This is a genomic window from Methylobacterium fujisawaense, from assembly GCF_039619325.1.
GTDB lineage: Bacteria > Pseudomonadota > Alphaproteobacteria > Rhizobiales > Beijerinckiaceae > Methylobacterium > Methylobacterium fujisawaense.
In genome coordinates this window covers 641,840-869,264 of record NZ_CP155000.1, presented here as the reverse complement: position 1 = coordinate 869,264, position 227,425 = coordinate 641,840, and the positions used below count along the sequence as shown (strand labels likewise).

Below are 227,425 nucleotides of genomic sequence, written 5' to 3'. Positions count from 1 at the left end.
CGCTCGTTCCGCGAGGGCCGGATCGTCACGATTCCCGTGCCCCGCACCATCGCCGACGGGGCGCAGTCGACGGCGCTGGGCGACCTCACCTTCGCGATCATCCGCGCGGGGGTGTCCGACATCCTCACCGTCACCGACGCGCAGCTCGTCGAGACCATGCGGTTCTTCGCCAGCCGGATGAAGCTCGTGGTCGAGCCGACCGGCTGCCTCGCGGCGGCGGCGGTGCTCCACGGGCTCGTGGACGTCACGGACAAGCGCGTCGGCGTGGTGATCAGCGGCGGCAACGTCGATCTGGCGGCCTTCGCGCGGCTCACCGGCGAGTCGGCCTGAGGCGTCGATTGCCGGGCCGGTGTGCTCCCGCCGCGGTGGACCGGCCCCGACCCAATGCTTATCTTGTGACTGCCAGAATGCGCGTCCCCGGGCCTTGAACCCGGATGGGCGGGAGGATGACAATGTCCACGAGCTTCAAGGTTCTGTCGCTGACCGATCGGGCTGCCGATCGGATCAAGGCGATCATGGCGGAGGCCGACCGGCCGATCGCCGGTCTGCGCGTCGGTGTCCGGAACGGCGGCTGCGCCGGGATGTCGTACACGATGGAGTATGCCGAGGCGGTCAAGCCCGGCGAAGACGTGGTCGAGGATCGCGGCGTGCGCGTCTTCGTCGATCCGAAGGCGGTGCTGTTCCTGCTCGGCACGGAGATGGACTTCACCACCACCAAGCTGGCGTCGCAGTTCGTGTTCAACAACCCGAACCAGACCTCGGCCTGCGGTTGCGGAGAATCCGTGGCGATCACGCCGGTCTCGGCGGACCGCCTGTCCGCGCCGGCCTGAGGCTCCCGCTCACCGTCGGCGCGGGGAGCGCAGCGGCCCGGCCGCGCCCCCGGCGCGGAGGGTCTCCCGCTCCCGAAGCGCTCCGCCGCGGGCGGCCGCCGTCGCGGCGCCCCTAGGCCACCTGCGACAGCGACTCGGCCGCATCGTCCAGGAAGCGGTTCCGGCCCGCGCGCTTGGCCGCGAACATGCACAGGTCGGCCCGCTCCATCAGCGAGGCCGGCGTATCCCCCGGGCACAGCACCGCGACCCCCAGGGAGATGGTGATCTTGCCGAGCGACTCGCCGGTCGAGCGCTTGACCAGTTCGCGCCCCATCACGCTGGTGCGGACCGTCTCGGCCACCCGCTTGGCCACGGTGCGGTCGGCTCCGGGGAGGATGATACCGAACTCCTCGCCGCCGAACCGGGCGAGCTGCGCCTGCTTCCCGGCATTCTCGCGCATCACGATCGCCACGAGCCGCAGGACCTGGTCGCCCGTGAGGTGACCGTACAGGTCGTTGAAGCGCTTGAAGAAATCGATGTCGAGGATGATCAGGCTCATGGGATCGGTGCGCGCCCGCGCCGAATCCATGGCCGCCTTCAGCGTCTCCTCGAAATGCTTGCGGTTCGCCAGCCCGGTCAGGGCGTCGGTCAGGCTCTCGCGCCGGCTCGCATCGAGCTTCTCGCGCAGCGTCTCGATCTCGCTGCGCGTCTCGCGCATGCGGGCCTCGAGGATCCGGTTGTTGGCGGCGACTTCCCGGGTCGTGGCGACCAGGGTCGCCACGATCTCGCCGAACCGCGCCCGGCTCGGGAGGCCCTGGGAGAGATCCTGGGCGACGCCGCGCAGCGATTCGCTGTACTGCGCCGTCGAGCCCAGGGAGAGGTCCAGGATCTCGGTGACCGCCGCGATCTCGCTCAGGACCACGCGGCTGACGTCGTCGGTGGTGCTCGCGAGGCGCCGCCCGTCGAGATAGGTCTCGTGCAGATCGTCGATGTCGCTCTCGGTGAGGCAGCCGTTCTGGGTGGTGAGGCGCTTCACGGCATCGGCGAGGAGCGGCAGCTCCCCCGACACGTAGGCATACCAAACCGCATAGGCGCGCGGCGTCGCGGAGGGGCCGTAGTCGCGGATCAGGTCATGGCTGCGCTTCGCCAATGCGAAGCTGCGATCGCGGTCCGAATAGGTCTCCTGGCTCATCCGTATCCCGTGGTCCCGGGCGATCGGCGCGCATGCGCCGCGACCCTGACTTGATATACGGCAGTCTGGTAGCCGGACTGTTAAGCTCGAAAAGACCCTTGTTACCTTTCTTTCTTCGCCAACACTGGTCGAAGTAGAAATGCCGGGACGTGGGAACCCAAACCGACGGGCGTATCACCATCCGCATCGTTCCGGCGCCCGCGCTCCTCGCGCCCGGCCGCGCCGGCGCGCGCCGTCGTGCGTCCCGCAGCACGGCTCTCCGGGCGAGCCTCTTGGCGCCCCTCCTGCCGACTCTCTTGACGACTCTCCTGGCGTGCCTCCGGACGCTGCGCGGCCGCCGCACCGCGACCGGTGCGTGCCCGCGGACGCTCCTCCCGGGCCTCCTCGGCCTCGCCGGCGCTCCGGATCTCCTTGGCGTCGCCGCGACTGGCGTCGCCGCTCCTCGCGCGACCGCCCCGGGCAGCACCACCCTTGTCGCCGGCCTTCGCGGAGCGCGCGCCGCGGCGGCCCTCGCCCGACCGGCCGCGGTGACGCGTCCCGGTGTCGCCGGACGGCTCGGCCACCGTCGACAGATCGCCGTCCAGCCAGGGGATCGGCTGGCCGATCAGCGCCTCGATGGCGCCGAGGGAGCGCGTGTCCTCGGGGGCGACCAGCGTATAGGCCGTGCCGCTCCGGCCCGCGCGGCCGGTGCGGCCGATCCGGTGGACGTAATCCTCGGGGTGATGCGGCACGTCGAAGTTGAAGACGTGGCTCACGGCGGGGATATCGAGGCCGCGCGCCGCCACGTCGCTGGCGACGAGCAGGGCGGTCTCGCCGTTGCGGAACGCGTCCAGGGCGGCGGTCCGCGCCCGCTGATCCATGTCACCGTGGAGGGCGGCGGCGTCGAAGCCGTGGCTGACCAGGGACTTCTGGAGCAGGGCGACGTCGCGCTTGCGGTTGCAGAAGATGATCCCGTTCTTGAGTTCGGCCTCGCCGCGGATCAGGTCGCGCAAGCGCTCGCGCTTGGCATGCCCCTCGGCGCCGGTTGCGACCAGGCGCTGGGTGATCGTCGTGGCCGTGGAGGCGGGACGGGCGACCTCGACCCGCTGGGGGTTGTGCAGGAACATGTCCGCCAGCCGCTCGATCTCCGGCGGCATGGTCGCGGAGAAGAACAGGGTCTGCCGGGTGAACGGCACCATCTTCACGATGCGCTCGATATCGGGGATGAACCCCATGTCGAGCATGCGGTCGGCCTCGTCGATGACGAGCAGCTCGACGCCGGTGAGCAGGAGCTTGCCGCGCTCGAAATGGTCGAGGAGGCGACCGGGTGTCGCGATCAGCACGTCCGTGCCGCGCATCAGCTTGGCGTCCTGGTCGGCGAAGGACACGCCGCCGATGATCAGGGCCACGTTGAGCTTGTGGTTGGTGCCGTAGCGGTCGAAATTCTCGACCACCTGGGCCGCCAATTCGCGGGTCGGTTCCAGGATCAGGGTCCGGGGCATCCGGGCCCGGGCGCGTCCGTTCTCCAGGAGCGTCAGCATCGGCAGCGTGAACGCCGCCGTCTTGCCGGTTCCCGTCTGGGCGATGCCGAGGACGTCGCGACGCGCCAGCACGTGGGGAATGGCCTCAGCCTGGATCGGCGTCGGCTCGGTATAACCCGCCGCTTCGACGGCGTTCAGGACTTTGTCACTCAGTCCCAGGTCGGAAAAAGGCATCTGCGTTCAGGAACCGTTGCGCGCCCGGCCGGCGCGAAGGACACCGTCGCGGCAACGGCTGGGAAAGGCTCGCGCGGGGCGATCGGGCGCTCCCGGGGCCGCGGGGCGCATCACGCATGTCAGTTAGGGCCCTGGCGCGACTTGTCAATCTCGCAATGGTGATGGCGCCCGCCGACGCACAGGGGATCGGGCGCCAAAACGGGCCTCGATCAGGGCCGGAGACGGTCGGATGCGGGCACGAGGCAGGGATCCAGGCGGGTGGACCGGGCGAATTCCGATGCCGCGAGAGCGCCGGTCGTCTGCGGGTCCGCGATCCCCGGATGGGCCGGTCCCGCCACGGCGGCGACCGCGGCGGCCGTCGGTGCCGCATCGGGCCGGCTGAGCCGCGCGAGCTGATAGGCGGCAACCACCGTGAGGAGCCCGACGAGTCCCGCCATGCGCAAGGTCCAGGGCAGGGGCCCGGCGGCCCGCCTCGGCCGCGCAGGATGCGATGCCGGGCCGGGAAGGCTCCCCGGAAGAGCGGCCATCCCCTCCGGAGTCCGGCGCCTGCCGAAGGTTCTCCGGCTCCGTTCGTCGTGGCTGATCATGGATGGACGGCTGTCTCCGCCGGGCGAGGCGGCCGGCCGCGACGCGGGAGCCGGCAGGAAGCCGGTCGCGGGCTCTCGAGAAGATCGGCCCGCCCGCAGCGACGGACCATCGGCGGATACGGTTAACCGATCGCTTACGACCGCGCGCACCCTCTCGCCAAAGTTGTGCCGGAATAAAACGGCCGCCCTGCATGCAACCGGCGAGACGTCGGACGCTATCACGGCACCCGCTGAGGCGTGCCCGAATATGCACGTCGCGCAACACAGCTAGTCTTCCGAGCCTTTTCAGCTGTCCGCGTACAGTCTCGACGGGCAAGCGAGCCGGCTGCTTGGGAGACGGTCGGTTAGTCTTCATCTTTCGTTGACGGGATGTCCCTAGTCTGAGGATGCTTGTTGCAGGAAAGCGACAGACCCGCCATCCGAGAGCGCCTAGAAGGCTGCCGGCTCAAGCTAACCCCAGGACCGACACCACCATGAAGAAGCTTCTCCTCGCATCCACCGTCCTCGCCGGCTTGACCGCAACGGCGTCCGCCGCCGACCTGCCGCGCCGCGCTGCGCCGCCGCCGGTGTTCACGCCGGTGCCGGTGTTCACCTGGACCGGCTTCTACGTCGGTGTGAACGCCGGCTACGGCTTCGACGCCAACAGCCGCAACACCACCAGCTACGCCCTGCCGGGCGGCTCGCTGATCAACTCCCCCGGCACCTCGGGCGTCGTCAGCGTCAACAACCGCAACAACAACGACGGCTTCTCGGGCGGCGCCCAGATCGGCTACAACTACCAGTTCACGCCGGGCTCGGGCGTGGTGATCGGCTTCGAGGCCGACGCCCAGTATGTCGACTTCGCCCGCCGCGCCAACGCCACCCAGAACTACAGCTTCCTGGGCTTCCCCGGCGTCGCCTTCTCCAACCCCCCCGCCTTCGTCGCCACCAGCGGCAACGGCCTCGACTACTTCGGCACCGTCCGCGGCCGCCTCGGCTACGCCTTCGACCGCACCCTCGTGTACGGCACCGGCGGCTTCGCCTACGGATCCGGCCAGGACGACCAGAACTTCTCCGGCAACCGCTTCCGCGACAGCTTCCGCACCGGCTGGGCCGCCGGCGGCGGCGTCGAGTACGCCCTGCCCACCGACTCCTTCCTGAACTTCTTCCGCTCCTCGGCCGTCACCCTGAAGGTCGAAGGCCTGTACGTCAGCCTCGACCGCCAGAAGAACTCCGCCGGCGGCGTCTTCTACGGCAACCTCCTGCCCCCGAACGGCACCGCCTACCTCAACGGCGCCGCCGCCAAGACCGAGTTCGCCGTCGTCCGCGCCGGCCTGAACTACAAGTTCGGCTCGTACTAAGATCGAACGTCGGAGCCGGCTCGACCGGCTCCGCGCAACGGAAGGGCTCGGCCGCAAGGCCGGGCCCTTTCGCGTTTCAGGGTCGGGCCACCGGACGGGTCGGGTGCGACAGGGAGCGCCGGAACCGCGCGTGCCGCCCGCGATTGAGACCGCGGCGCCTCATGGGGACCGAGCGGGGACCGGGACGGGAACCGCGACGGGTCCGGGCGCACCGGAGCGATCAGCCATGCGAAGCCGAATCCTTCTCCTGTCGCTCGCAGCCCTGGCTCTGGCGGGAGCGCCTGCACGTGCGCAGGATGCCTCCGTGATCGGCAAGGATACGGTCCTGCCGGGCACGGGGCCGGGGACCTCGACGGACGGCCAGGGCGTCGGGCGGCTGATGGCGGCGGCGAATGCCGAGGACGCCGCCAAGCGCCAGGGGCTCAAGCCTGTGGCCTTCCTGGCCTCCAAGATGATCGGCGTGACGGTGCGCAACGCGGCAGGCGACAGCGTCGGCAAGATCGACGACCTGCTGATCACCGATGGTGGGACCCTCAAGGCCGTTGTGATCGATGTCGGCGGCTTCCTCGGCCTGGGCAGCAAGGTGATCGCCGTGGAGCCTGGTGCCCTGGTGCTGCGGCCGGGAGGCGAGCGGTTCTCGGCGGTCCTCAACATGAGCACCGACACGGTGTCGGCGGCCCAGCCCTTCGACCCGGCCAAGGCGGTTACCAAGCCCTGACGGTCCGGTCGGCCGACGCGGTGGAAACCGCGTCGGCGCGACGGTTCAGATGTCGAGGTCGGCCCCCTCGGCGAAGGCCGCGCGCTCGCTGATGAAGGCGAAGCGGGCCTCGGGCTTGTTGCCCATCAGCCGCTCGACCGTGTCGCCGGTCGATTCCCGGGCCTCGTCCAGGACCGCGACGCGCAGCAACGTGCGCTTCTTCGGGTCCATGGTGGTCTCCTTGAGCTGGGCCGGCATCATCTCGCCCAGGCCCTTGAACCGCCCGATCTCGACCTTGCCGGCCTTGAACACCGTCTTGATGATCCGCTCCCGGTCGGCGTCGTCCCGGGCATAGGCCACCTTGGAGCCCTGCTGCAGCCGGTAGAGCGGCGGGATCGCGAGGTAGAGATGCCCGCGGTCGATGAGCTTGGGCATCTGGCGGTAGAAGAAGGTGATCAGCAACGAGGCGATGTGGGCGCCGTCGACGTCGGCGTCCGTCATGATGATCACCTTGTCGTAGCGCAGGTCGGCCTCGCGGAAGGCCGCGCCGGTGCCGCAGCCGAGCGCCAGGGTGAGGTCGGAGATCAGCTGGTTGGCGCCGAGCTTGTCCCGGCTCGCAGAGGCGACGTTGAGGATCTTGCCGCGCAAGGGGAGGATCGCCTGGGTCGCCCGGTCGCGGGCCTGCTTGGCGGAGCCGCCGGCCGAATCGCCCTCGACGATGAAGATCTCCGAGCCCGCGGTGCCGGCGGCCGAGCAATCGGCGAGCTTGCCGGGCAGGCGGAGCTTGCGGGTGGCGCTCTTGCGGGCGACCTCCTTCTCCTGGCGGCGGCGCAGGCGCTCCTCGGCCCGGTCGATCACCCAGTCGAGCAGCTTGTTGGCCTGGGCCGGGGAGGCGGCGAGCCAATGGTCGAAGGCGTCGCGCACCGCCGTCTCGACGATGCGCTGGGCCTCTACGGTGGCGAGCTTGTCCTTGGTCTGGCCCTGGAACTCGGGCTCGCGGATGAAGACCGAGAGCATGGACGCGCAGGTCGCCATGACGTCGTCGGTGGTCACCGCGGTCATGCGCTTGGCCTGGTTCACGCGCTCGGCGTGCTCGCGCAGGCCCCGGAGCAGGGCGACCCGCAGGCCGGCCTCGTGGGTGCCGCCCTCGGGCGTCGGGATGGTGTTGCAGTAGGAATGCGAGAACCCGTCCTCGGCGACCATCCAGGCCACCGCCCATTCCAGCGACCCGTGCGAGCCCGGCTTGGTGATCTTGCCGGAGAACATCGCGTCGGTGACCAGCTCCTTGCCGTCGATGTCGCGGGCGAGATAGTCGCGCAGGCCGTCGGGGAAGCGGTGCACGGCTTCCGCAGGTACGCCCTCCAGCCCCTCGAGGAGGGCGGGGGCGCAGCGCCAGCGGATCTCGACGCCGCCGAACAGATAGGCCTTCGAACGCGCCATCTTGAACAGGCGGCGCGGGTCGAATTTCAGCGAGCCGAAGATCTGCGCGTCCGGGTGGAAGCGGACCCGGGTGCCGCGCCGGTTCTGCACCCGGCCGATCAGCTCCAGCGCGCCCTGCGCGTGGCCCCGCGAGAAGGTCTGGCGATACAGGGTCTGGTTGCGCGCCACCTCGACCTCGAGGAGGTCGGAGAGCGCGTTCACCACCGAGATGCCGACGCCGTGCAGGCCGCCCGAGGTCTCGTAGACCTTCGAGTCGAACTTACCGCCGGCATGCAGCGTGGTCATGATGACCTCGAGCGCCGACTTGCCGGGAAATTTCGGATGCGGGTCGACCGGGATGCCGCGGCCGTTGTCGGTGACCACGAGGGCACCGGTCTCCTCCAGCTCCACCTCGATGAAGCTGGCATGGCCGGCCACCGCCTCGTCCATGGAGTTGTCGATCACCTCGGCGAAGAGGTGGTGCAGCGCCCGCTCGTCGGTGCCGCCGATATACATGCCGGGGCGGCGCCGGACCGGCTCCAGCCCCTCCAGCACCTCGATGTCGGAGGCGGTGTAGCCGGAATCGGGCTCGGCCGCTGCGAGCGCCGTCACGGAGGCCGTGGCGTCCAGCCGCCGTCGCGGCTCCGGCGCGCGAGACGGAGCTGTCGAGGCGGCCGCCTTGCCGCCCGGTCCGAACAGGTCGCGGGCCGGATCGCTCACGCGCGGCCTCCGCGGGCGCGGCGCATCGGCCGGCTCGGATTCGCGCAGACGGGTCTTGGGTCGTGGAGCATGCGCCTTCATCCCCGCATGATAGCGGAACAAAACGTAAACATCAAAACCGCTCGCCCCCAGGCGACGCGGCCGCACCATCGCATGCTGCGGCGCCGCGAGCGAGGGCCGGAACCGCCCCGATCCCCGAGGGGGCCAGGCGGCCCGTCATCACGACGTTGCACAACGATGGGTTAAGGCTTTCCCGTGACCAGCCTGTTCGACCTCCGCAGGCCGCCGCCGGAACAGACCGGGACGATCGACGTTGACGGCCGAGATAAATCTTGACCGTGGTCAGGGAGCCGCAGCCCATGAGCGATGCCGCGATCGAGGCCCGCCGCCTCACGTTGATCCGCTTCGAGCACGCGGCCGGCGCCGCCTTCGGCTGCGACGACGACGCGGCCGGCGTGCCGCCCGGCCGGGCGCTCATGAATTCCACCACGATCGCGCTGGCGACCTTCGCGACGGCGCTCGCGGCAACCATCACCTACCTCGTCTGAACCGGGCGGCCGGACCCGGAAACCGGGACGTGCATCCCGTTCTCCGCGTCGGTCTGCCCCTGTCCCCCACCGCCGCCGGGAGAGCAGCGCAGGACCGCGTGCCCGCTCTGGACACGGACCGGCGCGGCTGACGCGCCTGGCACCCGGCGAGCGGGTGAAGGCCGCCTGGACCTGTCTGCGTCAGCCGGCGCCCGTCTTCTTGGCCGCGGTCTTCTTGGCGGCGGGCTTCTTCGCTGCCGTCTTCTTGGCCGCCGGCTTGGCGCCGCTCGCCGCGCGCGTCGCGGTCTTTCGGACAGCGCCCCGTTTCGCCGGCTTGCCGCCGCCCGAGGCACGCTTGGCGTTGACCAGGGCGATCCCCTCGTCGAGCGTCAGCGCCTCGGCGCTCATGGTCTTCGGCAGCGTGGCGTTCACCTCGCCGTCGGTGACGTAGGGGCCGTACTTGCCGGCCTTCACCACGAGGTCGCGCCCGCTCGCCGCGTCCGTGCCGAGCGGGCGGCCGGGATCGGCAGCCGGACGACCGCGGCCGCCGCCCTGCTCCTTGGCGACGATCAGGTCGATGGCGCGGTTGCCGCCGATCTCCAGCACGTCGTCGTCCTTGCCGAGATTGGCGTAGGTCTTCCCATGCTGCACGTAGGGCCCGAACCGGCCGAGATTGGCCAGGATCGGCTCGCCGGTCTCGGGGTGGCGCGCCACCTCGCGGGGCAGCGCCAGCAGGGCCAGCGCCTTCTGCAGGTCGACCGCCGAGGGACTCAGCCCCTTCGGCAGGGAGGAACGCTTCGGCTTCTCCGCCCCCTTCTCGGTGGAGGCCTCACCGAGCTGCAGGAACGGCCCGAATCGGCCGTCGCGCAGCGTCACCGGCAGGCCGGTGGCGGGATCGTCGCCCAGCACCCGGACGCCCGGCTGGCCGCCCTCGGCCGAGGAGCCGTCCCCCTCGCCCTCGACGCCCGAGGCCGAGAGCTGGCGGGTGTACTTGCACTCGGGATAGTTCGAGCAGCCGATGAAGGCGCCGAACTTGCCGAGCTTCAGCGACAATTGTCCGGTCCCGCAGACCGTGCAGGTGCGCGGGTTCGAGCCGTCGCCCTTGTCGGGGAAGATGTGCGGCCCGAGGAGGCCGTTCAGCGCCTCCAGCACGTCGGTGACGCGCAGCTCCTTGGTCTCGCCGATCGCCGCGGAGAAATCGCGCCAGAAGTCGCGCAGCACCGCCCGCCAGTCGATCTCGGCATTGGAGACGCGGTCGAGCTGCTCCTCGAGGTCGGCGGTGAAATCGTACTCGACGTAGCGCCGGAAGAAGCTCTCCAGGAAGCCCGTGACGAGCCGCCCCTTGTCCTCCGGCTGCAGCCGCTTCTTCTCGATCTTGACGTATTCGCGGTCGCGCAGCGTCTGGAGCACCGCCGCGTAGGTCGACGGGCGGCCGATGCCGAGTTCCTCCATGCGCTTCACGAGGCTCGCCTCGGAATAGCGCGGCGGCGGCTCGGTGAAGTGCTGGGTCGAGCTGATCCGCTCGCGGGTGAGCGGGTCGCCGGCCTTCATGGGCGGCAGGCGGCGGCTCTCCTCGTCCTCCTCGTCGTCCTTGCCCTCCTGGTAGAGGGTCAGGAAGCCGTCGAACTTCACCACCTGGCCGGTGGCGCGCAGGTCGATCTGGCGGGGGCCGACCTTCGCCGTGACATCCACGGTGGTCCGCTCCAGCTCGGCCGATTCCATCTGGCTCGCCATGGTGCGGGTCCAGATGAGATCGTAGAGCCGGGCCTGCTCGGGCTCGAGGTGGCGCGCCACCATCTTGGGCAGGCGGCTCATGTCGGTGGGCCGCACCGCCTCGTGGGCCTCCTGGGCGTTCTTGGCCTTGACGCTGTACTTGCGCGGCACGTCCGGCACGTAGCGGTCGCCGAACTCCTTGCCGATCACCCGGCGGGCGTCCTGGATCGCCTCCGGCGCCATGTCGACGCCGTCGGTCCGCATGTAGGTGATGATGCCGACGGTCTCGCCGCCGATATCGACGCCCTCGTAGAGGCGCTGGGCGACCCGCATGGTCTGGGCCGGCGCCATCCCGAGCTTGCGCGAGGCCTCCTGCTGCAGGGTCGAGGTGGTGAAGGGCGGCTGCGGGTGGCGCTTGGCGGGCTTCGCCTCGACGCTCGCCACCTGGAAGGTCGCGAGTTCGAGGTCGCGCTTGAAGGCGGCGGCCTCGTCGCCGGTGCCGACGTCGAGGCGCTGGATGCGCTTGCCGTCGGCGCCGACGAGGCGGGCCTCGAAGGTCGCGCCGTCGGCGGTCGTCAGCGTGGCGATGAGCGTCCAGTACTCGCGCGGCTTGAACCGCTCGATCTCCATCTCGCGCTCGACCACGAGGCGCAGCGCCACGGACTGGACGCGGCCCGCCGAACGGGCGCCCGGGAGCTTGCGCCACAGGACCGGGGAGAGGTTGAAGCCGACGAGGTAGTCCAGCGCCCGGCGCGCCAGATAGGCGTCGACCAGGGCCTGGTCGATCTCCCGGGGCTTGCGCATCGCCGCCTCGACCGAGGCCTTGGTGATGGCGTTGAAGGTGACGCGTTCGACCGGGATGCCCTTGAGCGCCTTGCGGGCGGTCAAGGCCTCCAGCACGTGCCAGGAGATCGCCTCGCCCTCGCGATCCGGGTCGGTGGCCAGAATCAGCTTGTCGGCGCCCTTGACCGCCTTGGCGATCTCGGAGACCCGGCTCGCCCCGCGGTCGGCCAGTTCCCAGACCATGTGGAAATCCTGCTCGGGATCCACGGAGCCGTCCTTGGCCGGCAGGTCGCGGATGTGCCCGAACGAGGCGATCACTTCATAGTCGCGGCCGAGATACTTATTGATCGTCTTGGCTTTGGCCGGCGACTCGACGACGACGACTTTCATTCAGACCTCTGCCCCTGACGGGACCTGAGCGCGACGGACGAATTCTGATCGTAATTCGCGTGGGACATATGCCCGCCGTCGGGCCGGGGCCGCGCGCCGGGGACAAGTGGGTCACAGGCGGCGGGATGTCAAATGGCGGGCTGTGCCGCCGGTGTGGGGGCGAGCCGCTCCGTCGCGCATGCCCCGGCTGGCGCGGCGCCGAAACTCAGATCCCCGCGTACCATTCGTAGCCGCGGTCCTCCCAGTAGCCACCGCCGCCCTGGCCGATGCCGTTGAGCGATTCCACCATCTCGACGCGCATCACGTACTTGGCCTGCTTGTAGCCGAGCTGGCGCTCGACCCGCAGGCGCAGGGGCGCGCCGTTGGAGACGGGCAGCGGCTTGCCGTTGAGGTCGTAGGCCAGGATCGTCTGCGGGTTGAAGGCGTCGTAGAGGTCGATGCTCTCGTAGTAGCGGATCGGCGTACGCTTATCCTCGGGCTCCGCGGCCGGGCTGCCCTGACCCCAATCGTCCTTGGGCGCGTCGGTGGCGGTGGGCGCACCGCCCCAATCCTCGGCGGCGGCGAGCTGGATGTAGGCGTCGCGCACCGCGCCCGGATGCCCGGGGCGCCCCAGGAAGGCGCCGTCGCCGCCTTCGAGGCCGCCGCCGGCATATTCCAGCGTGTCGGCGCAGTGGAACACCGCGTAGCGCGCCTGCGGCTTCAGCCCGGCCCGCTTCAGCACCTCGGCGAGCGGCACGCCGGCCCATTGCCCGATGCAGCTCCAGCCCTCCACGCAATCGTGACGGGTGATCTGGGTCCGCGACGGCAGGGCGCGCAGGTCCGCGAGGCTCAGCGACAGCGGCGTCTGGACGAGCCCGTCGACCGTGAGCTTGAACTCCGCGAACTTCTTGGCCGCGAGGGCCCGGTAGGCGCGGTCCGGCGGGTCGATGGTGCCGTTCGGCTTGAACCAGGGCGAGATCATCGCGGCCGGGAATTCCCGGGCCAGGGTCGTCGGCGACATCAGCAGGCGCTGGACGTACTGGTTGGCGTCCTCGCCGACCTGGAGGGTCTGCCGGCCCGCATCGGATCCGGCGAATCTGTCGCAGCCGCCGAGCAGGGCGGTGCCCATCAGGCCGGCGCCGGCGGTGAGGAGCTTGCGGCGGTGGAGGATCATCGGGCACCTTCCCGGTCACGGCCGAGGCTGAACCAGCCGGTGATCATGCCGCGCATGTTGTTGACGAGGCCGGAGACCAGCACCAGCAGCACGTGGACCACCACGAACAGCACGATGAGCCCGGCGGCGATGAAGTGGACGCTGCGCGCCGATTGCCGGCCCCCGAACAGCTCGGTGAGCCAGGGCCAGGCGGCGTCCATCCCGGGCGACATGGCGAGTCCCGCGAGCACCATCGCAGGTAAAAAGCCCAGCACCAGGACGAGATAGGTGAGCTTCTGGATGACGTTGTAGCGCTTGGCCTCCGTGCCCTCGGGGAAGCGCAGGAGCAGGTGCTCCTTCACGGAAGCCCCGAAGTGGCGGATCTGGTCCCCGTCCGGAATCAGGCGACGGCGGAGCTGGCCGCTGAACAGGCCGTAGGTGAGATAGACGGCGCCGTTGATCACCAGCAGCCACGCGAACAGGAAGTGCCAGCGGCGGCCCGTGGCGAGGTCCTGGTCGGCCGGCAGGGTCGCCCAGGACGGGAAGGCCCGCTCCACCTCCGTGCCGCCCTCACGCGACAGGCCGAGAACGCCCGTGGTGTCGAAGGTCCGCGTGCCGACCGTCACCACCCCGCGGCTCTTGCCGTCGCGGCCCTGATCGCTCGTGATGGCGAGCGCCGGGTCGTCGAAGGTCGAGACCGCGCCCCAGTAGAGCGCGGGGTGGGCGTTGAAGATCTGGAGGCCGCTCATCAGCAGCACGAGCAGCACCGCGGCGTTGATCCAGTGCGCCAGACGGATCACCAGCGGATGGCGGTAGAACCACCGGCGCCCCTGCCGGTCGACGGTCTCGGGGGCTTCGAGGGCAGGGGAGGCGGCCAAGCGTCTGGATCCCGGGCATGCGGCGCGGGGCCGGGAGCGGTACGGCTTCCGACCGTTCGGGCCAATACGTGGGGCAGGGGCGTTCGGTTACCATCCGCCTGGAAAAAGGCCGCAGCCGCCCTTCGCCTCACCCTTGGGAAACGGCTGCGCCAATAGGGGCACCCGGTCGATGGCGGAGCGCGACGCGCCCCCTCTCCCGTGCGGGAGAGGGTTGGGGTGAGGGGCAAGAAGGTTGAGGATAGGGCACACCATCGACGCCTGTTCAGAACGTGCCTCGTCCGGGCAAACCTGATCCCTCACCCTGTCCCTCTCCCGCACGGGAGAGGGGACCCGCGCATTATCCTGCCGACGGACGGACAGCCCGGGCCTTGAATCCGTGTCGCCCGCAGCCCTTGAGGGCGGGAGCGGGCGGCGTGACGCAACCGGGATGAACGCCGAACAGCCTTGCCCCCCGGGCGCGCCGCACCTACACCCGGGCCTCATCATGACGACGCCCGCGCCCCCGGCCTTCCCGCACCGGCACCTCCTCGGCATCGAGGGTCTGACCCGGCCCGACATCGAAGGGCTGCTCGACGCCGCCGAATCCGCCGTCGACCTCTCGCGGCAGGTGGAGAAGAAGCGCACGACCCTGCGGGGCCGCACGCAGATCAACCTGTTCTTCGAGCCCTCGACGCGGACGCAATCCTCCTTCGAACTCGCCGGCAAGCGGCTCGGCGCCGACGTGATGAACATGTCGGTCGCCTCGTCCTCGGTGAAGAAGGGCGAGACCCTGATCGACACCGCGGCGACGCTGAACGCCATGCGGCCCGACATCATCGTGGTCCGCCACGAATCGGCCGGCGCCGTGCACCTGCTCGCCCGGAAGGTCGATTGCGCGGTGGTCAACGCGGGCGACGGCGCCCACGAGCACCCGACCCAGGCGCTCCTCGACGCGCTCACCATCCGCCGCAACAAGGGCCGGATCGAGGGCCTGCAGGTGGCGATCTGCGGCGACGTCCTGCACTCCCGGGTGGCGCGCTCCAACATCATCCTGCTCCAGGCCATGGGTGCCCGGGTCCGCCTGATCGCGCCCTCGACGCTGCTGCCCGCCGGCATCGAGCGCTTCGGCGTCGAGACCTTCACGGACATGCGCAAGGGTCTCGTCGGCTGCGACATCGTGATGATGCTGCGCCTCCAGCGGGAGCGCATGAACGGTTCGTTCGTGCCCTCCGTGAAGGAGTATTTCCGCTATTTCGGCCTCGACGCCGAGAAGCTGGCGCTCGCCAAGCCCGATGCCCTGGTGATGCATCCGGGCCCGATGAACCGCGGCGTCGAGATCGCCTCGGACGTCGCCGACGGGGCGCAGTCGCTGATCCGCGAGCAGGTGGAGATGGGCGTCGCCGTGCGCATGGCGGTGCTGGAAGCGCTCGCCCGGCACCTCCCGAACGGCTGAGTCCCGGACAAAGCCCATCCGCCTTCACCCGCGCCGCTTGCTCGCAGGGCGGTCGTGGCGCAGTTTCCTGCCGAAATCCGGCCCGGATCCGTATAAGGGGCCGGCGCAACATGCAGATCGCTTCATGACCGCCTACACGCTCGCCGACCTCGCCGCCCTCGTGGCGAGCCGCGCCGGGACCGATCCGGCCACCTCCTACACGGCCAAGCTCCTGTCCGAGGGCCCCGCCAAGGCGGCCAAGAAGCTCGGCGAGGAGGCGGTCGAGGCGGCGATCGCGGCCGTGCAGGGCGACAAGACCGGCCTGAGGAACGAGGCCGCCGACGTGCTCTACCACCTCGTCGTGCTGCTCCGGGCCGGCGGCGTGGAGCTCGAGGCGGTGATGGCCGAGCTGGAGCGCCGGACGGCCCAGAGCGGCATCGCCGAGAAGGCCGCGAGGCGCCACGCGTGAACGCGGCCGCGCTGCCGGGCTCGGTCGAGGCGATCCTCGACGCGTCGGACCGGCTCTCGCCCTATCGCCGCTTCAGCCGGGAGGAATGGGCGCAGCTGCGCGCCGACACGCCGCTCACCCTCAACCAGGAGGATCTGGAGCGGCTGCAATCGATCAACGATCCGATCTCGGTCGAGGAGGTGGTGGCGATCTACCTGCCGCTGTCGCGCCTGCTGGCCCTCTACGTCGCGGCGACGCAGGGGTTGTTCAAGGCGACGCAACGCTTCCTGATGGCCGAGCGCGAGACCAAGGCGCCCTACATCATCGGGCTCGCCGGGTCGGTGGCGGTGGGCAAGTCCACCACGGCCCGCATCCTCACCGCCCTGCTGGCGCGCTGGCCCAACACGCCGAAGGTCGACCTCGTCACCACCGACGGGTTCCTGCTGCCCAACGCCGAACTCGCCGCCAACGGCCTGATGGAGCGCAAGGGCTTTCCCGAAAGCTACGACACCGCCGCGCTGCTGCGCTTCCTCCACGACGTGAAGGCCGGCCACAAGCGCGTGACCGCGCCGCTCTACTCGCACCTCGTCTACGACCGGGTGCCCGGGGAGGAGCGGGTGGTGGAGAGCCCCGACATCCTGATCGTCGAGGGCCTGAACGTGCTCCAGCCCGCCCGCCTGCCGCGGGACGGCACCGCGATCCCGTTCGTGTCCGACTTCTTCGACTTCTCGATCTATCTCGACGGCCACGAGGACGACCTGCACCGCTGGTACGTCACCCGCTTCATGAAGCTGCGCCAGACCGCCTTCCGCGACCCGCGCTCCTACTTCCGGAAATACGCCGAGATCCCGGAAACCGAGGCGCTCGACATCGCCGACCGGCTCTGGACCACGATCAACCTGCCGAACCTGCGCGAGAACATCGTGCCCACGCGGCAGCGGGCGAGCCTGATCCTCACCAAGGGCGCGAGCCACCGGATCGAGAGCGTGGCGCTGCGGCGGCTGTAGGTCGGCCCAACCCTCCAGCTGATCCTGAGGTGACCGCGAAGCGGGCCTCGAAGGAGGTCTTCCGGGCCCACAGAGACCTCCGGATGAGGGGAGGCCTGAAGCGGCCGCCTCACGCGAACGGAAAGTCCGCCTCCGCCACATACGGCCCACCCCCGGTCGATTCCCGCGCCGAGAACAGCGTCACCCGGTCAACCGCGAAGGCCAGCGGCGCGAAGACCGGCGCCTGCGACAGGTACATCGCCGTCGCCTCCGGCGTGGCGTCGCGGCGCAGCCGGGCGAGGGTGACATGCGGGGTGAACTTCCGCCGTTCCGGCTCGACCCCGGCGCGGCGCACCAGCCGCTCCTGCTCGGCCTGGAGATCCGTCAGCGCCGGATCGGCCACCACCGCCGCGTAGAGCGCCCGCGGCCTGTCGCCGCCGAAGATGCCGAGGCCGTCGAGGGTCACCGTCAGGAGCGGGCGCGCCCGCATCTCGGCCAGCGCCTCCACGACATCGTCGGCGACGGTGGCCTCGACATCCCCGAGGAAACGCAGCGTGACGTGGAAGTCGCCGGGCTCGATCCAGCGGGCGCCGGGCAGCCCGCCCTGGTAGCCCTTGAGGGCGTCGGCAACCGCCGGCGGCACGGCGAGCCCTGTGAACAGGCGCGGCATCAGCGGACCGGCGCCTGGCGGATCCGGTCCAGGAACGAATCGACCGTCGGCAGCATGCGGGCCGCGATCGTCTCCACGCCCTGCCGGTTCGGGTGGATCATGTCATCGAGGTGCTGCGCCCGGTCGCCCACGATCCCGTCGAGGAAGAACGGGTAGAGGGTCAGCCCGTAGCGCTCGGCGAGGCCCGGAAAGATCGCGTCGAACCGCGCCTTGTAGTCCGGCCCGAGATTGGGCGCGGCCTGCATGCCGGCCAGCAGGACCGGGATGCCCCGGGCCTTCAGCCGCTCGATGATCGCCGACAGCGCACCCTCGGTCACCTTCGGGTCGGTGCCGCGGAGCATGTCGTTGGCGCCGAGTTCGAGGATCACGCCCGCGGTCCCGTCGGGCACCGACCAGTCGACCCGGTCGAGGCCACCGGTGGCGGTGTCGCCGGAGACGCCGGCATTGGACACGGTCACGTCCTCGCCCTTGGCCTTGAGCAGCCGCTCCAGGACGGTGGGGAAGGCGGCATCGGCGGGCAGCCGGTAACCGGCGGTCAGGCTGTCGCCCAGGGCGACGAGCTTGACCGGGCCGTTCGGGGCGGCCTGCGGTGCCGTCATGAAAGGGACCATGAGGACGGCTAGCGCTGCGGCAAACAGGGCCGTGCGCCGGAACACAGCGCCGCCGTCATGGCGCGGCCCCAATGCGGATCCCATATCGCGGTGCCCCCGCGGCCCGTGCAGCCAAGTTCGCAGCCAACCGAGGACCTCGCGCGCCATGCTCGTCATCGCCCACAGATCGGCTCGCCCGTGAGCCAAGGCAAGGTGCTGCGCGATCCGGCGATCGCGCTGTCGAACATCGATCTCAGCCTCGGCCGCGGCGCCGCCCGGGTCCACATCCTCCGCGGCATCTCGCTCACCGTCGACCGCGGCGAGGCTGTGGGGCTCGTCGGTCCGTCCGGCTCCGGCAAGTCGACGCTTCTGATGGTCATGGCCGGGCTGGAGCGGCCCGGTTCCGGCGGCGTGGTCATCGAGGAGACCGATCTCGTCCGCCTCGACGAGGACGCGCTCGCCCGCTTCCGGGGCCGGCGCATCGGCATCGTGTTCCAGGCCTTTCACCTCGTGCCGACCATGACGGCACTGGAGAACGTGGCGCTGCCGCTGGAACTCGCCGACCGGCCCGGCGCCCACGAGCGGGCCCGCGCCGAGCTGGAGGCGGTGGGCCTCGGGCACCGGCTGCACCATTACCCGGCGCAGCTCTCGGGGGGCGAGCAGCAGCGCGTCGCCATCGCCCGGGCGGTCGCCCCCGACCCGGCGATCCTGGTCGCCGACGAGCCCACCGGCAACCTCGACGAGGCCACCGGCCGGCAGATCGTCGATCTCCTGTTCCGGCTGAAGCGCGACCGCGGCGCGACCCTGGTGCTCGTCACCCACGACAACGGTCTCGCCCGCCTGTGCGACCGCACGGTACGCCTGCGCTCGGGCCGGATCGAGGAAGCGGTGACCGCCTGATGCACGGCACGATCACCCGACCGGACCCCGGGCCCCGCCGCCTCCCGCTCATCCTGCGGCTGGCGCTCCGCGAACTGCGCGCCGGCCTCACGGGCTTCGCGGTGTTCCTCGCCTGCATCGCGCTGGGCGTGGCGGCGATCGCGGGCGTGGCGTCGATCTCGCGCTCGCTCTCGGACGGGCTCGGCCGGGAGGGGCGGCGGATCCTCGGCGGCGACCTCGCCTACAACCTGATCAACCGCGAGGCCACCGACGCCGAGCGGCAGGCCCTGGCGCGGGAAGGCCGGCTCGATAGCGTCGCCTCCCTGCGGGCCATGGCGGTGGCGGAGAGCGGCGACGCGGCCCTTGTCGAGCTGAAGGCCGTCGACCCGGCCACCTACCCGGCGGCGGGCGACCTCGCCACCGACCCGCCGGGCCGCCTCGCCGACCAGCTGGCCGAACGGGACGGGGTGCCGGGGGCGCTCGCCGACCCGGCCCTGCTCACGCGCCTCGACGTCAAGGTCGGGGACCGCATCGCGCTGGCCGGGCACAAGGTGGCGATCCGCGGCACCATCGTGTCCGAGCCCGACAAGATCGCCGGCGGCATCGGCTTCGGGCCGCGGCTGATGATCTCCGAGCCGACGCTGCGCGCCACCGGTCTCGTCCAGCCCGGCAGCCTCAACCGCTGGAGCTACCGGATCCTCCTGCCGCCGGGCACGCCGGATGCCGATCTCGACGCCGCGCAGGCCCGGATCCGTGCCGCGACGCCGGAGGCGGGCTGGGAGGTCCGCTCGCGCAGCAACGCCGACCCGCGCTTCGCCAAGAGCATCGAGCGCTTCACGCAGTTCCTGACCCTGGTCGGGCTCACCGCGTTGATCGTCGGCGGCGTCGGCGTCGGCAATGCCGTCCACGCCTTCGTGGAGCGCAAGCGGGCCTCGATCGCGACCCTCAAGAGCGTCGGCGCGCCCGGCTCGCAGGTGGTCGCCCTCTACCTGACGCAGGTGATGCTGATCGCCGGGATCGGTACCCTGATCGGGCTGGCGATCGGCGCGAGCCTGCCCTTCCTCCTCGACGCGCTGTTCTCCGCCGACCTGCCGCTGCCCCTGAACCCGACGCTCGCCCCGGGCGAACTCGCGCTCGCGGCCGCCTACGGGCTCCTCACCGCCTTCGCCTTCGCGATCACCCCGCTCGGCCGCGCCCACGACGTGCCGGTCTCCGGCCTGTTCCGCGACACCGTCGACCCGGCCCGGGTGAGGCCGCGCTGGCGCTACCGGATCTGGTTGGGCCTGAGCCTCGCGGCGCTGGTCGGCCTGTCGGTGGCCACCGCCTTCGACCGGCGCGTGGCGCTGATCTTCATCGCGGCGGCCGCCATCGCCTTCGGCCTGCTGCACGGGGTGGCCCTCGGCCTGATGGCGCTCGCCCGCCGCCTGCCGCATCCAAGCTGGCCCGCGCCCCGGATGGCGCTCGCCAACCTCCACCGGCCGGGGGCCCTGACGCCCGCCATCGTCCTGTCGCTGGGCCTCGGCGTGACGCTCCTCGTGACGCTCAGCCTGATCGACGCCAATGTCCGCCGGACGATCAGCGCGACCCTGCCGGCCCGCGCGCCGAACCTCTTCTTCCTGGACATCCCCTCGCGGGACGCCGCCCAGTTCCGCGAGTTCCTGGCGCGCGCCGCCCCGAACGGGAAGATCGAGGACGTGCCGATGATGCGCGGCCGGATCGTCGCCCTGAACGGCGTGCCGGCCAGCAAGATCCGGCCCCCGGAGGATGCCGCCTGGGTGCTCGACGGCGACCGGGGCATCACCTACGCCGACACGGTGCCGGAGGGCTCGAGCCTCACCGAAGGCGCGTGGTGGAGCGCCGAGCAGGGCGCCAAGCCGCTGGTCTCCTTCGAGGCCGACCTCGCCCGCCAGCTCGGCCTCAAGCTCGGCGACACCGTGACGGTGAACGTGCTCGGCCGCGACCTCACCGCGACGATCTTCAACCTGCGCCGGGTGGAGTGGCGCAATCTCGGCATCAACTTCGTGATGGTGTTCTCGCCGGGGACCTTCCGCGGCGCGCCGCACTCCGACCTCGCCACGCTGACGCTGCCGGGCGGCACCGACGCGGCCGCCGAGAACCACATCCTGCGCGACGTCGCCAAGACCTTCCCGTCGGTGAGCGCCGTGCGGGTCAAGGACGCGCTGGACGCGATCGGCGACCTCGTCGGCCGGCTGGTCCTGGCGATCCGCGGGGCGAGCGCCGTGGCGGTCCTGGCGAGCCTGTTCGTGCTGGCCGGCGCCATCGCGGCCGGGCACCGGGCACGACTCTACGACGCCGTCGTGCTCAAGGTGCTGGGCGCGCGCCGGTCGCGGCTGCTCGCCGCCTACGCCCTCGAATACGCCGCCCTGGGCCTCGCCACGGCCCTGTTCGGCCTCATGGCCGGGACGCTCGCAGGGTGGGTGATCGTCGCCAAGGTCATGCACCTCGACTTCCGCCTCGACCTGTCGGGCGCGCTGGTGGCGGCGACGGCCGCCGTCGCGCTGGCGATTCTCCTCGGGCTCGCCGGCACCTGGCGGATCCTGGGGCAGAAGCCGGCGCCGTATCTGCGGCAGATCTGAGGAGCGCCTCCCGGTCCCGGGAGGACCGCCCGGGCGCTCAGACCCGACGGGCCGCCGTCAGCGCCAGAATGTCCACCAGGGCCGTCGCACGACGGGCACCTCGCGATAGCCGCTTCCCGAAAAGCCGTGCTGGAACGCCCCGGGCGCGGTCTCCGCGACGTCCGCAGGCCGGGGGAACGGTTTGGAGCCGCCGAGCAGGAGGTTCTCGACCAGGAAATCGAGACACCGCGCCTGATATTCGGCTCCGTGCGTCGCGAGCATCGGCTCCGCGCACAGGGCCGACACGACGCGATATGTCTCGCCGTGCCGCTCAAATCCGACCCGGTAGACGCCGTGGCCGGTCCAGCTCCGGTGGAAGCAGAGATCGAGTCCGTCGAGATAGATGAACCACTTGTCTTCCATCACCTCCGGACGCAGCCCCTTCGCCAGCTCCGCGAATTGGGCGGGGTCGAAGGCCGCGCGATAGGGGATCGGGGACATCGCCGCGAAGGGCAGGCGCTTCCAATCGTCCGGCTTCGCCGTCGCCCGCGTCGCCATGTTTCCGGGGTCTCCAGCCTTTGCCGCCGGCGGCGTCAGCCCTCGGCCGGTTCCGAGCCGACCATCCCGAGGACCGCCTCGCCGAAGCGTCGGCGCGCCGCCGGATCGAGCTGGCGGAAATGGACCTTCACCAGAGCCAGGAGCCGCTCCGTCTCCCAATCGATCGCCGGCCGCGTGGCGGGGCCGCACCGATCCGGCTGGTAGAACGCCTCGATCGGAAGATCGAGGGACTGCGCGATGCGAATGAGGGCTTGGGACGACGCAGTGTCCGCTTTCGCGCCGGCAATCATGCGCAGACGTTCGAGCCCGTTCTCATCCATGACCGACCCTCGAACATCTCCAGGAAGGCGCAAATCGACCCACAGCACCGCGGAGTGCCCGACCGCAACTTTATCCGCAAGTGAACTCTTTGTCATTTGTGTGATATATTGGTACGGAGAAAGACGTTCGGGCTCCGGCCGACCAGAGGACCAACCGTCATGGGCATTACCGTCATCGATGGCTACGGGGAGGATACGGAGCGTCTCCGTGCCGCCCTCGAAGCCTCGTGCGTCGTGGGTGCCTGGGAATGGGACCATGTCGGCGGCCGTGTCGTCTACGATGAGGGCGCGGCCATGTTGCTGACCGGCACCCCCGACCTCGCCAATCGCCCGATCAGCGGACCGATGGCACTGGCCGCGGTGCATCCGCAGGACATGACCTGGCTGATGGACCACATGCTCCGGGCCGTCCGGTCCGGTGGACTGGTGCTGGCCGAGTACCGCGTGTTCAAGACGGACGGCTCCGTGCGATGGCTCCTCAGCCGCGGACGGACGCATCGGGACGCGGCCGGCCAGCCGGTCCGCTCGCACGGGATCCTGATGGACATCACGGAGATCCGGGACGGCGGCGATCGCTACGTCCTGGGCAGGCCTCCTTCGGGGGGCGCCCCGCTGGAGCGCGCGGCCGACCTGGCGATCGCGCTCAAGGAGACGCTCACCGACGATATGCCGGCCGAGGTGCAGGTCGCCGCCGAGCTGATGCTGCTGAGCCTGGGCCGCGCCTTCGCCCGCAGGGCCGCGCACTGAGCCCTGGACGTCCGGTCCGCCGGAACCCTGCGGACGGGCGGCGGCGCCCGCGCCGGACAAACCGGCGCGGGCGCCGCCGCGGGTGGCATCAGGAAACCGTTAAGACTGCTCGCACGGCTATCGAAACACCTGCATCCCGGCAACCGTCAGTCGAAAGACACGCTTTGCAGCAGGAAATGCATTTTAATCCCTGCCCGGATGGACAAAAATACATCCTCCGGACACGGAAAACCCGGGCCGCAACCGTGGCCGGGGACTTGTGTCCAGGACGCGGGCGCAACATATTCCTGACCGAGGCGCCAGCCTGGCGCCAGAGGTCCTGCGTGGGCCTCGCCCGAACACCACGCTGAGAGAGCCTCCGCAAGGAAACTCCCATGGCATTCGAGAATAGCCCCTTCCGGTACGGCGCCCAGCAGCCGACCGGCTACGCCGGCACCCAGGTCGAAGTCGACCAGGGCCTGCGCACCTTCATGCTCGGCGTCTACAACAACATGGTCGTCGGGCTTGGCATCTCGGGTCTCGTCGCGCTCGGCCTGAACATGGCCTCCGTGGCGGCCTACCAGGGCACCCGCCCGATCCTGACCCCGTTCGGTCAGACCCTCTATCTCAGCCCGCTGAAGTGGGTCCTGATGCTCGCCCCGCTGGCGTTCATCTTCGTCTTCTCCATGCGGATGGACCGGATGTCGGCCTCTTCCGCGCGGACGATGTTCTTCGCCTTCGCGGCGGTGATGGGCGCCTCGATGTCCTCGCTCCTGCTGGTCTTCACCGGTGGCAGCGTGGTCCAGGTGTTCTTCATCACGGCGGCGGCCTTCGGCTCGCTCAGCCTCTGGGGCTACACCACGAAGCGTAGCCTCTCGGGCATGGGCTCGTTCCTGATGATGGGCCTGATCGGCATCATCCTCGCGTCGCTGGTGAACATCTTCTTCGCCTCGTCGGCCCTCCAGTTCGCCATCTCGGTGCTGGGCGTGCTGATCTTCGCGGGGCTGACCGCCTACGACACGCAGAAGCTCAAGGAGATGTATCTCTACGGCGGCTTCGACGGCGAGATGGCGGCCAAGATGTCGGTGAACGGCGCCCTGACCCTCTATCTCGACTTCATCAACATGTTCCAGTTCCTGCTGAGCCTGATCGGCGACCGCCGCTAAGCCGCAAGAACCGACCGTTAACAGAAACCCCGGCGGGCAACCGCCGGGGTTTCTTTTTGCCTCGCCGCACCGACCGGATGCGCTAAGCTCGGGCCATGCCTGCGCTCTCCGGCCTTTCCGGCCTCTCTGCCTTCCCGATCACCCCGAGCGACGCCGACGGTCGGGTCGATGCCGGAGCCCTGCAGCGCCTGCTGGAGCCCCTCGTGGCCGCCGGGGTCGATTCGATCGGCCTGCTCGGCAGCACCGGGACCTACGCGTATCTGAGCCGCGACGAGCGCCGCCGGGCGGTGGCGATCGCCCGCGAGGCCGTGGGCGGCCGGGTACCGCTCCTGGTCGGCATCGGCGCCCTGCGCACCGACGAGGCCATCCGCCTCGCGCAGGATGCGCGGGCGGCCGGCGCGGATGCGGGGCTGCTCGCCCCCGTCTCCTACACGCCGCTGACCGAGGCCGAGGTCGAGGCGCATTTCGCGGCCGTGGCGGAGGCGGGCGGATTACCCCTCGTCCTCTACGACAACCCCGCGACCACGCATTTCCGCTTCACGCCGGCGCTGATCGGCCGGCTCGCCCGCCGTTCCGGGATCGTGGCCGCCAAATGCGCCGCGCCGGCCCCGGCCGACGCCGCGGCCGGTGTCGCGGCCCTGCAGGCGGCGGTCCCGGCGGGCTTCCCCATCGGCTTCAGCGGCGACTGGAACGCGACCGAGGCGCTGATCGCCGGCGGCACGGCGTGGTACAGCGTGGCGGGCGGCCTGTTCCCCCGGACCTGCCGCGCGATCGTCCGGGCCGTGGAGGCCGGCGACACGGACCGGGCGCGCACCCTGAACGCGGAACTGGAGCCGCTCTGGACGCTGTTCCGGACCCACTCCAGCCTGCGGGTGGTCTACGCCTTGGCCGACATCCTGGGCCTGTGCCGCGCCGAGCCGCCGCGGCCGATCCACCCCCTGGGGCCGGAGGTGGTGGCCGAGATCGCCACGACATTCCGGCGCCTGTCCCTGTCCTGAAGGCGCGCGTCGCGCGGATCACTCCGGAGCCGCGCAGCGCAGTCCGGGACGACGGCGCAGACCGATGCGCGCGACATCGACGCGTGAGAACGTTTCCCGACTGAGTCGGATCGCGGGGTCAGGCGCGCGCGCTGTCGGTGCCGCGCCGATCGGTCGACGAGGACGCGGCATCAAGCACCACATCCCTTCGGAGGCATAGTACCGGTCAGGGCCGCACGGGCGGGCGGATCCGCGACAGCGCCCGCCGATAACCCAGCCAAGTCGAGGGCCGCCCTCTCAGGCCCTGACCGACGCGCTCGGACAGCCTGCGCGCCCCGTCGCCGGCCGGACGCAGATGATCCGGATCTCCGAAGTCGGCGCCGGCATAGTCATCATTCGAGAATTCATCGACGAGTCGCGCATCGCAGCGCTCGCAGAGCGCGCGCACCTTCTGGAACAGCGTCAGGTCGGCAGGGAGAGCGGCGCGATAATCGTCCCTCACCGGCGGGATCACGACGCAGACCTGATCACCGCGCCGCTTGGCGAAAGCCAGGATGGCGGCGAGACGCGCGAACTGCTCACCGCCCTCATATCTCTGCTCGCTCAGCGCGATGTGCCGGGCGACCCTGCGGGCGAGCTGGTCCGCGTCCTGCGCGAAGAAGAAGACGTCGTTCGATCTCGTGAAACCGTTGAACATCTGCGGCGGAATGTCGGACGAATCCGGCCACGGGATATGGAGATCCATCGTCCAGAGAAGATCGTCGAGATGATGGGGCCACCCGAAGCCGAACGCCCGGCGCAGGAACACCGCACGCCCCTTCTCGGAAGTCTTCAGACAATCGAAGCCGTACGAAAAGAGGGAGTATAGAACGACGACCTTCCTCAGGTGACGATTGCGCCGCGCGGCCCACGCGTACATCATCGCGCTCTGAGACAGATCCTGACTGATCGTGCAGAGGTTGAACGATCGGTCAATGAAAGCTGGATCTATACCGTACTCTCCGTGCGAAGATCCGATGACGATCGTATCCACATCGCGGCCGACGTCCATGAACGCGTTGCGCTTCGCCTCGAGCTTGGCGAAATAGTTTTCCGTCTCGAATGGCAAGTCAAGCAACATTGCAGCGGCGTTTACCAAGAAGAATAGGCGATTGATTCGCCTGTCTATCCTGCCGTGTTCCGATCATCCACCTCGGATCACGGCCGGTCGAGTCCCTGTCGCGCGGCCAAGCCACCAGCTGGATCGGGGCGCTGTCCGCGGCTCGGGCCGAGAGAACGCGCAGGCCCGCGCGGAATCGACAGAGAGTCGCGGCGCCGATCCGCTCCCATCACCGCTGCAAGGCGTCGCGGTCAGACCGCCTTCGGCGCCGGCTCCAGCACGGCGATGACCCGGGCGAGTTCCGAGCCGCGCTTCAGGATCTGGCCGCTCGCGGCGATGACCGCGTAGGCCCCCTGGCGGCGGGCAAGCTTGGGATCCTTCTCGATCCGGTAGAGCGGCATCTCGGAGGCGCGGCGGTAGATCGAGAACACCGCCCTGTCGCGGCGGAAATCGAGGGCGTAGTCGCGCCATTCGCCCGCGGCCACCTGCCGGCCATAGAGGTTGAAGATCGTGCGCAGCTCATCCCGGTTGAAGGCGACCTGTGGAGGAGCCGCGCGGGCGGGGAAGGGAATGACATGCCCCGCCGCCTCGTCGGGCCGCGGCCCGGCGCTCGTCCTTTCGGTCATCACCACTCCCGTGCATCGTTCCTTTGCCGGATGATGGGCTTCGCCGCAGCGGCCCGCAAGGGTGACGGCCGCCCCGCGCCGTGACCTGCGAGACACGCCCAAGCGACAAAAAACATGGTTTGGCCCGATTCGCGCCTTTTGCAGGCCGCGTTGCCGCGCGACAACAGACGTCGAACCTCGCCGGGTCCTGCCCGGCCGGCGCCCGACACCCAGCTCCCCAGCCATCGGCCGCCGTTCGGGATCCCAGGATCCGGCACTCCGAGGTTTCGAGACCCAAGACTTCAGGCCGCCCCTCCGGGCGGCCTTTTTTCTGTTTCCCGTTGGGCCCGGGAAGCGGGTATGCCACCGGCATCATGGGCCCGCCCGCCTTCGACGACGCCTTCCTGCACGACCTCGACGCTCTGTTCGCGTGGCGCCGCGACGTGCGCCGGTTCCGGACGGATCCGGTGGACGAGGCGTGCCTGCGCACCTGCCTGACGGCGGCCCACCGGGCGCCGTCGGTCGGCAACAGCCGGCCCTGGCGGTTCGTGCGCGTCTCGGATCCCGTGCGGCGCCGCGCGGTGTCGGACAACTTCTCCGGCTGCAACGCCGCCGCGGCCGCAGGCTACGATGCGGACCGCGCCGCCCGGTATCGCGGCCTCAAGCTCGCCGGCCTGCGGGAGGCGCCGGTCCATCTGGCCGTCTTCTGCGACGCGGCGACCGAGACCGGCCTCGGGCTCGGACGGGCCAGCATGCCGGAGACCCTGGCCTATTCGGTGGTGGGGGCGGTGCAGTGCTTCTGGCTCGCCGCCCGGGCGCGCGGCCTCGGCGTCGGCTGGGTCTCGATCCTGGAGCCGCAGACCGTCTCGGCGATCCTGGCGGTGCCGGAGACGTGGCGGCTCGTGGCCTATCTCTGCGTCGGACACCCGGTGGAGGAGCATCTCGACCCGGAGCTGGAGCGCCACGGCTGGCAGCCCGAGGACAAGCGGGGCAGCACGCTCTACGAGCGCTGAGGGGCGGCCGAGCGGCCCCGCCGCGCCCCCGCGCCGTCGATCGTGGTTGCTCTTTTACCGTGCCTCACGGATGCGGCACGCTGACCTCACATCAACCATAGCTATTCTTGGAACGGTAAGCTCGGCCGCGGATTACTTGCCCGCGTCAACTCTTGCTTGTCGAGGATCGTAGTGATGTCGGGTCGGGTGGCGGCTGTATTCGGTTTGGCCGGCGCGATGCTGGCCGGTTGTCTTCAAACGGCGCAGGCGCGCGAGGTCGTGCCGTTCCAGAACGGTGTCGCGCCGGGCTCGGTGGTGATCAGCGTGTCGCAGCGCAAGCTCTATCTCGTGAACGGCGACGGCACGGCGATCCGCTACCCCGTGGCGGTGGGCCGGCCCGGCAAGCAGTGGTTCGGCACGAAGCCGATCGACGGCAAGTACGTCGCCCCCGCCTGGTCGCCCCCCGCGGAGGTGAAGCGCGACAACCCGCGCCTGCCGAACCTCATCGCGGGCGGCTCGCCGAACAATCCGATGGGTGCGGCGGCCATGACCCTCGCGGGCGGCGAATACGCGATCCACGGCACCAACCGGCCGAGTTCGGTGGGCACCTACGCGTCCTATGGCTGCATCCGGATGTACAATCAGGACGTGGTCGACCTCTACGCGCGGGTCGATGTCGGCACGCAGGTCTACATGACCCACTGAGGCCCGCGGGCCTCAGCCGGCCGGCGGCGCGGTCGCCTCGACGGCCGTGAACGTCTCTAGGATCCGGTAGGTGTGCGCGGCGCCCGCCGGCACGCAGTAGGAATCTCCCGGGGCAAGGGCGAGGGTCTCGCCCTCCAGGACGAGTTCCGCCCGGCCGCTGACCACGTAGCCGACGGTCTCGTAGGCCGATTTGGTCATCGGCTTGTCGGCGTTCGGCTCCTCCGCCCGCCACATCCGCATCCCGAGCCGCTCGCCGCGGGCCAGGGTGATCGCGCCGTGCGGTCCCGCGACCGCGCTGCGCGCCGATACCGTTGTCGCCATGCTCGCCTCCTCCGGGTGAATCCGCTCAACGGGCCCGGAGGCTCGACGTTCCGCGCCGGACGTTCCGTGCCCGACGGCGTGCCGCTTGACGGCCCGCACCGGGCCCCGACAGGATGACGCACCGGTTCGACAGACGCCCGACAGAGGCGCGGACCGGGGCGGCGCCCGCGAACCCGCCTGGGTCCGATGCGCCGGCGAGCGATCCGGATCGGGAGGATGCGCGCCATGCAGATCAAGGCGGCGATCGACAGGATTCCCGGCGGCCTGATGCTGGTGCCGCTGCTGCTCGGAGCCCTGTGTAGGACCTTCGCGCCGGGGTCCCCGGCCTATTTCAAGGGCTTCACGCAGGGGATCATGACCGGCGTGATCCCGATCCTGGCGGTCTGGTTCTTCTGCATGGGCGCCTCGGTCAGCCTGAGGGCGACCGGGACGGTGCTGCGCAAGTCCGGCACGCTGGTGGCGACCAAGCTGGTCGCCGCCTGGGCGATCGTGCTGGTGGCCGGGCTGTTCATCCCGCCCGAGGGGATCCAGACCGGCTTCTTCGCCGGCCTGTCGATCCTGGCGATCGTCTGCGCGATGGATATGACCAATGGCGGCCTCTACGCCTCGCTGATGCAGACCTACGGCAGCCGCGAGGAGGCCGGCGCCTTCATCCTCACGTCGATCGAATCCGGCCCGCTGATGAGCATGATCATCCTCGGGGCCTCCGGGGCTGCGCATTTCGAGCCGCAGATCTTCGCGGGCGCGGTATTGCCCTTCCTCGTCGGCTTCGCCCTCGGCAACCTCGACCCGAAGCTCCGGGCCCTGTTCGCCCCGGGCGGCCAGCTGATGATCCCGTTCTTCGCCTTCGCGCTGGGGAACACCGTGGACCTCAGCAACCTGCTCTCGCCGCTCGCGGGGCTCGGCATCGTGCTGGCGCTGGCTGTGATCGTCCTGACCGGCATCCCGCTGATCCTGGCCGACCGGGCGATCGGGGGCGGGACCGGCACGGCGGGGCTGGCGGCCTCCTCGACGGCCGGGGCCGCCGCCGCCAACCCGCTGGCGATCGCCGCCGTCGCCCCGCACTTCGCCCCGGCCGCGCAGACCGCCACCGTGCTGGTGACGATCTGCATCATCGTCACCTCGATCCTCGTGCCGATCCTGACCGGGCTCTGGTACCGGCGGTTCGGGGCGGGTGCCGCGGAGGCCCGGACCGAGGCCGGCCCGCCGCTGGCGGTCCCGGCCGAATAGGGCCGGACCGGTGCGCCGGCCCCTGCGCCGTCCTCAGAAGTCGACCGCGAGGCCCTTCACCTCCCAGTCGTCGTAGCGCACCGGCTCCAGGCCGCCGCGCCCCTGGCGCTCGGGCCGGGCGCTGATCTCGGCGGCCCGGGCGTCGATCGCCGCGCGGCGCTCGGCGGCCTCGGCCAGGGCGCGCTGCGCCGCCGGGCTGAGCGCGCGGGGCCGGGCCGTGCCGTCGCCGGCCTCCGGTCCGTCCGGATCCTGCGTGTGCGGGTCTTGTGCGGTCGGCTCTTGCATCGCGCTCGCTCGAGTGTGAGGGCGTAGGCCCAGAAGACGTTGGATCTGGAGCAGAAGTGGCATCGCGGGACACAGGCCGCAACACGCGGAAGGAAGCCTCGACGGGCGAGACCGGGCCGGATACGGCGGGCCTGGGCGCGCGCCGCGCGGCGATGCAGGCGGTCGCGGCCCTGATCGGCCAGGAGCGCCCCCCCGCCCTCGACGACGCCCTCGCCCAGGCGATCCGCGCCGAGGCGCTGGCGCCGGCCGATGCCGGGCTGGCGCGGGCCATCGCGGTGGCGACCTTCCGCCGCTACGGGCTGATCCGCGCCGCCCTGGCCGCGCGGCTGGAGCGCGGGCTGCCCGCGGCCAAGCCGCAGCTCACGGCCCTTTTGGCCACCGCGACCGCCCAGCTCCTCGACCTCGCGGTCCCCGACCACGCCGCCGTCGACCTCGCGGTGCGGCTCGCCAAGGGGGATACCCGCACGGCCCATCTCGCCGGTCTGGTCAACGCGGTGCTGCGCCGGATCGCCCGGGAGCGCGACGCGATCCTGGCCGCGGACGCCGACGCCCTGGCGGTCAACACGCCGGACTGGCTCGCCCGCCGCTGGGTCGCGGCCTACGGGCCCGAGCGCGCGGCGGCGATCGCCCGCGCCCATCTCGCCGGGGCCGCCATCGACCTGACTCCGCTGCGCGACACCGCCGACTGGGCGGAGCGGCTCGGCGCCGTCACCCTGCCGACCGGCTCCCTGCGCCTGCCGGAGAACGGCCCGGCGATCCCCGACCTCCCCGGCTTCCAGGAAGGGGCGTGGTGGGTCCAGGACGCCGCCGCGGCGCTGCCGGCCCGCCTCCTGGCGCCGCAGCCCGGAACCCGCGTCCTCGACCTCTGCGCCGCGCCCGGCGGCAAGACCCTGCAGCTCGCCGCCACCGGCGCGCAGGTCACCGCCGTCGACCGGTCCGCACCGCGGCTGGAACGCCTGCGCGAGAACGTCGCGCGGCTCGGCTTCGCGGTCGAGATCGTGGTGGCCGACGCCCTCACCCTGGAGCCGCGGGACCACGACGCGGTCCTGCTCGACGCGCCGTGCTCGGCCACCGGGACGATCCGGCGCCACCCCGACGTGGCCTGGACCAAGGTGGAGGCCGATATCGGGCGGCTCGCCGCGCTCCAGGCCAGGCTCCTCGACCACGCGGCCGGGCTGGTGCGGCCGGGCGGGCTTCTCGTCTACTGCACCTGCTCGCTGGAGCCGGAGGAGGGCGAGGCGCAGATCGCGGCCTTCCTGGCCCGCGACTCCCGGTTCACGCGGGTGCCGGTCCGGCCCGAGGAGGTCGGTGGCGCCGCGGCTCTGATCGACGGCAACGGCGACCTGCGCACCCTGCCGTGCCACCTGGCGGAGGTGGCGAACGCCCGCGGCGGCCTCGACGGCTTCTTCGCGAGCCGGCTCCGACGGGCGGATTGATCGGGCGCGCGGCCGCGCCTTCTCCGCGGGCGGACCCGGCGGTCCGCCTCCGCCCCGTCGTTCTGGGGCGCCGCAGGCGAGCCCGGAACCCAGACCCGCCGACGGTGCATTCCCGATCGTGTTGCAACGGTCCGGTTGGCGGACGTCTCCGGTCGCGACATCCGCGACGCGCCCCCTCTCCCGTGCGGGAGAGGGCTGGGGTGAGGGATCAGGTCCATCCGGAGAGGTCGCACCCCTCACCCTGTCCCTCTCCCGGACGGGAGAGGGGACCAGCGCCTGCTTCTCACGCGTCGGGCCGTCCCACGACGCACCGATCTTGACAATGTTCATATTTTGTGCTTCCTGACCGCACCTGTCCGCGGCGGCCCGGGAGCAATCCCGGGGCGTCCTTCGGGGACCCGCCCGGTGGCTGACCGGGCGGGTCCGGGGGCGGGGCGGCGCCCGCGTCGGTGGCTTTCAGCCGCCATCGCCCCGGGCGGCGGACCGGTGCGGGGCGTGTCTCGGAAGCGGGCGTGAGACCGGGCGGCAGTTTGCCCGGCGGGGTCGAGGAAATGCCCCCGCGCCGACCCGCCTCTGGGCCGACCCTGAGCGACCTGCGGACCCGCCCACTACGAGGCGGGGGGCGGCTGGAAGGCCACGGCGCTGATGCGGGTTCCGGAGGTGCGGGCACGGCGTGCCTGGGCCTCGCCCGAGACCGCTAACAGGGAGTCGCAGGACCGGGGCGCTGGAGACGCCGCGACGAGAAAGACGGCACCGGCCGGGGCAGGCGCCCGGTCGATGCCGCGGGGCGCCGCGGGGATCGGATCCCGCGCGACTTTGGCCGACACCTGGGTTCCCGCGGCGTCCCGCGTCCCTCGTGTTCGCTCCCGGGCCATGCCCCCGGCGCCACCGGCGCGCGGGGACGATGACGCGTGGCGGGAGGTCCGCGCGCCCGAATCGGTGCCCGACGAAGCGGAACCCGGCAGGGGCGGGCGCGACGTCCCGCGGCGATCCGCGACCCCTGGAAAGTTGACGGCGGCCCGGCGGACTGCCATCCGCCCGTCCGACACGTCCGCCTGCCGGCGGTTCCCTCGAGTCCGAAGAACCCATGACCGACCTGATCGAGACGATCCGCCGGACGCTCGTGCCGATCCACAAGGAGGGCTATCCCTTCATCCTGATCGGCATCGTGCTGACGGTTCTGGCGGGCTATTTCTCCCAGTTCTTCGGCTGGATCTTCCTGATCCTCACCCTCTGGGTCTGCTACTTCTTCCGCGATCCCGAGCGGGTCACCCCGGTGGCGGACGGACTCGTGATCTCGCCCGCCGACGGGCGCGTGAACCTCATCGCCACCGTGCTGCCGCCGCCCGAGCTCGACCTGCCGCAGGTGCCCACGCTACGGGTCTCGGTGTTCATGAACGTGTTCGACTGCCACGTGAACCGGGTGCCGGTGGCGGGCCGGATCGGCCAGATCCACTACACGCCGGGCCTGTTCCTCAACGCCGAGCTCGACAAGGCGAGCGACGACAACGAGCGCAACGGCATGGTCATCGAGACGACCCATGCCGGCCAGCCGAAGCGCGTCGGCGTGGTGCAGATCGCCGGCCTCGTGGCCCGGCGCATCGTCGGGTTCGTCTCGGCGGGCGACGTGCTCGGCGTCGGCGAGCGCTTCGGCCTGATCCGCTTCGGATCGCGGGTGGACGTCTACCTGCCGGCCGGGTCGACCGTGCTGGTCGGGCTCGGCCAGAAGGCGGTGGCCGGCGAGACGGTGCTGGCCGATCTCGGCGGGGGCCCGGAGCGCCTGTTCAAGCGGATCTGAGGCCATGGACGATCTCTTCCCGCCCTTCGCGCCCGATCCGAACGAGCCGCGGCCGCGCCGGTTCAAGCCGGTGCCGTTCCGGATGATCGCGCCCAACATGATCACCCTGATGGCGCTCTGCCTCGGGCTCACGGCGATCCGGCTCGCCTTCGAGGGCAAGTTCGAGCCCGCCGTCATCGCCGTGGTGGTGGCGGGCGTGCTCGACGGCATCGACGGGCGGGTGGCGCGGCTGCTCAAGGGCACGTCGCGCTTCGGCGCGGAGCTCGATTCCCTCGCCGACTTCGTGAATTTCGGCTGCGCCCCGGCGCTCATCCTCTACGGCTTCGTGCTGTTCCACCTGAAATCGATGGGCTGGATCGTCGCGCTGATCTTCGCCATCGCCATGGCGCTGCGGCTCGCCCGCTTCAACGCGATGCTCGACGATCCGAACCGGCCGGAATGGAAGAAGGACTTCTTCGTCGGCATGCCGGCGCCCGCGGGGGCGCTCACCGCGATGCTGCCGCTCTACCTCCACTTCCTGGGCTTCGGCATCGAGACCTGGGCGGCGCCCGCGGTCCTGATCTACGTGCTGTGCATCGCGCTGCTGGTCGTCTCCACGGTCCCGACCTATTCGGGCAAGACCATGGGCAAGCGGGTGCCGCGCAGCCTCGTCCTGCCGATCTTCCTGTTCGGGGTCGCGGCCTTCGGCCTCCTGATCAGCTACCCGTTCGAGGCGCTCGTCGCGGTGAGCGGGGGCTATCTGCTGACCATCCCGGTCGTGGCCGCCCAGTATCGCCGCCGGGTCAAGGCGGAACTCGCCGCCCTGGGCGAAGACCGGCCCGCCCTGGCCACGGCCGGCCGACCGGCATCGGAATAGGCGCTGGCCTTCGCGGAGCCGTCCTCTATCTTGGCGGTATCAAGCGGGCGGGGGCTGGCGGATGCTCGGGGATTTCAAGACGTTCGCGCTGCGCGGGAACGTGGTCGATCTCGCGGTCGGCGTGATCATCGGCGCGGCCTTCGGGGCCATCGTGACGTCGGCGGTCCAGGACATCTTTATGCCGGTGATCGGCGCGATCACCGGCGGGCTCGACTTCTCGAACTACTACATCCCGCTCTCGTCGAAGGTGCAGGCAGGCCTGCCCTATGCGGATGCCAAGAAGCAGGGCGCGGTCATCGGTTACGGCCAGTTCCTGACCCTGACCCTGAACTTCCTGATCGTCGCCTTCGTGCTGTTCCTGGTGATCCGGGCGATGAACCGCCTGCAGACCGCCGAGGCCAAGAAGCCCGACGCGATGCCGGCCGACGTGAAGCTTCTTTCCGAGATCCGCGACCTGCTGGCCGAGAAGCCGCGCGTCTGACGCCGGTGCGGGCGCGCGGTGCCGACTCAGCTCTTGGGCTTGTCGGTCTCGTCCGGCTTGACGCCGAGGGCATCGAGGATCTGGTCGAGGGCATGACCGACGGCTTCGGTGCCCTCCTCGTGGGTCTTCAGCCGGGTCTCGAGCCGGCGGATCTGCGGCTCGAAGGCATCCGGCGCGGGATCGTCGCCGAGGAAGCGGGGCTTGTCGGACCCCACCGGCAGGACGCCGCGCAGCTGCTGCCCGAGGTGGTCGCGCACGGGCTCCGGCAGAGTGGTTTTCGGATCGGTGGGTGCGTCGCTCATGATCGCCTCACGGCTCGGGCCATCTCTCAACGGCCGAACGGATGAAGCGTTGCGCCGACGGCCGCGGCTATGAAGATGCCCCCGGAGCCGGGCTCCGGGGGCGCTTGGGCCAGCGCAAGACCGGCCCGGGATCTTAGTCGATGACCTCGACGATGCGGTGGCCGCGATCGACCAGCACCGGACGATCGTTCACCACGGTGTAGCGGTAGCCCGGCTGCACGCGGTACTCGTTGGGCACGTCGTAATAGGTCACGCCCGAAGCCGGCAGGGTGGTGCCGACGGCGACGCGGCCGTCATAGTCGTAAGAGCGGACATTGCGCTCGCGGACATAGCTGCGGAAGCGCGGGGCCATGTCGACGCCGAGGATGCCGCCCACCGTGCCGGTGGCCGCACCGACCGCGCCGCCGACGATGCCGCCGATCGGGCCGGCCGCATCGGCACCCGCCGCCGCGCCACGCTCGGCGCCGGGGATCGTGCCCTGGGCCTGGGCGGCCAGCGGAAGCGACAGGACGAGGGCCGAGGCGGCGATAAGGGTCTTGAAGGTCATGCGGGACATCTCCGTTCCGTGGTCTTTCGCCGCGCAGGCTCAGCGAAGCTCGGGCCGGTAACGCCCGACCCCCGGAATCGGATGCATCTTTTTTTGTGGGACGCCGGGATGCAGCCGGCTGAGCCCTCACGCGTCCTTGGGCATCGCCGACTGGATGAAGCGGTCGGAGCCGAGATCCTCCTCGTCGTAGCCCAGCAGCTCCGCGAGCCTGCCACGGGCGCGGCTGACGCGGCTCTTCACCGTGCCGACCTTGCAGCCCATGATGGCGGCAGCCTCCTCGTAGGAGACGCCCTCGGCGCCGACCAGGACCAGGGCCTCGCGCTGATCCGGCGGCAGCTTGGCCAGCGCCGATTGCAGATCCTCGACGTCCAGCCGGTCACCCTGGTGCGGGGCGGTGGCGAGCCGGGCCGCGTAGGACCCGTCCTGATCCTCGACCTCGCGCACCCGCTTGCGGTGATCCGAGTAGAAGATGTTGCGCAGGATCGTGAACAGCCACGCGTTGAGGTTCGTTCCCGGCTGGAACCGGGCGCGGTGCTGCCAGCCCTTGAGCAGGGTGTCCTGCACGAGATCGTCCGAACGGGCGGGGTTCGACGTCAGCGACAGCGCGAAGGCGCGCAGGGACGGGACGGCCGCGAGCAGACCGTTGCGGAATTCCGGCTCGATCGCCTCGCCGCGGGCGCGCAAAGCCGCCTCGAGCTTCTCGATCAGCTCGGCGAAGCGGGACGGCAGCGTCTCCTCGCCGATCCGCTCGTAGACGGTGCGCAGATGCTCCCCGAGATGCGTGCGGATCCCGGGAGCCAGGTTCGGGCGGCCATCCCGAGTCCCGTCCTCCTGGGACAGGACGGTGTCGGTGTCGTCGCGGGTCATGTGTATCGCGCTCGTCAACTCGTCGTGGCTCGACCTGTGGTCCCCGGCGGGTCGAGGCGGAGCGCTTGTCGGCCCGAACCGGTTGGAAAGCCCGGCCGATGCGCTCCTGTTACCGGAGTTCTAGCGCATCGGGCGCGGGCATGCACCCTCAGGCAAAACACACTTAAGCTAAGTTGGCCGGTCTCAACAGCCGGATCGCCCCGTCGCGCAGGGTCAGGACGTCGCCGCGGGCGAGATCGGTCCAGCACTCGTCCCGGGTCAGCGCCTGGGTGGCGATCACCGTCACCACGTCGTGCTCGGTGGTCTCTTCGGCAAAATCCACCTGCCAGTCCTCGTCGATCAGGGTGGCCTTGCCGAAGGGGGCCCGCCGGGTGAGGTAGCAGAGGCGCTTGCCGCAATGGGCGTAGAGGGTGCGGCTGTCGGTGAGCAGCATGTTGAACACGCCGAGGGCATGGAGTTCGCCCGCGAGGTCGGCCACGGCCCGGTCGAGGGTCTCGGGCCGGGGGAGGGCGCGGAACCGGGCCTGGAGCCGGCCGAGCATCCAGCAGAAGGCGTGCTCGCTGTCCGTCGAGCCGATCGGCATGAAGCCGCCCAGCGGCAGCCGCTTCACGCCCTTGAGCTGTCCGTTATGCGCGAAGGTCCAGCGGCGGCCCCACAATTCCCGCGAGAACGGGTGGGTGTTCTCCAGGCTGACCCGGCCGCGGTTGGCCTTGCGGACATGGGCGACGACGATGCGGCTCTTGATCGGCATGTCGCGCAGCAGCCGGGCGAGCTGCGAGCGGGCGCTCGGCTCCGGCTCGTGGAAGCTGCGGCAGGTGCGCCCGTCGTAGAAGCTGATCCCCCAGCCGTCCGCATGCGGCCCGGTCTCACCGCCGCGCCGGGCGAGGCCCGCGAAGGAGAAGCGGATGTCGGTCGGCACGTTGGCGCTCATGCCGAGCAGTTCGCACATCGTCTGTCAGCCGGGCTATGCGGGGGAGCGGCGACGTTTAGGAGTGTTCGGCCGCCCGGACAACGGATTTCGCGTCGCTCAGCGCGCCAGATAGTCGGTCAGCGTCATGCCGACCAGGATGGCGACCCAGAAGAAGCCGAGCCCCGAGAACAGCCGGATCAGCGGCGGCTCATGGATCACCTCCATGGAGACGAGGAGGATCAGCGCCACCATCACGGCGACCACGGCGAGTTCGACGATCCAGACCTGCGCGAAGGGGAGGGTGGCGCCGAGGGTGACGTTGACGGCCAGAAGCGCCAGCAGCGCCAGGAAGGTGAGGACCGGCGTGCGCAGGCGCCGCCGGAGCAGGGCGCGGTCGTCGGCGCTCAGGGTCGCGAGGGGGTTCCGCATCCTACCGGTTCACCACGTAGAGGATCGGGAAGGCCAGGATCCAGACGAGGTCGATGAAGTGCCAGTACAGGCCGTAGACCTCGATCCAGTTCTGGTGCCGGGCGAGGAACCCGGCCTTGGCGGCCATCCAGGTCATGCCGAGCAGGAGCGCGATGCCGGTGAACAGATGCAGCGCGTGGAGCAGCGTGGCGACGTAGTAGAGGTTCACGAACAGCCGCGCCGCCGGCGTCTCGGCCAACGCGAAGGGCCGATCGCTGAGGAACGGCATCATGTGCTCGGCCCAGTCGGCGTAGTACTCGTAGCCCTTGAGCACGAGGAACAGGCCCCCGAGCGCCGCGGTCGCCAGCATCGCCCGCACCATGGCGCGCTGCCAGCCCATCCGGGAGAATTCGATCGCCATCGACATCGTGAGCGATGAACAGATCAGCACCACGGTGTTGGTGGCGCCGATCCAGAACTTGAGGTGCTTGGCCGCCGCGATCGTCGCTTCGGGATGCTGGATCCGGGTGATCAGCGCCACCAGGAACAGCGCCGAGAACAGCAGCAACTCGGTGATCAGCCAGGCCCAGATGCCGAGCGTCGCCGCCTCGCGCTGCTGGGCCACGCTCTCGAAATGCTCCGCGCGCGCGACCCCGACGCCGTCGGCCAGACCTTTGCTCATCCGTGCTGGTCCCGGGATTCCTGGGCCTGGATCGGGTAGTCGTAGGGGATGCGCGGCACCTCGGGCGGGGACAGGAAATTGTGCGTCGGGGGCGGGGAGGCCGTCTCCCATTCAAGCCCCTTGGCGTTCCACGGATTGGCGGGCGCCTTCCGGCCGAACCAGAGGGAATAGACGAGGTAGAGCATCGGGAAGATGTAGCCCGCCGCCAGGATCGTGGCGCCCGCCGAGGACAGCACGTTGAGCAGCTGGAACTCCGCCGGGTAGGTCGCGTAGCGCCGCGGCATCCCGAGGTAACCCAGGATGAATTGCGGGAAGAAGGTCACGTTGAAGCCGAGGAAGATCAGCAGCGCCGAGACCCGGCCCCAGGGCTCGCTGTACATCCGGCCGGTGAATTTCGGCCACCAGAAATGCAGGCCGCCGAGGAACGCCAGCACCGTGCCGCCGACCATGATGTAGTGGAAATGCGCGACCACGAAGTAGGTCGCGTGGATGTGCTGGTTGATCGAGAGCGTCGCGAGATAGAGGCCGGTGAGGCCTCCGAGCACGAACAGGCCGATATAGCCCATCGCGTAGAGCATCGGGGTATCGAGCCGGAGCGAGCCCTTATGGATCGTGGCGGTCCAGTTGTAGACCTTCACCGCCGAGGGCACCGCCACCGCGAAGGACAGGCCCGAGAATACCAGCGAGGCCAAATCGCTCTGGCCGTTGACGAACATGTGGTGACCCCAGACGAAGAAGGTCACGGAGGCCAGTCCGATCGACGCGTAGGCGACGAAGCGGTAGCCGAACAGCTTCTTCTGCGCGAAGGCCGGGACGATCTCGGAGATCACCCCCATGCCGGGCAGGACCATGATGTACACGGCCGGGTGCGAGTAGAACCAGAACAGGTGCTGGAACAGCACCGGGTCGCCGCCATAGGCCGGGTCGAACACGCCGATATGGAAGGCGCGTTCCGCGATCAGCAGGATCAGCGCCGTGGTGATGACCGGCGTCGCGAGCAGGAAGATCAGGCTCGTGGCGTAGTGCGCCCAGACGAAGATCGGCAGCTTGAACCACGTCATGCCGGGCGCCCGCATGGTGTGGATCGTGACCACGAAGTTGAGCCCCGTCAGGATCGACGAGAAGCCCACGATGGTGACGCCGATCAGCGCCGGCAGCACCCAGGTGTTGGAGAAGGCCGTCGAGAGCGGGGCGTAGAAGGTCCAGCCGGTATCGACCCCGCCCAGCACCACAGAGACCAGGGTGAACAGGGCCCCGGTCATGAACACGTACCAGCTCGTCAGGTTGAGCTTGGGGAAGGCCAGGTCCTTGGCCCCGATCATCAGGGGGATCAGGAAATTGCCGAAGGTCGCGGGGATCGACGGGATCAGGAAGAACCAGACCATCACCACGCCGTGGATGGTGAAGGCCTTGTTGTAGGTGTCGTTGGTCATGATCGCGCCGTTCGGCACGACCAGAGCGAGGCGGACCACGCCCGCCGCCAGGGCGCCGATCACGAAGAAGCCGGTGATCGAGGCGAGGTAGAGGATCGCGATGCGCTTGTGGTCGGTGGTGAGGAACCACGAGCGCAGGGTCGATTCCGCGTGCAGGTAGTCGGATTTGCGCCCGATCGTGGATTCCGGGGTGTGGGGTTCCCGGTGGGCGGTGCCGCCGATGCTGCCCGATGCGCTCATCGTGTCGCCCTCGATAGGCAGCGTCGGAAGCCGGACGTCAGGACGTTCGCGCGCTCGTCCGACCCCGATCCGCGGGCCGCGATGTTCACAGGTCTGAGGCGGACATCGCCGCTGGCGACAGGGCGCGACGGGCCCCCTCTCCCGGGCGGGAGAGGGTTGGGGTGAGGGACGAGAAGGCTCAGGATCGAGCACACCCTTGAAGCATCGACAGGTCGCGCCTCGTCTGGAGCGTTCTCATCCCACACCCTGTCCCTCTCACGCTCGGGAGAGGGGGCCCGCGCTCGATCCTGAAAACGCAAGGCCAGATCGGAGGTGTGAAACCGCGAGCAGGGCGAAGAGCTGGTCCGGTGCAGCTTGCGATCCGACGACTGAATTTTCAGGTTGACGCAGCTCATCATCGTGTCGCGTCCGCGGCTTTCGAGGTCGGGTAGGCTTTCAGAAAGTCGATCAGCGTCCCGAGTTCGTCCGCCGAGATCCGGCCGGCGAAGCTCGGCATCACCTGCTTGCCCCCGCCGGCGAGCCGGTCGCCGTTCGGATTCAGGATTTTCTCGCGCAGCCACGCCGCGTCGGCGGTGACGGTGCGGCCGTCGGCGAGCCTCACCTGCGACCCGAACAGGCCCGCGAGGCTCGGCGCCTTCACGGACGTGCCGGGCTCGTGGCAGCCGGCGCAGCCATAGGCCTCGTAGAGGGCCCGGCCCGCCGCGATCTTGCCCTGCTGCGCGCCGGCATGAGTCAGCCAGTCCTGGTAGTCGCCGGGGTTCATGAAGGTGACCTCGCCGCCCATCACGGAGTGGTCGGTGCCGCAATATTCCGAGCAGTAGAGGTGGTAGGTGCCGGTCTTGTCGGCCTTGAACCACAGGTCGGTGTAGCGGTCGGGCAGGGCGGCGACCTGCATCCGCACGGCCGGCAGGTAGAGGGCGTGGATCACGTCCTGGCTGATGATGTGCAGGCGGATCGGCTGGCCGATCGGCAGGTGCAGGTTGTTGATCTCGGACTGGCCCGTCGGGTGTTGGAACTTCCACATCCATTGCCGGCCGATCGCCTCGACCACCATGGCGTCGGGAGGCGGGTTCTTCGACTGGATGAACAGCTTCGCGCCCCAGACGAAGAAGATCAGCGTCAACAGGAACGGGATCAGCATCCAGCTGATCTCGATGAGATTCGAGCGGATGCCCGAGGGGCTCCGGTCCGCCTCGGACCCCTCGCGGTAGCGCAGGGCGAAGTAGGTGATCGCCACGAAGACCGGGACGGTCAGGAGCAGCGTCAGGACCGTGAAGGCCAGGATGAGCAGGTCGGTCTCGCTCGCGGTGGCGGAGACCGCCGCCGGCCAGAGCTGGAGGGAATCGTGGCTCGGCGTCATCGCGCAGCGGGCTCCGCCGGTTCGAGGGACCGGCCGACGATCAGGTCCATGGCGCGCCCGATCGGGATTCGGGCGCGGGTCCGGGCTTCGTCCCGGTAGCCGTAGCCGGCGAGAGACGCTTCGGCCGCCGCCCGCGCACGGTCGATATCGGCGTACGGGTCGGCCTGAAGGTTCGGAGGCGGCGGCGCCAACTGCGTGGTCTGCTGCGGCGTCAGGGCCGGCAGGGCCCGGCGCTGACGCGCCGCGAAGGTGTCCATCAGCCAGATCATCGTCCCCACGACCGCCAGGACCGTGAGCGCGAGGCCCGCCATCACCATCACGGTGTTGCGGACATTGACGTCCCGGGTCTCGTGCCCGGGCTCATTCGGATCGCGCTGGGTGTTGGCAGCCGGACGGGGCGGCCGCCCGTTCAGGAGCCCGCTGCCGCGCAGGGTCAGCCCGGCAAGGATCGCCGGGATCAGCCCGGAGGGGCCGTCGGCGCTCATGCCGGCCTCCCGGCGCGCCGGGCGTCGGAGGCCACGCGGTCCGCCCGCGGCCGCAGCACCGGCCGGAGCGCGGCCGCGAGGCAGGCCACGGCAGCGGCGGCGAGCACGTCGCTCGGCCGGAGGACGAAGCGGTCGCGCACCGCCGGGGTGATCAGCCAGAACATCTCCAGGGCGTGGACGGCCACCGCCGCGCCGGCCAGGATCCGGGTGGTCGGGCGTCCCGGCCGGAGGGTCGCGAGCCCGGCCAGCACGACGATTGCGCCGGCCACGACCGCCAGCGCCCGTCCGACCCAGCCGCCGCGGGCGAAGTACCACGTCACCTCGGGCGGCAGATTCGCCGACCAGACGATCAGGAACTGGACGAAGTGCAGATAGGCCCAGAGGCCCAGAAGCACCACGAGGGGCACCAGCCGGCCCCGTCCGGGCGCGGTACGGCCGCGGCCGACGGGCTCCGGCTCCTCCCAGGCGAGGAGGATCGCCGCCGCGAAGGCGAGGCCGCTCCAGGCCGTCATCACCAGGAGGCCCAGAAGGGTGGAATCGAGCCGCGGATCCAGGGAGGCGACGACGTCGGTGACGAACAGCGTGCCGACGACCGCGTGCAGCCCCACAGCCGGCACGGTCCGCCCCTCGCCGGGGGCGTCGAACGGCTTGGCGAACCTCAGCGCCAGCCAGGTCCAGGCTGCGAGATAGACGATCGCCCGGATCGCGAAGAACGGCACCGTGAACCACAGGGCGGCCAGCGGCGTGCGCGCCGGAGCGCTCACCCAGGGATAGAGCAGGGGCGTGGCGGCCAGAAGCGGCAGCGACAGCACGGCCGCGACCGGCATCAGCGCCATCAGCCGGCGCAGACCCGCCAGCATCTCGATGCCGCCGCGCTCGCGGACCCGCTTGCCGAAACGCTCGGCGACGATGACCACCGGCAGGGCGCCGACCGGCAGGGCGAGAAGGACGAGCCACGCCGCGAGATACGAGGCCGCGGCCCCGCGCCAGCCGCCCGCGAGCAGGCAGACGGCCAGGAGGACGAGGCCGGCGAGGCCGAGCAGGGCGGGGCGCCTCACGGCGTCGCCTCCAGGCGGGTGCGATCCTCCGGGGGCAGGCTCGCCACCGGGGTGTCCTGGCTGAGCTGGAGGGCGCGGAGATAGGCGATGATCGCCCAGCGGTCTGCCGAGGGGATCATCTGGGCCATGCCGAACATGGACTTCCGGCCGTTCGAGATGGCGTCGTAGAGCTCCGCCGCGGAGGCCATGCGCACGGGCTCCGCCGTGAGATTGCCGGCGGAGGGAAATCCCCGGGCCACGATCATGCCGGCGCCGCGCCCGTCCTGCCCATGGCAGGGGGTGCAGAAGACTCCATAGCGTTCCCGGCCCTGGTCGAGCAGCGCCCGGCTGATCGTCTGCGGCTGCGGCGCCGTGCGGGCCGGATCGATCCGCGGCACGGTGCCCGCCACCGGCTGGCGCATGGTGATCTCCCGGGGAAAGAACGGGTTCTTGTCCCAGGTCTTGGCCCGGGCCTGATCGGCCATGTCGGCCTCGCCGCAGGCCCCCAGCGGCGCGAGGGCGAGGAGGGCGAGCGGCACGGTGCGGAGGGCGGCGCGCCTCATCGCGGGATCCGCCGGAGCTCGAGGGGACGCCCGGCCTCGGCTGGCAGGGCCGCGAGCCGCCGCTCGATCCGGCCTGCGTCGAACCGGTCACCCCGCGCCTCCGCGGAGAGGAAGAACCGGTCCTCGGAAGCCCGCAGGAAGCCCGGGATGTTGAAGGCCGGGTGATTCAGGCGGGGCAGGCGGTTGAGCACGAGGAGCGCGAAGTGGATCGCCACGCAGCCCGCCATCATCGCGACGGAGACGCTCGGCACCACGAACGAGGGCCAGGACAGGCGCGGGCGCCCGCCGATCAGGAAGACGTAATCGTAGGCCGTGGCGTAGAGGCACAGGGCGAAGAAGCCGACACCGCCGAGCAGGGCCCCGGCCAGGGCGTAGGGCAGGATCGAGCGTCCCTCCAAGCCCAGTGCCCGCAGGGTGCGGGGCATCGGCACCGGCCCGTGCCCGTCGAGATGGACGTGATCCGGACTGATCCCGGAGACCGCCTGGAGGGCGGCGGCGAGGTCGCCCTGACTCGCGAAGGTCGCGGACACGCCCCACAGGGGCGCGGTGACCGGGTCGTCCTCCGGGCGACCGGTGGCCCGGGATGCGGCCGCGCGGGCCGCCTCCTGCGCGGCCGGCGACACCATCAGGGCGAGGCGGCGGCTCTCGACGATCGACACGGCCGGCAGGTAGCGCAGGAACAGGAGGAGCAGGGTCAGGAACAGGCCCACCGAGCCCGCGAAGGTGGCGATGCCCCAGACATCCGTCGTGTAGGGCAGCCGCGAGGACGGCAGGAAATCCTGCGTCAGGGTGACGACCAGGACCATGACGTGGTCGGCATAGGCGCCGATCGCCACGAGAAGGCCCACCACCGCGATGGCGACCGGCGCCGTCCGGGCCCGCGCCGACCACAGGATCTGTGCGGGCAGGACGAGGCACAGGATCGCCGTCCAGGACACGAGGGCGTGGTCGCCGGTCATGCGCCGGACCAGGACGCCGCGCCCCGCGGCGTCGCCATTGAGGAACGTGTCGAAGTATTCGGCCGCGTAGCAATAGGCGCTGGCGCAGCCGAGACAGAGCAACAGCCGCCCGAGCACGTCGAGATGGCGGTCCGTCACCAGGGCGCCGAGGCCGTAGACGAGGCGGATCAGCATCACGATCACCGCCGTGACGCCGACGCCGGAATAGACCGCATTCACCAGGAAGCTCACCGGCAGCAGCGTGCTGTGCCAGCCCGGCATCAGCGAGCCGGCCAGCATCACCGAGGCCCCGGTCTGGACCGAGACCACCAGCAGCACGCCGAGCAGCGCCACCGTCCGGTAGGCCTGGACCCAGATCTGCCAATGGGCCGCCGAGCCGCGCCAGCCCGAGGCGAGGATGCCGTAGACCTGCGCGCGCAGCAGCGCGCGCTTCCGGGTCGCTGCCTTCGTCTCCCGCTGGCGCATCGCCTCCGCGTGGGCACGGTCGCGCAACGTGGCGAGGTCCGGCAGCAGGCCGATGAACCAGAGGCTCACGCAGATCACCAGGAAGGACACGATGTCGATCGCGTCCCAGAGGAGTGGCGAGCGGAACTGCGGCCAGAGATCGTAGGTGTTGGGGTAGGGCAGGTTCCAGAAGAAGAACCACGGCCGTCCGAGATGGATGATCGGGTAGAGCCCGGCGGCCGCGGTGGCCAGCAGTGCCAGGGTCTCGGCCACGCGGTTCACCGCCCCGCGCCACTCCGCCCCGAGCAGGAGCAGGATCGCCGAGACCAGCAGGCTGCCGGACGCGACGCCGATCCACCAATCGTAGCTCGCGATGTCGAGGGCCCAGACGACGGCGTTGTTGTTCGCCCAGATGCCGGGACCGGCATAGAGCAGATAGCCGAGGGTGAGCACGAACAGGCCGAGGAGCGAGGCCGCCGCCGCGAAGGCGATCCACCAGCGCCGGTTCCCCGGATGCGTCAGCGGAATCGCCGTGACCGCGCCGCCGATCCCCTGAAGGGTCTCGTCGGGCCGGATCAGGGGGCCGGGCTGCGGACCGCCGGAGAGGGGGCCGGCCATGCTCAGCCCTCCCGTCCGTTCGGATCCGCGGCGGGCGCGAGCCCGGCGAGATAGGTGGTGCGCGGCCGCGTGTTCAGGTGGCCGAGGAGCGCGTATTCCCGCGTGTCCCGCCGGGCGGCCGAGACCCGGCTTCCCGGATCGGCGACGTTGCCGAAGGTGATCGCCCGGGTCGGGCAGGCGCCCTGGCAGGCGGTCTCCACGGCCCCGTCGGGGATCGGCGCGTGGGCGTCCTTGGCCGATGTGATCCGCGCCGCCGTGATCCGCTGGATGCAGTAGGTGCACTTCTCCATCACGCCCCGGGACCGGACCGTGACCTCGGGATTGCGCTGCTGCTGCTCCACCGGGGTCATGCCGCCGGTGTAATCGAGGTAGTTGAAGCGGCGGACCTTGTAGGGGCAGTAGCTCTGGCAGGTGCGCGTGCCGACGCAGCGGTTGTAGACCTGCAGGTTCAGGCCCTCGCTGTCGTGGAGCGTCGCCTCCACGGGGCAGCCGAGTTCGCAGGGCGCCTGCTCGCAATGCATGCAGGGCACCGGCTGGAAATGCGTCGTCGGCGCGTCGAGGTCGCCCGCGTAGTAGCGGTCGATCCGCAGCCAGCCCATCCAGCGGCCGAGTTCGACCTCCTCGCGCCCGACCACGGGGATGTTGTTCTCCGCCTGACAGGCGGTGACGCAGGCGTTGCAGCCGGTGCAGGCATCGAGATCGATGGCCATGCCCCATTGCGCGGCGACCCAGCGATCCTGGCTCTCGGGGGGCGGATAGAACGAGGCGGGCGTCGGCGCGCCCTTCAGATCACCCACGGGTGCGGCGCCCAGAGCCTGCACGCGCACGAGATCCTGACCCTCCATCGTGCCGAGATGCTGAGTGGTGACCGGCCTGCGCTGCTGTCCGGTCTTCGTCAGCCGGGCGCCGGCGAGACCCCAGGGAGAACCCGGTGGCCGCAGGGGCGCGGCGTCGTAGCCGAGGCCGCGGGCGAGGTGGTCGGGGACGTCGCGGCCGTAGCCCAGCGTGAGGGTCACGGTGGTGTCGGCCTGCCCCGGCAGGATCCAGGCCGGACCCTCGACCGCGCGGCCGCCGGCCTCGACCCGCAGGATGTCGCCCGTGGCGATCCCCTCGCGCTCGGCGAGGCGCGGGCTGAGCGCGATCACGTTCTCCCAGACCACCTTGGTCAGGGGCTTCGGGAGTTCCTGCAGCCACGCGAGGTCGGCATGGGTGCCGTCCCAGATCGTCGGATCGGGCCGGAACAGCACTTCGACCCCCTCGGCGGCCGGCGCAGGCGATGAAGCCGCCGCGGGGGCGGCTGCCGCCGCCTGCGTCAGCGCCACCGTCTCGGCCGGACGCGCGCTGTCCGCCCAGAAGCCCAGGCGCAGGGCCTCGGAGAAGCGGGCCTCGAAGGCCGCCTCGTCCTCGCCTGGGTTCCGTCCCTGCGCCTTGAGGAGCCCGAGGGCGTCCTGACCGCCCTCCCCACCCTCGCCGCTCGCCAGGAAGGCCAGCATCTCCGCGAGCGTCCGGCCGTTGTACAGGGGGGCGACCGTGGGCTGGATCAGACCCACCGTCCCGTCGAGGGACCGGATGTCGCCCCAGGATTCCAGCGGGTGGGCGGCCGGCAGATGCCAGTCGGCATGAGAACCGGTCTCGTCGTAGTAGAGCCCCGCATGGATCTTGAGGGGTACGCGCGCCATCCGGGCGGCGAAATCGAGGGCGCCGGGCGCCTCGTAGACCGGGTTGGCGCCGAGGACGACGAGCACCTTGACGGCACCCTGATCCATGGCCTCCGCGAGATCCGCGAGGGTCCCGGCGCCCGTCTCCGCCACGGGCGCCGTGTGGACCAGGGTCGCGCCGGTGTTGCCGAGGGCGCCGTTGAGGCGGTGAACCAGCGCGTGCAGGTCCGGGCTGGCGGTCAGGCCGGCGGTGACGATGCCGCTTCCCCGGGCCTCGGCGAGGGCCGTCCCGGCGCTCCGCGTCCAGCGCGCGACGGGATCGTCGCCCCCGGGGGCCGCGCCGCCCGCGGCCAGATTGAGCAGGTCCCGGGCCAGGGCCTCCAGCCGGCCGGCCGGGACCACGAGCCCCCGATCCGCCTTGGCGCTGGTCAAGGTCGGTGTCGGCGCCGCCGCGTGGAGGGTGAGAAGGCGGCCCTCCGCGTAGGCCGCCCGCCGTGCCTCGCTCCAGCGCCGCGACAGGCCGACCTGACCGGGTCCGAGATCCAGAAAGTCGCCGTCCAGCGCCACGATGGTCCGGGCGCGACCGAAATCGGGGCGGGTCTCCAAGGGCCGTCCATAGGCCTGGCGAGCGCCCTCGTAGATCCCGTCGCGCCCCGCCCCGGCGCCGACATACCAGCGGAGCGCCGGGTAGGCGGCCCGCAGCCGCGCGAGCTGGGCCGCCACGCCGGGCGAGGTCACAGGGCCGGTGAGCAGGGCGAGACCCTCGCCCCGGCTCTCGCGCCAGCCCGGCATCCGACCCTGCAGGTCTGCCCGGAACGCCGCCCAGGAACTCGGCCGGCCGAGATGCTGCACCGCCTGGGAGCGGAACGGGTCGTAGAGCCCGAGCACCGAAGCCTGGGCCAGCACGTCGGTGCCGCCGCGGCTCCAGGGATGCTCGGGGTTGCCCTCGATCTTCAGGGGCCGGCCGTTGCGGGTGGTGACCAGGATGCCGTTGCCGAAGCCGTCGAACACCGCCGAGGAGGCGTAGGACAGACCCGTGCCGGGCACGATCCGCTCGGGCTGATTGACGTACGGCACCTCGTAGTCGCGGCCGCCGCCCCCGCCGCAGGCGGTGAGGCCGCCCAGCGCGAAGGAGGCGGCCATCAGCTTCAGGAAGCCGCGCCGCTCCGGGGCCGCGGCGAGCCGGGACGCCGACGGGAACTCGGCCGCCAGATAGGCGCGGAACTCGGGGCTGTCGGCCACGGCGTCGAGGCTGCGCCAGAAGCGCGGACCGTCGCCGCCGGCGAGTTTCGCGCGCAGGGCCGCGATGTCGGGGGCGCCGGTCATCGGTGGCAGATCCCGCATTCGGTCAGCCGCTCCCCGCCGCGGATGTGGTACTGGGCCACGAGCTTGGGGCCCAGCGTCGCCTGGTCGGAGGGCGGCGTCCAGGTCATGTTCCAGACCTGATCCGGCGTGCGGACGTACTTCTCCGGCGCCCGGTGGCAATCGAGGCAGAACTGCATCTCGAAGGCGTTGGCCCGGTAGGTCATCTGCATCGCCGTGACGTCGCCGTGGCAGGTCGAGCAGCCGATCCCCTTCGTCACGTGGACGGAGTGATTGTAGTAGACGTATTGCGGCAGCTTGTTCAGCCGCTTCCATTCGAGCGGCTTGTCCTGCGCGTAGCTGTCGCGCACCGGCTTGAGCATCTCGGAGCCGGTCCAGATCTGCGAGTGGCAGGTCATGCAGGTATGCGTCGGCGGGATGCCGGCCGTGGCCTCCCGGTCGACCGTGGTGTGGCAATAGCGGCACTGGATGCCGAGTTCGCCGGAATGGTGCTTGTGGCTGAACGGCAGGGGCTGGGCCGGCGCGACCCCGACGCCCGTGACGTAGTTCGAGCGCACGATCCCGGCCGCCAGAACCGGGAGCCCAACCAGGCAGGCGACGCCGGTCATCAGAGCGAGGCGGTAGAGCGCGTCGGCCCCGGGCGTGAACAGCTGCGCCATCAGGCCGACCCGCAACAGGCGAAGGCCGGGAGATGGCGCTCGGTCTTCTCAGCCCCTCGCCGCAAGCGTCGCCCCACCCTCTGGTCCCGGTCGAAATCGTGCGGTGCGCCGGCCGGCCGCGCGATACGGCTCGGGCGCCCGCGGCGATCAGGCTTGGAGGTCCGCGCCTCGCAGATCCGAGCCACGGCCGCGCCATGCCCCATGGTTGTAACGCTGGAGCGCTTCCAAACCAGAGCCTCAACCGCAAACAACCCGGCCGACATGTCGCAGCGGCCGGCGGCAAGGTCCGCGCAAGGGAAGCCCGCGCCCGCGACCCTTCCCGTGACCGGCGCGAACGCCTATGCCCGCGCGACGGTTGAGACGCCCGATCCTGTCCGGAGACGCATGGAATCCGATCCTCTCGTCCTGACGTGGCGCGCCGCGCGGCCTCAGCACACCGCGGCGGCGGCCCTCGCGGTCGGGATCGGCGCGCCGCTCTGCGCGCTCGCGCTCCTGTGCCTGCGCGACCTGATCGCGGTCCTGCCGCGCGACGAGGCGCCGGTGCTGCCCTTCCTGCGCGTGGCGGTCGCGCTTCCGGGCGGAGAGCTGGTGCTTGGCCCCGGCATCCCGATGCGCCCCGCCGAACTCGAGCTCACCGCCTTCCTGTGCATCGCCGTCTGCGCCCTGGCCCTGGCGGGCCTCGGCTGGTGCGTGGCGCGCTTGTGCTTCAAGGCGCAGAACAAGGCCGGGGACGCCGTCCGCGAGGGCGTTCTGCGGGCGATCCTCGACGCCCCCGCGGGGGCCCGGGACGAGGCGCGCAGCCTGGCCCGGATCGTCGGAGAGGTGCTGGCCCGAGCCGACCGCCTGCTCGCCGCCGGCATCGTCCTGCCGGCGATGACCCTCGCGGCCCTGATCCTGGCCCTCGGCTTCGCGGCCCTGGCCGCGCCCCGGCTGATCCCGGCGGCCGTGATCGGACTGGCGGCGATCGGACTCGCCTACGGCTTGGTGCTCGAACGGGCGCGCGACCGGCAGGAGTTGCGCCTGCGCTCCAGCGCGCGGGCGGAGGAGAACCTGAACGACCTCGTTCGGCGGCTTCCTGCCGTGCGCAACCACGGAGCGGCGGCCATCGAGCGCAGGCGTATCGCCGCCCGCGTCGCCGCGATGCGGACCAATGTCGGTCGCGCCGAGGCGCGGCTGGCCTACGCCCGGGCGCCTGCCCTGGCGCTGGCGGTGATCCTGCCGGCCATCGCCGCCGGCACGGCACTGTGGCGCTCGGCGCCAGGGCAGCCGCCCGCGGCCCCGGTGGATCCGGCCGCCCTCCTGGCGGCCGTCGGCGCCTTCGGCCTCGCGGGCTGGCTCGCCGCCATCTGCGCGCGGTTCTGGATGGTCCGCCGGTCGGTGCGCCCGCGCCTCCGCGACCTCGCCCGCATCATCGCGTCCCTCGAGGGGCGGCGGGCGCGGGCCGCCCGGATTGGTGCGGCCGCATTGCCGCTGCCCCGGTCCGGGATCCTGGCCACGGAAGGCGTCGGAGCCTTCGATCCGGCCACGGGCGAGCGCCTGACCGGCGTCGCCGTGGCCGTGACGATGCCGGGCCACGTGGCGATCACGGGCAGCCGCGGCAGCGGCGCCCGGGCGCTGGCGGCGGTGCTGGCCGGGCAGGTCGAGCCGACGGCCGGGGCCGTCACCTATGCGGGCACGGACCTGCGCGACTTCGACGCCGCGGAGCGCGCCCGGCGCATCGCCTTCACGTCGGGGGAGGCGATCCTGATGGAGGGCTCCCTCCGGCAGAACCTGCTCTACGGCACCGATCCGGCGACCGCGCCCGACGACATCGCGCTGATCGGCATCAGCCGGCTCACCGGGCTCGACGGCTTCGTATACGCCCGCGGGCTGACCGGACGGCTCGATCCGGCCGCCCAGCCGCGGCTCGCCGCCGCGATCGTCACCGCCCGCCGGACCATGCGGGTGGCGCTGGCCGCCAAGGGCGCCGAGCGCCTCGTCGAGCCCTTCGATCCCGACCGCTACAACAACCAGGCGAGCATCGGCGAGAACATCCTGTTCGGGGAGCCGGTGGGCGGCACCTTCGCGCCCCTGCGTTTCGCCCGCCACCCCTATCTGCGGGCGGTTCTGGAGGCGGAGGGGCTGGTTCGCCCGCTCACCGAGATCGGCCTGTCGGTGGCCCGCAGCACGGTGGAGATCTTCGCCGACCTGCCCAACGACCATCCCCTGTTCGACGCCTATTCGCTGTTCCAGGCGGCCGAGCGGGGCTATTTCGAGGATCTCGTGGTGCGCCTGCCCAACGCGGCGAGCCTGCGCCGGGGACCGGCGGGCCAGCGCGACCGCTTGCGGTTGATCGGCCTGGCGCTGCGCTACAACGAATCGCGCCACCGCTTCGGCCTGATCGACGGCCCGTTCGAGGAGCGCCTCGTCCAGGCGCGGCGGTCCTTCGCACGGATGCTGCCGCCCCACCTCGCGGGCGCGGTGGAGTTCCACGACCCCTCCCGGGTCAATCCGGCCGCCAGCCTGGAGGAGAACCTCCTGTTCGGCCGGATCAGCCTCGGCGAGGCCAATGCCGAGCCGCGGGTCCGCGAACTGGTGCGCCGAGTTCTGGCCGACGAGGGCCTTGAGGCCTCGGTCTATGGCCTCGGCCTCGACAGCAAGGTCGAGGCTCAGCCCAGCACCGGGGCTCTGGCGGACGGCGCGATCAATGCCCGCGAACGCGTGGCGATCGAGCTGAGCCGCTGCCTCGCCCGTGATCCCGACATCCTCGTGGTCGCGGTCGCGATGGACGAGCGGAAGGTAGAGGGCGCACGCGAGCGCCTCGCCCAGCTGCGGCAGGCGCGGGCCGGGCGCGGCCTGATCGTCTGCCTGCCCGAGACGAGTCTTGCGGAGAACGCCGCGCCCTTCGACGCGGTGATCGCCGTGGAGAACAGCGCGGTCCTCGCACCCGTCCCGGCCGCCGCCGAGCGGGACCCCGCACCGGCAGCCTGACAGGACGTCACGATCCGCCGGCGCCGTCGGCCTTCCGCGCGCAGCGGGACAATCCAGCGGGGTCGGGCTGACCGGACGCGCAGCCTCATGGCCGCCGCAATAATCCGTCAGGCCGCGAGGCCGCGCCTGTCCGGCAGCCATCCCGGCCGATCCAGCGCGGACGGTTCATGCCCCTGTCGACCTCGATCCCCCTCGCTGCCGGCCTCGTCGTGCTGGTCCTCGCCGGTCCGGCCGCCGCGCAGGCCGGCAAGGCGGAGGCGCCGATCCCCGCCGCGACCCTTGCCCTGATGGCGCAGAAGGGCGTGACGGCCGCCTCGCCGGTCCTGTTCCGGGCCTACAAGAAAGAATCCGAGATCGAGGTCTGGAAGAAGGGTCGCGCCGGCTACGTCTTCATCAAGACGTTCCCGATCTGCCGCTGGTCCGGCCAGCTCGGGCCCAAGCGCAAGAGCGGCGACCGGCAGACCCCGGAGGGGTTCTATACGGTGCCCCGGCGCCAGATGAACCCGAACTCGCACTACTACCTGTCGTTCGACGTCGGATATCCGAACGCCTACGACCGGGCCCATGGCGGAACCGGGTCCGCCGTGATGGTCCACGGCATCTGCTCGTCCATGGGCTGCTTCGCCATGACCAACGGTACGGTCGGCGAGATCTACGCCATCGCCCGGGACGCGCTGAACGGCGGGCAGGCGGCCTTCCAGTTCCAGTCCTACCCGTTCCGGATGACCGCCGAGAACATGGCCCGCCACCGGACCGACCCCAACATCGCCTTCTGGCGGGAACTCAAGGCCGGCTCGGACCGGTTCGAGGCGAGCCGCGAGGAGCTGCAGGTCTCGGTGGTCGCCGGCCGGTACGCGTTCGCGCCTTCGCGGGATCCCGCCATCGAGGCGGCGGTCACCACCCGCCGGGCGGTCGAGGAGGCGCGGATGACCGCGCTCGCCGAGGCGGGCGAGCCCGCCGTGCGCACGACCTATTCCGACGGCGGCCAGAACGCCTTCTGGGCGGCCTACACGGCCCGGGGCGGGGCGGTCGGCGACATCAGCCGGCCGGAGGCCCTGGCCTTCGCCGGCCAGGAGGTGGTGGTCGTGCCGGGCCATCGCGCCCATCGCCCGGTGCCCGACACGGTCTGGGCCGGCTGGGCCGCACCCGAGTCGGGCCTGTCGCCGCGGCAGATGGCGGGCTTCGTCCCGGTCTACGAGCGCGCCCCCGATCCGTTCGGGGCGCTGGTCGCGCCGCTCCCGACCCGCTACAGCGACGCGCTTCCGTCCTGGCTGGCCGCCGGCCTCGCCGGATCGGGCTCCGGACGCCCGATTCTGGCCGGTTCGCCGGGCGGTCTCCTGGCCTCGGCCGAGGCGCTCTGAGCATGCGAGGGTCCGGTCAAGCGTCCCGTGCGTGTGCGCGGACGCACATCACGACCGCCTGCGGCACACCAATTCATGATACGGCAGGGGATGAGCGGTACACCTGCTCCGTCGGCCTGCCTTATTCAAAGCTACCTTCCCGGAACGGCGACGGGGTTTCGATCATAACCGATCGGGACCGACTGTCCGCGGATTCGTGATCGCCATGTCGAACAGTTCCGAGCCGACTCTCCTGACGGCCGACCAAGACCTCGTACTCCGCTTCTGGGGCGTCCGCGGATCGACGCCCGTCAGCGGCCCGCAATACGCCGAATTCGGCGGCAGCACGCCCTGCATCGAGGTGCGGTGCGGCCAGCGGATGTTCATCGTCGACGCGGGCTCGGGCATCTACAATCTCGGACAGGGTCACCGGACCGATCTGCCCCGGGAAGTCGACCTGCTGTTCAGCCACCTGCATCTCGACCACACCGCGGGGCTCCCCTTCTTCAAGCCGGCGGTCCTCGACTGCGACCGGGTGATCAACACCTATTGCGGCAACCTCGGCGGCGAATCGGCCGGCCCAACCCTCGACCGCCTGTTCGCGCCGCCGCTGTTCCCGGTTACGCTCGACAGGCTGTGCTGCACCTTCCGCCACCACGGCTTCGAGGCGGGGCAGACCCTGACCTTCCCGGACGGGACGCGGGTCGCCACGATCCTGCTGAACCATCCGCAGGGCTCCGTGGGTTACCGGTTCGAGCATGCCGGCAAGCGCCTGTGCCTGATCAGCGACATCGAGCACAGCGACCCCTGGCCCGATCCCAACCTCGCCGCCTTCGTGGCCGACGCCGACCTGATGGTCTACGACGGCATGTTCACCGACGGCGAGTATCCGACCTGCCGGGGCTGGGGCCACTCGACCTGGCAGAAGGGCGTGGAACTCGCCCGGACGGCGGGCGTCAAGGCGCTCGGGATCATTCACCTGCACCCGGCCCATTCCGATACGGCGCTGCGCGACATGGAGGCCGACATGCAGGCCGAGATGCCGACCGCATTCATCGCGCGCGAATGTCAGAGCCTCACGGTCGGGGCTCCCCGGGCGATCGGCGGCCGTCCAAACGGGCGTCCGGCCGTGGCGCGGGAGATGCGCCGCCGGATCAAGGTCGCCTGAGCCGGCGGATCAGGCGGAGTGCCGCCTGCGGGTCCGGCTGTACCGGGACCACGCGAACAGCACGAACAGCGCGACGCCGATGATCAGAATGCTCCAGCCGTAGTTGCTGACGAGCTGCGCGTCGATCGGGTGCCCGACGAACCCCAACGCGACCAGCAGGCCGAACACCGCGATCGCCGCGGAAACGAGCATCCCTACAATCATCGAAGTCCCCGGCGCGTCCCATCCGCGCGATTCGGCAGGGCCGTATGGTGGGGAAGAATGCTTGGCGGCCGCACCCGTTCCAGCGTCCGGCCCTCTGCCGCGCCGGTCATCGGCCCCACGCTGTTCACCGGAATGGCGCGGCGGCTCATTCGGCGGCTCCCATCGCGCCGAAGTTAGGCTAAGTAGGCCGCCTGACGGCGCCCCGGGGCGCGCGAGGAGCTCGAGACCACGGCGATGAGCGGCCAAGAGAACACGACGGCGCCCGCGGCGGCGCACACGAGTCCGGAGACGCAGTCCGCATCCGCCGCCACGCCGGGGCTCCTGCGTCCGCAGGACCAGCTCGTGACGATCTACGGCGGCTCCGGCTTCCTGGGACGGCACGTGGTGCGGGCGCTGGCCAAGCGCGGCTACCGGATCCGCGTCGCGGTGCGCCGGCCGGACCTCGCGTTGTTCCTGCAGCCCCTGGGGAAGGTCAACCAGATCGTGGCCGTCCAGGCCAACCTGCGCTACCCGGACTCGGTGGTCCGGGCCGCCGAGCGGTCGGACGTGCTGATCAACCTCGTCGGCATCCTGCAGGAGACCGGCTCCCAGAGCTTCGCGCGGCTGCAGGTCGACGGGGCCGAGGCGATCGCCCGCGCCGCGGCGCGCCAGGGCGCCCGGATGATCCACGTCTCGGCGATCGGGGCCGATCCGGCCTCGCCGTCGGTCTACGCGCGCACCAAGGCGGAGGGCGAGGCGCGGGTCTTCGCCGCCTGTCCGGACGCGGTGGTGTTCCGGCCCTCGCTGATCTTCGGGCCCGGCGACAGCTTCTTCAACCGCTTCGCCGGCCTCGCCCGGGCGCTTCCGGTTCTCCCGCTCGCCGGCGGCCAGTCCCGCTTCCAGCCCGCCTTCGTGGGCGACGTCGCCGAGGCGATCGCCCGCGCGGTCGACGGCACCGTGGCGCCCGGCAAGGTCTACGAACTCGGCGGCCCGGAGGTGGGCACGCTGGAGCACTTCGTGCGCTACATGCTGAAGACGATCCGGCGGAAGCGGGTGGTCGTGGACCTGCCTGCGCCGGCGGCCAAGCTCCAGGCCCGCATGCTGGAGATCGCCGACACCCTGACCTTCGGCCTGCTGCCGGATTCGCTGAAGCTGACCCGCGATCAGGTGACGCTGCTTCAGAACGACAACGTCGTCTCGGAGGCCGCCAAGGCCGAGGGTCGGACCTTCGAAGGCATCGGCATCACGCCGACCGCCGCCGAGGCGGTGGTGCCGGGCTATCTCTGGACCTTCCGCAAGGCGGGGCAGTTCGCCACCGACCAGGACGAGTCGCACCTGTCCGAGGTGCCGGACACGCTGGCATCGAAACCCCTGGCGGCCGGCTCTCAGCATCGGCCCCAGACCGCCTCCGGCCCAGCGATCGGCGCCGATGCCGGCAGCTCGCCGGGGGCCGGTCAGGGCAGCAGGGGCGTGCGCTGGGGAACTCGGAAACCGGGCTAGGTGACGGGCCGCGCCCGGATCGCGCCATGAGCGCGCCCTCCCTCCACGGATCCGGCGGCCCGGCCGCGCGGCGCATCCTCGTCACCGGGGCGGCCGGCTTCGTGGGCGGCCACGTCCTGCCGCTCCTGGCGACGATGAGCGCGGGAGCGGGCGATTGCGTGGCCGGGATCGGGCGGGGGCGGGCGCCGCACCTGCCGGAGGGCGTCAGCTACGCGGCGATCGATCTCCTCGACGAAGCCGCGCTCAGCGGCTTCGTGGCGCGATTCCGGCCGACCGCGATCCTCCATCTGGCGGGCCTCGCCTCGGTGGCGGATTCCGCCAGCGGCCCGGGCCAGACGTGGCGGGTCAACGTCAACGGCCTGATGAACCTGGTGGCCGCGGTGGAGGCGGTGCCGGGCTGCACCTTCTTCTTCGTCAGTTCCGGCGAAGTCTACGGCAGCGCCTTCCTGGCGGGCCACGCCCTCAGCGAGGCGGTCGAGCCCCTGCCGCGCAACACCTACGCCCGGTCGAAATGGGTGGGCGAGCAGCTGCTCCGCGACCTGCTGCCCCGGATCGGCGTGAAGCTCGTCGTGCTGCGGCCGTTCAACCATATCGGCCCCGGCCAGGACGAGCGCTTCGTCGTGGCCTCCTTCGCGGGCCAGATCGCCCGGATCGAGGCCGGCCTCGTGCCACCCTGCCTGGAGGTCGGCAACCTCTCCTCCTATCGCGACTTCCTCGACGTCGCCGACGTGGCGAACGCCTACGCCGACCTGATCGGCCGGGCGGACGCCCTGGCGGACGGGAGCGTGTTCAACATCAGCTCGGGCCAGCCGCGGACGATCGCCAGCGTCCTCGAGGACCTGCGCGCCCGGGCCCGGGTCCCGTTCGAGATCCGCATCGCCCCGGAGCGCGTGCGGCCGACCGAGATTCCCCTGGCCGCGGGCGATGCCGGCCGCCTCCACGCCGCCACCGGCTGGCAGCCGCGGGTCTCGTGGGACGCGGCCCTGACCCGGGTGCTGGACGACGCGCGGGCGCGGCTGTCGGACGCGCGCAAATCCGGCTGAGGCGCAGGATTTGGCGCCACCGCGGCGCTCAGCGCTCCGCGACGGCGATCAGGGCGGTCGAGGGGATCGGCAGGACGGGTCGACCGCCCGCCATGCGCCGCGCCTCCGCAATCACCGCGGCCCGGTCGGCCGCGCTCAGGTCGACCCAGTCCGGCGACAGGCCGAACACCGTGTCGGGGTCGTCGAGCATGGCGACGTCGAGCGCGTAGTCGAAGGTCACCCGGTCGATCCGGGGGGCTGCGTACCCGGCCGCGACCAGCGCCCGGGTGAACCCCGCCGGATCGCCGAGCGCCCGCACCCCTTCGGGCATCGCCCGGCTCTCGCGCTCGGGGAACAGCCTGCGGCGGATCTCGCCGAGCAGCAGGAACGTCGCCGCGCCCTGGTCCTGCCACGTGGCCACGACGCCCGATCCCCCGGGCCGCGTCACGCGCGCCATCTCGGCGAGGCCCTTCCGCCAGTCGGGGAACATGATCACCCCGAAGATCGAGAACACCGCGTCGAAGCCACCGTCGGGCAGGGCGAGGGCCTGTCCGTCCATGACCCGCGCGTCGACATTGGGCAGTCCCGCCCCGGCGATGCGCGCGACCATGCCGGGCGAGAAGTCGACCGCGAGGACCTGCGCCCCCGTCCGCGCCGCGGCCAGCGCGAGGGCACCGGTGCCCGCCGCGACGTCGAGGACGCGGCTGCTTCCGGTCAGCGGCACCCGCGCGAGCGCCGCCTCGGCGAAGCGCGCCGTGAACGGATGGGCGGTCGTCTCGTAGTGCTCGGCGACGCTGTCCCACCGATCCGGGTTCTCGAACTCGCGCACCGCTTCAGCTCCGCTCCATCACGTAACTTGATAAGTATCGTGATGGCGCACGGTTGCCAATCCCGAGTCCAGTGTGATGGATCGACGGGTGCGCACCGACAGCCGCCTCTCCCGAACGCTCCATGTGCTGCTTCACATGGCGCGCCACGACGGACCGATGACGTCCGAGGCGATCGGGCGGATGCTCGGGACGAATCCCGTGGTCGTCCGCCGCACGATGGCCGGGCTCCGGAACGCGGGCTACGTGACGTCGGAGAAGGGGCACGGCGGCGGATGGACCATCGCGGCGGACCTGAGCGCGGTCTCGCTGCTCGACATCCACCGCGCGGTCGGCGGGCCCCGCATCTTCGCGATCGGCAGCGATCGCGCGAACCCGGCCTGCGCCGTCGAGAAGGTCGTCAACGCGGCGGTCGAGGACACGCTGCGCGAGGCCGAGGCTCTTCTGATCACGCGGCTCGGTTCCGTCAGCCTCGCCGAGCTCGCGCGAAGCTTCGACGCCCGGTGCCGGCCCGAGGGGGCATCGGACACCTCGACCTGCACGTGACGGTGGGCGCGGCGCCGGGCATCGGCGCGCGCGACCAGGCTTGCGGTCGGAACGGAGTGTCGGATCGCGTCGGGCGCTTGCCGCGCCGACGATCGGGCGCCATGCTCCGCCTCGACGCGGACCAGCACGAGATGATCGGCCATGGGCCTTCTGGACGGATTGCTCGGACACGGCTCGGCCGTCGATGCGGCCTCCCTGGAGCGCCGGCTCGACGGCATCCTGATCGACGGCGAGACGGCGCGGCTCGCCTTCAAGATCATCCGGGACGTGTTCGTGTTCACCGAGCGCCGCGTCATCCTGATCGACGTCCAGGGCGTGACCGGCAGCAAGGTCGAGTTCCTGTCGGTGCCGTACCGCGCGATCGTGCGCTTCTCGGTCGAGACCGCCGGTACGTTCGACCTCGACGCCGAGTTGAAGATCTGGGTCTCGGGCGCGGCGGAGCCGATCCAGCGGACCTTGAAGAAGGGCGCGGACATCCGGGGCATCCAGCGGGCCCTGGCCGAAGGCGTGCTGCGCTAGCCCACGGCCCGACCGCGCGGATGATGGCCCGCTCCGACCCGCGGCGAGCCGTCCACGGCACGCGACGGCAGGAGGCGACCTGCAGGAGGCGACCTGCAGGTCGCCTCCTGCCTACCGGACCACGCCCTTGGCCCGCAGCGCGTCGCGCGCGTCCTCCGGATAGTCCAGCTGCTCGGCCAGGATCTCGGCGCTCGAATCCCCGAGGCCCGGCGGCATGCGCCGCACCGGCAGCCGGCGGCCGTCGAGCCGGTAGGGCGGGGCGATGACGTGGGCATTGCCGGGCGCCGTCACCACCAGCCCGGCCTCCTGGGCCCGGTCGCAGGTGAGCGCCTCGCGCAGGCCCATCACCTCGCCGCAGGGGATGCCCGCGGCCCTGAGCCGCGCGATCAGCGGCGCGCGCTCCCACTTGGCGAGTTCCGCCTCCAGCACCGGGATGAAGGCGGCGCGGTTGCGCGATCGGTCGAGGTTGGTGGCGAAGCGCGGGTCGGCGACCCAGTCCGGCCGCTCCAGCACCTGCTCGCAGAAGCGGCGGTACTGCCCGTTGTTGCCGACCGTGATCACCACCGGCCCGTCGCCGGCCTCGAACACCCCGTAGGGGACGATCGAGGGATGGGCATTGCCGTAGCGGGGCGGATCGATGCCCCGGGCCAGCGCCTCCAGGCCGTAATAGGAGGTCAGCGCGACACCGCAATCGAACAGAGCGAGGTCGATCGTCTTGCCCCGTCCGGTCCGCTCCCGCTGGTACAGGGCCGCCAGCACGGCCTGGGCCGCGAACTGCCCGGTGAACAGATCGACCGCCGCGACCCCGAACTTGAGCGGCGGCCCTCCAGCCTCGCCGTTGAGCGCCATCACACCGGATTCACCCTGCACGACGAGGTCGTAGCCGGGTCGTCCGGCCTCAGAGCCGTCGGAACTGTAGCCGGCGATCGAGCAGTAGATCAGGCCGGAATTCTCCGCCGACAGGTCGCCGTAGCCGAGGCCGAGCTTCTCGGCCCCGCCGGTCTTGAAGTTCTGCACCAGGACATCGCTCTCGCGCGCGAGCGCCTTGACGATCGCCAGCCCGTCCGGGGTGGCGAGATCGATACCGATGGAGCGCTTGTTGCGGTTCACGCTGTCGAAATACGAGGTGTTGCCGGGGCTCGTGGGCACGCCCCAGTCGCGGGTATCGTCGCCGCGCTCCGGGTGCTCGATCTTGATCACGTCGGCGCCGAGATCGCCCAGCACCTGCGCGCACCACGGCCCCGCCAGGACCCGGGACAGGTCGAGGACGCGGATCCCGGCGAGCGGCAGGTCGTCGGTGGCGGATTCGGCATCCATCGCGGACATCCTCAGGCTCCCATGACGCCGTCGAGGCTGCGGACGGCTGCGATGAGTCTCGGGCGCGCCACCTCCATGAGGAAGCGTGCGTCGGTGATGACGGTGGGGGCGCCGCAATTGACCGACATGGGCGGCAGGCCGCCACCGGGATGGAACCCCACCGCGATGGCGCAGACGGTTTCCTGCCACTCGCCGAACGAGGTGCAGCAGCCGATCTCCCGATGCTCGGCCACGGCCCGGTCGAGACCGGCCCGGAGCGCGGGCCAGGCGACCGGGTCCAGGGCCTTCAGGTCCTCGTAAATGCCCTCGCGCTCGCGATCCGGGCAGATTGCCACGTAGGCCCGGCCCATGGCGCTGCGGGCGAGGGAGATGCGCGAGCCGGTATCGAGGTTGAGCGAGATCGCCGCCGGGCCGCGCTGGCAATCGACGTAGCGCATGCTGAGACGGTCGCGGACGCCGAGTCCCACCGAAGCGTTGGCGGCTTCGGCCACGGCGCGGAGCACGGGCCGGGCGATGCCGCGGACGTCGAGGCCTCCGAGAGCCGCCGAGCTGAGCGCGATCGTCGCCGTGCCGAGGCGGTAGCGGCCGATCTCGGGCAAATGCTGCAGGTAGCCGAGCTTGGTCAGCGTGTAGGTGAGCCGCGACACGGTGGAGCGCGGCAGGCCGCAGGCCTCCGCGATGTCGTGGTTGGCGAGGCTCGTGCGCCCCGGACCGAAGCAGGCCAGCACCGACAGCCCCCGCGCGAGGGCCGTCACGAAGTGCCGGTCCTCCTTCGCGCCGAGTCCGGCGGTGTCGGGATCGGCCAGCAGGGCCGCGTCCGCATCCATCCGCGCCCTCATCGGTGCAGGAACGCCGCGAAGGCCGCCTGCGCCTCCGGGGCGCGGCGGAGCGCGTGGAAGACCTCCGCCTCCTCGCCGAGCGTCCGAGCGACAGCTTCCTCGTGGCCACGGCGCAGGGCCTGCTTGGTGGCGGCAATCGAGAGCGGGGGCAGGGCCGCGAGCGCGCGCGCCTTGCCCAGGGCGGTTTCCAGCGCTGTCCCCGCCGGGACGGCGGCGTTGACGAGGCCCGCCGCGGCGGCCTCCGCGGCCGTGAAGGGCTCGCCGAGCATCAGGAGTTCGGCGGCGCGCTTCGAACCCGCCACCAGGGGCAGCAGGTAGCTCGATCCGCCCTCCGGGCTGAGGCCGAGCGCCGTGAAGGGCAGGCGGAACCGGGCGCCGTCCCCCGCATAGGCGAGATCGCAATGAAGCAGCAGCGTCGTGCCGATCCCGACCGCATGGCCCTCCACGGCCGCCAGGACTGGCTTCGGGCAGGCGCGCAGAGCCTTGAGGAAGGTCAGGCCGGGGCTGTCGCCGCCGGTCTCGACGTCCTGAAAATCCTTGAGATCGTTGCCGGCGGTGAAGCAGCCGCCGGCGCCGGTGAGCACGACGGCGCGCACCGCCTCGTCCCGGGCCACGGCCTCGATGGCCGCGGTCAGGCCCGCATAGGTCGCCCGATCGAGGGCGTTGCGCCGCTCCGGCCGGTCGATGGTGATGAGCCGGATCCCGGGCTCCGGGTCGGCGACGCGCAGGTTCGGGGGGGCGGATTCACACATCACAGTCGCGCCCCCGTCTCCCGAGCAGGCCGCTGTCCCCTCGCCGGACAGGCAACGGGCGGCGAGAGACGCGTGCCCCCCGCCATCGCCGACGGAGCGCGACAGGCGGCTTCCGCCCCCGTCCGGGAGCGGGGACCGGCACCGCGCTGGGGCGCCGAAGCTCGGATATCCGGAGCCCGGACCTCCATCGCCCATCCCGTGAAGCGGAAAAGACCAGCCGCCTGCGCCGCGAGAGGCGGATGCACGCGGACGCTCACGGCACGGCCTCGCCCGCGTATTCCGCCGACAGGCCGGCCATCCGCCCCCGCGCCGCCGCGTATTCCCGCGCAAGACGGGCCACGAGGTCGGCGGTGGCCGGCGCGTCCGCGATGGTCCCGACGCCCTGGCCCGCGCCCCAGACGTCCCGCCACGCCTTCACGCTGCCGCTGCCGAAATTCATCGCGGTCTTGTCGCGCACCGGCAGCGCCTCGGGATCGAGCCCGGCGGCGCGGATGCTCGGCGTCAGGTAGTTGCCCGGCACGCCGGTGAAGTAGGGGGTGTAGAGGATGTCGGCGGCCGCGCTGCCGGCGATCATGTCCTTGTAGGCGGGGGCGGCGTTCGCCTCCCGGGTGGCGATGAACCGGGTGCCCATGTAGGCGAGGTCGGCCCCCATGGCCTGGGCGGCCAGGATCGCCGCGCCCGAAGTGATCGCCCCCGAGAGGATCAGCGGACCGCCGTAGAACCGCCGGATCTCGCCGACGAGGGCGAAGGGGCTCAGCGTGCCGGCATGCCCGCCCGCGCCGGCGCAGACGAGGATCAGCCCGTCGACCCCGGCCTCCAGCGCCTTCTCGGCATGGCGCACGGTGGTGACGTCGTGGAAGACCACGCCGCCATAGGCGTGAACCGGGCGGATCACCGCGTCGGGCGCCCGCAGCGAGGTGATGATGATCGGCACCCGGTGCCGGACGCAGGCCTCGACGTCCTGGGCCAGCCGGTCGTTGGACGCGTGGACGATCTGATTCACCGCGAAGGGCGCGACCTTGCGCGACGGGTCGGCCGCCCGGGCCTCCGCAAGCGCTCGCGTGATCCGCGTAAGCCATTCGTCGAGCAGAGCGGCGGGCCGGGCATTGAGCGCCGGGAACGAGCCGACCACGCCGGACAGGCACTGGGCGATCACCAGTTCCGGCCCGGAGACGATGAACATCGGCGCGCAGATCACCGGCAGGGCGAGGCGTCCGCGCAGGGCTTCGGGCAGGCGCCCGGACAGGGTCTGCTCGGGACCGTCGCTCACCGCCCGCTCCCTGCCGCCCGATTCCGCGCCGGACAGGCGCTCCCGGGCCGCTCGCCCCGATGGATGCCACGCACCGCGATCCTCCCCTGCTTCGGGCAGCCCGATCATCGCTCACCCGGCGGCGACCGCAACCGAGTCCCGCCCAGGGCCGTTTTGATGACATGGCGCCGGGGCGCGGGTCAAACGGCAGCATCCGTCGATTTCTGCAATGCAGAATGATCGGTTCGGAGATGACGTCAGCCGCAGACGAGTCACGGCCCTCGCTTGACGCTCGCGTCGACCCGGACCAACATTCATCCAACGTGCAGACCATTATTCTGCATTGCAGAATGACAGGGAGTGTTGTGTGGTTCGTCAGGAGGTCGATGGAGGCGTGGCCGTGCTCACGCTCGCCAACCCGCCGGTCAACGCGCTCGGTGCCGCGTTGCGGGCCGCCCTCGACGGGGCCCTGGACCAGGCCATCGCGGACGAATCGGTCCGCGCGATTGTGCTGGCCGCCGAGGGTAAGGTGTTCGTCGGCGGGGCCGACATCACCGAGTTCGGCAAGCCGCAGCAGCCGCCGAGCCTGCCCGACATCCTGGACCGCCTCGATGCCAGCCCGAAGCCCGTGGTGGCGGCCATCAACGGCGTGGCCCTCGGCGGCGGCCTCGAACTGGCGATGGCCTGCCACGGCCGCGTCGCGGCGCCGGCCGCCAAGATCGGGCTGCCGGAGATCAAGCTCGGGATCATCCCGGGGGCGGGGGGCACGCAGCGCCTGCCGCGCCTGATCGGCCCCGACGCCGCCTTCCCGATGATGCTCACCGGCGAGCCCGTCTCCGCCGAGAAGGCGGCGGCGCTCGGCATCGTCGACGCCGTGGTCCTGGGCGACCTCGTGGCGGAGGCCCGGACCCGGGCCCTGGAGATCGCTGATGCGGGCCGCCTCCCGCGGGTGCGCGACCGGTCGGAGAAGCTCACGCCGGAGGCCCGCGAGCGGTTCGAGAGCCTGGCCGCCGAGGCGATGAAGCGGGATCCCGACGCCACCAACGTCCACGCCCTGGTGCGGGCCGTGCGCGCCGGCCTGGAGCAGGATTTCGACGCCGCCGTCGCGGTGGAGCGGGCCGAGTTCCGCACCCTGGTGGAGGATCCGCGCTCGAAGGCCCTGCGCTACACCTTCTTCGCCGAGCGCGAGGCGGCCCGCGTCCCCGGCCTGCCGAAGGACACGCCCCGCCGCCCCGTCCGGACGGCGGCGGTGATCGGCGCCGGCACGATGGGCGGCGGGATCGCCATGTGCTTCGCCAATGCCGGCATCCCCGTGACGGTGATCGAAACGGAGGCCGGTGCCCTGGAGCGCGGTCTCGACCGGGTGAGGGGCCTCTATGCCGGCTCGGCCAAGCGCGGCTCGATCACCGAGGCGCAGCGCGACGAGCGGGTCGGCCGGATCACGGGGGCGATCGGCCTGGAGAACGCCGCGGAGGCCGACATCGTCATCGAAGCAGCCTTCGAGGACATGGGCGTCAAGCGGGAGATTTTTTCCAAGCTCGACGCCATCGCCAAACCTGGCGCGATCCTGGCCACCAACACCTCCTACCTTGACGTGAACGCCATCGCGGCGGTGACGAGCCGGCCGCAGGACGTGCTCGGCCTGCACTTCTTCAGCCCCGCCAACGTCATGCGCCTCGTGGAGGTGGTCCGGGCCGAGAAGACCGCGCCGGACGTGCTCGCCACCGCCCTGGATCTCGGCAAGCGCCTCAACAAGCTGCCGGTGACGGTGGGGGTCTGCTTCGGCTTCGTCGGAAACCGCATGCTGGAGCGCCGCAGCCGCGCCGGCGAGCGCCTGCTGCTCGAGGGGGCGCTGCCGCACGAGGTCGACGCGGCGGTGACCGGTTTCGGCTTCCGGATGGGCCCCTTCGCCATGAGCGATCTCGCGGGGCTCGATATCGGCTGGCGCTCGCGCAAGGATTTCGGCGGCCGGGCGCCGGTCGCCGATTCGCTGGCCGAGCAGGGCCGCTACGGCCAGAAGACCGGCCGCGGCTTCTACCTCTACCCGGACGGCGCCCGCACCGGCACCCGCGACCCGGACGTGGAGGCCCTGATCGCCCGCGTCGCCGCCGAGCACGGCATCGCGCGCCGCAGCTTCACGCCGGACGAGATCGTGGCGCGACTGATGTACCCGATGGTCAACGAGGGCGCGCGGATCCTAGAGGAGGGCGTCGCGGCCCGTCCGAGCGACATCGATACGATCTGGATCAACGGCTACAACTGGCCGGCCTGGCGCGGCGGCCCGATGCACTGGGCCGATACGGTCGGGCTGAAGACCATCGCCGAGGCACTGTCGCGCTTCGCGGCCGAGACCGGGGACGACAGCCAGGAGCCGGCCCCGCTCCTGAAGCGCCTCGCCGCCGAGGGCGGCCGCTTCGCCGAGTGGAAGGCTTCGGCCTGATGCCGTTTCGGCTTGCGCACACCAAGTCCCGGTTTCGAAAGGTCCGGGACCTTTCGCGGGTGCAGGGCAGCGCCCTGCTGACGGCCGAGGCCGCATCCGTCGGGGCCTCGCCCCGACACCCCACCAAAGGGCGTGACGCCCTTTGGGAACCCCAGAGGATTCCGGCATGACCGACGCGGTGATCGTCGCGACCGCTCGCACGCCCATCGGCAAGGCCCATCGCGGCGCGCTGAACCTCACCCGCGGCGCCGATCTGGCCGCCCACGCGATCCGCGGCGCCCTGGACCGGGCGCGGCTGGAGCCGGAGGCGGTCGAGGAGGTGGTGCTCGGCTGCGGCTATCCGGAGAACGCCACGGGCGGCAACGTCGCCCGCCACGCCGCCCTGGTGGCCGGGATCCCGGTCGAGTCGGCCGGCGTCACGGTCTCGCGCTTCTGCGCCTCGGGCCTGGAGGCGATCGCCAGCGCGGCCCGGCGGATCATCCTCGACGGCGTGCCGGTGGCGGTGGCGGGCGGGGTCGAGTCGATCAGCCTCGTGCAGCCCAAGGTCCAGCGGGAGCTGACCCGCAATGCGTGGCTCGAGGCGCATCTGCCGGCGATCTACATGCCGATGATCGAGACCGCCGACATCGTGGCGGAGCGCTACCGGATCTCCCGGGAGGCGCAGGATCTCTTCGCCCTGGAGAGCCAGCGCCGCACCGCCGCCGCGCAGGAACGCGGATTGTTCGACGACGAGATCGTCCCGATGAGCGCCGTCATGGCGGTGACCGACAAGGCCACCGGCGAGACCCGGGAGGTCGAGACCCGGCTCGCCAAGGACGAGGGCAACCGGCCGGACACGACCCTGGAGGGTCTCGCCAAGCTCAAGCCCGTGCGCGGGGAGGGGGCCTTCATCACGGCGGGCAATGCCAGCCAGCTCTCGGACGGGGCCTCGGCCAGCGTGCTGATGTCGGCCGCCGAGGCGGCGCGGCGCGGCCTCGAGCCCCTCGGCATCTTCCGGGGCTTCGCCTCGGCGGGCTGCGGGCCGGACGAGATGGGCATCGGCCCCGTCTTCGCGGTGCCGCGGCTCCTGGAGCGGCAGGGCCTGCGGGTCTCAGACATCGACCTGTGGGAGCTGAACGAGGCCTTCGCGTCCCAGTCGGTCTATTGCCGCGACAAGCTCGGGATCGACCCGGACACGGTCAACGTCAACGGCGGCGCCATCGCGGTCGGCCACCCGTTCGGCATGTCGGGGGCGCGGCTCGTGGGCCACGCCCTGCTGGAAGGCCGCCGCCGCGGCGCGCGCTACGCCGTGGTGACCATGTGCGTCGCCGGCGGCCAGGGCTGTGCCGGCCTGTTCGAGATCGCCCGGAGCTGAATCGATGGATCTGCGCTTCACCGACGAGGAAATCGCGTTCCGCGACGAGGTCCGGAACTTCTGCCGGACGGAGATCCCGGCCGAGATCCGAAAAAAAGTCTCGGAGGGGCGCAGCCTCTCGAAGGACGACTACGTCACCAGCCAGCGGATCCTCAACGCCAAGGGCTGGGCGGTGCCGCACTGGCCGCAGGAATTTGGCGGCCGGGATTGGACCCCGATCCAGCGCTACATCTACACGGAGGAGCTGTTCCAGGCGGCGGTACCCCTGCCGCAGCAGTTCAACTGCTACATGTTCGGCCCGGTGCTGGCGACCTTCGGCCGGCAGGACCAGAAGGAGCGCTTCCTGCCGCGTGCCGCCAATCTCGACGATTGGTGGTGCCAGGGCTTCTCCGAGCCCGGGGCCGGCTCCGACCTCGCCTCGCTCAAGACCAAGGCCGTGCGCGACGGCGACCACTACGTCGTCGACGGCCAGAAGACCTGGACGACGCTCGGCCAGCACGCCGACTGGATCTTCTGCCTCGTCCGCACCGACTTCGAGGCCAAGAAGCAGCGGGGCATCTCCTTTCTCCTGATCGACATGACGACGCCCGGCATCACCGTGCGGCCGATCCTCACCCTGGAGGGCCGGCACGAGGTCAACGAGGTCTTCTTCGACTCTGTCCGCGTGCCGGTGGAGAACCTCGTCGGCGAGGAGAATAAGGGCTGGGACTACGCGAAATTCCTGCTCGCCAACGAGCGCACCGGCATCGCCCGGATCGGGCTCACCAAGGAGCGGATCGCCCGGATCAAGCGCCTCGCCCGGGAAATGCCGGCCGGACCCGGCACGATGTGGGACGATCCCGCCTTCCGGTCCCGCGTCGCGGAGGTCGAGGTCGAGCTGAAGGCCCTGGAGATCACCCAGATGCGGGTGGCGGCCAAGCAGGGCCGGGCGGATTCGGTGGAGCCGGACCCCGCCTCCTCGCTCCTCAAGATCCGCGGCTCGCAGCTCCAGCAGGCGGCGACGGAGCTGCTGGTGGAGCTCGCCGGGCCGTTCGCGCTCGCCGCCCCGGCACGCGGGGCAGGGGCCAACAACCTGCCCGGGGGCTTCGACTGGGTCGATGCGGCGGCGCCGAGCTATTTCAACAACCGCAAGGTCTCGATCTACGGCGGCTCGAACGAGATCCAGCACAACGTCATCGCCAAGGGCATTCTGGGTTTGTGAGACGATCCCGGATCCGCTTGCAGGCTTGAGAAACGCGGCGGTCGCGGCCTCGGCTCTCCCTCCCCCCCTCTGCGGGGGAGGGTGGCCCCCGAAGGGGGTCGGGAGAGGGGAGCGACGTTTCAGGACGCGGCACGCCCTTCATGCCGGTCGCGCCCTGTCCTGCAGCCGGGTTCCCCTCTCCCGGCCCCTGCTGACGCAGGGGCCACCCTCCCCCGCAGAGGGGGGAGGGAACGTCCGAGGACACCACCATGGATTTCGACCTGAACGAGGACCAGTCGCTCCTGCGCGACAGCGTCGAGCGGCTGGCCGCCGACCTCTACCCGTCCCTGGAAAGCAGGCAGGCGCGGCTCAAGGCGCCGCTCGGCTTCCCCGCGGAGGGCTGGGCGGCATTTTCCGAACTCGGCGTCACGGGACTGCCCTTCTCGGACGAGGACGGCGGCCTCGGCGGCGGCCCGGTCGAGACCATGCTGGTCATGGAGGCGGTCGGCCGCAACCTCGTGGTCGAGCCGCTGCTGGCGAGCCTCGTTCTCGGCTCGACGGCCCTTCGGCTCGGCGGCAGCGCCGCGCAGAAGGCGCGCCTCGTTCCCGACTTGGTCTCCGGTGACCTGCGCCTGACCCTCGCCCACACCGAGCGCCAGTCCCGCTACGACCTCGCCGACGTGGCGACCACGGCCCGACGCTCCGGCGACGGTTTCGTGCTGAGTGGGGCCAAGAGCGTCGTACCCAACGCCGACGCGGCCGGCCTGATGGTGGTCTCCGCCCGCGTGTCGGGTGAGCGGCGCGACGCGCAGGGGATCGGCCTGTTCCTGGTCCCGGCCGACGCTGCCGGCGTCGCGATCGAGGCCTACCCGACGCAGGATGGCGGCCGGGCCGCGGAGGTGTCCTTCTCGGAGGTGCCCCTGCCCGGCGACGCGGCGCTGGGCGATCCCGAAGCCGGCCTGCCGCTGCTGGAGCGGGTGGTGGAGCACGGGATCGCGGGGCTCGCCGCCGAGGCGGTGGGCTCCATGGACGCGCTCCACACGCTCACCGTGGAGTACCTCAAGACCCGTAAGCAGTTCGGCGTCAGCGTCGGGTCGTTCCAGGCGCTGCAGCACCGGGCGGTGGACATGCTGATTCAGCTGGAGCAGGCCCGCTCGATGGCCCTCTACGCCGCCATGATGGTCGACACGCCGGATGCGGCGGCGCGTGCGGCGGCCCTATCGGCCGTGAAGGTCCAGATCAACAAGGCCTGCCGGTATGTCGGCCAGGAGGCCGTGCAGCTCCACGGCGGCATCGGCATGACCCTCGAGTATATCGGCGCCCACCACTTCAAGCGGCTCGCCATGATCGAGTACCAGCTCGGCGACACCGCCCATCACCTGCGCCGCATCACGCAGGACGCGAACGGACTGCTGGCGGCGTAACCCACGCGGACATGGGGCTTCCAAAGGGCGTGCCCTTTGGTGGGGTGTCGGGGTGAAACCCCGACGAACAGGTCTCCGCCCCAGGCAGGGGAGGCGGAGACCTTGTGAAACCGCCTTCAGACCGTCGAGCGGTCAGTTGAACAGCGAGCCGACCCCACCCTGCACCCGGCCGAGGCCGGCGCGGGCGACGGAGTTGTTCGGATCGATCGTCGCTGCGCGCTGGTAGTTCTCCATCGCCTCCTTGCGCTGGCCCGACTTCTCGTAGGCCAGGCCGCGATAGGCCCAGGAGGTGGCGTCCTTGTTGTTGACGTTGAGGGCCGCGTTGTAGTCCTCGATCGCCTTCGGGTACTGGTTCGTGGCGATCAGGCTCTGGCCGCGCGCGGCGTAGGGCGCGGACTTGAAGGGGTCGCGGTCGATGGCGGCGTCGAAATCGGCGATCGCCTGCGTGTCCTGACCCTGCTTCTGCCGCACGAGGCCGCGGGCATGATAGGCCTCGGCCGATTCCGGCATCAGCCGGATCGCGACGTTGAGGTCGTTGAGCGCCTGGTCGAGGTTGCCCTGGGCGCGCTCGACATTGGCGCGGCCGATATAGGCCGGGCCGTAATTCGGATCGATCCCGATTGCCTTGGTGAAGTCCTGCAGGGCAGGGCCGTCGCGGCCGATCTGGCGACTCGCCAGGGCGCGGTTGTTGTAGGCGGAGGCGGAGTTCGGATCGAGCTGGATCGCCTTGGTGAAGTCAGCGATGGCATCGTTGAACTGGCCGGCGCGGGCATAGGCGGCGCCGCGGGTGTTGTAGGCGGCCGCGTCGTTCGGGTTGCGCTGCACGACCTCGGTCAGGGAGGCGATGTTGACGTTCGTGGCCCCCGTGGTGTCCTTCTCGAGGACCGCGTATTGCCGCGGGCCGGCCGCGCTCCCGACGGTCTCGCAGCCCGCGAGGCCGGCGGCCGAGACCATGGCTGCGCCGATCAGTGCCGTCTTTCGTCCCAGCCCGTTGCGTACGTTCATTGCCCCACTCTCCCCGAGGCGTCGCCCGCCTTGCGCGTGCCCGCCTCGCCCCTCACAGTCCAAGAGCCCGCGCCGTGCGCCGGGCACGCCCGAATCCGGGGCACCGTCGCGCATCACGGTGAAGGCCGGCTTAAGAAGCGCCGCGTCGTGATCCGGCCCCCGCCCGTCCCGGGGACGAAGGCGGTGCAGGCGGAATCGATCGACAGCATTCGGAACCGACCACGCTGTGGTGGAAGCGGTGGGATGTGGCGAAGGTATGGCTCGACGGTTCCGGGACGCCGCAGGCGGGCTTCCGACCGCCATGCGGCGATGCAGGTGTGCCTTGGAAGCCTCAGGAACCGGCCGGGACGGGCCCGAGGCGGGTCACGTGACCCATCTTCCGGCCGGGACGCGCCTCGCCCTTGCCGTAGAGGTGCAGATGGGCGCCGGGCTCGGCCAGCAGGGCGTGCCAGTCGTCGGCCTGGGCGCCGATCAGGTTGCGCATCTCCACCGGCAGGCCGCCGACCCGGCCCGGATCGCCCAGCGGCCAGCCGCAGACGGCCCGCACGTGCTGGGCGAATTGCGAGGTCAGCGCCCCCTCGCTGGTCCAGTGGCCGGAATTGTGGACCCGGGGCGCGATCTCGTTGACCACGAGCCGCTCCGCCCCGTCCTCGCGGACGAGGAACATCTCGACGGCGAGGACGCCGACATAGTCGAGGGCGTCGGCGATCCGCCGGGCGATCTCGAGGGCGATGCGGCCCGTCTCCGGGGCCACGCCCGGGGCCGGCACCCGCGTCAGAGCGAGGATGTGATCGCGGTGCTCGTTCTCGCACAGGTCGTAGGCCGCGAAGCTGCCGTCGCGCCCGCGGGCGCCCACCACGGAGACCTCGCGCTCGAACGGCACGAAGCCCTCCAGGATCAGCGGCGCGCCGCCGAACTCGGCGAACAGGGCGTTGCGGTCGCCCTCGGCCCGCTCGCGGAGCATGCGCTGCCCCTTGCCGTCGTAGCCGAAGCGGCGGGTCTTGAGCACCGCCGGCAAGCCGATCACCTCGATCGCCCGGTCGAGATCGTCGGGCGTGTCCACCGCCCGGAACGGCGCCGTCGGGATGCCCAGCCCGTTGATGAATTCCTTCTCGGAGAGGCGGTCCTGCGTGGTCGAGAGCGCCCGCGCGTTCGGGTGCAGGGCGGCGTGCCGGGCCAGGATGTCGGCGGTGGCGTGCGGGATGTTCTCGAACTCGTAGGTCACGACATCGACGCTGCACGCGAAGGCGGCCAGCGCCTCGGCATCGTCGTAGGCCGCGCAGGTGGTCCGGGCGGCCACGTCGAAGGCGGGGCTGTCCGCGTCGGGGGCGTAGACGTGCGCCTTGAGGCCGTAATCGGCCGCCGCCAGCGCGATCATGCGCCCGAGTTGGCCTCCACCGACGATGCCGAGGGTGGAGCCGGGGCCGAGGATCTTGTCCGTCACGCGTTCTCTTCCGTCACCGGCCGTTCGGCCACCGAGGCGCTCTGGGCCGCGCGCCACGCCTCCAGGCGCTCCGCCAGATCCGGATCGGAGAGCGCCAGGACGGCGGCGGCGAGCAGGGCCGCGTTGATGGCCCCGGCCCGGCCGATCGCCAGGGTCCCCACCGGGATGCCCGCCGGCATCTGGACGATCGAGAGGAGGCTGTCCTGGCCGGACAGGGCCTTGGATTCCACCGGGACGCCGAAGACCGGCAGGCGGGTCATCGCGGCCGCCATGCCGGGCAGGTGCGCGGCGCCGCCCGCCCCCGCGATCACGACCTTGAGGCCGGCCGCGACCGCGCCTTTGGCGAAGGCCACGAGCCGGTCCGGCGTGCGGTGGGCCGACACGATGCGCGCGTCGTAGGGTACGCCGAGGGCATCGAGCGTCTCGGCGGCATGCCGCATGGTCGCCCAGTCGGACTGGCTGCCCATGATGATCGCGACCGGAGGCGACGCCATCGTTGATCCCGGAAAAAGAGGGCGCTTACAGGCGGTGCGGGCCCGCGGCAAGGCGCGACCCGAAGACGTCCACCGGCATCAGGCGATGATGTCCGGCGTGAGCGCGTCCTCGATGTGGAAGATGCGGTCACGCAGGGTGAGCTTGCGCTTCTTCAGACGCTGGATCTGGAGCTGGTCGCCAGCCACGCTGCGCTCCAGCGCCTCGATGGCACCGTCGAGATCCCGGTGCTCCTCGCGCAGCCGCGCCAGTTCGCCCAGGAGGTCCGACTGCGCACTCTCACCCGCCTCGTCCGCCATCGTCACCTGAGGACCCGAAGACCGTTCATGGCCCGAGAGCATGCGTCACGCTCCGGCGCCGGACAAGACGGCGCGGTAAGCAATCATCAGACTTAGCAGCAGAAAACGCTTCGACAGGTCCGGCATCTTGTGCCAATCTCGGTGTGTCGAAACGATGACAGGAGATTCGGCTCATGTCGCTGCAGACGCATCTGAACCAACTCGCCCGGAAGCACGAAGCCCTCGAGCGTGAGATTCAGGAAGCGATCCACAGACCTTCGGCGAACGACCTTCACATCGCCGAGATGAAGCGACGGAAACTCCTTCTCAAGGACGAGATCAACAGGCTGCAGGCGAACGGCAATACGCTGCACTGAGCCCCTGATCCGTCCGCACGGATAGCAGAAACGGCACGACAGCTGCCGCCGCACCGGGAGACCGGTGCGGCGGTTTTGCGTTCTGCGACCGCTCGTTTGGAGAAACGGCCGCCTGGGGATCGCCGATCCGGGCGCGCGTCGTGCTCTCGCGGATGTGACCCCGGAGCCTTGGCGACGGGGCGCCTGCCGCGCCCGCACGCCCGGGGATCGAAACAGACGACCCGCGACCTCCCGGCAGATGCGTTTCCCGCCGGCCACGCCGAAGCGCCCGGCTTCGAAGCCGCCGATCCGGGATGCATCGGGCGAACGCGTCACGGAGCGCCCCTATGGCGCGAGCGAAGGCGCACGGCGGTTCCGGCGACCCACAACCGGCCTCGCACCCGCGGAAGAATGCGCTACTCTGGGCCCCGCTGCCGGAGAGCGGCCCGCGAGGAAACGCCGAACCGATGACGAGAGCCAGCCTGCCGGGCCGCTACCCGGACATCTACGATTCGGCCCGCCGCGACCCGGAGGCGTTCTGGCTCGGCGCGGCGCAGGCGCTCGACTGGGCGGACGTCCCGCAGCGGGCCTTCGCGCCGGATTCCGGCCCCTACGGCCGCTGGTTTCCGGACGGCACCCTGAACGCCTGCCACAATGCCGTGGACCGTCACGCCGACGGAGCGCGGGCGGATCAGGTGGCGATCCGCTACGATTCGCCCGTCACCGGGACCAAGCGCAGCATCACCTACCGCGCGTTGCGCGACGAGGTGGCGGTACTGGCCGCCGTCCTCGCCGGCCTCGGCGTCGGCAAGGGCGACCGGGTGATCCTCTACATGCCGATGGTGCCCGAGGCCCTGTTCGGCATGCTGGCCTGCGCACGGCTCGGCGCGGTGCATTCGGTGGTGTTCGGCGGCTTCGCGGCCAACGAGCTGGCGGTGCGGATCGAGGACGCGGCGCCGAAGGTGGTGCTCGCCGCCTCCTGCGGGATCGAGCCGAACCGCGTGGTCGCCTACAAGCCGCTCCTCGACGCGGCGATCGCGGCCTCGCGCCACAAGCCGGAAGCCTGCCTGATCCTGCAGCGCCCGCAGGCCGCCGCGACGCTCATGCCGGAGCGAGACCGCGACTGGGCCGAGGCCGTGGCGGCCGCCCGTGCGGCGGGGCAGCGGGCGGCCTGCGTGCCGGTCGCCGCCACCGACCCGCTCTACATCCTCTACACCTCCGGGACGACCGGGAAGCCCAAGGGCGTGGTCCGCGATACCGGCGGCTACCTCGTCGCCCTCGCGTGGTCGATGCCGAACCTCTACGGCGTCCAGCCCGGCGAGACCTATTTCTGCGCCTCCGACATCGGCTGGGTCGTCGGGCACTCCTACATCGTCTACGCGCCGCTCCTGCACGGCTGCACCACGGTCCTGTACGAGGGCAAGCCGGTGGGCACGCCGGATGCCGGCGCATTCTGGCGGGTCGTCGCCGAGTACGGGGTCGTGTGCCTGTTCACCGCGCCGACGGCGCTGCGGGCCATCAAGAAGGAGGATTCCGCCGGCGCCCGGATCGCCGATTACGACCTCTCGGCCTTCCGCAGCCTGTTCCTCGCGGGCGAGCGCGCCGATCCCGATTCGGTCGCCTGGGCCGAGCGGGTGCTGAACCGGCCGGTGATCGACCATTGGTGGCAGACCGAGACCGGCTGGCCGATCGCCGGCAACCCGATGGGTCTCGGCCTCCTGCCGGTGAAGCACGGCAGCACCTGCGTGCCGATGCCGGGCTACCAGGTCGAGGTGCTGGACGAGGGCGGCAAACCGGTCCCGGCCGGGACCATGGGCACCATCGCGATCCGCCTGCCCCTGCCCCCCGGCTGCCTGCCGACGCTCTGGGGCTCGGACGCGCGCATGCGGTCGAGCTACCTTTCCACGTTCCCGGGCTACTACGACACCTCGGATGCCGGGGTGATCGACGCGGACGGCTACATCACGGTGCTGGGACGCACCGACGACATCATCAACGTCGCCGGGCACCGCCTGTCCACCGGCGGCATGGAGGCAGTGCTGGCGGGCCATCCGGACGTGGCCGAGTGCGCGGTCATCGGCATCCGGGACGCCCTGAAGGGCGAAGTCCCCTGTGGCTTCGTGGTGCTCAAGGCCGGCGTCGACCGGCCGACCGAGACGATCGAGCGGGAACTCGTCGCCAAGGTGCGCGACGAGATCGGCCCCGTGGCGGCATTCAAGCTGGCCCTCACCGTGCCGCGGCTGCCCAAGACCCGCTCGGGCAAGATCCTGCGGGCCACCATGAAGCGCATCGCCGACCACGAGCCCTGGACGATGCCGGCGACGATCGACGACGCCGCGGCCCTCGACGAGATCGACGAGAGCCTGAAGGGGCGGGGAATCGGCGCCGATTGAGGCGCCGGACGGTCCCGCGATCGGGACAGGCGCCGAGTCCAGGCGGCTCTCCCCGCGCGGCGCCGGGTCACGGCGCGGCCCAACCGCATCCTGTGGGTAGAGCCGGAGCGGCGGTGAGGGGCGCGATGCAGGATGCGGCCGCCCTGACCCGCCGTCGCCCCTCTGCGGCCGCCGCGCTCAGCGCGCCTGCGTGATCCGCAGATTTCCGCCCGGCGCCACTGCCCCGGGAACGCAAGTGCAGGCTCCCTCACGCTCAGGGGAGGGGGCGATGGGTGGGGGGGGGCGGGGCAGATGGCACCGCACCGCTCGAGCCTGCGCCATCCCGCACGGGATCTGCGACCTCGTTCGCCGCCCCCCGGGGAGGCGACGATTGCCGCATCGCCACCCTGGCACGCTCTGGGACGCCGGCACTCCCCGGTGAGAGCGCGCGCGGGCTGCCGGGCAGGTTCCCGAGCCGCATGACCGGCGTGCGCGGCGCCGCCGCCGGTCTCGATACTCCAACGCCCATTGCGCTTTGGATGCCCATCACCATCTCTACACCATCCAACGGGATGGCCGGGAGATGTTTCGACGATGACCGACACCGCGCGCGACCTCCGTCCGAAGGTACCGGACAGCGAGAAGATCACGGTTAATCTTGGCTTCGTCGATCTCGGGCGCGTCGACCTGATGGTCCGCGACGGCTTCTACGCCAACCGGGCCGACTTCATCCGCACGGCCGTGCGCAATCAGCTGGACCGGCAGGAGGAGGCGGTCCGGCAATCGGTGGCGCGGCGCCAGCTCCGGCTGGGGCTCTCGCACTTCTCCCGCGCGGACCTGGAAGCGGCTCGGGATGCCGGCTCGCCCCTGCACATCCAGGTTCTGGGCCTCGCCACGATCGCCGCGGACGTCACCCCCGAACTGGCGCGGGCCGCGATCGCGTCCGTGGAGGTCCTGGGTGCCTTCCAGGCCAGCGCCGCCGTCAAGGCGGCACTGGCCGACCGAACCACCTGACCGTCCGCGCCCCGGTCGCGCGGAATCTCCACCCGAACCACGCCGTATGAGGACCCTCCCCATGTTCCGTTTCCCCAAGATTGACCCGTCGAAGCTCGACCTCTCGGCGTTCGGAATGCCGCAATTCGACCCGCACGCCTTCGGATCCGCGACGGCGAAGGGCAGGGGAACGCGGCCAGGAACCGGGCGAGGAACCGGGGCAGCGGACCGGACCGCCCGGATGCAGGACGCCATGGCGCGGTTCCGCCGCGGCCAGGAGGCCGCCGTCGCGCAATGGACCGAGGCACGACGCGGGATGGCAGACCGGCCCGGCACCGCCGGTCATGCCGAGCAGACCCTCGACATGGAGGCGCCGACGGCAGCCGGCGGTGCCTGGACGGCGCCGGATCAAGGCGGCGGTTCGCGACCAGGGACGGCCCCGGACCTGTCGGCGATGTTGCGCGCCCTGCGCGAGCGGCTGCCGAATGCCGGCCCGTCAGCCCGCCGCCCTGCCGCCGAAGTCCCGCCCGGGGCGCGGTTCGAGGATCGCGTTTTCACGGAGGCCGCCGGCAGCCGGGGCTACAAGGTCTACGTCCCGAGCGGCTACCGGGGTCAGGCCCTGCCCGTCATCGTGATGCTGCACGGCTGCACCCAGAACCCCGACGATTTCGCGGCCGGCACGCGGATGAACGCCCTGGCCGAGGAGCAGACGTTCCTGGTCGCCTATCCGGAACAGCCCCCGTCGGCCAACCTGCAGCGCTGCTGGAACTGGTACGCGGCGGGCGACCAAGTCCGCGAGGGCGGCGAGCCGGCGCTGATCGCCGGCATCGCCCGGTCGGTCGTGGCGGAGTTCTCGGCCGATCCCGGCCGGGTCTACGCGGCCGGGCTCTCGGCCGGCGGCGCCGCGGCGGCGATCCTGGCGGCGACCTATCCGGACCTATTCGCGGCCGTGGGCATCCATTCCGGGCTGGCCTGCGGGGCGGCCCGGGACATGCCCACCGCCTTCGCGGCCATGCAGGGGCAAGGGGCGGCACCGGGGCCGAATCGGCAGGCGGTCCCGACCATCGTGTTCCATGGCGACGGCGATCGAACCGTGCATCCCGTCAATGGCGATCGGGTCGCGGCGCAGGCCGTGCCGGCCCCGGGCCTGGACGAGACGGTCAGTCGGGGCACGAGCCCCGGGGGCATGGCCTATACCCGGACGGTCCGCAGCGACGCGACCGGCCGGCCGCTTCTGGAGCAGTGGGTTCTGCACGGGGCCGGGCACGCCTGGTCGGGCGGAAGCCCCGACGGATCCTATACCGATCCGCGGGGGCCCGATGCCAGCGGCGAGATGGTCCGGTTCTTCCTGGCGCAGGAAGGAGCGTCCGCGGACCGTGCCTAATCGTGACTGACCGTGGCGAGTGACGGCGCGGCCGGTCCGCCGCGCCGTCACCGTCGGGCTCTCAGGAGGCTGTCAATCGGCGTCCGAATCGTCGGCGTCATCCTCCAGGCCGGCGGGGGCCGACCGGTCCAGCGCCGGCGCGTAGGCGTCCTGCGTCGCATTCGTCGACACCGATGCCGGCACGCTCCGCGCGTTCGGGTCGGTCGGGATCAGGGTCGCGCTGGCCGCGACGAGGCCGGCCATCGAGCGGACGTCCTGGGGCTGGCGCGGATCGCGGGAGATCAGCGTGGCCTCCCGCTGCAGACGGAGATTGCAGGCCTGCGACGGCAGCCCGCCATTCGGCGTGCAGGCATCGTGGCGGGCGCAGGCGGCGTCGAGGGCGTCGATCGGCGGCAGCGGGGCGTTGTTGCCCGGACCGCAATAATTGCCGTGAACGAGCATCTTGGGTCCGCCGAAGGCGGCCGGCTGGGCATATGACGGCGCCGCGAGGGCGGCGCAGCCGGCGGCCAGAAGGAGCGAGGCGGCAAGTTTCGTGATCATCATTCAGGACCTCGGGCGATCTCGCCCCCTCAGGCGGTTCGCGTCGTGGCGACAGCGTCAGAAACGGTCAGCCGCATCGGCGAGTTCCCGACCCCCCAGCCGCAGGGCTGCCCTGCCGCAGCGCGCTGGCCGGCGCGGCCGTCCTGCGCCAGATTGACCGGACGCATCCGGAGCCACCCATGACTGCACGCCTGTTCGAACCGCTGGTTCTCGACGCGCTCACGCTCGAGAACCGCATCCTGATCGCCCCGATGTGCCAGTATTCGGCCCGGGACGGCGAAGCCACCGACTGGCACATGATGCATCTGGGCCAGCTCGCCATGTCGGGGGCGGGCCTGCTCACCCTGGAGGCGACCGCGGTCTCGCCGGAGGCCCGGATCACCGCCTGGGACCTCGGCCTGTACAACGACGGCTGCGAGCGGGCGCTCGGCCGCGTGCTCGACGCGGTGCGCGAATACGCGCCGATCCCGATCTGCATCCAGATCGCCCATGCCGGCCGCAAGGCATCGAGCGCGGCGCCCTGGGCCGGCGGCCAGCAGATCCCGCCGGAGCATCCCTATGGCTGGCGCACCGAGGCGCCCTCGGCGGTGGCGCACGGGGAGGACGAGGTCCCACCCCATGCCCTCGACGCCGCCGACCTGAAGCGCGTCCGCGACGAGTTCGTTGCGACCGCCAAGCGGGCGGTCCGGCTCGGCATCGAGGCCGTGGAGTTGCACGGCGCCCACGGCTACCTGCTGCACCAGTTCCTGTCGCCGATCGCCAACAAGCGGACGGATGCCTACGGCGGCAGCCTCGAGAACCGCATGCGCTTCCCCCTCGAGGTCTACGACGCGGTGCGCGACGTCGTCCCGGCGGGCCGCCCAGTCTGGCTGCGCGTCTCGGCCACCGACTGGGTCGAGGACGGCTGGGACCTCGACGAGACCGTGGCGCTGGCCCAGGCGCTGAAGCGCGCGGGCTCGCCGGCGCTCCATGTCTCGACGGGCGGCGTCTCGCCGAAACAGGCGATCAAGCTCGGGCCGGGCTACCAAGTGCCCTATGCCGAGCGGATCAAGGCCGAGACCGGGCTCACCACCATCGCGGTGGGGCTGATCACGGAAGCCCGGCAGGCGGAGACGATCCTGCAGGAGAACAGGGCGGACGCGATCTCGCTGGCCCGCGCCATGCTGTACGATCCGCGCTGGCCCTGGCACGCGGCCGCCGAACTCGGAGCCCGCGTCCGGGCGCCCAAGCAGTACTGGCGCTCGCAGCCGCGGGAGTACAAGGACCTGTTCAAGGATACGGCCTTCGGGCAGCGCTGAGGCCACCCTCAGCGCGGCAACGCCCCCACCAGCGGTCCGAGCGGGCGGCTGATGTCGGCACGGCCGAGATTCGGCGCGTAGAGGCTCGAGACCGAGCCGTCGAGGAACAGGGCGTTGCGGCAGCCGAGATCGTCTCGGAACAGCCGCGCGAAGGCCCCGAAGGTCACCGGGCGCTCGGAGATGGCGAAGATCGCGACGTGCCCATCGCCGGGCACGCCGACGCCGTTGCGGATCTTCTGGCTCGGCCCGTCGGCGGCGATCTTCGGGTGGATCTGGCCGTCGATCACCAGCATCGGTCCGGACTGCGTGGCGAAATCCGGGCGCATCTTCGCGCGGAGATAGCGGGCGGTGTCGGCCACTCCGGCGCGCTCGCCCTTCACCCAGAAGATCCCGTTCGGCTTGAGGTGGAAATTGCCCGGCCCGTCCGCCGTGGAGGCGCGCTTCAGCTCGTGGCCGTCCTCGATGTAGAGGCCCACCGGCGCCTGGTCCTTGTCGTACATGCCGGCATTCATCGCGAAGGCGAGACGGCCGCCCTGCTTCTCGGCGAGGGTGCCGAGGGCGCCGTAGGGCTTGCCGTCGTCCGAGAGCCAGAACAGCCGCAGCCGCTGCCGCCGCAGGTCGATGGTGCAGACCGTGAAGGTCTCGCCCTGCGCCTCCACCGGCCGGCACGGTTCCGTCGCCGCCGGGGTCGCCGCCCGGGCCGGGGCCGCTAGGGCGAGCAGCGCGATCAACAGGGCGTGAGCCGGTCGCAACATCATCATTCGTTCCATGCAGCTCGGGGACGGCGAGTCGGGGACGGCGAAGCTAGATCGGCGCGCGTCTCGCTCTGGAAAGCGGCGAATTTCGTGTTCCGGCCCGACCGGGACGCGTCAGGGGATCTCGCGTGGATCTCGCGGCTCCGCGCCGCGGGGCGGGGCTGGACCGTTTTGCCGATTCGCACGTTCTTAGCCGCAGAGGGCATTTTTTCCACGGAGATGACGTGATGAAGGGTGCAGTGCTCGGATCGGCCCTGCTGGCGGCGGGTGCCCTGGTTCTGGCGCCGGCCAGCGCGGACGCGCGCGGCTTCGGCGGCGGCGGCTTCCATGGCGGCGGCTTCGGAGGCGGCTTCCACGGGGGCGGATTCCACGGCGGCGGCTTCGGGGGCGGCGGCTTCCGTGGCGGCGGGTTCGGGGGATTCCGCAACGGCGGCTTCGGCGGCGGCTTCCGCGGCACCGGCTTCCGTCCGGGCGGCTTCGGCTACGGCCGCGGCTTCTACGGTCGGGGATACGGCTGGCGGGGCGGCTACGGCTATCGCGGCGGCTACGGCTACGGCCTCGGCGGCCTGGGTCTCGGCGTCGGGCTCGGCCTCGCGGCCGGCAGCCTCTACGGCGGCTATGGCTACGGTTATCCGGGCTACGGCTACGGCGGCTACTACGCGCCGGCCGCCTACGATTACGGCTACGGCGGCGGCTGCTACACCGTCCCGCGGGTGCGCTGGACCCCCTACGGCTACCGCCGCGTCCTGGTCGAACGCTGCTACTGAGCGTCATCGACAGCGAAAAGAATGGGACAGGCCGCCTCCGGGCGGCCTTTTCCTTGCGTGGCCCGCCGCATCGTTGGACAGCTCAGCCTGGGACGCCGATACTGGTATCCGGCGGCGGGAGACGGTGATGAGTTCAGCAACCGGGCAGGGGCGCGCGGCCGTGGAGGTGGTCGAGATCCGCGACGCCAGCCTCACCGCCTTCTATCGTTCGATGACCCCGCCGGAGCGGCACACCTTCTGGGCCTGCGCGGCCGGCTGGTGCCTCGACGGCATGGACTTCATGATCTACCCGCTGGTGATCGGGACGATCATGGCCCTGTGGCACGTGGATGCCGGCACGGCCGGTCTCGCCGCCACGGTGACGCTGCTGGCCTCGGCGCTGGGCGGCTGGCTCGCGGGCTTCATCGCCGACCGGATCGGCCGGGTTCTGACCTTGCAGATCACCATCCTGTGGTTCTCCTTCTTCTCCCTGCTCTGCGCCTTCGTGCAGAATTTCGAGCAGCTGCTCGTGGCCCGGGCGATTCTGGGCCTCGGCTTCGGCGGCGAATGGGCGGCCGGCGCCGTGCTAATCGGCGAGACCATCCGGGCCGAGTATCGCGGCCGGGCGGTCGGCTCTGTCCAGTCCGGCTGGGCCATCGGCTGGGGGCTGGCGGTCCTGTCGCAGGCGGTGACCTTCTCGCTGCTGCCCCCCGAGATCGCGTGGCGCTGGATGTTCGCGGTGGGCGCCCTGCCGGCCCTCCTGATCTTCTACCTGCGCCGCTACGTCCAGGAGCCGCAGGTCGCCGCCGAGACCCGCGCCCGGGCCATCGCCACCGGCGACCGGCCGAAGATCTGGGAGATTTTCTCCGGGCCGATCCTCAAGACCACCCTGCTCGCCTCGCTGGCGGCGGCGGGCTGCCAGGGCGGCTATTACGCGATCACCACCTGGGTGCCGCGCTTCCTCACCACCGAGCGCGGCCTGTCGGTGGTGTCCTCCACCGGCTACCTCGCGGCGCTGATCATCGGCTCGTTCACCGGCTACCTGGTCGGCGCCTGGCTCGCCGACCGGCTCGGGCGGCGGCCGCTGTTCCTGATCTTCTCGCTGGGCGCCATCGCGGTGATCGTCGCCTACACGCAGATCCCGCTCTCCAACAGCGTGCTCTGGGTGCTGGGCTTCCCCCTCGGGTTCTTCGCCTCCGGCTACTTCTCCGGCATGGGCGCCTTCCTGACCGAGCTCTACCCGACCCGCCTGCGCGGCTCGGGGCAGGGCTTCTGCTACAATTTCGGCCGGGGCGTCGGCGCCCTGTTCCCGGCGCTGGTCGGCTTCCTCGCCGAGCGCGCCGGCCTCGCCTCGGCCATCGCGATCTTCGCGGCCATCGCCTACGGGATCTTCTTCCTGGCGGCCTTCGCGCTGCCCGAGACCCGCGGCCGGGTCCTGCACGCGGATACCTGACCATGCCGGAGATCCGAGACTGCCCCGCCCCGGATCCGCATCCGGGCGGGCCCACCCGCTACCGGGTGCCCGCCGGCGCGGTCGACACCCACGCCCACGTGATCGGCCTGCCGCCGGCCTATCCGCTGGTGGCCGACCGCAGCTACACGCCCCCGGCCGCCCCGGCGGACCGGTATCTCGCGATGCTCGACGCCACCGGCATGGCCAACGGCGTGCTGATCCAGGTCAGCGTCCACGGCACCGACAACCGGCTGATGGTGGAGACGCTCCGGGCCAACCGGGAGCGTCTGCGCGGCATCGCGGTGATCCCGCTCGGCCTGCGCGACAGGGAACTCGCCGCCCTCAAGGCGGCCGGGGTGGTCGGCCTACGGCTCAACGTTCTGTTCGGCGGCGGGGTCGGGCTGGATCAGGTCGAGTCCTACGGGGCGCTCGCCCGCGAGATGGGCTGGCACCTCCAGTTCCTGCTCGATGCCCGTGAACTGCCGCCCATCGCGGTCCGCCTGTCGCGGCTGCCGGTGCCGCTGGTCTTCGACCATATGGGCCACATGCCGACCTCGGCGGGCGTGGACCATCCGGGCTTCCGGGCGCTGCTCGGCCTCGTCGCCGACGGCAACTGGGTGAAGCTGTCGGGCGCCTTCCGGGATTCCGTGACCGGTCCGCCCTACGCCGACACGATCCCGTTCGCCCGCGCCCTCAACGACGCCGCCCCCGAGCGCTGTCTCTGGGGCTCGGACTGGCCGCACGTGGCCGCCTGGGACGGGCCGCCCCGGACCGCGACGCTCCTCGACCTGATGGCCGACTGGGTTCCGGACGCGGATCGGCGCCGGATGGTCTTCGCCGACAACCCGCGCCGGCTCTACGGATTCCGGTAGGGCAGGGGTTCAATGCCGGCCGGAGACCATGCCGTCTGCGCGCGCGGGATTCGTTCGCGCCGCCGGCGAGGGAGGGGACCCGGTCAAACCCGCAGGTCGACGCTCAGTCCCTGTCCGGGGGGCGCCGGGGGACTGGCGTTCGCCGCGCTCTGGGCGCTGTCCGCGACGAGGCCGGCGACGGCCTTGTCGGCCGCGAGCTGCTGCTTGGCGACGGCGATGCCGATCTGCTGGTTCTGGGACGAGCCCAGCATCTGAACGGCGGTGGCAGCCAGGGTATCCATGGCCCTGTGATAATCCTCCCGCCTGAATCCCGCGTTACGCAGATCCGGGGCTTTCGAGCGAATCCGGATCAATCGCCCCGGACGGCACCGCGGGCGGCCTGCCGTCAGAAGCTCGGCGGCGTGCAGGCGCTCACCACCTCGCAGGGGTTGGGCCCGACGCAGCGGAACCGGTGCGGGCGGCGGCTGTCGAAGCTGTAGGCGTCGCCGGGGCCGAGGATCCGGCGCTCGGCGTCCACCGTCACCTCCAGGCGGCCGGAGAGCACGATGCCACCCTCCTCGCCCTCGTGGGAGAGCGGCACCCGGCCGGTATCGGCCCCGGGCTCGTAGCGCTCCTTGAGGATCTGGAGCTTGCGCCCGAACAGGCTGTCGCCGACCTGACGGTACGAGATCGCCCCCTTGGCGGCCCGGCGGCCGATCTCGGTCAGCTCCTCGGCGGCGAAGAACGCCTTGCGCTCCGGCTCCGGCTCCAGGGCGAAGAACTCGGCCATGCCGATCGGCACGCCGTCGAGGATCCGTTTGAGCGCACCCACCGACGGGTTCACCCGGTTCGCCTCGATCAGCGAGATCGCCGAGTTGGTCACGCCGGCGCGCTTGGCGAGCGTCCGCTGCGACAGGCCGTGGCGGGCGCGCACGAAGCGCAGGCGCGCGCCGACATCGATGCTCATCCGGCTCAGGCCCGTTTCAGGTGTTGCGGATCCCGCAACGGTGCCACCCGCGGCCCCATTCCTGCAAGGGGTTGGCGGCGACCAGAAAAGGACTTGTTGCCCGATCGGCGAAGGTGTCCCCTGGTCCCGCCGCCCGATCCGCGCCGCCCGCCCCGGAGAACCGCCCCATGACCGACCATCCGCTCCGCAACACGCCCGCGATGGACGCCTTCTGGATGCCGTTCACGGCCAACCGCCAGTTCAAGGCGGCGCCACGCCTGCTCGTGTCGGCCGAGGGCATGCACTACACCGCCGATGACGGCCGCTCAGTCCTCGACGGCACCGCGGGCCTCTGGTGCGTCAATGCCGGCCACGGGCGCCGGGGCATCGCGGCGGCCGTGGAGCGCCAGCTCGCGACCCTCGACTTCGCCCCGACCTTCCAGATGGGCCACCCGATCGCGTTCGAATTCGCCGAACGCCTCGCCGAGATCGCCCCGGGCGGCCCCGACAAGCGCCTCGACCGGGTGTTCTTCACCAATTCCGGCTCGGAATCGGTCGACACGGCCCTCAAGATCGCGCTGGCCTACCAGCGGGCGATCGGGCAGGGGACCCGCACCCGGCTGATCGGCCGCGAGCGCGGCTATCACGGCGTCGGCTTCGGCGGGCTCTCGGTCGGCGGCATCGTGTCGAACCGCCGGGTCTTCCCGCAGCTCAACGGCACCGACCACCTGCGCCACACCCACGACCCGGCCCGCAACGCCTTCGTGAAGGGCCAGCCCGAGCACGGGGCGGAACTCGCCGAGGATCTGGAGCGGCTGGTGGCCCTCCACGGGGCCGAGACCATCGCGGCCTGCATCGTCGAGCCGGTGGCGGGCTCCACGGGGGTGCTGATCCCGCCGAAGGGCTACCTGGAGCGCCTGCGCGAGATCTGCACGAAGCACGGCATCCTGCTGATCTTCGACGAGGTCATTTCCGGATTTGGCCGCCTCGGCGCGCCGTTCGCGACCGACTTCTTCGGCGTCGTCCCCGACCTCGTGACCAGCGCCAAGGGCCTGACCAACGGCACGGTGCCGATGGGCGCGGTCTTCGCGAGCCGGGCGGTCCATGACGGGCTGATGCACGGCCCGGACGGGATCGAGCTGTTCCACGGCTACACCTATTCCGGGCACCCGGTCGCCTGCGCGGCCGGCATCGCCACCCTGGATATCTACCGGGACGAGGGGCTGCTGACCCGCGTCACCGACATCGCCGACGACTGGGCCGCGGCGATGCACGACCTGCGCGGACGCAAGAACGTCATCGACATCCGCACCATCGGGCTGATCGCCGGCATCGAGCTGGCGCCGCGGCCGGACGCGCCCGGCAAGCGCGCCTACGAGGTGTTCGTCGACTGCTTCGAGCGCGGCCTGCTCACCCGGGTGACCGGCGACATCATCGCCCTGTCGCCGCCGCTGATCATCGAGCGCGGCCAGATCGGCGAGATCGTGGACGTCCTCGGCGCGGCGATCGACCGGGCCGCCTGAGAGCCCTCTCGGTCTCTGCGAGCGCAGCGAAGCAATCCAGGGTCGCGCCACGCTTAAGGATGTCGCGCTGCCCTGTGTCGCGTCGCTGCGCACGCGGTGACGGAGAGGGGTGACGCGATCCCGCAACCCTTGCGGTCCGCACAGGCGCCCCCGGCGCGCGGTGGGGTTGTCGCAACACTGCCGACGCCCATCTGCCCCGGACCCGGATTTGAGCCGGGCATGAGGGTTTCTATGTCGAACACCGCCCTGATCGTCGGCGCCAGCGGCATCGTCGGCAGCGCCACAGCGGCGCTGCTCCATCAGGAGGGCTGGCAGGTTGCCGGCCTCGCCCGTCATCCGGTGCGGCAGGACGGCGTCGCGCCGGTGGCCGGCGACCTGCAGGATCCGGCCTCCCTGGCGCGGGCACTCGCCGACATCGCCCCGTCCCACGTGTTCCTGGCGACCTGGCAACGGCGTCCCACCGAGGCGGAGATGATCCGCGTCAACCGGGCCATGATCGAGAACCTGCTCGAGGCCCTGCGCCCGAAGGGCAGCGTCTGCCACGTCGCCCTGGTGACGGGGCTGAAGCACTATCTCGGCCCGTTCGAGGCCTACGGCAAAGGCCGCCTGCCGCAGACGCCGTTCCGCGAGGACCAGGGCCGGCTCGATATCGAGAACTTCTATTACGCCCAGGAGGACGCGGTCTTCGCGGCCGCCGCGCGCGACGGCTTCACCTGGAGCGTCCACCGCCCGCACACGATCACCGGCAAGGCGGTGGGCAACGCCATGAACATGGGCACGACGCTCGCCTGCTACGCCACCCTGTGCCGGGAGCTGGGGCGGCCGTTCGTGTTCCCGGGCTCGGCCGTACAGTGGAACGGGCTCACCGACATGACCGACGCGCGGTTGCTCGCCCGCCAGCTGCTCTGGGCCTCCACGGAGCCGAAGGCGGCGAACGAAGCCTTCAACGTCGTCAACGGCGACGTCTTCCGCTGGAGCTGGATGTGGGGCCGGATCGCCGACTGGTTCGGGATCGAGGCGGTGCCCTTCGACGGAACGCACCGGCCGCTCGAGCCCCGGATGGCGCAGGACGGGCCGGCCTGGGCGGAGATCGCCGCGCGGCATGGGCTCGCCGAGCCGAACCTCGAGAAGCTGGCCTCCCCCTGGCACACGGATGCCGATCTCGGCCGGCCGATCGAGGTCGTCACCGACATGAGCAAGAGCCGGCGCCTCGGCTTCACGGCCTACCAGCCCACGGACGACGCGTTCTTCGACCTGTTCGGCCGGCTCCGGGCGGACCGGCTGATCCCCTGAGCCGGGGCTGTCCGGTCAGCGCGCGTCGCGCTGCAAAGAAAGCACGCGCACCAAGCCCTCTCCCTGAGGGGGGAGGGAACCCGCCCCCGGCCCCGGCCTGCCGACCTCAGGCGGCCTTGCGCTCGGTCCCGCACCACTCGGCCACGAACAGCGCCATGGCGGTGGTGCAGCGTTGCACGGAGGCCAGGCTCACCCGCTCGTCGAAGCCGTGGATGTTCTGGGCGGTCGGGCCGTAGCAGAGCGCCGGGACCCGGTCGTAGAGGGCGTGCACGCGGGTATCGAGGTAGGAGGGCGACGTGAAGCTCTGCAGCGGCGAACCGATCGCCCGCGCGTGGGCGCGGCCGAGCACGGCCTCGGCCTCGGAGCCCGCCTCCAGCACGTAGCCCTCGACGAAGAAGCCGTTGAAGACCACGCGCGGCGGATTGTTGGCCAGGAACGGGTCGCTACGGGCGAAGCGCGACACCGCCGCCTCGATCTCGGCGGCGGCCTGGGCGGCAGTCACGCCCGGATAGAGCGCGATGCGGCATTGGATCCGGCACCAGGCTGGGACCGAGGAGGCCCAGTCGCCGCCCTCGATCTTGCCGATATTGAGATTGATCGGGTGGTCCTCGTTCTCGAAATGGGGGTGCGCGCTCGTCTCGGCGTTCCAGCGGGCCTCGACCTCCCGGAGCGCGCCGATCACCCGGTAGGTGGCGTCGATGGCGTTGGCGCCCGCCCCCATCTCGCGGACGTGGACCGGCACGCCCCGGACCTCCACGGCGAACCAGAGCACGCCGGTATTGGCGCGCACGAGCTTCTCGTCCTCGGGCTCGGGGATCAGCACGGCGTCGGCCCGGTAGCCGCGCAGATGGGTCATCAGCGCGCCGTTGCCGGTCGATTCCTCCTCGACCACCGACTGCACCGTCACGGAGGCCGCCGGCTGCAGGCCGAGGCGGGCCAGGGCGTCGAGGGCGAACAGGTTCGCGGCGTGTCCCGCCTTCATGTCGCCGGCCCCGCGGCCGTATAGCCAGTCGCCCTCGACTACCGGGTCGAAGGGCCGATGGGTCCAGAGATCGAGCGGGCCGGTCGGCACCACGTCGACATGCGCCTGCAGGATCAGCGAGCGCCCGGTCTCGGTGTTCGGGCGGTGGTGGCAGACGACGATCGGCGCGTCCGAATGGAGGGCGTCATCGATCTTGGAGCCCCCCGGATGCGCCGCGATGGCGGCGCGGTCCATGGCGAAGCGCTCGGTCGCGTAGCCCCGGGCGCGGAATTGCGCGAAGACGTAATCCTGGCAGGCATGCTCCGCGCCCCGCAGGGAGGCGAACCGGACCAGAGCCTGCGTGTGGGCGACCTGATCGGCAAAGCCCTCCGCCACGGACGCTTCGATCTCGGCGGCGAGGGTGGGGTCGAGGGCCATGGGAACTCCGAACCGTCTGCGGCCGAAGGAGGCCCCCGGGCTCGGGCCGCTGTCAACCGGCGGTCGGTGAGGCATGGTCCGTGCCGTCAGGCCGGGAAGGCCGCGCGGATCTGCTCGGCAAACCGCACGAACGCCGCGCTCGGCTGGCTGTCCCTGCGGTGGACCAGCAGGGTCTGGGCGTGTCCGTCGCCATCCGGAAGCGGATGGACCGATACGCGCCCGGCGCGGCGGGCGGGCTCCGCGACGACGCGCGGGATCAACGTCACGCCCAATCCGGCGGCCACGCAGCCGAGGATGCCGTCGAGGGTCCCGAATTCCATGCGGCGGACATGCACGAGGCCCTGCCGGGCCAGAAAGTCCTCCAGGCGCCTCCGGTACGTGCAGCCGGCCCGGAACACGAGCACCTTCGCCTCCCGCGCGCGGCCCAGCCGGTCGAGCAGCGCCGCCGGGTCGCCGACGGCCGGATGCGCCACCAGCACCAGATCCTCCGTGAGCACCGGGATCGCGACGAGGTCGGCCTGAATGACCGGACCGGCGACGAAAGCCCCTTCGAGGACCCTGTCGAGAACCCGGGCGATCAGCTGCTCCGTCGGGCCGGTCTCCAGCTCGATGTCCACCTCCGGGTGGCGGGCGGCGAAGGCGGCGAGCGGACCGGGCAGGCGCAGGGCCGCGGTCGTCTCCATGGCGCCGATCCGCAGCGGTCCGCGCGGCTCGCCCTCGGAGAGCAGCGCATGCCGCGCCTCCGACAGCAGCCGCCCGACCTGGATCGCGTAGGGCAGGAGCCGCTCTCCGGCCCGGGTCAGCGTCACCCCACGGCTGCCGCGGTGGAAGAGCGGCACCTGCAGGGCTTGCTCCAGCGCCCGGATCCGCCCGGTGACGTTCGACTGCACGGTGTTGAGCCGGGCCGCCGCGCGCCCGATGCCGCCGGTCTCGGCGACGGCGGCGAAGAACATCAGGTCGGTGCTGTTCATGCCATCTGCTTTCGCGATGACATCCTTCTGAAGGAATCATTTTTTCTGCGTCAAGCGGGTCGATAAGCCTGAGATCCCGTCGGCGGCGCCGCGTGCGCGACCGAGGGTCGAGCCGGATGCGAAGCGGGGAGGGACCATGGCTCTGAGGACACGACTCACCGAGGCCTTCGGGCTGCGCCATCCGGTCGTGCTGGCCCCCATGGACCCGGCATCGGGCGGGGTCCTGGCTGCGGCCGTGAGCGCGGCCGGCGGACTCGGGCTGATCGGCGGCGGCTACGGCGATCACGACCGGCTCCAGCGGGAGTTCGCCGCCGCCGGCAACCAACGGGTCGGCTGCGGCTTCATCACGTGGTCCATGGCCCGGGACCCGTCGCTCCTCGACGCGGCGCTCGCCCGCGCCCCCGCCGCCCTGATGCTCTCCTTCGCCGATCCCGCCCCCTTCGCCGCGCGGATCCGGGCGGCCGGCGTGCCCCTGATCTGCCAGGTTCACACCCTCGCGCATGCCCGGCGCGCCCTGGAGGTCGGTGCGGCCGTCGTGGTCGCCCAGGGGACGGAGGCTGGCGGCCACGGGCTCGCCGCGCGCGGGACGATGGCCTTCGTGCCCGTCGTCGCCGATCTGATCGCCCGGGAGCACCCGGAGACCCTGCTGCTGGCGGCGGGCGGCATCGCCGATGGCCGCGGTCTCGCCGCGGCCCTGGCCCTCGGGGCCGACGGCGTGCTCGTGGGCACGCGGTTCTGGGCGACCCGAGAGGCCCTGATCCACCCGGCCGCGAAGCAGCGGGTGCTCGCCGCAACCGGCGACGACACGGTGCGTACGCGGGTCTACGACATCGCCCGGCAGCGGCCCTGGCCGGCATCCTATACCGGCCGGCTCCTGCGCAACGCCTTCATCGACACCTGGCACGGCCGCGAGGACGCGCTTCACGCGGCCGCCGCCGAGCGGCGACGGGACGTGGAGGAGGCCGACGCGGCGGGCGATTACGATGTCGCCAACGTCACGGTCGGGGAGGCCGTCGGGCTGATCGAGGATCTGCCGGGAGCCGGCGACGTGGTGCGGCGGATCGCCGACGAGGCGGAGGCCGCGATCCGCCGCAGCGCCGGCCACATGGCGGCGCCGTGACGGCCTCGGCAAAGCGTGACTACGCAGGGCCGGAGCCGGCCGGAACCTCGGCGTTGCCAACGGCTTAGCGTGACGGCAAACCGCCGCGGTTGTTCACGCCGGAGTCGTCCATGCGTATCGGTCTGATCTCGGTCCTGTCCGGCCTGCTCCTGTGGAGCGCGACCCCAGGCGCAGCCCGCGCGGATGTGGTCGTGAACGTCGACAAGACCACCCAGCGCATGGAGGTCTCGGTCAACGGCCAGCCGCGTTATTCCTGGCCCGTTTCCACCGGCGTCGCGAGCTACGACACCCCGTCCGGCTCCTACCGGCCCTTCCGGATGGAGCGGACGCATTTCTCGAAGGAGTGGGACGACGCCCCCATGCCCTTCGCGATGTTCTTCACCACCCAGGGCCACGCCATTCACGGCACCAACCATGTCCGCAGCCTCGGGCGTGCGGCCTCGCATGGCTGCGTGCGCCTGTCGGTGCGCAACGCCGCGACCCTGTTCAACCTCGTCAAGGCCGAGGGCGTGGGCCGGACGCGGGTCGTGATCGAGGGCGCGGACGTCCCGATGGCGGATCGGGGCCAGCGGGGGACGCGCGTCGCCCGCCGCCGCAACCCCTATCAGCCGGACGATCTGCTGGCGGACAACGATCAGATGGGCCGCCGGTCGCTGCCGGCGTATTATCGTCCCGCCGGGTCCGGCTACGCGCCCGCAACCGTCTACGGATACCCGGCCGAGACCGACGGGATGGACGGCTGGTAGCCCGGCCTCGGACGGCATCGTCCAGGCACGATCGTCATGCGCGGCCGCCGCGACCCATTGCCGAGAGCGTGATGCCGGCCTAGCTCCTGCGCGGCCATCAGAGCCCCTCGCGGCCGATGCTGCGATTTCAGACGGACGGAGACACCCCCAAGATGCCCTTCGCTTTCTGCCGCTCCCTCCCCTTTGCCGCCCTGGCGCTCGCGGCGGCCACCGTGCCGGGTTACGCCCTCGAGGTGACGCGCTCGGCCGACATCGCCGCGCCCCCGGCCAAGGTCTGGCAGACCATCGGCGAGTTCTGCGGCATCGGCGACTGGCATCCCGCCATCGAGAAGTGCGTCCTGTCCGACAAGGACGGCATGAAGGTCCGCACCCTCAGCCTGAAGGGTGGCGGCACCATCAAGGAGGAGCAGGTCTCCCGGGACGACAAGGTGATGAGCTACACCTACACGATCCTGGAGAGCCCGCTGCCAGTTTCGGACTACAAGTCCACGCTCTCGGTCGCCCCCGCGGAATCCGGCTCCAAGGTGACCTGGACCGGGACCTTCAACGCCAAGGGCGCGCCGGACACGGTCGCCAAGGACGCGATCCAGGGCATCTACGATTCCGGCCTGAAGGCGATCTCCGAGAAAGCGAAGTAGGCTCCGTCACGATTCGGAGCGCGCTGCCGGACCCGATCGTCGGCAGCGCGCGCCAACCTCTTCTGAAGACAGCCTGTTTCGCGGTCTCGACCCTGACCGTCCGCCCGCCGCGCCCGATCGGCCTGCGACCGGGGCGATTGACCCACTGCCAAGCTCGGCTCACAACCCCGGCGGCGCAGCCCGTGCGCCCCAACAGGATGACAGCCGTGCCCGCGTCCCGTCGATCGATGCGTCTCAGCCTCGCCGCCCTCGCCGTCGCGGCGTTGGGCGCCTGTCAGCAGCGCGCTGCGCCCGCGGTCTCCGAGCCCTCGCCCGTCATTCCGGCCCCGATCGTCCTGCCGACGGGCAGCGGCTGCGGCCCTGAGATCGCCCGGACCAAGGCGATCGTCGACAGCGACGTGGCCACCGGCAATCTCAACAAGCCCGTGGGCGACCGCTTCGGCGCCGACCTCGCCCAGGCCGCGGCGGAATGCGCGGCCGGCAAGTCCGGCGAAGCCCTGCACCTGCTCGCCGCCGCCAAGAGCCGGTATGGCTATCGCTGATCGGACCGCGGCCGGTCCGACCCGCTCGCGCAGGATCGGCCGCATCCCCTTGACGGGCTGAGCTTTGCGGCATCACGAGCGGTTCCGACCCGCCCCCATCCGGAAGCGGCGGAGCGTTGCCGAGCCTGCACGAAGGGCCGTCCAGCCGGCCACGCCGCTTTCTGCGGGCCGCCGTCGCGGCCGTGGATGCGGATGGGTTCGCACGGGGGTGCGGTCCGGGACGTAAACCGCGCTGGAGCGGATGCCAGGGTCCGGCTAGATCACGAACAGCAGGTTCAGTCCGGCGCGCCGAAACCCTTCCTCGGCGATCTTCAGATCGAGCCCATAGGACGCGATGTCGTCCGCGACCGGGTCGAGGGTCGGCGCCCGGTGCTGGTGCAGGTGCTTGATGTAACTGTGGCAGGTCGTGCAGGTCTCGACCTGGACGTCCTTCGAGACCTCGTCGAGGCCGTAATAGCTGACGCCCTCGCCGTCGCCGCAGGCGGTGCAGCGGATCCGGACGTGATTCCAATACGTGCCGCAGAGCGAGCAGCTCAGGTAACGCGCCTTGTCGGCCGGGGTCCAGGCGACGATGACGCTCGCCACAGGCGCGCCGCCGCAGCAGGGGCAGACCCCGTCGGCCACGGGCTTCAGGGTCTTCGTGTCGAGCCACGCAGCCTGCTCGGCAAGACGAACCTGCAGGGCCGCCGAGACGAACACGCATTCGGCGATCCGGTCCACCGGCAGCGCCCCCTCGAAGACCTGGAGGGCCAGATCGAGGCGATCCTCCCGGGACGCCGCGCGCAGGCTCTCGCGCGCCGCGACCGAGGCCTCAGGCGCCGTCGTGAGGTCGAGTTCGGCGAGCAGCGCCAGGAGCCCGTCGTCGAACCCCCGGTCCGCCTCGAGGCTATGCCGCGACAGGGGCGGCATGCCGTGCTCGCTCCGCAGCGCCAGATCGGAGGCCTCCGGAAGCGATGCCGGCGGCCCCTTCGCCTGGATCACGGCCTGAGCCCGGGCGACCTCGGCGACGAACCGGAGATAGGCCTCCATCGGATGCCCGGGGGCCGCCTCGAGAAGGCGCGCGGACCGGTCGGCGAACAGCCGTGCGGGATCGGGCAAGCGGACGAAGGGCACCGACCCGGAAATCCCGATCTTGTCGGGATCGGGCTTCAGCTCGCTGAAATCCCGGCGGCGGGGGCTCGTCGCGGGTGCTGCGGTCGGCGTCTCGTCCGCGGCCGGAGCCGCGGATTTCCGCTTGAAGAAACGGGCCAAGGCTCAGGATCCGCGCTTGTCCACCGAACCCCGGCGGCCCGTGCCGCCGGCCATCTGACGGAACCACTTGCGGTGATGGCGGTAGGCCCAGCCGCCCGTGACCGTGCCGCGGACCATCGCCCGGCCGGTGCCGCGGACCCAGATGCCGGCGTAGATGTGCACCACGATGATCGCGATGGCGATCACCGCGGCGAGGGAGTGGGCCAGGAGCGCCCAGCGCTGGGTCTCGATGGAGGTGAGGCCGCCGAAATAGGTGTTCCAGATCACGAGCCCGGTGACGAACATCACGCCGATCAGCGCGGTCTGCCCCCAAAACACGCCCTTCTGTCCGGCATTGTACTTGCCGAGTTCCGGGAGCCGGTCCTCACGGTTGGTGACCACGTCGCCGATATGCTTCGTCCACTCGACATCGTCCTTGTTGGGGATGTTGAGCTTCCAGAAGCGCACGAACAGGAAGAAGAAGCTGACCGCCAGCGCCACGCCGAACCAGGGATGGATCGCCCGGGTCGCCTGCCCGCCGCCGAACAGGCCGGTGAGCGAGAACAGGTAGGGCGTGAACATCGCCAGGCCCGACAGGGTCAGCAGCGTGAACAGGATCGCGGTGATCCAGTGGTTCACGCGCTGCACGCCGGTGTAGCGCGGGACGTACAGCACCTCCGTCGCCTCGGACTTGGCGTGGTGCAGGGGGCGGGGATCGCCATCCCGGATGTCGCGGTGGATCGTCATCGACCTTCACTCGCCTGATGCGGCGCCGGCCCCGCATCGCGGCGGAGGGGGCTCTCTGAAACTCAAGATAGGGGCTGTCGGCCCCGCCGTCTTCGATTCCCCGATCCCTGCGTCGTCGGAGGGGACCGCGGATCTCCTCGCCCCTTCGGGAGAGGGCGTCCGTCGCGTTGCCCGGGCCGCAGAGCGACCCGGGCTTGGTCTCAGTGCGGCCGGGCCTCGCCGCCGCCGGTCTCCCGGCGCTTGGCCTCGTCGTATTCGACCGCCTCTTCCTCCTCTTCGGGCACGACCTCGTTGGGGCCGGCCGTCACGTAGTGGAAGAAGCCCGCCACCGCGGCGAAGCCCATGGCGGCGAGACCGAACACCTTGGCTCCGCCCTTCCAGAAGGCGACGAGCGGCGAGATCTTCGGGTCGTTCGGCAGACCGGCGTAGAGGCTCGGCTGGTCGGCGTGGTGCAGCACGTACATGACGTGCGTGCCGCCGACGCCGGCCGGGTCGTAGAGGCCGGCATGCGCGAAGCCGCGCGACTTCAGATCCTCGACGCGGTCATGCGCCTGGTCGATCATGGCCTGCTTGGTGCCGAACATGATCGAGCCGGTCGGGCAGGCCTTGGCGCAGGCCGGAGCCTGACCCACCGCCACCCGGTCCGAGCACAGGGTGCACTTGTACGCCTTGTGGTCGGTCTGGCTGATGCGCGGGATGTTGAAGGGGCAACCCTTCACGCAATAGCCGCAGCCGATGCAGTTCTCCTCGATGAAGTCGACGATGCCGTTGGAGTACTGCACGATCGCGCCGGGGGACGGGCAGGCCTTCAGGCAGCCCGGCTCGGTGCAGTGCATGCAGCCGTCCTTGCGGATCAGCCATTCGAGGTTCTGGGTCTCGGGGTTCTCGTACTCGGTGAACCGCATCAGGGTCCACGACTTCGGGGTGAGGTCGTGGGGGTTCTGATACGTGCCCGTGTTGACGCCGATATCGTCGCGGAGGTCGTTCCACTCCTCGCAGGCCGATTGGCAGGCCTTGCAGCCGATGCACTTCGACACGTCGATGAGCTTGGCGACCTCCACCTGGCGGCGGATCTCCGGCGGCGTCTCCGTGGAGGCGGAACGCTGGCGGATGTCGAGGGAGCTGTAGTCAGCCATGATTCAGCTCCCCTTACGCGACGGCATCGGACGGAGGCGTGGTCGGCTCGATATTCACGAGCCAAGCCTTGAACTCCGGCGTCTCGGTGTTCGCGTCGCCCACGACCGGCGTGAGCGAGTTCGGGTGCCATCCTTTCTTGGTGTGGCCCATGAAGCCCCAGTGCTGCGGGATGCCGACGACGTGGACCGGCTTGCCGTCGCAGATCAGCGGCTTGATGCGCTTCGTCACCACGGCCTTCGCCTTCAGGGAGCCGCGCTTCGACCAGACGCGGACCCAGCCGCCCTTGGCGATGCCCTTCTCCTTGGCGAGTTCCTCCGAGATCTCCACGAAGGCCTCCGGCTGGAGGATCGCGTTGATCCGGGCGTGCTTGGTCCAGCCGTGGAAGTGCTCGGTCAGGCGGTAGCTCGTCGCCGCGTAGGGGAAGTCCTTCGCATCGCCGAGATCGGCCAAATCGTCCTTGAAGATGCGGGCCGCGGGCGCGCCCTTGATCTTCGGGAAGGCGACGTTCTGCACCGGGGACTCGAAGGGCTCGTAGTGCGTCGGGAACGGCCCGTCGCGCATGAGTCCGCGGGTCCACAGGCGGGCGACGCCCTCCTGGTTGAGGATGAACGGACCGACGCCCTTATCGGGGGCGACGGTGACGCCGTAATCCGGCACGTCGAAGCCGATCCACTGCTTGCCGTTCCACTCGATGAGCTTCTTCTTCTCCGACCACGGACGACCCTCGGGGTCGCACGAGGCGCGGTTGTAGAGCACGCGCCGGTTGGCCGGCCACGCGAAGGCCCAGTTGGGCGCGATGCCGCGATCGCCGGGATCGGTGTTGTCCCGGCGGGCCATCATGTTGCCCTTCTCGGTGTAGCAGCCCGAGTAGATCCAGCAGCCGCAGGCCGTGGTGCCGTCGTCCTTGAGCTGGGCGAAGCCGTCGACCTGCTTGCCCGCCGGGATGACGGTCCCGTTGAGATCCGGCGTCGGCGCGAGCGTGTAGCCGTTGAGCTCGCGGGCGAGCTCCGTGGGCGTCGGCGACTCGGCGATCGCGTAGTCCCACTTCAGATTGACGATGGGGTCGGAGAAGGCCCCGCCGTCCTTCTTGTAGGCTCCGCGGATGCGCAGGAAGATCTCCGACATGATCTCGATGTCGGAGCGGCACTCACCCGGCGCGTCCTGGGCCTGCCAGTGCCATTGCAGCCACCGGCTGGAGTTCGACAGCGAGCCTTCCTCCTCCACGAACAGGGTGGTCGGCAGTTCGAACACCTCGGTCTGGATCTTGGTCGGATCGACGTCGTTGTACTCGCCGTGGTTCTCCCAGAACCGCGCCGTCTCGGTCTTGAGCGGATCCATCACCACCAAGAATTTCATCTTGGAGAAGGCTTCCGTCATCTTGGCGCGGTTCGGGAACGACAGCAGGGGGTTGAAGCCCTGGATGACGTAGCCGGTCATCTTGCCCTGCTTGGCGAGCTCGAACCCACGCAGCACGTCGTAGGTCGGCACGTCGAGCTTGGGCAGGTAGTCGTAGGCCCAGTCGTTCTCCTTCTGGGCCTTGTCGCCCCACATCGCCTTCTGGAACGAGACGAAGAACTTGTTGTAGTTCTGCCAGTAGCTCGTCTGCCCCGGGCGCAGCGGCTTGAACTGCCGCTTGGCGATGTAGCTCGCGTAGTCGGGCTCCTTCTCCACGGGGATGTTCAGATACCCGGGGATGAGATTGCTCATCAGCCCGATATCGGTCAGCCCCTGGATGTTGGAGTGGCCGCGCAGGGCGTTCATGCCACCGCCCAGCATGCCGATGTTGCCCAGCAGCGTCTGCACGATGCACATCGAGCGGATGTTCTGCGAGCCCTTGGAATGGTGCGTCCAGCCGAGCGCATAGAGCGACGTCATCACCCGGTCGGGCGCGGCCGTCGTGGCGATCAGCTCGCAGACCTTGAGGAAGGTCTCCTTGGGCGAGCCGCAGATCTTCTCCACCATCTCGGGCGTGTAGAGCGCCACGTGCTTCTTCAGCAGCTGCATGACGCAGCGCGGGTGCTGCAGCGTCTCGTCGACCACGGCGTAGCCGTCGGGACCGATCTCGTAGTCCCAGGTGGTCTTGTCGTAGTCGCGCTTGTCCGCGTCGTAGCCCGCGAACAGACCCTCGCTGAAGTCGTAGCCCTCGCGGACCACGTACCCGGCGTTGGTGTAGGCGGAGACGTAGCGGTGCTGCAGCTTGTCGTTGTCGAGCAGGTACTTGGCCACGCCCGACAGGAACGCGATGTCGGTCCCCTGCCGGATCGGGCAGTAGAGATCGGCCACCGACGCCGTGCGGGTGAAGCGCGGATCGACGACGATCAGCTTGGCGTTGTTATGGGCCTTCGCCTCGACGACCCACTTGAAGCCGCAGGGGTGAGCCTCGGCGGCATTGCCGCCCATCACGGTGATCACGTCCGCGTGCTTGATGTCCATCCAGAGGTTGGTCATCGCACCGCGTCCGAAGGAGGGCGCCAAACTGGCGACCGACGGACCGTGTCAAACCCTGGCCTGATTGTCGAAGACCAGGGCCCCCATGCTTCGGACGGTCTTGTAGGTCAGCCACGCCGTCTCGTTGGTCGTGGCCGAGGCCGCCAGGAATCCGGTCGTGGTCCAGCGGTTGACCGTGAGATCGCCGTTCTTGGCCACGAAGTTCTGGTCGCGGTCCTCCTTCATGAGCTTCGCGATCCGGTCGAGGGCGAAGTCCCAGGAGACGCGCTTGAACTCCGAGGAGCCCGGGGCGCGATGGAGCGGGTACTTGGTCCGGGTCTCGGCGTGCACGAAGTCGAGGAGCGCCGAGCCCTTGGGGCAGAGCGTGCCGCGGTTGATCGGATGATCGGGGTCACCCTCGATGTGCATCACCGAGGAGCGCGCGTTCTTCGAGCGATCGCCCAGGCTGTACAGGATGACGCCACACGCGACCGAGCAATACGGGCACGTGTTGCGGGTCTCGCGCATCTGCGCGAGCTTGAAGGGCCGCACCGCGGCGGCCATAGCGGGCTCGAGTCCCCCGAACCCGAGGGCACCCAGCGAGCCGCCCGCGAGGCCGGCGCCGGCCCCCTTGAGCAGGCCACGCCTTGAGACCTGGACAGTCATCTCCGCCTCACAGAAAAGCGATCTGGTATAATTCCAGGGTGTCCCAAAAAAGCCCGCGCGAGGCAAGTGCGGTTGCGTGACACAGCAAGTCCCTGTGTCTCGGACGAAGCACCACGTTCGTCCGAGCCGGTATCATCCTGCCGAGAAACGATTTCTTTACTTGCTGGGGATCGCCGGATTCATCCCCGAGGGGCTCGCCGTGCGGTGCTCCAGGGGAGCCTGCGGCTCCGTGGCGGACGAGCCGCCGGGATTGGCCTGCGGAACCGGGCGGTTGGCGTTTTCCTTAGTCGATTGGCCGCCCGGGTCCGGCGCATCCTTGGCGGCCGATTGCTCGCGGGGAACCGGCGCCTGGCTCCAACCGTCCTGGGCGCTGCGGGATTTGTCGCCCATCGCGTCGACCCCCTTGATCTCGCCCGGCTTGGTCTGCGCGAGGCACGGGGTGCCGACCGTCACCGCCCCGAAGAGCACCAGCATCATCAGGGGAATCGAGCGAGGCAAGGGACGTCTCCGGGGAACGGGGAGGGGGATGCGCGAGCAACGTGCCCTGCACCGCCCCAGTTCCGGCCTGCGACACCGCCCCTCCGAGAGGCCGCCGGATCGGACGACCCGTCGATGCGCCGGCGTCGGTGACGGCTCCTTAACCACGCCCTGCAACGCTGCGTGCTGGCAGGTGCGAGGATCGCCCCATCATGTCGAAGCCGCATTCGGAGCGCGCCTCCGAACTCGAACAGATTCCAGACGCAGCGCCGCTCCCCCCCGGCGTCCGCCGCCATCTCGGCCAGACGCTGCGCACGCTCTATACCGATACGCTGTCGGCCCCCGTCGACGAGCGCCTCAAGGCCCTGATCGCCCAGCTCAGCAAGCCGAAGCGCTGACGCAGCCCGCCACCGGCGCGATCGCCGGACATCCGGATGGGACAGGGCAGGGACCTCGCGTCGCACCGCCCGCGCCTCCCGGGCCGAGGCCCACTCAAGTGCGCTATCGCACATAAGATTGTTCGTTCTGAGAAACCCGATCCGGCATTGCGATTCTTCTCCTGTCGCGGAGATCCGGAGAAGATCCATGCGTTCTGGCGGCCTACTGCGCTGATCCGCCTTGCATTCTGGCCGACGACGCCATTCCTGAGCGAGCGATGCCATCCCGCGTGTCCGCGTCCGAGTCTTGACTTCGTTCGGTAAAAAGAACGATTTCCGGCCTCTGGGGATGCAGGTCCCCTGGATCGCAATCGCGCATGGCGGGGGATCGGACGTGATGAAGAACGCTGTAGGTCGCGGCCGGATGGCCCGGGCGATCGGGTTCTCCCTGCTGGCGGGTGCCGGCCTGTGGGCCTGCGTGCTGCCGGCCACGGCCGAGACCGCGCTCCTCAACGTCTCGTACGATCCGACCCGCGAGCTCTATCGGGAGATCAACGCCGCCTTCGCGGAGGAGTGGAAGGCGAAGACCGGCGAAGCGATCACGATACGGGCCTCGCATGGCGGGTCGGGGGCGCAGGCGCGCACGGTGATCGACGGCGTCGACGCCGACGTGGTCACCCTCGGCATCCCGTCCGACATCGACGCGATCGCCAAGCTCACGCACAAGATCCCGGAGGATTGGCGCAGCAAGCTGCCCAACACCGCCACGCCCTACACCTCGACGGTGGTGTTCCTCGTCCGCAAGGGCAACCCGAAGGGCATCAAGGACTGGGCCGACCTGATCAAGCCCGACGTCAAGGTGATCACCCCGAACCCGAAGACGTCCGCCGGCGGGCGCTGGAACTTCCTCGCCGCCTGGGGCTACGCCTACGGGACCGACAAGGACGCCGCCAAGGCCGACGCCTTCGTCGGGCAGGTCTACAAGAACGTCCCGGTGCTCGACACCGGCGCCCGCGGCTCGACCGTGACCTTCGCCCAGCGCGGGCTCGGCGACGTGCTCCCCACCTGGGAGAACGAGGCCTACCTCGTGCTCCAGGAATTCGGGGCCGACAAGTTCGACATCGTCTCGCCGCCGAGCTCGATCTACGCCGAGCCGCCGGTGGCCCTCGTGGCGGTCAACGCCGAGCGGAAGGGTACCACCAAGGCCGCGCAGGCCTATCTCGACTTCCTCTACACCGACCGCGCCCAGGCGATCTTCGCCAAGCACCATTACCGGCCGATCCGCCGGGAGGCGGCCGCCCAGGCCGACCTCGCACAGCTGCCCGACATCAAGCTGTTCAAGATCGAGGATCTCCAGGGCTCCTGGGACGAGATCCAGAAGCGGAACTTCGATGCCGGCGGTCTGTTCGATCGGCTGAGCCGGGCCGGCCGCTGAAGGGCGCATCATGGTCGAGACGCACCGCCCCCGATGGACATTCCGTCGGCCGAGCGTGATCCCGGGCTTCGGGATCAGCTTCGGCTACACCCTGACCTGCCTGGGGCTGATCGTGCTCCTGCCGCTCGCCGGGCTGGTGGTGAAGGCGTCGGGGCTGGGCCTGTCCGGCATCTGGGACGTCGCCACCGACCCGCGGGTGGCGAGCGCCCTGCGGATCAGCTTCGGCGTCTCGGCGCTCGCGGCCCTCGTGGCCTCGACCTTCGGCTTCCTCGTGGCCTGGGTTCTGACCCGCTACCGCTTCCCCGGCCGCAAGCTGGTCGACGCGGCGGTCGACCTGCCCTTCGCGCTGCCGACCGCGGTCGCCGGTATCGCGCTCGCCTCGCTCTACGCGCCGGACGGGCTGCTCGGCGCGCCCCTCGCACGCCTCGGCATCCAGGCGGCCTACACGCCGTTGGGCATCTTCATCGCCATGGTGTTCATCGGCCTGCCCTTCGCCGTGCGGACCGTCCAGCCGCTGATCGCCGAGATCGACAAGGAGATCGAAGAGGCCTCCGCGACCCTCGGGGCGACGCGGTTCGCCACCCTGACCAGGGTCGTGCTGCCGCCGCTGATTCCGGCTGTGCTCACCGGCTTCGCCCTGGCCTTCGCCCGGGGCGTCGGCGAGTACGGCTCGATCATCTTCATCGCCGGCAACCTGCCCTATGTGTCGGAGATCGCGCCGCTGCTGATCGTCATCAAGCTCTCCGAGTTCGATTACGGGGGCGCGGCGGCCATCGCCACGATCATGCTCGGGATCTCGTTCCTGACGCTGCTGGCCATCAACCTGATCCAGGCCTGGTCACGGAGGCGGTTCGGCTATGTCTGAGATCTTCTCGCCCGCCTTCGTGCCGGCCACCAAGCAGGCTCCGGTCGCCTCAGAGGGAGCCGCGACCCGCACGGTCCTGATCGGGATCGCGGTGGCGTTCCTGGCGCTGTTCCTGGTTCTGCCGCTGTTCGCGGTCTTCATCCAGGCCTTCTCGAAGGGGCTCGGCGCCTTCCTAGACGCGTTCCGCGAGCCCGACGCCTGGAGCGCGATCCGCCTGACGCTCACGGTGGCGGCAATCGCGGTGCCGTTCAACGTGGTGTTCGGGCTGGCGGCCTCCTGGGCGATCGCCAAGTTCGAGTTCCCCGGCAAATCGCTGCTGATCACCCTGATCGACCTGCCGTTCTCGGTCTCGCCAGTGGTCTCGGGGATGATCTACGTGCTGCTGTTCGGCTCGCAGGGCCTGTTCGGCTCCTGGCTGATCGATCACGGCATCCAGATCCTGTTCGCGCTGCCGGGGATCGTGCTCGCCACAGTGTTCGTGACCTTCCCGTTCGTCGCCCGCGAGCTGATCCCGCTGATGCAGGAGCAGGGCACCGCCGAGGAAGAGGCGGCGCTGACGCTCGGCGCCTCGGGCCTGCACGCGTTCCGCACGGTGACGCTGCCCAATATCCGCTGGGGCCTGCTCTACAGCGTGCTCCTCTGCAATGCCCGGGCGATGGGCGAATTCGGCGCGGTGTCGGTGGTGTCGGGCCACATCCGCGGCCTGACCAACACCATCCCACTCCACGTGGAGATCCTCTATAATGAGTACAACTTCGTCGCCGCATTCGCCGTCGCTTCGCTCCTCGCCGTCCTTGCCCTCATCACCCTCGTCCTCAAATCCGTTCTCGAATGGCGCTTCGCGGGGGAGCTCGCGGGCGGCCGGTCTCACTGACCGGCCATCCACGGCCATCCGGGTCGAGAACGTCTCGAAGACCTTCGACACGGCCGCGGTGCTGCACGACCTCTCCCTCGACGTGCGGGCGGGCGAGCTGATCGGATTGCTGGGCCCCTCGGGCTCGGGCAAGACGACGCTGCTGCGGATCATCGCCGGCCTCGACGCGCCGGACAGAGGACGCATCCTGTTCGGGGACGACGACGCGACCGGGCTCGCCGTGCAGGAGCGCGCGGTGGGCTTCGTGTTCCAGCACTACGCCCTGTTCAAGCACATGAGCGTGGCCGACAACATTGCCTACGGCCTGAACGCGCGCCGCCGGGCCGACCGGCCGGCCAAGGCCGAGATCAAGCGCCGGGTCGGCGACCTCCTCGACCTGATCCGGCTCTCGGGCTTCGGCGATCGCTACCCGTCGCAGCTCTCCGGCGGCCAGCGCCAGCGGGTGGCGCTCGCCCGGGCGCTCGCCGTCGAGCCGCGGGTCCTCCTGCTGGACGAGCCCTTCGGCGCCCTGGATGCCCAGGTCCGCAAGGACCTGCGCCGCTGGCTGCGCGAGATCCACGACCGCACCGGCCAGACCACGATCTTCGTCACCCACGACCAGGACGAGGCCCTGGAGCTGTCGGACCGCGTGGCGGTGCTCGACCGCGGGCGGCTGGAGCAGGTGGGCACCCCCGACGAGGTGCAGGAGAACCCGGCCTCCGCCACCGTGATGAAGTTCCTCGGCGATTCCGTCGAGGTGGAGGCCATCGCCGAGGGCGGCCGGGTGTCGGTCCGGGGCCGGGAGACGCCGGTTGCGGCGCCGGCCGGGACCATCGGTCCGGTCAAGCTCTATGTCCGGCCCTGGCAGTTGCAGCTCGCCGAGCCCGAGGCCGCGCATCTCTCCGGCACCGTGCGCAGCTCGTACAGGACGCAGGGGCGTCAGCGGATCGAGGTGGTCGATGCCGAGGGGCGCGTGCTCGCGGTGGAGGATTTCGACGGGGTCCGCTACGCGGCCGGGCACCCGGTGGGCCTGCGGATCAACGGCGGCCACGTGTTCGGGTGACGCTCGCCAGCGGCAACGCAGCATCCTAGGCTCCCGTCCATGACCGTACCGAGTCGCGAACCCGCACCCGATGTCCTGGCCGCCATCGGCCAGACACCGCTGATCCGCCTGCGCCGGGCCTCCGAGGCGACCGGCTGCGACATCTACGGCAAGGCCGAGTTCCTCAATCCCGGCCTGTCGGTGAAGGACCGCGCGGCGCTCTCCATCGTGCAGGACGCGGAGGCGAAGGGCCTGATCCGGCCGGGCGGCACCATCGTGGAGGGCACCGCCGGCAATACCGGCATCGGCCTCGCCCTGGTGGCTTCCGTGCGCGGCTATCGGACCCTGATCGTCATCCCGGTCACGCAGTCCGAGGAGAAGAAGCAGACCCTACGGCTCGCGGGTGCCCGGCTGGTGGAAGTCCCGGCCGTGCCCTTCGCCAATCCGAACAATTACGTCCACGTGGCCCGGAGGCTCGCCGAAAAGCTCGCCGCCACCGAGCCGGCGGGCGCCTTCTTCGCCGACCAGTTCGACAACGTCGCCAACCGGCAGGCCCATGTGGAGGGCACCGGCCCGGAAATCTGGGCGCAGACCGGCGGCCGGGTCGACGGCTTCGTCTGCGCGGCCGGGACCGGCGGCACGCTGGCCGGCACCGCGGAGGCTTTGCGCGCCCGCAACCCGCAGGTGCGGATCGCGCTGTCCGATCCGGAGGGTTCGGCCCTCTACGCGCATTACACAACCGGGACCCTGAAGGCCGAGGGCAGCTCGATCACCGAGGGGATCGGCCAGGGGCGCATCACCCGGAACCTCGAAGGCTTCATCCCCGATCACGCCTTCCGGATCCCGGACCGCGAAGCCCTCGACATCGTCTTCGGGCTGATGCGGGAGGAGGGGCTGTCGCTGGGCGGCTCGTCGGGCATCAACGTCGCCGGGGCGATCCGGCTGGCCCGGGAACTCGGGCCCGGCCACACCATCGTGACGATCCTGTGCGACGGGGCGGCCCGTTACGCCTCGAAGCTGTTCAACCCGGCCTTCCTCACCGAGCGCAATCTGCCGGTACCAGGCTGGCTCGACGCCCCGCAGGATCCCCTGCCGGACTGGCACGCCTGAGCCGGGGGACCGCATCCGGACTTTTCCGCATAAAAGCGTAGCTTGGCGTTGAACGGAACGGAATGTCGCAGCGTTTGAACGGTCACGCTCGCACCAGCGCGACCGTCCGGAGAACGCGACCGATGTCCCTCGTCACCATTCTGCTCATCATCCTGATCATCCTGGCCTTCGGCGGCGGCGGCTTCCTCGGCGGCGGTGCGTATCGCGGACCCGGCTTCGGCCTGGGCGGCATCCTCCTGATCGTGCTGATCGTCCTGCTGGCGACCGGGCGGCTGTAAGGCGACCCTCTCCGCCTGGACGGACGCGCGCCGGCCTGCCGACGCTCCGTCCGCTCAGGCCAACTGGCGGGCGCAGGTCCGTCAGGCGGCCGGCGGCCGGCGGCCGTCCCGGCAGCGCGCCGGCTAGCGGCAGGTGATCGCCACCACCGCCGGCGCGGCCGCGGCCGGTCCGCCCTCCGGCCGCGGTGCAGCCGCGGGAAGACCTTGCGCGGCCAGGAAGGCCGCCACCGCCCGCGCCGGCACCAGCGGCAGGCGCGCGGGCGGGACCACCCCGGCGACGCGGCGCGGCGCCGAGGGATAGCGGGCCACGAGGCCGACGAGCCTGCCCGCGCGGTCGAGCACCGGCGCGCCGCCGGAGCCGGGTTGGAGCGCCGCGATCACATCGTCCCCGCGCGCCTCGCCGGGAGCGGCCAGGACCCCATCGGGACTCGGCGCGAGGGCGATCAGGTTGTCCTCGCCGGCGACGGACTCGGTCCGGATTGCGGGGCGGAACGGGGCGGGGGCGCCTTGCACCTCGAGAAGCGCGAGGCCGGCCGGATCGGTGGCGAGCACACGCGCCGGCGCCGACCCGATCTGGGGCTGGGCGCACCCGTCCAGCACGGCAGCGGCGGTCAGCACGCGTCCTGGCGCCACCACGAGGCCGGCGCCCGAAGCCGGAGCGGACGACAGGCTCGCCGGCCTCAGGGGCGCGGGGGCCTGCGGCTGGGGCACCGGATTGCCGGCGGCGCGGGTGGTCCCCGCTGGCGTCCCGGGGCTTGCCGGCATCTGCGCGGCCGGCGCTGCGGCGGGGTCCGGAAACGGCACGAAGGCATTCGCCACGGCGATGACGAGCCGGCCGACCTCCGGCGCGAGGGTGCGGTCATAGCCGAACAGGAAGCCGCGGACACCCTCCGGACCGGACGCATAGCGGATATAGGACAATCCCGGCCCGGTCTCGGCGGTGACCACCACGGTGTCCGGCCGCCGCAGCTTGTAGGTCACCTTGCGGCCGGGGAGCGGCGCGGTGGCCTTCTCGAAGAGGGAATCCAGGGTCTCGGTCCCGGGCGGGAAGGCGCGGGATTCCAGGGTCACGCGCCCGTCCTGGCTCTGCCAGCGGGTTCCGGAGGGGAGGGCGGTGCGCTTCGCCAGCAGGCGCTCCGGCACCCCCAACAGGGCGCCGCTCCCGGAATCGACCGCGACGCGGAAGCGCGCCGCGTTCCGCGCGGCGGCACCGGCGGCCAGCAGCGCGGACCGGCCGTGGGGATCGAGGGCATCGGCTCCCCCGGTCCGGGCGCCGTAGGCGTTGAGCGCCTCGAAGGTCCGGCGCCCGAAGGCTCCCGACACCACGGCGTTGAAGTCGCCGGTCCAGACCAGGGCGTCCTGGACCGCCTTGCGGTCGGCCTCCGGCAGGGCCTCGAAGGTCGCCTTCGCCGCCTCGAAGGCGGGATCGGCGGGAGCCACGGCAACCGGCGCCGGCCTCGGCGCGGTACGGGCCGGGACCGGCCGGTCCTGAGCCTGAACCGGCCCAAGGCCGAGGGCGATCAGGATCGCGAGCGGTGTCACGCGCCGGGAGCGGCCACGCGAGGCGCCCGGGAGCCGACACCGCGACGCATCACCCGAATCCATCGCCGCCCCCCGACCCCCGTCGTCGCGATCCTGGCAGAGGCCGCAGCGGCAGGCCAGACCAATCCGTCTCCGGCCACCGTGCGTCCGGGGCGACGATGCGCTAAAGGGCAGATGTCCGGTCCTGGGCGGCGGCCGGATTCCCGGATCGGTCGTCCGGCCATGCGATGCCGTCACGGTTCGACGCGGAGCCCGGCATGAGCGACACGAACACCACCTTCAAGAAGGCGCCCAAGCGCAAGGCCGCCAAGGGCAAGAGCATCAGCGTCTCTCCGGAGATGCGGCAGGCCTATGCCGACCTGATCCAGGAGCGCGCGGAGAAACAGGAAGTCTATGGCCGCCACCTGCCGCAGGATGAGACGCGCCGCCGGTAGCCGGAGGCCGGCCAAGGAATGCGGCGTCGCCGCGATTCGTCCGCGCCGGCGATAGCGGGGCGTCCGGCTCAGACGCCGGATCCAGGCCGCACCGGCAGCCGCCGACCGACCCGGTAAGGCCGTCCATTCAGCGCTTGCGCACGAATTCGGTGCGCAGAACCAAGCCCTTGATGGTGTCGTGGCGGCAATCGATCTCGTGCGGATCGTCCGTGAGCCGGATCGACCGGATGACCGTGCCCTGCTTGAGGGTCTGGTTCGCGCCCTTGACCTTCAGATCCTTGATCAGCGTGACCGAATCGCCGTCGGCGAGGGCGTTGCCGGCCGCGTCGCGGACCGCCGCCTTCTCGGGGGGCGCGGCCGCGGACCCGGGCGGGAGCCATTCGCCCGTCGCCGCGTCGTAGACGTAGGCCTCGTCGTCGTTCACAGCCGTACCCTGGGTTCGGATCGGGGCCGGGTCCTGTCAGGATCTCGTGGGCCCGTCATCCGCGCGCGTCCCGGCGCACCGAACCGGTCGCCGAATCGGCGCGGGACGCCGCGAGCTTAGCCGATCGGGCCGGCCCCGCGCGAGAGCGGCGGGCCGGCCCGACGGAGTGCCTTACCGCTTCAGCGGGCCGGCCTCGATCACGTCCTCGACCGTGCGCAGGCCGGCGCGCGGGGAGTTGACGAGGCAGGCCATGTTGCCCGGCGGGTGCTGGTTCTTCCACATCTTGGTGTGGGCCTGGGGGATCTTGTCCCAGGGGAAGACCTCGCTCATGCACGGGTCGATCCGCTGGTCGAGCACGAACTGGTTCGCCGCCGAAGCCTGCTTGAGGTGGGCGAAGTGCGAGCCCTGGATGCGCTTCTGCCGCATCCAGACGTAGCGGGCGTCGAAGGTGATGTTGAAGCCGGTCGTGCCGGCGCAGAACACCACCATGCCGCCGCGCTTCACCACCAGCGCCGAGACCGGGAAGGTCGCCTCGCCGGGATGCTCGAACACGATGTCGACATCCTGCTTGCCGGTGATGTCCCAGATCGCCTTGCCGAACTTCCGCGCCTCCTTGGTCCAGGCGTGGAACTCGGGGCTGTTCACCTTCGGCAGCTGCCCCCAGCAGTCGAAGTCCTTGCGGTTGATGACGCCCTTGGCGCCGAGGCTCATCACGTAGTCGCGCTTCGACTCGTCCGAGATCACCGCGATGGCGTTGGCGCCCGACGCCGCGCAGAGCTGCACGCCGAACACGCCGAGACCGCCCGAGGCGCCCCAGATCAGCACGTTCTGGCCCGGCCGGACCGTGTGCGGCGCGTGGCCGAACAGCATGCGGTAGGCGGTGGCCAGCGTGAGCGTGTAGCAGGCCGCCTCCTCCCAGGTGAGGTGCTTCGGCCGGTGCATCAGCTGGCGCGACTGCACCCGGCAGAACTGCGCGAAGGAGCCGTCCCCGGTCTCGTAGCCCCAGATCCGCTGGGTCGGCGAGAACATCGGGTCGCCGCCGTTGCACTCCTCGTCGTCGCCGTCGTCCTGGTTGCAGTGGACGATGACCTCGTCGCCGACCTTCCAGCGCTTCACCTTGGCGCCGACCTTCCAGACGATGCCGGAGGCGTCCGAACCGGCGATGTGGTACTCGCCCTTGTGCACGTCGAAGGGCGAGATCGGTTCGCCGAGGCCGGCCCAGACGCCGTTGTAGTTCACGCCCGCGGCCATGACGTAGACCAGCACCTCGTCGTCGCCGATCTCCCAGACCGGCAGCACTTCGAGCTGGTGGGACTGTTCCGGCGGCCCGTGCCGCTCGCGCCGGATCGCCCAGGCATACATCTTGGCCGGCACATGACCCAGCGGCGGGATTTCACCCATCTCGTAGAGGTCCTTGACCTCCCCGCCCGTCGGACTGATCGCAGCGCTCGCCGCCATCTCGCTCTCCTCTCGTCCCGCGTGTTTCTCACGGCCGCGGTTCTCCATCGCGCTATAGCGGTGATGCCTGAGGCGTCCAAGTGGGCCGAAAGTCGAAACCCGATGGTTTCCGACACGAAAAAGGCGTCGGCACAGGGCGGGCAGCCACGTATTCAAAATCGGCTTTCCGGCAGACCAAGTATTATTCGCCCCTCGCCATGACGGCGCCGGTCCCGAGACCTTGCGCGGCGGCGCCACCGCGGGCCTGTGCTGCTCCCGGGCGCCCGCAAGCCTCGCCAGCTCTAAGTCATTGTTCTGACGCGTTCTCTCGCGCCAGACCAAAGGCCGCTCCTGCGAAGAACAGTTCAGGTAGACTTTATACCAGCAGCGACGATGCTGATCGGGATCGGCGCGGGACGCCATCCGTGACCGGATGGGACAGGGTCCTGCGGGGAGATCCCGCGTCGCCGCCTTCAAATCCCGCTGCTCCGGCGGGCAAGTTTTTTCATGGGCCGCGGAGGCCCGCGGGGGGCGTCTTGCACTTCCGTCCCGGATGACGCGTGCCCAAGCCTTCGCTACGGTGTCCGCAAGGCCGCGCCCAGCGCGGATACAAAGATGACACGGAGGCGAGGAATGGGCGCGAGCGTCGCCGAGACCAAGAGCGACAAGTCGAGCCGCGACAAGCCCTGGATCATCCGCACCTATGCGGGGCACTCGACCGCGGCGGAGTCCAACAAGCTCTATCGGGGCAACCTCGCCAAGGGCCAGACCGGCCTGTCGGTGGCCTTCGACCTGCCGACCCAGACCGGCTACGACCCCGACCACGAACTCTCCCGCGGCGAGGTCGGCAAGGTCGGCGTCTCGATCGCGCATCTCGGCGACATGCGGACCCTGTTCCAGGACATCCCGCTCGCCCAGATGAACACCTCGATGACCATCAACGCCACGGCCCCGTGGCTGCTGGCGCTCTACCTCGCGGTGGCCGAGGAGCAGGGGGCGCCGCTCGCCGCCCTCCAGGGCACGACCCAGAACGACATCATCAAGGAATACCTGTCGCGCGGGACCTACGTGTTCCCGCCCGCACCGTCCCTCCGGCTCACCAAGGACGTGATCCTGTTCACGACCAAGAACGTGCCGAAGTGGAACCCGATGAACGTCTGCTCCTACCACCTGCAGGAGGCGGGGGCGACGCCGGTCCAGGAGCTGTCCTACGCGCTGGCCATCGCCATCGCGGTGCTCGACACCGTGCGGGACGATCCCGAATTCGACGCCGCGAGTTTCTCCGACGTCTTCGGACGGATCTCGTTCTTCGTGAATGCAGGGCTCCGGTTCGTCACCGAGATCTGCAAGATGCGGGCGTTCTCGGAACTCTGGGACGAGATCGCCCAGGAGCGCTACGGCATCGACGACCCGAAGAAGCGCATCTTCCGGTACGGCGTGCAGGTGAACTCCCTCGGGCTCACCGAGCAGCAGCCGGAGAACAACGTCCACCGCATCCTCATCGAGATGCTGGCGGTGACGCTCTCCAAGCGCGCCCGCGCCCGCGCGGTGCAGCTGCCGGCCTGGAACGAGGCCCTCGGCCTGCCGCGCCCCTGGGACCAGCAATGGTCCATGCGGATGCAGCAGATCCTGGCCTTCGAGACCGACCTGCTGGAATACGACGACATCTTCGACGGCAGCCACGTGATCGAGGCCAAGGTCGAGGCGCTGAAGGCGCAGACCCGGGCCGAGCTGGAGCGGATCGGCGGCATCGGCGGCGCCGTCGCCGCGGTGGAGACCGGCGCGCTCAAGCGCGCGCTGGTGGAGTCGAACGCCCGGCGGATCTCGGCCATCGAGGCCGGCGAGCAGATCGTGGTCGGCGTCAACAAGTGGCAGCAGGGCGAGCCCTCGCCGCTCACCGCCGGTGAGGGGGCGATCTTCTCCGTCTCCGAGACCGTGGAGATGGAGGCCCAGACCCGCATCCGCGAATGGCGCGGTCGCCGCGACGCGAACGCGGTCGGTCAGGCCCTCGACGCCCTGGAGCAAGCGGCGCGCTCCGGCGCCAACATCATGCCCCCCTCCATCGAGGCCGCGAAGGCCGGCGTGACCACCGGCGAATGGGGCGCGCGCCTGCGGGACGTCTTCGGCGAGTACCGGGCGCCCACCGGCGTCACACTCGAGACGGTCTCCAGCGGCGCGGCCGAGGACGCCAAGCTCCTGATCGCCGATCTCGGCGAGCGCCTCGGCGAGACGCCCAAGCTCGTCGTCGGCAAGCCCGGCCTCGACGGGCACTCCAACGGCGCCGAGCAGATCGCGCTCCGCGCGCGGGATGTCGGCTTCGACGTCACCTATGACGGCATCCGCCAGACACCGGCCGAGATCGTCGCGAAGGCCAAGGAGACCGGTGCCCACGTGGTCGGCCTGTCGATCCTGTCGGGCTCCCACGTGCCGCTGGTGCGGGAGGTCCGTGCCAAGATGCGCGAGGCAGGGCTCGACCACATCCCGGTGGTGGTCGGCGGCATCATCTCGCCCGAGGATGAGCTGGTCCTCAAGAACATGGGCGTCCGCGCCGTCTACACGCCCAAGGACTACGCCATCGACCAGATCATGGTCGGGCTCGCCAAGGTCGTGGAGAAGGGCCTGGAGCGCCGGGACGGCCCATCGGACCAGCCGCGCGCGGAGGCTCAAGTCTACTGAGACGCGGCGGCATTAAAGTTGAATCGACACCTGCAATATCTCAAACAAGTTTAACCGTTTCCGCATCATGATGTCCTCGGTCCCCCCTTCGGGACCGAGGAAGAAGCGACATGCGCACCGGCATCTCGATCGCGGCCAAGCTCGGATTCTGCCTCGCCGCACTGGCTGTCCTGATCGCCGCGACGAGCGGCCTCTCCCTGACGGAACTGCGCAGCGTCAACGCCACCGCGGCGGAACTCCGCGACGTGCGCGTGCCGGCGACCGACGCGCTCGGCCGGATCGGCGTCATCATCATGCGGCAGCGGGTCAACGGCGGGCGGTTGATCACCGCCGACACGCCGGAGCTGCGGACCGAGGTCGCGGCCACGATCGCCAAGCGCGACGGACAGCTCTCCGCGCAGTTCGCCCGCTACGAGGCGCAGCCGCTCACGCAGGCTGAGCGCGACGCCTACGCGGCCCTCCGGCGCCAGCTGGACGCCTACAGGGCGTTGCAGACGGAAGCCCTGGACAAGGCTGCCTCCGGCGACGTCGCCGGTGGCCAGCGGATCTACAACACCACGATGTCGACCGGCATCAACGGGGTTCTGGCCGAATGGGACCGGCTGGTCGACCTGAACGCCGCCGGCTCGCAGGCGAGCGGCGCGCGGATCGAGGCGACCTACGCGGCCGCCAACCGGAACATGCTGGTGCTCGCCGCGCTCGCGCTGTTCGTCGCGCTGGGCGCCATGGTGCTGGTGCTGCGCGGCGTCAGCCGGCCGCTGCGGGCGATCGCGGCGGCGACCCAGCGCCTCGCCGCGGGCGACGCGGAAGTGGGGATCCCGGGCCAGGGCCGGCGGGACGAGATCGGAGCCCTGGCCGGCTCCGTGCTGGTGTTCCGCGACAACCTCGTCCGCTCGCGCGCCCTGGAGGCGGAGACGGCGCTGGCCCGCGCGGATGCCGAGACGCAGCGCCGGACCGCGACCCGTGCCATGGCCGACGCCTTCGAGCAGGCGGTGGGCGGCATCGTCGGCGGCGTGTCGGCGGCGGCCACCGAGCTGGAGGCCACCGCCCGGTCGCTGACCGGTAGCGCGTCGGATGCCGCCGGGCAGTCCGGCACCGTCGCGGTCGCCGCCAGCGAGGCCGCCGCCAACGTCAACACCGTCGCGGCGGCCGCCGAGGAACTGGGCTCGTCCGTGCAGGAGATCGGCCGTCAGGTCAGCGGCTCGGCGGAACTGGCGCGGGTCGCCGTCGCGGAGGCGACCAGCACGGTGGCGCTGGTGCACGATCTCAGCGCGGCGGCCGCGAAGGTCGGCGACGTGGTGGCGCTGATCTCTGGGATCGCCGCCCAGACCAACCTTCTGGCGCTCAACGCCACGATCGAGGCCGCCCGGGCCGGCACCGCCGGACGCGGCTTCGCGGTGGTGGCGTCCGAGGTGAAGGCGCTCGCCGAACAGACCGCCCGGGCCACCGAGGAGATCACCGGCCAGATCGGGCGGATCCAGTCCTCCACCGGGCAGGCCGCGTCGGCGATCGACGGGATCGGCCGACGGATCCGCGAGATCGACGACGTGGCCTCGAGCATCGCGGCAGCCGTGGAGCAGCAGGGTGCGGCCACCCAGGAGATCGTCCGCAACGTCGCCGAGGCAGCGGTCGGCACCGGCGCGGTGACCGGGACGATCGCGAGCCTAGCCCACTCCGCCGAAGAGACCGGTGCGGCCGCCGCCCAGGTGCTCGGGGCCGCAAGCGAGATGTCGCGCCAGTCCGAGCATCTCGGGGCCGAGGTCGCGCGCTTCCTCGCCACGGTGCGGGCGGCATAGGGCGCCCCCTGACGGTCGGGCGGCAGATCGCGTAGGACGGCGCCATTGCCGTCCGAAATGCCGTCCGAGATACCGTCCGCGATGCCGTCCGCCCTGCCCACGATCCTGCTGCTGGCGGTGCCCTTCGCCGCCGCCCTCTCGGCGGGCCTGATCCTGCGCCTGCGCCCGCTGCTGCAGCGCTACGCCCTGGCCCGGCCGAATGCCCGCTCGAGCCACACCGTGCCGACCCCGCAGGGGGGCGGAATCGCCGTGGTCACGGCGTTCGTCACGATCTCGGGCCTGCTGATCGCGGCGCCGGAGATCGGAGGCCGTCCGGACTGGATCTGGCTCGCCGGCGGCGCCCTGGCCCTGGCGCTCCTCGGTGCGGTGGACGACATCCGGCCGCTGCCGGCCGCGCTGCGGCTCGCCGTGCAGGCTCTGGTGGTCGGCCTGCTGGTCTGGCACGTGGACGGGCGCTTGCTGCCCGGGCTGCCGCTCTGGCTGGAGCGCGGCCTCGCGCTGCTGGCGGGCCTGTGGTTCGTCAACCTGACGAACTTCATGGACGGGCTCGACTGGATGACGGTGGCGGAGATCGTCCCGGTGGCGGGCGCGCTTCTGCTGTTCGGCCTCGCCGGGCGCCTGCCGCCGCTGCCGACGCTGGTTGCGGCGAGCCTCCTGGGCGCGGTGCTCGGCTTCGCGCCGTTCAACCGGCCGGTCGCAAAGCTCTTCCTCGGGGATGTCGGCTCGCTGCCGATCGGGCTCGTCACTGCCTGGCTGCTGTGCCAGCTGGCCCTGGCGGGCGGCCTCGCCGCGGCCCTGCTGCTGCCGCTCGTCTATCTCGCCGATGCCAGCCTGACCCTCGGCGCCCGGGCGGCGCGGGGCGAGCGGGTCTGGGAAGCCCATCGCGGTCACCATTACCAGCGGGCCACCGTCAACGGGCTCAGCGTCCCCGGCGTGGTGGGCCGCGTGTTGGCGGCCAATCTCGCCCTGGCGGCGCTCGCCGCCGCGACCTTGCTTTGGCCGTCCTGGCCGGTCACGCTCGCCGCCCTGGCAGCCGGGCTCGCCCTGGTCGCCGCCCTGCTCCGCCGCTTCGCCCGCGCCCCGGCGCCGGCCCCAGCCGAAGGTGCCGCTCAGCCGTGACCGGACTCATCGCGCTCACCGGGGCGACCGGCTTCATCGGCCGCCATCTGCTCGCCGACCTCACCGCGCGCGGCTACCGGGTCCGCGTGCTGCTGCGCCGGCCGACGAGCGTGCCGGAGGGCGCCGCGAGCGCTGTGGTCGGCGACCTGACGCGCCCGATCAACATGGCGGCGGCCCTCAGCGGCGTCGACGCGGTGGTGCACTCGGCGGGCCTCGCCCACGCCAACCTCGGCCCGACGCCGTCTGGCGCCCCGGAGGACGATTACCGGACGCTCAACACCGAGGCGACGCGCAAGCTCGCGGAGGCGGCGGCGCGCGCGAAGGTGCGCCGCTTCGTGTTCCTGTCCTCGATCCGCGCCCAGGTCGGGGCGAGCGCACCGGGCGTGGTCGGGGAGGGCGATCAGCCCCGGCCCACCGACGCCTACGGCCGCTCCAAGCTGGAGGCCGAGCGGGCGCTCGCCGAGACCGGGCTGGACTGGGTCGCCCTGCGCCCGGTCCTCGTCTACGGGGCGGGCGTGAAGGGCAACATGGCCGCCCTGCTGCGGCTGGCGCGCAGCCCCTATCCGCTGCCGCTGGGCGGCCTCGCGGCGCGGCGCTCGCTGATCTCCCTGGAGAGCTTGTCGGGCGCCGTGGACGCGGCGCTGGCGGCGCCCGGCCCCCTGAACCGCGCCCTCATCGCGGCCGACCCGGATCCGCTCAGCCTGCCCGAGATGATCGCGTCCCTCCGCCAGGGCCTCGGCCGCGGCCCGGGCCTCGTCCCGGTGCCGGCCGGGCTCATCAAGCTGGCCTGCCGGCTGACCGGCCGGGACGCGCAGTTCGCCCGCGTCGCCGAGGGGCTCGTCGCCCGCGCCGACGGCCTCGCGGCCCTCGGCTGGCGGCCGGCCGGGCCGACCCGCGACGGACTCGCCCGGCTGGCCCGCGACGGCGGCTGACGGCGCGGGCCAAGCTCAGCCGCCCGCGTAGATGTCGGTGATCGTACCGAGCAGCGACAGGGCGTCCGCCTTCGAGCGCTGGAAGGCGTTGCGGCCCACGATCGAGCCGAAGCCGCCGCCCGCCTGGATGGCGCGGATCTCGTCGAGGAAGGGGGCCTCCTCGGCGTGGGCACCGCCGGAGAAGATCACGATTCGCCGGCCGTTGAAGGCGCATTGCACCACGTGGCGGACGCGCTCGGCCGCGGTGCCGATCGGGATGCCGGTGGCTTCGTAGACCTTCTTGGCCGCCGGTTGCTCGATATGGGCGGTGGGCAGCTTCACCTTGATGATGTGCGCGCCGAGCTGCGCGGCGATCTGCGCCGCGTAGCCGATGACGTCGATGGCGGTCTCGCCCGCCTTCGACAGGGCCGAGCCGCGGGCGTAGGACCAGATCACCACGGCGAGCCCGACGCTCTTGGCCTCTTCGGCGATCGCCCGAATCTGGCCGTACATGGCGTTGCGGTGGGCGGAGCCCGGATAGATCGTGAAGCCGACGGCGCAGGCGCCGAGCCGCAGGGCGTCCGCCACCGAGCCGGTGATCGCCTGCTCGGGATCGTCCTCGTCGGCCAGGAGGTCGTGGTCGTTGAGCTTGAGGATCAAGGGGATGCGCCCGGCATAGTCCCGCGCCCCCGCCTCCAGGAAGCCGAGCGGCGCCGCGTAGGCGTTGCACCCCGCCGCCAGGGCCAGCTCGAAATGGTACAGCGGGTCGTAGGCCGGCGGATTCGGGCCGAAGCTCCGGGCAGGACCGTGCTCGAAACCCTGATCCACCGGCAGGATCAGCATCTTGCCGGTGCCGCCGAGCTTTCCGTGCTCCAGCATCCGGGCGAGGTTGGCGAGCGTCCCGGGGCTGTCAGCCCCGTACCACGACAGGATCTCGGTGACGCGTGGGGATCGGTCCATCGGGCAGCCTCCTGTTCGGAGACCGTCGCGCCGCATGCCCTGCGCCGTACGCCGTGCCATGCCGTGCGCGGACGGCCCGCCTTCGGAACGGGGCGGGCAAAACCGAGGTTCCCGCACGCGGCGCTTTCGGCTAACCGGATGGGGAGATGGGCGCCCGGAATCCGGTGGCTGAAAGCCCCGGGATCGGCCCAGAGATTCGCATCAGAGGTTCGCTCATGCGCAGGCTGATCCTGTTGCGGCACGCGAAGTCCGACCGTCCGCCGGGCGTGGCGGATCACGAGCGCCCGCTCAATGCCCGCGGCCGGCGGGCGGCCCCGGCGGTGGGCGCCCACCTCGCGCGGGAAGGCCTCTGCCCGGATCTCGCCCTGGTCTCGACCGCTGCACGGACGCGCGAGACCTGGGAGGCGATGGCGGCCACGCTCGGCAATCCCGAGACGCGCTGGCGGCCCGAGATCTACGAGGCGCCGGCGCAGCGGATTCTCGCGGTGATCCGGGAGGCGCCCGACACCGCCGGCACGGTGATCGTCGTCGGCCACAATCCGGGACTCGGCGACCTCGCGGCGGGGCTGGCGGGGGAGGGTCCGCGGGCGGCGCGGGACCGCCTCGCCCTGGAATTCCCGACCGCGGCCTACGCGGTGATCGACTTCGCGGGCGACCTCTGGGCCGAGGTCGCGCCGGGCCGGGGACGCCTGGAGCGGTTCGTGCGCCCGCGGGACATCGACCCGGATCTGGCCGGCTGACGCCTCAGGCGACCGGCACCGCGACGGCGTGCGCCTCGACCTCGGCGTGGCTCGGCAGGGGCGAGCCCGGCACGAAGGCCTCGAAGGCCGCCCAGAAATCCTGCCGGATCGCGTCCCGCTCGGTGAGGATCTCGTGCCGGGAATCCGGCAGGACCAGGATATGGCCGGCCTTCAGCCGGGCCGCGAAGCGCTCGGTGTCCGGCGTGCCGCAAACCGGGTCGGCCCCCGCCGCGACGATCAGGGTCGGCAGCGTGATCCGCGGCGCCGCCCGCGGGTCGCGCAGGCGTGCCATCGCGCGGAACGCCTCGGCGAGCCACGCGATCGTCGGATCGCCGACCGCGCCGGCGCCGACCTCCCGGGCCGCCGCGGCATTGCGGGCGTAGCGGACCGGATCCCGCGACAGCCTGTTGCCGGCAAAGGGGTTGGTGGCGATCGAGACCGGCTTGCCGAGCGGGATGTACCGGCTCCCGAGGCCCAGACGGTGCAGGCCCTGCGACAGCAGCGCGGCGCCGGCCGGCCAGCGGATCATCCGGATCGACAGCATCGGGGCCACGGTCACCAGCCGCCGGAACGGCAGCCAGCCGTCCAGGGCGCCCAGGAGAGCGACGCATCCGCCCATGGAATGCGCGAGGCCGACATGGGGCTCGGGCATCAGGGGCACCAGGACGGTCTCGGCCACGGCCCGCAGGTCGAGGCGGTAATCGTCGAACCGGGCGACGTGGCCCTTGTGGGGATTGTCCACCCGCCGGTCCGATTCGCCCTGGCCGCGCCAGTCGAAGGCGACGACCGCGAAGCCCCGCGCCCGCAGCTCGTGGATCGTCTCGTAGTACTTCTCGATGAACTCGGCCCGGCCCTGGAGCAGGCAGACCGTACCCCGGCAGGTCCGCGCCGTCGTCTGCCAGTAGGCCGCCCGCAGGGTGCAATCGTCGCGCGTGCCGACCGCGATCAGCGTGCCGCCCGGCGGGACCGGATTGTCGGGCGTGCTGCGCAGGGTCAGGAGCGGCGGCTCGCGCCCGGTACCACCGTCGAAGCGTCTCACTGGCCTCACCTCAGCGCGTCCGTGCACCGCCCGCTGCACCCGCGGACCGTAGCGAAAAAATTGCGATTCCTGCCATCGCCCGGGGTCTTGAAGGGCGATTTTCCCCCTCCGATATCTCGTCTGTGCCGGCCGTCAGGCGGCACGAAAGACGGGTCCGGCCCATCGGGCGGACCGGAATTGCATGTTGCTCACACGAGGATATGTCATGCGTCAGTTCGATCTCGCTCCTCTGTACCGTTCCACCGTCGGCTTCGACCGCCTGTTCTCCGCCCTCGACCAGTTCGCGAGCGCCGAGGCGGCCCCGACCTATCCGCCCTACAACATCGAGCGGACCGGCGAGAACGCCTACCGCATCACCGTCGCGGTCGCCGGCTTCACAGAGTCCGACCTGTCGATCGAGGTGCGGGAGAACGCCCTCACGCTGAAGGGCGAGCGCAAGGCCGAGGGCAAGGCGGAGTTCCTGCACCAGGGCATCGCGGCCCGCGCCTTCGAGCGCCGGTTCCAGCTCGCCGACCACGTCCAGGTGACGGGTGCCGCGCTCGAGAACGGCCTCCTCCACATCGACCTCGTCCGCGAGGTTCCGGAGGCGAAGAAGCCCCGCCGCATCGAGATCGCCACGGCGGCGCGCCCCAGCGCCCCGGTGATCGAGGGCGATGTCCGCAAGGGCGCGGTCCCGCAGGCCGCCTGATCCCGCGCCCGCGCGGAACCGTCAGGTTGATGGAGCGCCCCGGCCCCGGCCGGGGCGCTTTCTTGCGTGGGCTGTCATAATGGCGTGTGCCCTTCGTGCTCTGTGTCGGATTCGACGGTGCACGGACGCGCACCCGGAGTGAACCCGACCATGGTCGCCAATCTCGCCCGCGGAGCCTACAGCGCGCTCGGAGCCGGCTGGCACAAGGGCGTGCAATGGGGGGTCGGCGCGCCGATCGCGAAGCTGCGCCGCCGGTCGATGCCGCTCCCGGGCGTCGAGGGGGCGAACGGAATCGCCGATCTCCTCTCAGCCGAGCGGGCGATCCGCCTGCCGGAGCCGTTCGAGGGGCGCAGCCTCGGCCGCATCGGCAGCCTGGAGGTGCGGCTGGCGACGCGAAAATCCGAGATCCGGCGGGCGCAGCGGCTGCGCTACAAGGTCTTCTACGAGGAGATGTCGGCGGTGCCCTCCGGGCTCGCCGCCCTGTCCCGGCGCGACGTCGACAGCTACGACGCGGTCTGCGATCACCTCCTCGTCCTCGACCATGCCGCCCCGAAGCGGAAGAAGCCCTTCGTCGAGCCGCGTCCGAAGGTCGTCGGCACCTACCGGTTGCTGCGCGGCGCGGTGGCCGAGCGGCATACCGGCTTCTATTCCGAGAGCGAGTACGACCTCGCGCCGCTGCTGGCCGCCCAGGGGCATCGGCGGCTCCTGGAACTCGGCCGTTCCTGCGTGCTCAAGCCGTACCGGAGCAAGCGCACCGTCGAGCTGCTCTGGCAGGGGATCTACGCCTACGTCCTGCACCATAAGATCGACGCGCTGATCGGCTGCGCCAGCCTGGAGGGCACCGATCCGGACCGGCTGGCCCTGCCGCTCGCCTTCCTGCACCACCATGCCCGCGCGCCGGAGGGCTGGCGAGCCCGGGCACTGCCGAAGCGTGCCGTGGCGATGGACCGGATGCCGAAGGAGGCCGTGGACACAAAGGCCGCGCTTCACGCCCTGCCGCCGCTGATCAAGGGCTACCTGCGCCTCGGCGCGACCTTCGGCGACGGCGCGGTGATCGACCACCAGTTCGGTACGACGGACGTGTTCGTGGCGCTGCCGGTGGAGGTGATCGGGGCGCGCTACCGGGGCCATTTCGCGCCGGCCGGGTGAGGGGCCGGCGCGGCCCGAGGCCGTCATCCAGCCACCCCTCCTCATCCTGAGGTACGGGCGCGCAGTGGCCGCCTCGACGGAGACGTCCAGCCAGCCGCGCGATCCCCGGAGCCCGCCTTCGGGCCCGCTTTGCGGTCACCTCAGGATGAGGGGACTTGTCGGGAGCAACGAACCCTTCGGCCCCGTCCCTACAGATCCCCCAGCGCCAGCTGACCCTGGTTGCGTGCCTTCGGCGGCGCGGCCTTGCGTTCCTTGGCCCGCGCGGAGGCGGCGCGGGCAACGGGCGGCTTCTTGGGCTTCGGGTCGCCGCGCATCCGGGCGACCGCCTTGTCGCGGGCCACGGCCTCCGGGGCCGTGGGATCGTCGGTCAGCCACTTGCCGCGCTTGATCACCTCGTTCACGCGGCCCTGGTTGACCCCGACCTTGAAGGCGATCTCCTGCTGGGTCATGCCGGTCGTGGCGTGCAGGTCGAGGATCGCCCGGGCGAGCTCCGGGGTCATCTTCTGACCCGTCAGGCGCCGGGCGGGCTTCACCGTGCGGGTCGCGCGGTCGCGCTCGCGCAGGCGCTCCAGAAGCGCCAACGCCATGTTCATGCCGTGCTCGCGCAGGGCCTCTTCGAATTCCTTCAACGTCGCCATCGGCGCCAACCTCCGCCGGGCTCTCGGGCCGGTTACTCGCGGGGGAACGTGCCGGGAACGAAGCGGTTGCGCAAGCCGAGGGGCGAGGGGGGCCGCGCCGTGTCGGTGGACGGCGGGTGTCATCCACCGGAAATGCGCGGCCCTGGCCTCCCCCGGCGGCTCGGCGCCAGGGGCCGGAGACCAGGACGGCCGTCAGTCCGCCGACGATGATCACCCCGATCCGCAGGATCGCCTCCGACGAGGCGCCCGGCTTCCTCGTCCGGGCGCCGGAGGCGGGGGCGGCGGGCGAGCCGCGGCGCTGGCGGATCGGCGAGGATTTCAGGTCGATGGCGGAGGGGCTTATGCCGCGGCTGCCGGGCTACGCACCGCTCTCGGCGCGGCTGCTCGCGGCCCTGCGCGTCACCAAGGCCAAGCGCTCGGGATACGACCACCTGATGCGGCACCTGCACGACGCACTGAAGCGGGACGAGACCTGTCAGGCCGAGTCGCCCCAGGCCGACGTGGACTTCCAACCCGGCGAGACCTGCGGCACTTTCTCGGACCTCGTGATGCACGGGGCCATGGGCGGCCGTTCCATGCTGGAGCAGACCGCCTATCTGCCGGTCTCGGCTCAGGCCGACCCCTCTTCAAGCCCGCATCGCATCCTGGCGGCCAAGCTCGGCCGCCTCCTCCGCACCTGAGACAAGGACATCAGACCATGATCCTCGAGATCGCGCAGATCGAGATCAAGCCCGGCATGGAGGCCGAGTTCGAGGCAGGCATCACCGAAGCCTCGGCGATCTTCAAGGCGGCCAAGGGCTGCCGGGCCTTCGAGGTGCGGCGCTCCGTCGAGCATCCGCAGCGCTACCGGCTGCTGATCCACTGGGACACGCTGGAGGCCCACACCAAGGACTTCACCGGCTCGAAGCCCTGGCAGGAGTATCGCGCCCTGGTCTCCCACTGCTTCGCTGGACCGGTGGCCGTCGAGCATACCGAGCAGGTTCTGAAGGCGTTCTGAGCGCCGCCGCGCGGCGCCCCGGACGGCGCCCGCCAGAGGGGCGACGCGTTGCGGCGCGCGCCTCCGGTGCTAGGCTCCCGCATGAGCGAACCCGAAGCGAATCATCGGGGGCGCGGCAGGCGGGAACCAGGCTGGGGAACAGGCTGATGGCGCGGCTCGGACAGCTCGCGGGTGCCCTGGCGCTCCTCGGATGGATCGCGGGGCCGGCCCTCGCCCAGACCGCGCCGGCGGCCCGCACGACCGCACGGCCGGTGTCGGCCGCATCGGCGTCGTTCGCGAAGAGCTTCGTCCGGGCCGACCTCGCCAGCGCGGCGGTCCGCCTGGAGACCGCGCTGAAGGCGGAAGCCGGCGGACCGCTGCGGCCGGCCGGCCAGTTCCGCGCCGCCGGGCTGGCCCTGCTCACCGCCGACAAGCCGGACGAGGCGCTGGCGCCGCTCGCCGCCGCAGTGGCGGCCGACCCGGCCGACGCGCGCAACTGGCAGGCCTATGCCCGCGGGGCCGCGGCGGCCCTGGGCGCGCTCGAGGACAACGACTATCAGGGCCGGTCGCGCCTGCGCGGGCGGGTGACGGCCGCCGCCTACCGCGCCTACGAGCGCGCCGGCACGGCCGCCGACGCCGCGGCGTCGCTGGCCGCGCTCGGCGCCGCGGAAGCCGAGCAGGAATCCTGGCGCCCGGCGCTGGACGCCTACGCGGCGAGCCTCGTCCTGGCCGAGACCGGTTCGGTCCGGGAGACCTACGAGACCCTGCGGGCGCAGCACGGCTTCCGCATCCTCGACTACAAGGTCGATTCCGACGCGGCCGCCCCGCGGGCCTGCTTCACCTTCTCGGAGGCGATCAAGCCCAAGACCGACTACGCCCCCTTCGTCGCCGTCTCGGGCAGCACCGCGGCCGCGGTGACCGGGGAGGGCTCCCAGGTCTGCGTCGACGGGCTCAAGCACGGCGGCCGCTACGCCATCGTGGTCCGCCCCGGCCTGCCGTCGGCCGTCGGCGAGAGCCTGCTCAAGGCCGCCGATTACGAGATCTACGTCCGCGACCGCGCCCCGCAGGTGCGCTTCACCGGGCGCAACTACGTCCTGCCGCGCACGGGGCAGGCGGGCGTGCCCCTGGTCTCGGTGAACGCGCCGAAGCTCGACGTCGAGGTGCTGCGCATCGGCGACCGCAGCCTGCTGCCGACCCTGCGGTCGGAGGACTTCCTGGGCCAGCTCAGCGGGTCCACCGCCCGGACGATCGCCTCCGAGAAGGGCCAGCGCGTCTGGAAGGGCACCCTCGACACCGCCAACGCCGAGATCAATCAGGAGGCCGTCACCGCCTTCCCGGTGCTGCAGGCCGTGGGCAAGCTGGAGCCCGGCCTCTACGTGATGCTGGCCCGCCCCTCGGGCACGGCCGCCTCCGACGAGGAATACGATACGCAGGCGACCCAGTGGTTCGTGGTCTCCGACCTGGGACTCACCGCCACCAAGGGCCGGGACGGGGTCACCGTGGTCCTGCGTTCGCTGGCCTCCGCGCAGGTGATGGCGGGCGCCGAGATCCGGCTGATCGCCCGCAACAACGAGGTGCTGGGCACGCGGACCACGGATTCGCAGGGGCACGTCGCCTTCGATCCGGGTCTCGCCCGCGGGGAGGGCGGCTTGGCGCCGAGCCTCGTGGTCGCCCAGGCGGGCGGCGATTACGGCTTCCTCGACCTCAACCTCGGCGCCTTCGACCTCACCGACCGCGGCGTGAAGGGGCGGCCCGAGACCGGCGGCCTCGACGCCTACCTGTTCCCGGAGCGCGGGGTCTATCGCACAGGCGAGACCGTCCAGCTCACCGCCCTGCTGCGCGATCCCCGCGGCACCGCCGTGCCGGACCTGCCGCTGACCCTGGTGGTCAAGCGGCCGGACGGCGTCGAGTACCGGCGCGTCTCAGTGCCCGACCAGGGGCTCGGCGGCCGCGCCCTGCCGCTGCCGCTCCTGTCGGGGGCGATGCACGGCACATGGCGGGTTTCGGCCTACACGGACCCGAAGGCGCCCGCGATAGGCGAGACCAGCTTCCTCGTGGAGGATTACGTCCCCGAGCGGCTGGAGGTGACCCTCAAGGCCCGGCAGGCGGCCCTGAACCGGGGCGAGGCCGCGCAGGTCGACGTCGCCGCCCGCTACCTCTACGGCGCCCCGGGCGCCGATCTCGACGTGTCGGGCAGCGTCACCGTGCAGGCGGCCGCGACGAGCGGCATCAAGGGGCTCGAGGCCTACGCCATCGGTCTCGACGACGAGGCGGTGGAGCCGGCGACGCAGGAACTGCAGGACCACGCCACCACGAACGCGCAGGGCGGCGCCACCGTCACGGTGCCGGTGCCCCAGGTCGCGGCGCCACGGACTCTGGAGGCGAAGATCACGCTGGCGGTCGGCGAGCCCGGCGGCCGGGCCCTGTCGCGCAGCCTGACCCTGCCGATCCTCCCGGCCGGCCCGGTCCTCGCCCTGCGCAAGGGCTTCACCGACCTGAAAGAGGGCGGGGTCACGGGCTTCGACGTGGTGTTCGCGCGCCCCGACGGGGCGCTCCTCGCCCGGCCGGGCGTGAGCTGGACCCTGTCGCGGATCGATTCCTCCTACCAGTGGTATCGGGCGGACGGGCGCTGGTCGTTCGAGGCGGTCAAGTCCGCCCGGCGCGTCGCCAGCGGCACCGTCGACCTCACGGCCGCCGGTCCGAGCCGGATCGAGGCGCCGGTCGGACTCGGCCGCTATCGGCTGGAGGTCTCGGCCGCGGGTGCCCCGGAGGCGACCGCGAGCCTCGGCTTCGAGGTGGGCTGGGGCGGCTCCGAGACCGCGGAGGCGCCCGACCTCCTCGACCTGACCCTCGACAAGGCCGCCTACGCGGCTGGCGACACGCTGCGGGCCAAGCTCAGCCCGACGTTCAAGGGTCAGGCCAGCCTGATGGTCGTCAGCGACCGCGTGCACCAGACCCTGGAGGTCAGCGTGCCGGAGGGCGGCACCACGGTCAGCATCCCGGTGAAGGCCGAGTGGGGCGCCGGCGCCTACCTGGTGGCCACCGCCTACCGGCCCCTCGACCAGGCGGCCAAGCGCCTTCCGGGCCGGGCGCTGGGTCTGGCGTGGTTCTCTGTGGACCGGGAGCGGCGCAGCCTCGGGGTCGCCCTGAAGGCGCCGGAGCGGGCGCGCCCGCGCCAGGACCTGACCCTGCCGGTCCAGCTCGCGGGCCTGAGATCCGGCGCGCCGGCGCGGATCACCGTGGCCCTCGTCGATGTCGGCATCCTCAACCTGACCCGCTACGCGGCGCCGGATCCGACCCAGTACTTCCTCGGCCAGAAGGCGCTCGGGCCGGAGGTCCGCGATCTCTACGGTTACCTGATCGACGGCATGCAGGGCTCGGCCGGGGCGATCCGCTCCGGCGGCGACGCGGGCGGCGGCGAGCTCGCCGATTCCCCGCCGACCCAGGCGCCGCTGGCGCTCTATTCCGGAATCGTGACCGTGGGGCCGGACGGCGCGGCCAGCGTCACCTTCCCGATCCCGGCCTTCAACGGCACCGGCCGCGTCATGGTCACCGCCTGGAGCGGCGACCGGGTCGGGCAGGCCCAGGCCGACGTGATCATCCGCGACCCGGTCGTGCTCAGCGCCACGCTGCCGCGCTTCCTCGACACCGGCGACCGCTCGCGCCTGTTCGTGGCCCTCGACAACGTCGAGGGGCAGGCGGGCGATTACACGGTCGACCTGAGCCCGACCGGCCCGGTGGTGGTCGGCGCCAGCGCACTGCGCCAGACGCTGCGGCTGGAGGCCGGCGCCAAGGGCCAGTTCGCGATCCCGCTCACGGCCGCAGGACCGGGCACGGCCCGCCTCGACCTCGCTTTGTCGGGGCCCGGGCTCCCGTCCACCCTGAACCAGAGCTTCGCCCTGGGGATCTCGCCGGGGACCGGCGCGCTGCTGCGCCGCTCGGTGCGCAGCCTCGCCCCCGGGGCGGGGCTGACGCTGACATCGGACCTCCTCGCCGACCTGCAGCCGGGGACCGGCAGCGTTTCGCTCTCGGCCACACCCCTGCCGGGGGTCGATGTGGCGGCGCTGCTCCGGGCGCTCGACCGCTACCCCTACGGCTGCTCCGAGCAGGTGGTGAGCCGGGCGATGCCGCTGCTCTACGTCAACAAGCTCGCGGCCCTGGAGAAGCTCGCCCTCGACAACGGCGCCGACGATCGGGTGCGCGAATCGATCGAGCGCCTGCTCGCCCGCCAGGATTCGAGCGGCGATTTCGGCCTGTGGTCGGCGCAGGGGTCGAGCGATCTCTGGCTCGACGCCTACGTGACCGACTTCCTCACCCGCGCCCGCGAGCGCGGCTTCGCGGTGCCGCAGAAGGCCTTCGCCCAGGCGCTGGACTACCTGCGCAACGCCGTGGCCAACGCCACCGAGGTGCGCAACGGCGGCGCCGACCTCGCCTACGCGGCTTACGTGCTCGCCCGGAACGGCCGACCGGTGATGGGCGACCTGCGCTACCTCGCCGACACCAAGATCGGCGACTTCTCCTCCGCCCTCGGGCGGGCGCAACTCGCCGCCGCCCTGGCTCTGCTGGGCGACCGCGGACGGGCCGCCAAGACGATGGACTCGGCGCTCACCCTGCTGCGCGCCGACCGCGACAAGGGAGTCTATCGCGCCGATTACGGCTCCCGCCTGCGCGACGGGGCCGGGCTGATCACGCTCGCCGCCGAGAGCGGGCTGGCGCAGGGGGCGCTGGGCCCCGCCGCTTCCGTGCTCGGCGAGGAGCAGCAGGCCGAGCGGTCGACGAGCACGCAGGAGAATGCCTGGATGGTCCTCGCCGCCGAGAGCCTGTCGAACGAGGCGGGCGCCCTGTCGTTCACCGTGGACGGCGCCCCGCAGACCGGAATGCTGGCCCGGGTCTACCGGGAGGCGGCCCTGGCCGACCGGGGCGTTCAGCTCACCAATACCGGCCGCGCGCCTGTGCAGGTGGCCGTGACCGTCAACGGCAGCCCTCTGGTGCCGGAGCCGGCGGCGCAGCAGGGCTACACGATCGAGCGCAGCTTCCGCCGCCTCGACGGCAGCACCGTCGACCCGGCGAGTGGCCTGCGCCAGAACGACCGGCTCGTGGTGGTGCTCAAGGTCACGGAGGCCAAGGCGGAGGCGGCGCGGCTCCTGCTGGTCGATCCGCTGCCGGCGGGGCTGGAGATCGACAATCCGAAGCTGCTGGACGCCGACGCGCTCCAGGGGCTCGCCTTCGCCAAGTCGGACGTGCAGCCGGTCCACACCGAGTTCCGAGACGACCGGTTCGTGGCGGCCTACGATCGCGACCCGAGCCAGTCGGCCTTCTTCACCGTGGCCTACACGGTGCGGGCGGTCTCCCCCGGAACCTACGTCCATCCGGGCGCCACCGTGGAGGACATGTACCGGCCCGCCCGGTTCGGCCGGACCGCCTCGGGCAGCGTGACGGTCGGGGCGGCGAAGTAGGACGGATTCCGTTCGAGCGCTGCGCCCGACGGGGCTTTCCCGTCATCGCGAGCGCAGCGAAGCGACCCAGGGCGGCACGCCGTCGGTGAGCGTGGCGCTGCCCTGTATTGCTTCGCCACGCTCGCAAAGACGGGGTGCCGAGGCCATCGTCCGGGCCCGACGAGGACGCGACGGCGCAACCCGCCGGGCTGGGTCGCTGCGTTGCGGCGAGCACATGGTGCATTGCGGAACCCCCGCGATCGCCCACCCATTCCCACAGGTCCCGTTCGGAACCCGTGGAGCGATGCCCGATGCCGGACCTCGACGCGCTCGCCGGCTCCGCAGCCCGCGCGCTGGCCTACCTGCCGTGGTGGGCCGAGAGCCTGATCCTCATCGTCGCCTGCTGCGCCGTGGTGATGCCCCTGCACGGTGTCGTCTACCGGGCGATGAAGCGGGCGGTCGCGGGCAAAAGCCTGTTCTGGCGCTCGCTGGTCTCGCGCACCCGTGGGCCGAGCCGCCTCGGCCTGATCGTGGTGGCGATCAGCCTCGCCTCGACCACCGTGCATCTGTCCTGGGAGGTGCGGATCGCCCTCAACCAGATCCTGCTGGTGGCCTTCGTGACGCTGACCGGCTGGTGCTGCGCCACCGCGCTCCACATCGCCACGGTGATCTACCTCCGACGGTTCAAGCTCGACGCCGAGGACAACCTCCTGGCGCGCAAGCACTTCACGCAGATGCGCATCCTGGAGCGGGCCGGCGTGACGCTGGTGGCGCTGATCACCCTCTCGGTGGCGCTGATGACCTTCGAGCCGGTGCGCCAGTACGGGGTCAGCCTCCTGGCCTCGGCGGGCGCGGCGGGCCTCGTCCTCGGCCTCGCCATGCAGCCGGTCCTGTCGAACCTCGTGGCCGGCATCCAGATCGCCATCACCCAGCCGATCCGGATCGAGGACGCGATCATCGTCGAGAACGAGTGGGGCTGGGTGGAGGAGATCACCGCCACCTACGTGGTGGTCCGCCTCTGGGACTGGCGCCGGCTGGTCCTGCCGCTGACCTACTTCATCCAGAAGCCGTTCCAGAACTGGACCCGCGACGGCGCCTCGCTGATCGGCAGCGTGTTCGTCTACGTCGACCACCGGGCGCCCGTCGCGGCGATGCGCGAGAAGCTCGCCGAGATCGCCAGGGCCACGCCCCTGTGGGACGGCAAGGTGGTGAACCTCCAGGTCTCGGACGCGAAGGAATCGACGATCGAGATCCGGATGCTGGTGAGCGCCCGCAACGCGCCCCAGGCCTGGGACCTGCGCTGCGTGGTCCGCGAAGCGATGATCACGTGGCTCCAGGCCGAGCACCCGGAGGCCCTGCCGCGGCACCGGACGGAATGGGTCGGCGCCGAGGAGCCGGCCCTGCGCCGGGCGGAGGCGCGGCGGTTCGCGGCGTGAGGCACTGCGTTCAGTGTTGCGCGATTCCCAGCCACGCCCTCATCCTGAGGTGCCGAAGCGCAACGGAGGCCTCGAAGGCGGGCTCCAGGAATCGCAGCGGCTTCTGGAGGGCTCCTTCGAGGCGGCTTCGCCGCACCTCAGGATGAGGGCGCGGGTTGGATGTTTTCCGATGGACCGTCGCTCAGTCGTCGGCGCCGGCGTAAAAACTCTCCACGCCGATGCCCTCCTCCTGCATCAGCCGGGCGCGGGCGCGCAGCTTCTCGGTCTCGCTCTTAAGCTGGCCGCAGGCCGCCAGAATGTCCCGACCCCGGGGCGTGCGCACCGGCGAGGCGTAGCCGGCGTTGAACACGATCTCGGAGAAGCGCTCGATCCGGTCCCAGTCGGAGCACTCGTAGCGGCTGCCCGGCCAGGGATTGAACGGGATCAGGTTGATCTTGGCCGGGATGCCCTTGAGAAGGCGGACCAGCTCCCGCGCGTCCGCGTCCGAATCGTTGACGCTCTTCAGCATCACGTACTCGAAGGTGATCCGGCGAGCGTTGCTCAGGCCCGGATAGGCCCGGCAGGCGGCGAGCAGCTCGGCGATCGGGTATTTCCGGTTGAGCGGCACCAGCTCGTTCCGCAGATCGTCGCGCACGGCGTGGAGCGAGATCGCCAGCATGGCGTTGGCCTGCTCGCCGAGCCGGGGGATCTGCGGCACGACCCCCGAAGTCGAGACCGTGATCCGGCGACGCGACAGGCCGAGGCCCTCCTGGTCGGACATCACACCGACCGCGTCGACCACGGCGTCGAGATTGTAGAGGGGCTCGCCCATGCCCATGAACACGATGTTGGTCACGAGCCGGCCGACCTCGCCGGAGCCGCCGGCGTCGCGGCTCGGCATCTGGCCGGGCCAGTCGCCGAGCTCGTCCCGGGCGGTGACGAGCTGCTGCACGATCTCGGCGGCCGAGAGGTTGCGCACGAGGCGCTGCGTGCCGGTGTGGCAGAACGAGCAGGTCAGGGTGCAGCCGACCTGGGAGGACACGCAGAGCGTGCCCCGGTCCGGGCCGGGAATGTAGACGCACTCGATCTCGGCGCCGCGATTGTGCTCCTGCCGGTTGGTCGGCGCCATGCGGAGCAGCCATTTGCGGGTGCCGTCCCGGGAGACCTGCCGGCTGGCCACCTCGGGCCGCTCCAGGGTGAAGTGCTCGGCGAGCTGCGCCTTCAGCGCCTTGCCGACATTGGTCATCTCGGCAAAGTCGGACGCCCCGCGGAAATTGACCCAGTGCCAGACTTGGCCGGCGCGCATCCGGCTCTCGCGCTCGGGCACACCCATGCCGACGAGCTGCGCCTTGAGGGCGTCGCGGGTCAGGCCGACCAGCGATGGGCGGCGGCCGGGCAGCGCCTCGGGGAGGAGATCCGGCGCCTTCTCGATCGCGGCATCGGCCGCGCGGGCGCTGTCGAGCGACGGCGTCGCCATGGCGTTCAAACAATCCATACGATTGGAAAGGGTCTGATATAGGCGATCGCGCCGGCGAATGCGAATGCGCGCTGGCGACGGCTGACCCCACGGAGAGCCATGACGACCGACACGCAGGCCGGGCAGGCGATCTACAATCCGCGGACGCTGCAGATCTACGACCTCGTCGTGCTGCGCCTGTCGAACCCGCTGATCTGGCGCTGCCCCACGGCGCGGATCCTGGATCTCTACGACCGGCACGCGGGCTCGGCGCATTGCGACGTCGGGGTCGGGACCGGCTGGTATCTCGACCGGTGCCGCTTCCCAGCACCTGCGCCGCGCATCGGCCTGATGGACCTCAACGCCGACAGCCTCGCCTTCGCGGCCGACCGGATCGCGCGCTACCGGCCCGAGACCTACCGGGTCGACGTGCTCGGCGCCCCGGCCACCGGCATCGCGCCGTTCGACTCGATCGGGATGACCTACCTGCTCCACTGCCTGCCGGGCGACATCGCCGCCAAGGCGAAGGCCTTCGACACGGTGCGGCCGTGCCTGCGGGACGACGGGGTGGTGTTCGGCGCCACGATCCTGTCGGGGGGCGTCCCGACCACGGCTGCGGCGCGCGCGCTGATGCGAGTCTACAACCGAAAAGGGGTGTTCTCGAACGGCGCCGACACGCTGCCGGCCCTGCGCGCGGCCCTCGATCAGCGGTTCCGGTCGGTGGAGATCACGGTCGTCGGCTGCGTCGCCCTGTTCGTGGCGCGGGAGCCCCGCTGACCCGGCCACGGTCCGCGCACACGAAAAAGGGCGCCCGCAGGCGCCCTGATCCGTTCGGCCAGTCCCAAAAAATCAGGCAGCTGCGGTCTTCACCGGCACACCCTTCTCGGCCAGGAAGGTCTGCAGCTCGCCCGACTGGAACATCTCGCGGGTGATGTCGCAGCCGCCGACGAACTCGCCCTTCACGTAGATCTGCGGGATGGTCGGCCAGTTCGAGAAGGCCTTGATGCCCTCGCGGATGCCCTGATCGGCCAGCACGTTCACGCCCTTGAACGGCACGCCGAGGTAGTTGAGGATCTGCACCACCTGCCCCGAGAAGCCGCATTGCGGCATCTGCGGCGTGCCCTTCATGAACACCACCACGTCCTGGGAGGCGATCTCGTTCTGGATGGTCGTGTTGGCGTCGGTCATCGGATACCTCAGGTCTATTCGGTTGGCTTCATATCGACGGTCCCGGCCAGCTTCTCAAGGAGGCCGACGACGCGCAGCGTGCCCATGGTCAGATCCTCGTAGCTGAACGGACATTCCTGCGGCAGGTCCCGCGGCACGCGGATCGCAAATTCGGATAGGCTCGCCGCGGCATCGGACACGCCGCGCTGCCAAGCCGCGTTCATGTCGATCAACCGACGCATCGACGGCTTCGCCTCGTGGGCGATCCGGAGCAGAAACGCGTCGATCTCGACCCGCCAGTGATTGCGACTGGGCGCATTCGGATCAGATAGAAGTTTCACGAGGTGCTCGAAAGCCAGCTCCATCTTGCGGACCACGCCGCTGACTTGCGAGCGGCCCACATAGAGGAGCTCCTCAATGATGTTCTGCCAGTCGATCTCGCGCGACAGAGGATCGGATCGCTCCGCGAGCCGGGTAAGCAGGGCGACCTGTTGATGGCCCCACGCAACGGTATCGCTGTCGATCAGTTCGGGCTGCTCGCGTCGCAGTTCGGCGGTCTCGTGGATATCGCGCGCACGCTGCACCGCCGCGGGAGCATCCGTGCGCTCAGCGAGCAACCGATCAAGCCAAGCGTCGACACCGCCGTCCGCATCCCACGCATAATTCCCGAGTGCGGCCGGGATCGCCCTGCGATCGATCGAACCGTCCGACCCGGCTATCCTCGGCATGGCCTCGAACAGGCGCTCATGGAGGCCGATCGAGAAATCTTCAGGGGCGACGAGATGGCGGACGCCCTCGAAGAGGGACGGGTCGTCCAGCACGGCGCCAAGCAGTTCGCGTTCCCAGGCGAAGGTTTCCCCCCAGGTCGGCGGCCGTACGCGTTCGATAACGACAGTCGGTTTGAGACTCATCGCGACGCCTGAGGGTCTTCTCCTCAATCCTGCGGGACGCCCGTGGTCAGCGCAAGGGCGTGGAGCACGCCGCCCATCCGGCCCTGAAGGGCGCCGTAGACCATCTGGTGCTGCGCCACCCGTGTCTTGCCCTTGAAGGCCGCCGACAGGACGGTCGCAGCGTAGTGGTCGCCATCGCCCGCGAGGTCGCGGATCTCCACCTGCGCGTCCGGCAGCGTTTCGCGGATCATGCGCTCGATCTCGCCCGCATCCATCGGCATCGGCAAACTCCTGGGCGTAAGGGGGTTCAGGCGGCGGGAGCGGCCGGCTGGCTCGCCATATAGGCGGGCAGCCAGCCCTCATGCGCCGTGGACAGGTCGGCCAGCGATATGGTCTCGCCGCCCGGCAGGGTCAAACGGTCGGAGCCGGTAACGCCGACCACCGCCGCGTCGATCCCCTGCGCCGAGGCGCTGTAGAGGAGGTCGCTGGCAGCTTCCGGATCGATCGCCAGCAGGTAGCGGCCCTGGTCCTCGCCGAACAGGTAGGCGTGGGGGGCGAGATCCACCGGCACCTCGGGCAGGGCAGCGCCGATGCCGCCGGCCATCGCCATCTCGGCGAGGGCCACCGCGAGGCCGCCGTCGGAAAGGTCGTGGACCGTGTCGACGGCGCCCGACTGGATCAGGGTGCGGACGAAGTCGCCGTTCCGGCGCTCCAGGGCGAGATCCACCGGCGGCGGCGCGCCCTCCTCGCGGCCCTCGATCACCGACAGGTAAGCGGATTGGCCAAGCCAGCCCTCGCCGGAGCCGATCAGCACCAGCACGTCGCCCTCGCGCTTGAGGGCGATGGTGGCGTGGCGCGCCACGTCGTCGAGCACGCCGACGCCGCCGATGGTCGGGGTCGGCAGGATGCCGACGCCGTTGGTCTCGTTGTAGAGCGAGACGTTGCCGGACACGACCGGGAAGTCCAGCGCCCGGCAGGCCTCGCCGATGCCCTGCAGGCAGCCGACGAGCTGGCCCATCACCTCGGGCTTCTCGGGATTGCCGAAGTTCAGGTTGTCGGTGATGGCGAGCGGCTTGGCGCCGACCGCCGTGATGTTGCGCCACGCCTCGGCCACGGCCTGACGGCCGCCCTCGACCGGGTCGGCCTCGCAATAGCGCGGGGTGACGTCGCAGGTCAGCGCCAGCCCCTTCGGCCCGTCCTCGACCCGCACGATGGCGGCGTCGCCGCCGGGCTTCTGGACGGTGTTGCCCAGGATGAAGTGGTCGTACTGCTCGAAGACCCACCGCTTGGACGAGAGGTCCGGGGAGCCGACGAGGCGCTTGAGCGCGTCGGTGAGCGAGGCCGGGGCCGGAACCTCGGAGGCCGCGAGCACCGGCAGGTGCGTGTTGGACAGGTGCGGCCGGTCGTAGAGCGGCGCCTCGTCGCCGAGCTCCTTGATCGGCAGGTCGGCCACGGTCTCCCCGTGCCACTTGATCACGAAGCGCAGCGTGTCGGTGGTCCGGCCGATCACCGCGAAGTCGAGCCCCCACTTCACGAAGATGGCTTCCGCCTCCGCCTCCATGCCGGGCTTGAGCACCATGAGCATGCGCTCCTGGCTCTCGGAGAGCATCATCTCGTAGGGGGTCATACCCTCTTCGCGGGCCGGCACCTTGTCGATGTCGAGTTCGACGCCGAGGTCGCCCTTGGCGCCCATCTCAACGGCCGAGCAGGTGAGGCCGGCGGCGCCCATGTCCTGGATGGCGATCACCGCCCCCGAGGCCATCAGCTCCAGGCAGGCTTCGAGCAGCAGCTTCTCGGCGAAGGGATCGCCGACCTGCACGGTCGGACGCTTCGACTCGGAGGCCTCGTCGAACTCGGCCGAGGCCATGGTGGCGCCGTGGATGCCGTCGCGGCCGGTCTTGGAGCCGAGATAGACGATCGGGTTCCCGATTCCGGCGGCGGCCGCGTAGAAGATCCCGTCGGTGCGGGCGAGGCCCACCGCCATGGCGTTGACCAGGATGTTGCCGTCGTAGCGCTTGTGGAAACCGGTCAGGCCGCCGACGGTGGGCACACCGAAGGAGTTGCCGTAGCCGCCCACGCCCGCGACCACGCCGGAGACGAGGCTGCGGGTGCGCGGATGGTCGGGGGAGCCGAAGCGCAGGGCGTTGAGCGCCGCGATCGGCCGAGCGCCCATGGTGAACACGTCGCGCAGGATGCCGCCGACACCGGTCGCCGCGCCCTGATAGGGCTCGATGTAGCTCGGGTGGTTGTGGCTCTCCATCTTGAACACGCAGGCGAGGCCGTCGCCGATGTCGATCACGCCGGCGTTCTCGCCCGGTCCCTGGATCACCCACGGCGCCGAGGTCGGCAGCCCGCGCAGGTGCTTGCGGGAGGACTTGTAGGAACAGTGCTCGTTCCACATGGCCGAGACGATGCCGAGTTCGGTCAGCGTCGGGTCGCGCCCGATCAGGCCGCGAAAGCGCTCGTACTCGTCCGGCGTCAGGCCGTGCTGGGCCACGAGGTCGGGGGTGATCGGAACGTCGTTGCGGAACATGGGGCAGCCTCGACGAGGGCGGTCCGGGAGCCCCGACAGGACCCCCGACCCGATAAGCGACCCGAACCGGGCAGCGTGCGGCGACGGTGACGGATTAGTGCGTTCTCCCACCGCGTTGCAATACGCCGTCTGACGCCGCCGTGGATGAAGCCTAGTCACGCCGCCGGCGGATGGGCCAGGAAATCGGCGATCGCCGCCACGAACTTGTCGCCGTAGGCCTCGCGCTTGCGCTCGCCGACCCCGTGGACCGTGCGCAGAGCCCAGAGGTCGACGGGCTTCTGGCGGGCCATCTCGATCAGCGTTCGATCGGGGAAGACCATGAAGGCCGCGATGCCCTCGGCCCGGGCCAGCGTGGCGCGCAGGCCGCGCAGGTGCTGGAACAGCGCCTCGTCGGCCTCCGAGAGGGCGATCTCGCCGTCCTCGCGGGATGCAGGCCGGCGTCGCTCGCGGGATTCGGCCTTCGGCTCCGGATCCGGGCGGAGCTGCACCGGCTCCCGGCCGAACAGGATCGCCTCGCCCTTCTCGGTCATGGACAGGCCGCCGAAGCCGTCGGCGTTCTCGGCGATCGCCCCGGCCGCGAAAAGCTGGCGCAGGATCGCCCGCCACGCGGCCACCGGCTTGTCGGCGCCGACCCCGAAGGTCTTGAGGCTCGCGTGGCCGTTGCGGCGGATCTGCTCGCTCTCCTTCCCGTGGACCACGTCGCAGATATAGGCCGCGCCGAAGCGCTGGCCGGTGCGCACGACGGCCGAGAGGATCTTCTGCGCCGAGACCGTCCCGTCCACGAGGGTGACGCCGCCGCGGCACAGGTCGCAGCGGCCGCAAGGGCCGCTCGCCTCGCCGAAATAGGCGAGCAGCGACTGGCGGCGGCAGGTGGCGCCCTCGCACAGGGTGATCATCGCCTCGAGCTTGCGCCGCTCCACCCTGCGGCGCTCGTCGGAGATCTCCTTCTCGTCGATCTGGCGGCGGCGCAGCGCCATGTCGTCGAGGCCGTAGAGGGTCAGCGTGTCGGCCGGCAGCCCGTCGCGGCCGGCGCGGCCGATCTCCTGGTAGTAGCCCTCGACGTTGTTGGGCATGTCGGCGTGGCAGACGAAGCGCACGTCGGGCTTGTTGATGCCCATGCCGAAGGCGATGGTGGCGGTCATCACCACCCCGTCCTCCTGCAGGAACCGGTCCTGGTTGCGCATGCGCGTGCCCTGATCGAGGCCGGCATGATAGGGCAGGGCGTCGAACCCGTCCTTCTTGAGGGTCTCGGCCAGTTGCTCGACGCGCTTGCGCGAGGAGCAGTAGATGATCCCGCTCTCCGCCCGCCGATGCTTCAGGAACCGCTCGATCTGCCGGGCCGGGTTGTCCTTGGGCTGGAAGGTCAGCCGGATGTTCGGCCGGTCGAAGGAGTGGACGAAGATCTTCGGGGGCCGGTCCTGCGGGAACAGCCGCTCGGCGATCTCCGCGCGGGTCGCGGCATCGGCGGTGGCGGTGAGCGCCAGGGTCTGGATGTTGCCCAGCGCCACCCGGGCCCGGGCGATCTCCCGGTACTCGGGCCGGAAATCGTGGCCCCATTGCGAGACGCAATGCGCCTCGTCCACCGCGAGCCGCCGGACCCCGGCCCCGCGCAGGGCCTCGATGCAGCCCTCCATCAGCAGGCGCTCGGGGGACACGAACAGGAGACGGAGGTCGCCCGAGCGCAGGGACCGCCAGGTCTCGCGTGACTCCGTCTCCGCCACCGTCGAGTTGAGGGTGGCGGCCTCGATGCCGACGCTCTTCATCTGCTGCACCTGATCGTGCATCAGCGCGATCAGCGGCGAGACCACGACGGTCAGACCGGGCTCGACCAGGGCGGGGAGCTGGTAGGTCATCGACTTGCCGGAGCCGGTGGGCATCACGGCGAACACGTCGGCGCCGTCCAGCACCGCGCCGATCACCTCGTCCTGCCCGGGCCGGAAATCCTCGTAGCCGAAGGTCTTCTTGAGCGCGGCGCGGGCCTCGTCGAGGCGGGTCATCGGGATCCTTGATCGGGGTTCTGGCCGCCCTTGCGGCAGGGGTGTGTAGACACTGGCCTCCGTGCGTCTACACGGGGGCTGCCATGCCGCTCAACATCCGCAGCGAAGAGGTGAATCAGCGCGCCGAGAAGCTGGCATCGCGGACGGGCGTGAGCAAGACCGAGGCGGTGCGACCCGCGCTCAAGAACGGACTGGCGCGGCAGAACGCGGAGCGCGAGACTTTCCTGGAGCCGGTCAAGCCGATCCAGGACAGGTTGGCATCCTTCCCGTCGACGGGCCTCAAGGCGGATGAGGCCTTCTACGACAGCCTGAACGCCGCGTGATGTTCGTCGACGCGTCCGCCAGCATGGCGATCGTCGCCGGCGAGCCGGGACATTCTGCGCTGATGGATCGGTTGCGCGACAGTCCCGTGCGGCTCACGAGCGGCGTTGCCGTGTATGAGGCGGTGCTCGCCATCACCCGGCTCCAGGCCGTCTCGCCCGAAGTCGCCAAGAGATCGTGGACGATTTTCTGGCCGCCACAGGCGTCACGCGGGTCCCGATCGCCGAAGCGGAGACGCGCCTCGCCCTCGCGGCCCACGCCCGCCACGGCAAGGGCCGCCACCCGGCGCGCCTGAATCTCGGCGACTGCTTCGCCTGTGCCTGCGCGCGGATGCACGGCGTGCCGCTGCTCTACGTCGGCGACGCCTTTCCGCAGACCGACATCCGCTCCGCCCTGGCCTGACGCCTCAGCCGCCGTGGAACTCGGCCACGTGCTGGGCCACGATCGCGTCGAAGGATTCATCCGCCCGGAAGCCCAGAGCCAGGGCCGCCTCCGGCTCGAAGGCCTCCGGCCAGGAGCCGACGATCCGCGCGATGGTCGCGTCCGGCGCGCGCCGGATCAGCGCCACGGCCTTGTCGCCCGCCGCGCGGCGCAGGGCCTCGATCTCCTCGGCGACCGTGGCGGAGACGCCCGGCATGGTCAGGCTGATCCGGGGCCCGATCGCCGCGAGGTCGAGCCCGGCGGCGTGGACGAGGAAGCCGACCGCCGCGGCGGGGCTGGCGAACCAGTGCCGCACCGTGTCGGGCACCGGCAGGATCGCTTCCTGGCCGGCCAGCGGCTCGCGGATGATGCCGGAGAAGAAGCCCGAGGCCGCCTTGTTGGGCTTGCCCGGCCGCACGCAGATGGTCGGCAGGCGCAGGCCGATCCCGTCGAGGAAGCCGCGGCGCGCGTAGTCGGCGAGCATCAGCTCGCCCATGGCCTTCTGCACCCCGTACGAGGAGGCCGGTCGCAGGATGTGGTCGTCCGGGATCACCTTGGGGAAGGGCGGCCCGAACACCGCGAGGGAGGAGGTGAAGACGAGCTTCGGCCGGTAGCCGTCCGCCACGTTGGCCGCGCGGATCGCGTCAAGGAGCAGGCGGGTACCGTCGAGATTGACCCGGTAGCCGAGTTCCAGGTTGGCCTCAGCCTCGCCGGAGACCACCGCGGCGAGGTGGAAGATCACCCCCGGCCGCCCGGCGATGGCGGCCTCGGCGGCACCCGGGGCCGTCAGGTCGGCGGCCTCGGCCCGCACCGGGCCGGAGAAGCCTTCCGGCGCCGCGGGCGGAACCACGTCGAGCAGGGTGAGGGCGCTGAGCATCTGCCCGCCGACCTGGCCGTCCTTCACTAGGGCGTCCACGAGGCGGCGGCCGATCATGCCGGCGGCACCGAGAATCAGGGCGTGCATGGGAAACCTCTCGTCGGAGTATGCGGCCTCAGGCCATCATGTCGAGGGCGCGGCCGAAGAAGTCCGGGCCGCCGAAATTGCCGGATTTGAGGGCGAGCAGCATCGGCTCCGGTCGCCCTGCGGTCCGCAGCACCGGCACGCCCGCGGCGATCTCAGGCCCGAGCAGGAAGGCGGTGAGGCCCAGCCGGTCGACCACCGACCCCGAGGTTTCGCCGCCGGCGACCACGAGCCGGCGCACGCCGCGGGCGACGAGGCCCTCGGCGATGGCGGCCAGCGCCGCCTCGATGGCATGGCCGGCCGCGTCGACCCCGTGTTCGGCCTGGAGGGCGCGCACCGCCTCGGGGGGCGCCGAGGACGCGATCAGCACCGGGCCTGCGGCGAGCCGTTCCGCCGCGAAGGCCAGGGCCTCGGCCACCACGTCGGCGCCGGCGAGCAGCCGGGCCGGGTCGAGGCGCATCACCGGCATGATCTTCTCCGCCGCGGCGACCTGCTGGAGGGTCGCCTGCGAGCAGCTGCCGGCGAGGCAGGCGGCGGCCCCGCCCACCGGCTCGCCCACGGCGGCCCCGGCGGCATCCTGCGTGCCGCGCCCGTCGGCCACCAGCGCCCGGGCGAGCCCGAGCCCGAGGCCGGACGCCCCCACGGAGAATTTCTCGGCGATGATCGCCCGCCCGAGGGTTTCAAGATCGCTGTCGAAGATCGCGTCCGCGATGGCGGCGCCCTTGCCCTCGGCCGCCAGGGCCTGGAGGCGGGCCGCCACGGCCTCCGCACCCCGGGCCACCGTGGCGGTGTCGACCAGGCCGACCGGGCTGGCGCTCTGGCGCCCCAGCACGCGCACGAGGTTGGCGTCGCGCATCGGGTTGAGCGGATGGTCCTTCAGGGGACTCTCGTTCAGCGGCACGGATCCGACGAACAGGTTGCCCTGGTAGACGCTCCGGCCCGTCTCCGGGAACGCCGGGGTCACGAGCGCGATGGCCGCGCCGGCCTCGGCCCGCAGGGCGTCCATCACCGGGCCGATATTGCCCGCATCCGTCGAATCGAAGGTCGAGCAGACCTTGAACATCACGTGGGCCGCGCCCCGGGCCCGCAGCCAGGCTTCCGCCTCGCGGGAGCGGGCCACGGCCTGGTCGGCCGGGATCGAGCGGCTTTTCAGCGCCACCACCACCGCGTCGGCCTCCGGCAGGGCGCGGCCCTCCTCAGGCACCCCGATGGTCTGGATCGTGCGCAGGCCCGCCTTGGTCAAGGTGTTGGCGAGGTCCGAGGCGCCCGTGTAGTCGTCGGCGACGCATCCCAGCGCGAGGCTCATCGGGCGCTCCCCTTGTAGGCGGCGAGCCAGCCGAGGCCCGCGACGGTGTCGGCGGCCGGGATGTACTCGCAGCCGACGAAGCCGCGGTAGCCGAGCCGGTCCAGCTCGTCGAACAGGAAGAAGTCGTTCATCTCGCCGGTACCGGGTTCGTGGCGCTCGGGCACGCTCGCCGTCTGGACGTGGCCGACGATCGGCATCAGGGCGCGCAGCCGCATGGTCACGTCGCCGTGCAGGATCTGGCAATGGTAGAGGTCGAACTGCAGCTTCAGGTTCGGCAAAGCCAGCTCACGGATCAGGTCCGCGGCGCGGCCGAAATCGTTGAGGAAGTAGCCCGGCATGTTCCGGCCGTTGATCGGCTCCAGGACGAGGTCGAGGCCGGCGGGCGCCAGCCGCTCCGCCGTCCAGGTCACGGCCCGGCGGTAGGATTCGGCGGCCTTGGGATCGTCCCAGGGGGCGAGGCCCGCCATGAGGTGGAGCCGGCCCACGCCCGTCGCCTCGGCGTAGCGGAGCGCCGTGTCGACACCCGCCTTCAGCTCGTCGAACCGCTCGGGGAAGGCGGCGATCCCGCGCTCGCCCCCGGCGAAGTCGCCCGGCGGCAGGTTGAACAGCGCCTGGGTCAGGCCGTTCGCCCGGAGCCGCGCGCCGATGGCCTCGGGCGGATGCTCGTAGGGGAACAGGAACTCCACGGCGTCGAACCCGGCGCGGGCCGCAGCCTCGAACCGGTCGAGGAACGGCACCTCGTTGAACATCAGGCTGAGGTTGGCGGCAAAGCGCGGCATTCTTTTGGGACTCCCTGCCCGATCCTTCGAAACGCGACGATCCGCTCAGCGGACCACGATCCAACCCAATCCCCGCATCCTGAGGTGCCGGAGCGCAGCGGAGGCCGCGAAGGCGGCCCGCTGGCGCGGGCACCTCAGGATGAGGAAGCGGGTGGGATCAGGCCTCCTCAGGCCGTCCCCGGCAGCTTCGCCCCCGAGACCTGCGCGTAGAGCCGCGCCACGGAGGCGTCGTCGTCGCGGCCCATGCCGGCGCCGGACGCCATCAGGAACATCTGGAGCGCCGCGGCCGCCACCGGGACCGGATACTTCTCCGCCCGGGCCATGTCCTGCACGATGCCGAGATCCTTGACGAAGATGTCGACCGCGCTCTTCGGGCTGTAATCCGCGTCCAGGATGTGGGGCACCCGGTTCTCGAACATCCAGGAATTGCCGGCCGACTTGGTGATCACCTCGTAGACGCGCCGGAGATCGAGGCCCTGCTTGGCCGCGAAGGCCATCGCCTCGCAGGCGGCGGCGATATGCACCCCGGCCAGCAGCTGGTTGATCATCTTGAAGGCCGCGCCCTGGCCGGCCGCGTCGCCGAGCTCATAGAGCGTGCCCGCCATGGCATCGAGGGCGGGCCGCGCCTTCGCGAAGGCCGCCGCCGAGCCCGAGGCCAGGAAGGTCAGGCCGCCCTCGGCCGCGCGGGCGGCGCCCCCGCTCATCGGGGCGTCGAGATAGTGGCGGCCGGTGGCCTCCAGCCGGGCGGCGAGCGCGCGCGCGACGGCCGGATCCATGGTGGCGGAGGAGACGAACACCGCGCCCTCGGGCATCGCGGCAGCGGCCCCGTTCTCGCCGAACAGCACCGCCTCGGTCTGGGCGGCGTTGACCACCACGCTCACCACCACGTCGGCGTCCCGGGCCGCCTCGGCGGGGTTCGCGGCGCCCCGGCCGCCGGCGGCGGCGAAGCGCGCCACCGCCTCCGGGTTCACGTCGCAGGCGGCGACCGAGAAGCCCGCCCGCAGGAGCGAGCCGGCCATGCCGGAGCCCATGGAGCCCAGGCCGATCACCGCGGCGCGGCGGGTGGGGGTGTCTGTGGTCATCGCGGGCTGATCCTGCCTGAAGGGAAGGGCGCCCCTGCGTCGCCGCGCGGGGCCCGAGGCCCCTCTCCCGCCGGGAGAGGGGCCGTGTCGCGCTCGGCTCGAAGCCTCAGCGGTTGACCATCCGGGCCGGCGTGACGAACACGCAGACCGAGCCGACCACCAGCATCGCGGCGAGCGCGTACATGCCGGCGGCGGTGCTGCCGGTGGCGTCGCGCAGCGCCCCGATCACGTAGGGGCTGACGAAGCCGGCAAGATTGCCCACCGAGTTGATCAGGGCGATGCCGGCCGCCGCGCCGGCGCCGCTGAGGAACGCCGTGGGCAACGACCAGAACAGGGGCGAGCAGGTCAGCACGCCGGCCGCCGCCACCGAGAGGGCCGCCACCGCGATGGTGGTCGAGCCCGCGCTCGCCGAGACCACGAAGCCGACGGCGCCGAGCAGGGCCGGGACGATCAGGTGCCAGCGGCGCTCGCGCATCCGGTCGGCGCTGAGCCCGAACAGGACCATCACGATGGCCGCGCACAGGAACGGGATCGCGCTGATCAGGCCGATGTTGAGATTGCCCTGCACGCCCGACGCCTTGACGATCGTGGGCATCCAGAAGGTGAGGCCGTACTGCCCGGTCACGAAGGCGAAGTAGATCAGGCTCATGAACCACACGCGGCCGTTGCGGAACACGGTGGCGATGGAGTGCGGGCTCGATTCCTTGCCCCGGTTGTCGGCGGCGATGTCGCGCTCCAGGAGCTGCTTCTCGGCGTCGCTCAGCCACTTCGCCTCGGCCGGGCGGTTGTCGAGGTAGAAGAACACGGCGAGTCCGATGAGCACCGCCGGCACCGCCTCGATCAGGAACATCCACTGCCAGCCGGACAGGCCCTGGGCGCCGTTGAACGCGTCCATGATCCAGCCGGAGAGCGGGTTGCCGAAGATCCCCGAGATCGGGATCGCCGCCATGAACACCGCGATCACCTTGGCGCGGCGATGGGCCGGGAACCACGACGTCGTGTAGAGGATCACGCCCGGATAGAAGCCGGCCTCGGCCAGCCCGAGCAGGAAGCGCATCCCGTAGAAGCTCCACTCGGAGTTCACGAACAGGAACGCGCCGGAGATGATTCCCCAGGTGATCATGATCCGGGCGATCCACACCCGCGCGCCGACCCGGTGCAGGATCACGTTCGAGGGCACCTCGAACAGGAAGTAGCCGAGGAAGAAGATCCCGGCACCGAGGCCATAGACCGTCTCGGAGAACTTCAGCTCCTGGGACATCTGGAGCTTGGCGAAGCCGACATTCACCCGGTCGAGATACGCCACCACGTAGCAGAGCATCAGGAACGGCACGAGGCGCCAGAACACCTTCGCGTAGGTGCGGTCGGCGAAGGACTTTTCGTCCGCGGGCGCGGTGGCGCCCCCCAGCGGAGCGGCTTGGACCGGCATGGCGTTCTCCCTCGCCCATACGCTCGCGCGGATGGGCGGATCATGGTCTTCACCGCTCGTCGGGCGGCGCTGGGGCGGTGCCATATCGCCTTTTGGCAGCGCTGCCAATCCGGTTGTGCGACATAATGCAGGCCGCTATGTCAGGGGCCGGATCGCTGAGGACGGTCTTCCCAATTGCACCCCCATCCCGCGGTGGCGCAGCGCAGCGGAGGCCTCGAAGGAGCCCTCCAGGGAGCGCCGCGCCGTCTGGAGACCTTCTCCTTCGGGGCCCGGTCGCGCGGGCATCCCGCGATGAGAGGGCGGATGGGCGATGCGACGGACGTCATCAGAGACCGCGCCGGGAGAAGCGGGGCCATGGACGAATTCCAGCCGCCGGGGCGGCTCGTGACGCTCACCGACGTGGCCCGTGAGGCCGGGGTCGGCGAGAGCACGGTCTCGCGGGTCCTGCGCAACCACGGCTCCTATTCCAAGCGCGCCGGCGCGCGGGTGGCGGAGGCAGTGGCCCGGCTCGGCTACGTGCCGAACCGCCTCGCCGGCAGCCTCGCCGGCCAGGGCGCGAGCGCGCGGCTCGTGGGCGTCGTCATCCCGTCGCTCGCCAACGTGGTCTTCCCCGACCTGCTGCGCGGCCTGACATCGGCGCTCGATGCCGAGGGCATCCCCTGCGTGATCGGGGTGAGCGAGTACGATCCGGACCGGGAGGAGGCGCTGGCCGCCGCGCTCCTGTCGTGGCGGCCGGCGGCGCTGCTGCTCACCGGGCTGGAGCACAATCCCGGGACGGTGGCCCTCGCCAGGGCCGGGGGCGTGCGCGTCGTCGAGATGATCGACACGGATGGCGACGGGATCGACACGGTGGTCGGCTTCTCCAACCGGGCCGTGGGGGCGGCGAGCGCCCGCCACCTCGTCGCGCGGGGCTACCGCCGCATCGCCTATCTCGGCCACGACTTGCGCATAGACGTGCGGGCGGGCAAGCGGCTGGCCGGGTTCGAGGAAGCCCTGGCGGAGGCCGGGCTGGCGCTCCAGGCCCAGGAGATCCGGTCGGGGCCGTCCTCGCCGGCCTCGGGGCGGGCGGGGCTGGAGGCGCTGCTGGCGCGCCACCCGGATCTCGATGCCGTCTACTTCTCCAACGACGACATGGCGCTCGGCGGCTACTTCGCCTGCCTGGCGGCGGGGCTCGCGGTCCCGGGACGGATCGCGCTGTTCGGCTTCAACGGGCTCGACTTCGCGGCGGCGATGCCCCAGCCCCTCTCGACGGTGCGCACGCCGCGCCTGGAGATCGGCCGGCGGGCCGCCGCCTGCCTGACCGATCAGAGTCCAAAGAAAATCGATCTCGGGTTCGAGCTGATCGAGGGAGCGACCGCATGAGCGACGAGAGCCGGCTGCGCGAAGACATCTGCCGCTACGGCCGCTCGCTGTTCGAGCGCGGCCTGACGCCGGGCTCGTCCGGCAACATCTCGCTGCGCCTGCCCGACGGCGGCTGGCTGGTGACGCCGACCAACGCGTCCCTCGGCTTCCTCGACCCGGCGCGGATCTCCCGGCTGGACCAGCAGGGGCGCCTCGTCTCGGGCGACAAGCCCACCAAGGAGATCCCGCTGCACAGCGCGCTCTACGAGAGCCGCAGCGAAGCGAAGGCGATCGTCCACCTGCACTCCACCCACGCGGTGGCGGTCTCGATGCTGCCGGAGATTGACCCGCGTCAGGTTCTGCCGCCTTTGACGCCCTATTACCTGATGCGCACCGGCGGCACGGCGCTGGTGCCCTATTACCGACCCGGCGACCCGGCGGTCGCGGACGCGATTCGGGGGCTCGCCGGCCGGTACAGTTCGGTGCTGCTCGCCAATCACGGCCCGGTGGTGGCCGGGGACAGCCTGGAGGGCGCGGTCTTCGCCACCGAGGAGCTGGAGGAGACCGCCAAGCTCTACCTGCTGCTCCGCAACCTCAACCCGCGGCAGCTGAGCCCCGGGCAGGTGGCCGATCTGGTGAGCCATTTCGGCCTGACCCTGCCGGAGCCGGAGGACCATGCCGGGCACGATCACGGGTGAGGGGGGCCCTCAGCGGTCTGTGCGAAGGCGCAACGCGCCCACTCTCCCATGCGGGAGAGGGTCGGGGTGAGGGATCGGGTCTTTCCGGTGAGGTCGCACCCCTCACCCTGTCCCTCTCCCGCACGGGCGAGGGGACCCGCGCTCCGTTCAGATGGCGATTGTCCGCGGGGAAGGCTCCGCCTCACCCCTCGATCTTCGCGAACTCCGCCACCTCCCGCGTCGCGGCGCGCAGGGCGTTGAGCAGAGCCAAGCGGTTCTCGCGGAGCTTCGGATCGGGCGCGTTGACGGTGACGTCCTGGAAGAAGGCGTCCACCGGCGCGCGGAGCGTGGAGAGCGCCTGCATGGCCCCGGCGAAATCCTCGCGGGCGACCGCCGCCGAGGCGGTCTCCCGGGCCTTCGCCAGCGCCTCGGCCAGTGCCCGCTCGGCCGGCTCGCCCGCGGCGGCGAGGGCGGCGTCGGGCGCGGCATCGTAGGCGCGGCCGTCCTTCTTCTCCTCGATGCGCAGGATGTTGGCCGCGCGCTTGTAGCCGGCCAACAGGTTCTTCCCGTCCTCGGTGTCGAGGAACTGTCCGAGCGCCTCGACGCGGCGCACGACCATCAGCAGGTCGTCCTGGCCGGGCAGGGCGAAGACGGCGTCGATCAGGTCGTGGCGGGCGCCCTGGTCGCGGAGGTAGACCTTGAGGCGGTCCGCGAAGAAGCCGAGGAGATCCCCGGCATCCGCACCGGCCCGCCCGGCGAGGCCGCGATCCGCCGCGCCGACCTGCTCGAGAAGGCGCAGGCGCAAGCCGCGGTCGAGGATCAGCCGGATCACGCCCAGAGCCGCCCGGCGCAGGGCGAACGGGTCCTTGCTCCCCGTGGGCTTCTCGTCGATCGCCCAGAACCCCACCAGCGTGTCGAGCTTGTCGGCGAGCGCCACCGCGATGGAGACCGGATCGCTCGGCACCCGGTCGGAGGGGCCGAGCGGCTTGTAATGCTCCTCGATGGCCGCGCAGACGCTGTCGTGCTCGCCCTGGAGCGCCGCGTATTTGCGGCCCATCAGGCCCTGGAGCTCGGGGAACTCGCCGACCATCTCGGTGACGAGGTCGGCCTTGGCGAGACGGGCGGCGCGCTCGGCGAGCGCCGGATCGGCCCCGACCAGAGTCGCGAGGTCCTTCGCCAGCGCGGCGATGCGGGCGATCCGCTCGCCCTGCGTGCCGAGCTTCTCGTGGAAGACGATGCTGTCGAGCTTCGGCAGCCGATCCTCCAAGCGGATCGCCTTGTCGGTCTCCCAGAAAAACTTCGCGTCCGACAGGCGCGCCCGGACCACCCGCTCGTTGCCGGCTGTGATCGCCCGGCCGCCGTCGCTGGCGACGAGGTTCGAGACCAGGATAAAGGCCGGCGCCAGGTCCTCCGACCCGCCCTTGCGCAGGACGAAGCACTTCTGGTTCGCCCGGATGGTCGCCCGGATCGCCTCGGCGGGGATGTCGAGGAAGGCCTCGTCGAAGGAGCCCATCAGCACCACCGGCCATTCCACGAGGCCCGACACCTCCTCCAGCAGCCCCTCGTCCTCGACGAGGTCGAGGCCGCGGGCGAAGGCGAGGTCGCGGGCATCGTGCAGGATCACGTCCTTGCGCCGGTCGGCGTCGAGGATGACCTTCGCCCGCTCCAGGGCCTGGATGTAGTCGTCGAACCGGCGCACCTCGATCGCCTCCGGGGCGAGGAAGCGGTGGCCGTAGGTCACCGTGCCGGCCGCGATCCCGCCGACCGCGAACGGCACGACCTCGGGGCTCTCGGTCTCCGGCCCGAAGGTCGCGACGATCGATTGCAGCGGGCGCACCCAGCGGAGGGACCCCGGCTCCGCCGAGGCCGCGCCCCAGCGCATGGATTTCGGCCAGGGGAAGTTCTTGACGATTTCGGGCAGGAGCTCGGCCAGGACGTCCAGCGTCTCGCGGCCGGGCCGCTCGATCACCGCGAGGTAGAATTCGCCCTTCTTGGGATCGGTGACGGTCGTGGCCTGATCGAGGCTCGTCAGTCCCGCGCCCTTCAGGAAGCCCTGGACGGCCGCCTCGGGGGCGCCGACCCGCGGGCCGCGGCGCTCCTCGCGCACGGCCTCGCCCCGGGCGGGGAGGCCGGCGATGTGCAGCGCCAGCCGGCGCGGCGTCGAGAACGCCTTGGCGCCCTCGTACAGGAAACCGCGCGCCACCAGGGCGTCGGTGACGAGCTTTTTCAGATCCTCCGCCGCGCGCCGCTGCATGCGGGCGGGGATCTCTTCCGAGCGGAGTTCGAGCAGGAGGTCGGGCATGGCGCGGCCATATCGCCGCGCCGCACCCCTGTCGAGGGTCGACGGCCCAGGCTCAGCGCGCCTCGCCCTTGAGGATGGTCGTGAGCTGCCACTTGCGGTCGCCGATCGCGTGGGCGTCGGAGACCTTCCAGCCGCCATCCTCGCGCACGAGGTCGTAGACGATCGCCTTCGATCCGTCGCCGCCCTTGCGCTCCACCGTGACCTTCGCTTGGTCCTTGCCCTCGGTGGCCTCCTTGAAGGTCAGGTTCTTCACCGTGTCGGGCTTCAGGGGCTCGCCGTTCAGGCGATAGTCGAAGTCGAGGTTGCCGGTGGCACCGTTGGCCTGCTTCGCGTCGGCGTCGAACAGGCCCTGCAGGCGCTTCGAATACACGGAGGAGTGATTCGGGTGCGGCTCGGCGTAGAGCTTCTTGACTGTGGCCTCAGGCCCGGGATCGGCCGCCAGCGCGGGGGCGAGGCCGAATCCGAGGAGGCTGAGGGCGAGGATCGTCTTCTTCATCACGAGGTTCCCGCGTCTGCGGACGCGCCGGAGCGCGCCGGTTGGCGGGGGTTGCAACGCGCGAAGGCTCAAGGGGCTCCGCCGGCCGCGGTCTTCAGCCACGCGGCCCCGCAGGCCTTGGCGAGTTCCCGCACCCGCAGGATGTAGCTCTGGCGCTCCGTCACCGAGATCACGCCGCGCGCGTCGAGGAGGTTGAAGACGTGGCTGGCCTTGATGCACTGGTCGTAGGCCGGCTGCGCCATCCGGTGGCGCTCGCCCTCCGCGGCGGGCGCGCCCGCCGCGAGGTAGGACCGGCAGGCCGCCTCCGCGTCGGTGAACTGGCGGAACAGCATCGTCGTGTCGGCGGATTCGAAATTGTGGCGGGAATATTCCTGCTCGGCCTGCAGGAACACGTCCCCGTAGGTGATCCGGTCCGCACCCTCGGCGCCGTTGAAGTCGAGGTCGTAGACGTTCTCGACGCCCTGGACGTACATGGCGAGCCGCTCCAGCCCGTAGGTCAGCTCGCCCGCCACCGGCGCGCACTCGAAGCCCGCGACCTGCTGGAAATAGGTGAACTGGCTGACCTCCATCCCGTCGCACCAGCATTCCCAGCCCAGGCCCCAGGCGCCGAGCGTCGGGCTCTCCCAATCGTCCTCGACGAAGCGGATGTCGTGGAGCTTGAGGTCGACGCCGATGGCCGCGAGCGAGGCGAGGTAGAGCTCCTGCAGGTTCGGCGGGTTCGGCTTCAGGATCACCTGGAACTGGTAATAGTGCTGGAGCCGGTTGGGGTTCTCGCCGTAGCGGCCGTCCTTGGGCCGGCGCGACGGCTGGACATAGGCCGCCTTCCAGGGTTTCGGGCCGAGCGCCCGCAGGGTCGTGGCCGGATGGAAGGTGCCGGCGCCGACCTCCATGTCGTAGGGCTGGAGGATCACGCAGCCCTGCGCCGCCCAGAATTCCTGAAGCGTCAGGATCAGACCCTGGAAGGATTTCTTTTGGGACATGGGTGTCGGAGGCTCGGGCTCGCGCGGCGGCTCGGGCCGCTGGCGGGCCGGTTTAGGTGCGGGCGGGCAGGGGTGCAAGGCGCAGGGTGTCGGGTGAAGGCGATCGGGTGACGGGTCTTCGGCGCCGGCGGCCCGGGTTGCCTGTCCGGGCCGGATGAGGTCCGATCCGTCCGGACCAGCGGAGAGAATCATGGACAGCAGCCTCGCGATCCGCCGGATCGGCGCCGGCGACCGGGATGCTTGGCTGCCGCTCTGGCGGGGCTACCAGGCGTTCTACAAGGTCGACCTGTCGGACGCCGTCACGGAGACGACCTGGCGGCGCCTCAACGACCCGGCCGAGCCGGTCGACGGAGCCCTGGCGTGGCGCGGCACGGAGGCGGTGGGCCTCGTCCACCACATCCGCCACCGCTCGGCCTGGACGGTCGGGGATTACTGCTACCTCCAGGACCTGTTCGTGGCGGACGGCGCCCGGGGTCTCGGGATCGGGCGGCGGCTGATCGAGCACGTCTGCGAGGCCGCGAAAGCCGCCGGCTGCTCCCGCGTCCACTGGCTGACGCACGAGACCAACTCCGACGCGATGCAGCTCTACGACCGAATCGCCGAGAAATCCGGCTTCGTGCAGTACCGCAAGATCCTCTGAGGGCCCGCGCCCAGGTGCGGCGGGACACGCAAGCGTGGCGGTTTTTGGGCAATACCGGGAACCGCCAAGCCAACGGCCAAGTTATCGCTGCAACAGGGGATCTCGGCACCTCAGCGCTGCCGAACGCAATACGACGGACCACTCGTCATGTTCAATGCTCGCACCCGCAACACCTTCGGCCGCAAGAACATCGCCGTCTTCGCCGCGCTCGCCATCTCGTCGCTGGCCGCGACGCCCGTCGTGATGAGCGCCAGCCGCGCGCTCGCCACCTCCGAGGACCAGCCGGTGGCCGCGACCCTGCGGGTCGAGCCGGTGGACGTCGCGCCCGTGGCGGTGGCGCCGAAGTCCGAGGGGACCTGCCTGCGCAAAGTGCGGGTCGTCTACAGTGGCTACGGCCAGCCGGCGGACGGCTGCGCCGCCCATTGAGGAGCCGCACCCCGGTCGGGCACGGCTCCAGGCCCCTGGTTCGACGCACTCTCCGACGCCGGACGGAATCCCACTTCGGCGGAGAGCGTCCTAGCCATGGGCCGGCGCGGTCCCGGCCAGACGCTTGAGATGGAGCTCTTCCAGATCGATCTCCGTTTCCAGCTGACGCAGCACCGAGCTGTGGACCCGGTTCTGCCGGTGCAGGTCGATCAGCGCCGACCGGCCTGACCGCACGGCGAGCAGCGCGGCGGCGAAGTGCTCGTTCTTCTCGGCTTCGAGCGCCGTCCGCTCGTCCCGGTCCCGCGAAGAGGCCCGGACCCGGCGACGATACTCCTCCACGAGGCGCGGGTGCTGCAGCGCCCCGGTCTCGGGGAACACCAATCCCTCCAGGGCGGCGAGTCCCGCCTCGTTGACGACGACGCGGGCCATGGGCGCGTCGAGATGGCCGTCGGGCAGGTGCGCCACGGGATCGAGGCGGAGCCGGCGGATCAGCGGCCCCAGGGTCGTGCCCTGCACCAGCACGGTGAACAGGATCACCACGAAGGCCGCGACCAGGATGGCGTCGCGGCCGGGGAAGTCCACCGGCAGCGCCAGGGCCGCCGCAAGGGTCACGACCCCGCGCATCCCGGCCCATCCCACGATCAGCGGCACGGCCGGGTTCGGGGAGGGTTCCCGCGCGCGCAACCGCGGCGACAGGAGCCGCCGCAGGTAGACGGCGGGAAACACCCAGAGCAGGCGGGCGACGACGCAGGTGGCGGTGACGGCGAGCGCCAGGGGCAGCCCCGCCGAGAGCGAGCCGTACTCGCCGCCGGTCCGGGCCAGCACGCCGCGCAGCGCCAGGCCGATCAGCACGAAGACCAGGGCCTCCAGCACGAACACCACGAATGCCCACACCGCCACGGAATGGCGGCGGGCATGGGCGTCGAAGGTCTCGTGCTCCCGGCCGCCCATCATCAGGCCGCAGGCCACCACGGCGAGGACGCCGGAGGCGTGGACCTCCTCGGCCGCGAGGTAGGCGACATAGGCGGCGAGGAAGCTCAGCACCGTGATGGCGTTGGCGTCGTGCAGCCGCCGCATCCCGGCGTTCACCGCCAGCCCGCAGGCGAGCCCGACCGCGACGCCCGCCACCGCGAGCCACGCGAAGCTGCCGGCCGCCGCCCAGGCGCTGAAGCTCCCCGTCAGCGCGGCCGCCACGGCGAAGCGGTAGAGCACGAGGCCCGAGGCGTCGTTGACGAGGCTCTCGCCCTCCAGGACCGTGATCATCCGGCGGGGCAGGGCGACCCGGGCCAGCACCGCCTTGGCGGCGACCGCGTCCGGCGGCGAGACGATGGCGCCCAGGGCGAAACAGGCGGCCCAGGGCAGGGCCGGCACCACCGCGTGGGCGACGAGCCCGACGATCAGGGTCGTGAACAGGACCGCCCCGAGCGAGAGCGACAGGATCGGGCCGAGGCTCGCCCGGAAGTCGCGCCAGACGGTGAAGTAGGCGGATTCGAGCAGGAGCGGCGGCAGGAACAGGACCATGATCAGGTCCGGGTCGAGCGTGAAGGCCGGCAGGCCCGGCACCACCGCCAGCGCCATGCCGCCGATGACCAGGGCCGCGGCCGGCGGGAAGCCCAGGCGCCCGGCCGCCAGCGACAGCAGCAGGGCCGCGCCGAGGAGGCCGAGGATCAGCTCGAACAGGGCGACGGAGGTCATCGATGAATCGGGCTCGGCGCTGGATCGGCGGGAAGCGCGGCCGTTCTACGCAGATTTCAATCGTCGGTGGAATACCAGTGCAGACGTACCAGACCGAACCCCGCCGTCCATCGCCAGTCGCTCGTCTGCGCGATGAGCCGCCCTGCGCGGCCTGCCAATCCAGCGTGGATGTCCTTTTCGCAGATGGCGCATCGCTCGTTCCCGCGATCCTCGGGAGCCGGTGGGAGGCCGCCCTGCGGTTCATGACGCCATCGAACGCATCCGAGTCCGCGCATCGTCCGCGCCTCGACCACGTTCGGCGAGACAGCTGCCGCTCGCGTCGCCGAAAGCTTCTCGGCCACCGCCGACGCGACGGATGGGTCCAGCGTCGTTCAGCCGTCCCGGGCGGTCCGCCGCGTCGGCGCGAATCCGGCCGCCGGCCGTATCCTACAGCGCCCCCTCCCGCACCGCGCCCGGATCGGCGAGCGCGTGGAGGATGCGCGCGGCGCTGTGGGCGAAGCGGAGCGTCACGGCCTTGCGCCGGGCGCCGCTCAGCGGGTGCTCGGGGGCCGCACGCAGGATCCCGGCCCCGTAGGCATCCGCGACGATCAGGCCGCATTCCTCCGGGATCAGGGATTCGGGCACGTCCTCGGGGATCGCGAAGAAGAACCGGTCGCAGAAGTCGCGGTAATCCGGCCATTTCCGGTCGGCGCGGAAATCCGCCACGCTCGACTTGATCTCCACGATGGTGAGCTTCCCGGCGCCGCACAGGGCGATCACGTCGGCGCGGCGGCCGTTGACGAGGGAGAATTCCGGCAGGGTGACGCAACCCATCTCGGAGAACAGCCGCCGCACGCCGCGCTGGATGCGCAGCGCCGTCGGCGATTGCCGCCGGTCGGGCGGCAGGAGCGCCTCGGCCGCCGGGGGCGGAGAGGCGGAATCGGAAACGCCGAGGGAAGCGGACATCAATCTCGGGGAATGCGCCTATGCCGAATCGGGACATCCTGCCAATCCGGGCGCCGTCCGTCACCTGCGGCGCGGCATCGCCCCGGGGCAATCATCCAAGGCGGTCATCCGAGGCGGTCATCCGAGGCGGTCATCCGAGGCAGGCCCGGATCGCGTCGAACCCGTCGGTGAGCGCGGCCGGGCCGGGCTGCAGGATCAGCGGCGATTTGATCTCGTGGATGCGCCCGTCGCGCACGGCCGGGATCGCCGCCCAACCGGGTCGAGACCGGATGCGGTCGACATTGACCCGCTTGCCGCACCACGAGGCGAGGATCACGTCGGGCGCGGCTTCGATCACCTGTTCGGGCGTGACGATCCGGTCCTGCGCGGCCGGCTGCCGGCTCAAGGCCGGGAACACGTCCCGGCCGCCCGCGAGGCCGATCAGATCCGAGACCCAGCCGATGCCGGAGATCATCGGCGCGTCCCATTCCTCGAAGTAGACGCGCAGGGTCGGCCGGTCCCGCACCGCCGCGGCGGCCTCCGCCAGCCGCGCCTCGAAGCCGGCCGCCAAAGCCTCGGCCCGTTCCGGCAGACCGACGAGGGCGCCGAGGGTGCGGACCATGGCAAGGCAGCCCGCCACGTCGCGCTGGTTGAACAGGTGCACCGCCACACCGGCCCGGGCGAGGTCGGCGACGATGCCGGCCTGGAGGTCCGAGAAGGCCAGGACGAGGTCCGGCGCCAGCGCCAGGATCTTCGGGATATCCGCGCTGGTGAAGGCCGAGACCCGGGGCTTCTCCTTCCGGACCCGGGGCGGGCGCACCGCGTAGCCCGAGACGCCGACGATCCGGTCCTCCGCACCCAGCAGGTACAGAGTCTCGACGGTCTCCTCGGTGAGGCAGACGATCCGCTCGGGCGGGAAGCGCCGCATCAGCGATGGAACCACGTGAGCAGCCCGGCCCCGGGGGCCAGCAGCACGAAGGCCCAGACCAGGGCGGAGGCGACGTTGGCCAGCTGGAACGGCAGCCGCGCCAGGCCGAGGATGCCGGCGAAGAGCGGCACCAGGGCCCGGGCCGGCCCGAAGAACCGCCCCAGCGCCACCGCGGCGATGCCCCAGCGCCCGATGAAGGCCTCGGCCTTGGCCATGAGCTCGGGGTAGCGCCGCAGCGGCCACTTGGTCTTGGCCCCCGGTCCGAGCCAGCGCCCGGCCTCGTAGGAGATCCAGTCGCCAAGCGCGGCGCCCACCGCCGCGGCGATCACCACCGGCCAGAACGGGATGTCGGCGCCGCCGACGAGGGCGCCGATGCCGACCAGGATCACGGTCGCCGGCACGAACAGCGACAGGACCGCGATCGATTCGCAGAAGGCGAGGCCGCCGGCGATGAACGGCGTCCAGGCCTTGTGCGCCTCCACGAAGGCGAGGGTCGTGGTGCGCAGCGCTTCGATGTCCATGGGGCTCTGAACGGGGCTCGGCGGGTGGGAGGAGGGTCGGTCCCATCTGAGGCGCGCGGGGGAGGGCGGCAAGGGATAGGGGTGCAGGCGGCGCGGGAACCGGCTAACCGTAGCGGGACAACGAGCGAGTCCCGCGTTGAACGTCCTGTCGATCCAGTCCCATGTCGCCTACGGCCATGTCGGCAACGCCTCGGCGGTGTTTCCGATGCAGCGGCTCGGGGTCGAGGTCTGGCCCGTGCATACGGTGCAGTTCTCCAACCACACCGGTTACGGCGCGTGGCGCGGCCCCGTCTTCGACGCGGCGATGATCCGCGAGGTGGTGCGCGGCATCGGCGAGCGCGGCGTGCTCTCGACCTGCGACGCGGTGCTGTCGGGCTACATGGGGTCGGCCGAGATCGGCGCCGCGATCCTGGAGGCGGTGGACGCCGTGCGGGCGGCGAACCCCCAAGCGCTCTACTGCTGCGACCCGGTGATCGGCGACGTCGAGGAGGGCGTCTACGTGCGGCCCGGCATCGAGGCGTTCCTGCGCGAGCGCGCGGTCCCGGCCGCCGACATCCTCACCCCCAACCAGTTCGAACTCGGCCTCCTCACCGGCCTGCCGAGCCGCACCCTGGCGGAGGCCGGAGCCGCGATCGCGGCGCTCCAGGCGCGGGGGCCGCGGGTGGTCCTGGTCACCTCGGCGCTCTGCGCCGACACGCCCGCCGACAGCATCGACCTGCTCGCGGGCGCGGAGGGGCGGGTGTTCCGGGTTCGCACCCCGCGGCTCGCCATCGCGGTGAACGGGGCGGGAGACTGCATCGCGGCCCTGTTCCTGGTGCACTATGCCCGGACCGGCTCGGCCGAGGCGGCGCTCGGCGCGGCGGCGGCCTCGATCTACGGGCTGCTCAAGCGCACCGCCGAGGCAGGATCGCGGGAGATCCTGACGGTGGCCGCGCAGGAGGAATACGTGAACCCGAGCGCGCGGTTTCCGGTCGAGGCGGTGTGAGGGCACGCCCTTCGGCTGGGCCCGGCGAGAGCAAGAAGGATGGACACGATGGCGCGCCGCTTCGTCACCCTCGACGTGTTCACCGAGCAGAGGCTCGCCGGCAATCCGCTGGCCGTGGTGCTCGACGCGGAGGGGCTCGACACCGCCGCCATGCAGGCCATCGCGCAGGAGTTCAACCTGTCGGAGACGGTGTTCGTCCTGCCGCCCACGGAGGCCCGGCACCGGGCGTCCTTGCGCATCTTCACCCCAGGCCGGGAGCTGCCCTTCGCCGGCCACCCGACGGTGGGCACCGCCGTGCTGCTGGCGCTGCAGGATCCGTCCCGGGGCGACGCCCGGGCCTTCGGCCTGGAGGAGCGGATCGGAATCGTCCCCTGCGTGGTCGAAACGCTGGCGGACGGCAGCGGCGGACGGGCGCGGTTCCGGCTGCCGATCCTGCCGGAATACCTCGGTCCCGGCCCCGAGCCCGCCTTGCTGGCCCCGCTCCTCGGCCTCAAGCCCGCCGACATCGGCACCGGCCGGCACGCGCCGAGCCGCCACGGCGTCGGGCCGAGCTTCACCTGCGTGCCCGTGGGCTCGGTGACGGCCCTCGACGCCGCCCGGCCGGCCCAGGCGCCCGACCCGAACGACGGGCTCTACCTCTACACACCCGACCCCGAGGGCACCGGCCAGAGCTGGCGGGTCCGCATGTTCGCGCCGAATTTCGGCGTCACGGAGGATCCCGCCACCGGCTCGGCGGCCTCCGCCTTCGCGGGGGTGCTGATGCAGTTCGAGGCCCTGGGCGACGGCACGCACGACGTGGCGATCCGCCAGGGTGAGGCGATGGGGCGGCCGAGCGAGATCGCGCTCCAGCTCACCATCGAGGCGGGGGCCCTGCGGAGCGTCGAGATCGGCGGGGCCGCGGTGATCGTGGCCGACGGCACCCTGCATGTCTGACGGCTTCCGGATCACGCAGCTTGCCGCCGTGACGGCGCGGTTCGTGACCTACGACTGGGCCTTCCCCCGGGAGAATGCCGACGCCATCGCGGCGCATTGGCAGACCCGGATCGCCCGCGCGCCCGGCATGTTCGACGGCACCGTCCTGCTGTGCTGCGATCACGCGGTCGCGGACGGGGCCGCCCGCCTGGACCTGTTCGCGACGCGCTACGCCACCTTCACCTACTACCGGGACACCCGGCACGCCGACGCCCGCATCGCAGACGCCCGCATCGCCAACGCCTTCGCGGCGATCGTGCCCTGGACCTCGGACGGCGCCGTCCTGCTCGGCGAGATGGGGGCCCGCACGGCCAATGCCGGCCAGCTCTACTTCCCCTGCGGCACTCCGGATCCGGACGACATACAGGGCGCGCGGGTCGATCTCGTCGGCAGCGCCGCCCGGGAACTCGCCGAGGAGACCGGCCTGGCGCTGCCGGACGAGGCCGAAACGGATTGGGTGCTGCTGGAGGGGGAGGGCCAGCTCGCGTTCCTGCGGCCGGTGCGCTTCCCGGACACGGCCGCGCGGCTCGTGGCGCGGATCGCCGACCATCTCGGCGCCGAGGCCGAGCCGGAACTCGCCGGGATGCACGTGGTGCGGGGCCGCGACGACATCGATGCCGCGCGGATGCCGGGCTTCGTCCGGGCCTACCTGGCGGACGCGTTCCCGCCCGCCCGCTGACCGGCGCGGCGCGGAGAAAGACGTTCGTCTCCCCGCGGGGGCGGCCGGATGTCATCTCTGGCATCAATCGCGGGCAATACAGATTTTCGTTTCATTGACCGCCCTCGCGGCAAGCATAAGCTCGGCCTTCCACAGAACAGCCCCGCACAACGCGGGCAGCGGATCGCGGCAGGCCCCATGCTCATCGGATCTCACGCGCGTCCCGGCGGCCGCCGGTTCGCCGGCGCGCTGCTCGCCGCCGCACTGACGCTGGCCACGACGCTGGCCACAACGACCCTGGTCACGACGACGCTGGCCGCGGTGGCCGCCCGCGCGGAGGAGGTCGTCCTGCGGGTCGGCGACCAGAAGGGCGGGAACCGGTCACTCCTCGAGAGCGCCGGCTCCGCGAAGGATCTGCCCTACCGGATCGAATGGTCGGAATTCCCCGCCGCCGCGCCGATCCTGGAGGCGCTCAACGCCGGCGCCCTCGATGTCGGCTACACCGGCGACCTCTCCTTCCTCACGGTCGTCGCGGCCGGGGCACCGATCAAGGCGATCGGCGGCACCAAGTCGGATCCGCGGACGCAGGCGATCCTGGTCCGCGCGGATTCGCCGATCCGCTCGGCCGCCGACCTCAAGGGGAAGCGCCTCGCCGGCACCCGCGGCGGCTGGGGCCAGTTCCTGATCCGCGCGACGCTGGAGAAGGCTGGGATCGCGCCATCCGAGGCCACCTTCGCGCCGCTCAACCCGGTCGACGCCAAGGTCGCGCTGATGGCCGGCTCGGTGGATGCCTGGGCGGTCTGGGAGCCCTACGTCTCGTTCGCGACGCTCAGGGACAAGGCCCGGCCGATCGCGGACGGCTTGGGCCTTACGCCGACCATCACCTTCATCGTCGCCTCGGACAGCGCCATCGCCACCAAGCGGGCCGCCCTGCAGGACTTCCTGAGCCGCCTGGACAGGGCGCGGCTCTGGTCGCTGGACCATCTCGACGCCTACGCCCGGAACACGGCCGCGCTGACCAGGCTGCCGGAGGACGTCCTGCGCGCGGCCTACACGGCGCAGCGGACGCGGCCGATCGCGCTCGACGACGGTGTCGTGACGGAGGTCCAGGAGGCCTCGGACCGGGCGACGCGGTACGGGATCCTGTCGAGGACGCTGGACGTCGGGCGGGCCATGGACCGGAGCTTCACCGCCGCGGCCTCGAACTGAGCGCGGCGCGCAGACGGGAGGAGTCTTTCGTCTTCAAGCACCCGTCATGCATGGGAAGCGCGGCCCGTCCGAGGAGCGCGGGTTGCGCGCTCCTCCGCGGTGCGCCAGGATCACGCCATGTCCTTCGAGACGATGCACACGTTGCGCAAGGCGCCGGAGGTCACGCCGCTCTTTCCCGAGCTGAGCGTGGTCACGACCCTGCGCGACGCCGTCACGGACGACGGCCTGCCCGTGCCCGCCGGCGCCCGCGGGACCATCGTGGAGGTCTACGCCGATGGCGAGGCCTACGAGGTCGAGTTCGCGAGCCCGGTTGCGGGCACGGCGACGATCCTGGCCGAAGCCCTCGCGGCTGCCTGACTTTAATGACACGTTTCGGCGGGCGTGTGCCGGTGCCCTGCATCCCGGACGCGAAGATCGGCGGCTATCTGCTCGACGACCGGCATGCCGAGGGAGGCCCGAAAGCCGCGTTCTTTCTGTCGCGCGGCTTCACCCGCGAGGATCCCCGCAGCTTCATCGCCGCCCTGCTCGAGCATGGATGCAGCGATAATCTCGTCGCCAGCGTCGAGAACAGCTTTGTCATTAAGTACATCTGCGAAGGTCCGATGCAGATGCCCGACGGATCGCGTCATCCCGTCAGATCCGTCTGGAAGCAGATCGACGATGGCGCGCTCAGGGCGCTGGTCACGGCTTACCCGATCACTCCACCATCCGCGCGATGACTTCGGCATTGCCGCGCCTAAGTCCGGACGCGGCGGTCGCACCCCAACGTGGGGCGGATCGACCTCCGACCTTCCCCGCCCCTGAAGCCGCCCGGTCCTCCCCACCGGGAACGCCGTCGACCGCACGCTGAGGCGTCCCGGCCTCACCGCGCCGCACCCCCGCGATTTTTGCGGCACCGCGGGAGCTTCGCTGTTTCCGGCACGTTCACCCGACGCTCCCCGCGGCGGCACGTGGCCGGGCGGGTCGCGTTCCGGAGTGTCCATGTCCTCTACTCGTCGTCCCGCATCGCAGTCCCGCGCGGCCCGCACGCGCATCCAGGAAGGCCAACCCTACCCCCTGGGCGCCACCTGGGACGGGCTCGGCGTCAACTTCGCCCTGTTTTCCGCCCACGCCACCAAGGTCGAACTCTGCCTGTTCGACGATGCCGGCGAGCAGGAGATCGAGCGGATCGAGCTGCCCGAGTACACGGACGAGATCTGGCACGGCTACCTGCCCGACGCCCGCCCCGGCACGATCTACGGCTACCGGGTCCACGGCCCCTACGAGCCGAAGGCCGGCCACCGGTTCAACCCCAACAAGCTGCTGATCGACCCCTACGCCAAGGGGCTCGTCGGCTCGATCACCTGGAACCCGGCCCTGTTCGGCTACAAGATGGAGACCGGCGACGACCTGACCTTCGACGAGCGGGACAGCGCCCCCTACACCCGCCGCTCCCGGGTGATCGACCCGGCCTTCACCTGGGGCCGGCACCAGAAGCCGCTGGTGCCCTGGGACAAGACCATCGTGTACGAGGCCCACGTCAAGGGCATGACCAAGCTCGACCCGCGGGTGCCGGAGAAGCTGCGCGGCACCTATGCCGGCCTCGGGACCCGGGACGTGCTCGACTACATCAAGAGCCTCGGCGTCACCTCGGTGGAGCTGCTGCCGGTCCATTCCTTCGTGCAGGACGACTACCTGCAGGAGAAGGGGCTGGTGAATTACTGGGGCTACAACACGATCTCGTTCTTCACCCCCGCCCGGCGCTACGCGGCGGTGCCGGACTTCGCCTTCTCCGAGTTCAAGGAGATGGTCTCGCGCTTCCACGGCGCCGGCCTCGAGGTGATCCTCGACGTGGTCTACAACCACACCGCCGAGGGCAACGAGAAGGGCCCGACCCTGTCGTTCAAGGGGGTCGACAACGCCTCCTATTACCGGCTCCTGCCCAACGAGCCGCGCTACTACATCAACGACACCGGCACCGGGAACACCTTCAACCTGTCGCATCCGCGGGTGCTGCAGCTCGTCACAGATTCCCTGCGCTACTGGGCGCAGGAGATGCAGGTGGACGGGTTCCGCTTCGATCTCGCCACGATCCTGGGCCGCGAGCCCTACGGGTTCGACGAGGGCGGCGGCTTCCTCGACACCTGCCGCCAGGATCCGGTGCTCAACAACGTCAAGCTCATCGCCGAGCCGTGGGATTGCGGCCCGGGGGGCTACCAGGTCGGCGGCTTCCCGCCCGGCTGGGCCGAGTGGAACGACCGGTTCCGCGACGATGTCCGCGCCTACTGGAAGGGCGATGGCGGGCTGCTGCCGGATCTGGCGGCGCGGATTGCGGGCTCGGCCGACAAGTTCAACAAGCGCGGGCGCAAGCCCTGGGCCTCGGTGAACTTCCTCACCGCCCATGACGGCTTCACCCTGCACGACACGGTCTCCTACAACGACAAGCACAACGACGCGAACGGCGAGGGCAACCGCGACGGCCACTCGCACAACCTCTCGTACAATTACGGGGTGGAGGGCCCCACCGACGACCCGGAGATCCGGGCGGTGCGCCTGCGCCAGATGCGCAACATGCTGGCGACGCTGTTCCTGTCCCGCGGCACGCCGATGCTGCTCGCCGGCGACGAGTTCGCCCGGACCCAGAACGGCAACAACAACGCCTACTGCCAGGACAACGAAGTCTCCTGGCTGGACTGGGATGCGATCGGCGACGAGGAGCGGGATCTCGCGGAGTTCACCCAGCGCCTGATCATCCTGCGCAACGCCCTGCCGATCCTGAGCCGCGGGCGGTTCCTCACCGGCCAGTACGACGAGGAGTTCGGCGTCAAGGACGTGACGTGGCTGCGGCCGGACGGGAGCGAGATGGCGGGCGAGAACTGGTCGGACGGCGAGGCCCGCGCCTTCGCGGTCCAGCTCGACGGGCGCGCCCAGGCCACCGGCCTGCACCGCCGCGGCGGGGACGCCACGCTGCTGATCATGTTCAACGCCTACCACGACCTCGTGACGTTCACGCTGCCCGAATCCGTGGGAGGCGTGGCCTGGACGCGGCTCCTCGATACGAACCTGCCCGACAGCCAGGACGTGGAGAGCTTCAAGTTCGGCTCCGGCTACGACGTGACCGGGCGCTCGCTCCTGATGTTCGTGCTGAAGCCCGAGGACAGCCCCGGGACGGAGGACAACGCCATGGAGCGCTCCTACCAGCACGTCATGCAGGCCTTCGAGCGGGCGAACGTGGAGCATGTCCGCTTCCACCTCGACGAGGCCGAGGGGTGAGGGACGCGGCCGGGCGGTTTTCGCGTCGCCCGGCCGACTGCGCCTTGCGCCGGACGGCGCACCCGGCTAACAGCACGGCACCGCGCGGCCCTTGCCGCGCCCGGCGCGCCGTCTGCGCGCCCGGGCGCCCGGTTCGCGGACGGAGGGGTGGCCGAGTGGTTGAAGGCGCACGCCTGGAAAGTGTGTATACCGGAAACGGTATCGCGGGTTCGAATCCCGCTCCCTCCGCCACTTTGACTGCATCAACCTATTGTAAAACAACGATAATCCAATCCGTGCTTGCACATAGGGTCGGGTTTCGTCATACCCGCCGGCATCCTTCCCGGCATACATGGATCGAATGTCCGGCGACTACCTCCTGAACCGGGACGGCGTCTGGCACTACAATCGCCGCGTCCCGCTGAGCCTCGCCGGGCTCGACAAGCGCCGCTTCGCGCTGCAATCCACCAAAATCCGCGTCGCTGACGATCCCCGGGGCGTGAAGGCCCGCCGGGTCGCTGACCGCATCAACGTCGAGACGGAGGCGTTCTGGCGCGCCTTGCTTGGCGGCCAGGCGCAAGAGCGCTACGACGCGGCTCGCGCCCCTGCTAGAGGCTTCGGCTTCGATTACCTGGAAGCGGAGGATGTCGCTCGTGATCCTCCCTCGGCATCGCGGACACCTCTGATACGCTCATGCTGAGCGGGGAAGGTGTCGGATGGCGAAGACGAGACGCGAGTTCACACCCGAGTTCAAACGCGAAGCGGTCGCCCTTCTGGAGAGCAGCGGCCGGCCGCAGATGCAGGTCGCGGCCGAGCTCGGGATCCAGCCCTCGATGCTGAGGCAGTGGCGCGCCACGCTGAACGGGGCCCTACCCCGGCCGCGGCCGGCCGGATCGACGGGGAGTGCGCCACCAAGCCCGGTCGCCTCGCCGTCCGATCAGGCCGCCGAGATCGCCCGCCTGCGGCGTGAGCTCGACCGTACGCGCATGGAGCGCGACGTGCTCAAAAAACGTATGGCCCGCCCCGTCTACAAGGTGGTCGGTGAAGGTGCCTGTGTCCGGTCTGCACAAACGTATCCGGCATGTCGGCGCAGTGGCCGCCGCCAAGATGGAGAGCCGCACGCCCCGGGCCTCATAAGCACGTCGGCCTCGAAAAGCCGTTTTTTTTGCCAGGCTTCCGTGACGCCGCTCGACCGTCAGGCCATCTTTACTGTCCTCCCGCAGACCTCATGGACCCGCGCCGGCCGCTCGTAGTCCGGTCAGGGTCGACGTTTGCGATGTCTCAGGCGTGAGCTGGCTCCGGCTGCCGCTCGAAGCTCACGCCCTTCCGCAGCGTTGCCCAGGCGATCCGAGCGAGCTTGGCGGCGAGCGCGACGACCACGGCGTTGTAGTGCGCCCGCGCCAGCAGACCTCGCAGCCATCGGCCGGTCGCGTCCTCAGCTTTAGCCATCGAGGGCAGCGCCGCTCTCGCCCCGTGGATGAAGAGCCCGCGCAGGTAGGAGTTCCCCCGCTTGCTGATGCCGAGCAGCTTCGGCTTGCCGCCCGTCGTGTGCTGGCGTGGTACGAGGCCGAGCCAAGCCGCGAGATCGCGGGCACGCGTGAAGGTGCTGCCGTCATCGACGGCAGCACGCAGAGCCGTGGCCGTCATCGTTCCGATGCCCGGGATCGACACCAGGCGGCGCGCCGCCTCGTCGGCACGAGCATGCTCGACGAACTCGCGATCGAGCGCCGCTATGCGGCGATCGAGGTCCATCCACTCGTCGCGGACCTCTCCGATGAGGGATCGGATGCGTGGTCCGATCTGCGCCTCAGGGTCCTGCATCAGAGCGCCGATTGCCATCTCGAACTTGCGCCGGCCCTGCGGGAAGGTGAGACCACGCTCCAGCAGGATCGCGCGGAGCTGGTTTATGAGCATGGTGCGCATGCTGACCAGCCGCGACCGAACCCGATGCAGGCTCTGCATATCGAGCTGCTCCTGCGCCTTCAGGGGCACGAAGCGCATGGTCGGGCGTGTGGCTGCCTCTGCGATCGCCTCGGCATCACGATCGTCGTTCTTCTGCGCTTTGACGTAGGGGCGAACATACTCCGGCGACCTCAGACGGACGGTGTGCTCCTGCGCTACGAGCAACTGGCCGAGATGATGGGCGCCGCAGCAGGCCTCCATCGCGACCACACAAGCCGGTAGCTTGGCCGTCAGTCCGACGACCGTCTCACGCCGCGCGCGGCGGCGCAGGACGACAACTCCAGCCGCATCGAAACCGACAAGGCTGCAGCTGTTCTTGCCGAGGTCGATACCCAGCACGGCGATCGAGCTCTTTGCCATTCCAGATCCCTCCACGTGTCCGTGGCAGGAGAATGCCACGATGGTTCAGTGAGGGGCGGGCCATCCCATAAGCCATCGGCATCTTCGCGGAGATGCCCAAGTGACCTTCGCCTTCATCGAGCAGCATGCGCGGACCTGGCCGGTGCGTCTCATGTGCCGCGTGCTCGGAGTTTCACCCAACGGCTTCTACGGATGGCGGTCACGTCCAGAAAGTGCCCGCTCGGCCTCCAACCGCCAACACCTGGACGACGTCCGGCACATCCATGCCGCCCATCACCGGCGCTACGGCTCACCGCGCGTGCATGCCGCCCTGCGGGCCGAGGGCCGGTCTGTCAGCCGCGGACGGGTGGAGCGCCTCATGCGCCGGCACGGCATCCGTGCTTTGGCGGGGCGTCGGTTCCGGCCCTGTACGACCGACAGCCGGCACGATCTTCCGATCGCCCCAAACCTCCTGAAGCAGGACTTCTCGGCCGCGCGGCCAAACACGGCCTGGTTGGCCGATATCACCTACCTGCCGACCGGCGAGGGCTGGCTGTATCTGGCCGCCGTCCTCGATCTGGCCACGCGCAAGATCGTCGGCTGGTCGATGCGCGATCACATGCGCACCGAGTTGAGCGTGGCGGCGTTGATGATGGCCGCCCAGCGGCAGCGACCAACTGCCGGGCTGATCTGCCACTCGGATCGCGGCAGCCAGTACGCGGCCGAGGCTTACCGGAGACGGCTCGCCGGTATGGGGGCGAAGCCGTCGATGAGCCGCACGGCTTGCTGCTACGATAACGCCCCGATGGAGAGCTTCTTCCACACCCTCAAAGTCGAGCTCGTCCATCAGCGACGATGGGCGACCCGGGATGAAGCGCGGCGCGATCTGTTCGCTTACAACGAGGGCTACTACAATCGGCAACGCATCCACTCGGCACTCGGCTACCTCACGCCCGAGCAAGCCGAGAGGACCGCGAAATGATCTCCCTGTGTCCGCGACACCGAGGGAGGATCAGGCCTCACCTCCTGGCCACGATCCTGTTCGAGAAGTTCGGCCAGCATCAGCCGCTGAACCGCCAGAGCGAGCGCTTCGCTCGCGAAGGGATCGCGCTGTCGGTCTCGACGCTGGCCGACCAGGTCGGCGCCTGCACGGCGACGACACCACGGTGCCGATCCTGGCCAGGGGCCGGACGGTCACCGGCCGGATCTGGACCTATGTCCGTGACGACCGCCCCTTCGGCGGCCCGGATCCGCCGGCGGCGCTGTTCTACGCCTCGCGCGACCGGGCCGGAGAGCATCCCGAGGCTCATCTGCGCGGTTACCGCGGGATCCTGCAGGCGGATGCCTATAGCGGGTACAATCGCCTCTACGATCCCGCACGCCCGCAAGGCGCGATCCGCCCGGCGCTCTGCTGGGCTCATGCCCGCCGCGGGTTCTTCGTCCTCGCCGACGTCGCGGCCGGGGCGCGGCGAGGCCGGAAGGCGACGGCGATCTCACCGATCGCGCTGGAGGCGGTCCGTCGGATCGACGAGCTGTTTGCGATCGAGCGCGGGATCTGCGGCCGCTCGGCCGACGAACGCCTGCGGGTGTGTCGTACCGAGAGCGCTCCGCTCGTGGCCGACCTGGAGACGTGGCTGCGCGAACAACGATCACGCCTGTCGCGCTCGGCGGCCGTGGCCGAGCCGATCGACTATCTGCTGCGGCGTTGGCCTGCCTTCACGCACTTCCTCGAAGATGGAAGGGTCTGCCTGGCCAACAACGCCGCCGAACGGGCTCTGAGAGGTTTTGCCCTGGGAAGAAAAGCCTGGCTGTTTGCCGGCTCGGAGCGGGGCGCTGATCGGGCAGCCGCGATGGCGACGCTGATCGTGACGGCCAAGCTCAACGCCATCGATCCGCAGGCTTGGCTCGCCGACGTTCTCACCCGCATCGCCGATCACCCCGCCCCTCGGCTGCACGAACTTCTGCCGTGGCATTGGCGGTCAGCGACCGCCCCGCTTGCCGCGGCTGCCTGAGCATTCTCGCCAGCCAGCCTCGACCCTGACGAGACGATCGGGCCGCGACGGAAGGGAGCCGATGCAGTGCAATAAGGTGAGCACCGTGTTCACGCTGGCCAGGGTCGCCGCCGACCTCGGACAGGATGAAGACGCCCTATTCGACATCATCGTCGACATGGAACCCGAGGATGGCCTGATCTGGGTCCACGGCTCCGGCGACGAGGCATACCCGGCGTTTACCACCGATGGGATCGACGAGCTGAAAGAGCGGATCGCCGCCCATACGGCGGAAAGTGATCTGCTCCCGCCGAAACCGTAGCTCCCGCGTCCTTCACCGGATGGATACAGCGTCGACGACGCTCGGCTCTCACCAGTTCGATACCCGCCTGGGTCATGCTCAAGGTCCTAGGATTACTCCTATGACCTCAGCCTCAACGGGCCAGCTCACAAGGCGGCCTTCGCCGGATGCGTACGACGTCTGGCGGCGTTCGAGGCTTGGATCGTCGAGGCGAAGGCGAGCGGCATCCGAGCCGCGCAGACGTTCGCCAGCGGGCTCGTCGTTGATGCGGCCGCGGTAAGGACGGCGTTGACGATGCCGTGGAGCAACGCTCAGAACGAGGGCCAGATTACGAAACTGAAGCTGATCAAGCGACTGATGTACGGCCGGGCCGGCTTCGACCTCCTACGCCGTCGCGTGCTTCTGGATCCTTGACCCACACGAAATGACGAAGAGCCATTAAACCGGAGCAAGTCCACCGTACTCCTTGCGCCAGCGGTAATAGCTCTGCTCAGAGATCTCCGCCTCCTTGCACGCCAGCGCCAAGCTCTTGCCTTGTGCCGTCTGCACCTCGATCTGGCGCAGCTTCAACACCACCTGCTCCGCGCTCGCCTTCTGAACTCGTCGCATGTCCGACTCCTTTGGTCCCAGCTGATCCTCTCAATCAGCCCGGTCCAAAGCCAGCCGGTCACGTCAGAGTAATCTTGCCGCCCCAGAGTGAAAATCTGCGGTCACCGCGCTTATATCCGCCCCAGAGTTGCAAGCGCGGCGGATTGTGACATTTAGATCGCATCTTTGATCACAAACGCGTGTAAGCTACCCGTAAGTTGTGTCCGGAGAGCCTGCATGTGCGAGCCAGCGGTTGAGGCGGTAAACCATAACCTGACATGGCACAGGTTGCTGCCTAGAGACGAACGTTGGCGCTCGCTCGGCCAGCGTCCGGCGGTTGCGTGGCTCACCGGGCTTTCAGGCGCCGGTAAATCGAGTATCGCCAACGTAGTCGATCGCGCCTTGATACAATGCGGGTGCCACACCATGGTGATCGACGGGGACAACCTGCGCCAGGGCCTCAATCGAGATCTCAGTTTCAGCACTGCGGATCGAGCTGAAAATGTCCGCCGCGCTGCTGAAACTGCTCGCCTCATGGCCGATGCCGGGCTTGTGGTGATCGTTTCGCTTATCTCGCCCTTCCGTGAGGAACGGGCGATGGCGCGGCGTATCGCGGGCGACATACCATTTTTCAAGCGACAACCGGAACTGACCCCTTCGCGTCACGAGGATCTGACCCCCATGCCGGTTTCCTCGCCTAGACGGGCGTGGGGTTGGGGACGATAGCGGCCCTCTGTAGAAGTCCGCTGCGACGCTTCTCGCGCAGGCGGTAGCTGTCACCGCGGATGGTGACGACGTGGCTATGGTGCAGCAGCCGGTCGAGGATGGCGGTGGCCACCACCGCGTCCCCGAACACGCTGCCCCACTCGCCCACCGCCCGGTTCGAGGTCACCAGCATCGCGCCGCGCTCGTAGCGGCGACTGACGAGCTGGAAGAACAGGTGCGCGGCATCCGGCTCGAACGGCAGGTAGCCGAGCTCATCGATGATCAGCAGCTTCGGCTTGGCATAGTGCGTCAGCCGCTCCTCCAGCCGCCCCTCGGCGTGCGCCTTGGCCAACTGCGCCACGAGCGTCGTGGCTGGGGTGAACAACACGCCGTAGCCGGCCACGATCGCCGCACGCCCGATCGCCACCGCCAGATGCGTCTTGCCCACCCCGGGTGGTCCGAGGAGCAGCACCGCCTCACCGTTGGCGATGAAGCGGCCGGTGGCGATCTCGCGGATCTGCGCCTTGTCCAACGAGGGCTGTGCGCCGAAGTCGAAGCCGGTCAGGTCGCGCACGAACGGGAAGCGGGCCAGCCCGAAGGCCATGTCGATGCGCCGCTGATCGCGCCGGGCGATCTCCCGCTCGCAGAACAGCGTCAGCGCCTCGCGGATCGTCAGTTCGCCCCGGCCGGCCTCGTCGATCAGGCTGTCGAGTTGGTCACGCATGGCCGTCAGCTTCAGGCGGTCGAGCAGTACGGTGAGGTGATCGTGTTCCTCGCTCATCAGAAGCCTCCCCCGGCGACAGCCTCGTACTCGGCGAGCGGACGCAGCAGTTCCGGCGTCGCCACGAGAGGAGGCGGGTCGCGCCGATGAGCCGGTCGCTCACGGCTACCCACGAGCCCGGCCAGATGAGCGTCGTCGACCGCACGGCCGTGACGTCCCTTCAGTTCGGCATGCGCGGCGACCTCCCGTCCGCCGTGGTGGACGCGCACCACCGCTCCGCTCACGGTGACCCGCACCCGCTCACCGATCAGCCGCCAGGGTACCGAGTAAGCGTTGCCGTCGACCGCAACCGCGCAGTCCGCTCCGACCCGGCGCACGAGATCGCGCGCGGCGGAAAACGGCGGCACGCCCGCGAGCGGCCGTAGCGCCCGAGCCTCGTCGCGGGCGAACCGCTCGCCCGGCGCCTCGCCGGTCGTGCCGTGCACGCGCCGGTCGGCGACGTCCCGCGTCCAGGCATCGAGATGCGCCTCCAGGGCTGCGAAGCTCGCGAAGCGGCGGCCGGCCACGGCATTGTTCTTGACGTAGCCGACGCCGCGCTCGTCCTTGCCCTTCGTGCGCGCCCGGTACGGGGCGCAGGCCCGCACCCGGAAGCCCCAGTGGCGGGAGAAGGCGTGCAGGCGCGGGTGCAGGACGACCTCGCGGCTCACAGGGTCGTGGTGCAAGACCAGGGCGCGAGCGTTGTCGAGCAACACCTCGTGTGGCACGCCGCCGAAAGCCCGGAAAGCGCTCTCCAGCCCGGCGAACCAGTCCTCCTGCCGTTCGTGGCCGAAGGCACGCACGTGCAGGCGGCGCGAGTAGCCGAGCGTCGCTACGAACAGGGAGACCCGAGTCGGCACGCCGCCGATCTCGACGCGCCGTTCGCCAAAGTCGATTTGCATCTGCTCGCCCGGCCGCGTCTCGAACCGCACGCTCGCCCGCGCGGCGATCACCAGATCCCGCCGCAACGGCGCGACCGCCCGCTCCACCGTGCGCAGGCTGACGTGGATGCCCTTCTCGGTCGCCAGATCCTGGCGCACGACGTCGGCGTTGCCCGCATGCTGCCGGAAGCGTTCGACCAGCCAGTCCGCCAAGCCGTCGAGCTGCTTCGAGCGCGAGGGCGTCGCGCAGGGGCGCCAATCCCCCCGTCGCAGCCACTGCTTCACCGTGTTCTTCGAACAGCCAAGCTCGGCTGCGATCCGCTTCGCGCCCCAGCCGAGCGCCTGCAGCCGCATCATCGCCGACACGTCGTCCGGCGTCTTCATCTCGGCCCTCCACGGATCGTCCATCCGCGTCAGAGCCTGAGCCTCGTTCCTGATCATCTCGACCTCCTCGCTCATCGAGGGGGTCAGATCCTCATGGCGTCAGGGGGTCAGTTTGCCGTGTCGCCTGACACCATTCCTCGAAGCCTTCATTGACACGCCCTTGGCCACTTGCGAGGCGCGCGATCCCAAAGGACTTTACCGCCGAGCGCGTGCCGGGGAGATAGGAGAATTTACCGGCATTTCCGCGCCTTACGAGCCTCCGGAAATGCCTGAATTGATGCTGCACACAAAGGGCTTCACTGTTGAAGAATCAGCGGCGCCACTTGTCGCGGCGCTGATGCGAGTGTCGGCACAGGATTTCGCTCGCAACAGCGTCATAGGCACGTGCGATAGTCACAGCGTCGTTGAGCCACGCCAGTTCGCCGCATGAACTGGTGCGCGGAAATCAGTGCAAACCTGAAAGCAGAGTGCTGCTACCGGTGTCTCGTTCGGCGGCCACCCAGCGGCAGATCTACAGCTAATAGGTACTATCGTGCCGGCGACCCGGTCTTCGGATTCGCACGTTCAAGTTTAAATAAATTATCGACCGTAGGTGCTCATAATTCTCGTCAGATGGTGCTCTATCGTCTCGTTAGTGGAATCGAGTTCGTGAGCTCGGCTCGCAAATTTCACAGCGAGATCATACGATCCTAACTTTTCGTGGCCGCAACTAATTAGGAAATTAGATATAGAATCGTTTTGGATTATCTCGGGCGCGTCAGCAAAGAACGCGGTCATTTCTTCAAACTGTTCGAATTTATATAAAGCGGTAAGAATATGCCGCTGAACAGTCAGATTATCCGACATCAATAAGCCGGCCGCTCGCGCATAGTTGACACACTCAATCTCACCCTTCTTTTCAAGAAGAAGAGAATACAGGTAATCGGTCATACCATCGGAGATACCTCTTTCTTGGGTGCAACGTACTTCTTCAATAGCCGAGTCGTATGTCTCGGCGCGGAATAGTAGCGCGATGTAATGATTTCTGAAGAGAACGTTATTTGGCGACAGCTCGATCGATTTTTTGCTGAGTATTTTCGCCTCTTCAAAGAAGCCGGCCTCGACCTCCGCGCAACTCATGAAGTACAGGAAATAGGGATTGCTCGGAAAATCAACCAATGCTTCAAATATTTTAGGTCTGGAGCTTTTGTACCCAGTTTTGTTAATTTCCCTGCTTATCACAGAACGCCTTACAGTTGCGAGGTCCCGACCAAGTTCGTCTGCAGCCGCAAGAAAATCATCACTGCTCGCATTCTCAAATCCGGGAATTTCAGCGTTAGGAATCCTATAGATCGACTCAAGATAGGCTTGGTGATGCCACCAAGCCGAGTACAACCGATCCATCTTCACACGATCCACGAGAATTTTAGAATGGCCGAATACCTTCTTTGACAGGATTTCTTGATCTTTCAGGTACGTCACTACCTTTTCCGGGTCTATTAAAAAAGGACCCGAGGACCCAAACGGTTCGAGTTTGTGGCGTTCCACAGCATTGATGTACATTGAATTGACGCAGGCAAGCTTGTCTAGCATAAAATAAGATCTCTGTCCGTTGGATCGGCAAATATGGACAAGATTCTGTCCGGCCGTCGCAAACAGCGCATTGTGGAATGCGCTTCCTTGCACGCCCATTATAAGAGAATTAGACCGGAAGAGCGCGATCTGCTCTTGTGCGGTCAGCAGTTCAATGCGAATAGGCTCCCAACCGTGCTTCAATAAATCATCTAGTAGCTCGGCCTCACCGATTGTGACAGCCGCCTCTAGATGTGCCCGGCTCAGAAAATATTTGCCGGTTGGGAATCCTTTAGCAACCGTTGCGCCTCTGAATGGACCTAGAAAGCTCCTATTGACCCAGCTATGATAGACAATGCTGCTCTCTGGCACGTGCAATTCTTCGACGTGGGTGGGCTCGTAAGCGACATAGACGCTCTCCTTGGAAATTCCTAAGGCCTCCAAATACTCATAGTGGTAGTTTTTTAGACTGATTCCTGGCGGCGTTATAAAAATGTATCCAACTCCTGGGTGAGCTTCGCGCGCCCAGAGTCGACATGTTGACTCCAAAAGAAAATGCCCAAAATGATCTAGTATTATTCCACCGTATACGGCGCGTTGAAGTTTTGCACCGCCTGCCTTGATCGGAATTTGTTGTTGGGCCGGTACAATAGCCGATTGACCGTCAAATCGGGGCTGAGCTGATGCAGCCACGAAGGCCCCAGAGGCATCAAAGACTCCTCCGGCGATGTTAGAGAGTTTACCGCCGTTTGTTGTCGCTCCTGGCAGAACGTAGACGTTGCGGTAAGTGGTTAGTCTCAAAGGGTCTTGCGAAATTTCATACCTGCTATTATATTCGATTACATTTTGCTCGAAGCCGACGAACGTTTGCATGTAAGACCCCGTTTTCCGCTGAATCCCAATTTAGAAGCACGTCCGACTCAATCCGGACCAAAGCTGAAATTTAATCTGAGTGTGGGATCAGCCTCCTTGACAGCCGTCGCGATTTGGTAAGTGAGGTATTAATTACACTTTCTCTCATTCTAACCGACAATGAGCCTCGGCATATTCGTATTGCACTTTAACTAATGCGATAGAGGAGTATGTATCGCCTATAAACACCAGAATTCACGCGAATGACTGATACGCGAGGCGTGCAATTAGCGTGCATCTATTCTGCTGGATTTGCAGACTCAATCGAAAGACATTTTCTTTTCCTACCGGGAGCCTAGTATTCATCCCCTTCGCTTATATCTTCTTTTTTATCTTCTCATTGCGGACGGGCATCGGTTAGCTTCGTTTGAGCCAAATCCCGGGAGGTATTTTCATCCTCCGCTTTTGTGATAGAAAGCGAAGATATATGCTTACGATGCTGCCACGAAAGCATTCTCACCTCACTGCTGCGTCAAATGCCGGCGAATTGTTTTCGAGCCAAGGCGGATGCTTCTATGTAGAACTCTACCTCCTCTGGAATCAGAGTAAAAGCTTCCTGTAAAGATGCCTGCGGCATGCTTGTTAAATCGATGTATTTTCTCTGTTGAGCGGGCGACGCAAAGTTTTTGTCTTCACCCGCATTTATCCTAGGAAGGCCCATGAAGTGTGGGTCGTTCCGGCTAAAATTGAATCTTGAGCAGAAGGCAGCCAATGAATTGTCTAAATTTTCATGAAGGAATATATGACTATAATCCTTCAATGCCAGTCCATCAAGATGCCTGATTTGCGCGAGGCGGATATTTTCGTCGGATGTTATAAAATCGACCAGATCCATTTTGCCCTGGAGTATAAGCTCGCTCCTCCACGACCGGGCCCCGTTTATACAATTATAGACCTCGTGCTTGAACTGTGAAATTATTCGATGAAGAGGATGGCGGATGCAGGTGATAACGTGCTCAGTTTTTGCAACGCCAGCGTATTTCCTGAAATAGAAGTGTCCATGCAGAAACAAAAACCGCCTTGAGATAAATCCGAAATTTTCTATGACGTCAGGATCAGGCTTGTCGACTGATGCATAACTTGGGTCATAGTCCCAAAAAACTTTTCGATTGGATCCATGGTCGAAGATGTACCCCAACATGGTACCGGCGGTTTTCGGTATGTGTATCGATATAAACATGCCAGGGAACCATCTTCAATGGAAAGGCGAGTAAAGCCGCGACAATAATGTTTCGTTAAAGACCGAAGCCCATTTCGAGCTTATGATTTTGAGCCTATTGGCCGCCCTACTTTCAAAATCAGCGGCCTTTTCAACCGCGATTTCTAACCCGCGAACCAACTCGTCTACAGTTGCGCCTACGGCGACAAAATTTTTCGATTTCTGCGCAAAATAGGCTTCGTCTCTACCTTCGAAGGTGTTAGTCAATACGATGGCGCCTGTGGCACAGAACTCATATGGGACGACGCTGGGATGAGGAGCGTACATCAGGCTTATGCCAATATCGAGATTTTTCATCAGGTTGGAATAATCGGGAAGTGGCATTTTTTGTCTAAACCGCAGGAAATTTTGCTCATTTAATTTCACTGCGGGAACATCGGTCAGCGATCCTACACCCAGGAAATTCCATCTCCCTTTGAATATCCCTCTATCGCATGCTTGCTGCAGAGCTATTTGAACGAGTTCGTATAAATTGCGGGAGGCATGTGACTCCGGTCGCGCATAGATCAGGCAGTTTCTTGTTTCCCGATTTCTCATGTCTTCTGCGGACTGTAAATAGACGCTCGATAGCGCGTGTTCGAAGGTGGCGTATGAAGTTTTCGCTCGCTTGTCTTTGTGTGCAAACAAACCTATAGAGTGCCTCTCGAAATAATCCTTTAGCTGTTTAGAATTAAATAGAGTGAAATCGGAGAGCTTAAAGGCCTCTTTACACAGGGCATGATGCGACCCGTAGGGAATGAATATCGGTTCATACTCTTGAACTAAGGAAGCAACGTAGTTTTTCTTCGTAAATTTCGCTAATTGTTTTGCAACGTATATGTCCCAGCAGGAATAGGAGACGAATATATCTTCGTCCGACAGTTCTACGACCTTATTTTCGACAATTGAAGTGATTCTAATGTTTTCGAAGACCGCGGTGTAACGCGGATTATTGGTCATGTGCACAAAATACTCTCGACGGACGTCTCTCTGTTCCGTTAGGATAATCCCGACTTCTATTTCCTGGCCCGACAGATACCAATAAGATGCAATTACAAGTTCGAAGCATGCGATGTATCCTCCGAATGTAATATCCGGATTTAGCATCGGTATAATGAACCAAACCGTCGGCTTCCGGTTTGAATTGATAATAACGTGAGGGCATGCAATCCTATCAGAAATCTCTTTACTGCGGTTTATAAGGACAGGTTCCGTTATTCCTGGAATACTAGTCTCGAGTATTTTCCCTAGATTATGTGCTGGTAGGCGTTCTTCATTCTTGCCCGCCACTAGATAGTGATGAAAACCAGAGATTAGTTGGCCGGCTTTGACTGCGCTGCCCACGTCCTGATAGTAAGTACAATACCATCCCTCATCAAACCAGGAATTGGGTGATGCCTTAAGTTTTATGCCAACGTTTAGATAGTGGTCAAAGGCGTCTTCAAGGCTCCAGTTCCCAGTTTCCGATGTGTGGTTCCGCAGATAGTATTCTTTGTCAAATTGGAGCTTCATCAGGGTGAGTAAAGATTTGCCAGGACTTTCTGCCTTTGGACGTGGTTTGTTTTGCAGGGCTACGACGTTCTTATAATATTCAGTCGTTTTGACAAAGGGGAACGCATTGACGAAAATCTTGGCATCGACACTTTGCTCCGCGTAATTTTCTTGATCTAGATCTGACAAATCGGATGGTGTTGGCTGTTTCTTTCGATCAAGGGTGGCTTCAAGGGCGAAGCAAGGCATTCGACCCTCCTGCCAACCATACTGGACGAAGTGGATAAATCCCGACGCGAGCTGTCCTCTATGGATTGCCGTCCCAACGTCGTCGTAATAAGCCCTGTACCAATTCTCGTCGAACAGCTTATTAGGGCTCAGCAGACAGAGACGACTGTCTGAGATGTAATATTTGAATAAATTGTCTACGGATTGTTCTTTAAGAATTTCTTCTATGTTCCGGTGCGTTATGTTGTGAAGCTGCTGCTTAAAGTAGACTGCGTCGAAAGCCGACACGATTTTGACGCGATCTTTTTCCGATATCACTTGAAATGACCTTTTTGTTGCTTTGTCTTGCTTGGGTCTGGCCTAGGTGGGGTTGGTTGGCTGTGCTTGTATCCGTATTTTTGGACGACCTAATTCTGGGAACTTACGGTACTCGCGAGAGTGTTACTAAATTAATGGTTTCTGACCTATGCGCCTTTTGAATGGCTGCCCTGACGAGGTGCGGCTTGATTGGGGGAGGCTATCAGGTGGCAGGTTGCGTGATTCGCTTAGCCGTCGTCCCCGTTGGTGTGTTTCGAGATGGCTGTCGAGATATTTGGCAGCTGCACCTGTGAAGCCGCGCTGACGGGCTAGAGCCGTGCCCGGCGGTGTTGCGACAGGACGGTGGCTGGAGCGTTGACGGGTGAAGGAGCCAGCGATGCCTTCACCGTTGTCTGTCGATCTGCGCGAGCGCGTCGTGGCGGCCGTGACAGAGGGCGCTTCCTTCCATCAGGCGGCGGCGCGGTTCGGGGTGAGCGTGTCGAGCGCCAGCCGCTGGTCGCAGCGGTTTGCGCAGCAGGGTCACGTCGCCCCCAAACCGACGCACGGCGACGACCGCCTGCCGGCGATCGAGGCGCATGCGGATCTGATCCTCTCCCTCGACGAGGCCCGGCCCGAACGCTTCCTGCGCGAGTTGCGCGACGCCCTGGCCGAGCAGGGCGTGCAGACCAGCATGAGCGGGCTGTCACGCTTCTTCGCTCGCCATGGGATCACCCGTAAAAAGGGGCGTTGTACGCAACTGAGCAGGAGCGGGCTGACGTGAAGGCGGCGCGTGAGGCGTGGTTCGCGGCTCAGCCTGACCTCGACCCCGACAAGCTCGTCTTCCTCGACGAGACGGCGGCCGCCACCAACATGGCCCGCCGCTACGGTCGCGCCCCGTGCGGCAAGCGCTGCCGGCTCCTCGTGCCCCAGGGCCATTACAAAACGACCACTATCACCGCCGCTCTGCGCACCACCGGCCTGTGCGCCTTCGACCTCGCGGATGGCGCTACCAATGGCCAGCGCTTTCGCGACTACGTCGCCAACCGCCTCGTCCCGGTGCTGCGGCCCGGCGACGTCGTGATCCTCGACAACCTGCAAGCTCACAAGGTCAGCGGCATCCGCGAGCGGGTCGAGGCGGCCGGCGCCCGGCTGCTCTACCTTCCGCCCTATAGCCCCGAGTTCAACCCGATCGAACAGATCTTCGCCAAGCTGAAAGCCCTGCTGCGGAGCGCAGCCGCCCGCACCGTGCCAGACCTCTGGAACGCCATCCGGCACGCCTTCACCCGCTTCACCCCAGACGAGTGCCGCAACAGCTTCGCCGCCGCCGGCTACGACAACGACTTGGCCGTCGCTACGTAAGCGGGAACGGCTCTAGAGCGCCTAACAGAACCGTTTGATCTGGTTGTGATCCTCCCTCGGTGTCGCGGACACAGGGAGATCATTTCGCGGTCCTCTCGGCTTGCTCGGGCGTGAGGTAGCCGAGTGCCGAGTGGATGCGTTGCCGATTGTAGTAGCCCTCGTTGTAAGCGAACAGATCGCGCCGCGCTTCATCCCGGGTCGCCCATCGTCGCTGATGGACGAGCTCGACTTTGAGGGTGTGGAAGAAGCTCTCCATCGGGGCGTTATCGTAGCAGCAAGCCGTGCGGCTCATCGACGGCTTCGCCCCCATACCGGCGAGCCGTCTCCGGTAAGCCTCGGCCGCGTACTGGCTGCCGCGATCCGAGTGGCAGATCAGCCCGGCAGTTGGTCGCTGCCGCTGGGCGGCCATCATCAACGCCGCCACGCTCAACTCGGTGCGCATGTGATCGCGCATCGACCAGCCGACGATCTTGCGCGTGGCCAGATCGAGGACGGCGGCCAGATACAGCCAGCCCTCGCCGGTCGGCAGGTAGGTGATATCGGCCAACCAGGCCGTGTTTGGCCGCGCGGCCGAGAAGTCCTGCTTCAGGAGGTTTGGGGCGATCGGAAGATCGTGCCGGCTGTCGGTCGTACAGGGCCGGAACCGACGCCCCGCCAAAGCACGGATGCCGTGCCGGCGCATGAGGCGCTCCACCCGTCCGCGGCTGACAGACCGGCCCTCGGCCCGCAGGGCGGCATGCACGCGCGGTGAGCCGTAGCGCCGGTGATGGGCGGCATGGATGTGCCGGACGTCGTCCAGGTGTTGGCGGTTGGAGGCCGAGCGGGCACTTTCTGGACGTGACCGCCATCCGTAGAAGCCGTTGGGTGAAACTCCGAGCACGCGGCACATGAGACGCACCGGCCAGGTCCGCGCATGCTGCTCGATGAAGGCGAAGGTCACTTGGGCATCTCCGCGAAGATGCCGATGGCTTATGGGATGGCCCGCCCCTCACTGAACCATCGTGGCATTCTCCTGCCACGGACACGTGGAGGGATCTGGAATGGCAAAGAGCTCGATCGCCGTGCTGGGTATCGACCTCGGCAAGAACAGCTGCAGCCTTGTCGGTTTCGATGCGGCTGGAGTTGTCGTCCTGCGCCGCCGCGCGCGGCGTGAGACGGTCGTCGGACTGACGGCCAAGCTACCGGCTTGTGTGGTCGCGATGGAGGCCTGCTGCGGCGCCCATCATCTCGGCCAGTTGCTCGTAGCGCAGGAGCACACCGTCCGTCTGAGGTCGCCGGAGTATGTTCGCCCCTACGTCAAAGCGCAGAAGAACGACGATCGTGATGCCGAGGCGATCGCAGAGGCAGCCACACGCCCGACCATGCGCTTCGTGCCCCTGAAGGCGCAGGAGCAGCTCGATATGCAGAGCCTGCATCGGGTTCGGTCGCGGCTGGTCAGCATGCGCACCATGCTCATAAACCAGCTCCGCGCGATCCTGCTGGAGCGTGGTCTCACCTTCCCGCAGGGCCGGCGCAAGTTCGAGATGGCAATCGGCGCTCTGATGCAGGACCCTGAGGCGCAGATCGGACCACGCATCCGATCCCTCATCGGAGAGGTCCGCGACGAGTGGATGGACCTCGATCGCCGCATAGCGGCGCTCGATCGCGAGTTCGTCGAGCATGCTCGTGCCGACGAGGCGGCGCGCCGCCTGGTGTCGATCCCGGGCATCGGAACGATGACGGCCACGGCTCTGCGTGCTGCCGTCGATGACGGCAGCACCTTCACGCGTGCCCGCGATCTCGCGGCTTGGCTCGGCCTCGTACCACGCCAGCACACGACGGGCGGCAAGCCGAAGCTGCTCGGCATCAGCAAGCGGGGGAACTCCTACCTGCGCGGGCTCTTCATCCACGGGGCGAGAGCGGCGCTGCCCTCGATGGCTAAAGCTGAGGACGCGACCGGCCGATGGCTGCGAGGTCTGCTGGCGCGGGCGCACTACAACGCCGTGGTCGTCGCGCTCGCCGCCAAGCTCGCTCGGATCGCCTGGGCAACGCTGCGGAAGGGCGTGAGCTTCGAGCGGCAGCCGGAGCCAGCTCACGCCTGAGACATCGCAAACGTCGACCCTGACCGGACTACGAGCGGCCGGCGCGGGTCCATGAGGTCTGCGGGAGGACAGTAAAGATGGCCTGACGGTCGAGCGGCGTCACGGAAGCCTGGCAAAAAAAACGGCTTTTCGAGGCCGACGTGCTTATGAGGCCCGGGGCGTGCGGCTCTCCATCTTGGCGGCGGCCACTGCGCCGACATGCCGGATACGTTTGTGCAGACCGGACACAGGCACCTTCACCGACCACCTTGTAGACGGGGCGGGCCATACGTTTTTTGAGCACGTCGCGCTCCATGCGCGTACGGTCGAGCTCACGCCGCAGGCGGGCGATCTCGGCGGCCTGATCGGACGGCGAGGCGACCGGGCTTGGTGGCGCACTCCCCGTCGATCCGGCCGGCCGCGGCCGGGGTAGGGCCCCGTTCAGCGTGGCGCGCCACTGCCTCAGCATCGAGGGCTGGATCCCGAGCTCGGCCGCGACCTGCATCTGCGGCCGGCCGCTGCTCTCCAGAAGGGCGACCGCTTCGCGTTTGAACTCGGGTGTGAACTCGCGTCTCGTCTTCGCCATCCGACACCTTCCCCGCTCAGCATGAGCGTATCAGAGGTGTCCGCGATGCCGAGGGAGGATCACGAGCGACACGGCCCGTCTGCGCGGACCCGCCCGGCTCGCCGCGGCGGGCCTTGTCGTGCGCGCGGCGTCCAGCCGGGAAGGACGCATCATTTTCCGGCGCGGGCCGGATTATCGCCCCGCATCGGACGTCAACACTCCGACATGCCAAGTTTGGAAGCATTCTCAGATCCGCCGTTCGCCCGTCCCGCCGCCCGGGGACGCGCCCCGCGGATGCGCGCGAGCGGGCCACCGATCCGAGGCCTGCCGAGACGCGCCGAGAGCAAACCGCGGAACCGGGCATGACATCCGAAATTGTTTGATGCATCGTTCAATATAATCTGCACGCCTGCGCAGATTTTTTCCCTTGCATCGAAGAGTTTTTCTGTCAGAAATGCGAATCTTATCTGATCAATTCGGGGTCTATACATGCGTATGCTTGCACTCGGCGCCGTCCTCGCCGTCGTCATGCCCCTCGCGGCGCAGGCCCAGGAGGCCGGGGACGCGGCCGCCGGCGAGAAGGCGTTCGCTCCCTGCAAGGCGTGCCACAATTTCCAGAAGAACGGAGTGGGCCCTGACCTGAAGGGTGTCGTCGGCCGCAAAGCGGGCACCTACGAGGGTTACAACTACTCCGCCGCCCTGAAGAACTCGGGCATCACCTGGGACGAGGCCAACCTGCACGAGTGGCTGAAGAACCCGAAGGCGAAGGTCCCGGGCAACAAGATGATCTTCCAGGGCATCACGGACGACAAGAAGATCAACGACGTCATCGCCTATCTGAAGACCCAGTCGTAAGGCCGATCCGCCTTCGGAGCGGCGACACGAGCGATCGGCGTTCTGGATTCACTGATTTCACCCCGTCCGGCCGAGCCGGACGGGGATTTATTCGTCACTCTACAGTATTGAAAAAATTATCTGCCGGATTTGTCATCGCGAGAGCTTCACATCGCGAGCAATGATGGTATTCTAAAACCAGTCGCCCGACGTAACGCACCGGGCGTCCTCAACCTTCAGCCCCGCCGGCACCCGCCGCGCGGGGCTTTTTCGTGGCTCAGCGTCCGCTGCCGGAGGACAAGCTCGACCCGACGCTTCCGGAGAGCTGGCTCGGCGTTCCCAGCTGGGTGCCGTTCGGATTGGTGTCCAGGCTGAGATCGGGCGACACGAGGCCGCCGGGCGCGGGGTTCGTCGACTGGGCCGGCTCGAAGGCCTGCCGGGCGCCGGCGAGCGGAATGATGACCCGGTCCGGTCGGATCGTGGTCTCGCAGAGCCCCTGGCAGATCGGAATCGTGAGGTCCGTCTCCTGGCAGATCGCCTTCATCTCGCCCCGGACGCACGTGCAGCGGCACAGCGCCGAGGCCGGGACGGGCAGGGCCAGCAGGGCGGCGGCGAGCATGATCGTGCGCATGATGATCGACCTCAGGGCCCGCGACAGGGCGATCGGGACTCATAGCACGTTGCGCCCCGGAGCCCGAACACGCCGGCACCCCCGGCATCCGCGCCGCAGCGAAGCCGGGCGAGGCTGACGCGGTCCTGAGCCGCCCCGGGGAATCAGGAGACCGGCGCGCCGGCCTCCCGGATGATGCGGACGGGCCGAAAGGCGCGCGCGGACACTTCGGCCTCGACCCAGGCGCGGGCCGCGTCGGCCGCGGGGTGATCGGCGAAGGCGGCCGGGCGCGGCGGCCATTCCGATCCGGACTGGACGACGTAGCCGCGCATGCCCGCGGCGCACGGGCCGACATAGCCGAAGACCTTGCCGGTGCCGTCCACGAGGTCGGTGCAGTGGACCGGCCCCTCGGTCCAGCGGAGGTCAGGCATCGTCTCGCCTCATGCGCGCCCCGGGCTCGATCGGTCTCTGCCCGTCGGTCAGGTGGTCTTGGTGCGCCGCGACCGGCCGGCGACGCGCCGCGCGGGCCGAAGCGAGTCGACGCGGACCCGGGCCGCCCCTATACGCGCCCGGCGGCCGGACCGTCATCGGCGCCTTCCGAGCCCGCAGAGGGATCCGGCGTGGCGGACAGCTCGGCAGACAGCGTGGCGATCGTCGGCCTGGGCTATGTCGGGCTCCCGCTCGCCCTGGCGTTCGGCCGGGCGCGGATCACGATCGGCTACGAGCGCGCCGCCGACAAGGTGGCGGCCTACCGGGCCGGACACGACCCGGCGGGAGAGATCGACGCGGCGGCGTTCCGGGCGGCCGGGCACCTCGCGATCACCGACGACCCGGCCGCCCTGAGCGCGGCGGACGTGATCATCGTCACGGTCCCGACCCCGGTGGACGCGGCCCAGAGCCCCGATTTCACCCTGCTGATCCGGGCCTCGGACCTCGTCGGGCGGCACATGCGGCCGGGCGCGACCGTGGTGTTCGAATCCACCGTCTATCCCGGCGCCACCGAAGAGGTCTGCATCCCCGTCCTCGAGCAATCCTCCGGCCTGCGCTGGAAGACGGATTTCTTCGTCGGCTACTCGCCGGAGCGGATCAATCCGGGCGACCGGGAGCACAGCCTCGCCAAGGTGGTGAAGATCGTCGCCGGCGACACGCCCGAGACGCTGGAGCGGCTGAAAGCCCTCTACGGGTCGATCATCGAGGCGGGCCTCCACGCCGCCTCGTCCATCCGGGTGGCCGAGGCCGCCAAGGTCATCGAGAACACCCAGCGCGACCTGAACATCGCGCTCATGAACGAGCTGTCGCTGATCTTCGACAAGCTCGACCTCGACACGCAGGAGGTCCTCGCGGCGGCGGGGACCAAGTGGAACTTCCTGCCGTTCCGCCCCGGGCTGGTCGGCGGCCACTGCATCGGCGTGGACCCGTACTACCTCACCCACAAGGCCGCGATGATCGGCCATCATCCCCACGTGATCCTGGCGGGGCGCCGGATCAACGACAGCATGGCCGCCCACGTGGCGCGCAGCACGGTGAAGCGGATCGTCCGGCGCGGCGGCCATGCCGGCCGGGCGCGGGTCATCGTCCTCGGCCTGACCTTCAAGGAGAACTGCGCGGACCTGCGCAACTCGAAGGTCGCCGACCTCGTGCGGGAGCTGGAGGAATTCGGCTGCGCCGTGTCGGTCCACGATCCCCGCGCCGGATCGGCGGAGGCCCGGGCCGAGTATGGCATCACCCTCGTCGACTGGGCCGACCTGCCCGCCGACGCGGACGCGGCCGTGATCGCGGTCCCGCACCGGGATTATGCCCGGCTCGGGCCGGAGGCGATCGCCGCCCGGGTGAAGCCCGGCGGCCTGATCGTGGACGTGAAGGCGCTGTACGAGCGCGCGGCGTTCGCACGGCTGGGCTACGAGGTCTGGCGGCTGTGACCGTTGCCGGGCCGCCGGCAAGCATTGCGATCAACCGGACGACGAGGGGACACGCCATGGACGAGACCGGCCACGATCACCGGCAGCCCGCGCCCGGCGACCTGGCGGCGCTCGCGGAGCGCCACGCCCGCTACCCCGACGCGCAGATCCGCGCCCTCCTGAACACCACGCGCACGATCGCGCTGGTCGGGGCCTCGGCGAACCCGGCGCGCCCGAGCTGGATCGTGCTGAAATACCTGCTCGACCGCGGCTACGTGGTGACGCCGGTCAATCCCGGCCTCGCCGGCCAGGACCTGCTCGGGCGCCGGGTGGCGGCCTCCCTGGCCGAGGTCCAGGCCAGCCTGGGCGACCAGCCGATCGACATGGTCGAGATCTTCCGCAATTCCGCCGCCGCCGGGCCGCTGGTCGACGAGGCGCTGGCGCTCAGCCCGCCGCCGAAGGTGATCTGGATGCAGCTCGGCGTGCGCGACGACGCGGCCGCCGCCCGGGCCGAGGCGCGCGGCCTCACGGTGATCATGAACCGCTGCCCCAAGATCGAGTACGGCCGGCTCTCGGGCGAGATCGGCTGGACCGGCGTGAATTCCCGGATCCTCAGCGCCCGGAAACCGGTGCTGGCGGCCAAGGGCGTCCAGAAGCTGACCATCGCGGAGCGGGGCCGTCGGGGCGACTGAATCCGATCCTCATACGATCCGAGACAGCGCCCCGTGGCCAGCGCCCCGTGGGCAGCGCCGCGTCCGATCGCGTTGCGACGGTCTGGACGGAAGGCGATTCCGGTCGAGACAGCCGCGCCATGCTCCCTCTCCCGTTCGGGTGAGGGTCGGGGTGAGGGACACGACGCTTCGCGGTCGAGCGCACCATCACGGCTCGGACAGGCGAGCCTCGTCCGGACGAACCTGATCCCTCACCCTGTCCCGCTCCCGCACGGGAGAGGGACCCGCGCATCGCGTGGAACGGGCTCGGCTATCGCCCCCGCCTCAGCGCGATCGGGAACGATTCCCGCCTGATCGGGTCGGCCCACCCGACACCCTGATTCCGAGGCGTGAGCGCAGCGAGCCTTGAAGGAGGCCTCCGCCGCTCTGCGGCCCCTCACGATGCGGCGGTGACGGGGAGAGCCGACCCGGCCCTCTGCGGTCCCGTGCCTGCCTTGATGTGGTATTCTGATACCTTAACCGCCAAGTCAATATGATTGCTCGCCTTTTCGCGACTTCCGATTTCGCTGTTGACCCGGCATCCGGGCCCGTCTATGCACTGGCCACCGCCGCCGCGTGTGCCCCACGCGGCGGCTCGTTTTTCGGCACCCCGATGTTCTCGGATCCCGACGCGTCGGGGCCCTGGTCCGTCGGAACCCCTGGGATTTGGCTATGAAGACCACCTCGCTGAAGCCCGCCGAGGTCGACAAGAAGTGGATCGTGATCGACGCGGAGGGCCTCGTCGTCGGCCGCCTTGCGTCGATCGTGGCGATGCGCCTGCGCGGCAAGCACAAGGCCGCCTACACGCCCCACGTCGATTGCGGCGACCATGTCATCGTCGTCAACGCGGACAAGGTGAAGTTCACCGGCCGCAAGTACGTCCAGAAGCGCTACTACTACCACACCGGCTATCCGGGCGGGATCAAGGAGCGCACGGCCAAGTTCATCCTCGAGGGGCGCTTCCCCGAGCGCGTGGTGGAGAAGGCCGTCGAGCGCATGCTGCCCCGCGGCCCGCTCTTCCGTCAGATCCTCGGCAACCTCCGCGTCTACAAGGGCTCCGAGCACCCGCATGAGGCCCAGCAGCCGCAGGCGCTCGACGTCGGCGCCCTCAACCGCAAGAACGTGAGCGCTTGATCATGGCGACCCTGCAGTCCCTCGCCGACCTCAACCGGTCGAATACCGGCGCGGTCGATCCGGCCAACGAAGCGCCCATCCACGTCCAGAAGCTGGACGCCCAGGGCCGGGCCTATGCCACCGGCAAGCGTAAGGACGCGGTCGCCCGCGTCTGGATCAAGCCCGGCAACGGCACGGTCACGGTCAACAAGCGCCCGGTGGAGACCTACTTCGCCCGTCCGGTGCTGCGCATGATCCTGCGCCAGCCGCTGGAGATCGCCGGTCGCGTCGACCAGTACGACATCACCGTCACGGTGGCGGGCGGCGGCCTCTCCGGTCAGGCCGGCGCGGTGCGCCACGGCCTGTCGAAGGCCCTGACCTACTACGAGCCGGAGCTGCGTGCCCCGCTGAAGCGCGAAGGCTTCCTCACCCGCGACGCCCGCGTGGTCGAGCGTAAGAAGTACGGCCGCAAGAAGGCCCGCCGCAGCTTCCAGTTCTCCAAGCGCTGATATCCGGTCACACCGGTGTCACGGAGAGGGCGGTTCCTGCGGGAGCCGCCCTTTCGCGTTTCGGGGCTGCGGCGCGGCCGTTGACAGGCTGTCGCACCGCGCTCACCAGTTTCCCGGCCGCGATGGCCGACTCGGGCGGCACTGCCTTTCGGAGAGAGCGAGACGGACGATGGCTGGCGACGGCGTACAGAAGCCCACCGTGTTCATCGACGGCGAGGCCGGCACCACCGGCCTCGGCATCCGCGAGCGCCTGGAGCGCGACGGGCGGGTCGCCCTGCGCAGCATCGCGCCGGAGCACCGCAAGGATCCGGAAGCCAAGCGGGCACTGCTCGCCGAGGTCGACCTCGTGGTACTCTGCCTGCCGGACGAGGCTGCCAAGGAAACCGTGGCGCTCGCCGACAGCCTGCCCGGCGGCGGCCCGCGCGTCCTCGATGCCAGCACGGCCCATCGGGTCGCGGAGGGCTGGACCTACGGCTTCCCCGAGCTGACCCGGGAGCAGGGGGCCGCGGTGGCCCGCGCCCGGCGGGTGGCCAATCCCGGCTGCTACCCGACCGGCGGCGTCGCGCTCCTGCGCCCGCTCGTGGAAGGCGGCCTGATCCCGGCCGATCACCCGATCAGCATCAACGCGGTCAGCGGCTACAGCGGCGGCGGCAAGAGCATGATCGAGGCCTACGCGCAGGGCACGGCGCCGCCGTTCCAGCTCTACGGCCTCGGCTTCGCCCACAAGCACCTGCCGGAGCTGCAGCGCTACAGCGGGCTGACCCGCCGGCCGATCTTCGTGCCGGCCGTGGGCAACTTCCGGCAGGGCATGCTGGTGAGCGTGCCGCTCCATCTCGACGCGCTGCCGGGCCGGCCGGCGGCCGCCGACCTGGAGGCCGCCCTGCGCGACTGGTACGCCGGTCAGCCGCTGGTGCAGGTCGTGCCGGGCGCCGCCACCGGCGCGCACCGCGAGAAGATCGAGCCGGAGGACCTCAACGACACCGACCGGCTGGAGCTGCGGGTGTTCGGCTCGTCCGAGCACGGGCAGGCGGTGCTGGTGGCGCGGCTCGACAATCTCGGCAAGGGCGCCTCCGGGGCGGCCGTGCAGAATCTCGGGCTGATGCTCGGGCTCGACGGCTAGCCGGCGGCAGCAGACGCATCAGCCCCGGCTTTGCGCGCGGAGCGAAGGAATCGAGGGCCGCGCGCCGTCCGGCGGCGTGCCGCGTCCCGTTCGATTCGCCCCGCGCGCAAGACGTCGAGGGCCGTGTCGAGCTCCGCGTGAGCACGACGCGGCAACGCGAGCCTCAGGCCCTCCTCGACAGAGGGGACGCCGCCGGCGAAGAGAGGGCCGTGAGGCAAGGCCCTCGAACCGCTCCCTTCGCACCGCGAGAGGCGATGAACGGCGACCTGATCGATGTGGCGTTCGGCCGGCCCTGGCGCAGCAGGGACGCTGCGGCGGACGAGACCGCCCTGCCGCGCGGCACCCTGAGCTTGCAGGTCGATCTCGGCTTTCGATGTCCGATTCGACGCGTCGAGATCGGAACCGCTTGTGCCGCGCGGCCGAGCCTCGCCCTGTCCGATGACGGACAGGTCTGGCGCACGCCCGACCTCGACGCCTCCCAGAGCGGGGCGGAGGCCGCGGCCCTGATCCTCGGAGCCGGGGAGGGCGCCTGGGCGCGCCATGTCCGCGTCACCCTGGACGCGCCCGCCGGAAGCGGCCTGCCTGCGGTACAGGTCCTGTGCGCGCAGGCCGATTTCGACCTCATCGTCCTGCGGCGCGTGCTGGACGTGCCCTTCGACATGGCCGACGAGCGGCCCGGCGCGAACCCTTACGTCTCCTACCGCCTCGTCAGCGCCGAGCGGCCGCGTTCGCGCGCCCTGGTGGGGCTGGCGCTCTACGAATGCGGCGCTTTCGGCAACTGCCTGATCCAGTTGCTGCTCGCCATCGGCATCGCCCGCAACCTGAACCTGAAATACATCAAGCTCCCGGCCGCAGACCGCAGCGAAGTGATCGGGCTGACCGGCCCGCTGACCTGCGGCGGGATCACCTTCATCCCCGGCTCCGCGCCCCTGCCGGACGACGGCGCCTTCCTGTCGGGGATGTATTTCGATCTCGGGATCCAGCAGCTCGCCGGCCCCCTCGGCCCCGCCGAGACCCGGGACATCGTCCGAACCTGCATCCGGCCGCTGTTCAGCCGGCTGCCGCCGACCATCCCCGCCAAGCCCGACGACGCGCTGCTGATCCACATCCGCTCGGGGGACATCTTCAGCACCTGGGTGGCGCCGACCTACCCGCAGCCGCCGCTCGCCTTCTACCAGATGGTCATCCGGCGGCTCCTGTCGGAGAGCCGCATCCGTCGGATCACGATGGTGTTCGAGAACCGGCTCAACCCGGTGATCCCGGTTCTGGAAGCCTGGATCGCGGATCTCGGCGTCCCCCTGACGACGCAGAGCGGCACCCTCGTCGACGACGTCGCCGCGCTGATGAACGGGCGCTACCTCGTCTTCGGGCTCGGCACCTTCGGACCGGGCGTCTGCCAGCTCTCCGAGCATGTCGAGCAGGTCTTCTACTTCGCCTCCGGCTGGCCGCAGCACTTCAAGAGCATCCCGACCATCGGGCGCGTCGTCGAGGTGCTGGACGTGGCCGGCGCCTACACGAAGGTGGGCGAATGGGACAACTCCCCCGAGCGGCGGGCCCTGATGCTCGACTACCCGGCCGAGAACCTCGCCTTCGACGACGCCTGATCCCGCCGGGACCGCCTTGCCGAAGCCGGCAAAACCGGTGACAAGCGCCCGGCTCATCCGTCGGAGGACAGATTTGGCCAGCGCTGACCAGCCATCGGAAGCCCTGCGCATCAACGCCTTCGACATGCACCGCGCCGAGGTCTTGATGCTGCAGCGGCGTCGGCTCCGGCCGCGCCATGCCACCCTGGTCAGCTTCGCCGCCAAGTATCACTACGTCGAGAGCCAGCGCCGGCTGGTCGCGGCGGCCGCCGCCACGGGCGATTTCGACACGATCGAGAGCTGGTCCCCCGACCGGCTGCGCGAGACGCCGTTCTACCGCGCGCACCGGGGGATCCTCGACCGGTCCCGGGGCGCCGGGAACTGGGCCTGGAAGCCCTACGTCATCGCCGAGGCGCTGGCGCAGCGCCGCGACGGCGACTTCATCGTCTTCAGCGACACCGGCATGCAGGCGGTGGGCGACGATCCGCTGCCGCCGGTGGCGCCGCTGCTCACGTGGCTCGACGGCTCCGAGCGCCGGGTCGCGGTGGGCGTGCTCCACGGACGGCCGCAGCGGGCCTGGACCAAGCGCGACTGCTTCGTGCTGATGGACTGCGACGCGGAGCGCTACTGGGAGGCCGACCAGATCCAGGCCTCCTGGATCGCCTTCATGGTGAGCCCCGCCACCCGCCACCTCGTCGCCGAATGGCTGCGCTACGCGGGCGATCCGCGCATCGTCACCGACAGCCCCAACGCGATGGGCCTGCCGGATCTCGACGGCTTCATCGACCACCGCTTCGACCAGAGCATCCTGTCGAACCTGATCTACAAGCTCGATCTGGAGATCCCGCCGCTGCGGCAACCGTCCAAGCAGATCCGGACCCTGATCGAGGAGCTGGAGACGGACACGCTGGTGACGGCGCGTCCCTCGGAGAACATCGCGCTGGGCAAGACCTGGCGGGCGAGCTCCGCCTCTGCCTGGTCGGGGACGACCGGCACCTACGGGGAGCGCACCACCGGCGACCCGTCCTTCTTCTTTCACACCGGGCTCGACCGGAACCCCTGGTTCGTCCTCGATCTCGGCGCGGTCGAGCGGGTCTCGGAGATCCGGATCTACAATCGCTGGGGGCAGCTCAGCGAACGGGCGCAATTCATGCGCGTCTGGCTGGGCGAGACCGAGACCGATTACCGTCTCGTCTTCGATGCCGTGGACGCCCATTGCCATCCGGGCCTGCCCCTCCACCTGCGATTCGACAATGCCCGGTTCCGCTACCTGAAGATCGATCTCGACGAGGAGCAGTACCTGCACCTCGACGGGGTCGAGATCTTCGCGGCGCGCTGAGACGACAGAGCCATCAGTCCCGCATGAGCGCCCCGGCACAGGACAAACCGCTGTTTCCGTTCGGGCCGATCCTGTTCTTCGGCGATTCGGTGACAGCGGACCTGACGGCCGAGACGCCGCCGCTCTTCTCCGGCCCTCAGACGGTCGCGCGGGGGATCGGCGGGCAGTCGACCCGGGACATGGTGCGGCGGCTTCGCTCCGACATCGCGCTTTACGGCGCGCGGGGCCTCCACCTCATCGGCGGCCGCGACGATATCCTGAACCGCGATCGGGCGCCGTCGCTGGACCGCATCGTGGCCGATATCGCGGCCATGCTGCAGGACGCACGCGACCTCTACGTGCGGACCTGGGTCGGCTCGATCCCGCCGGTGGATCCGGCCGCGCCGGGCGCGGCCGGATTGCCGGTCTCGCTCATCCGGGACGTCAACGCGTGGCTGCGCGACCACGTGGGGACCTACGGGGCGCATTTCGTTGACTACGACGCCGTCCTGGCCACCGAGACGGGCGCGCTGAGGCCTGGATTCAGCGACGACGGACTCCGGCTCAACGCCGCCGGCTATGCGGCGCTCCGGGACGCGATGATGGCGGCCCTGACGGCCCCGGGTGTCGAGCAGATCTGGGCCCCGCCGGAGAGCGAGGACGCCGTACGCCGGCGCAAGTTCCTGCACCATTTCGGCTATCTCGACTCGAACACGCGCTATCCGAGCCCGTTCATCCAGTTTGCCGGCAAACCGGGTGCCAGCCATTACGGCGTGCCGTTCGACGCCGACGGCTTCCTCAACGCCGCCCCCATCGTGGAGCGCAAGCCGCAAGGCGAGACCCGGATCCTGGTCGTCGGCGATTCGACCACCATCGACGGCGGCGACATCGCCAACACCCTTCCCGGCCGCCTCGAACGGATCCTGCGGGCGGAGGGGCTCGACAGCGCGAAGGTCTACAATTTCGGGGTCATGTCGAGCTGCCTCACGCAGATGACGCACCTGATCTGGTCGCGTCTCGTGACCTACGCTCCCGACGCGATCCTCGTGCTCAGCGGCAGCACCGACCTGTTCCAGCCCTGGACCTACGATCCCCGGCCGGGCCATCCCTACAACGCCTTCATCACCCAGCGGCTCTACGACCATTTCTTCGACACGCACGATCCCCGGGCCCGCGAGGACGGTCTGTCCTACGAGGCGCTGATCACGCTGATCTACGAGGAGCTGAAGCGGCTGCGCGCCGAGGTGGGCTGGCAGAGCCCCGGCTGGGAGGATGCCATCATCCACCATTACGCGCTCGCAGCCCACCGGCTGACCAAGCTGTCGCACGACCACCAAGTGCCGATCCTCAGCGTCCTGCAGCCGACGATCCTGCGCAAGCGGCACCTCACCGAAGCGGAGCGCGGCGTCGCCTCGGGGGCGTTCCTGGCCTATCTCGACCGGCAATACGCCAAGCTGGAGGCGTTCACCGCGCAGCTCGCCGCGCGGCGCCCTTACCGGCACACCTTCACGGCCCTCGACCTCAGCGGGATTTTTCGCGACCGGGAAGAGGGGACCTTCTACGACATCGTCCACTACGACGATCCCGCCCGCGAGATCGTCGCGACGCGGCTGGCTGTCGAAGTGCGGCGGCTGCTCGCGCAACCCCGCTCCCCCATGACGCGGGTCCGCCGCTTGCTGACGGGCGGCCGCAGGCGATAGGGCCGCCGCGGCTCCGTCTCAGCCGGCGCTCAGCCGGCGCTCAGCCGTTGAGCGGATGACGGAGAGCCCGGTTCCCGGAGCCGGCAAACGAGGCCCCGCCCCCGTCGCGGCGGCAACCGGGCATCGTCGAAATCTGCACACCGAAGAACATGCTACCGGCTTCCGGGCCCTGGTCGTCGGCAGGGCGGCCAGCCCTCCGAGGCCGGCAACTTCTGGATGCCGTATCTCAATTTTTTTCGCTCATTCGGAGAGTGTTTACGTTTTGCTGAGGATGGTCGATCTTCTCTAGGTTGTCGCAGTCCGAGAGGAAATCGTTCCGATGATCAGCTCCGAGGATCGGGCGGCCAAGTTCGAGCGCTTCAGACATATCCTTGAGGCGCCGTGGCACCAGTCGAAGGCAGGAACATTTCCGCTCTTCACCACCGATCGCTCCTACGATCTCGAGACTTACCAGAGCGAGAGCCAGGGCAATCTCCCCGAAATCTTCACGCACTTCGTCGAAGTCCAGCCGGACAAGCTGTTTATGGACCTCGGATGCGGATATCGAGGCGACATCCTATTCCACAATGTTCTGAATGTGGAAGTCTACCCGAGCCGCTCGGCAGATCTCATCGTCGATCCGACCCGCCCGTACCCGATCCGATCCGAAACTCTGGATGGCATCGGCTGCTTCGCCGTCCTCGAACACACCCGACAGCCTTGGGTTGTCGTCCGGGAGATGCGGCGCATGCTGCGCAAGGGTGGGACGGTCTTCATCGACTGGCCCTTCCTGCAACCCGTTCACGGCTACCCGAGCCACTATTTCAACGCGACGCGGGAGGGGCTCAAGACCATCTTCGAGGACGAAGGGTTCGCGGTCGAGCTGTGCGACACGTTCGTCAACCAGACGGTCGCCTACACGGTCTCCTGGGTGCTGGGCGCCTTGAACCACCATCTGCCCGCCGAGATCCGGCCGGAACTGCTCAACATGACGGTCGGAGAGCTGATGGCCCTCGACGTTCAAGGGGAGCAGTGGCGCAGGTGGCTTGAGGCTTTGCCCGCATCCGCCCGGGAGGAGCTGGCCTGCGGAAACTCCCTGGTGGCCAAGAAGGCAGCCTGAGCGAGAAGGCAGCCTGAGGCGGCCGGACCGCCGTCGGCTCGGGGGACGGGCTCTACCCCTGTTGACCCGACCGCTTGACCCGGTGGGTGAAGATCACCGAGAGCCAGGGCACCACCGTGTGCTCGACCTCGATCGAGATCAGCACCTCGAGGTGGAGGGCGTAGGGTAGGGTGAAGCGGAAGCCGCAGCGGGCCTCCTCCATGGTGGTGGGGATGTCGCCGAGCACCGCCGCGATCACGTCCGGCCGGTGGACGTCCACGGGGATGCGCTGGACCTCGCCGTCCACCTCCACGACCAGGGTCGCCTTGGCGCGGCTCGCCGACACGACCCAGCCGGCCAGCACCACCTGCCCGTCCTGGATCTCGGCCCAGACCCGATCCTGCGGGGCTTCGAGGTTGGCGCGGGCGAAGGAATCCGGCAATTCGCCGTCGAGCTCGGCCACGGTGCAGCCGACCTCGTACTTCTCGAAGCCGCGCCCCTCGCCGAAGATCCCGGCGAATTCCTTCTGGTACTGGGCGATCCGGGCGTTCTTGATGTCCTCCGGCAGGCCCGACCACTGGCCCTTGGCCTGAACCGTGTAGACCGAGAGCAATTCGCGCAGGAACGCGATGCGCCCCTTTTCGGCGACGTAGAGGTTCATCAGCCAGTCGGCCGCCGACGCGTTCTCGTAATAGGCCTCCGGCACCCGGCGCAGGGCCTCGGCGCGGTAGAAGCAGCAGGAGAAATTGGCGGTGAGCGGCGAATTGGCCAGCACCGGGAAGCTGATCGTACCGGTCGGGTAGCGGCCCTGCTCGTCGTGCGGCAGGTAGGAGCCGGTGGCCGGGTAGTGGAGCAGCACCCAGTTGAAGCACATGTCGAGGCTGCGGTCGTTGCGCAGCATGCGCATCTGCATGGCGACCTTGCGGTCGGACAGCCAGTAATCGTCCGCCTCGCAGAAGGCGACGTACCGGCCCGTGCAGGCGGAGAGGCAGTCCTGCATGTTGCGCAGCATGCCGAGGTTCTGCGGGCGGGGCCTGACGACGATCCGCTCCGGGTGGCGCGCCCGGTAGCTCTCGACGATCTCGGCCGTCCCGTCGGTGGACGTGTCGTCACCGATCACGACCTGCATCCGGAACAGCCCGCGCTGTCCCAGCACCGCGTCGAGGCAGCGGCCGATCTCGGCGGCGTGGTTGTAGGCCGTGACGATGACGCTGACGGTGAGTTGCTCCATCAGCCACGCGCGCAAGGCGTCCGGCTCACCGGAGAGCGCATCGGGCGCGTCGAGGCCCATGTCGTGCAAGGCCGCGCGGGCGATGTCGGGATTGGCCTCGATCAGCCGTCCGAGGCTCGGGACGTCCTCCTCGTCGAGATAGGCCTCGGCCAACCGGCGGAAGATCGATTTCTGCGCGGCCTCGTAGCCTGCCGCGTAGCGGCCGCCGAAATGGCCGCGCAGCTTGCGGAAGAACGCGATCTCGGAATTGCCGAGCTTCTTGTGCCGGGCGAGTTCGGTGGCGTAGGTCGCCCACATCCCGGCGGCGTGCTTGCGGTAGACCGCCATCACCTCCGGCAGGAAGCCCATGCGCCCGACCTCGGCATGCATCAGGTGGACGTACCAGTCGCCCGGGGCGATGCCCTCGTCGAACGCGAACGCCTCGGCACCGTGGTAGCGCCAGCGGTAGAGCACGCTGTTGGTCTGGACGAAGTTGTGGGCCACGAGGTCGGACAGGGACGGCTGCGGGCTGCACTGCTTCGGGTACAGCTCCTCGACCCCCGGCATGTCCTCGTAGACCACCCGCACCCGATGGAAGCAGAGGGTGAATTCCGGGCGTGCCCGCAGGAAGTCGACCTGGCGCTGGAGCTTGCGCGGGTCGGTCCAGTAATCGTCGCCTTCGCAGATCGCCACGAACTCGCCGCGGGCGCGGGCCGTGAGGTCGGCGAAGTTCCTATTCGGGCCGAGGTTCTCGCTGCGCAGGACCGCCACGAGGTTGGGATGGCGCGCGGCGTACTCGGCGACGATCTCGGCGGTCCCGTCGGTGGAGCGGTCGTCGCCGACCAGCAGCTCGAAGGGGAAGTCCGTGGCCTGGCCGAGGATGCTGTCCAGGGTCTGCCGGATGAAGGCCGCCTGGTTGTAGGTGATGCACAGGACCGAGACGACCGGCCGGTTCCAGGCCGGTGCGGGCTGGGTCTCGGCGCGGGCCCGGATCCAGGCCGCGAAGGGATTGACGAAGCTGCCGTCGAAGGTCTCGTCCGGCGGCGCGGTGAAATCGGCCCGGGGCCGGCGCCCGAGCCGGGCACCGTACTTCACGTAATGTTCGAGGGGCGACAGGTCGGTGAGACCCACGTCGGGATAGCGCGTCGCGTAGCCGATATGGTCGAACAGGCCGCTGGCGTAGATCGTCGCGAAGTCGTCCTGCCACGGCTCGAGCGCCGGCGCGGCCTCTCCTGCACCGTCCTGCATCGATCAGATCCCTCGAACGCGCGTCAGCGGGCCACTTCCCCAGACCGGACCCTCAGAGGGTGCTGGGGAGGCGCCCTTCCTCGGAGCCGTGGTTGTAATAGTGCTGCGTCGGATCGGCGCCGGCATTCGCGACGTCGTCGTTGCACGCGAGGTAGTACTGGCGGTCGAACAACCCGGAGGTTTCGAGCCATCCGAGCATCGTCGCCTCGGGTACGACGGGGGCACGATCGGGCGTGGCAGCGGCAGCCTCGCGGTAGAGATGCGCGAACCGGGCGATCCGGGCGGCCACCTCCTTGGCGGCGGGCCTGCGGACCGAGGAAGCGACGACGCTCGACTGCTCACCGGGGCGCCGGCGCTGAAGGTCGGCCTCGGCCAGACGCACCAGACGGGCGAGTTCGCCCTGGGCCTCCTTGAGCCGTGCCTGGGTCTCGGCGAGCTCGGCCCGCAGCGCTTCCACGTCCTCGCCCACGGTCGGCTCCGTCTCAGTCGCGACGCTCTCAGGAGCTGGCGCGCATGGGCGCGGCGTGAACGGCCGGGGACCGGCGCGACAGCGCGCTCCTGTCGGGTGAGGCGGGGTGATACGATTGCCCCCCAGACCGGTCAACCCTGAGGCATCGGCGCGCCCGGCCGCGTGTCAGCGCGGCATCAGCAAACCGACGACGCGGCGCAGCGCCAGGGCGTCCTGCACGGGGGAGGGGGCGGTGCGGAAGCCGCCCGCCGCCCCGGCCTCCGTCGACAGCCAGGCGGGCTGCGTCTCCGGGTCCGGAAAGAGCTGCCGGGCGACGGTTTCGATCGGCTCGCCGGTGAACCAGGGCGCATAGGTCGCGGTGAAGAACCGGAAGTAGACCGGCCAGTTCTCGGGCGTCGGTGCCAGCCGGTTGTCCGTCGCCCCCCGGGCGATCAGCGACAGATAGGTCTTCAGCGCCGCCGATCCCTCGCCGTGCATCAGGTCGCCGGTGGATTTGAGCGTGTTGGTCGCATGGGTCCGGTAACGGAGGTGCGGGGTCGGCACGAAGACCGGCTCCACGTGGACCATGCAGCGGATGAGGAAGTCCCAGTCGTGGCACATGCGGTAGGCCGCGAAGGGGCCGACCGTCTCGTAGAGCCCGCGCGAGAAGACGAGGTTGCCGCTCGTCACCGCGATGTTGTGGCGGAGGAGCGCGAAGCCAACGGTCGGGCAGGCCCCCGCCTGGCCCAGGACGTCACGGTACCACGTGCGGACCGGGTCGTCCTCGGCGAGCCGGGCACCCGAATCGTCCATGAAGTCGACACCCGTAAAGGCGATGAAATCACCCTCCGGCGGCAGCGCGTCGCAGATCACCCGGAACCGGTCGGGGCCATAGGCATCGTCTGAGTTCAGGATGGTGAGCGCGTCGCCGCTGGCCTTGGACAGGCCGAGCGCGATCGCCGCATGCGCCCCACCGTTGCGGTCGAGCAGCGCGCACTGGATCCGGACCGGTCCGGCATAGCCCTCGATCGTCCGGGCGATGACGGCCCGCGACTCGTCGGTCGAGCAATCGTCGACGATGATCAGCTCATCGACCGGGCGGTCCTGATCCAGGACGGAGCGGATCGCCTGCGCGATGTAGGGCGCGTGGTTGTAGGATGGGATGACGACCGAGATCCGCCGCGCCGTCGGCGGGCGGGCTTCGGGCCGCGGGCGCGCGGACTTGGTCAGGAACCGCAACATCGGCGCGTGCACCTATCTCTGCGCGATCCGCCGGGCCGCGCCTCTACGCGGCATCGAGCTGTCCCCGAAGCAGGTCGAGGCGCGGCCGCATCTGCCGCTCGAAGCTGTATTCCCGCAGGATGGCGAGCCGGCCGGCCTCGCCGAGCCGCCGGAGCGCCTCCCGGTCCCCGGCGTAGAACTCGATCCGGGCGGCGATCCCGTCGGCGTCGCGCGTGATCAGCTCGAATTCTTCGCCGGGCAGCATGGCGGGGGACCCGTCGAGCCGGCGGTTCAGGGCAAGGGAATCGGAGAGGAACATCGCCACGCCGCGCAGGCCCGCCTCGACGCAGGATGTGGTCGGGAAGCCGTCGAAGGATCCGCGGCCGCCGTCGCGCTCCATCGGCGACTGGTTGGGCGAGATGACGATGTCCATGCCGGGATAGAAGTCCTGGAAGAACGAGGCCGGCTGCACGCCGTGGAAACGGACACGGTCGATCCGCGTGAGGCCGAGCAGGTCCGGCGTCCAGTCGCCGACATAGTGCCACTCGAAGCGCGGATCGCCCGCGTAGCGGCGGACGAGGTCGGTGAAGACGTCGCAGCCCTTCTCGATGCCGAACTCCGTATAGCGCTGCGCCACGAAGCAGATCCGGATCGTGTCCTGCAGCGGACGCCCGATCCGGGAGCAACGCGCGCTCGCCGCGACATCCCAGCAATCGGGCGAGACGGCGCCGAAGACGAAGGCGATCTGATCCGGATCGCACCAGCCCCGGTCGAGCAGGTAGTCGCGCTGCAGGGTATGGGTCGTGAGCACCTTGGCGAAGCGGCGATCGCCGAGCACGCGCCGGAGCTTGGCATCCGACACGGGATCGTTCGGCATGAAGCCGCCCCCCGGATAGAGGGTGAAGACGAAGCGCTCGGCGCGCAGGTCCGGGTTCGAGGTCAGCAGCACGGCGGCGTTGTGCAGAAAGGTCGTGTGCAGGACCTTGGCGCTGAGATCGTGGTCGGTGTTCAGGGCGCGCACCCGGCCGGCCAGGGTCGGATGCTCCGCCTCGAACTGCCGCACTTCGTCGAGGAAGGTCTGGTCCGGCCGGTAGCGGTCGATGTCGCGCAGCGACGAGGCGGCCCGGCTGTCCGGGATGGCGGACAGATAGGTGAGCAGCTCGCCGTAGCGGAACGCCGAGAACCGGGACGGGAAGCTCGAATCGACGAGGAGGAGGCCGGTTCCTCGGAGCCGGGCCGGCCGGATCGGACCCGTCACCTGCGGGTGGGCGGCCCAGGCCTGGTTGGCCGCCTGCCACGCTTGCGGCGCGAAATCCGGAACGGCGCGGCTCTCGGCATGGAGCCGCTCGGCCTGGGTCCGGTCGCGGGCGAGGAGGTCGTGGAGGGCTCGGGTATGGGGGCTGGCATCGCCGAGTTCGAGGGCGAGGCGCGCCTGCTCCTCGGATTCCACGAGCCGGCCCCAGGTCCGGAAGATCACCGCGAGGCGGAACCGGAACAGGGCCGGATCCTCGCAGCCCACCGCCAGGGCGATCTCGTAGGCCGCCGCTGCGGTCCCCAGCCGGCCCAGCGTCTCGGCCTGGTAGGCGGCCAGACCGCACCGGGCGATCAGGCCGGCGCCCTCGACCTCCGCGGCTGCGCGGGCAGCCTCGAGCGCCCCGTCGCGCCGCCCCAGGGCGAGCAGCGCTCCGACGCGCACGAGGAGCGCCTGAAGGCCGGCGACCGGACCGCCCGCCAGCAGCGCGAGCGCCGCCGCGGGATCGTTGGCGTGCAGCCGCTCGGACGCGGCCTGGACCCGTGCATAGGGGTTTTCTGGATCGTGGGTCAGCGCCGCCGCACTGGCCTCGGCAAGGGCGCGGCCTTCGAGGAGGTTGGGCAGCCGTCCTTCCGGGGCCCCGTAATGGAGATAGTGGCCCAGGGGATTGACCCCGGCTGCGGCGATATCGGGATAGAGGGTCAGATAGGTGCGGGTGCTGAACAGCGGACCGGGATCGAGCCCGATCGCGGCGCCATGGACGCAGTAATGCTCGGCCGGGCTGAGGCTGACGGCCTCCGTGGCCGACACCTGCGCCCGATAGAAGTCCGAATCGAAGAGGGGATTCGGATCGAGTTCGGAGCACCAGCCCTCGGCCGCGTAGGCTTCCGGCGTCGCGACGCCGCGGTGACCGTAGCGGCGGGTCACCGAATCCGCGTCGAACAATCCAGCCAGATCCGGATGCATGCCGTCGTCCGTTTCTCTCGGCGCGCCCTCACGAGCCGGCTCCGGACGGAGGGACGTCTGACCGTCCGGCCGGCGCGCTCACGTCCCGCCGAGCCGTCGCGCGGGGGCTTCTCGCATAGCGGGTCCCGTGTGCCTACCCTGCCCGACGGCGGAGGAGGGGCCTGAGGCGCGGGCCCGCTCCATCAGGCCAACGCGCCGGCGGTCCCCTTTGCGGTGTCGGGCGCGGCGCCCGGGCCCGACAGACGCCAGCCGATGACGATCAGGAGAACGACCGGCACGACGAGGATCAGCGCAGCGCCGAGGATCCCGACATGCCCGACGAGGCGTCCGTAGAAGCCACCGGTCACGCCATCATGCCACGAGACCAGCGTCATCCCGATGGCCGACGCGACGATGAGGGCGGGGATCTTGAACCACAGGGGCAGGGCGCGTCGGCGCGGTGGCACGATCGCATCGAGGCCGGTATCGCTCCGGCCGGCTTCCCGCTGGGTCAGGAGTGCTTCGACCTGGTCCGCGAAATCCGCCTGGATCCGGTCGCGCCGCGCGGCGTCGTCGTCGCGCGCAAGCGGCGCCCCCTGCGGCGCGGTCCCGTCCGGCCCCTCGGCCAGCGGCCCCGGGATCGCCGCCTCGGCGGCGACCATCAGGCGCGCCTCGTGCCGGCGCATGAACAGCCAGAGTGCGACCGCGCCCATCAGGACGAAGGCCAGCAGCCCAAGGCCGACCGGCCCCATGACGTTCTCGATGGAGCGCCCGCAGAGATACGCGCCGAAGCCCATGATCGAGGCCCAGGCGATGCCGCCCAGCGCATTGAAGGCGAAGAAGCGGCGGGCGTCGAGCTTGTTCACGCCGGCAAGCACCGCTGCATAGGCGCGCAGCATTGCGGTGAAGCGGCCGAAGAACACGATCTTCCCGCCGTGCCGGCGGAACAGGTATTGGCCGAGCTTGAGCCGGCCGTGATCGAGGCCGATCAGATGCCCCTTGCGCAGGAGCAGGGGCAGACCCCAGCGGCGGCCGACCCAGTAGCCGGCATTGTCGCCCAGGATGGCCGCGGTTGCCGCGATGGCCACCACCACGGCGATGTTGATATTGCCGGTGCTGCCGGCATAGGCCGCCGAGGTCAGCAGGACCGTCTCGCCCGGCAGGGGCAGGCCGGCGCTCTCCAGCGTGATGATGACGAAGATCGCCAGGTAGCCATAGTGCGCGATCAGGTCGGCGATCGGCAGATCGTGCAGGAAGGACATGCGGTCTCCGTGCGGCTCGCAGGTCGCGCTGTCGACGACAAACGTGGCCGCTCCGGGGCGGAGTGACGATCAAGCCTGCTGCACAGGCTCCGTCGCGCCGTCGGCCGCGACCGCGGTCACGGGCGCTTCATCCCTCACGGGCGGGGTGCGGCGCCGCAGCGCCCGCTCCGATCTCAGCGAGATGGGCGCGCATCCACACAATGGTGCTGATGAGCCCCTCGCGCAGGGCGACGCGCGGTTGCCAGTCGAGCTCGGAGCGGATCAGCGCGGTGTCGAGGACGTTGGCGGGCACGTCGGCGGCGCGGCTCGGCTTGTGGATGCAGGGCAGGCGATCCCGGCCGAAGGCCACCTCCAGCTCGGCGATGATCTGGTTGACGCTCAGGCCCCTGCCGCTGCCGACATTCAGCACCTTGTGCGGCCCGTCATAGGACACTGCGGCGAGGAACGCGTCGCTGACATCGTCGACGTGCAGGAAGTCGCGCACTACCTCCCCGGTACCCCAGACCTCCAGCGGCAGGCCCAAGAGGACACGGTGGATGTAGCTGCCGATCAGGCCCTGGTGCTTGGTGCCGAGCTGGAACCGGCCGTACGGGTTCGCGATCCGGAGGATCTGGTAGTCGATCCCGTGGAGATGCCGGTACAGGTGGAGCGACTTCTCGATCATCAGCTTGCCGATGCCGTAGGCCGAGATCGGGTCGGTCGGCGCCTGCTCGGGGATCGGGATGGCGCGGGGAATACCGTAGATCGCGCCGCCGGAGGACGAGAACACGAGCTTCCTGATCCGGGCCGAGCGGCAGATCTCGAGCAGATGCAGGGTGGCAATCGGCGCGGCGGCGAGTTCCGCGGACGGATCCCGGTTCGAACTTTCCGGGATCGAGCCGGCGATCAGGTGGAAGACGACGTCCTGACGCTCGACGGCGTTGGCGATCGCGAGGCGGTCGGCGAACTGGCCGGTGACCCGGGCGACACGTCGGTCGAGCACCTCGGACTGGATGTGGCTGCGGCTGAAGCAGGTGACTTCGGCCCCCGCCGCCGCGAGGCGGTTGCACAGGTTCAGCCCGAGGAAGCCGCCGCCGCCCAGCACGAGGCAGCGGAGCCCCGCCATGGACGGCGCGGGCTGACCGGCTCCGGCGGGATCGAGCGGCTGCGGGCCCTGCCGGGTCTCACTCATGGCCGACATTCAGCGCCGTCTTGGATCGGCGTGGGGGCCGGCAGGGCATCTTCCGGCCGCCGGCCCGGATCGGCGGGATCGGGCTCACGGGCCTCGATCATGCGCTCGACCAGTGTCAGGGCTGAGCGCTGAAGCGCCTGCCGCGTCGGTTCGAGGGGCGCCTTCCCGCAGGCGCGGGCCGCCGCGTAGGCGGCCGCGTAGGCCGCGTCCCAGCCGGCGGCGAGGACTGACGGGCCCGCGGCCTCCAATGCGTCCCGAACGGTGCCCCAGGCCGCTTGATGGGCCGCGTCCCAGGCCGCGGCCCGAACGGCCGAGCCGGTCTGCCGCAGGGTCAGGTTGGCGACGGCCGCCCGCTTGCGCGCGCGCTTGAGGTGATCGCACAGGGAGACGAGTTGGGCGACGTCCTCGACCTCGGGCAGGTCGGCCAGTTCGTCCCCCTCCACGTTCAGCTTGGCGAGGCGGAACCACGCCGGCAGGTGGGTGCGGATCAGCCAATCGGCCACCAGGGCGACCCGCCGGCGCTCCAGAGCCTCCGAGCCCCGGGTGCCGACCAAGCGCGGCACGAGCGGCAGGATCAGGGCATCGCGCGCATCCTGCGGCAGGCGATCGCTCCAGGTTCGGACAAAGGCGGCGATGCTGGGCGACGCGCAGGCGGGCTCGTCCGAATGGGGCTCGCCGGCGACGTAGGCCACCGCCTCCAGAGCGCACAGGCCTGCCTCCGCGCCCGCATGGGGGCCGGCCGCGAGCGTCCTGACCCGCGCAAGCCGGTCTGGGTCGACGCGCGCGGGCCCGACGGTCCGCTTGTCCTGCAGCCGGGAGGCACCGCGATCCGGCACACGGATCGGCCGATCGTCCGCAGCCGCGATCGAAAAGCCGGCCGGTGCGCCGGTGGCGACCTCGGCCTCGAGTGCGGCCACGGCGGCCACGACCCGCCCCGGGTCGACCGTATAGCTCACGTGGAAGGCGTGCACGCCGGGGCGCGGGAGGGTCCGGCCGCGCAGGAACAGGATCCGCGCGCCCCCGGCCTCGATGAAGCTGGCATAGCCCCGGAAGTTGAAGGACAACTCCTCGTGGATCAGGCCGAGGATCCGGCAGCCGGGTCGGCAGAACAGGGCGTTGCTGAGCGCTGAACTCGATGAGCCGACCACCAGTTCGGCGGAATGGAAGGCCTCGACCTGTTCGAGGAAGGTCAGCGTCTCCGGATAGATCACCTCGAAGCCCAGGGGGCGCAGCCGTTCGGCGATCTCCGCCTCGTTGACGAGGGCGCGTTGGGTGAAGGCCTTGCGCGAGATGAACAGGCGCCGGTCGGTCCGGCCGGAGAGGGCCCCGCGCGCGCGGGCGCGGTCGAGGATCTGCTGGCGGATCGCCCCGAAGACGTCGGCCGGCCAGACCGTGTCGTAGAAGGGGCGGCCGGGCTTCATGTCGAAGGGGAAGAAGGCCGGCACCGGCGCCATCCCGAGGAGCCCGAACGCGACGGGCCTGGGCGGCAGCACGATCACGGGCCGGTCGCGCGTGTCGAGAAGGCCCAGGATCTCCGCGTGCGCCCCCGGCATGTGGTCGTCGATGCAGAGCGGGATCCCGTCGGGGCAGCGCGGGTCGTTGTAGCAGAGCATCCGCGGCACGAACTCGCAGAACCAGTGCCCGTAGTTCCGGCTCTGCAGGCCGAACATCATGAGGCCGGCCGCGATCGTGTGCTCGGCCTCGGGCACCTCGACGAGGGCCCGCGTGGCCCCGAAGGCGGCGGTCATGATCTGGTCGGGGTTGAGGCCGTCCTGCAGCAGGATGTCCGGGCGCCGCGGATGGGCGGCGAGGTCGTAGACGAGCTTGCCGCCGGCGATGACGACGTTGCTGCGCGGGAAGGCGCGCGCGCCCTCCAGGAAAGCGAGGTACTGGGCCGGGATGTCCAGGCTGCCGGCCTCCGACCGGAGGGCCGGGGGCGGTTCCCAGAAGCGCAGATCCGGCGCGGCGATGCGGCGCTCCGGGAGCACCGTGATGACGCGGGCGCCGCCAGCCGCCGCCAGGGCCTGGACGGAGACGATGTCGTAAGCCTCCAGGGGCCCGGAGCCGGTGACGTGGCGCGTCGCCGCGTGGAGCGCGATCGCCGCGTCGAAGCGCCCGTCCTCCAGCAGAGTATCGAGGAGCAGGCGGCGCAGGTTCTTGACCTTGGTGCTGAGCCGGTCTCCGTCCTCCGTCGTCACGCCCGCGTCGCCGCCATTGAGGTCATAGGCGAGGCGGTAACAATGGAGGCACGGCTCGGGCTGGTTCCGGCACTCGTACGCCCATCCGAGCCGCAGCAGGGTCGCAAGCCCGTCCTGGATCAGCACGGGCGCCTCAGCGTCGGCGCGCAGGCCCGCGATGTAAGCCTCGGCCTCGGCGAACCGGCCGCGCTCGCACAGGTCGCGCAGGCGCGCCGTGGCCGCGGCCCTCGTCCAGCGCGCCCGGGGGCCGGGGACCAGGGCGGCGATCAGGTCATAGGTCTCGGCGGCGGCGCCGAGCCGTTCGTCGCCCTCGAGCCGGAACGCGAGGGTTTCGAGGTGCCGGCACAGCGCGCCGCGCCGCACCGGCTCGCGCTCCTCGGCGGCAAGGGTGCGGATCTGCGCGAGGACGTCCGGCGCGTTGTCGCGATGGACCGTCCGGATCAGGTCGATGAAGGTCTGCGTCGGCCTCATGTCGGTTGCGCGCCTGATCGACCCTGCCCGTCCGCGCGCCGGTCGAACGGCGCGCCCTCGCGGGCGGTGTACTGGAACCGGCGTGCCGTGACGAGATATCCGAATGGCCCTCTCCGGGGAGGGCCGGCGGACGCGGCGCTGGAGGGCGCACGCGGTCTCGTGTAGGGCAGGGCACCGGGCAGGCAGGGATCCCCGCGCATGGACGACGACCGGAACGACACGCTGCATTCGGGCCGCGGACGGATCCGATCCCGGATCCGGGCACGATGACCGTCCGCCTCGTCCTGTACGGCGCCGGCGCGCTCGCCCGCGAGATTGTCGACGCCCTGCAGCGCCTCAACGCGCACGGGACCGCGATCGAGCTGCAAGCCAGCATCGTCGATCCCGGGATCGATGCGCCGGAGACGTTTCGGGGCCGGCCCGTGGTTCGCGATGTGCGCAGCTTGGCGGGCGACGCGAGCCTGCGCTTCGTCGTCGCCCTCGGCGAGCCCGGGCCCCGGGCCCGGGCGGTCGCGCATCTTCGGGCGGAGATCGGCGCCCAGTTCACTTCGATCATCGATCCGGAGGTGCTGATCGGAGCGAGCAGCCAGATCGGCGCGGGTGCCGTGATGCTCGGCCATTCCTCCATCACGACGGATGCGCGCCTCGGGGAGCACGTCCTCGTCAACCCGGGCTGCACCGTCGCCCACGACGACGTGCTCGACGACTTCGCGACACTGAGCCCCGGCGTTCACCTGGCCGGGCATGTCCGCGTGGAGGAGGGGGCGTTCCTGGGCACCGGGGCCTGCGTGATTCCGCGGATCCGGATCGGCGCGCATGCCGTGGTCGGCGCGGGCGCCGTGGTGATCCGCAACGTGGCGCCTGGCCAGACGGTGTTCGGCAATCCGGCGCGACCCGTGCGGCGGGGCTAGAGCCGCGCCCTGGCGGGTTGAATCGCTTGAGGTAGGCGATCTGTCTGGCGTGTGATTGACTGGAAGGGCTTGTGATGGAGGATTGCCATGCCTTCAGCCCTGTCGGTGGACCTGCGCGAGCGTGTGGTCGCCGCGATTGAAGCGGGTGCATCGCGGCGTCGGGCGGCCAAACGCTTCGGGGTCGGGGCGGCCAGCGCGGTCCGTTGGCATGAGCGCTTCCGAAAGGACGGGCAGATCGCGCCCAAGCCCATGGGCGGCGACCGCAACTCGCGGCGTCTGGAAGCGCAGGCCGCCCTGATCCTTCGGCTCAACGAAGAATACCCGCTCTCCTTCCTGCGGGAACTGCGCGACAGGCTCTCGGAACGCGGCGTCCGGGCAAGCACGAGCAGCCTGTCACGCTTCTTCGCCCGGCATGGGATCACCCGTAAAAAGGGGCTGTCCACGCGGCCGAGCAGGCGCGGTCGGATGTGAGGGCCGCGCGCGAGGACTGGTTCTATGGCCAACCCGACCTCGATCCAGATCGCCTGGTTTTCCTCGACGAGACGGCGGCCACGACGAAGATGGTCCGCCGCTATGGTCGTGCTCCGTGCGGTCAGCGCTGCCGGATCGCCGTGCCCCACGGGCACTACAAGACCACCACCATCACCGCCGCCCTGCGCGCCACGGGACTGATCGCCAGGAGCGTCTTCGATGGAGCCACGAATGGTATGCGCTTCCGCGCCTACGTCACCGACACCCTGGCTCCGGTGCTGAGGCCCGGTGACACCGTCATCCTCGACAATCTGAACGCCCACAAGGTCGCCGGGGTGCGCGAGGCCATCGAGGCGGTCGGCGCACGGGTTCTCTACCTCCCGCCCGACAGTCCCGACTTCAATCCGATCGAGCAGGTCTTTGCCAAGGTCAAAGCCCTCCTCCGGACGGCTGCAGCACGGACCGCCGCCGACCTGACCATCGCCATCGAGGACGCGTTCGCCGCCGTCCGACCGGAAGAGTGCCGAAACTACCTCACCGCAGCTGGATACGATGCCTATGAGCCAACCTGAAAGGGCACGGCTCTAGCCGGGGAGGGGGCAGACGGCGTGCCCTCGGATCGGCGCCTTTTGCGCGCCTGCCGGGCCATGTATAGCGGATACCGTCACCGGGTGTGCGCACGAGGATGGTGGCGGCCGACAGTCAGGACGTGTCTCGACGATGATCCCCGTGCTCATTCCAAGCCTGCCGGAGACGGATGCGATCGTCCCGTATCTGCGCCGGATCGATCAGTCGCACATCTACAGCAATTACGGGCCGCTCTCCCGCGAGTTCACCGACAGGCTCTGCCGCTTCGTGTCGGGGCGTGCCGGCGACGCACCGGTGGCGGCGACGATCACCAGCAGCGGCACTACGGCCATCGAACTCGCCCTGCGCTGCCGGATCGCCGGCCGGAAGGGCCGGCTCTGCCTGATGCCCGCCTACACTTTTGCCGCCACCGCGCATGCGGCGGTCAATGTCGGCCTGGAGCCTTTCTTCGCGGACGTCGATCCCCAGACGCTGGCGCTCACGCCCGCGATCGCCGCGCGGGCCCTGGCCTCGGCCGAGGGCGATGTCGCCGCCGTGGTGGTGGTCAGCCCCTACGGCGCGCCGCTCGATGTGGAGGCCTGGGAGGCGTTCGAGGCGGCGCACCAGATCCCGGTGGTGTTCGACGCCGCCGCCGCCACGCTCAACCTGCGCCGCGTGGGCGCGCAGCCGATCTGCGTCAGCCTGCACGCCACGAAGGCGCTCGGAATCGGGGAGGGTGGGGCGATCCTCACCACCGACACCGATCTGGTCGCCCGGGCCACCGCCATGACGGGCTTCGGCTTCTCGGCGAGCAGCCGCGCCTCGGAGGTCCGGGGCGGCAATTACCGGATCTCCGAATACGCCGCCGCGGTCGGACTGGCGGTGTTCGACGGCCTCGAGGCGCGCATTGCGCAATTGCAGGCCGCGTCGCTCGCCTATGTCGCGGGGTTCGAGCGGATCGGCGTGCGCATGCAGCCGGGCTTCGGCCGGGAGTGGCTGACCATGACGATCAGCGCGCTGTTCGAGCCCGCCGACGTCGAGGCGGTCACGGCGGGCTTCGACGCGGACGGGATCCAGTGGCGGCGCTGGTACGGGACCGGCTGCCAGGCGCACCCCGCCTTCGAGACCTGCCGGCACGACGGCCTGTCGCGGACGGCGGCGGTGGCCGCGCGGACGATCGGCGTGCCGTTCTTCCCGACGATCACGTCAGAGCAGATCGCGGCGGTGTGCGCCAGCGCCGAGCGGTCCCTGGCGGCCCGCTGAGGCGCCGCGCGGAGTGGGTTGCCGAGAGGAACGGTCGAGGACGATGCAGGGCGATTTCCGGCGGATCCTGACGCAGGCCAACCGGTCGAACGGCGCCGCCGCGCTCGACGCGATCGAGGGCGACCTTCCCGCGCTGGTGAACGGCCGGCTGCAGGTCGCCGCGCAGCACCTCGCCACGCTGGCCTTCCGGCTTCAGGGCGAGAACAGGCTCGACCTCGCCGCGCGCGCCTACGACTTGGCCGCTCGGGTGACGCCCGCCCAGGCGGCACCGTACCGTCTCGCCGCCCTCCGGACGCGCATTCTCGATTTCTGCCAACGCGGGGCGTTCGACCCGGTGGAGGGGCTGCTGCGGGACTTGCGCGACGCCAAGGCGGACGCCGGTGACCGCGGGCAGAACGACCCGTCTCTCGTTCATATCGCCTGGGACTACGAGCTCGCCGGCGACGCCGAGGGTGCGGTGCGCAGCTACCTGCTCGCGCGACTCGCGCGGGACCTGCTGGGCGGTCAAGCGCTGACGATCGACGGCGATACCCTCGAGCGCAAGATCCGGAACCTGCGCATCCTGCAGATGAACGCCCTGGCCGAGGAGGGCCGGCACGAGGAGGCGCAGGCGCTCCACGAGCGGACGCGGCACGTCCTGGATTTGGGGCCGCTGCGGATCTACGACATCGTCTCCGCCCGCCAAGCCGCCGAGGCAGAAGAGGGCGAATACCGCGAGCTGCTCGGCCATCGCCGGATCGCCGAGCCGGTGATCGCCTTCCTCGAAGGTCCAGTGGCTCTGACCTCGGCCTGCGGATCCCTCGACGCGCCACCGCAATACGTCGCGCGGTTCAAGGACTGCCTGACGTTCCCGCGCAGCAACCTCGTGCTGCAGGGGAACCGCTTGATCTACGATCTGGCCGCCCACCCGCTCAGCGGCATCGCCGACATCAAGGACGGGGTGAACCCCGATCAGATCGTGACGGCCGTCTACGGCGCCGGGCGCGCCCTCGTCGAAGAGCCCGCTGAGGCGCAGAGCCTGGATGCCGGGCTGATGATGTTCGGGTTGCAGAGCAAGAACTACGGCCATTGGCTCCTTGAATTCGTGCCTCGGATGTTGTGGTTCAACGACCGCGCCTGTCCCGCGGGCTTCCCGATCTGCATCGACGATCACATGCCGGGCAGCCATCGGCAGATCGTGGAGCTGCTCGACGAGCGCGGGCGGCGGATCCTGCCGCTGCCTGCCAGGGCCGCGCGCTTCCGGGAACTCGGCGTCGCGCCGGTGCCGACGTTCTTCCCGTTCGATTCACGGCCCGGCGTACCGGTCTACGACGCGATCTGGCCGAAGGATGTCCTCGCCGGCATGCGCCGAAAGGTGCTGGAGCGGCTTTCCGGACTGGGGACCGATCTGCAGCGAACGGGCCGGCGGATCATCCTTTCCCGGCGCGGCTTCATGCAGCGCCAGCTCGTCAACGAGGCCGAGATCATCGCCGCGCTGGCCCCGCACGGCTTCGAAGTCGTCTATCCCGAGAAACTCACATTCCCGGAGCAGGTCGCGATCTACCACTCCGCCGACGTGATCGTCGGATCAGCCAGTTCGGCGCTCACCAACTGCATTTTCTGCAATCCGCACGCCAAGATCATCGCCATGATCCATGAGGAGCGCTCGTTCAACTTCCGGGGCTATACCAGCATGATCGAGTCGAGTGGCGCGCGGCTGCTGTTCATTCGCGGCAAGACTGTCGCCGGCGAGGCGGTTCACGCGTTCCACGCCAACTACGCCGTGGCTCCGGCGCTGGTTCTCCGCGGCCTAGAATCCCTCAATCGCAGCGCACCGTGACGCACGTCCTCCGCAGCGCGCTCTGATGGCCACACGCCCGCATCACGGTGCTGCCAAATCAGCGATCGACCGCGCGGTGCTGTCCGGTCTGCGGCAGACACTCGGATCTCATCCACGGCTGCGACCAGCGCCACCTCGACGATTTGCCCACGCAGCGCCGAGCCGCCTGTCTGCGCGAGCGACTGTGGCTGCGCCGCCTGCTCTGCCGCAAGCCCGCCTGCCTCTGTGGACGGCCTTGTTCCGGACCACGCCCTCATCACGCACCTTGATCCGCAGGGCGACGAAGAACACGAACGGATAGACCGGCTCCAGCGGCCGCGCTTGCCAGGCGGCGACTTTCTCCAGCACCGCGTCGATCAACTCCAACCTGGGCGTTCAGCGCCTGCTCGGCAAGGGCCTTCTTCAACTCGTCCAGCAGGCAGTCGACCTCGAACGTCGACTTGGGATCGGCGCCGGCCAGCAGCTGATCCAGAAACGCGTAAGCGAGCGCTTCACCGCCGCGATCAGCGCGAGGCGCTCGGTCATACCGCCTTAAAGCGACGCTGACCTGGGGATCGCGCTGTGCGGCTTCTAAATGAGCTAAAACGGTCACCGGCTGAGCGTGCCTGACAGGCTCGCGCCCGCCATGGTGTTGCGCCAGCGTCTGGGGGTCAATCCAGCGCTGGCCAATTCAACCTACCAGCGACCCCGTCCTAGTCTCATCGAACGCGCCCTGCGCATCAGTGAAGACGCCAAGGAGGTCTCACATCAAGATAACCAAGTCACAGCAAGCGAGCAGAGCGCACTTTAATCGGGCAAAATGACAGCAGAACGGCCACTGCCAAGCGTAATCCAACAGGGTGCGCTACTTGATCCCGGGTCGTACTACCTTCCGGACTCATAACCAGTAGCTGACGGTGGCGGCGAGGCAGACGGCGGCGAGATAGTTGGTCGCCAAACGGTCGTAGCGGGTGGCGATGCGGCGGAAGTCCTTGAGACGGCCGAACATGCGTTCGATGGCGTTGCGCCCTCGATAGAGCACCGGGGAGAAGCACGGCTTCCAGCGGCGGTTGATCTTGGGTGGGATGTTGGGCGCGGCCCCGGCCGCCTCGATCTGCCGCCGAATGGCGTCGCTGTCGTAGCCCTTATCGGCCAGCACGATGCGGCAGGCGGGCAGGCGTTCGAGCAGCAGCGCGCCGGCCTTGCAGTCGGCGGCCTGCCCGCCGGTCAGCAGGAAGGCGAGCGGCCGGCAGAAGCGGTCGGTGAGGGCATGGATCTTCGTCGTGCGCCCGCCTCGCGAGCGGCCAATGGCTTGGCTCTGCTCCCCCCTTTGCCCCCGGCGGCGCAGCGGTGCGCCTTCATGGCCGTGGAATCGATCAGCACCTGGGAGGGCGGTCCGCCGGCCTGGGCCAACGTCTCGAACAAGCCGACCCAGACCTGTTTGATCCCGCGATGTGGTGGTACGGTTGACCACCATGCGGCGAGGGATGCGCTATGGGCCAAATTCTCCACGGCAGCGCCCGCACGACGGAGGCGGTCCGTCGCGCAATACAGCTACGTCAAGAGAGTGTGAGAGCGGCGGCCAAGCGCTACGGCGTCAGCCCGACGACGATCCAGAAATGGCGCGGACGGCAGTCGACGGCTGATGCTGCCATGGGGCCGAAAGAAGCTCGGTCGACAGTCCTGACACTGGAGGACGAGGCGACCATCGTCGCCTTCCGCCGGCATACCCTGTTGCCGCTGGACGACTGCCTCTACGGGCTGCAGCCCACGATCCCGCACCTGACCCGCTCGTCGCTGCACCGTTGCCTTGAGCGGCACGGCATCAGCCGCCTGCCCGAGATGGAGGGCGACAAGCCCAAGAAGAAGCGCTTTGCCGATTACCCCATCGGCTACGTCCACATCGACATCGCCGAGGTCAGGACGGAGGAAGGCAAGCTCTACCTGTTTGTGGCCATCGACCGAACCTCGAAGCTGGCTTTCGCCAAGCTGGAGACGGAGGCCAACCGCTACACCGCTTCAGACTTCCTCCGGGAACTGGTCGCGTTCGTGCCGTACAAGATCCACACGGTGCTGACCGACAACGGGGTGCAGTTCTGCCATGCCCCGCGCAACCGCTCAGGCCCGACTGCCCTCTACAGCCGGCACATGTTCGACCGCGTCTGCCATGAGCACGGCATCGAGCATCGCCTGACCAAACCCAACCATCCCTGGACCACTGATGTAATCGACAAGAGCTTTCTTCGTAGATCTGCGCTATTTTCGGCTGGCGCACGGGCGACCGCGTGGCGAAGAGCAGGGCGTGAGGTGGGAGCCCTGCCGCGCAGCCTCTATCGGCGCACCTCAGTTGCGGCGCCCGTGCGCACCTTCTTGGGCCCTTGCGGATTCCAGCCCGTCACGAAGCGGGCGTAGACCGTCTCAGCCTGTTCGACCCAGCGCCGCTCCCCATCGCGGTGGCTCTTGCTGTTGTAGGCGTGAGCTGCCCCCTTCTGACCGCGAGCCGCCTTGTAGCCGGCCCTCAGCTCAAGATCGCGAAGCTTCTTCGCGTGAAGCGAGGGGCGGGCCCAGACGTAGCTCTCGCTCTTGGTCAAAAGATGCCAGATCACGACCGCGAGCTTGCGGGCGGTTGCGACAGCGGCAACGTGCTGGCCGCGTCGCGCCCTGACCCGCAGGAAAAAGGCTCGGAGTGGGCCTGGAGCGCGGGCTGCGGCCCAGGCGGCCTCGACCAACATGCCGCGGGCGTGACCGCGACCCTGCTTGGTGATCCGGCCGTGGTGCGCGGGTCCCGGTCCTGATTGCCGCACGCTCGGGTTCAGACCGAGGTAGCTGACAAGCTTTTGCGGCTCGTCGAAGCGGGTCACCTCGCCGATGGCCGCTGTCAACGCAAGCGCCACCACCATGTCGATGCCGGGGACCGTCATCAGTCGCTTGACGCTTTCGTCAGCGAGGGCCGAACGGGCGAGATCGCGCTCGATGACCTTCAGGTCCTCGCCAAGCCTGTCAAACTCGCGCAGGTGCCGCTCGATCGCGAGCCGTTCGTCCTCTGGCACGACCTGTTCGACGAGCCAGGCCCGGCCCTTGGCCCCGCAGAGGTCAGCGTGGGGACAGGATGGGATCAGGTGGCTGTGCAGGATCGACTGGATGATGTTTTTTAGCCGGGATCGCTGCCGGACGATCTGGTTGCGGCGGGTAACCTGCCGGCGCAGCGCCTGGGTCGGCTCGTCTGGAACCCACACCTCCGGCAGGAACCCGCTCGCGTAGAGCTGCGCCAGCACGCCGGCGTCGATCGTGTCGGTCTTGATCTTGGCATGCGCGATCATCCGCACCTGCATCGGGTTGGCGATCACCACCTTCTTCACGTGCGGCGCGAGAACCGCCACAACGGCCGAGGCATTGCCGGTGGCCTCAACGACCACGACGTCATCCGCCGAAAGTTGCTCAGCGAAGGCGGTCAGAAGATCGCGACGCATGTCGACGCGACCCAGCCGCCTCAGCTTGCCATCATCCCACGCTACCGCTTCCGCGAAGGCGCGGTGAATATCCAGTCCGATAATCCGCATGCCCACTCCCCATGATGGTTCGTCGACAAAAACGGGAGCTGGCGGGCAACACGACACCTACTGATCCGCGCTCGCAGCGCATCCGGGAAAGTCGCAAGGGGCGGCCATGTAACGAGTTCGGGCTCTCAGCCCACTGTCTATCGACGGCCTGCCCGCACCTTCGTGCTCCCGGTGCCCCGCGTCCCAGATGGGCTCACCATAATGCCGTTCTCCGGGGAGAGCAGCGGAACGAGAAGGCACCGCACAGGTACATACCGGATAACGGTCAAGTCGAGCGGATGAACCGCACCATCAAGGACGCTACGGTCAAGCGCTACCACTACGACACGCACGAACAGCTTCGGGCGCACCTGCAGCTGTTCGTCGACGCCTACAACCATGCCCGTCGGCTGAAGACCCTGCGCGGCCTCACGCCCTACGAGCATGTCCTTCAGGTCTGGACCAAAGAGCCCAAACGCTTCAGGCTCGATCCGTCACACCACATTCCGGGACCATACAGCTAGCATTACAGTTGCGTTTTTGGCGAGGTTCTGACTCCTTGCGGCACCATGATTCGCGCATCATGGACGTCGGGCGCCTCGATAGAGGCGACACTGGAACTCTGGGCCTCTTCGCTGCGGGAGGTGAAGGGACGCATGCGCCCGCTGTTCACGCAGGAGCGGGTGGCGGCCTCGGCGGGCGCATTCCTGGACGGACTGCTCGGCGCGGAGCGGCGCAAGACCGGTTGGATGCGGGCGGAAGCTGCGGGCGATCCCGGGCCCTGGCGTCAGCAAGCGGTGCTCGGTCGCGGACGCTGGGATGCCGACGCCCTGCGCGACGTCGTGCGGGACTATGCCCTGGAGACCCTGGCCGACCCGGACGCGGTTCTGGTTCTCGACGAGACGGGCTTTCTCAAGCAAGGCAAAACCTCGTGCGGTGTGCATCGCCAGTACACCGGCTCGGCCGGCAAGATCACGAACTGTCAGATCGGCGTGTTCGCGGCTTACGCCTCGCGGCACGGTCACGCGTTCATCGATCGGGCCTTGTACCTGCCCAGGACCTGGACCTCGGATCCGGCCCGATTGGCCGCCGCCCATGTACCGGAGGGGACGAGCTTTTCGACCAAGCCGGGATTGGCTCTGGCTATGATCGAGCGGGCGATGGCCGCCGACGTGCCGTTCTCCTGGGTCGCGGCCGATACCGTCTATGGGGTCGGCGACATCGAGATGGCTCTGCGGCGCGCGGGCAAGGGCTACGTGCTCGGGGTCAAGACCGATCACCTGTTCAATTCCTGGGTCGGCAAACCGCCGGTGGCCGGCACCGCCGAGGCGATCGCCAACGGCCTCGCACCGTCAGCCTGGACGCGCCTGTCGGCGGGCGAGGGCACGAAGGGCGCGCGGCTTTACGACTGGGCCTACTGCGAGTTGGCCGACCTCGACGGTGCCGACTACGATCAGGCCGGCCTGTGGACGCGCGGCCTGCTGATCCGCCGTAGCCTGACTGACGGCAGCTTAGCGTACTTCACGACATGGTGCCCGGCCGGCACGTCGATCGCGACCCTGGCGGCGATCGAGGGCCAGCGTTGGGCGATCGAGGACGCGTTCGAGACGGCCAAGACCGAACTCGGGCTCGCTCACAACGAGACCCGTTCCTGGCACGGCTGGCACCGGCACGTCAGCTTGGTGATGATGGCGTTTGCCCTGCTGGCGGTGATCCGCCATCACGCCAACGCGCCGCCCCCAAAAAGACGGGCGCGGCCGAGACGGCGCACGCGCTGATCCGTTGGTCGGTCCAGGAGATCCGCCGGATCGCCGTGCAGCTGGCACAGCGGCGCATCCAGCCCGCTCACGTCATCACATGGTCGCTCTGGCGAAGGGCGCATCAGGCGGCCGCCCGAAACGCCCATCTCAAACGCCGTGCTTCAGCCGAAAGGGGACGTCGACAGCGTAAGCCCAGCGCGACAAACAGCAAGCGAAAACGCCCTAAAACGCAACTGTAATGCTAGTGCACTGACTCAGACGGATGGTTCAGGGGATCGGCTGACGGCTGCGATGATGTCGGTGGCGGGCTTGGTCCAGACGAAAGGTCTGGCGCGCCGGTTGTGCTCGGCGATGTAGCGTTTGATCGCCGCCTGTAGATCGACGACGCCGGTGAAGGAGCCTCGCCGCAGCCGACGACGGGTCAGCGCTGAGAAGAAGCCCTCGACCGCGTTGAGCCACGAGGCCGAGGTCGGGGTGAAGTGGAACGTCCAGCGCGGGTGCCGGGCGAGCCAGGCGCGCACCTTCGGATGTTTGTGGGTTGCGACGTTGTCGAGGATCGCGTGGATCGCCTTGCCGGACAGGACAGCAACCTCGACGGCATTGAGGAACCGGATGAACTCACCGTTCCGGTGGCGCTGCATGCAGCGGCCGAGCACGGTGCCCGCCAGGACGTCGAGGGCTGCAAACAGCGTCGTGGTGCCGTGACGGGTATAGTCGTGGGTCTGGGCGGCGGGATGGCCGGGGGCGAGCGGACGGTCGGGGCGGGTCCGCTCCAGCGCCTGGATCTGGCTCTTCTCGTCGATGGACAGCACCGCCGCGTGGGCGGGTGGGGCCATGTAGAGGCCGACCACGCCGGGATCCCATCGAACAGGTTCGATGGGTGCCCGTCCTCGACCTTGGCGGCGAAGGCAGGATCGCGCGAGCGCTTGAACGTGCGCAGCCGATGTGGCTGAAGGCGGTGAGCGTCCCAGATCCGCTGCACGGCCCGCAACGAGATCCCGACAGCCCGGGCCACGGCACGGCCGGTCCAGTGGGTGATCTCGCCGGGCGGTTCCGAGCAGGTCAGCGCCAGCACCTCGGCCACCGTCTCAGTCGAATGGGGTGGCGTGCCGGGCGGACGCGTCTTGTCGCGCGGTAGACCTTCGACGCCAGCCTCGGCGTAGCGCCGCTGCAAGCGCCACACGGCCGGGCGGCTGACGCCCGCCCGCCGGGCGACGTCCTGGACACTCAGGCGCTCGGCCGAGAGCAAGACGATGTGGGCGCGCTGAATATGTTTGAGCGGGCGAGAGCGGTCGCTGGCGATCGCAACCAGCCGTGCCGCGTCGCTCGCATCGAGAAGAACGCATACCGTCTGAGCCATGGCCCAGACTCGCACGCCTCACCGCCTGCGTGAATCCTCTGTCCGCGTCACTGCACTCGCCTCGACGGAGTAGACGATGTGCGCGCGGCTCGACGGACAACCAAATGATATTTACATCATCATGGTCGTTTAAAATCCGTCTCCCAGATTGAAGCGTCAAGCTGACATCAATGACGATCGGAGCACGCCGGAGACGTAGCGTTGAATGTATTCGCTGATGAGCCGCCAGCAAGCGCATTGGGATGGAATCTATACCCGCAACGCAACGCCGAAAAACTGTTGCCCGCAATCATCGTAGCCGTGCCGCTTACATCTATTCCGACAGCAGAGGGCGTCGATCCATAATTCACTCCGGCGAACGTATTGCCACTCACCGTGTTGATGTTACTAGACCCAAGGCTAAAACCGACCTTACCCGACGATATCAAAACTGTATTGTTTGAATATGAGCCAAGATTGATGGGGCTGTTAAGCGAGATAGCCTGATCCGAAACCTGAAACTGGCTGTTCGATACATTGAGCTGCATATTTTGTCCGCGTGTTTCAGGGGGAGACCATATACCAAACTGCGAATTCTGGAAATTAGATTGGGTTACAGTAATACCTTGAGTAAAATCATCGTAAACGACACCCTTAGAAAGTTGATTGAATATACCGCTGGTTATGTTATGATATATTGAATAACCGTTAGTTTCCCCGCAATCTATATTATTGCCGCGTATTCTAATTCCAATTCCGTGCTGAAAACTGGTGTCGCCGTATGCTGTAACAGCATGCCAAGCCGTGCCTGAAAGCCCAACGACATCTGCCCCGACGCCCCAGAACTGGCCACCGGATAGGCCTTCAAAAGTTATATCACTAAATGTACTCTGATCAAATGAACCAAGGCAAGAAGTCTGTGTAATCTTCAGGGCGGCACCGCTACCGCTGGAAGTATTTGTAACCAGCGTCAAACCCCGCATGTGCAAGGTTTGCTTTGGATGATGCAGCGTAAAATTCAAACCCGAATCCGACTCAAACCTTAGAATAGTGGCTCCAGAACCGGCGCCCTCGATAATGACGGCGGAGCGTAAGGCTTCCGGAAGGGCATAAGACCATGTTGAAGAAAATTCGTAAATGCCGGCATCGAAGATGACGCAGAGCATAGGCGGGAGTCCAGCCTTGACAGCGCGCGCGGTACTCGCGTCAGACAGCCGGGTGAGGACCAGGGCATTATCTGTCTTTCCATCACCTTTCCCGCCGAAATGCTCAATGTCCACGCATCCGGAGTGGCCAGCCCGACGAGTCGCGCTGGTCCGTGCGCCTGGGCCGGATGACCCGTTTACCGCAAAGGTGTCCGGTGACGCCAAGCTTTCTGCTGTCGCATATAAATTTGACCCAGCAACGGCGAGAAGCAATGTAGCAGTCGCAACACAAAACCCCCAACCATTACAGCCTACAACTGCCGCCATTCCCGCCATACTGAAATAATCAGACGTCAGCCACATTGTCAGCTCCCGGCGGCGAAAGACAAATCAGTCACTTTCCATCATAATTGGAGTCAATCTGAGCCGCGATTACGGGAAGAAAGTTCTTTAAACGTAATCTCACCGAGCTCCTCAAGAGTTTCCTTCGCAAGAGAAAGTCTGTCCAGAGGACAACCGGTGCCGTTTTTAGAAAGGCTTATGTAAAACTCGTGTATATCGCTGCCATGAAAATCTTGCTCTAAAAAGTTTATGGCTCCGATCTCGTGAAGATCTTTAAGGATCATCCGGAAGCTGGACGGAGTGAATCGCCAAGCATGCGCATCGATATATTCCTGAGATTCGCGGGCGCGTTCGAAAAGTTCATAGGCAGTCTTCACCGTCCCTGCGAACGACAACGGTGCATCTGAGCCTGCGGGCCATCCACCAGCACCGTCCCGCAGCATTCCATAAGCAACATAGTCGAAGATTAGGCCCGGTGAATGCCGGGTGCGCCTCTCAAAATGAGCTTGTAGCACCGCACCTGTAGTCGTCATCGCCTGAAGCACATCAAAACAACGCCGCTTATCCGGGACGGCAAGGAGCAGAATGCCATCTGATTTAAGCAGAATTTGACATTCTTTCAAAAATCCAATTAAGTCGGTAGTGTGTTCTATAACGTGCGATGCCACAATGTAGTCGTAACTGTCGCTTTTCCCGATCACTTCGGAGAGTGGTCGACCGTCCCATACAAAATCGACCTCCTCGATCTGCGAAATATCGACTGTCTTATCGCCTCGGTATTTCTCTCGAATTTGCTCTGCAGTGCCGTGATCGACCGTTTCCACTCGGAATCCGTCGGATTTTTTCAGAAGGGGGTTGTAGCCTGGGCCAACCTCGAGGCCGATTCCGGAGGTATCGAGCATCGATAGTAGGCGCTTGACTCTATCCATAGGTCGTATCCTAAGCGAGCTGCTGCCGTAGGGGCGGCTTGATGAAGGTTATGGGCGATGCAGCGAGGGTCGGCCTTCGCGGCAGCTACTAATGGAGTGCTCGACGTAAGTCATCTCGCCCTCGCGCCCCGCAAACGTTCTGTCAACTCTTCGCTATGCGCTGCTAGGAGCCTGTCCGAGTAAGGGAATTTGAAGTCGAGATACAGAGTGCGAGTCCGGAGCTGCTGAGGGCGGATCAGCGGCCTCAGCGGCCTGCCTGTGCCAGCTTCAGCGGGTTGTGGACCGTGCAGATCATCGCCTACTCGCCCCTGACCTGATTGAGCCCTCTCATTAGGAACTGTAGCAAGCCTCGAGCCTGCAGCCAGAGTTGCAGCCGGATAACGCGTTGCTGTCATAACCCACGTTGCCGGCCTGCTGGAAGCGGGAGCGCCCTACAGGTGCCCGCATCGTAGCAACTGACTTGCCGCCAAGCTCCAGCTCACCGTCCAAGCAGAGCCGTCTTTACCGCCAAATATTGGCTTTCCCAAGAAAAGCTCAGTCGGGCCTGCTCTCTAGCGCGTACCGCGAGCTCGAAGAAATCCGCCGGCTTTCGATTCAAAACGTCGATTGCGCTTCCAATCTTGTCATACCATTCGTGACCTCGCACGAGCCACCCATTCTCGCCGTCGCGAATGCTGTTGCTGAATGCCCAGGTCGGAGATGCTAAGGTCGGAGTTCCCACCACCGCAGCCTCGAAATATTTGAGCTCAGATTTGCAATTCGTAAATGTGTTGTCTTGCAAGGGAACAATGTTGAGCTCGGCGGAGCCAATAATTCGCTGCAAGCCAATGTAATCTTGCATCGGAAGCCTAACGATCCGGTCCGAGAACTCGCTAATTGGCCCCTGCAAATCAAGATATCCAACAAGAATTAGACGAATAGCTTCCTGTTCCCTCATTAGATTTGCGAGAGAACTGGACGCAATACGAAAGTCCTTATTGTGAGAAGGCGACCCACTAAAATAACCGATGTCAATCTTTTTGTCTCGGGCAAAATTGTTCTCCGCTTTGTGCTTAAATATTCTATCAGAATAATTTAGCTGCTCTCTGTTTATGAAATTCGGAACAACTGAAATATGTTTACCGGTCGAATCAGAAAGCCTACCTGCAAGGAACTGATTCGTCGTAATGACCCGATCGCACATTCCCATCGCTGCAGCGACACGCCCGATGTATCCAAACCAATAGTTCCAGACATCCTCGCCGTATATATCCTGGTCAAGGGTGTGCACGATGAGGTGGGTGAATTGGGGATCTATGACGAGATCATCAACATCGAATAGGACCTGTTTGTTAAGGCTCTTTGCTCGGGTCACGAGATCGTTAAGCCGCGCACTGTAGCGCGCGCGACAGAGAACCAGAATGTCTGCTGCCTCTGCCACGCGGTCGAGATGCTTGCCGTCGGCATAACTAAACCATGCAGCCGAGATTTCAGGCCGGATATCGGAAGGCTGAGCTTCCTCAAGGACCTCGATGAAGTTGTGAACGCGGTAGCGGAATGTGCTAGAGTCCGGATAGTCGTAGTAAAATGCAACTTTTATGCTGCCCGCCTGAAGGGCAAAAAAACGAGAAGCAAAGTCGGTGGTCAACCATTTATCTGAAAGCTTTACAGGCTCGGGCAGGTCGGTAAACATTAAGCTTTCCCTGTAATTATGAACTCTAACGTCGGAAGTAGGGCAGAGATCCAGTCACGTTGGATCAAATTCTCTTCAAAGTTAGAAATCCTTAGACGATGATTGTTGACCAATGCGATGCCTTCCTCAAGCCCGGCCAACAAGGATTCGACAGAAGGTTGCTTGCAAATCAGATTCTTCGAATAGTTAGCAAGCGTCAATTTGTTGCCAAAGCAGTTCGTTACCGCTATGCCGCCGCTCGCCACGACGTCTAGAGGTGGGTAGCTCGGATGAGGCGTATACATAAGGGAAAGCGCCAGATCCGTCCGTCTGATCAAATCAGCATAATGAGACCAGCTCATGTTTTGATGCAAAATCGGCAGGACTCCACCTGCAAGGGCTATTGGCTCTAAGTCCTTTCCAACAAAATGGAAATCCCACTCTTCGGCTTTTAACAATCCGCGAGCAATCGCAGTCTCCACAACTTCGAGACCACGGAAATATAAATTTCTGGAATTGAAGGGGCGCGCGTAGAACATAAAGTTTGATTTGTCGCGCGCGGACTTGTCGCGGTGGTAGCTGTTTGTCGGAAAACACGGTTCGAAAAAAAAGCCCCGCTCGGCAACATTCGATTGAGCACCATTCCGGAAATGGTCGTACAGCAACTTTGAGTTGACGACGAATTTGAGATTCTGATTATTCAACAAATCGCAGCATAGTAGACGCTCGTCACCATATGGATAGAACATAGTTTCGTCTTCCTGGATAAGATAGACGATCTGGCGTGCCGGGACTGAACGTAAAGTTGCGTGCGTTGTCCACCACGAAGTAGTGATAACTATATCATCATCACCAAGCATCAACATCTCGGATCCGTGAGACGGAACGAAAGAAAATTCAATATTTTTGGAGAATGGGATCCCGTGAATATTCAGCACGTGTGAAACATTGTGTTGCTCAGCTTCTTCCGTCCTAGTTGCAATACACATAGGACGCGAAAGACGCTCGGCCAGCAAAGCTGTCAAAATCAGGGCAGTGCCTACGCCGCCATAAAGACTTCCGGCATTGATGCTGTCAGTCACGACAACAACCCGTGGTGGCATGCTTGCCATTCGAAAGACCGGAAGCGGTTTTAAGGCTTGAAACCGCTCGTCGATGACGACCGCTACGGTCCTTTCCTGTGCAGACCCAGAGATTGTGAGGCCGTGTGCGCGTCCATGCTCAAGGTAGTGGACGAGTGGGTTAAGTCCTGCTTCCTGCACCGCCGGATAGCGCTCCAGGTAAGCCCGGGTGCTGAAACGAGGCCCCGGATCGCGACCTTCCGCGGCACCGCTTGTCAGATAATGGTGAAATGGATTGGCCCCAGTCTCCGCGACGTCAGCGTTGATCCGGAGGTACCATGTTGGATCAAACAACTCCGAATCCGCAAGTAGAGCTGCCTCGTGAGCTAAAACAGAGGTATCCGGCGGAACCTGAGCTTTCAGGTCTGCTTCCGATCGAGACGCATGATCCCTGGCTCCGGGATCGACGCCTGACGAGGTCTGCTCGTGACTGGGCCCGATGATTGTAAAACCGTAAGCGCGCCCGTACTCAAGGTAGTGGACGAGCGGGTTGAGACGCGCTTCCTGTACGGCTGGGTAGCGGTCCAGGTAAGCTCGAGTGCTGAAACGAGGTCCGGGATCGCGACCTTCCGCGGCGCCATCTGTCAAATAATGGCGGATGGGATCGGCTCCGGCCTCCGCAACGTCGCCGTTGATTCGGAGATACCAAGCTGTGTCGAACAACTCTGAATCTGCAAGTAGGGCCGCTGAACGATTGAAATCGGCTTCCGCTGCTGCGATCTGACGTTGGCGGTGGGAAAATATGAGCTCATTGGCGCTGCTCGAAATTGCCTTGATTCTACGTACTAATGATCGATTCAACAAAGAACCTCCAGTAGGAAACTGGGCAAGCTTCTCAACGATTGCTCGATATGAGTGCGCGTCGTTGATTTGCTCCCCAGCATGCTTTAGATCCAGCCCCAACTTCGCAACTAAATTCGCAAAATAATCGACCCTCAAGTCTAGGCGCTCTCTCGCCGCGACGGCAACTTCGAGTTCCGCGGTTATATGTCTTACGTACGCATTTAAACGAGCGTTCTCAGCTTGACTTTCGTCGGCAATAGCTTTGCTGCGAATACCATCAGCCTGCATGCCGTCGAGCCTCTTGCGCAGCTCCACTATGTCCGACTGGGCACGCGCAGCCTCTGCGCTCGCCGCCGTCAGCTCAGAAGCGGCCTGCTCTGAGCGAGAGGTTAAATCGTGAACAATACTCTCCAAATGTGCGCTATGTCTCGCCGCAGCAGTCGCTATCGCGAGTTGCCGGCCTTGCTCCGCCATAGCTAGCCGTAGGCGAATCTTCTCACTATAAAGTATTAAGACATCGCCGCAAATCTCATCGACATGCTTACGAAATAGAATTGCGTGCGGAACAAGAAAAGATGCATCGTAAACCAGATCCGGCGCGAAACTATACTTTGCGAAGAGCTTAAGCCACCCAATCGGGGGCTGGACATTGAAATGAGTATCCTCAGTTAGATCCGTGGGCGAGGATGAAAACAAAATCGTATCTGTTATCTGGCACAGATTGGCGATGGCCTGCTCAGCCTGATCTGCCGGCATGTGCTCAAGGACCTCGATGCAGGTCACAAGGTCATATCGGCCGTCAATGGGATCCGTGAGAGAGCCCACAGAACAGAATGGCTGCATATCTCGCCGAACTTGTTCGATCGCATACTGCGAGATGTCGATGCCCTTCGCTTCAACACCTCGGTCCCAAAAACCTTCAACGAGAAAGCCCCACGCACACCCAGCATCAAAAACCGTTCTTGGCGAAAGGCTCCGGATTACCTCTTGCGCAATGTTCCCAAAGAACTGCAGCCATGCGTCGGTTCTTTCGTATGGATCGGGGCCGCAATGACACTTATAATATTTCTCGTCATAAAGTTCCTGCATGGAGGCGCCGTCCGATTTTTGGTGTAAAAGACTGATTTTTTGCGGCTTAGAGCCGTCTACAGGACGTTCTATTGACCGTCTACATACGTAAATCCCGAGTGCGTTGATCGTTAGATCCAGTGGTGTAACTGCAAAAAAATCGTGCGCGAGCTCGGCGGCGCTCCGTTTCCAGAGATAGCACCACGCCAAACCCACGCTAGCCGTTGCACCCGTCTCGCTGGGCATTTTGATGTCAAGAACATGGTAGAACTTCTGCCTTACTGGTTCTCGAGTCACAACCCCCTTCGCGCTCGCGCTCATGGGTGCCGCCGCGTCGACAGCGGGGCTCATCCCGGCGTTCGCTCTGCTGACCGCCCATTACTCCCGCGCGAATGCCAGGGTGTTACTAGAGCATTTTTGGTTTAATCGGGGTCGTATCCTGCGGCGGCGAAGAAGTTAGCGCACTCGTTGGATGCGACGGCGTCGACGAGCCGCCCGATCGTGGTCCAGAGCCCGTTGACGGTGCGCTCGGCGGCCTTGCGCAGCAGCGCCTTGAGCTTGGCGAACGCCATCTCGATCGGGTTGAAGTTCGGCGAGTAGGGCGGTAGGAATAGCAATTGCGCCCCCGTCGCCTCGACCGCTGCGCGTACGGCCGGCCCCTTATGGCAGCCGAGGTTGTCCATCACCACGACGTCGCCGGGTGCGAGTTCAGGCACCAGGACTTGATCGACGTAGGCTTGGAAGGCGTCGCGGTTGATCGGCCCGTCGAGCACGAACGGCGCGGCGATGCCCGACAGGCGCAAGCTCGCCACGAGCGTCGTGGTTTTCCAGTGGCCGTGTGGCACAGGGGAGCGCAGCCGCTCGCCGCGCGGGCAGCGACCGCGGGTACGAACCATGTTGGTGGCCGACCAAGTCTCGTCGACGAACACGAGGCGGGCCGGGTCGAGGTCGGGCTGAGCCTCGAACCACGCTTCCCGCGCCGCCCTCACGTCCGGCCGCTCCTGCTCGGCAGCGTGAGCCGCTTTTTTGTATGTCAGGTCGCGCGCGTCGAGGAAACTCCACAGTGTGCCGATCCCGACCGTGAGACCGTGTTCTGCCAAGAGGCGAGCCCGCATCTCCTCCAGGGTGACGTCGTCGTTCTCGTCGATCAGGCCGCGCAGGAACCCTTCATGCGGGTCAAGCTTTGAGCGGCGCGCTCGTCCCTGGGGGCGGGCGGCCACAGTGCCCGTCTTGGCGAGGGCCGCCATCCAGCGGATCGCGGTCGCCTTGCTGACCCCTGTCAGGCGACACGGCAAACTGACCCCCTGACGCCATGAGGATCTGACCCCCTCGATGAGCGAGGAGGTCGAGATGATCAGGAACGAGGCTCAGGCTCTGACGCGGATGGACGATCCGTGGAGGGCCGAGATGAAGACGCCGGACGACGTGTCGGCGATGATGCGGCTGCAGGCGCTCGGCTGGGGCGCGAAGCGGATCGCAGCCGAGCTTGGCTGTTCGAAGAACACGGTGAAGCAGTGGCTGCGACGGGGGGATTGGCGCCCCTGCGCGACGCCCTCGCGCTCGAAGCAGCTCGACGGCTTGGCGGACTGGCTGGTCGAACGCTTCCGGCAGCATGCGGGCAACGCCGACGTCGTGCGCCAGGATCTGGCGACCGAGAAGGGCATCCACGTCAGCCTGCGCACGGTGGAGCGGGCGGTCGCGCCGTTGCGGCGGGATCTGGTGATCGCCGCGCGGGCGAGCGTGCGGTTCGAGACGCGGCCGGGCGAGCAGATGCAAATCGACTTTGGCGAACGGCGCGTCGAGATCGGCGGCGTGCCGACTCGGGTCTCCCTGTTCGTAGCGACGCTCGGCTACTCGCGCCGCCTGCACGTGCGTGCCTTCGGCCACGAACGGCAGGAGGACTGGTTCGCCGGGCTGGAGAGCGCTTTCCGGGCTTTCGGCGGCGTGCCACACGAGGTGTTGCTCGACAACGCTCGCGCCCTGGTCTTGCACCACGACCCTGTGAGCCGCGAGGTCGTCCTGCACCCGCGCCTGCACGCCTTCTCCCGCCACTGGGGCTTCCGGGTGCGGGCCTGCGCCCCGTACCGGGCGCGCACGAAGGGCAAGGACGAGCGCGGCGTCGGCTACGTCAAGAACAATGCCGTGGCCGGCCGCCGCTTCGCGAGCTTCGCAGCCCTGGAGGCGCATCTCGATGCCTGGACGCGGGACGTCGCCGACCGGCGCGTGCACGGCACGACCGGCGAGGCGCCGGGCGAGCGGTTCGCCCGCGACGAGGCTCGGGCGCTACGGCCGCTCGCGGGCGTGCCGCCGTTTTCCGCCGCGCGCGATCTCGTGCGCCGGGTCGGAGCGGACTGCGCGGTTGCGGTCGACGGCAACGCTTACTCGGTACCCTGGCGGCTGATCGGTGAGCGGGTGCGGGTCACCGTGAGCGGAGCGGTGGTGCGCGTCCACCACGGCGGACGGGAGGTCGCCGCGCATGCCGAACTGAAGGGACGTCACGGCCGTGCGGTCGACGACGCTCATCTGGCCGGGCTCGTGGGTAGCCGTGAGCGACCGGCTCATCGGCGCGACCCGCCTCCTCTCGTGGCGACGCCGGAACTGCTGCGTCCGCTCGCCGAGTACGAGGCTGTCGCCGGGGGAGGCTTCTGATGAGCGAGGAACACGATCACCTCACCGTACTGCTCGACCGCCTGAAGCTGACGGCCATGCGTGACCAACTCGACAGCCTGATCGACGAGGCCGGCCGGGGCGAACTGACGATCCGCGAGGCGCTGACGCTGTTCTGCGAGCGGGAGATCGCCCGGCGCGATCAGCGGCGCATCGACATGGCCTTCGGGCTGGCCCGCTTCCCGTTCGTGCGCGACCTGACCGGCTTCGACTTCGGCGCACAGCCCTCGTTGGACAAGGCGCAGATCCGCGAGATCGCCACCGGCCGCTTCATCGCCAACGGTGAGGCGGTGCTGCTCCTCGGACCACCCGGGGTGGGCAAGACGCATCTGGCGGTGGCGATCGGGCGTGCGGCGATCGTGGCCGGCTACGGCGTGTTGTTCACCCCAGCCACGACGCTCGTGGCGCAGTTGGCCAAGGCGCACGCCGAGGGGCGGCTGGAGGAGCGGCTGACGCACTATGCCAAGCCGAAGCTGCTGATCATCGATGAGCTCGGCTACCTGCCGTTCGAGCCGGATGCCGCGCACCTGTTCTTCCAGCTCGTCAGTCGCCGCTACGAGCGCGGCGCGATGCTGGTGACCTCGAACCGGGCGGTGGGCGAGTGGGGCAGCGTGTTCGGGGACGCGGTGGTGGCCACCGCCATCCTCGACCGGCTGCTGCACCATAGCCACGTCGTCACCATCCGCGGTGACAGCTACCGCCTGCGCGAGAAGCGTCGCAGCGGACTTCTACAGAGGGCCGCTATCGTCCCCAACCCCACGCCCGTCTAGGCGAGGAAACCGGCATGGGGGTCAGATCCTCGTGACGCGAAGGGGTCAGTTCCGGTTGTCGCTTGAAAACCCCGAAGCGGGCGGCGGCCTGACGGCGTGAGGTCGTGGCTACGGCGTCTACCACCCGCTCGCGCAGGTCCAGGCTATAGGGGCGGCCCATGCATCACTCCCGCTCTCGACAAGCCAAGTGAATCAGCCCCCCAGCTCCCCGTGAACCCCAAACTCGCGACTCAGCCCAAGCCGAAAATGCTCTAATCGACGCGATCCGGGTTCCGGGTCAGCGCACCTTTAGGAGCGTACTGCGCATCGCCTGCCGCACTTCCGACCCGAGCTTTGTCTACCTCCATCGCGTACTCAATCGCAATGTGCGTCGTCTCAAGACCGGAAGCCGTATCTTCCTCGGAAAGCTGATCACAGCCATTGAGTCGCTCGACCTTGCTATCCCGGCGCACGCCAATACGAGTGAGAGTGGTCGCGGCCAGCGCAGCGCGAAGAGAGGTATTTACAGTGACACGGTCTCCCTGTCCGATAGCTATAAGTCAGGACGAGCGGGTCGAACCGGTCTAGCCTGATACTCAACCCCGTCCCTTAGCAGAGCGGGTCCGAGTCCTCCCGTTCCTCACGGCGCTCGTCGCTCACCCGCGTGCCGGCCCCGTGCAGGGGCGCCCAGACGAGCCGTTGCGGATGTCGGTCGCAGCTTCACTATTTCGGTCCATCGTCCGGTACTGGGGTGCTCTTGTTCTGGTCGGGGTCCCACCCAACGCGTAGAACTACCTTTCGGACTCATAACCAGTAGCTGACGGTGGCGGCGAGGCAGACGGCGGCGAGATAGTTGGTCGCCAAACGGTCGTAGCGGGTGGCGATGCGGCGGAAGTCCTTGAGACGGCCGAACATGCGTTCGATGGCGTTGCGCCCTCGATAGAGCACCGGGGAGAAGCACGGCTTCCAGCGGCGGTTGATCTTGGGTGGGATGTTGGGCGCGGCCCCGGCCGCCTCGATCTGCCGCCGAATGGCGTCGCTGTCGTAGCCCTTATCGGCCAGCACGATGCGGCAGGCGGGCAGGCGTTCGAGCAGCAGCGCGCCGGCCTTGCAATCGGCGGCCTGCCCGCCGGTCAGCAGGAAGGCGAGCGGCCGGCAGAAGCGGTCGGTGAGGGCATGGATCTTCGTCGTGCGCCCGCCTCGCGAGCGGCCAATGGCTTGGCTCTGCTCCCCCTTTTGCCCCCGGCGGCGCAGCGGTGCGCCTTCACGGCCGTGGAATCGATCAGCACCTGGGAGGGCGGTCCGCCGGCCTGGGCCAACGTCTCGAACAAGCCGACCCAGACCCCTTTGGCCGCCCAGCGCACGAAGCGGTTGTAGAGCGTCTTCTTCGGCCCGTAGACCTCGCGCGGTGCGTCCGTCCAACGCCCGCCGGACTTCAGGACATGGACGATGCCGCTGATCACGCGTCGGTCGTCCACGCGCTCCTTGCCCCGCGTGTCGTTCGGCAGAAGCGGTGCGATCTTCGCAAACTGCTCGTCCGTCAGCCAGAAATGGTCCATTGGCCCCTCCCGCAGGAGCCGTGAATCACACCCCAGCCGTCCGCGCCACCTTTATGGGTCCGGACGCTAACAACCAACCAATCGAATGAGCCGGAAAGAGTGATTACGGCTTTCAGTACACGCAGACACTGATTTGCCTACACTCGCGTATCATATCGTTACCCAAGCTCAGACCAATTTCCCGGACGCAATCCGCAAGGCTAAAGATTTGACTCAAATTGCGGTTTCGGAGCACATCTGATGCGGATTTAACATGTAGAAAACAAAAATAGTCCTCTTCCGACCGGCTCGCGGCTGACGCGACGTAGATATCATGTTCACCGAGACCGTCAGCGAAAACACCTCCTTTACTGGTCTCGGACCGCTTTCCCGCAACCAACTCGGTGCTCTCTAACGTACGAAAAATATTCATTGTTTTCTCGAAGAAACTATCCGCGAGAAAACTTGCTCCGTTTAGGAAGAGTAGATATTTCCCTCTAGCAGTCGATAGCGCCGCGCAGATACCGTCAGCATAGCGCATCCCTCCGCGCACTCGGACGATCTCGACATTGCTGACATTGGAAAGCAAAAACTGTGTATCGTCGGTCGAGCCATAATCGACGATGATGACTTCGACACTGGCGAATTGGCCAAAAAATTCGAAGCGCCGAAGGATCTCAAATAGGTATTCAGCGTGATTA

194 protein-coding genes, 1 tRNA gene and 16 pseudogenes (2 of these 211 cut by a window edge) are annotated in these 227,425 nt (G+C 69.2%); 108 read left to right on the top strand and 103 right to left on the bottom strand.

What is annotated here, in order from left to right:
- A protein-coding gene (locus ABC766_RS04110) for a threo-3-hydroxy-L-aspartate ammonia-lyase (RefSeq protein WP_427902287.1) crosses the window boundary here: on the top strand, positions 1-330 show its final stretch. 687 nt of this gene lie to the left of the window's left edge; the window shows 330 of its 1,017 coding nt (coding positions 688-1,017); its start codon lies beyond the left edge, outside the window; the stop codon is at positions 328-330.
- Positions 331-452: 122 nt separating this feature from the next.
- Positions 453-830: a HesB/IscA family protein gene (locus tag ABC766_RS04105; protein WP_043356239.1), complete on the top strand. Its 378-nt coding sequence runs from the start codon at positions 453-455 to the stop codon at positions 828-830.
- Positions 831-942: 112 nt separating this feature from the next.
- On the opposite strand, the gene ABC766_RS04100 is transcribed toward ABC766_RS04105, so the two are convergent.
- The 3 genes from ABC766_RS04100 to ABC766_RS04090 all read right to left on the bottom strand — a co-directional run bounded on the left by ABC766_RS04100 (position 943) and on the right by ABC766_RS04090 (position 4,132).
- Positions 943-2,001 (bottom strand): GGDEF domain-containing protein, encoded by a 1,059-nt coding sequence (locus tag ABC766_RS04100; protein ID WP_342144730.1) that lies wholly within the window; start codon positions 1,999-2,001, stop codon positions 943-945.
- Positions 2,002-2,102: 101 nt separating this feature from the next.
- Positions 2,103-3,695 carry a DEAD/DEAH box helicase gene (locus ABC766_RS04095; protein ID WP_043756109.1) on the bottom strand — a complete coding sequence of 531 codons (1,593 nt, stop codon included), beginning with the start codon at positions 3,693-3,695 and terminating at the stop codon, positions 2,103-2,105.
- Positions 3,696-3,904: 209 nt separating this feature from the next.
- Complete coding sequence (locus ABC766_RS04090) at positions 3,905-4,132, bottom strand: hypothetical protein (RefSeq protein WP_236952872.1); 228 nt, start codon at positions 4,130-4,132, stop codon at positions 3,905-3,907.
- Positions 4,133-4,755: 623 nt separating this feature from the next.
- Between ABC766_RS04090 and ABC766_RS04085 the strand changes: the two genes are divergently transcribed.
- On the top strand, positions 4,756-5,622 hold the full coding sequence (locus ABC766_RS04085) for an outer membrane protein (RefSeq protein WP_043349412.1): 867 nt from the start codon (positions 4,756-4,758) through the stop codon (positions 5,620-5,622).
- A 226-nt stretch (positions 5,623-5,848) separates the two neighbouring features.
- Positions 5,849-6,340, top strand: a complete 492-nt coding sequence (locus ABC766_RS04080) for a PRC-barrel domain-containing protein (RefSeq protein ID WP_043349409.1) — start codon at positions 5,849-5,851, stop codon at positions 6,338-6,340.
- Positions 6,341-6,385: 45 nt separating this feature from the next.
- Here ABC766_RS04080 and parE read toward each other — a convergent pair whose 3' ends face one another.
- Positions 6,386-8,458, bottom strand: a complete 2,073-nt coding sequence (parE, locus tag ABC766_RS04075; protein ID WP_043349421.1) for a DNA topoisomerase IV subunit B — start codon at positions 8,456-8,458, stop codon at positions 6,386-6,388.
- A gap of 359 nt (positions 8,459-8,817) precedes the next feature.
- Here parE and ABC766_RS04070 point away from each other — a divergent pair, with 359 nt between their 5' ends.
- Positions 8,818-9,006, top strand: coding sequence for a hypothetical protein (locus tag ABC766_RS04070; protein ID WP_043349406.1), 189 nt, complete (start codon positions 8,818-8,820; stop codon positions 9,004-9,006).
- 180 nt (positions 9,007-9,186) lie between these two features.
- On the opposite strand, the gene topA is transcribed toward ABC766_RS04070, so the two are convergent.
- The 3 genes from topA to ABC766_RS04055 form a co-directional block, all read right to left on the bottom strand.
- Positions 9,187-11,871 carry a type I DNA topoisomerase gene (topA, locus tag ABC766_RS04065; RefSeq protein WP_043387664.1) on the bottom strand — a complete coding sequence of 895 codons (2,685 nt, stop codon included), beginning with the start codon at positions 11,869-11,871 and terminating at the stop codon, positions 9,187-9,189.
- A 205-nt stretch (positions 11,872-12,076) separates the two neighbouring features.
- On the bottom strand, positions 12,077-13,024 hold the full coding sequence (locus tag ABC766_RS04060; protein ID WP_274929028.1) for a molybdopterin-dependent oxidoreductase: 948 nt from the start codon (positions 13,022-13,024) through the stop codon (positions 12,077-12,079).
- Positions 13,021-13,881 carry a cytochrome b/b6 domain-containing protein gene (locus ABC766_RS04055; RefSeq protein ID WP_345821209.1) on the bottom strand — a complete coding sequence of 287 codons (861 nt, stop codon included), beginning with the start codon at positions 13,879-13,881 and terminating at the stop codon, positions 13,021-13,023. Before ABC766_RS04055 ends, ABC766_RS04060 begins: the two co-directional genes overlap by 4 nt.
- Positions 13,882-14,365: 484 nt before the next feature.
- Between ABC766_RS04055 and ABC766_RS04050 the strand changes: the two genes are divergently transcribed.
- From ABC766_RS04050 to coaA, 3 genes are all read left to right on the top strand, one after another.
- Positions 14,366-15,313, top strand: coding sequence for an aspartate carbamoyltransferase catalytic subunit (locus ABC766_RS04050; RefSeq protein ID WP_043356791.1), 948 nt, complete (start codon positions 14,366-14,368; stop codon positions 15,311-15,313).
- Positions 15,314-15,437: 124 nt separating this feature from the next.
- On the top strand, positions 15,438-15,761 hold the full coding sequence (locus ABC766_RS04045) for a phosphoribosyl-ATP diphosphatase (protein WP_043356782.1): 324 nt from the start codon (positions 15,438-15,440) through the stop codon (positions 15,759-15,761).
- Positions 15,758-16,747, top strand: coding sequence for a type I pantothenate kinase (gene coaA, locus ABC766_RS04040; protein WP_043356784.1), 990 nt, complete (start codon positions 15,758-15,760; stop codon positions 16,745-16,747). The genes ABC766_RS04045 and coaA overlap by 4 nt, the downstream gene beginning before the upstream one ends.
- Positions 16,748-16,856: 109 nt before the next feature.
- Here coaA and thpR read toward each other — a convergent pair whose 3' ends face one another.
- Positions 16,857-17,396: an RNA 2',3'-cyclic phosphodiesterase gene (gene thpR / locus ABC766_RS04035; protein ID WP_345821208.1), complete on the bottom strand. Its 540-nt coding sequence runs from the start codon at positions 17,394-17,396 to the stop codon at positions 16,857-16,859.
- Positions 17,396-18,091 (bottom strand): arylesterase, encoded by a 696-nt coding sequence (locus ABC766_RS04030; protein WP_427902315.1) that lies wholly within the window; start codon positions 18,089-18,091, stop codon positions 17,396-17,398. The genes thpR and ABC766_RS04030 overlap by 1 nt, the downstream gene beginning before the upstream one ends.
- A 93-nt stretch (positions 18,092-18,184) precedes the next feature.
- Here ABC766_RS04030 and ABC766_RS04025 point away from each other — a divergent pair, with 93 nt between their 5' ends.
- A complete protein-coding gene (locus tag ABC766_RS04025) occupies positions 18,185-18,886 on the top strand; it encodes an ABC transporter ATP-binding protein (RefSeq protein ID WP_427902286.1) in 702 nt (233 codons plus the stop codon).
- Positions 18,886-21,462, top strand: coding sequence for an ABC transporter permease (locus ABC766_RS04020; protein WP_345821206.1), 2,577 nt, complete (start codon positions 18,886-18,888; stop codon positions 21,460-21,462). The genes ABC766_RS04025 and ABC766_RS04020 overlap by 1 nt, the downstream gene beginning before the upstream one ends.
- Before the next feature lie 57 nt (positions 21,463-21,519).
- Here ABC766_RS04020 and ABC766_RS04015 read toward each other — a convergent pair whose 3' ends face one another.
- Both ABC766_RS04015 and ABC766_RS04010 read right to left on the bottom strand, forming a co-directional pair.
- Entirely contained in the window at positions 21,520-21,999 is a 480-nt protein-coding gene (locus tag ABC766_RS04015; protein WP_345821205.1) for a hypothetical protein, read from the bottom strand.
- 35 nt (positions 22,000-22,034) lie between these two features.
- On the bottom strand, positions 22,035-22,319 hold the full coding sequence (locus tag ABC766_RS04010; protein ID WP_043387672.1) for a hypothetical protein: 285 nt from the start codon (positions 22,317-22,319) through the stop codon (positions 22,035-22,037).
- Between the two features lie 159 nt (positions 22,320-22,478).
- Here ABC766_RS04010 and ABC766_RS04005 point away from each other — a divergent pair, with 159 nt between their 5' ends.
- From ABC766_RS04005 to ABC766_RS03995, 3 genes are all read left to right on the top strand, one after another.
- Entirely contained in the window at positions 22,479-23,066 is a 588-nt protein-coding gene (locus ABC766_RS04005; RefSeq protein WP_043355306.1) for a PAS domain-containing protein, read from the top strand.
- A 374-nt stretch (positions 23,067-23,440) separates the two neighbouring features.
- Positions 23,441-24,211, top strand: a complete 771-nt coding sequence (locus ABC766_RS04000; protein ID WP_043355307.1) for a Bax inhibitor-1/YccA family protein — start codon at positions 23,441-23,443, stop codon at positions 24,209-24,211.
- Positions 24,212-24,306: 95 nt separating this feature from the next.
- The gene (locus ABC766_RS03995) at positions 24,307-25,209 is read left to right on the top strand and encodes a dihydrodipicolinate synthase family protein (protein ID WP_345821204.1); all 903 of its coding nucleotides are present in this window, start codon (positions 24,307-24,309) and stop codon (positions 25,207-25,209) included.
- 205 nt (positions 25,210-25,414) lie between these two features.
- Here the strand turns inward: ABC766_RS03995 and ABC766_RS03990 are convergent, their stop codons facing one another.
- Positions 25,415-26,296 carry a hypothetical protein gene (locus ABC766_RS03990; RefSeq protein ID WP_345821203.1) on the bottom strand — a complete coding sequence of 294 codons (882 nt, stop codon included), beginning with the start codon at positions 26,294-26,296 and terminating at the stop codon, positions 25,415-25,417.
- A 242-nt stretch (positions 26,297-26,538) separates the two neighbouring features.
- Positions 26,539-26,913 (bottom strand): DUF2794 domain-containing protein, encoded by a 375-nt coding sequence (locus tag ABC766_RS03985; protein WP_043355313.1) that lies wholly within the window; start codon positions 26,911-26,913, stop codon positions 26,539-26,541.
- A 353-nt stretch (positions 26,914-27,266) separates the two neighbouring features.
- Between ABC766_RS03985 and bluB the strand changes: the two genes are divergently transcribed.
- Positions 27,267-27,905, top strand: coding sequence for a 5,6-dimethylbenzimidazole synthase (gene bluB / locus ABC766_RS03980; protein WP_043756125.1), 639 nt, complete (start codon positions 27,267-27,269; stop codon positions 27,903-27,905).
- A 174-nt stretch (positions 27,906-28,079) separates the two neighbouring features.
- Entirely contained in the window at positions 28,080-28,589 is a 510-nt protein-coding gene (locus ABC766_RS03975; RefSeq protein ID WP_345821201.1) for a L,D-transpeptidase, read from the top strand.
- 12 nt (positions 28,590-28,601) lie between these two features.
- Here the strand turns inward: ABC766_RS03975 and ABC766_RS03970 are convergent, their stop codons facing one another.
- Positions 28,602-28,910, bottom strand: a complete 309-nt coding sequence (locus ABC766_RS03970) for a cupin domain-containing protein (RefSeq protein ID WP_043387678.1) — start codon at positions 28,908-28,910, stop codon at positions 28,602-28,604.
- A gap of 216 nt (positions 28,911-29,126) precedes the next feature.
- Here ABC766_RS03970 and ABC766_RS03965 point away from each other — a divergent pair, with 216 nt between their 5' ends.
- Positions 29,127-30,140 carry a 2-keto-3-deoxygluconate permease gene (locus tag ABC766_RS03965; protein WP_236961530.1) on the top strand — a complete coding sequence of 338 codons (1,014 nt, stop codon included), beginning with the start codon at positions 29,127-29,129 and terminating at the stop codon, positions 30,138-30,140.
- 33 nt (positions 30,141-30,173) lie between these two features.
- On the opposite strand, the gene ABC766_RS03960 is transcribed toward ABC766_RS03965, so the two are convergent.
- Positions 30,174-30,425, bottom strand: a complete 252-nt coding sequence (locus ABC766_RS03960; RefSeq protein ID WP_345821200.1) for a DUF1674 domain-containing protein — start codon at positions 30,423-30,425, stop codon at positions 30,174-30,176.
- 56 nt (positions 30,426-30,481) lie between these two features.
- Between ABC766_RS03960 and ABC766_RS03955 the strand changes: the two genes are divergently transcribed.
- The 4 genes from ABC766_RS03955 (at position 30,482) to mscL (ending at position 34,996) form a co-directional block, all read left to right on the top strand.
- Positions 30,482-31,861, top strand: a complete 1,380-nt coding sequence (locus ABC766_RS03955; protein ID WP_345821199.1) for an RsmB/NOP family class I SAM-dependent RNA methyltransferase — start codon at positions 30,482-30,484, stop codon at positions 31,859-31,861.
- A 1,087-nt stretch (positions 31,862-32,948) separates the two neighbouring features.
- Positions 32,949-33,659, top strand: a complete 711-nt coding sequence (locus ABC766_RS03950) for a phosphatidylserine decarboxylase (protein ID WP_012318030.1) — start codon at positions 32,949-32,951, stop codon at positions 33,657-33,659.
- A gap of 4 nt (positions 33,660-33,663) precedes the next feature.
- Positions 33,664-34,515, top strand: coding sequence for a CDP-alcohol phosphatidyltransferase family protein (locus ABC766_RS03945; RefSeq protein ID WP_043383395.1), 852 nt, complete (start codon positions 33,664-33,666; stop codon positions 34,513-34,515).
- Between the two features lie 61 nt (positions 34,516-34,576).
- Complete coding sequence (gene mscL / locus ABC766_RS03940) at positions 34,577-34,996, top strand: large conductance mechanosensitive channel protein MscL (protein ID WP_043352622.1); 420 nt, start codon at positions 34,577-34,579, stop codon at positions 34,994-34,996.
- A gap of 26 nt (positions 34,997-35,022) precedes the next feature.
- Here the strand turns inward: mscL and ABC766_RS03935 are convergent, their stop codons facing one another.
- The 14 genes from ABC766_RS03935 to ABC766_RS03870 all read right to left on the bottom strand — a co-directional run bounded on the left by ABC766_RS03935 (position 35,023) and on the right by ABC766_RS03870 (position 49,491).
- The gene (locus ABC766_RS03935) at positions 35,023-35,298 is read right to left on the bottom strand and encodes a hypothetical protein (RefSeq protein WP_345821198.1); all 276 of its coding nucleotides are present in this window, start codon (positions 35,296-35,298) and stop codon (positions 35,023-35,025) included.
- Between the two features lie 133 nt (positions 35,299-35,431).
- Complete coding sequence (locus ABC766_RS03930; protein WP_043352617.1) at positions 35,432-35,845, bottom strand: DUF1236 domain-containing protein; 414 nt, start codon at positions 35,843-35,845, stop codon at positions 35,432-35,434.
- A gap of 126 nt (positions 35,846-35,971) precedes the next feature.
- Positions 35,972-36,712, bottom strand: coding sequence for a NepR family anti-sigma factor (locus tag ABC766_RS03925; protein ID WP_043352613.1), 741 nt, complete (start codon positions 36,710-36,712; stop codon positions 35,972-35,974).
- Between the two features lie 163 nt (positions 36,713-36,875).
- Positions 36,876-37,661 (bottom strand): class II glutamine amidotransferase, encoded by a 786-nt coding sequence (locus tag ABC766_RS03920; RefSeq protein WP_043352612.1) that lies wholly within the window; start codon positions 37,659-37,661, stop codon positions 36,876-36,878.
- Positions 37,662-37,739: 78 nt separating this feature from the next.
- Positions 37,740-38,051 carry a hypothetical protein gene (locus tag ABC766_RS03915; protein ID WP_043383398.1) on the bottom strand — a complete coding sequence of 104 codons (312 nt, stop codon included), beginning with the start codon at positions 38,049-38,051 and terminating at the stop codon, positions 37,740-37,742.
- Position 38,052: 1 nt separating this feature from the next.
- On the bottom strand, positions 38,053-38,712 hold the full coding sequence (locus ABC766_RS03910) for a cytochrome c oxidase subunit 3 (RefSeq protein WP_043383401.1): 660 nt from the start codon (positions 38,710-38,712) through the stop codon (positions 38,053-38,055).
- On the bottom strand, positions 38,709-40,385 hold the full coding sequence (locus ABC766_RS03905) for a cytochrome c oxidase subunit I (RefSeq protein ID WP_051976092.1): 1,677 nt from the start codon (positions 40,383-40,385) through the stop codon (positions 38,709-38,711). The genes ABC766_RS03910 and ABC766_RS03905 overlap by 4 nt, the downstream gene beginning before the upstream one ends.
- Before the next feature lie 394 nt (positions 40,386-40,779).
- Entirely contained in the window at positions 40,780-41,745 is a 966-nt protein-coding gene (coxB, locus tag ABC766_RS03900; protein ID WP_345821197.1) for a cytochrome c oxidase subunit II, read from the bottom strand.
- Entirely contained in the window at positions 41,742-42,230 is a 489-nt protein-coding gene (locus tag ABC766_RS03895) for a hypothetical protein (RefSeq protein ID WP_043354181.1), read from the bottom strand. The genes coxB and ABC766_RS03895 overlap by 4 nt, the downstream gene beginning before the upstream one ends.
- Positions 42,227-43,288 (bottom strand): hypothetical protein, encoded by a 1,062-nt coding sequence (locus ABC766_RS03890; RefSeq protein WP_345821196.1) that lies wholly within the window; start codon positions 43,286-43,288, stop codon positions 42,227-42,229. Before ABC766_RS03890 ends, ABC766_RS03895 begins: the two co-directional genes overlap by 4 nt.
- Complete coding sequence (locus ABC766_RS03885; RefSeq protein WP_043383406.1) at positions 43,285-43,830, bottom strand: c-type cytochrome; 546 nt, start codon at positions 43,828-43,830, stop codon at positions 43,285-43,287. The genes ABC766_RS03890 and ABC766_RS03885 overlap by 4 nt, the downstream gene beginning before the upstream one ends.
- Positions 43,827-45,851: a quinol:electron acceptor oxidoreductase subunit ActD gene (locus ABC766_RS03880; protein WP_043383409.1), complete on the bottom strand. Its 2,025-nt coding sequence runs from the start codon at positions 45,849-45,851 to the stop codon at positions 43,827-43,829. The genes ABC766_RS03885 and ABC766_RS03880 overlap by 4 nt, the downstream gene beginning before the upstream one ends.
- Before the next feature lie 2 nt (positions 45,852-45,853).
- Complete coding sequence (locus tag ABC766_RS03875; RefSeq protein WP_345821195.1) at positions 45,854-48,835, bottom strand: TAT-variant-translocated molybdopterin oxidoreductase; 2,982 nt, start codon at positions 48,833-48,835, stop codon at positions 45,854-45,856.
- Entirely contained in the window at positions 48,832-49,491 is a 660-nt protein-coding gene (locus tag ABC766_RS03870) for a cytochrome c3 family protein (protein ID WP_043345872.1), read from the bottom strand. Before ABC766_RS03870 ends, ABC766_RS03875 begins: the two co-directional genes overlap by 4 nt.
- 384 nt (positions 49,492-49,875) lie before the next feature.
- Between ABC766_RS03870 and ABC766_RS03865 the strand changes: the two genes are divergently transcribed.
- The 3 genes from ABC766_RS03865 to ABC766_RS03855 all read left to right on the top strand — a co-directional run bounded on the left by ABC766_RS03865 (position 49,876) and on the right by ABC766_RS03855 (position 54,969).
- Positions 49,876-52,461, top strand: coding sequence for an ABC transporter ATP-binding protein (locus ABC766_RS03865; protein WP_345821194.1), 2,586 nt, complete (start codon positions 49,876-49,878; stop codon positions 52,459-52,461).
- A gap of 167 nt (positions 52,462-52,628) precedes the next feature.
- Positions 52,629-53,822 (top strand): L,D-transpeptidase family protein, encoded by a 1,194-nt coding sequence (locus ABC766_RS03860; RefSeq protein WP_278306710.1) that lies wholly within the window; start codon positions 52,629-52,631, stop codon positions 53,820-53,822.
- A 205-nt stretch (positions 53,823-54,027) separates the two neighbouring features.
- Complete coding sequence (locus ABC766_RS03855; RefSeq protein ID WP_345821193.1) at positions 54,028-54,969, top strand: MBL fold metallo-hydrolase; 942 nt, start codon at positions 54,028-54,030, stop codon at positions 54,967-54,969.
- 9 nt (positions 54,970-54,978) lie between these two features.
- Here ABC766_RS03855 and ABC766_RS03850 read toward each other — a convergent pair whose 3' ends face one another.
- Complete coding sequence (locus tag ABC766_RS03850; RefSeq protein ID WP_236952875.1) at positions 54,979-55,161, bottom strand: hypothetical protein; 183 nt, start codon at positions 55,159-55,161, stop codon at positions 54,979-54,981.
- A gap of 246 nt (positions 55,162-55,407) precedes the next feature.
- Here ABC766_RS03850 and ABC766_RS03845 point away from each other — a divergent pair, with 246 nt between their 5' ends.
- Positions 55,408-56,652 carry a complex I NDUFA9 subunit family protein gene (locus ABC766_RS03845; protein ID WP_083683329.1) on the top strand — a complete coding sequence of 415 codons (1,245 nt, stop codon included), beginning with the start codon at positions 55,408-55,410 and terminating at the stop codon, positions 56,650-56,652.
- 26 nt (positions 56,653-56,678) lie between these two features.
- Positions 56,679-57,695: an NAD-dependent epimerase/dehydratase family protein gene (locus tag ABC766_RS03840; RefSeq protein ID WP_051976094.1), complete on the top strand. Its 1,017-nt coding sequence runs from the start codon at positions 56,679-56,681 to the stop codon at positions 57,693-57,695.
- Positions 57,696-57,723: 28 nt separating this feature from the next.
- On the opposite strand, the gene ABC766_RS03835 is transcribed toward ABC766_RS03840, so the two are convergent.
- Positions 57,724-58,503 (bottom strand): class I SAM-dependent methyltransferase, encoded by a 780-nt coding sequence (locus tag ABC766_RS03835; protein ID WP_345821192.1) that lies wholly within the window; start codon positions 58,501-58,503, stop codon positions 57,724-57,726.
- An 88-nt stretch (positions 58,504-58,591) separates the two neighbouring features.
- Here ABC766_RS03835 and ABC766_RS03830 point away from each other — a divergent pair, with 88 nt between their 5' ends.
- Positions 58,592-59,047 (top strand): Rrf2 family transcriptional regulator, encoded by a 456-nt coding sequence (locus ABC766_RS03830; RefSeq protein WP_342144692.1) that lies wholly within the window; start codon positions 58,592-58,594, stop codon positions 59,045-59,047.
- 141 nt (positions 59,048-59,188) lie between these two features.
- The gene (locus ABC766_RS03825; RefSeq protein ID WP_043345852.1) at positions 59,189-59,566 is read left to right on the top strand and encodes a PH domain-containing protein; all 378 of its coding nucleotides are present in this window, start codon (positions 59,189-59,191) and stop codon (positions 59,564-59,566) included.
- 111 nt (positions 59,567-59,677) lie between these two features.
- On the opposite strand, the gene ABC766_RS03820 is transcribed toward ABC766_RS03825, so the two are convergent.
- The 4 genes from ABC766_RS03820 to ABC766_RS03805 form a co-directional block, all read right to left on the bottom strand.
- Entirely contained in the window at positions 59,678-60,883 is a 1,206-nt protein-coding gene (locus ABC766_RS03820) for a CaiB/BaiF CoA-transferase family protein (RefSeq protein ID WP_345821191.1), read from the bottom strand.
- A gap of 11 nt (positions 60,884-60,894) precedes the next feature.
- Complete coding sequence (locus ABC766_RS03815; protein ID WP_345821190.1) at positions 60,895-61,710, bottom strand: IclR family transcriptional regulator; 816 nt, start codon at positions 61,708-61,710, stop codon at positions 60,895-60,897.
- A gap of 8 nt (positions 61,711-61,718) precedes the next feature.
- The gene (locus ABC766_RS03810) at positions 61,719-62,474 is read right to left on the bottom strand and encodes an enoyl-CoA hydratase-related protein (RefSeq protein WP_345821189.1); all 756 of its coding nucleotides are present in this window, start codon (positions 62,472-62,474) and stop codon (positions 61,719-61,721) included.
- Between the two features lie 253 nt (positions 62,475-62,727).
- Positions 62,728-63,744, bottom strand: coding sequence for a nitronate monooxygenase family protein (locus ABC766_RS03805; RefSeq protein WP_345821188.1), 1,017 nt, complete (start codon positions 63,742-63,744; stop codon positions 62,728-62,730).
- A gap of 346 nt (positions 63,745-64,090) precedes the next feature.
- On the opposite strand from ABC766_RS03805, the gene ABC766_RS03800 reads away from it, so the two are divergent.
- The 4 genes from ABC766_RS03800 (at position 64,091) to ABC766_RS03785 (ending at position 70,121) form a co-directional block, all read left to right on the top strand.
- Positions 64,091-66,163: a 3-hydroxyacyl-CoA dehydrogenase NAD-binding domain-containing protein gene (locus ABC766_RS03800; RefSeq protein ID WP_345821187.1), complete on the top strand. Its 2,073-nt coding sequence runs from the start codon at positions 64,091-64,093 to the stop codon at positions 66,161-66,163.
- Between the two features lie 166 nt (positions 66,164-66,329).
- Entirely contained in the window at positions 66,330-67,517 is a 1,188-nt protein-coding gene (locus tag ABC766_RS03795) for an acetyl-CoA C-acyltransferase (protein WP_345821186.1), read from the top strand.
- A gap of 4 nt (positions 67,518-67,521) precedes the next feature.
- On the top strand, positions 67,522-68,718 hold the full coding sequence (locus tag ABC766_RS03790; protein WP_043756149.1) for an acyl-CoA dehydrogenase family protein: 1,197 nt from the start codon (positions 67,522-67,524) through the stop codon (positions 68,716-68,718).
- Positions 68,719-68,966: 248 nt separating this feature from the next.
- Positions 68,967-70,121: an acyl-CoA dehydrogenase gene (locus ABC766_RS03785; protein ID WP_345821185.1), complete on the top strand. Its 1,155-nt coding sequence runs from the start codon at positions 68,967-68,969 to the stop codon at positions 70,119-70,121.
- Between the two features lie 132 nt (positions 70,122-70,253).
- On the opposite strand, the gene ABC766_RS03780 is transcribed toward ABC766_RS03785, so the two are convergent.
- The 4 genes from ABC766_RS03780 to ABC766_RS03765 all read right to left on the bottom strand — a co-directional run bounded on the left by ABC766_RS03780 (position 70,254) and on the right by ABC766_RS03765 (position 73,403).
- The gene (locus ABC766_RS03780) at positions 70,254-71,126 is read right to left on the bottom strand and encodes a tetratricopeptide repeat protein (RefSeq protein WP_043347979.1); all 873 of its coding nucleotides are present in this window, start codon (positions 71,124-71,126) and stop codon (positions 70,254-70,256) included.
- A gap of 331 nt (positions 71,127-71,457) precedes the next feature.
- Positions 71,458-72,570, bottom strand: a complete 1,113-nt coding sequence (locus ABC766_RS03775; RefSeq protein ID WP_345821184.1) for a 5-(carboxyamino)imidazole ribonucleotide synthase — start codon at positions 72,568-72,570, stop codon at positions 71,458-71,460.
- The gene (gene purE / locus ABC766_RS03770) at positions 72,567-73,064 is read right to left on the bottom strand and encodes a 5-(carboxyamino)imidazole ribonucleotide mutase (protein ID WP_287088998.1); all 498 of its coding nucleotides are present in this window, start codon (positions 73,062-73,064) and stop codon (positions 72,567-72,569) included. Before purE ends, ABC766_RS03775 begins: the two co-directional genes overlap by 4 nt.
- Before the next feature lie 78 nt (positions 73,065-73,142).
- Positions 73,143-73,403, bottom strand: coding sequence for a YdcH family protein (locus ABC766_RS03765; RefSeq protein ID WP_078947082.1), 261 nt, complete (start codon positions 73,401-73,403; stop codon positions 73,143-73,145).
- A gap of 131 nt (positions 73,404-73,534) precedes the next feature.
- On the opposite strand from ABC766_RS03765, the gene ABC766_RS03760 reads away from it, so the two are divergent.
- The 4 genes from ABC766_RS03760 to ABC766_RS03745 all read left to right on the top strand — a co-directional run bounded on the left by ABC766_RS03760 (position 73,535) and on the right by ABC766_RS03745 (position 78,445).
- Positions 73,535-73,717, top strand: a complete 183-nt coding sequence (locus ABC766_RS03760) for a YdcH family protein (protein WP_043347966.1) — start codon at positions 73,535-73,537, stop codon at positions 73,715-73,717.
- Positions 73,718-74,163: 446 nt separating this feature from the next.
- Positions 74,164-76,089, top strand: coding sequence for a propionyl-CoA synthetase (locus ABC766_RS03755; protein ID WP_345821183.1), 1,926 nt, complete (start codon positions 74,164-74,166; stop codon positions 76,087-76,089).
- 573 nt (positions 76,090-76,662) lie between these two features.
- A complete protein-coding gene (locus tag ABC766_RS03750; protein ID WP_075379812.1) occupies positions 76,663-77,082 on the top strand; it encodes a CopG family transcriptional regulator in 420 nt (139 codons plus the stop codon).
- A gap of 220 nt (positions 77,083-77,302) precedes the next feature.
- Positions 77,303-78,445 (top strand): extracellular catalytic domain type 1 short-chain-length polyhydroxyalkanoate depolymerase, encoded by a 1,143-nt coding sequence (locus ABC766_RS03745; RefSeq protein ID WP_426315794.1) that lies wholly within the window; start codon positions 77,303-77,305, stop codon positions 78,443-78,445.
- 72 nt (positions 78,446-78,517) lie between these two features.
- Here ABC766_RS03745 and ABC766_RS03740 read toward each other — a convergent pair whose 3' ends face one another.
- Entirely contained in the window at positions 78,518-78,988 is a 471-nt protein-coding gene (locus tag ABC766_RS03740; RefSeq protein ID WP_051044695.1) for a hypothetical protein, read from the bottom strand.
- A 176-nt stretch (positions 78,989-79,164) separates the two neighbouring features.
- On the opposite strand from ABC766_RS03740, the gene ABC766_RS03735 reads away from it, so the two are divergent.
- A complete protein-coding gene (locus tag ABC766_RS03735) occupies positions 79,165-80,283 on the top strand; it encodes an NADH:flavin oxidoreductase/NADH oxidase (protein ID WP_345821181.1) in 1,119 nt (372 codons plus the stop codon).
- Positions 80,284-80,291: 8 nt separating this feature from the next.
- Here the strand turns inward: ABC766_RS03735 and ABC766_RS03730 are convergent, their stop codons facing one another.
- On the bottom strand, positions 80,292-81,044 hold the full coding sequence (locus ABC766_RS03730) for a phosphodiester glycosidase family protein (RefSeq protein WP_427902314.1): 753 nt from the start codon (positions 81,042-81,044) through the stop codon (positions 80,292-80,294).
- Positions 81,045-81,265: 221 nt separating this feature from the next.
- Here ABC766_RS03730 and ABC766_RS03725 point away from each other — a divergent pair, with 221 nt between their 5' ends.
- From ABC766_RS03725 to ABC766_RS03715, 3 genes are all read left to right on the top strand, one after another.
- A complete protein-coding gene (locus ABC766_RS03725) occupies positions 81,266-81,805 on the top strand; it encodes a hypothetical protein (protein WP_345821179.1) in 540 nt (179 codons plus the stop codon).
- A 127-nt stretch (positions 81,806-81,932) separates the two neighbouring features.
- Positions 81,933-83,237 (top strand): MFS transporter, encoded by a 1,305-nt coding sequence (locus tag ABC766_RS03720; RefSeq protein WP_043383458.1) that lies wholly within the window; start codon positions 81,933-81,935, stop codon positions 83,235-83,237.
- Positions 83,238-83,239: 2 nt separating this feature from the next.
- Complete coding sequence (locus ABC766_RS03715) at positions 83,240-84,109, top strand: amidohydrolase family protein (RefSeq protein ID WP_345821177.1); 870 nt, start codon at positions 83,240-83,242, stop codon at positions 84,107-84,109.
- A gap of 83 nt (positions 84,110-84,192) precedes the next feature.
- Here the strand turns inward: ABC766_RS03715 and ABC766_RS03710 are convergent, their stop codons facing one another.
- Both ABC766_RS03710 and ABC766_RS03705 read right to left on the bottom strand, forming a co-directional pair.
- A complete protein-coding gene (locus ABC766_RS03710) occupies positions 84,193-84,390 on the bottom strand; it encodes a hypothetical protein (RefSeq protein ID WP_075379816.1) in 198 nt (65 codons plus the stop codon).
- Positions 84,391-84,494: 104 nt separating this feature from the next.
- Positions 84,495-85,055 (bottom strand): cupin domain-containing protein, encoded by a 561-nt coding sequence (locus tag ABC766_RS03705; RefSeq protein ID WP_012318079.1) that lies wholly within the window; start codon positions 85,053-85,055, stop codon positions 84,495-84,497.
- 167 nt (positions 85,056-85,222) lie between these two features.
- On the opposite strand from ABC766_RS03705, the gene ABC766_RS03700 reads away from it, so the two are divergent.
- Both ABC766_RS03700 and ABC766_RS03695 read left to right on the top strand, forming a co-directional pair.
- On the top strand, positions 85,223-86,557 hold the full coding sequence (locus tag ABC766_RS03700; protein WP_043347931.1) for an aspartate aminotransferase family protein: 1,335 nt from the start codon (positions 85,223-85,225) through the stop codon (positions 86,555-86,557).
- Positions 86,558-86,788: 231 nt separating this feature from the next.
- Positions 86,789-87,850: an SDR family oxidoreductase gene (locus ABC766_RS03695; protein WP_345821173.1), complete on the top strand. Its 1,062-nt coding sequence runs from the start codon at positions 86,789-86,791 to the stop codon at positions 87,848-87,850.
- A 106-nt stretch (positions 87,851-87,956) separates the two neighbouring features.
- Here ABC766_RS03695 and ABC766_RS03690 read toward each other — a convergent pair whose 3' ends face one another.
- Together ABC766_RS03690 and ABC766_RS03685 are read right to left on the bottom strand one after the other, a co-directional pair.
- On the bottom strand, positions 87,957-89,249 hold the full coding sequence (locus ABC766_RS03690; protein ID WP_345821172.1) for an ArgE/DapE family deacylase: 1,293 nt from the start codon (positions 89,247-89,249) through the stop codon (positions 87,957-87,959).
- Between the two features lie 86 nt (positions 89,250-89,335).
- A complete protein-coding gene (locus ABC766_RS03685; protein WP_345821171.1) occupies positions 89,336-90,220 on the bottom strand; it encodes a LysR family transcriptional regulator in 885 nt (294 codons plus the stop codon).
- 136 nt (positions 90,221-90,356) lie between these two features.
- On the opposite strand from ABC766_RS03685, the gene ABC766_RS03680 reads away from it, so the two are divergent.
- From ABC766_RS03680 to ABC766_RS03665, 4 genes are all read left to right on the top strand, one after another.
- Positions 90,357-91,340 (top strand): nitronate monooxygenase, encoded by a 984-nt coding sequence (locus ABC766_RS03680; protein ID WP_345821170.1) that lies wholly within the window; start codon positions 90,357-90,359, stop codon positions 91,338-91,340.
- A 110-nt stretch (positions 91,341-91,450) separates the two neighbouring features.
- On the top strand, positions 91,451-92,086 hold the full coding sequence (locus ABC766_RS03675; RefSeq protein WP_043383475.1) for a L,D-transpeptidase: 636 nt from the start codon (positions 91,451-91,453) through the stop codon (positions 92,084-92,086).
- A 152-nt stretch (positions 92,087-92,238) separates the two neighbouring features.
- Positions 92,239-92,724: an SRPBCC family protein gene (locus ABC766_RS03670; protein ID WP_043347923.1), complete on the top strand. Its 486-nt coding sequence runs from the start codon at positions 92,239-92,241 to the stop codon at positions 92,722-92,724.
- A gap of 197 nt (positions 92,725-92,921) precedes the next feature.
- The gene (locus ABC766_RS03665; protein WP_081948680.1) at positions 92,922-93,266 is read left to right on the top strand and encodes a hypothetical protein; all 345 of its coding nucleotides are present in this window, start codon (positions 92,922-92,924) and stop codon (positions 93,264-93,266) included.
- Between the two features lie 255 nt (positions 93,267-93,521).
- On the opposite strand, the gene fdhE is transcribed toward ABC766_RS03665, so the two are convergent.
- The 5 genes from fdhE to ABC766_RS03640 all read right to left on the bottom strand — a co-directional run bounded on the left by fdhE (position 93,522) and on the right by ABC766_RS03640 (position 99,971).
- The gene (fdhE, locus tag ABC766_RS03660) at positions 93,522-94,517 is read right to left on the bottom strand and encodes a formate dehydrogenase accessory protein FdhE (protein WP_345821169.1); all 996 of its coding nucleotides are present in this window, start codon (positions 94,515-94,517) and stop codon (positions 93,522-93,524) included.
- A gap of 3 nt (positions 94,518-94,520) precedes the next feature.
- Entirely contained in the window at positions 94,521-95,243 is a 723-nt protein-coding gene (locus ABC766_RS03655) for a formate dehydrogenase subunit gamma (protein WP_075379820.1), read from the bottom strand.
- 200 nt (positions 95,244-95,443) lie between these two features.
- Positions 95,444-96,379, bottom strand: a complete 936-nt coding sequence (gene fdxH / locus ABC766_RS03650; RefSeq protein WP_043756175.1) for a formate dehydrogenase subunit beta — start codon at positions 96,377-96,379, stop codon at positions 95,444-95,446.
- 13 nt (positions 96,380-96,392) lie between these two features.
- Positions 96,393-99,473, bottom strand: coding sequence for a formate dehydrogenase-N subunit alpha (gene fdnG, locus ABC766_RS03645; RefSeq protein ID WP_345821167.1), 3,081 nt, complete (start codon positions 99,471-99,473; stop codon positions 96,393-96,395).
- Between the two features lie 156 nt (positions 99,474-99,629).
- Positions 99,630-99,971, bottom strand: a complete 342-nt coding sequence (locus ABC766_RS03640) for a hypothetical protein (RefSeq protein ID WP_053609177.1) — start codon at positions 99,969-99,971, stop codon at positions 99,630-99,632.
- Positions 99,972-100,162: 191 nt separating this feature from the next.
- Here ABC766_RS03640 and ABC766_RS03635 point away from each other — a divergent pair, with 191 nt between their 5' ends.
- From ABC766_RS03635 to ABC766_RS03605, 7 genes are all read left to right on the top strand, one after another.
- Positions 100,163-100,348, top strand: a complete 186-nt coding sequence (locus ABC766_RS03635) for a NepR family anti-sigma factor (RefSeq protein ID WP_345821166.1) — start codon at positions 100,163-100,165, stop codon at positions 100,346-100,348.
- A 403-nt stretch (positions 100,349-100,751) separates the two neighbouring features.
- The gene (locus ABC766_RS03630) at positions 100,752-101,762 is read left to right on the top strand and encodes a sulfate ABC transporter substrate-binding protein (protein WP_427902313.1); all 1,011 of its coding nucleotides are present in this window, start codon (positions 100,752-100,754) and stop codon (positions 101,760-101,762) included.
- 10 nt (positions 101,763-101,772) lie between these two features.
- A complete protein-coding gene (cysT, locus tag ABC766_RS03625) occupies positions 101,773-102,627 on the top strand; it encodes a sulfate ABC transporter permease subunit CysT (RefSeq protein WP_043347891.1) in 855 nt (284 codons plus the stop codon).
- Entirely contained in the window at positions 102,620-103,501 is an 882-nt protein-coding gene (cysW, locus tag ABC766_RS03620) for a sulfate ABC transporter permease subunit CysW (RefSeq protein ID WP_075379821.1), read from the top strand. The genes cysT and cysW overlap by 8 nt, the downstream gene beginning before the upstream one ends.
- A 58-nt stretch (positions 103,502-103,559) precedes the next feature.
- Positions 103,560-104,543, top strand: a complete 984-nt coding sequence (locus ABC766_RS03615) for a sulfate/molybdate ABC transporter ATP-binding protein (RefSeq protein WP_427902285.1) — start codon at positions 103,560-103,562, stop codon at positions 104,541-104,543.
- A gap of 39 nt (positions 104,544-104,582) precedes the next feature.
- Positions 104,583-105,632 (top strand): cysteine synthase A, encoded by a 1,050-nt coding sequence (locus ABC766_RS03610; protein WP_345821164.1) that lies wholly within the window; start codon positions 104,583-104,585, stop codon positions 105,630-105,632.
- A gap of 122 nt (positions 105,633-105,754) precedes the next feature.
- Entirely contained in the window at positions 105,755-105,910 is a 156-nt protein-coding gene (locus ABC766_RS03605; RefSeq protein ID WP_085987623.1) for a DUF3309 domain-containing protein, read from the top strand.
- A 123-nt stretch (positions 105,911-106,033) separates the two neighbouring features.
- Here ABC766_RS03605 and ABC766_RS03600 read toward each other — a convergent pair whose 3' ends face one another.
- On the bottom strand, positions 106,034-107,515 hold the full coding sequence (locus tag ABC766_RS03600) for a S1 family peptidase (protein WP_427902284.1): 1,482 nt from the start codon (positions 107,513-107,515) through the stop codon (positions 106,034-106,036).
- A 194-nt stretch (positions 107,516-107,709) separates the two neighbouring features.
- On the opposite strand from ABC766_RS03600, the gene ABC766_RS03595 reads away from it, so the two are divergent.
- Positions 107,710-107,886 (top strand): hypothetical protein, encoded by a 177-nt coding sequence (locus tag ABC766_RS03595; protein WP_167380409.1) that lies wholly within the window; start codon positions 107,710-107,712, stop codon positions 107,884-107,886.
- Between the two features lie 127 nt (positions 107,887-108,013).
- Here ABC766_RS03595 and ABC766_RS03590 read toward each other — a convergent pair whose 3' ends face one another.
- Together ABC766_RS03590 and ccrA are read right to left on the bottom strand one after the other, a co-directional pair.
- Positions 108,014-108,310, bottom strand: coding sequence for an alkylphosphonate utilization protein (locus ABC766_RS03590; protein WP_043347877.1), 297 nt, complete (start codon positions 108,308-108,310; stop codon positions 108,014-108,016).
- Between the two features lie 171 nt (positions 108,311-108,481).
- Entirely contained in the window at positions 108,482-109,768 is a 1,287-nt protein-coding gene (gene ccrA, locus ABC766_RS03585) for a crotonyl-CoA carboxylase/reductase (RefSeq protein ID WP_043347875.1), read from the bottom strand.
- 612 nt (positions 109,769-110,380) lie between these two features.
- Here ccrA and ABC766_RS03580 point away from each other — a divergent pair.
- The 4 genes from ABC766_RS03580 to ABC766_RS03565 all read left to right on the top strand — a co-directional run bounded on the left by ABC766_RS03580 (position 110,381) and on the right by ABC766_RS03565 (position 116,270).
- Positions 110,381-112,423, top strand: coding sequence for a protein meaA (locus tag ABC766_RS03580; protein WP_043383488.1), 2,043 nt, complete (start codon positions 110,381-110,383; stop codon positions 112,421-112,423).
- 110 nt (positions 112,424-112,533) lie between these two features.
- Positions 112,534-114,219: a methyl-accepting chemotaxis protein gene (locus ABC766_RS03575; protein WP_345821162.1), complete on the top strand. Its 1,686-nt coding sequence runs from the start codon at positions 112,534-112,536 to the stop codon at positions 114,217-114,219.
- A gap of 81 nt (positions 114,220-114,300) precedes the next feature.
- Positions 114,301-115,338, top strand: a complete 1,038-nt coding sequence (locus tag ABC766_RS03570; protein WP_345821161.1) for a glycosyl transferase — start codon at positions 114,301-114,303, stop codon at positions 115,336-115,338.
- On the top strand, positions 115,335-116,270 hold the full coding sequence (locus ABC766_RS03565; protein WP_345821159.1) for an NAD-dependent epimerase/dehydratase family protein: 936 nt from the start codon (positions 115,335-115,337) through the stop codon (positions 116,268-116,270). Before ABC766_RS03570 ends, ABC766_RS03565 begins: the two co-directional genes overlap by 4 nt.
- A 15-nt stretch (positions 116,271-116,285) precedes the next feature.
- Here the strand turns inward: ABC766_RS03565 and ABC766_RS03560 are convergent, their stop codons facing one another.
- Positions 116,286-117,209: a class I fructose-bisphosphate aldolase gene (locus tag ABC766_RS03560; protein ID WP_053609180.1), complete on the bottom strand. Its 924-nt coding sequence runs from the start codon at positions 117,207-117,209 to the stop codon at positions 116,286-116,288.
- Between the two features lie 215 nt (positions 117,210-117,424).
- On the opposite strand from ABC766_RS03560, the gene ABC766_RS03555 reads away from it, so the two are divergent.
- On the top strand, positions 117,425-117,949 hold the full coding sequence (locus ABC766_RS03555; RefSeq protein WP_345821156.1) for a histidine phosphatase family protein: 525 nt from the start codon (positions 117,425-117,427) through the stop codon (positions 117,947-117,949).
- Between the two features lie 4 nt (positions 117,950-117,953).
- Here the strand turns inward: ABC766_RS03555 and ABC766_RS03550 are convergent, their stop codons facing one another.
- On the bottom strand, positions 117,954-118,988 hold the full coding sequence (locus ABC766_RS03550) for an alpha/beta fold hydrolase (protein WP_051044692.1): 1,035 nt from the start codon (positions 118,986-118,988) through the stop codon (positions 117,954-117,956).
- 205 nt (positions 118,989-119,193) lie between these two features.
- Between ABC766_RS03550 and ABC766_RS03545 the strand changes: the two genes are divergently transcribed.
- Together ABC766_RS03545 and ABC766_RS03540 are read left to right on the top strand one after the other, a co-directional pair.
- The gene (locus ABC766_RS03545; RefSeq protein WP_345821154.1) at positions 119,194-119,676 is read left to right on the top strand and encodes an Hsp20 family protein; all 483 of its coding nucleotides are present in this window, start codon (positions 119,194-119,196) and stop codon (positions 119,674-119,676) included.
- Positions 119,677-119,826: 150 nt separating this feature from the next.
- Positions 119,827-120,825 (top strand): GNAT family N-acetyltransferase, encoded by a 999-nt coding sequence (locus tag ABC766_RS03540; RefSeq protein ID WP_345822661.1) that lies wholly within the window; start codon positions 119,827-119,829, stop codon positions 120,823-120,825.
- 188 nt (positions 120,826-121,013) lie between these two features.
- Here ABC766_RS03540 and ABC766_RS03535 read toward each other — a convergent pair whose 3' ends face one another.
- Positions 121,014-121,463 carry a DNA-directed RNA polymerase sigma-70 factor gene (locus tag ABC766_RS03535; protein WP_043347847.1) on the bottom strand — a complete coding sequence of 150 codons (450 nt, stop codon included), beginning with the start codon at positions 121,461-121,463 and terminating at the stop codon, positions 121,014-121,016.
- 278 nt (positions 121,464-121,741) lie between these two features.
- Here ABC766_RS03535 and ABC766_RS03530 point away from each other — a divergent pair.
- From ABC766_RS03530 to ABC766_RS03515, 4 genes and pseudogenes are all read left to right on the top strand, one after another.
- Positions 121,742-122,143: pseudogene (locus tag ABC766_RS03530) on the top strand (Kdo hydroxylase family protein); the annotation flags it as partial.
- A 17-nt stretch (positions 122,144-122,160) separates the two neighbouring features.
- Positions 122,161-122,460: an antibiotic biosynthesis monooxygenase family protein gene (locus tag ABC766_RS03525; protein WP_345821153.1), complete on the top strand. Its 300-nt coding sequence runs from the start codon at positions 122,161-122,163 to the stop codon at positions 122,458-122,460.
- Between the two features lie 146 nt (positions 122,461-122,606).
- Positions 122,607-127,895: an alpha-2-macroglobulin gene (locus ABC766_RS03520; RefSeq protein WP_345821152.1), complete on the top strand. Its 5,289-nt coding sequence runs from the start codon at positions 122,607-122,609 to the stop codon at positions 127,893-127,895.
- Between the two features lie 290 nt (positions 127,896-128,185).
- A complete protein-coding gene (locus tag ABC766_RS03515) occupies positions 128,186-129,310 on the top strand; it encodes a mechanosensitive ion channel family protein (protein ID WP_075379830.1) in 1,125 nt (374 codons plus the stop codon).
- Between the two features lie 181 nt (positions 129,311-129,491).
- Here the strand turns inward: ABC766_RS03515 and rlmN are convergent, their stop codons facing one another.
- Entirely contained in the window at positions 129,492-130,766 is a 1,275-nt protein-coding gene (rlmN, locus tag ABC766_RS03510; protein WP_345821151.1) for a 23S rRNA (adenine(2503)-C(2))-methyltransferase RlmN, read from the bottom strand.
- Positions 130,767-130,865: 99 nt separating this feature from the next.
- Between rlmN and ABC766_RS03505 the strand changes: the two genes are divergently transcribed.
- Positions 130,866-131,522 carry a class I SAM-dependent methyltransferase gene (locus ABC766_RS03505; RefSeq protein ID WP_179698413.1) on the top strand — a complete coding sequence of 219 codons (657 nt, stop codon included), beginning with the start codon at positions 130,866-130,868 and terminating at the stop codon, positions 131,520-131,522.
- A 72-nt stretch (positions 131,523-131,594) separates the two neighbouring features.
- On the opposite strand, the gene grxD is transcribed toward ABC766_RS03505, so the two are convergent.
- The 5 genes from grxD to recQ form a co-directional block, all read right to left on the bottom strand.
- Complete coding sequence (grxD, locus tag ABC766_RS03500; RefSeq protein ID WP_043347809.1) at positions 131,595-131,933, bottom strand: Grx4 family monothiol glutaredoxin; 339 nt, start codon at positions 131,931-131,933, stop codon at positions 131,595-131,597.
- Between the two features lie 14 nt (positions 131,934-131,947).
- Positions 131,948-132,823 (bottom strand): DUF29 family protein, encoded by an 876-nt coding sequence (locus ABC766_RS03495; protein ID WP_345821150.1) that lies wholly within the window; start codon positions 132,821-132,823, stop codon positions 131,948-131,950.
- A 23-nt stretch (positions 132,824-132,846) separates the two neighbouring features.
- Entirely contained in the window at positions 132,847-133,083 is a 237-nt protein-coding gene (locus tag ABC766_RS03490) for a BolA family transcriptional regulator (protein ID WP_345821149.1), read from the bottom strand.
- 26 nt (positions 133,084-133,109) lie between these two features.
- Positions 133,110-135,335 (bottom strand): phosphoribosylformylglycinamidine synthase subunit PurL, encoded by a 2,226-nt coding sequence (gene purL, locus ABC766_RS03485; RefSeq protein ID WP_345821148.1) that lies wholly within the window; start codon positions 135,333-135,335, stop codon positions 133,110-133,112.
- Positions 135,336-135,490: 155 nt separating this feature from the next.
- Positions 135,491-137,332 carry a DNA helicase RecQ gene (gene recQ, locus ABC766_RS03480; protein ID WP_043347801.1) on the bottom strand — a complete coding sequence of 614 codons (1,842 nt, stop codon included), beginning with the start codon at positions 137,330-137,332 and terminating at the stop codon, positions 135,491-135,493.
- Between the two features lie 83 nt (positions 137,333-137,415).
- On the opposite strand from recQ, the gene ABC766_RS03475 reads away from it, so the two are divergent.
- Together ABC766_RS03475 and ABC766_RS03470 are read left to right on the top strand one after the other, a co-directional pair.
- Positions 137,416-137,655, top strand: coding sequence for a type II toxin-antitoxin system VapB family antitoxin (locus tag ABC766_RS03475; RefSeq protein ID WP_345821147.1), 240 nt, complete (start codon positions 137,416-137,418; stop codon positions 137,653-137,655).
- Positions 137,656-137,830: 175 nt separating this feature from the next.
- The gene (locus ABC766_RS03470; RefSeq protein WP_236961524.1) at positions 137,831-138,055 is read left to right on the top strand and encodes a type II toxin-antitoxin system VapC family toxin; all 225 of its coding nucleotides are present in this window, start codon (positions 137,831-137,833) and stop codon (positions 138,053-138,055) included.
- A 4-nt stretch (positions 138,056-138,059) separates the two neighbouring features.
- On the opposite strand, the gene denD is transcribed toward ABC766_RS03470, so the two are convergent.
- From denD to ABC766_RS03445, 5 genes and pseudogenes are all read right to left on the bottom strand, one after another.
- On the bottom strand, positions 138,060-139,037 hold the full coding sequence (gene denD, locus ABC766_RS03465) for a D-erythronate dehydrogenase (RefSeq protein ID WP_345821146.1): 978 nt from the start codon (positions 139,035-139,037) through the stop codon (positions 138,060-138,062).
- A gap of 28 nt (positions 139,038-139,065) precedes the next feature.
- Positions 139,066-140,340 carry a 3-oxo-tetronate kinase gene (otnK, locus tag ABC766_RS03460; RefSeq protein ID WP_043347794.1) on the bottom strand — a complete coding sequence of 425 codons (1,275 nt, stop codon included), beginning with the start codon at positions 140,338-140,340 and terminating at the stop codon, positions 139,066-139,068.
- Positions 140,337-141,119: a 2-oxo-tetronate isomerase gene (gene otnI, locus ABC766_RS03455; RefSeq protein ID WP_345821144.1), complete on the bottom strand. Its 783-nt coding sequence runs from the start codon at positions 141,117-141,119 to the stop codon at positions 140,337-140,339. The genes otnK and otnI overlap by 4 nt, the downstream gene beginning before the upstream one ends.
- 167 nt (positions 141,120-141,286) lie before the next feature.
- Positions 141,287-142,207 (bottom strand): annotated as a pseudogene (gene ltnD / locus ABC766_RS03450) (L-threonate dehydrogenase); the annotation flags it as partial.
- Positions 142,208-142,307: 100 nt separating this feature from the next.
- On the bottom strand, positions 142,308-143,630 hold the full coding sequence (locus tag ABC766_RS03445; protein ID WP_053609192.1) for an MFS transporter: 1,323 nt from the start codon (positions 143,628-143,630) through the stop codon (positions 142,308-142,310).
- A gap of 354 nt (positions 143,631-143,984) precedes the next feature.
- On the opposite strand from ABC766_RS03445, the gene ABC766_RS03440 reads away from it, so the two are divergent.
- Both ABC766_RS03440 and ABC766_RS03435 read left to right on the top strand, forming a co-directional pair.
- The gene (locus ABC766_RS03440) at positions 143,985-144,992 is read left to right on the top strand and encodes a LacI family DNA-binding transcriptional regulator (RefSeq protein ID WP_043347788.1); all 1,008 of its coding nucleotides are present in this window, start codon (positions 143,985-143,987) and stop codon (positions 144,990-144,992) included.
- On the top strand, positions 144,989-145,669 hold the full coding sequence (locus ABC766_RS03435) for an aldolase (protein WP_043347786.1): 681 nt from the start codon (positions 144,989-144,991) through the stop codon (positions 145,667-145,669). Before ABC766_RS03440 ends, ABC766_RS03435 begins: the two co-directional genes overlap by 4 nt.
- A 181-nt stretch (positions 145,670-145,850) precedes the next feature.
- Here ABC766_RS03435 and glyS read toward each other — a convergent pair whose 3' ends face one another.
- The 3 genes from glyS to ABC766_RS03420 form a co-directional block, all read right to left on the bottom strand.
- Complete coding sequence (gene glyS / locus ABC766_RS03430; protein ID WP_287090308.1) at positions 145,851-147,950, bottom strand: glycine--tRNA ligase subunit beta; 2,100 nt, start codon at positions 147,948-147,950, stop codon at positions 145,851-145,853.
- A gap of 52 nt (positions 147,951-148,002) precedes the next feature.
- The gene (locus ABC766_RS03425) at positions 148,003-148,446 is read right to left on the bottom strand and encodes a DUF3828 domain-containing protein (RefSeq protein WP_043347783.1); all 444 of its coding nucleotides are present in this window, start codon (positions 148,444-148,446) and stop codon (positions 148,003-148,005) included.
- Positions 148,447-148,514: 68 nt separating this feature from the next.
- Positions 148,515-149,426 carry a glycine--tRNA ligase subunit alpha gene (locus ABC766_RS03420; RefSeq protein WP_043347781.1) on the bottom strand — a complete coding sequence of 304 codons (912 nt, stop codon included), beginning with the start codon at positions 149,424-149,426 and terminating at the stop codon, positions 148,515-148,517.
- Positions 149,427-149,616: 190 nt separating this feature from the next.
- Between ABC766_RS03420 and ABC766_RS03415 the strand changes: the two genes are divergently transcribed.
- Together ABC766_RS03415 and ABC766_RS03410 are read left to right on the top strand one after the other, a co-directional pair.
- Positions 149,617-150,066, top strand: coding sequence for a GNAT family N-acetyltransferase (locus tag ABC766_RS03415; RefSeq protein ID WP_345821143.1), 450 nt, complete (start codon positions 149,617-149,619; stop codon positions 150,064-150,066).
- Between the two features lie 147 nt (positions 150,067-150,213).
- Positions 150,214-150,492 carry a hypothetical protein gene (locus tag ABC766_RS03410; protein WP_051044690.1) on the top strand — a complete coding sequence of 93 codons (279 nt, stop codon included), beginning with the start codon at positions 150,214-150,216 and terminating at the stop codon, positions 150,490-150,492.
- Between the two features lie 90 nt (positions 150,493-150,582).
- On the opposite strand, the gene ABC766_RS03405 is transcribed toward ABC766_RS03410, so the two are convergent.
- From ABC766_RS03405 to ABC766_RS03390, 4 genes are all read right to left on the bottom strand, one after another.
- Entirely contained in the window at positions 150,583-152,187 is a 1,605-nt protein-coding gene (locus ABC766_RS03405) for a Na+/H+ antiporter (RefSeq protein ID WP_043389493.1), read from the bottom strand.
- Between the two features lie 426 nt (positions 152,188-152,613).
- A complete protein-coding gene (locus ABC766_RS03400) occupies positions 152,614-153,132 on the bottom strand; it encodes an MmcB family DNA repair protein (protein ID WP_345821142.1) in 519 nt (172 codons plus the stop codon).
- A gap of 130 nt (positions 153,133-153,262) precedes the next feature.
- The gene (locus ABC766_RS03395) at positions 153,263-154,039 is read right to left on the bottom strand and encodes a cobalamin-binding protein (RefSeq protein ID WP_075379839.1); all 777 of its coding nucleotides are present in this window, start codon (positions 154,037-154,039) and stop codon (positions 153,263-153,265) included.
- Positions 154,039-154,560 (bottom strand): DedA family protein, encoded by a 522-nt coding sequence (locus ABC766_RS03390; RefSeq protein WP_043347771.1) that lies wholly within the window; start codon positions 154,558-154,560, stop codon positions 154,039-154,041. Before ABC766_RS03390 ends, ABC766_RS03395 begins: the two co-directional genes overlap by 1 nt.
- 136 nt (positions 154,561-154,696) lie before the next feature.
- Between ABC766_RS03390 and pdxY the strand changes: the two genes are divergently transcribed.
- The 10 genes and pseudogenes from pdxY to ABC766_RS03340 form a co-directional block, all read left to right on the top strand.
- The gene (gene pdxY / locus ABC766_RS03385) at positions 154,697-155,545 is read left to right on the top strand and encodes a pyridoxal kinase PdxY (protein ID WP_345821141.1); all 849 of its coding nucleotides are present in this window, start codon (positions 154,697-154,699) and stop codon (positions 155,543-155,545) included.
- Between the two features lie 48 nt (positions 155,546-155,593).
- A complete protein-coding gene (locus ABC766_RS03380; RefSeq protein WP_043389498.1) occupies positions 155,594-156,478 on the top strand; it encodes a PhzF family phenazine biosynthesis protein in 885 nt (294 codons plus the stop codon).
- Positions 156,471-157,196, top strand: a complete 726-nt coding sequence (locus ABC766_RS03375) for an NUDIX hydrolase (RefSeq protein WP_345821140.1) — start codon at positions 156,471-156,473, stop codon at positions 157,194-157,196. Before ABC766_RS03380 ends, ABC766_RS03375 begins: the two co-directional genes overlap by 8 nt.
- Before the next feature lie 177 nt (positions 157,197-157,373).
- A complete protein-coding gene (locus ABC766_RS03370; RefSeq protein WP_345821139.1) occupies positions 157,374-158,384 on the top strand; it encodes an ABC transporter substrate-binding protein in 1,011 nt (336 codons plus the stop codon).
- 117 nt (positions 158,385-158,501) lie between these two features.
- Entirely contained in the window at positions 158,502-158,741 is a 240-nt protein-coding gene (locus tag ABC766_RS03365; RefSeq protein ID WP_287091245.1) for a DUF4926 domain-containing protein, read from the top strand.
- Between the two features lie 5 nt (positions 158,742-158,746).
- On the top strand, positions 158,747-159,103 hold the full coding sequence (locus ABC766_RS03360) for a DUF6883 domain-containing protein (protein ID WP_345821137.1): 357 nt from the start codon (positions 158,747-158,749) through the stop codon (positions 159,101-159,103).
- 262 nt (positions 159,104-159,365) lie between these two features.
- The gene (glgX, locus tag ABC766_RS03355) at positions 159,366-161,636 is read left to right on the top strand and encodes a glycogen debranching protein GlgX (RefSeq protein ID WP_043347763.1); all 2,271 of its coding nucleotides are present in this window, start codon (positions 159,366-159,368) and stop codon (positions 161,634-161,636) included.
- A 141-nt stretch (positions 161,637-161,777) separates the two neighbouring features.
- Positions 161,778-161,867, top strand: a tRNA-Ser gene (locus tag ABC766_RS03350).
- 109 nt (positions 161,868-161,976) lie between these two features.
- Positions 161,977-162,315 carry a hypothetical protein gene (locus ABC766_RS03345; protein ID WP_345821136.1) on the top strand — a complete coding sequence of 113 codons (339 nt, stop codon included), beginning with the start codon at positions 161,977-161,979 and terminating at the stop codon, positions 162,313-162,315.
- 16 nt (positions 162,316-162,331) lie between these two features.
- A pseudogene (locus ABC766_RS03340) lies at positions 162,332-162,625 on the top strand (transposase); the annotation flags it as partial.
- Positions 162,626-162,896: 271 nt separating this feature from the next.
- On the opposite strand, the gene ABC766_RS03335 reads toward ABC766_RS03340, so the two are convergent.
- Complete coding sequence (locus tag ABC766_RS03335) at positions 162,897-163,916, bottom strand: IS110 family transposase (RefSeq protein WP_345822660.1); 1,020 nt, start codon at positions 163,914-163,916, stop codon at positions 162,897-162,899.
- Between the two features lie 91 nt (positions 163,917-164,007).
- Here ABC766_RS03335 and ABC766_RS03330 point away from each other — a divergent pair.
- From ABC766_RS03330 to ABC766_RS03315, 4 genes and pseudogenes are all read left to right on the top strand, one after another.
- Positions 164,008-164,898, top strand: a pseudogene (locus ABC766_RS03330) (IS3 family transposase); the annotation flags it as partial.
- Positions 164,899-164,918: 20 nt separating this feature from the next.
- A pseudogene (tnpC, locus tag ABC766_RS03325) lies at positions 164,919-165,928 on the top strand (IS66 family transposase); the annotation flags it as partial.
- Between the two features lie 76 nt (positions 165,929-166,004).
- Complete coding sequence (locus ABC766_RS03320) at positions 166,005-166,229, top strand: hypothetical protein (protein ID WP_345821135.1); 225 nt, start codon at positions 166,005-166,007, stop codon at positions 166,227-166,229.
- Between the two features lie 150 nt (positions 166,230-166,379).
- A pseudogene (locus ABC766_RS03315) lies at positions 166,380-166,622 on the top strand (transposase); the annotation flags it as partial.
- Between the two features lie 36 nt (positions 166,623-166,658).
- On the opposite strand, the pseudogene ABC766_RS03310 reads toward ABC766_RS03315, so the two are convergent.
- A pseudogene (locus ABC766_RS03310) lies at positions 166,659-166,817 on the bottom strand (transposase); the annotation flags it as partial.
- A gap of 216 nt (positions 166,818-167,033) precedes the next feature.
- Here ABC766_RS03310 and ABC766_RS03305 point away from each other — a divergent pair.
- Positions 167,034-167,522, top strand: a complete 489-nt coding sequence (locus ABC766_RS03305) for an adenylyl-sulfate kinase (protein WP_345821134.1) — start codon at positions 167,034-167,036, stop codon at positions 167,520-167,522.
- Here ABC766_RS03305 and istB (ABC766_RS03300) read toward each other — a convergent pair.
- Both istB (ABC766_RS03300) and istA (ABC766_RS03295) read right to left on the bottom strand, forming a co-directional pair.
- The gene (gene istB, locus ABC766_RS03300) at positions 167,494-168,282 is read right to left on the bottom strand and encodes an IS21-like element helper ATPase IstB (RefSeq protein ID WP_127991182.1); all 789 of its coding nucleotides are present in this window, start codon (positions 168,280-168,282) and stop codon (positions 167,494-167,496) included. The two genes, ABC766_RS03305 and istB (ABC766_RS03300), sit on opposite strands and share 29 nt — an antisense overlap.
- Positions 168,282-169,580 carry an IS21 family transposase gene (gene istA, locus ABC766_RS03295; protein WP_427902312.1) on the bottom strand — a complete coding sequence of 433 codons (1,299 nt, stop codon included), beginning with the start codon at positions 169,578-169,580 and terminating at the stop codon, positions 168,282-168,284. The genes istB (ABC766_RS03300) and istA (ABC766_RS03295) overlap by 1 nt, the downstream gene beginning before the upstream one ends.
- A gap of 55 nt (positions 169,581-169,635) precedes the next feature.
- Here istA (ABC766_RS03295) and ABC766_RS03290 point away from each other — a divergent pair, with 55 nt between their 5' ends.
- Positions 169,636-169,953, top strand: a complete 318-nt coding sequence (locus ABC766_RS03290; protein WP_345821133.1) for an adenylyl-sulfate kinase — start codon at positions 169,636-169,638, stop codon at positions 169,951-169,953.
- Between the two features lie 149 nt (positions 169,954-170,102).
- Here the strand turns inward: ABC766_RS03290 and ABC766_RS03285 are convergent, their stop codons facing one another.
- From ABC766_RS03285 to ABC766_RS03275, 3 genes are all read right to left on the bottom strand, one after another.
- Positions 170,103-171,947: a glycosyltransferase 61 family protein gene (locus ABC766_RS03285; RefSeq protein ID WP_345821132.1), complete on the bottom strand. Its 1,845-nt coding sequence runs from the start codon at positions 171,945-171,947 to the stop codon at positions 170,103-170,105.
- 511 nt (positions 171,948-172,458) lie between these two features.
- Positions 172,459-173,166: a sulfotransferase family 2 domain-containing protein gene (locus ABC766_RS03280; protein WP_345821131.1), complete on the bottom strand. Its 708-nt coding sequence runs from the start codon at positions 173,164-173,166 to the stop codon at positions 172,459-172,461.
- A gap of 15 nt (positions 173,167-173,181) precedes the next feature.
- A complete protein-coding gene (locus ABC766_RS03275; protein WP_345821130.1) occupies positions 173,182-174,924 on the bottom strand; it encodes a hypothetical protein in 1,743 nt (580 codons plus the stop codon).
- Positions 174,925-175,597: 673 nt separating this feature from the next.
- On the opposite strand from ABC766_RS03275, the gene ABC766_RS03270 reads away from it, so the two are divergent.
- Positions 175,598-176,559, top strand: a protein-coding gene (locus ABC766_RS03270; RefSeq protein ID WP_345821129.1) for an IS630 family transposase whose coding sequence is annotated in 2 segments (ribosomal slippage) — positions 175,598-175,949 and positions 175,949-176,559 — 963 coding nt in all. Because the reading frame shifts where the segments join, the coding sequence is not laid out codon by codon here.
- A gap of 79 nt (positions 176,560-176,638) precedes the next feature.
- On the opposite strand, the pseudogene ABC766_RS03265 reads toward ABC766_RS03270, so the two are convergent.
- Positions 176,639-177,529: pseudogene (locus ABC766_RS03265) on the bottom strand (IS3 family transposase); the annotation flags it as partial.
- A gap of 91 nt (positions 177,530-177,620) precedes the next feature.
- On the opposite strand from ABC766_RS03265, the gene ABC766_RS03260 reads away from it, so the two are divergent.
- Complete coding sequence (locus ABC766_RS03260; protein ID WP_345822660.1) at positions 177,621-178,640, top strand: IS110 family transposase; 1,020 nt, start codon at positions 177,621-177,623, stop codon at positions 178,638-178,640.
- A gap of 271 nt (positions 178,641-178,911) precedes the next feature.
- Here ABC766_RS03260 and ABC766_RS03255 read toward each other — a convergent pair.
- A pseudogene (locus ABC766_RS03255) lies at positions 178,912-179,205 on the bottom strand (transposase); the annotation flags it as partial.
- Positions 179,206-179,673: 468 nt separating this feature from the next.
- Between ABC766_RS03255 and ABC766_RS03250 the strand changes: the two are divergent.
- Positions 179,674-180,039, top strand: a complete 366-nt coding sequence (locus tag ABC766_RS03250) for a c-type cytochrome (protein ID WP_043357149.1) — start codon at positions 179,674-179,676, stop codon at positions 180,037-180,039.
- Positions 180,040-180,295: 256 nt separating this feature from the next.
- On the opposite strand, the gene ABC766_RS03245 is transcribed toward ABC766_RS03250, so the two are convergent.
- Together ABC766_RS03245 and ABC766_RS03240 are read right to left on the bottom strand one after the other, a co-directional pair.
- The gene (locus ABC766_RS03245; protein WP_236952880.1) at positions 180,296-180,649 is read right to left on the bottom strand and encodes a hypothetical protein; all 354 of its coding nucleotides are present in this window, start codon (positions 180,647-180,649) and stop codon (positions 180,296-180,298) included.
- Positions 180,650-180,792: 143 nt separating this feature from the next.
- Positions 180,793-181,059 carry a hypothetical protein gene (locus ABC766_RS03240; protein ID WP_182593073.1) on the bottom strand — a complete coding sequence of 89 codons (267 nt, stop codon included), beginning with the start codon at positions 181,057-181,059 and terminating at the stop codon, positions 180,793-180,795.
- A gap of 189 nt (positions 181,060-181,248) precedes the next feature.
- Between ABC766_RS03240 and ABC766_RS03235 the strand changes: the two genes are divergently transcribed.
- From ABC766_RS03235 to ABC766_RS03195, 9 genes are all read left to right on the top strand, one after another.
- Positions 181,249-182,547 (top strand): nucleotide sugar dehydrogenase, encoded by a 1,299-nt coding sequence (locus ABC766_RS03235; protein ID WP_345821128.1) that lies wholly within the window; start codon positions 181,249-181,251, stop codon positions 182,545-182,547.
- Between the two features lie 56 nt (positions 182,548-182,603).
- Positions 182,604-183,218 (top strand): CoA-binding protein, encoded by a 615-nt coding sequence (locus ABC766_RS03230; RefSeq protein WP_278306772.1) that lies wholly within the window; start codon positions 182,604-182,606, stop codon positions 183,216-183,218.
- A 690-nt stretch (positions 183,219-183,908) separates the two neighbouring features.
- The gene (gene rplM, locus ABC766_RS03225; RefSeq protein WP_043356851.1) at positions 183,909-184,370 is read left to right on the top strand and encodes a 50S ribosomal protein L13; all 462 of its coding nucleotides are present in this window, start codon (positions 183,909-183,911) and stop codon (positions 184,368-184,370) included.
- Positions 184,371-184,372: 2 nt separating this feature from the next.
- The gene (rpsI, locus tag ABC766_RS03220) at positions 184,373-184,858 is read left to right on the top strand and encodes a 30S ribosomal protein S9 (RefSeq protein ID WP_043356850.1); all 486 of its coding nucleotides are present in this window, start codon (positions 184,373-184,375) and stop codon (positions 184,856-184,858) included.
- 169 nt (positions 184,859-185,027) lie between these two features.
- Positions 185,028-185,978: an N-acetyl-gamma-glutamyl-phosphate reductase gene (gene argC, locus ABC766_RS03215; protein WP_274928989.1), complete on the top strand. Its 951-nt coding sequence runs from the start codon at positions 185,028-185,030 to the stop codon at positions 185,976-185,978.
- Between the two features lie 254 nt (positions 185,979-186,232).
- On the top strand, positions 186,233-187,582 hold the full coding sequence (locus tag ABC766_RS03210) for a coagulation factor 5 8 type domain-containing protein (RefSeq protein WP_345821127.1): 1,350 nt from the start codon (positions 186,233-186,235) through the stop codon (positions 187,580-187,582).
- A gap of 73 nt (positions 187,583-187,655) precedes the next feature.
- Positions 187,656-188,900: a hypothetical protein gene (locus ABC766_RS03205; protein ID WP_043356761.1), complete on the top strand. Its 1,245-nt coding sequence runs from the start codon at positions 187,656-187,658 to the stop codon at positions 188,898-188,900.
- 23 nt (positions 188,901-188,923) lie between these two features.
- Positions 188,924-190,579: a GDSL-type esterase/lipase family protein gene (locus tag ABC766_RS03200; protein ID WP_345821126.1), complete on the top strand. Its 1,656-nt coding sequence runs from the start codon at positions 188,924-188,926 to the stop codon at positions 190,577-190,579.
- A gap of 319 nt (positions 190,580-190,898) precedes the next feature.
- Entirely contained in the window at positions 190,899-191,678 is a 780-nt protein-coding gene (locus ABC766_RS03195; RefSeq protein WP_345821125.1) for a class I SAM-dependent methyltransferase, read from the top strand.
- 52 nt (positions 191,679-191,730) lie between these two features.
- On the opposite strand, the gene ABC766_RS03190 is transcribed toward ABC766_RS03195, so the two are convergent.
- The 7 genes and pseudogenes from ABC766_RS03190 to ABC766_RS03160 all read right to left on the bottom strand — a co-directional run bounded on the left by ABC766_RS03190 (position 191,731) and on the right by ABC766_RS03160 (position 203,083).
- Complete coding sequence (locus ABC766_RS03190; protein ID WP_345821124.1) at positions 191,731-194,115, bottom strand: glycosyltransferase family 2 protein; 2,385 nt, start codon at positions 194,113-194,115, stop codon at positions 191,731-191,733.
- Positions 194,116-194,167: 52 nt separating this feature from the next.
- The gene (locus ABC766_RS03185; protein ID WP_043346792.1) at positions 194,168-194,584 is read right to left on the bottom strand and encodes a hypothetical protein; all 417 of its coding nucleotides are present in this window, start codon (positions 194,582-194,584) and stop codon (positions 194,168-194,170) included.
- A 165-nt stretch (positions 194,585-194,749) separates the two neighbouring features.
- Complete coding sequence (locus ABC766_RS03180) at positions 194,750-195,805, bottom strand: glycosyltransferase family 2 protein (RefSeq protein ID WP_051976372.1); 1,056 nt, start codon at positions 195,803-195,805, stop codon at positions 194,750-194,752.
- 43 nt (positions 195,806-195,848) lie between these two features.
- On the bottom strand, positions 195,849-198,002 hold the full coding sequence (locus ABC766_RS03175; protein ID WP_345821122.1) for a hypothetical protein: 2,154 nt from the start codon (positions 198,000-198,002) through the stop codon (positions 195,849-195,851).
- Between the two features lie 605 nt (positions 198,003-198,607).
- Positions 198,608-199,243 (bottom strand): annotated as a pseudogene (locus tag ABC766_RS03170) (DedA family protein); the annotation flags it as partial.
- 127 nt (positions 199,244-199,370) lie between these two features.
- A complete protein-coding gene (locus tag ABC766_RS03165) occupies positions 199,371-200,414 on the bottom strand; it encodes an NAD-dependent epimerase/dehydratase family protein (protein WP_345821120.1) in 1,044 nt (347 codons plus the stop codon).
- Positions 200,411-203,083 carry a glycosyltransferase family 61 protein gene (locus ABC766_RS03160; RefSeq protein ID WP_345821118.1) on the bottom strand — a complete coding sequence of 891 codons (2,673 nt, stop codon included), beginning with the start codon at positions 203,081-203,083 and terminating at the stop codon, positions 200,411-200,413. Before ABC766_RS03160 ends, ABC766_RS03165 begins: the two co-directional genes overlap by 4 nt.
- Positions 203,084-203,349: 266 nt before the next feature.
- On the opposite strand from ABC766_RS03160, the gene ABC766_RS03155 reads away from it, so the two are divergent.
- The 4 genes from ABC766_RS03155 to ABC766_RS03140 all read left to right on the top strand — a co-directional run bounded on the left by ABC766_RS03155 (position 203,350) and on the right by ABC766_RS03140 (position 208,114).
- Entirely contained in the window at positions 203,350-203,994 is a 645-nt protein-coding gene (locus ABC766_RS03155) for a NeuD/PglB/VioB family sugar acetyltransferase (RefSeq protein WP_345821117.1), read from the top strand.
- 87 nt (positions 203,995-204,081) lie between these two features.
- Positions 204,082-205,037 (top strand): IS630 family transposase gene (locus ABC766_RS03150; protein ID WP_345821116.1). Its coding sequence is split into 2 segments (ribosomal slippage): positions 204,082-204,433 and positions 204,433-205,037, totalling 957 coding nucleotides; the frame shifts between segments, so codons are not numbered across the junction.
- 148 nt (positions 205,038-205,185) lie between these two features.
- Positions 205,186-206,295 carry a DegT/DnrJ/EryC1/StrS family aminotransferase gene (locus tag ABC766_RS03145; protein ID WP_345821115.1) on the top strand — a complete coding sequence of 370 codons (1,110 nt, stop codon included), beginning with the start codon at positions 205,186-205,188 and terminating at the stop codon, positions 206,293-206,295.
- Between the two features lie 43 nt (positions 206,296-206,338).
- On the top strand, positions 206,339-208,114 hold the full coding sequence (locus ABC766_RS03140) for a glycosyltransferase family 61 protein (protein WP_345821114.1): 1,776 nt from the start codon (positions 206,339-206,341) through the stop codon (positions 208,112-208,114).
- 225 nt (positions 208,115-208,339) lie between these two features.
- Here the strand turns inward: ABC766_RS03140 and ABC766_RS33965 are convergent.
- A pseudogene (locus tag ABC766_RS33965) lies at positions 208,340-208,468 on the bottom strand (transposase); the annotation flags it as partial.
- Between the two features lie 523 nt (positions 208,469-208,991).
- Positions 208,992-209,536: pseudogene (locus tag ABC766_RS03130) on the bottom strand (IS5 family transposase); the annotation flags it as partial.
- Positions 209,537-209,587: 51 nt separating this feature from the next.
- Between ABC766_RS03130 and ABC766_RS03125 the strand changes: the two are divergent.
- Positions 209,588-210,328 (top strand): annotated as a pseudogene (locus ABC766_RS03125) (DDE-type integrase/transposase/recombinase); the annotation flags it as partial.
- Positions 210,329-210,423: 95 nt separating this feature from the next.
- Here ABC766_RS03125 and ABC766_RS03120 read toward each other — a convergent pair.
- Positions 210,424-211,638, bottom strand: a complete 1,215-nt coding sequence (locus tag ABC766_RS03120; protein ID WP_427902310.1) for an IS110 family transposase — start codon at positions 211,636-211,638, stop codon at positions 210,424-210,426.
- Between the two features lie 272 nt (positions 211,639-211,910).
- Between ABC766_RS03120 and ABC766_RS03115 the strand changes: the two are divergent.
- Together ABC766_RS03115 and ABC766_RS03110 are read left to right on the top strand one after the other, a co-directional pair.
- Positions 211,911-212,156: pseudogene (locus ABC766_RS03115) on the top strand (integrase core domain-containing protein); the annotation flags it as partial.
- 45 nt (positions 212,157-212,201) lie between these two features.
- Entirely contained in the window at positions 212,202-213,410 is a 1,209-nt protein-coding gene (locus tag ABC766_RS03110) for an IS701 family transposase (protein WP_345821113.1), read from the top strand.
- Between the two features lie 236 nt (positions 213,411-213,646).
- Here the strand turns inward: ABC766_RS03110 and ABC766_RS03105 are convergent.
- The 6 genes and pseudogenes from ABC766_RS03105 to ABC766_RS03080 form a co-directional block, all read right to left on the bottom strand.
- Positions 213,647-214,752, bottom strand: a pseudogene (locus tag ABC766_RS03105) (IS630 family transposase).
- Between the two features lie 167 nt (positions 214,753-214,919).
- Complete coding sequence (locus ABC766_RS03100) at positions 214,920-216,011, bottom strand: hypothetical protein (protein ID WP_345821112.1); 1,092 nt, start codon at positions 216,009-216,011, stop codon at positions 214,920-214,922.
- A gap of 281 nt (positions 216,012-216,292) precedes the next feature.
- On the bottom strand, positions 216,293-217,147 hold the full coding sequence (locus tag ABC766_RS03095) for a methyltransferase domain-containing protein (protein ID WP_345821111.1): 855 nt from the start codon (positions 217,145-217,147) through the stop codon (positions 216,293-216,295).
- Positions 217,148-217,625: 478 nt separating this feature from the next.
- Positions 217,626-218,819 carry a glycosyltransferase gene (locus ABC766_RS03090; RefSeq protein ID WP_345821110.1) on the bottom strand — a complete coding sequence of 398 codons (1,194 nt, stop codon included), beginning with the start codon at positions 218,817-218,819 and terminating at the stop codon, positions 217,626-217,628.
- Positions 218,819-222,121 carry a methyltransferase domain-containing protein gene (locus ABC766_RS03085; RefSeq protein WP_345821108.1) on the bottom strand — a complete coding sequence of 1,101 codons (3,303 nt, stop codon included), beginning with the start codon at positions 222,119-222,121 and terminating at the stop codon, positions 218,819-218,821. Before ABC766_RS03085 ends, ABC766_RS03090 begins: the two co-directional genes overlap by 1 nt.
- A 71-nt stretch (positions 222,122-222,192) precedes the next feature.
- Positions 222,193-223,047, bottom strand: a pseudogene (locus tag ABC766_RS03080) (IS630 family transposase); the annotation flags it as partial.
- A gap of 73 nt (positions 223,048-223,120) precedes the next feature.
- On the opposite strand from ABC766_RS03080, the gene istA (ABC766_RS03075) reads away from it, so the two are divergent.
- Together istA (ABC766_RS03075) and istB (ABC766_RS03070) are read left to right on the top strand one after the other, a co-directional pair.
- Entirely contained in the window at positions 223,121-224,419 is a 1,299-nt protein-coding gene (gene istA, locus ABC766_RS03075; RefSeq protein WP_427902312.1) for an IS21 family transposase, read from the top strand.
- Entirely contained in the window at positions 224,419-225,207 is a 789-nt protein-coding gene (gene istB / locus ABC766_RS03070) for an IS21-like element helper ATPase IstB (RefSeq protein ID WP_127991182.1), read from the top strand. Before istA (ABC766_RS03075) ends, istB (ABC766_RS03070) begins: the two co-directional genes overlap by 1 nt.
- Before the next feature lie 783 nt (positions 225,208-225,990).
- Here the strand turns inward: istB (ABC766_RS03070) and ABC766_RS03065 are convergent.
- Together ABC766_RS03065 and ABC766_RS03060 are read right to left on the bottom strand one after the other, a co-directional pair.
- Positions 225,991-226,745 (bottom strand): IS5 family transposase gene (locus ABC766_RS03065; RefSeq protein WP_345821106.1). Its coding sequence is split into 2 segments (ribosomal slippage): positions 225,991-226,421 and positions 226,421-226,745, totalling 756 coding nucleotides; the frame shifts between segments, so codons are not numbered across the junction.
- Between the two features lie 112 nt (positions 226,746-226,857).
- Positions 226,858-227,425, bottom strand: partial view of a rhamnan synthesis F family protein gene (locus ABC766_RS03060; RefSeq protein ID WP_345821105.1) — the 3' end only. Its footprint extends 1,685 nt past the window's final position; 568 of the gene's 2,253 nt are visible here — the last part of the coding sequence; its start codon lies beyond the right edge, outside the window; it ends in the stop codon at positions 226,858-226,860.

Bases quoted from the DNA above. Each gene is read 5' to 3' on its own strand.
- ABC766_RS04105 (WP_043356239.1), top strand. From the start codon at position 453: ATGTCCACGAGCTTCAAGGTTCTGTCGCTGACCGATCGGGCTGCCGAT.
- ABC766_RS04100 (WP_342144730.1), bottom strand. From the start codon at position 2,001: ATGAGCCAGGAGACCTATTCGGACCGCGATCGCAGCTTCGCATTGGCG.
- ABC766_RS04095 (WP_043756109.1), bottom strand. From the start codon at position 3,695: ATGCCTTTTTCCGACCTGGGACTGAGTGACAAAGTCCTGAACGCCGTC.
- ABC766_RS04090 (WP_236952872.1), bottom strand. From the start codon at position 4,132: ATGGCGGGACTCGTCGGGCTCCTCACGGTGGTTGCCGCCTATCAGCTC.
- ABC766_RS04085 (WP_043349412.1), top strand. From the start codon at position 4,756: ATGAAGAAGCTTCTCCTCGCATCCACCGTCCTCGCCGGCTTGACCGCA.
- ABC766_RS04080 (WP_043349409.1), top strand. From the start codon at position 5,849: ATGCGAAGCCGAATCCTTCTCCTGTCGCTCGCAGCCCTGGCTCTGGCG.
- ABC766_RS04070 (WP_043349406.1), top strand. From the start codon at position 8,818: ATGAGCGATGCCGCGATCGAGGCCCGCCGCCTCACGTTGATCCGCTTC.
- topA (WP_043387664.1), bottom strand. From the start codon at position 11,871: ATGAAAGTCGTCGTCGTCGAGTCGCCGGCCAAAGCCAAGACGATCAAT.
- ABC766_RS04060 (WP_274929028.1), bottom strand. From the start codon at position 13,024: ATGATCCTCCACCGCCGCAAGCTCCTCACCGCCGGCGCCGGCCTGATG.
- ABC766_RS04050 (WP_043356791.1), top strand. From the start codon at position 14,366: ATGACGACGCCCGCGCCCCCGGCCTTCCCGCACCGGCACCTCCTCGGC.
- ABC766_RS04045 (WP_043356782.1), top strand. From the start codon at position 15,438: ATGACCGCCTACACGCTCGCCGACCTCGCCGCCCTCGTGGCGAGCCGC.
- thpR (WP_345821208.1), bottom strand. From the start codon at position 17,396: ATGCCGCGCCTGTTCACAGGGCTCGCCGTGCCGCCGGCGGTTGCCGAC.
- ABC766_RS04030 (WP_427902315.1), bottom strand. From the start codon at position 18,091: ATGGGATCCGCATTGGGGCCGCGCCATGACGGCGGCGCTGTGTTCCGG.
- ABC766_RS04020 (WP_345821206.1), top strand. From the start codon at position 18,886: ATGCACGGCACGATCACCCGACCGGACCCCGGGCCCCGCCGCCTCCCG.
- ABC766_RS04015 (WP_345821205.1), bottom strand. From the start codon at position 21,999: ATGGCGACGCGGGCGACGGCGAAGCCGGACGATTGGAAGCGCCTGCCC.
- ABC766_RS04010 (WP_043387672.1), bottom strand. From the start codon at position 22,319: ATGGATGAGAACGGGCTCGAACGTCTGCGCATGATTGCCGGCGCGAAA.
- ABC766_RS04005 (WP_043355306.1), top strand. From the start codon at position 22,479: ATGGGCATTACCGTCATCGATGGCTACGGGGAGGATACGGAGCGTCTC.
- ABC766_RS04000 (WP_043355307.1), top strand. From the start codon at position 23,441: ATGGCATTCGAGAATAGCCCCTTCCGGTACGGCGCCCAGCAGCCGACC.
- ABC766_RS03995 (WP_345821204.1), top strand. From the start codon at position 24,307: ATGCCTGCGCTCTCCGGCCTTTCCGGCCTCTCTGCCTTCCCGATCACC.
- ABC766_RS03985 (WP_043355313.1), bottom strand. From the start codon at position 26,913: ATGACCGAAAGGACGAGCGCCGGGCCGCGGCCCGACGAGGCGGCGGGG.
- bluB (WP_043756125.1), top strand. From the start codon at position 27,267: ATGGGCCCGCCCGCCTTCGACGACGCCTTCCTGCACGACCTCGACGCT.
- ABC766_RS03975 (WP_345821201.1), top strand. From the start codon at position 28,080: ATGTCGGGTCGGGTGGCGGCTGTATTCGGTTTGGCCGGCGCGATGCTG.
- ABC766_RS03970 (WP_043387678.1), bottom strand. From the start codon at position 28,910: ATGGCGACAACGGTATCGGCGCGCAGCGCGGTCGCGGGACCGCACGGC.
- ABC766_RS03965 (WP_236961530.1), top strand. From the start codon at position 29,127: ATGCGCGCCATGCAGATCAAGGCGGCGATCGACAGGATTCCCGGCGGC.
- ABC766_RS03960 (WP_345821200.1), bottom strand. From the start codon at position 30,425: ATGCAAGAGCCGACCGCACAAGACCCGCACACGCAGGATCCGGACGGA.
- ABC766_RS03950 (WP_012318030.1), top strand. From the start codon at position 32,949: ATGACCGACCTGATCGAGACGATCCGCCGGACGCTCGTGCCGATCCAC.
- ABC766_RS03945 (WP_043383395.1), top strand. From the start codon at position 33,664: ATGGACGATCTCTTCCCGCCCTTCGCGCCCGATCCGAACGAGCCGCGG.
- mscL (WP_043352622.1), top strand. From the start codon at position 34,577: ATGCTCGGGGATTTCAAGACGTTCGCGCTGCGCGGGAACGTGGTCGAT.
- ABC766_RS03935 (WP_345821198.1), bottom strand. From the start codon at position 35,298: ATGAGCGACGCACCCACCGATCCGAAAACCACTCTGCCGGAGCCCGTG.
- ABC766_RS03930 (WP_043352617.1), bottom strand. From the start codon at position 35,845: ATGACCTTCAAGACCCTTATCGCCGCCTCGGCCCTCGTCCTGTCGCTT.
- ABC766_RS03925 (WP_043352613.1), bottom strand. From the start codon at position 36,712: ATGACCCGCGACGACACCGACACCGTCCTGTCCCAGGAGGACGGGACT.
- ABC766_RS03920 (WP_043352612.1), bottom strand. From the start codon at position 37,661: ATGTGCGAACTGCTCGGCATGAGCGCCAACGTGCCGACCGACATCCGC.
- ABC766_RS03915 (WP_043383398.1), bottom strand. From the start codon at position 38,051: ATGCGGAACCCCCTCGCGACCCTGAGCGCCGACGACCGCGCCCTGCTC.
- ABC766_RS03910 (WP_043383401.1), bottom strand. From the start codon at position 38,712: ATGAGCAAAGGTCTGGCCGACGGCGTCGGGGTCGCGCGCGCGGAGCAT.
- ABC766_RS03905 (WP_051976092.1), bottom strand. From the start codon at position 40,385: ATGAGCGCATCGGGCAGCATCGGCGGCACCGCCCACCGGGAACCCCAC.
- coxB (WP_345821197.1), bottom strand. From the start codon at position 41,745: ATGACGCCGAGCCACGATTCCCTCCAGCTCTGGCCGGCGGCGGTCTCC.
- ABC766_RS03895 (WP_043354181.1), bottom strand. From the start codon at position 42,230: ATGAGCGCCGACGGCCCCTCCGGGCTGATCCCGGCGATCCTTGCCGGG.
- ABC766_RS03885 (WP_043383406.1), bottom strand. From the start codon at position 43,830: ATGAGGCGCGCCGCCCTCCGCACCGTGCCGCTCGCCCTCCTCGCCCTC.
- ABC766_RS03880 (WP_043383409.1), bottom strand. From the start codon at position 45,851: ATGGCCGGCCCCCTCTCCGGCGGTCCGCAGCCCGGCCCCCTGATCCGG.
- ABC766_RS03875 (WP_345821195.1), bottom strand. From the start codon at position 48,835: ATGACCGGCGCCCCCGACATCGCGGCCCTGCGCGCGAAACTCGCCGGC.
- ABC766_RS03870 (WP_043345872.1), bottom strand. From the start codon at position 49,491: ATGGCGCAGCTGTTCACGCCCGGGGCCGACGCGCTCTACCGCCTCGCT.
- ABC766_RS03865 (WP_345821194.1), top strand. From the start codon at position 49,876: ATGGAATCCGATCCTCTCGTCCTGACGTGGCGCGCCGCGCGGCCTCAG.
- ABC766_RS03860 (WP_278306710.1), top strand. From the start codon at position 52,629: ATGCCCCTGTCGACCTCGATCCCCCTCGCTGCCGGCCTCGTCGTGCTG.
- ABC766_RS03855 (WP_345821193.1), top strand. From the start codon at position 54,028: ATGTCGAACAGTTCCGAGCCGACTCTCCTGACGGCCGACCAAGACCTC.
- ABC766_RS03850 (WP_236952875.1), bottom strand. From the start codon at position 55,161: ATGCTCGTTTCCGCGGCGATCGCGGTGTTCGGCCTGCTGGTCGCGTTG.
- ABC766_RS03845 (WP_083683329.1), top strand. From the start codon at position 55,408: ATGAGCGGCCAAGAGAACACGACGGCGCCCGCGGCGGCGCACACGAGT.
- ABC766_RS03840 (WP_051976094.1), top strand. From the start codon at position 56,679: ATGAGCGCGCCCTCCCTCCACGGATCCGGCGGCCCGGCCGCGCGGCGC.
- ABC766_RS03825 (WP_043345852.1), top strand. From the start codon at position 59,189: ATGGGCCTTCTGGACGGATTGCTCGGACACGGCTCGGCCGTCGATGCG.
- ABC766_RS03820 (WP_345821191.1), bottom strand. From the start codon at position 60,883: ATGGATGCCGAATCCGCCACCGACGACCTGCCGCTCGCCGGGATCCGC.
- ABC766_RS03815 (WP_345821190.1), bottom strand. From the start codon at position 61,710: ATGGATGCGGACGCGGCCCTGCTGGCCGATCCCGACACCGCCGGACTC.
- ABC766_RS03810 (WP_345821189.1), bottom strand. From the start codon at position 62,474: ATGTGTGAATCCGCCCCCCCGAACCTGCGCGTCGCCGACCCGGAGCCC.
- ABC766_RS03795 (WP_345821186.1), top strand. From the start codon at position 66,330: ATGACCGACGCGGTGATCGTCGCGACCGCTCGCACGCCCATCGGCAAG.
- ABC766_RS03790 (WP_043756149.1), top strand. From the start codon at position 67,522: ATGGATCTGCGCTTCACCGACGAGGAAATCGCGTTCCGCGACGAGGTC.
- ABC766_RS03785 (WP_345821185.1), top strand. From the start codon at position 68,967: ATGGATTTCGACCTGAACGAGGACCAGTCGCTCCTGCGCGACAGCGTC.
- ABC766_RS03780 (WP_043347979.1), bottom strand. From the start codon at position 71,126: ATGAACGTACGCAACGGGCTGGGACGAAAGACGGCACTGATCGGCGCA.
- purE (WP_287088998.1), bottom strand. From the start codon at position 73,064: ATGGCGTCGCCTCCGGTCGCGATCATCATGGGCAGCCAGTCCGACTGG.
- ABC766_RS03765 (WP_078947082.1), bottom strand. From the start codon at position 73,403: ATGCTCTCGGGCCATGAACGGTCTTCGGGTCCTCAGGTGACGATGGCG.
- ABC766_RS03760 (WP_043347966.1), top strand. From the start codon at position 73,535: ATGTCGCTGCAGACGCATCTGAACCAACTCGCCCGGAAGCACGAAGCC.
- ABC766_RS03755 (WP_345821183.1), top strand. From the start codon at position 74,164: ATGACGAGAGCCAGCCTGCCGGGCCGCTACCCGGACATCTACGATTCG.
- ABC766_RS03750 (WP_075379812.1), top strand. From the start codon at position 76,663: ATGACCGACACCGCGCGCGACCTCCGTCCGAAGGTACCGGACAGCGAG.
- ABC766_RS03745 (WP_426315794.1), top strand. From the start codon at position 77,303: ATGCAGGACGCCATGGCGCGGTTCCGCCGCGGCCAGGAGGCCGCCGTC.
- ABC766_RS03740 (WP_051044695.1), bottom strand. From the start codon at position 78,988: ATGATGATCACGAAACTTGCCGCCTCGCTCCTTCTGGCCGCCGGCTGC.
- ABC766_RS03735 (WP_345821181.1), top strand. From the start codon at position 79,165: ATGACTGCACGCCTGTTCGAACCGCTGGTTCTCGACGCGCTCACGCTC.
- ABC766_RS03730 (WP_427902314.1), bottom strand. From the start codon at position 81,044: ATGATGATGTTGCGACCGGCTCACGCCCTGTTGATCGCGCTGCTCGCC.
- ABC766_RS03725 (WP_345821179.1), top strand. From the start codon at position 81,266: ATGAAGGGTGCAGTGCTCGGATCGGCCCTGCTGGCGGCGGGTGCCCTG.
- ABC766_RS03720 (WP_043383458.1), top strand. From the start codon at position 81,933: ATGAGTTCAGCAACCGGGCAGGGGCGCGCGGCCGTGGAGGTGGTCGAG.
- ABC766_RS03715 (WP_345821177.1), top strand. From the start codon at position 83,240: ATGCCGGAGATCCGAGACTGCCCCGCCCCGGATCCGCATCCGGGCGGG.
- ABC766_RS03710 (WP_075379816.1), bottom strand. From the start codon at position 84,390: ATGGATACCCTGGCTGCCACCGCCGTTCAGATGCTGGGCTCGTCCCAG.
- ABC766_RS03705 (WP_012318079.1), bottom strand. From the start codon at position 85,055: ATGAGCATCGATGTCGGCGCGCGCCTGCGCTTCGTGCGCGCCCGCCAC.
- ABC766_RS03700 (WP_043347931.1), top strand. From the start codon at position 85,223: ATGACCGACCATCCGCTCCGCAACACGCCCGCGATGGACGCCTTCTGG.
- ABC766_RS03695 (WP_345821173.1), top strand. From the start codon at position 86,789: ATGTCGAACACCGCCCTGATCGTCGGCGCCAGCGGCATCGTCGGCAGC.
- ABC766_RS03690 (WP_345821172.1), bottom strand. From the start codon at position 89,249: ATGGCCCTCGACCCCACCCTCGCCGCCGAGATCGAAGCGTCCGTGGCG.
- ABC766_RS03685 (WP_345821171.1), bottom strand. From the start codon at position 90,220: ATGAACAGCACCGACCTGATGTTCTTCGCCGCCGTCGCCGAGACCGGC.
- ABC766_RS03680 (WP_345821170.1), top strand. From the start codon at position 90,357: ATGGCTCTGAGGACACGACTCACCGAGGCCTTCGGGCTGCGCCATCCG.
- ABC766_RS03675 (WP_043383475.1), top strand. From the start codon at position 91,451: ATGCGTATCGGTCTGATCTCGGTCCTGTCCGGCCTGCTCCTGTGGAGC.
- ABC766_RS03670 (WP_043347923.1), top strand. From the start codon at position 92,239: ATGCCCTTCGCTTTCTGCCGCTCCCTCCCCTTTGCCGCCCTGGCGCTC.
- ABC766_RS03665 (WP_081948680.1), top strand. From the start codon at position 92,922: ATGACAGCCGTGCCCGCGTCCCGTCGATCGATGCGTCTCAGCCTCGCC.
- ABC766_RS03655 (WP_075379820.1), bottom strand. From the start codon at position 95,243: ATGACGATCCACCGCGACATCCGGGATGGCGATCCCCGCCCCCTGCAC.
- fdxH (WP_043756175.1), bottom strand. From the start codon at position 96,379: ATGGCTGACTACAGCTCCCTCGACATCCGCCAGCGTTCCGCCTCCACG.
- ABC766_RS03635 (WP_345821166.1), top strand. From the start codon at position 100,163: ATGTCGAAGCCGCATTCGGAGCGCGCCTCCGAACTCGAACAGATTCCA.
- ABC766_RS03630 (WP_427902313.1), top strand. From the start codon at position 100,752: ATGGCCCGGGCGATCGGGTTCTCCCTGCTGGCGGGTGCCGGCCTGTGG.
- cysT (WP_043347891.1), top strand. From the start codon at position 101,773: ATGGTCGAGACGCACCGCCCCCGATGGACATTCCGTCGGCCGAGCGTG.
- cysW (WP_075379821.1), top strand. From the start codon at position 102,620: ATGTCTGAGATCTTCTCGCCCGCCTTCGTGCCGGCCACCAAGCAGGCT.
- ABC766_RS03610 (WP_345821164.1), top strand. From the start codon at position 104,583: ATGACCGTACCGAGTCGCGAACCCGCACCCGATGTCCTGGCCGCCATC.
- ABC766_RS03605 (WP_085987623.1), top strand. From the start codon at position 105,755: ATGTCCCTCGTCACCATTCTGCTCATCATCCTGATCATCCTGGCCTTC.
- ABC766_RS03600 (WP_427902284.1), bottom strand. From the start codon at position 107,515: ATGGATTCGGGTGATGCGTCGCGGTGTCGGCTCCCGGGCGCCTCGCGT.
- ABC766_RS03595 (WP_167380409.1), top strand. From the start codon at position 107,710: ATGAGCGACACGAACACCACCTTCAAGAAGGCGCCCAAGCGCAAGGCC.
- ccrA (WP_043347875.1), bottom strand. From the start codon at position 109,768: ATGGCGGCGAGCGCTGCGATCAGTCCGACGGGCGGGGAGGTCAAGGAC.
- ABC766_RS03580 (WP_043383488.1), top strand. From the start codon at position 110,381: ATGGGCGCGAGCGTCGCCGAGACCAAGAGCGACAAGTCGAGCCGCGAC.
- ABC766_RS03575 (WP_345821162.1), top strand. From the start codon at position 112,534: ATGCGCACCGGCATCTCGATCGCGGCCAAGCTCGGATTCTGCCTCGCC.
- ABC766_RS03570 (WP_345821161.1), top strand. From the start codon at position 114,301: ATGCCGTCCGCCCTGCCCACGATCCTGCTGCTGGCGGTGCCCTTCGCC.
- ABC766_RS03560 (WP_053609180.1), bottom strand. From the start codon at position 117,209: ATGGACCGATCCCCACGCGTCACCGAGATCCTGTCGTGGTACGGGGCT.
- ABC766_RS03555 (WP_345821156.1), top strand. From the start codon at position 117,425: ATGCGCAGGCTGATCCTGTTGCGGCACGCGAAGTCCGACCGTCCGCCG.
- ABC766_RS03545 (WP_345821154.1), top strand. From the start codon at position 119,194: ATGCGTCAGTTCGATCTCGCTCCTCTGTACCGTTCCACCGTCGGCTTC.
- ABC766_RS03540 (WP_345822661.1), top strand. From the start codon at position 119,827: ATGGTCGCCAATCTCGCCCGCGGAGCCTACAGCGCGCTCGGAGCCGGC.
- ABC766_RS03535 (WP_043347847.1), bottom strand. From the start codon at position 121,463: ATGGCGACGTTGAAGGAATTCGAAGAGGCCCTGCGCGAGCACGGCATG.
- ABC766_RS03525 (WP_345821153.1), top strand. From the start codon at position 122,161: ATGATCCTCGAGATCGCGCAGATCGAGATCAAGCCCGGCATGGAGGCC.
- ABC766_RS03520 (WP_345821152.1), top strand. From the start codon at position 122,607: ATGGCGCGGCTCGGACAGCTCGCGGGTGCCCTGGCGCTCCTCGGATGG.
- ABC766_RS03515 (WP_075379830.1), top strand. From the start codon at position 128,186: ATGCCGGACCTCGACGCGCTCGCCGGCTCCGCAGCCCGCGCGCTGGCC.
- rlmN (WP_345821151.1), bottom strand. From the start codon at position 130,766: ATGGCGACGCCGTCGCTCGACAGCGCCCGCGCGGCCGATGCCGCGATC.
- ABC766_RS03505 (WP_179698413.1), top strand. From the start codon at position 130,866: ATGACGACCGACACGCAGGCCGGGCAGGCGATCTACAATCCGCGGACG.
- grxD (WP_043347809.1), bottom strand. From the start codon at position 131,933: ATGACCGACGCCAACACGACCATCCAGAACGAGATCGCCTCCCAGGAC.
- ABC766_RS03495 (WP_345821150.1), bottom strand. From the start codon at position 132,823: ATGAGTCTCAAACCGACTGTCGTTATCGAACGCGTACGGCCGCCGACC.
- ABC766_RS03490 (WP_345821149.1), bottom strand. From the start codon at position 133,083: ATGCCGATGGATGCGGGCGAGATCGAGCGCATGATCCGCGAAACGCTG.
- purL (WP_345821148.1), bottom strand. From the start codon at position 135,335: ATGTTCCGCAACGACGTTCCGATCACCCCCGACCTCGTGGCCCAGCAC.
- recQ (WP_043347801.1), bottom strand. From the start codon at position 137,332: ATGACCCGCCTCGACGAGGCCCGCGCCGCGCTCAAGAAGACCTTCGGC.
- ABC766_RS03475 (WP_345821147.1), top strand. From the start codon at position 137,416: ATGCCGCTCAACATCCGCAGCGAAGAGGTGAATCAGCGCGCCGAGAAG.
- denD (WP_345821146.1), bottom strand. From the start codon at position 139,037: ATGCACGCCCTGATTCTCGGTGCCGCCGGCATGATCGGCCGCCGCCTC.
- otnK (WP_043347794.1), bottom strand. From the start codon at position 140,340: ATGAGCCTCGCGCTGGGATGCGTCGCCGACGACTACACGGGCGCCTCG.
- otnI (WP_345821144.1), bottom strand. From the start codon at position 141,119: ATGCCGCGCTTTGCCGCCAACCTCAGCCTGATGTTCAACGAGGTGCCG.
- ABC766_RS03445 (WP_053609192.1), bottom strand. From the start codon at position 143,630: ATGCCGGTCCAAGCCGCTCCGCTGGGGGGCGCCACCGCGCCCGCGGAC.
- ABC766_RS03440 (WP_043347788.1), top strand. From the start codon at position 143,985: ATGGACGAATTCCAGCCGCCGGGGCGGCTCGTGACGCTCACCGACGTG.
- ABC766_RS03435 (WP_043347786.1), top strand. From the start codon at position 144,989: ATGAGCGACGAGAGCCGGCTGCGCGAAGACATCTGCCGCTACGGCCGC.
- glyS (WP_287090308.1), bottom strand. From the start codon at position 147,950: ATGCCCGACCTCCTGCTCGAACTCCGCTCGGAAGAGATCCCCGCCCGC.
- ABC766_RS03425 (WP_043347783.1), bottom strand. From the start codon at position 148,446: ATGAAGAAGACGATCCTCGCCCTCAGCCTCCTCGGATTCGGCCTCGCC.
- ABC766_RS03420 (WP_043347781.1), bottom strand. From the start codon at position 149,426: ATGTCCCAAAAGAAATCCTTCCAGGGTCTGATCCTGACGCTTCAGGAA.
- ABC766_RS03415 (WP_345821143.1), top strand. From the start codon at position 149,617: ATGGACAGCAGCCTCGCGATCCGCCGGATCGGCGCCGGCGACCGGGAT.
- ABC766_RS03410 (WP_051044690.1), top strand. From the start codon at position 150,214: ATGTTCAATGCTCGCACCCGCAACACCTTCGGCCGCAAGAACATCGCC.
- ABC766_RS03405 (WP_043389493.1), bottom strand. From the start codon at position 152,187: ATGACCTCCGTCGCCCTGTTCGAGCTGATCCTCGGCCTCCTCGGCGCG.
- ABC766_RS03400 (WP_345821142.1), bottom strand. From the start codon at position 153,132: ATGTCCGCTTCCCTCGGCGTTTCCGATTCCGCCTCTCCGCCCCCGGCG.
- ABC766_RS03395 (WP_075379839.1), bottom strand. From the start codon at position 154,039: ATGCGGCGCTTCCCGCCCGAGCGGATCGTCTGCCTCACCGAGGAGACC.
- ABC766_RS03390 (WP_043347771.1), bottom strand. From the start codon at position 154,560: ATGGACATCGAAGCGCTGCGCACCACGACCCTCGCCTTCGTGGAGGCG.
- ABC766_RS03380 (WP_043389498.1), top strand. From the start codon at position 155,594: ATGGCGCGCCGCTTCGTCACCCTCGACGTGTTCACCGAGCAGAGGCTC.
- ABC766_RS03375 (WP_345821140.1), top strand. From the start codon at position 156,471: ATGTCTGACGGCTTCCGGATCACGCAGCTTGCCGCCGTGACGGCGCGG.
- ABC766_RS03370 (WP_345821139.1), top strand. From the start codon at position 157,374: ATGCTCATCGGATCTCACGCGCGTCCCGGCGGCCGCCGGTTCGCCGGC.
- ABC766_RS03365 (WP_287091245.1), top strand. From the start codon at position 158,502: ATGTCCTTCGAGACGATGCACACGTTGCGCAAGGCGCCGGAGGTCACG.
- ABC766_RS03360 (WP_345821137.1), top strand. From the start codon at position 158,747: ATGACACGTTTCGGCGGGCGTGTGCCGGTGCCCTGCATCCCGGACGCG.
- glgX (WP_043347763.1), top strand. From the start codon at position 159,366: ATGTCCTCTACTCGTCGTCCCGCATCGCAGTCCCGCGCGGCCCGCACG.
- ABC766_RS03345 (WP_345821136.1), top strand. From the start codon at position 161,977: ATGTCCGGCGACTACCTCCTGAACCGGGACGGCGTCTGGCACTACAAT.
- ABC766_RS03305 (WP_345821134.1), top strand. From the start codon at position 167,034: ATGTGCGAGCCAGCGGTTGAGGCGGTAAACCATAACCTGACATGGCAC.
- istB (WP_127991182.1), bottom strand. From the start codon at position 168,282: ATGAGCGAGGAACACGATCACCTCACCGTACTGCTCGACCGCCTGAAG.
- istA (WP_427902312.1), bottom strand. From the start codon at position 169,580: ATGATCAGGAACGAGGCTCAGGCTCTGACGCGGATGGACGATCCGTGG.
- ABC766_RS03285 (WP_345821132.1), bottom strand. From the start codon at position 171,947: ATGCAAACGTTCGTCGGCTTCGAGCAAAATGTAATCGAATATAATAGC.
- ABC766_RS03280 (WP_345821131.1), bottom strand. From the start codon at position 173,166: ATGTTTATATCGATACACATACCGAAAACCGCCGGTACCATGTTGGGG.
- ABC766_RS03275 (WP_345821130.1), bottom strand. From the start codon at position 174,924: ATGCCTTGCTTCGCCCTTGAAGCCACCCTTGATCGAAAGAAACAGCCA.
- ABC766_RS03250 (WP_043357149.1), top strand. From the start codon at position 179,674: ATGCGTATGCTTGCACTCGGCGCCGTCCTCGCCGTCGTCATGCCCCTC.
- ABC766_RS03245 (WP_236952880.1), bottom strand. From the start codon at position 180,649: ATGCGCACGATCATGCTCGCCGCCGCCCTGCTGGCCCTGCCCGTCCCG.
- ABC766_RS03240 (WP_182593073.1), bottom strand. From the start codon at position 181,059: ATGCCTGACCTCCGCTGGACCGAGGGGCCGGTCCACTGCACCGACCTC.
- ABC766_RS03230 (WP_278306772.1), top strand. From the start codon at position 182,604: ATGGACGAGACCGGCCACGATCACCGGCAGCCCGCGCCCGGCGACCTG.
- rplM (WP_043356851.1), top strand. From the start codon at position 183,909: ATGAAGACCACCTCGCTGAAGCCCGCCGAGGTCGACAAGAAGTGGATC.
- rpsI (WP_043356850.1), top strand. From the start codon at position 184,373: ATGGCGACCCTGCAGTCCCTCGCCGACCTCAACCGGTCGAATACCGGC.
- argC (WP_274928989.1), top strand. From the start codon at position 185,028: ATGGCTGGCGACGGCGTACAGAAGCCCACCGTGTTCATCGACGGCGAG.
- ABC766_RS03210 (WP_345821127.1), top strand. From the start codon at position 186,233: ATGAACGGCGACCTGATCGATGTGGCGTTCGGCCGGCCCTGGCGCAGC.
- ABC766_RS03200 (WP_345821126.1), top strand. From the start codon at position 188,924: ATGAGCGCCCCGGCACAGGACAAACCGCTGTTTCCGTTCGGGCCGATC.
- ABC766_RS03195 (WP_345821125.1), top strand. From the start codon at position 190,899: ATGATCAGCTCCGAGGATCGGGCGGCCAAGTTCGAGCGCTTCAGACAT.
- ABC766_RS03190 (WP_345821124.1), bottom strand. From the start codon at position 194,115: ATGCAGGACGGTGCAGGAGAGGCCGCGCCGGCGCTCGAGCCGTGGCAG.
- ABC766_RS03180 (WP_051976372.1), bottom strand. From the start codon at position 195,805: ATGTTGCGGTTCCTGACCAAGTCCGCGCGCCCGCGGCCCGAAGCCCGC.
- ABC766_RS03175 (WP_345821122.1), bottom strand. From the start codon at position 198,002: ATGCATCCGGATCTGGCTGGATTGTTCGACGCGGATTCGGTGACCCGC.
- ABC766_RS03165 (WP_345821120.1), bottom strand. From the start codon at position 200,414: ATGAGTGAGACCCGGCAGGGCCCGCAGCCGCTCGATCCCGCCGGAGCC.
- ABC766_RS03160 (WP_345821118.1), bottom strand. From the start codon at position 203,083: ATGAGGCCGACGCAGACCTTCATCGACCTGATCCGGACGGTCCATCGC.
- ABC766_RS03155 (WP_345821117.1), top strand. From the start codon at position 203,350: ATGACCGTCCGCCTCGTCCTGTACGGCGCCGGCGCGCTCGCCCGCGAG.
- ABC766_RS03145 (WP_345821115.1), top strand. From the start codon at position 205,186: ATGATCCCCGTGCTCATTCCAAGCCTGCCGGAGACGGATGCGATCGTC.
- ABC766_RS03140 (WP_345821114.1), top strand. From the start codon at position 206,339: ATGCAGGGCGATTTCCGGCGGATCCTGACGCAGGCCAACCGGTCGAAC.
- ABC766_RS03110 (WP_345821113.1), top strand. From the start codon at position 212,202: ATGATTCGCGCATCATGGACGTCGGGCGCCTCGATAGAGGCGACACTG.
- ABC766_RS03095 (WP_345821111.1), bottom strand. From the start codon at position 217,147: ATGGATAGAGTCAAGCGCCTACTATCGATGCTCGATACCTCCGGAATC.
- ABC766_RS03090 (WP_345821110.1), bottom strand. From the start codon at position 218,819: ATGTTTACCGACCTGCCCGAGCCTGTAAAGCTTTCAGATAAATGGTTG.
- ABC766_RS03085 (WP_345821108.1), bottom strand. From the start codon at position 222,121: ATGAGCCCCGCTGTCGACGCGGCGGCACCCATGAGCGCGAGCGCGAAG.
- istA (WP_427902312.1), top strand. From the start codon at position 223,121: ATGATCAGGAACGAGGCTCAGGCTCTGACGCGGATGGACGATCCGTGG.
- istB (WP_127991182.1), top strand. From the start codon at position 224,419: ATGAGCGAGGAACACGATCACCTCACCGTACTGCTCGACCGCCTGAAG.